This window comes from Pseudomonas hamedanensis (assembly GCF_014268595.2).
Classification (GTDB): domain Bacteria; phylum Pseudomonadota; class Gammaproteobacteria; order Pseudomonadales; family Pseudomonadaceae; genus Aquipseudomonas; species Aquipseudomonas hamedanensis.
In genome coordinates this window covers 2,209,283-2,439,968 of record NZ_CP077091.1, presented here as the reverse complement: position 1 = coordinate 2,439,968, position 230,686 = coordinate 2,209,283, and the positions used below count along the sequence as shown (strand labels likewise).

Sequence of the window (230,686 nt, the reverse complement as noted above, 5' to 3'; positions counted from 1 at the left end):
TACAAGGGTATGCGTTAGCTTATAAACGAATTTATCGATGGGTTACAGCGGATATTTGCGCTTTTTTATCGATTCAACGCTGTTTAACCTTCACTCCATCGACTTACAACATTCTCGGATGGAGGCTACACACCATGTCCCGCGTTCTGATCATCGAAAGCAGCGCCCGCCAGCAAGACTCGGTTTCCCGTCAACTGACCCAGACCTTCATCGCTCAATGGAAAGCCGCGCACCCTGCCGATCAGATCACCGTGCGTGACCTCGCCGTGAACCCGGTGCCGCATCTGGACAGCAACTTGCTGGGTGGCTGGATGAAACCCGCCGAGCAGCGTAACGACGCCGAGCAATCCTCGCTGGATCGCTCCAACGCCTTGACCGATGAATTGCTCGCCGCCGATGTGCTGGTCATGGCTGCGCCGATGTACAACTTTGCGATCCCGAGCACCCTCAAGGCCTGGCTCGATCATGTGCTGCGTGCGGGCGTGACGTTCAAATACACCGAAACCGGCCCGCAAGGCCTGCTCAACGGCAAGCGTGCCTTTGTGTTGACCGCCCGCGGTGGTGTGTATGCCGGTGGTCCGGCGGATCATCAGGAACCGTATTTGCGTCAGGTCATGGGGTTCATTGGTATCCATGACGTGACCTTTATCCATGCCGAGGGCATGAACCTGGGCGGTGACTTCCAGGAGAGGGGGCTGAATCAGGCCAACGCCAAATTGTCTCAGGTCGCTTGATCGGTTAATCGCCAGATAATCGCTGGATGGTCTAGTGATCTGGCGCAACCCCTTCAAGGCTCTACGCGCATCGAACCTCCCTTTGCACTTTGCTCCTGAGTGCTGTAGCCCGATTGAACGCTTTAGCGAGATCGGGCTTTTTTTTGTCTGCGATTTGATGAGCAGGATAGATTTCCTTGTAGGAGTGAGCCTGTTCGCGATAGCGGTCGTTCAGACGCATCAGTTTTGACTGAAACACCGCCATCGCGAGCAGGCTCACTCCTACAGGGGATTGTGTTGTCAGTGGGTTCGCGGTCTGGCGCAAAAACCGCTATCGTCGCCGCCATTCGATTTTCGAGGCGAGTATGGGCTATCTACTTTTTGTCACGCTGATCCAGGCGTTCTCTTTCAGTCTGATCGGCGAATACCTCGCCGGTCACGTCGACAGTTACTTTGCGGTGCTGGTGCGTGTGGTGCTGGCCGGGTTGATGTTTATTCCGTTGACACGTTGGCGTTCGGTGGAGCCGGCGTTCATGCGTGGCATGCTGCTGATCGGCGCCTTGCAGTTCGGCGTGACTTACGTCTGTCTGTATCTGAGCTTCCGCGTGCTGACCGTACCGGAGGTGTTGCTGTTTACCATTCTCACGCCGTTGCACGTGACGTTGATCGAAGACGCGCTGAACCGCCGCTTCAACCCGTGGGCGTTGATCGCCGCGCTGGTGGCAGTCGGTGGCGCGGCGGTGATTCGTTTCGACAGCATCAGTCCGGACTTCTTTATGGGCTTCCTGCTGCTGCAACTGGCTAACTTCACCTACGCCGCCGGACAGGTGCTGTACAAGCATCTGGTGGCGAAACACCCGAGTGATCTGCCGCATTACCGCCGCTTCGGTTATTTCTACCTGGGCGCATTGATGGTGGTACTGCCGGCGTTTCTGCTGTTCGGCAAGTCGAACTTTCTACCAGAGGCGCCACTGCAATGGGCGGTGTTGCTGTTCCTGGGGCTGGTTTCGACGGCATTGGGCCTGTACTGGTGGAACAAGGGCGCGTGCATGGTCAATGGCGGCACCCTGGCGGTGATGAACAACCTGCATGTGCCGGTGGGGTTGTTGTTGAATTTGCTGATCTGGAATCAGCATGAGGAACTGGGGCGGTTGTTCCTCGGCGGCAGTGTGATCCTCGCCGCTGTGTGGATCAGCCGGTTGGGGATTCGAAAATCCGCGGCCACCGCGTAACCGCTGATTCACAAATACCAATGTGGGAGCGGGCTTGCTCGCGAAGGCGTCAGGTCAGTCAATCTCTTTGTTGAATGACACTGCGCTTTCGCGAGCAAGCCCGCTCCCACAGTTTCGATTTGCAGGGTTACATAACGTGTTTTTCAGGCTCCGGAATGCTCGCCGAGCCCAACACCGCCGGCAATAACCCCGCGCGCAAGTCCCCGCCACTGGGCTGTTGATACAGACTCAGTCCGAACTCCGGCAGCACCGCCAGCAGATAATCAAAAATATCCCCCTGAATCCGCTCGTAATCGGCCCACACGGTGGTGCGGGTGAAGCAGTAGATTTCCAGCGGAATGCCCTGCGCGGTGGTTTGCATCTGGCGAACCATGCAGGTCATGTTCGGCTGAATTTCCGGATGACTCTTCAGGTACGCCAGCGCATAAGCGCGAAAGGTGCCGACATTGGTCATGCGCCGACGGTTGGCCGACATCGCCGCGACATTGCCTTGGGCCTCGTTCCACGCCTTGAGCTCGGCTTTCTTGCGACTCATGTAGTCGGTCAGCAGGTGCACTTGCGAGAGCTTTTCTTCTTCGTCATCGCGGATGAAACGCACGCCGCTGGCATCGATGAACAGGCTGCGCTTGATCCGTCGTCCGCCGGATTGCTGCATGCCGCGCCAGTTCTTGAACGACTCGGACATCAGGCGCCAGGTCGGGATCGAGACGATGGTCTTGTCGAAATTCTGCACCTTGACCGTGTGCAGGGTGATATCGACCACGTCGCCATCGGCGCCGACCTGCGGCATCTCGATCCAGTCGCCAACGCGCAGCATGTCGTTGCTGGTCAACTGCACGCTGGCGACGAATGACAGCAACGTGTCCTTGTAGACCAACAGGATCACCGCCGACATTGCACCCAGACCCGACAGCAGCAACAGCGGCGAACGGTCGATCAGGGTGGCGACAATGATGATCGCGCCGAACACGTACAAGACCATTTTTGCCAGTTGAACATAGCCTTTGATCGAGCGCGTGCGGGCGTGTTCGGTGCGCGCATAGATGTCGAGCAAGGCATTGAGCAGGGCGCTGATCGCCAGCAGCAGGAAAAGAATGGTGAACGCCAGCGCCACGTTGCCGAGAAAATTCATCGAGGTTTTGCTCAGTTCCGGCACCAGATGCAGGCCGAACTGGATCACCAGCGATGGCGTCATCTGCGCCAGGCGCTGAAACACCTTGTTGTGCCGGAAGTCATTGATCCAGTGCAGGGCTGGCTGGCGACCGAGCATGCGGCTGGCGTGCAGGATCAGGTAGCGCGCCACTCGTCCGAGCACGAGCGCGATCACCAGCAGCACCATCAGCGCCAGTCCCGACTGCAAGAGCGGATGCTGTTCAAGGGTGCCCCAGAGGTCCTGGGCGTTGAGCCAGAGCTGTTTGATATCCATAAGCGAAACGTTTCTTCTATAAAGACGCGAGGGGCAATTAGAGCATTTAAGACGCTGCGTATTGCGGTCGGCGACAAAACGGGCAACAAAAAAACCACTGATTGTCACCGTTTGCACAAAGAAACTCGGCCTGAGTGCTCGAAACCGGTAATCTATGCAGCTGTTTTTTTGCATATCTTCGAGGTAGCACCCGTGTTTTCCCAATTCGCCCTGCACGAACGCCTGCTTAAAGCCGTGGCCGAGCTGAAATTTGTCGAGCCAACGCCTGTGCAAGCCGCGGCCATTCCGCTGGCGCTCCAAGGGCGTGATTTGCGGGTGACGGCGCAAACCGGTAGCGGCAAGACTGCCGCTTTCGTTCTGCCGATCCTCAATCGTCTGATCGGGCCGGCGAAGATTCGCGTCAGCATCAAGACGCTGATCCTGCTGCCGACCCGCGAACTGGCCCAGCAGACGTTGAAGGAAGTTGAGCGCTTCGCGCAGTTCACCTTCATCAAGTCCGGCCTGATCACCGGCGGTGAAGACTTCAAGGTCCAGGCGGCGATGCTGCGCAAGGTGCCGGACATCCTCATCGGTACGCCGGGGCGGATGATCGAGCAACTCAACGCCGGCAACCTCGACCTCAAAGAAGTCGAAGTGCTGGTACTCGACGAAGCCGACCGCATGCTCGACATGGGCTTCGCCGAAGACGTGCAACGTCTGGTCGACGAATGCCCGAACCGTCAGCAGACCATGCTGTTCTCCGCCACCACTGGCGGTTCCGGCCTGCGCGAGATGATCGCCAAGGTGCTGAACAATCCTGAGCACTTGCAGCTCAATGCGGTCAGCCAACTGAACTCGACGACGCGTCAGCAAATCATCACCGCCGACCACAATCAGCACAAAGAGCAGATTGTGAACTGGCTGCTGGCCAACGAGACCTACCAGAAAGCCATCATCTTCACCAACACCCGCGCCATGGCCGACCGCATTTATGGCCGTCTCGTGGCTCAGGAATACAAGGCGTTCGTGCTGCACGGCGAGAAAGACCAGAAGGATCGCAAACTGGCGATCGATCGCCTGAAGCAGGGCGGCGTGAAGATCCTCGTCGCGACTGACGTTGCGGCCCGTGGTCTGGACGTCGATGGCCTGGACATGGTGATCAACTTCGACATGCCACGCAGCGGCGACGAGTACGTACACCGTATCGGTCGTACCGGCCGCGCCGGCAACGATGGCCTGGCGATCTCGCTGATCTGCCACGGCGACTGGAACCTGATGTCGAGCATCGAGCGCTACTTGAAGCAGAGCTTCGAGCGCCGCACGATCAAGGAAGTCAAAGGCACCTACGGCGGGCCGAAAAAGGTCAAGGCCTCGGGCAAAGCCGTCGGCGTGAAGAAGAAAAAGACCGACGCCAAGGGCGACAAAAAGAAAACCGCCGCCAAGACGCCGACCAAGCGCAAGAGCGTCAACCGTCCAAAGCCGGATTCTCTGGTGAGCAGCGACGGCATGGCCCCGCTCAAGCGCCGCAAGCCGGCCGAGCCTGCGGCTGAGTAAGCTTTAGTATCGCGCATAAAAAAACCGGACATTGTCCGGTTTTTTTATGTCTCAACTGTCGGCTTTTTTCTCCGCCGAACCCAGTTCCTGCAAGCGCTTATCGATCAGCTGACACTTGTCAGGTAGATCGGCGCTGGCCGTGCCCAGATTCATTTTCTGCAACTCGGCGTTGATTTCCTTGGCCTTGGCCGGATTTTGCTCGGTGAGTTTCGCAACCTCCTTGGCCAGTTGCTCACGTTTGACCGCGGCCTCTTCGGGCGTACAGGCCCAGACGGGCAGGGCACAGGCGAGCGTAGCGGCGAGGGACAGCTTGATCAGGGTTTTCATGGGCAGGCCTCAGTTCCGGTTAAGGCGGGTTAACCGGTTGAGGGCTAAAGCCTGGGAAAAGTTCAGTGTGCTTAGCAGTGAGGATTTGGATCAGAAGTCCAACTCACTTAGCGAAGTGCCGATGCAGCGATCAAAGATATCGATAAGAGGTTGATCAACTCCGTAGAAGGAGTGAATGCATGCATCAATCCATCCTTCGCGATCCACTGAATGCCAATCGATTGAATAGCCTGCGTTGAGAATAATGTACTCAAAGACGATACGCTGGGTTCGTCCGTTACCTTCTCTGAACGGGTGGGCAACGTTGATATTTCCATACGTCTCGGCCACGGTGTGGATGAGGTGATCACGAGAATAGTCCTCGAACCAGCCCGCAGCGGCCATTTTCGAAAACTCTTTTTCGACCTCGCGCTCAATGAAGTCCGGGCTGCAAAAACGGGTGCTGCCTTTGCTGATCGCCAGCGTGCGGATTTCACCCGCCCAAGAATAAACTTTTTCGAATAAGGTGCGGTGAACGTCCCTCAACGTAGCAAGACTGTACGGAGGGGTAATGAATTCAAGCTTCGCGGCAGCTACTTCGTTGATATAGCGTTCCGCTTCGTCCAGATCCTCCGCAGTGCGTAAATCGAGCAGATTGATGAGTACGTCTGACCCCGGATAGCAATCCGGGGCTTGGTCAGCACCGTATTTATCATTACTCAAGGTTTTACGTGCCGGACGGCTTTCAAGGCAGCCTCCCGAGTAGGAAGTTTGATGTCTCCATCGCAAGGCGAAGGAGCGAAACCTTCCAGACGCAAACTAGCTGCGAAGTTGGCTCTGCGATGCTTGGCGAACCAAACTTTCTTGGTTTCTAAACTGAGCTTTTCCATCCTGCCCCCTCAATGTCAGGTGCGCCTATTATAGCGGACGGGCACCCGATGGGCCCGATGACCTAGCATCGCACAATCGAAAGTCCTGGTGAATCCACTCGCCGTGCGCTTTCGGCGCAGAAGTACGCCAGGCTAGCCTACGGTCACAGATTACGCTCAAGAACGCTGCTCGCCATGACAGCAGCCCGGCTTCATCGCTTCGTCGTACCGATCATGATGCCGCACCCATTCCATGATCTCGTCCTCATTTCTGCCCTTGGGCGTCAGATCAAGGTAGTGGTAAGCGCCGACCAGCATGTCCAGGCCTCGGGCGTAAGTGGAGTAGGTATGGAATATCTCGCCTTGGTCGTTTCGATAAAACACGCTCAGCCCCGGCATTTCTTCCTCGGCGCTGTCGGTTTTTTCGTAGTTGTACGTGGCTTTTCCCTCCGCGACGTCTTCAGCCCGAGCGCAGACGCCGAAGTCGTAATTGAAGTCGCAACCCTCGGACGAAACCCAGTCGAATTTCCAGCCCATCCTTTGTTTGAATGCCTGAAACTCGTTAAACGGCGCGTGGGACACTGCCACCACCGCGACATCGTGGTGGGCCAGATGTTGATTGGCGCCGTCGATGTGATCACTGAGGAACGAGCAGCCCTGGCAACCTTCCTGCCAATCTTTGGCGAACATGAAGTGGTAAATGATCAACTGGCTGTGCTTGCCGAACAGGTCGTTGAGTTTCAGTTCGCCGCTCGCGCTCTGGAAATGGTAATCCTTGTCGACCTTGACCCACGGCAGGGCGCGGCGCTCGGCGCTGAGGCGGTCGCGCTCCCGGGTGAAGGCTTTTTCGTGGGCCAGGTGTTGCTGGCGGGCGGCGAGCCAGGCTTCGCGTGTTACCACCGGATGGTTCTCAACGTTCATGACGATGTCTCCTGCGGGGTTAAACCGGCTGTTTCAGACTAGTCGTTTAACGTACCGAAGAATCGACACACCGTCGGTCGGTCGGACGCCGTAAATGCGGCTGAACGGCTGCGCAGCGCTTCGGTCACAACCTTTGAACGCGGCACACATCACCCGCACCGGAGGTTGGATCAGGATGACGACTTATAACTGGGATTTGATTGAGCGTTTGCTGCATGAAGTGCAGAACAGCGCTGGCCACAGCTTCGCCCCACGCGCTTATGCCGAGGACCATGCGGCCGAGAAAGCCAGCGCTGGCGAGCCGATCGACAATCTGGACCACTTGAAAACCCTGGCCTGTGATTATGAAAAGCTCTTGCTTGAGCGCGGCTACATCGAGCCGCGTCCGGACCATGAGGGCAGTACCGGCAATAATTTCATTCTGACGCCGCGTGGTTCCAGCCTGCTGAGCCTGATCGACAGCAGCATTCCCGGCAATGACCATCCGCGTCAGGTGCTGGATGAGCAGGAGGATGCGCTGGATGAAGTGACATTTGATGAAGTCGCCTCCAAGGCGCAGATTGCCTGACTGAACACCGACCCCTGTAGGAGTGAGCCTGCTCGCGATAGCGGTCTCTCAGTCACAGATGTACTGACAGGGAAAACGCTATCGCGAGCAGGCTCACTCCTACAGGGGGATGTGTATTTCTCAAGATTTGTGTGCGGCCTTCAGGCACTTCAGGTCATTGAAGTCTTTGCGCACGCCCTCGATCTTCTTCAACAAGCGCTCTCGCTGTTGCGGCGTGCTCTCGGCCATAAGGTCGACAAACAGTGCACGTGCCTGCGCTTCCGTGTTGGCGTAGGCCTTGCGGTAATCCGCTGTCCATAACTGCTCGCGGTTGACCAGAAGCGTCTCGATGCGTTGTGGGAATTGCGGACTCTGGCGTTGCGCAACGGCGGCGCTGAACTGTTGCTGCCAATGGGCGCGGTTGGCAATCCACTGGGTGTTCTGATCGCCCAGCGCGTTGCTCCAGGCTGCGACGCGTTGCTTCTGCGTGTCGCTCAACGGTCCCAGCCAGTCATTCAGGCGCTTTTCCATGCGCTCTCCGCGTTCCTTGATCTGTTGCGCCAAGGGCGGTTTGAGGTATTCCTGCTGGCGCTTGCGCAGATCCTTGGCGAACGCGTCGTTCATTTCCGCGACCTGTTTATCGTCCAGGCCTTGCAGCAGTTCGATGGCCGACGGGGTGATTTCCCGCGCGGTTTCGGCGATCGCCTGTTTGGCTTCGGCGGTGCGTTCCTGCAGGGCGGCGTCGGTGATTTGATTGCGTTCGACCATGGCCTGCAATCGGTCCAGCCAGTCAAGGTAACCCGGCAATTGTGTGGTGCAATGCCAGCTCAAGTGGCCTTTGAGGCGTTCGTTGAACCAGTCTTTCTGCTCGCCGTTCATGTCCACGTAGTCGCCAAGCGTCCACGGGATGATCACGTCGAGGTTGCGGTAGGCCAGGCCGACACGGCTGCAGGCGCCGAGGGCGAGAGTGAAGATCAGCAGGGCGGCAATCTGTTTGAACCAGCGAGACATGGGCAAATCCTTGCGAGAGCCTGGCTTCGGGAATCTGATTCTTATGTGATGCAGGATGCGCGCGGCAGTTCAGCCGATCAATAGAAGGCGTGGGCAGCCTTGAGGGTGACGAGACCGTCGCACTGGCTGTTGTGCCCGGAATAGGCCGAACAATCGCTGCCGCTGAGGCTGGAATTGCTATAGATCAGGTCGAGATCGACGCCCATGAACGGCCGGGACAACTTCACCGACCAGTCGGTGAAACTGCTGATATAGCCACCGTCCACCGCGGCGGGGGTGTTCAGTTGATGGGTAGTGTATTTCATGCTGACACCGATGCCGAACGGTTGGTTACCGCCGAGATCGGCAAACAGCGTGTTGTTCTGTTTATCCGGGTCGTTGCTCAAGGCGACGCCGAAGCGGCTGCCGAGCAGGGTCAGCCCGCCGAACACCTCCTGACTGTCGAGGGTGTCCACGCGAGGATAGCTGTAGTGGATCATTCCGACTTCATAGCCGAGGGTCTGATCGAAAGGCTGCTTAAAGCCTACGTAGGAGTCGATTTCAAGATTCTTGCCCGGCGTGATGCCCATGCTCGGTGCGTATTGGCCGAAATACACGCCGCTGTCGTGACTCAAGTCGAGGCCGCCATGGAATGAGCCGACCGCCGCCGGTTTCACCAGGCCCTGGGCCATGCTGCGGCTGGGAGTCGTGCCGAGTTTGAGATCGAAATCGCCCAGTTCGCGCTGAAAAACCTGGGCGTGCGCGGTCGCTGCCGATAGCAGGCTGACGAGCAATAAACAGGAAGATAGGCGCATGCGTCACTCCATGAACCGCGAGCGCAGGACCATGGGCCTGCTGAAACGCTTGATCTAGACGCGTGCAAGGATACCGGCGAATGCTCGGCATTGATGGCCGTTCGTCGATTTTCGAGGTTTTTGTTTAAAGCGAAGGGGGAATTGCGCGGTGCCAGTCCAGGCGCTTCGAAGCTCAAAGCGCCTCTGGACGGGGGTAAACCGGGTTGTTACTTCTTGCCCAGGCTGATCTGCTTGGACGGGCCGAACGTCTGGCCGCTGACGCCTTTGGCAATTTGCTGAATTTCGCCGCCGGATTTGAGGAACGCTGCGATTTGATCGTTAATCGATTCGCTGGTTTCAACGGCTGGAGCTGGCTTTGCTTTGCTGGTGGATGCTTTTACACGCATGGCGGCCATTAACCTTTAGAAAAGTAACTCGGCCAGGCATCGTACAGGAATAACTTGACAATTGCTTGGTAAATATCCCCCGGAATAACCAACCCCGGCGCTGCATTATTGTCGCTTCGATGTTCGTAATAGGTGGCTAAGCTGCTGTTTTAAATACGAACATTTATTCTGACGGTGCTTCGGCGGATGGCCGCCACGCGCTCGGCTGGACTGACGAGTGGCATCTCGTCGGGCTGCAAACGAGGAAAATCAATGCGTTGAAGCAGATTTAGCGCTGCGAGGATCTGGCGCCCGACGTTGCCGGTAAAAACGGGTAGAATGCCGCCCACGCAATGAGGGTTCTGGAAATGGCTTTAGTCGGGCGTTACAACAGTTTGCAAGTGGTTAAACACACTAACTTCGGTTTATATCTGGACGGCGGTGCTGACGGCGAGATTCTGTTGCCCAACCGTTATATCCCCAAAGATATTCCCAGCGAAGATGAAGACTGGCTCAATGTTTTTATTTATCTGGACAGTGAAGACAAACTTCTCGCCACCACGGAAAAACCGAAAGTTCAGGTCGGCGAATTTGCCAGCCTGAAAGTGGTTGAAGTCAACAGCATCGGGGTATTCCTCGATTGGGGGCTGCCAAAGGATCTGTTGTTGCCATACTCGGAAGAGAAACGGCAGATGACCGCCGGCGACTATTGCGTGGTGCATGTCTACCTCGACAAACACACCCGCCGCATCACCGCCACCGCGCGGCTTGATCGTTATCTGGACAAGACCCCTGCGACTTATAGCCCGGGCCAGGAAGTTGACCTGCTGGTGGCCGAAGCCACCGACATGGGCTTCAAGGCGATCATCAACAACAAGCACTGGGGCTTGATCCATAAAAACGAAATCTTCAAGTTCATGCGCTCGGGCATGCGCGAAAAAGGCTTCATCAAGGAAGTGCGCGCCGACGGCAAAATCAGCCTGAGCCTGCAACCGGTCGGCCAGGAAGCGGCCAGCAGCCTGAGTTCGAAGATCCTCGGCAAGTTGCGTGAAAACGACGGCACCCTGGCGGTCAGCGACAAGAGCGACCCGGCGTTGATCAGCAGCCTGTTCGGCGTCAGCAAAGGCAACTTCAAGAAAGCCATCGGTTCGCTGTACAAGGAAGGCAAGATCGTCATTCACGCCGATCGCATTGAACTGACCTGAGTTCTCGCAGGCCCATGTTGGCGCTGCCGAAGGCTCGGGCCGCGTTCGGACGATCTGTTGATCTTGATCTTGAAAAAACAGATCAAAAACATCGCAGCCGTCGGCAGCGCCTACATCAAGAGAGATGAGCAAATGAAAAAGCCGCTGATCGCATACGTCGCTACGCTGCTGACATTTTTGTTGCTCGACGGCATCTGGCTCGGGCTGCTGATGGCGCCGACCTATCGCGAACTGCTCGGTGCGCTGATGCTGGAAAAACCGCTGCTGGTCCCCGTAGCGGTTTTTTATTGCCTGTACGTTTTCGGCTGTGTGGTGTTTGTGGTGTTGCCGGCGCTGAGCTGGCAGCGAGCGGCGAAGCTCGGTGCGCTGTTGGGGCTGGTGGCCTATGGCACCTATGACCTGACCAATTGGGCGACCCTGCGCGGCTGGTCGATGCAGGTGAGTTTGATGGACTGGGCGTGGGGAACGGTGGCGACTGCAGTTGCCTGCACGGTGGGTTATTTGATGGCGAAGCGATTCGCATGAGCTGATCTTTCAGTTGCGTTGGCAATGCTGGCCACTTCGCGAGCAAGCCCGCTCCCACAATGAATTCCCCTCGTTCACACATTCCACTTCCACCACAAATCCCCTGTGGGAGCGGGCTTGCCCGCGAATGACGGCGCAGCCGTCAACCATTCAGCACTGGCGTCACTGGCGAACTAAATGTCTTTTCCAGACGCCTTTTTCCGCGCGTCTGATTGATAATCCTCAACATTGATTTCTGACCATTGGATGGCCTGCCATGTTGTGTGCGTACGAGGTGTTGCGGTGAGTGCCGAGCGGCGTAATGCCGACGGGTTTGCCCTGCAAGTGATGATCGGCCTGTGCCTGATCTGGGGTGTGCAACAAGTGCTGATCAAGTGGGCTGCCGCAGACATCGCGCCGGTGATGCAGGCGGCGGGGCGCTCGGGGATTTCCGCGCTGCTGGTCGGCCTGCTGATCTGCTGGAAGGGCGGCTGGGATCAGGTCGGCAGCACTTGGCGTGGCGGCTTGCTGGCCGGTGCGTTGTTTGGTCTGGAGTTCCTGTTCATCGCTGAAGGTCTGCAACTGACGACCGCCGCGCACATGTCGGTGTTCCTGTATACCGCGCCGATTTTTACTGCACTCGGCGTGCATTTCCTGCTGGCCAGTGAGCGCCTGCGACCGTTGCAATGGCTGGGGATTCTGCTCGCGTTCATCGGCATCGCGATTGCCTTCGCGGGCGGTGTGTCGTGGGATAACCTCGACCGGCGCATGCTGCTGGGCGATGCCTTCGGCGTGCTGGCCGGCGCTTGCTGGGGCGCGACCACCGTAGTGGTGCGTGCCTCGCGATTGTCGGAAGCGCCGGTAACGCTGACCTTGTTTTATCAGTTAATGGTCGGTTTCATCGGCCTGCTGTTGATTGCGCTGTTCAGCGGCCAGATCACCCACGTCAGCCTGACCACCGTGGCGGTGGCCAGCGTGCTGTTTCAGGGACTGGTGGTGTCGTTCTTCAGTTACCTGGTGTGGTTCTGGCTGCTGCGCCGTTATCTGGCGGCCAACCTGGCGGTGTTCTCGTTCATGACGCCGTTGTTCGGCGTGACCTTCGGCGTGCTGCTGCTCGGAGAAGCGTTGAGCCTGAACTTCGTCATCGGCGCCGTACTGGTGTTGCTCGGCATCACGTTCGTCAGTGCCGAACAGTGGCTGCGTCGGCGTTTGCGCAAAGCGCTGGGCCAGCGTTAGTCGACTGCCGCGCCAGACCTCCGGCAATCAACAGGCCTGCGCCGGCGATGACCAGTGCCGGCTGCAAACCGCCACTGAAATGACTGCTCAGCGCCGCCAGCAACGGGCCGCTGAGCTGGCCGATGGCAAAGCACGCCGTCAGCAGGCCGGCATTACGCTGGACAGCGTGGGGCGCCAGCTCCCGCGAGCGCTGCATGACCAGTTGCATGCAGGCCAGAAACGGCGTGCCGCACAGGAGCACGCCCAACGCCAGGCCGAGGCCACTGCCCAGCAGGCAGGCAAACACGCCGGCCGCTTGCAGCCACAGCGTCGCCATCAGCCAGTGCCGCGTGGTTTCGCGATCATGCCGGCGCAAGCTCACCAGCCACACGCCAATCGCCGCGCCCAGGCCGAAGCACGGCCAGAACAGATCTGCTTGCCATTGCCCGTGAAACTGCGCATTGGCCATTTGCGCGAGAAACGTCGCCGGGATGATGTAGCCGATGCCGTACAGCGCGTACACCAGCGCCAACCTGCCGATGCCACGACTTGCTGAAGCCACTTGGGTCGTCGCTGCCGTCACTACAACCGGGGGCTGCGGCAGGAGCCGCCAGACCCCGAGCATCATCAGCAACGCGGCGCCGGCATAAATCAGCCACAGCGTCGCTGATGTCTGCTGCAATCGATGTGAGATCAGCGCCAGCGACCCCGTCAGAAAAATTCCCAGACCCGGCCCGGCAAAGACCAGCGCGCCCCAGCGTGGCCGACCCGCTGCCGCCGCCAGTGGCTGACTGAGTGACGTGATCATCACCAGCACCCAGGCGCTGGCGACGCCGGTGCCAAAGCGCAGCATCAGGTGCGACCAGAAACCGTTGGCCCAGAACGAGGCCAGTGTCAGCAGCACGCATAGCCACAAACCGCCGTGCAGGCGGCGCTGCACCTGCTGCGGACGATGCGCGAACATCGCATCCACGGCACCCAGTAGATAGCCGAGGTAGTTGGCCGCCGCGATCAGGCCGGCGGCCGTCAGGTCGAACTGGCCTTCGCTGAGCAGATGCGGCATTTGCGGAGTCAGGGCGAAACGTCCGATGCCCATGGCCATCATCAGGGCAACGAAGCAGGCGGATAAGCGAATCAGCGGCGACATGGTCGGGCTTCCGTCAAAAGAACAATGACCGTCAGGCTAGGGCTGATTGACTTTCTTTAAAATTGAATAATAGTGAGTAACTTGTTCTGTTCAGGAGAAAGTTTGTGGAGTTCAGCCAACTGCGGATTTTTCAGGCCGTTGCCGAAGAAGGTTCGATCACCCGTGCTGCCGAACGCCTGCACCGGGTACCGTCGAATCTGTCGACCCGCCTGAAACAGCTTGAAGAGCAATTGGGCGTCGAACTGTTCGTCCGCGAGCGTCAGCGTTTGCAGTTGTCGCCTGCGGGAAAAGTCCTGCTGGACTACACCGGCAAGTTGTTCGCCCTGCGTGACCAGGCCAGTGCTGCGGTGATGGGCGGTCAACCGGCGGGGGATTTTGCCTTGGGCACCATGTACAGCACGGCGGCGATCCATCTGCCGGCGTTGCTGGCGCGTTATCACAAGCAGTACCCGGCGGTGAATCTGCAAGTGCAGTCGGCGCCGAGCGGTGAGTTGCTTGAAGGTCTGCTCAGCGGACGCCTTGATGCCGCGTTGGTCGATGGCCCGCTGGAACTGGCCGGACTCGACGGCGTGCCGTTGTGCGAAGAACGGCTGGTGCTGATCACCGAAATCGATCATCCGCCGGTGCGCAGCGCGCTTGATGTGCAGGGGCGCGCGGTGTTCACCTTTCGGCAGGGCTGCTCTTATCGCATGCGCCTGGAAGCCTGGTACGCCCACTACCACGCGGCCATGGGCCGGGCGATGGAAATCGAGTCGTATCAGGGCATGCTCGCCTGCGTGATCGCCGGCAGTGGCGTGGCGCTGATGGCGGAATCGATGCTGGCCAGTCTGCCCGGCCGCGAAAGTGTCGCGGCGCATCCGCTGGCCGAGCCGTTCGTGGCTGCGACAACGTGGCTCATGTGGCGCAAAGGCATGGTCGGAGCGAATCTCAATGCATGGATCGAGGTGCAGCAAGCGGTCTATCCCGCGCCTGCGCTGGAGACCCGTGAAATAGCGTGAACCTGTTGCAACAGATTCTGTTCAATTCAGTAACAGATCATTGCGGATTTCACCGAGCATTGCGTAGGACTTCGGACTATTATCAGTGCGAAGCCGCCACAGAATTCCGGCCGCTCAGCACCACCCTGAAGGGGGCATACGATGAAAGAGAAAATTCAAAACTGGCTGCACGACCTGGGTGTTGCCCTCGGCTTGATCGAACCGCCTCTGCAACCGGTACCGATTCGCACTGATGACGAGCAGCGTCGGCGCCAGCCACGTCGGCGTTAATACCACCGATCAGCGATTTCAAGATCGCAGCCGTTGGCAGTTTCTACACATGGTAGGAGCTGCCGAAGGCTGCGATCTTTTGCTTTTATCCAGGCAAAAAAAACGGGTGTGGCCACCGACGCCACACCCGCTGAAGAAAACATCGAGTCGTTACATCACGTTCAGACCGCAGTCGCCACCGTGGCCGGGCGACGCGAGCACAAGCTGACCACGACGAAACTCACCAGACCCACCGCCAGGCTGTAATAGATCGGCGTATTGGCGTCCAGACCGTCCTTGAACATGAACAGCAGCGCCGTGGCGAAGCCCAGGCCCATGCTGGCGATGGCGCCGGCGGTGGTCGCACGTTTCCAGAAGATCGCGCCGATCAGCGGAATCAGCATGCCGCCTACCAACAGGTTGTAGGCAAGGGTGAGGGCGCTGATCACGTCATTCACCACCAGTGCGATACCCAGCACGACGATACCCGTCAGCAGGGTGAACAAGCGGTTCACGCCCAGGCTCGACTGCTTGCCACCGCGCAGTTTCGGCAGCAGGTCTTCGGTCAGCGTGGTGGCGGCGGCGAGCAGGCCGGCGCTGGCGGTGGACATCATGGCGGCCAGTGCAGCAGCAATCACCAGCCCGCGAATACCGTCAGGCAGCGACAGTTTGACGATGGCGGCGAACGCGTTGTTGACGTTGTCCAGATCCGGAATCAGCACGTGCGCTGCCATGCCGATCAGCGCGCAAGCCAGGCCGTAAAGGATGCAGTAAATTCCCGCGATGCTGCCGGCGTATTGCGCGACCTTGGCGGTCTTGACGGTAAATACCCGTTGCCAGATGTCCTGACCGATCAGGATGCCGAAGAAATAGATCATGAAGTAAGTGATGATCGTGTCCCAGCCGATCGTGGTGAAGTTGAACGCAGTGGCCGGCAGCTTCAGCACCAATTCGTCCCAGCCGCCGACGCGGTACAGGCAAATCGGCAAGAGGATGAACATCAGGCCGACGGTCTTGATGATGAACTGGACGATGTCGGTCAGGGTCAGCGACCACATCCCGCCGATCGCCGAGTAAATCACCACCACACCACCGCCGAGCAGCACCGAGATCCAGAACGGCAGGCCGAACAGCACTTGCAGCACGGTGCCGATGGCGAGGATCGAGGTCACGCCGATCATCAGCGCGTAGGCCAGCATGATCGCCGCACTCGCCGAGCGCGCCATCGGGTTGTAGCGCTTTTCCAGGACTTGGGTAACGGTGTAGATCTTCAGTTTCAGCAGCGGCTTGGCAAGGAACAGGTTCAGCGCGACGATGCCGCAACCCAGCGCCGCACACAGCCAGAAGCCGGAGATGCCGTGCACATAGCCCAGGCGCACGGTGCCGACGGTGGACGCACCGCCGAGTACGGTCGCGGCCATGGTGCCCATGTACAGACTGGGGCCGAGGTTACGACCGGCAACGAGAAAGTCCTCGTTGGTCTTGGCCTTGCGCATGCCGAAATAGCCGAGCAAGAGCATGCCGGCGGCGTAGATGAGGACGACGAATAAATCCAAAGCCATGATGGCGTGTCTCCGATTGTCTTTTTTATGGTGGGGCTGAGATCAGTTCCTTGTAGGAGTGAGCCTGCTCGCGATAGCGGTCTGTCAGTCACATCTGTGTTGGATGTGCTGCAGTCATCGCGAGCAGGCTCACTCCTACAGGGTTTTGTGTGGATCAGGCGGCCTGACGCAGTTCGGGTTTCAGGGCGGCTTCGCTGCGCGCGTCCCTGGGCCCAAACACCTCCCGAGGCTCCGGGAACAAGCGCAACAACGTCAGATACACCACCGACGCCAGGCCCAATGTCACCGGCAAGCTGATGTCGATGCCGCCGGCCAGTTCGCCCAGCGGGCCGACAAACTGTCCCGGCAGGTTGACGAAGCACAGGCCGACCAGTGCGCTCGGGATCCACGCACCGAGGCCGCGCCAGTTCCAGCCATGGCTGAACCAGTAGCGTCCGCCCTGTTCGCCGCGGGTGAACACTTGCAGGTCATCCGGGCAGTAGAAGCCGCGACGCACCAGCAGGCCGATGATCATGATCACCATCCATGGCGTGGTGCAGGTGATGATCAGCACGGCGAAGGTCGATACGCTCTGCACCAGGTTGGCGGCGAAACGGCCGATAAAGATGAAGGCAATCGACAGTACGCCGATCAACAAGGTCGCCTTGACCCGCGACAGCACCCGCGGAAACACGCTGGACATGTCCAGCCCGGTGCCATACAGCGAGGTGGTGCCGGTCGACATCCCGCCGATCACTGCAATCAGGCACACCGGCAGGAAGAACCAGCTCGGCGACACCGCCAGCAAGCCGCCGACGTAGTTGTTCGCCGCGATGTAATCCGGCGCCTTGATCGCGACGATGGTCGCGGTGGCAAGGCCGAACAGAAACGGGATCAACGTGGCCAGTTGCGCGGCGATTACCGCCAGCATGATCCGCCCCTTCGGCGTTTCACGCGGGATGTAGCGCGACCAGTCGCCAAGGAACGCACCGAAGGAGATCGGATTGCTCATCGCCACCAGCGCCGCGCCGATGAACGCCGCCCAGAACCCGGCCTGACCCAGCGCCACGCTGCCGGCGTACTGGCTGTCGAAAGCGGGGGCGAAAGCAAAGATGCCGAGCAGAAACAACAGACTCGCGGCCCACACCGCAATGCGGTTGACCCACAGCATGAAGCGGAAGCCGTAGATGCACACGGTCAGCACCAGCAGTGCGAACAAGCCGTAGGCCAGGCCCAGGGTCAGGTCGGTTTCCGGCAGATCGAGCAGGCGTTTGGCGCCGCCAACCAGCGCGTCGCCCGAACTCCACACCGAGAGCGAGAAGAACGCGACCGCCGTCAATAACGACAGGAACGAACCGACAATCCGCCCGTGCACGCCGAAGTGCGCACCGGAAGACACGGCGTTGTTGGTGCCGTTGATCGGGCCGAACAGGCCCATCGGCGCGAGGATCAGTGCACCGACCACCACACCCAGCACAATCGCCCAGACGCCAGCCTGAAATGACAGGCCGAACAGCACCGGGAAGCTGCCGAGCACAGCGGTGGCGAAGGTATTGGCGCCGCCGAAGATCAAGCGAAACAAGTCGCTGGGTCGGGCGTCGCGCTCATGATCCGGGATCTGTTCGACCCCGTTTGTTTCTATGCTGCTAAGGCGTTTTTCGTTGTTGTTGTTATTCATGATCTGCTCCGATCATCAGGCGCGCTCATCGTGCGTGAGCGTCACCCTTGGCTAAGGGGATGGCAGCCCTTCCGGCATTGCGGACAAATGTTCATGACAGGCCAGCCAGAGGCCTTGTTGTTCTAGGCTCGACGTTTGTTTTTTGAAAACAATCGTCTCGCGCTCCTGGCTAAAGTGTTGCTCCCCTTGCATGCGCAGCTCGGTGGCCACGTCATGGATGAAAATCGCCACGTCACCTTGCAGGCTGACGAAGGCGTTGCTCGAGGTACACGACAGCACCTCGAAACCCTCCTCGGCGCGCCAGCGGTCCCACAACGCCTGATAGGCATCGCGCGACAGCAACGGCTGGTCGAGGGTGTAGAACACGAAGCTGGCATCGGTGCTGAAAGCCCCGAAGTAAGCTTCGCGATCATTGCGCGCAAACGCGGCGACCAGTTCGGCGGCCGCGTGCAAAACCTGATCATGTTCGTGCATGACCGAACCCTCAGCGGTGGACCACGCCAGGCAGTACGCAGAGCATTTCGTACAGCAGGTTGGCGGCCAGCAGCGAGGTGTTGCCGGTGGTGTCGTAAGCGGGCGAGACTTCTACCAGATCGCAGCCGATCAGGTCGAGGCCCTGGCAGCCACGCACAATCTCAATCGCCTGAATGGTCGTCAGACCGCCGATTTCCGGGGTGCCGGTGCCGGGCGCCCAGGCCGGGTCGATGCCATCGATGTCAAAGCTCAGGTACACCGGACCGCCACCGACTTTCTCGCGCACTTCGGCCATCAGCGGCGCCAGCGATTTGTGCCAGCACTCTTCGGCTTGCACTACACGGAAGCCCTGATCGCGGCTCCAGTTGAAGTCATCGGCGGTGTAGCCTTGCGCACGCAGGCCGATCTGCACCACACGGTCGCAATCGAGCAAGCCTTCTTCGACAGCGCGGCGGAAGGTGGTGCCGTGGGCGATTTTCTCGCCGAACATGTGATCGTTGACGTCAGCGTGGGCATCGATATGCACCAGGCCAACCTTGCCGTGCTTCTTATGAATCGCGCGCAGAATCGGCAGGGTGATGGTGTGGTCGCCACCCAGCGTCATCGGAATAACGTTGTGCTCAAGGATATTGTCGTAGGCTTCTTCGATGATGCGCACGGCATCGAGCAGGTTGAAGGTGTTGATTGCCACATCACCGATGTCGGCAACCGACAGCGAATCGAACGGCGCAGCGCCGGTGGCCATGTTGTACGGGCGGATCATCACCGATTCGGTGCGAATGTCGCGCGGCCCGAAGCGGGTGCCGGGGCGCAGCGAAGTGCCGATGTCCAGTGGCACGCCAACGAAGGCAGCGTCCAGGCCGGCAGCGGTCGGTACATGGGGAAGTCGGAGCATGGTGGCGATGCCGCCGAAGCGCGGCATTTCGTTGCCGCCCAGTGGTTGGTGAAGAATCTTGTCCACGGGTAGGGCCTCATCGTCTTTGTTTTATTTATGCCGGCGCGCCGTTGAGCACAGGTTCGGACGCCGCTGTGGGGCCGATGATGCGAAATGCAGTGACGGGGAAGAATCGCTGTGGGCAAAAACTTAGTTCAGATTTTTCTAAACTAATGCCAGACTTCCCTACCTGATCGTTCCCATGCTCTGCGTGGGAATGCATCCACGGACGCTCCGCGTCCAGCCGTACTCGCAGGTGACGCAGAGCGTCACGGGCTGCATTCCCACGCAGAGCGTGGGAACGATCCTTGGGAGCAGAAATGGCCAACGCTTTACCCGACCTGAAACTCTTGCGCATCTTCGTCAGCGTCGTGCGGCATCAGGGTTTTGCCAATGCGCAGCAGGAACTCAACCTGTCGACTTCGGCAATCAGCACCTACATGAGCCAGCTCGAAGCCGCGCTTGGCCTGGTGTTGTGCCATCGCGGGCGCGGCGGGTTCAGCCTGACCAGCAAGGGCGAGCTGTTCCATCAGGAAACCCTGCGCCTGCTCGCTGAGCTTGAGGGTTTCGAGCAATACGCCGCCGCGCTCAAGGGCGAACTGCGCGGCACGCTTAACCTGGGGGTGATCGACTCCACCGTCAGCGACAAGGCCTTGCCATTTGCCGAAGCCATCGGCGCCTACAGCCAGGAACACCCGGCGGTGCATTTACATTTGTCGGTGATGAGCCCGTATGAATTGCAACTGGGCGTGCAAGACAACCGCCTCGACCTCGCCATCGGTGCGTTCTCAACGCGCATGAGCGGTCTGGTGTACATGCCGCTTTATCGCGAACAGCACTGGCTGTATTGCAGCAGTCGCCACCCGCTGTTCAACGAACGGCGGATCCCCGAACAGGTCATCACCCAGCAACGCATGGTCGGGCGCGGTTACTGGAGTCAGGCGGAGCTGGCCCGTCACGGCTTCAAACACAGCGCCGCGACTGTGGAAAGTATGGAAGCGCAACTGATTCTGGTGCTCTCCGGCGCGTACATCGGCTACTTGCCGGAGCACTACGCGCAGGCCTGGGCAGACAAGGGCGACTTGCGCGTTTTGCTGCCGGCGACCTTCGGTTATCAGGCGCCGTTTTCGATGATCATGCGCAGGGGCCGCAGCCGCGAGCCGCTGATCCAGACCTTCCGCGATTTGCTCAAAGCGCAGCTCAATCAGGCCTAACCTTTATGTCCAGACCCCAATGCCCGCGCTGCCTGCGCCCTCAAACTCATTGCCTGTGCAAGTTGATCCCACGCCTCGACAGCCGCACCCGGGTGTTGCTGCTGCAACATCCGAGCGAGGTCAATCATGCGTTGAATACCGCGCGCCTGGCAGCGCTGGGGCTGACTAACGCCGAGCTGATCGTCGGTGAGGTGTTCGAGGATCTGCCGACACTGCTGAACCGTCCGGGTTATCAGGCGCGGCTGCTGTTTCCGGCTGACGATGCGCAGCCGCTCCAGGCTTACGCCCCGACTGACGAACCGTTATTGCTGGTCGTGCCGGATGGTACCTGGCGCAAGGCGCGCAAGCTGCTGCACCTCAATCCGCTGCTGGCGGCGTTGCCACGTGTGGCGCTGGCTGAAAGTTGCGTGTCGCGTTATCGCCTGCGCAAGGCACCGGGGCCGGGGGCGTTGTCGACGGTCGAAGCCATTGTGCAGGCGTTGCAGACGCTGGAGGCGCCGACGTCATTCGAGGCGTTGCTCAAGCCGTTTGAAGCGTTGATCGAAGGGCAGATAGCGGCGATGGGGGCGGAGACTTTTCAGCGTAATCATGGCGGCAGATAGTCGTCGTCTGGGCTGGCCTCTTCGCGAGCAAGCCCGCTCCCACATTCGATCGGGTTCTTCCAGATGGAATGCGATCAACTGTGGGAGCGGGCTTGCTCGCGAAGGCGTCAGATCAATCACCACAGATTCTGGATAATCTTCAGCGTTCACGCATCGCCTCGGTCCGCGCTTTCAGCACCGGTTTGAGCAGGTAATCCAGGACGCTTTTTTCCCCGGTAATAATGTCCACCGTCGCCACCATCCCCGGAATGATCAGCAGCGGTTTCACATCGCCACCCAAGTGATTCTTATCAGTGCGCACCTGGATCAAATAAAAGCTGTTGCCCTTGTCGTCGGTAATCGTATCGGCGCCGATCAGCTCGAGTCTGGCGCTCAGCCCGCCATAAATCGTGTAGTCGTAGGCACTGAACTTGACCATGGCTTTCTGGCCTGGATGCAGGAACGCGACGTCTTGCGGGCGCACCTTGGCTTCGATCAGCAGGTTGTCTTCCAGCGGCACGATTTCAACCATGTCGCTGCCCGGCTGAACCACGCCGCCGATGGTGTTGACCTTCATTTGCTTGATCACTCCGCGCACCGGCGACGTCACCGTCGTGCGGCTGACGCGGTCGTCGATGGCGATGCTCGATGCGGTGATTTTTGACAGGTCGGTGCGTTTCTCATTCAGCTCCTTGGCAGCCTCGGAGCGGAAGGTTTGTTCCGATTCGTCGATCTTGCTGCGGATCTCGGCGATGGCCGATTCGGCGCGGGGAATCGCCAGGGTCGTCGCGTTCAGCGAACCGCGAATTTCCACCGCGCTGCGCCTCAGGCGGAGGATTTCCACCGGTGACACGGCACCGGTTTTCACCAGCGGTTCAGACATGTTCATCTCTTGCTGCAGCAGCGCCAGGCTGGAACTGAACTGGCCTTGCTTGGAGCGAAACTCGGCGAGTTCCTGAGTTTTCTGCCGCAGTTGTTCGCTGAGGGTGCGCTGTTCGCTGGCCAAGCGGCGTTGGCGTTGTTCGTACAACGAGCGCTCGTCTTCGGCGACTTGCGGCGCCTTGGCGATCACTTCAGCGGAGAGCTTGAAAGGCCGGCCTTCGGCCTCTGCCGAAAGCCGCTCGACCTGCGCCGTCAGCGCATAGCGATCAGCCTCGCTCTCGCCCTTGTTCGAACGGAAACGCGTGTCATCCAGACGCAGCAGGGTGTCGCCCTTGTTGACCATTTGCCCTTCGCGTACGAAAAGCTCGGTGACGATGCCGCCTTCAAGGTTCTGGATCACCTGCACCTTGCTCGACGGAATCGCCTTGCCTTCGCCCATGGTCACTTCTTCGAGCACGGCGAATTTGGCCCAGACCAGCGCAGCGATCAACAGCGCCGCCGCCAGCCACACGGTGATGCGTGATTTTCGCGGCGAGTCCTGCAACGCCGCGCCAGCGGTTTCCGGCATGAACTCGGCTTCGGCACTTTTGCCGAAGCTGTCGAAGTAGCCGCGTGACTTGCTATCAGATGAAGCCGACATGGGGCGATACCCCTCAATTAAGAAACATCAACAGGATGGCAAATCGGTGCCCAAGCTATCTTGGCCAGAGAACGTCCCTGCAGCCAGATAGCCACCCTGTGGCCAGACAGCCTCCCTGTGGCGAGGGGATTTATCCCCGATGGGTTGCGCAGCAGCCCCAAAATTTCATAGGCGCTGCGCACCCAATCGGGGATAAATCCCCTCGCCACAGGTTTTGTGCATGCCGTAAATAATCTATGCGCATTTAAACCGCCGCCGAGCCGACCCGGCCCTTGCGCAGTGCATCGATGACCGCATCTTTCGGCCCGTCGGCGACCACTCGGCCGTTGTCCAGCACCAGCAGCCGGTCAACCAGACTCAGCATCGAGGTACGGTGGGTGACCAGCAGCAGGGTTTTGCCTTGTACCCAGGTGTGCAGTTTTTGGCGCAGCAGGTCTTCGCTGCTGTTGTCCATGGCGCTGGTCGGTTCGTCGAGCAGCATGATTGGCGGATCAAGCAACAGCGAGCGCGCCAGCAGCACTGCCTGGCGCTGGCCGCCGGACAGCAGTTGGCCGCGTTCGCCCACCGGCCGGTCGAACCCCTGCGGATGCTGGCGCGCCAGTTCGGTCACGCCGGTCAGTTCGGCGACTTCGAGCATGCGTGCATCGCTGATGTAGCGCGCGCCAAGGGTCAGGTTGTCGCGCAGGCTACCGGCCAGCAGTGGCAAGTCGTGGGCGACATAACCGATCTGCTGGCGCAGGTCAGCGACATCCAGTTGGCGCAGATCGAGACCGTCGAGCAGCAACTGGCCTTCTTCGGGTTCATAAAAGCCCATGAGCAATCGCGCCAACGTGCTTTTGCCGGAACCGCTGCGCCCGATGATGCCGACCCGTTCACCGGGTTTGAGGCTGAAGGTGACGTTGCTCAGGGCCGGTGCATTCTGGCCGTTGTAGTGAAAGGTCACGCCGCTGACGTCCAGTGCGCCTTGCAATTGCGTGCGTTCCAGCGGCCGTTGCTTGCCGTCGCGCTCCTGCGGCAGGGCCATCAGCGCGTCGGTGCTTTTCATGGTCAGTTGCGCTTGCTGATAGCGGGTGATCAGCCCGGCGATCTGGCCCAGCGGCGCGAGCACACGGCTGCCGAGCATGTACGTGGCGACCAGCGCACCGACGCTGAGGTTGCCGGCGATGATGCTGTAGACCCCGGCGACAATCGTCGCCATCCCGGAAAATTGTTGGATGAACAGCGTGCCGTTGGTGGCCAGCGCCGCCAGATTGCGGGCATGGCTGTCGAGGCGGGTGAGGGCGCCGTGAGTGCTTTCCCAGCGGTGCTGGCGTTCGCTTTCGGCGCTGCACGCCTTGAGGGTTTCCAGGCCGCCGAGGGTTTCGATCAGCACCGCCTGCCGTTCGGCGCCCAGGCTCAGGCTTTTCTGCACGGTGTCGCGCAAGCGGGCCTGAATCGCCAGTGCGAAGCAGATCGTGATCGGAAAGGCCAACAGCGGAATCACCACCAGCCAGCCGCCGAGGAGGCCGATCACCACCAGCATCAACACCACGAAGGGCAAATCGATCAGGCTGGTCAGCGTCACTGCCGTGAGGAATTCGCGCAGGCCCTGGAAGTCATGAATGCTCTGGGCAAATCCGCCGACGGTCGCCGGCCGCGCCTTCATCGACATGCCGGTGATGCGCTCGAACAACGTCGCCGAGAGAATCACGTCGGTTTTCTTGCCGGCGGTATCGAGCAAGTGCGCCCGCACCACGCGCAACACCAGTTCGAAACCGGTGCCGATCAGCAGCCCGATCGACAGCACCCACAGCGTCGATGTTGCCTGATTCGGCACCACGCGGTCGTAAGTCTGCATGACAAACAACGGCACCATCAGGCCCAGCAGGTTGATCAGGAAACTGGCGAGAATCGCATCGCTGTACAGCCATTTCGACAGCTTCAGGGTGTCGCGAAACCAGGCGTTGACTCGGGGCACCAAAGGCGCACGCAGGTCTTCGAGTTCGTGGCGCGGTCGGGCGAACAAGGCCTGGCCGCTGTAGTGTTCGCTGAGTTCTTCGCGGCTGACCCATTGCTCGCCGCCATCGGCTTCACTGGGCAGCAAGAGGGCTTTGCCGTCATCGGCAAAACGCCGCAGCACGGCGGTGCGACCGTCGTTGAGCAGCAACAAAATCGGCAGATTCAGCGGTGAGATGTCTTTCAGGTCGCGGCGCAGAATGCGTGCCTGCAACCCGGCCCGGGCGGCGGCGCGGGGCAACAGGTCGAGGCTCAGGCGTTGGTTGTGCAGGGGCAGGCCGGCGCTCAGGCTGGCACGACTGACCGTCGCGCCATGCAGTTTGCAGAGGATCAACAGACCGTCGAGTAACGGATCATCGAAGCTTGCGCGCGGATCGACCCCGGGGGCGCCGGGTTCCATGCTGGTCATATTGACTGCCTCTGTTGAACGGCGATGCGAGATGAACACGGCTCTTGTCGGATCGTTCCCACGCTCCGCGTGGGAATGCAGCCCGTGACGCTCCGCGTCACTGGACGCGGAGCGTCCCAAGAGGCATTCCCACGCAGAGCGTGGGAACGATCAAAGAATGAGTGCTGCGCACTCAAGCGGGAGCAAGCTCCCTCGCCACAATGAGTCACTTCAACTCGGGCAGGCGTGCCTGGTTTTTCACTTCGGTCGTGGCAATCGCGTCAGCCGGCAGCACCACGCGTTGTTTGCTCAGCAACTGGCCCATGTTCGCCAGCACGCGGTACATCGAGTACTCCTCGGTGTAGCGAATTTCGGTGTAGCGGCGGTTGGCGTTGTACAGCTCGTTTTCGCTGTCGAGCAGGTCGAGCAAGGTGCGTTGGCCGAGGCCGAACTGGTCCTGATACGCCGCGCGCACGCGTTTGCTGGTTTCGGCGTATTCGCGGGCAGTCGGCGTCTGCTTCTTCGCGTTTTCCATGGCGTTCCAGGCCAGACGAATGTTCTCGTTGAGCTGACGCAGGGCGTTGTTGCGGATGTCCATCGCCTGGTTGATATCGTGTGCGTTGGCGGCCAGACGCGCCTTGTCGCTGCCACCGCGGAACAGGTTGTAGTTCATCACTACGCCCACACGCCATTCGTTGTCGTGGCCTTCGTCGCCCTGCACGTTGTTGTTCGCGCCCACCGCGGCTTCGGCGTCGAAGCGTGGATAGAACGGCGACTTGGCAACCTCGTACTGGCTCTCGGCAGACTGCACGTCGGCCTGGGCCGATTTCAGGTACGGGTTGTTGTCGACCATGCTCTGCTGCGCTTCACGTAGCTCGGTAGGCAATTCGCCTCGGGTCGAGGCCGGGGTTTCCAGCTCATCTGGCATGCGTCCGACCACGCTGTAGAAGTTCGATTCGGCGTCGGCCAGATCGACTTCGGCGGTGTCGAGGTTGTTTTGCGCCAGCGCCTTGCGAGCGACCGATTGATCGGAGTCAGCGTTGCTGCCGATACCGCGTTCGGTGCGCAGGCCGATCTGATCGTTGACCCGCAAGTGCGCCTGCAGGTTGTTCTTGGCCAAAGTCACCAGCTCACGACGCTTGAGCACTTCGAGGTAGACCTCGATGGTGCGCAAGGCCAGATCCTGCGCGGTGCCTTGCGCGTAGTAGGCGCGCGAGTTGGACACGCCCTTGGTGCGCTCGACCTCGTTGGCGGTGTTGAAACCATCGAACAACATTTGCCGCAAACGCAGCTCCGACTGTGTGTAGTTGAGGATCTCGGTGTTGTGATTACCAAAGGCCCGGGTGTTGGTGTTGTCGCTGTAGCCACGGCCATAAGCGGCGTTCAAGTCGACCGACGGGTAGAACCCGCCCTTGGCGACCTTGACCTGTTCGTCAGCCGACAGGCGTGCGTCCACGCGCGACGCGAGTTCCGGGTGAGTGGCGATGGTGCTTTGAATCGCTTCGGTGAGGTTCATGGCCTGGGCTTGGGATGTGCAAGCCATGGCCAGCAAAACCGCGCTGCAGAGGGGGGTTAGAACGCGCATGGGTGCATCTCCCTGAGTCCTGATGGTGTGTTACTGTCGCCAAATATTTGACGAATTTTAGGGGTGTAAGCGTTTCACTCTTGTAACAACAGAGCTAAGAACATCTTGAAGCGTAGCTAAGAAAAAATTTTCATATGGCTTATGCCAAAAAAAACTTATGCGCTTTGTAAAAAGCAGCACATTGTTCAGCGTGAAAGCCTTTGTTTTATGCGCTTTAGGGAGCTCGAAAAGGCTTGAGGAAAGTTCCATTCACTTTGCGAGACACGGCGAAGTACTGCTGAAGGGGAGGGACGCGTAACGGTTGATGAGCGACAGATTTTTGTCACTCGGGTGGTTCACCACCGTTACGTAGCGTTAGTGGAGTGGCTGTTTTGACCGGGACTCGCAAGTGCTTGATGCACGAGCGATTCCCTGCAAACGCTACCTGCGAAACGAACTGTCGAGGGTGCGAGCGTCACTCCCGGCAACCCGATTGAGCCATGGGCTGCTTCGCGAACCTGTGCCGACGGTGGTCGGCAGCGGAGGATTTCACATGGCAACGCTCATCGGTACGGTCACTAAAGTCATTGGTCAGGTATTTGCCCAGAAGGCCAACGGCGAGAAAATTCTCTTGATCGAAGGCGATCGCTTGAACGCCGGCGATCAACTGATCACCGGCGCGGAAGGCGCGGTGGCGGTGAAACTGCAAAACGGCCAGGAATTGACCCTCGGGCGTGGCAGCAGCATCACAATGACCGGGCAGTTGCTGGCCGACCAGGCTGTCGCCGTGAAAGTGGACGAAGCGCAGACTCCGAGCCAGGCGCAGCTGACCGATGTCGAGCAGATCCAGAAAGCCATCGCCGCCGGTGAAGACCCGAGCCAAACCGCCGAAGCCACCGCGGCCGGTCCCAATGCCCCCAGCGCCACACCGGGGGATGCGGGCGGCGGGCACAGTTTTGTGCTGCTGACCGAAGTGGGCGGGCGGGTCGATCCTGTGATCGGTTTCCCAACCGCCGGTTTCAATGGTATTCCCGAATTCCCTGAAGAACGCCGCGAAGCGGTGATCGACGACGGCGACGACACTCCCGCGCCGATCGTGGTACCACCGCCACCGGTGAACAATCCTGTCACGCTCAACGGTCTCGACACGGCTGGCGGCGAACTGAACCTCAACGAAGCCAATCTGCCTGACGGCACGGCGGCCAATCCAGGCGCGCTGACCCAGAGCGGCAGCTTCACCGTCTCCGCACCGGACGGTTTGACCAGCCTGAGCATCGGCGGCATCAACCTGATCAACGCTGGCGTGGCGCTGGGTTTCCCGCAGTCGATCACCACGCAACTGGGCAACACCCTGACCATCACCGGCTACAACCCGGCAACCGGCACGGTCACCTACAGCTACACGCTCAATGGCAACGAAACCCACGCGGCGGGCGACGGCGCCAACAGTCTCAGCGAACAATTCACGGTGATTGCCGTCGACAGCAATGGCGACACGGCGAGCGGCACGCTGGACGTGAACATCACCGATGACGTGCCAAAAGCTGTTGACGACGCTAACGGCATTGCCTCGGAAACCTTGCTGACCCTGACCGGCAACGTCCTCACCAACGACGTACAAGGCGCCGACCGCGTACCGACCGGCCCGGTTACACCCGGCACCTTCACCGGCACTTACGGCACGCTGGTGCTGAACGCTGACGGCACTTACACCTACACCCTCAACACCAGCGACGCGGATTTCAAAGCGCTGACCGGTGGTGGCAACGGCACGGAAACGTTCGCTTATGTGATTACTGATGCCGACGGCGATACAAGCACCGCCAACCTCGTTCTGCAGATCCACAACAACGATGATCCGGTGATTATTGACGGCCTGAATGTCGCGGGTGGCGAGCTGACGGTCTATGAGCAAAATCTCAGCGACGGCAGTGCCCCGGATGCCGGCGCGCTGACGCAAAACGGCACGTTCACCATCACTGCTTTGGACGGCGTAACGACGCTGACCGTTGGCGGTATCGCCGTGGTCACTGGCGGTGTAGCCGCAGGCTTCCCGCAATCGATCACCACGCCACAGGGCAACACGCTGACCATCACCGGTTTCAACGCTGCAACCGGCGTGGTCAGCTACAGCTACACCCTGGCCGACAACGAAGCGCATCCGGACGCCAATGGTGCGAACAATCTGCCAGAGCAATTCGCTGTCACCGTGGTCGACGACAACGGCACCACCGCCAATGGCACGCTCGATGTGAACATCGTCGACGACCTGCCGAAAGCCGTGGACGACGCTAACGGCACCGCCTCGGAATCTCAACTGACCCTGACCGGCAACGTCCTCACCAACGACGTACAAGGCGCCGACCGTGTCCCGACTGGTCCTGTCACCGCCGGCACCTTCACCGGCACTTACGGCACCTTGGTGCTGAACGCTGACGGCACTTACACCTACACCCTGAACACCAGCGATGCGGATTTCAAAGCGCTGACCGGTGGTGGCAACGGCACGGAAACGTTCGCCTATGTGATTACTGATGCCGACGGCGACACCAGCACCGCCAACCTCGTTCTGCAGATTCACAACAACGATGATCCGGTGATCATTGACGGCCTGAATGTCGCGGGCGGCGAACTGACGGTTTATGAGCAAAACCTCAGCGACGGCAGCGCCCCGGATGCCGGCGCGCTGACGCAAAACGGCACGTTCACCATCACTGCTTTGGACGGCGTAACGACGCTGACCGTTGGCGGTATTGCCGTGGTCACTGGCGGTGTAGCCGCAGGCTTCCCGCAATCGATCACCACGCCACAGGGCAACACGCTGACCATCACCGGTTTCAACGCTGCAACCGGCGTGGTCAGCTACAGCTATACCTTGGCCGACAACGAAGCGCATCCGAATGCCGATGGCGCAAACAATCTGCCTGAGCAATTTGCAGTCACGGTGGTGGACGACAACGGCACCACCGCCAACGGCACGCTGGATGTGAACATCGTCGATGACTTGCCGAAAGCCAACGATGACAGCAACGGAACGGCGTCGGAATCTCAACTGACCCTGACCGGCAATGTCCTGACCAACGACGTACAAGGCGCTGACCGCGTACCCACCGGCCCAGTTACGCCCGGAACTTTCACCGGCACTTACGGCACGTTGGTGCTCAACGCTGACGGCACTTACACCTACACCCTGAACACCAGCGACGCCGATTTCAAAGCGCTGACCGGCGGTGGCAACGGCACGGAAACGTTCGCCTATGTGATTACCGATGCCGATGGCGACACCAGCACCGCTAACCTCGTTTTGCAGATTCACAACAACGACGATCCAGTGATCATCGACGGCCTCGATGTAAATGGCGGCGAACTCACCGTTTACGAAAAGAACCTCAGCGATGGCACCAGCCCCGACACGCCGGCGCTGACCCAGAGCGGCACCTTCACCGTCAGTGCCCTTGATGGCCTGCAAACCCTCACGGTGGGTGGCATTGCCGTGGTCACCAACGGCGTCGCGGCAGGCTTCCCGCAATCGGCCATCACTCCGCTGGGCAGCACGTTGACGATTACCGGTTACGACCCGGCGACCGGTGTGGTCAGCTACAGCTACACCTTGATGGATAACGAAAGTCATTCGACCGCCAATGGCGCCAACAGCCTCAGCGAAAACTTCGAGGTGGTCGCGACCGACACTGATGGCAGCACTGCCAGCGGCCAGATCAACGTCAACATCGTCGACGACTTGCCCACCGCACACCCGGATGCCGCATCGGTGGCGGAGGGCGGCACCGTCAGCGGCAACGTGCTGAACAATGACATCGGCGGCGCCGACGGCCCGGCCGTCACGGGCGCAGTGGTCGGCGTGCGCGCCGGTGCCGATACCTCGACCTCCGCCATCGGCGGCCTCAATTCGCAAATCAACGGCACCTACGGCTACCTGACCCTGGACGCCAACGGCAACGCGGTTTATCACAGCAATCCCAACGTGGTGAACGGCCCGGGCGCGGTGGATGTGTTCACCTACACCGTGCGCGATGCAGACGGTGACGAAAGCACTACCACCATCACCATCGACGTCTACAACAGTTGCCTGAAAGCCGTCAGCGACACCGATGCCACCGTCTATGAAAAATCCCTCGACCTGATCAAGGACGGCCAGGATCTGGCGGCGGGCAGCGTGGTTGGCAGCGATCCGAACAGCACGGGCGAAACCGCGTCCGGCACGCTGGTCGGTTCGGTCACCGGCGCAGTCGGTGCAGTCAGTTATGCGCTGGTCGGCAGTGCTACCGGCAACTATGGACAAATCGTCCTCAACCCCAACGGCACTTACACCTACACGCTGACGTCACCGGCCAGCACCACACCGCACGCTGACGATGGCGCCAACAGCCTGAGCGAAACCTTCACCTATCAGGCCACCGACTCGCTGGGCAACGTGGTCACCAGCAGCATCGTTGTGAGCATCGTCGATGACGTGCCGAAAGCGCTGAACGACAGCAATGCCGACAGCGCAACAGAGACCCTGTTGACCCTGACCGGCAACGTGCTCGACAACGACGTACAAGGCGCCGACATCGTTGCGAGCGGGCCGATCACCCCCGGTACCTTCACCGGCACCTACGGCACGATGGTGCTCAACGCCGACGGCACTTACACCTACACGCTCAATACCAATGACGTCGACTTCAAGAATCTGCACGGCGGCGGCAACGGCAGCGAAACGTTCACCTACACATTGACCGATGCCGATGGCGACACCAGCACTGCCAACCTGGTGCTGAACGTCCATAACAACGATGACCCGGTGTGCCTCGACGGCCTCAATGTGAAGGGCGGCGAACTCACCGTTTACGAGAAAAATCTCAGCGACGGCAGCAGCCCCGATACTCCGGCGCTGACCCAGAGCGGCAGCTTCACCGTCACCGCCCTCGATGGCCTGCAAACCCTCACGGTGGGTGGCATTGCCGTGGTCACCAACGGCGTCGCGGCAGGCTTCCCGCAATCGGCCATCACTCCGCTGGGCAGCACGTTGACGATTACCGGTTACGACCCGGCGACCGGTGTGGTCAGCTACAGCTACACCTTGATGGATAACGAAAGTCATTCGACCGCCAATGGCGCCAACAGCCTCAGCGAAAACTTCGATGTGGTGGCGACCGATACCGATGGCAGCACGGCGGCAGGGCAGATCAACGTCAACATCGTTGACGACCTGCCGAGCGCTAATCCGGATGCGGCTTCGGTCGTGGAGGGCGCCACCGTCAGTGGCAACGTCTTCACTAACGATATCGGCGGCGCTGACGGTCCGGCGGTTTCCGGTGCCGTGATCGGCGTGCGTGCCGGCGCCGATACATCCACTTCCGCCATCGGAGGTTTGAATTCGCAGATCAACGGCACCTACGGCTACCTGACTCTCGACGCGAACGGCAACGCTGTCTACCACAGCAATCCCGACGCGGTGAGCGGTCCGGGCGCGGTCGATGTGTTCACGTACACCGTGCGCGATTCCGACGGGGACGAAAGCACCACCACCCTCACCATCGACGTGCATGACAGCTGCTTGATAGCAATCAGCGATACTGACGTCACCGTCTACGAAAAAGCCCTCGACCTGACCAAGGACGGCCAGGATGTCGCCCCCGGTACGGTCACCGGCAGCGAACCGGGCAACAGCGGCGAAACCGCCAGCGGCACGCTGGTCGGTTCGGTCAGCGGCGGCAGCGGCGCGATCACTTACACCTTGGTTGGCAACGCCACCGGCAGTTATGGGCAACTGCTGCTCAATGCTGACGGCACCTATACCTACACGCTGACCTCGGCACCGAAAACCGCGCCGAACGCCAACGACGGGCCGAACACCCTGAGTGAAAGCTTCACCTACAAAGCCACCGATTCGCTGGGCAACAGCACCACCAGCACCCTCGTCGTCAACATTGTCGATGACGTGCCCAAGGCGGTGGCGTCGGACCGTTCGGTGGCGGCGGTGGAGATCGACTCCAACCTGCTGATCGTCCTCGACATCTCCGGCAGCATGGCCGACCCCTCCGGCGTGCCGGGCCTGTCGCGACTGGCGCTGGCCAAGCAGGCGATCAGTGCCTTGCTCGACAAGTACGACGATCTGGGCGATGTGAAAGTGCAGCTTGTGACCTTCAGCAGCGATGCCACGGACCGCACGGCGGTGTGGGTGGATGTGGCAACGGCAAAAACAATTCTTGCCGGCCTCAATGCCGGCGGCGGCACCAACTACGACGCCGCTGTGGCGGTGATGCAGAGCGCATTCAACACCTCGGGCAAACTCACCGGGGCGCAGAACGTCGGCTACTTCTTCTCTGACGGCAAACCCAATGAAGGCGAGATCAACGCCGCCGAAGAAGCCGCGCTGAAAAATTTCCTCGATGCCAACAACATCAAGAACTACGCGATCGGCCTGGGCAGTGGTGTGAGCAACGCCTACCTCGATCCGCTGGCCTACGACGGTATCAGCCACACCAACACCAACGCGGTGGTGGTCACCGACCTCAACCAGCTCAATTCGGTGCTGTCCGGCACTGTGCAGGGCGCACCGGTCACCGGTTCGTTGCTGGGCGAGGGCGGTTCGTTTGGCGCCGATGGCGGTTTCATCAAATCCATCGTGGTCGACGGCACCACTTACACCTACGATCCGAAAGCCCTCAGCGGTCAGGGTTCGCTGACCGCCAGCGGCGGCGCCAACCACGGCACCTTCAACACGGCCAACAACACCGTGAGCATCGCCACCAACAACAGCGGCACTCTGGTGATCAACCTCGACACCGGCGAATACAGCTACACCTCGCAGAAAACCACCGCCGTGGTCATCACCGAAAACATCGGCTTCACCGTCAGCGATAACGACGGCGACCTGGCCAGCTCGACGCTGACCGTGAAAGTGATCCCCAACGCGCCGCCCGTGGCGATGGATGACCACGTCATCACCAACGTGCTCTCGGGCAATATCGTGGTGCCGGGCGAGCTGTTGCTGGCCAACGACACCGACCCCAACGGCGATCCCCTCAACGCCACTCCGACCAGTTTCAACACCGGCTGGGTCTCGAAGGCGGCGGATTTTACCGGCAGTGGCGCGATCAACTTCACCGGCACCAATGCCAATAACAGCGCCAATCAGACCCTGGCCAACGTGCGCAACGCCTTCAGTGCCAATGCCGCGACCATGACCGCGGTGGTGGTGGTCAGCGGCTACCTCGGCATGGTGAGCAACAGCAACGCCAACGATGAAGACCGCATCACCGTCCACCTGCGCCAGGGTGAAACCCTCAACCTGGATCACAACCTGGGCGCCGGTCAGATCAGCCTGGAGTACTCGCTCAACGGCGGCGCCTACCTGCCACTGACGGATGGGCAAACCCTCACCGCCTCGGCGAACGGCATCTACCAGATCCACATCACCAACATCAGCAACGGCGGTGGCGGCAACGCCAATGCGGCGGAAAACTATCAGCTGACCATGACCCTCAACTACACCGGAGCCCACGACGTCGCCCCGGATTTCAACGGCAGCTACACCGCCAGCGACAACCACGGCGGCAGCGACACCGCCAACGTCAGCATCAGCTATCAGGACGGCCACACCCTCACCGGCACTGCCGGCGACGATATTCTGGTGGCGGGCGCTGGCAACAACGTGATCAACGCTGGCGACGGCAACGACGTACTCACCGCAGGTTCCGGCAACAACGAAATGCACGGCGGCGCCGGCAACGATCTGCTCTACAGCGGCGCCGGCAATGACCTGCTCGACGGCGGCACTGGCAGCGACACCGCCAGCTACGCCCACGCCATGGCGGCGGTCACGGTCAATCTCGGCCTGCTCGGTGCGCAAAACACCCTCGGCGCCGGGACGGACACCCTGACCGGTATCGAAAACCTGCTCGGCTCGAACTTCAATGACAGCCTCACCGGCGACGGCAACAGCAACGTGATCAACGGCGGTTTGGGCAACGACGTGCTCAATGGCGGCGGCGGTGACGACCTGCTGATCGGTGGCCTGGGCAACAACAACCTGACCGGCGGAGCAGGGGCCGATACGTTCCAGTGGCTCAAGGGCAACAGTGGCCACGACCTGATCACCGACTTCACCCCCGGCACCGACAAGCTCGACCTGTCGCAACTGCTGCAAGGTGAAAACGGCAGCACGGCGTCGCTGGATGACTACCTGCACTTCACCGTCAGCGGCAGCGGCGCCTCGGTGATGACCAGCATCGACGTCAGTGCCATGGCCGGCGCCACGCCGAACCAGACCATTGACCTGGCCGGCGTCAACCTTGCCAGCCACTATGGTGTCACGCCGGGCGCAGGCGGCATGATCGCTAGCGGTCACGACACAGCGACCATCATCAGCGGCATGCTCAATGATCATTCGTTGAAAGTGGATACGGTTTGATCTGAGGTCTGAAAATACAAAACCCGCCGCCCCGGTTGATTCGGGACGGCGGGTTTTGTCTGTCTGTAGAGACGTGTTGTCTTTAAGTCAGCCTTCGCGAGCAGGCTCGCTCCCACATTGGAACGCGGTCAAAAAGGTGGGAGCGAGCCTGCTCGCGAAGAGGCCCGCGTGAACAGCGCATAATTGCGCCGACCTGCCTCAACTCCAGATTATCTAGCGCTCGATCCACCATCCAATTCCCTTCGCCTGCAAATCGCCTTCCGACAAACGGTAGCAATACCTGTAATTTCTGACAGTAGGCAGGACGTCTTCAACGTCGTTAAATCAATTCCAGCAGCAACCCATCACCCCTGGTGATTCGTGCATGTTCTGCTTGGGATGAGGCGAGGGAGGTCGTTCAATGCAACGCTCTGAATACACGGATGATGACCTGATTGAGGTGCCTCAAGTCCCTGCCATTCTCAAAGATGAAGAAGGCAAGGAAAGTCCCGATGGGCTGTTGCCGCGTTCCGCGTTGGCCGAAGACCTGACGGTCGTCATCCCGGATTGGAGCGCTTCCTTCGAAGATCCCATTCCCTTCATCGTTATCATCAGCTGGGTAGCACAGGGCGGACCGTTCACGGAAGTCTACCGTGAACCGTTCGACGATCCCGGAGAGAAGACGCTGGTTGTCCCCCGGGACAAGTTGAACTTCGATCACGGCACTTATTCCCTGTCGTACAGAGTCAGCTATGGCGGCAACCTGCTGGACTCAGAGATAAAGCGAGTCACAGTCGACAGATCGCCGCCGAACGATAATCAGGAACCCGATCCTCTGATTTTGCTGGATGTGGCTGGCGACATCACTGACGACTACCTCTCCCAGCATGGCGAAGTACGGTTTCAGGTACCGTTCTACGTCGACGCCAGGGGGAAGGATCGTGCGATCTATTACTGGACGGGCGACCCGGATCCCCCGGATTCGGAAATCGAAATAGCTGAGCAGGAGTTCAGCCAGGAGGACATCGACCAGAAACGTTTGATCATCACCATGACTGAGGCAGATATTCGTGATAGCGGTCCCGGGCAGCGCTTCATTTACTACCGGCTCCGCGACTGGTCTGGAAATCGCGGGCCGCGCTCAACTTTGCTGCCGGCTTTCGTCAATCTGAATCCGGCCCCGGGCAAACTCAAACCGCCTAAGGTGCCATTGTCAGTGCGTGGCTTCATTGACCGTGAACATGCCCGTGAAGGCGCCGTAAACCAACGGGCTGTCACCGTCGAAATCGATGAGTATGAAAACCCGGATCCTTCCGACAAGGTGTTGATTGACTGGAACGGTCACGCACTCACCCCGCTCGATGTCGATCCCGGCAAGTTCCCGCAAGTGGCTATTGTGCCCTGGATGACCCTGACAGCAGACGGACTAGGGCCACTGAACGTTCGCGTGAGCTACCGCATACAGCGCGGCGGTACGCCGACTTTGCCATCAGCCGATACGCGGGTGATGGTGAATCTGACAATCGCTGGGCAGGATCATGCCAACGCCCCGGCACTATTGAATTCCACGTTGGCCAAGGTTGAAGTTTACGGTGCCCGATCCAGGCAATTGAACAAACTACTCACCATCGATTTCGGGGAGCCAGCCGAGGCACATCTAAGGCTGTATGACGCACCGTTACTCGGTGAAAAGCTGTTCCTCTACTGGGGCGCAATCAGTACGCCCATCGCAGAGTATGAAGTTCAAGCCGGTGATGTCGCCGGCAAGCCGCTCATCTTCATCGTTCCCTGGGAGGCGATCGAGCAGGACAAAGTGAATCCGTCGCTGCCGACCTGGTATACCACCAGTAATGGCGTGAACCTGCAGCAGGCGGATGCAACGCCCGTTGACATTGCGATCATTGTTATCGAGAACTTGCCAGAGCCGACATTTCCTCATGCCAACAAGGATGGCGTACTTCATTGCTGCAGCAAACCCAGATTATGGGAAGGCGTGTTCGTACATATCAGCGGTAATGCAGCCTTCGATGAAGACGATATCGTGGAGTTGTCTTGGCAGGGGTGTTCCGGTCTGAATGGAACCGATCCGATTGACGGAACGGACGAAACATTCAAAACAACGCTGACCGCCGAGCAGGCTCGCGAAGGTTTTGATGTGCATGTCAGTGACTACGAGCGTTTGATTGCGCCCATGGTAAACAATGGCTCGGCGTTGTGCAGTTATCACCTGAAAAAAGCCAACGGTGGCATAGGTAGTTCAAAGCCTGAGTTTGTCATTATCAATCGAACGTGGCCGAGTGGCGGCGTTTGCAGCCCGGACAATGACCTGTGTGAAGTTTAACTTACAGGCGGGTTGACGATGTTCGGTCGAAGTTGATTCAAGGCTTTATTCAATTTTTTTCACCCATGCAGTCGTTGTGTACAAAGCTCTGGCCAGGAAGCTGTTCGCCCTGTGCCAATCAAAAAGTTGCTCAGAGGATGATAAAAAATGACAAGTTTTCACTCGTTGACACCGGCGCAGAACCGCGAACGTTTCTCTAATGTTCGTTTTCGCAGGCCGAAAGCGGCGGCATTGCCCCCGCAACTTCATCCGGATAATCCGCTGCTGGCTGATGAAGCGGATGATGCTCCCAACCAACTGCACTCAAGCTTTCAAGGATTTCCGCTGAAAGTGCAGATCCCGCGATTTGCCGAAGCGGATGATCCAAACGCTGTTCAAGGATTTCTTCAACTTTTGTGGGATGGCACCATACGGGGTACCCGGTTCAATTTTACAACTCCGGTTGATCCGGCTACGACGGTGTTTGATCTGGTTTTGCCTGAGGGCTACACATCATCCTCAGGACCTCATGAGTTGAGTTATGTATTGAATTTTGGCGGTAATCCATCGGATGTCACACCACTCCCAATCAACATTGATACAACGCCCCCAGTAGCTTTCGGCAAAGCAACTGTTCCTCCTGAGGTGGAGAGAGACGGCATTACAAAAAAATACCTCGACGATAACGGGTTCGTATTGGTAACCGTTCCAAATTATGGAAGCAAAAAGCTTGGTGACCTCGTTGAGTGTTTCTTTGGATCGAGTTTGCCAAATCCGACGCCAATCGGAACAGTGACCATAACTGATCCGGCAGCTCCGATAACATTTCGATTGACCCCCGCACTGGTCGGAACCGAGGAAGGTCTGAGATCCATTTTTTATTACCTCAGCGACCGTAAAGGTAACCGAAACACGCCAGTGTACTACACGGAACTCAATGTCTCGCTGACCGATCCGCCTGAAGGGCTTATAGCACCCAGTATCCCTTTGTTTGATGACGATGCCGCCCCCAAGCTGATAGATCTGGCTGATGCCCAGGCCCCTCTGGGGGTCGGTATTCTGACTGAATATACAAACTATCTGACGGATGTCGACGAGTTGGAAGTGACTTTCGACGGGGTCGTGCAACCGGCGCAGAAGATCAATACGTTTCCGTTCTACGTGAGCATTCCTTATCGGGATGTATTCAACGGCAACCTCGATGAAAAAAAGGTAGCCGTAAGTTATCGGATTAAACGCCATAACCTGCGCTATCCACTTGGCGCAACGCCACCTTCAAAAGACGTGGACGTTGACCTGCGCCGGCCCGGAGACGGCGACGGCGGCGAGAATCCGGATCCAACTCTGGCGCTTGCGATTGTGCAAGGTGCGGTTACGACTACTCCGAATAGTCTGCGGGAAGAGGACAAAGACCAGGTTGTAACTGTAACTGTTCCGGTTTTCGGCGGTGTCAAAGCCAAGGATGTTATGACAGTGATATGGAAAGGCGTTGACGTTACGGCCGCGCAAGGTGGTGTAAAGGAGTTGGACGGGACGGAAACCGGGAACTTGGTTTTCAGTTTACTTTGGGAGGTCGCAGACGCGGGTGGCAATGGTAATCCGCTGCCGGTCACCTACAAGATTACCAACCCTGACATCAATCAAAACGAAGTGCACTCATTGCCTCAGGACGTCGACGTGCTCATTCGGCCGGGTATGGTTCCCGAAGTCAAGTTTCAGCATCTTGATCCGGACTTCATTGATTGGTTTAACTGTGGTTCACTGCGCCCGGACCCGGTTCTGACCAGATGTGCAGAAGTGCTGGTTTCCGGTGGCGAGTCGCAATTGGCCGGTCAAACTCTGGAATTTACATATCAGGGTTATACCGACTCGGCCGGTACGGTAGTAAAACCCAACACTGATCAAAAAGTCTCTTACGCGCCGACACCACAGGAAGCGAATGACGGGTTTATCGTAAAAATTCCCTATCAGAAAATATTGGCTACGGAGAGCGCTTGGGGCGATATCACTTATTCGGCAATGATTGACGGGCGCCCGGTATCAGCTCAGAGACACTTGGTCAGGGTACACATGAAGAAAGGCGACGGGGCAGTCTGTGATATCTGATCGTTGATGTTAGGGAGGCATTTGTGCCTCCCTTTTTTTTGAAGGATTACCAAGTGGTAGGAAGTTTCCGAGCGCATCGAAGACTATTCCTACATTTTGTTGTGGAGAGGTCAGGTTATTGTTCGCTCCCGTCAATGCTATTGAGTTGCTCGGGCCCGTAATAATTTCTAGGTGAATCAATCATGAATATGTTGGATGTATCACACGTTCGCGCTTTTTCAGCACGGTCTGGAGTAATGCTTTGCCTGCCAGCCGTTTTTTTTTTCGCAAACTTTGCCCATTCGGCCACTATCGTTGATAACACCACGCTGAATATCGATTCGTCTACCGCGCCTACCGACTACCTGGTGCGCAACAAAGGCGTACTGAATGCCTCCGATGCCAATACCCGATCGATCACGGCGCAATCCGGTTCGTCGCTAAGCATCAACGGCAGCACCATCGTTGGTAACGACGGTGGTGATGGCGTAACCGTGACCAGCAGTCGGGCAAGCATCGATCGAACGACGGTGACCAGTGATGAAATCGGGCTGGCGGTCAATCGCTCCAGTGTCGCCGCGGGCGGAGCCACCGTGACCGTGTCCGACAGCCAGATCAGTGGACAACTGATTGGTTCGCAGGTTACGGGCCTGAGCTCCCTGTCATTGACCAATACGCAAGTCATGGGCGCGGCCAGCGATGGCATTGGTGTGAATATCCTTGGTGGAGAGGTGAGTGCTTCCGCGCGTACGACCATCACCGGCCAGGCGACAGGGGTGCGGATGGTCAATGATGCCCTCAATGTGGGAAGCCGTACCCTTTCGCTGGATAATTCCACGGTGCAAGGTATTGGTGGTTCTGCGATTCTGGTGGATCGTGGTACTGAGGCCACGATAAACGTTCTCGACGGTTCCAGCCTTGTTGCTGGCAACGGCAGATTATTGGATGTTCAAGGCTCATCGATCGCGAGCCTGACCGTGGCCAACAGCACGTTGAATGGAAACGTCAATGTGGCGGATAACAGTACGGCCAATCTTCTTTTCGACCGAGGGGAAATAACAGGCAATGTGCTGGTTGACGGCAGCTCTACTGCCAACGTCACGCTGGAAAACAACTCGCAATTGACGGGACGCCTCGACAACGTCGAAGGCGTCAATATCAACAGCAATTCGAACTGGACCCTGACCGGCAACGACTCGATCGGCGCGATGCGCATGGACGGCGGGCGTGTGACGTTCGGCGCGGCGGATGCTCCCGATACCTATTACCAGTTGAACGTCGGCGCGCTCGCGGGTACAGGTACGTTTTTGATGAAGGGCAATTTCGCCAGTGGTGAGCATGACTTTCTCAACGTGACCGGCGCTTCGGCGGGGAACTTCGCGTTGGCAGTTGCGGCCTCTGGCCTGGATGCCGCGTCGCCACAGGCCTTGACGCTGGTGCGTACCGCCACCACTGACAGTGCCAATTTTGCCCTGGCGGGTGAGCAGAGGGTGGATGTCGGCACCTGGTCCTACGGTTTGGCCAGTCGGGAAATCGAGGGGGGGGCGAAGGAGTGGTTTCTCGACCCGACCACCGAGGTGATCAGCCCCGGTGCGCGTTCGGTACTGGCGCTGTTCAACACCGCGCTCACCGTGTGGTACGGCGACATGGGGCCGTTACGCAACCGTCTGGATGAGTTGCATTTCAACGGCGACCGCTCCGGTGGCTGGATCCGCACCTACGGCAACAAATACAACGTCGCTGATAACTCCGGCGTGGGCTATCAACAGACGCAGCAGGGCCTGTCCCTTGGCGCCGACGCCCGGCTGGGTGAAAGCGATGTGCTGGTGGGGGTTCTGGCGGGCACGAGCGAGTCGGATCTGGACCTGAAAAACGGCACTTCGGGTACGGTGAAAAGCTACTACTTCGGCCCTTACTTTACTTGGTTTGACAGCGCCAAGAGTTACTACCTGGACGGCGTGCTCAAGTTCAACCGCTATCGCAACGAGTCCAAAGTGGGTCTGAGCGACGGCAGTCGTGCCAAGGGCAATTACGACAACTGGGGCGTGGGTGGCTCGGTGGAGTTCGGTCGTCAATTCACATGGGCCGATGGGTATTTTGTCCAGCCCTTCACCCAGTGGTCGGCGGTGCAGATCCAGGACAAGCGCTACACACTCGATAACGACATGCGCGCTGATGGTGATCGCACGCGCTCATTGCTCGGCAAGGCCGGTGCCACATTCGGGCGTAACTTCACTGTCGGCAACGGCACCGTTGTCCGCCCATATGTACGTGCCGCCATTGCCCATGAGTTCGCTACGAACAACGAAGTGAAGGTCAACGACAACGTGTTCAACAATGATTTGTCAGGCTCGCGGGCCGAGTTCGGCGCAGGGCTGGCAGTGGCCATGTCGGAGAAATGGCAGGTGCGTGCTGATTTTGATTACTCCAGAGGGGAGCATATCGAGAAGCCTTATGGGGTGAATTTGGGGGTGTGGTACCGCTGGTAAGTAATCCAATGATGTTTGGATTAAAGATTTAAAAAAAACGCCTCGCAAAATTGCGAGGCGTTTTGCTGAAGCCATCGAACTGCCTATATGACCCCGATCCCTAAAGGATATGAAGCATAGTGCTGGACATGGGCCTCCTGCCCCGTCACGAGATTTTTCATATAAAGGCGCAAGAACGGAAAATTTGCTGCGACGTTGGTTGACCAATAATAACCATTGCCCATAGGCCAGCGACTTCCGTAGAGGTTGAAGATTTCTCTTAGTTGAGCGAGGGTCGTCAGGTAAGTCCCTCTCGCGTAGGCTCGATTGGTAATAGTGTAATAGTCTCCATTGCCCAACCCAATGCAATGTATGACACCGGTGACTTCTACTTCGTAACCTGGAGCAGTGGTCGTTCCATCAGTTACTGTGATTTGTGTTCTGCCCTTGCCTCTGACCGTGACAAGACCCGTGCCGTCTACAACGGCCACCCGTTCATTGCTGGAGTAGTAACGATAATTCGAATTTGGATTTCCTCCGGATGCCCGATGATGGGTCGACGTGCCCGGTCCAAAAGGCGGGAGTACCGAAGGATGCTCCGGCATTAAATAAGTCTTACCGTTCAATAACACTTTGGTGGTGTTGAACACCAGCGGCGGAATCGGCGAAATGACCCTGAAACTGCGAACCTCCGTTTCCTGTCCGGTACTGACGGCTCTGGCTCTGATCGCATGTTGGCCAATGGCTACCGGCAATGTCGTACTCCAGTTGCTTCCGACAGCGGTCACTGTGTGTTTAGGGGTGTTGTTATCGTAAATCTGGACCTGACGGTTGGGTGTGACGGTGCCTTGCAAGGTCACCGAAGTACGTTTGGTCTCTCCACCCGGTTGAACTTCACTGATGCCGTCATGGACCGATGTCAGTTTGGGGGCGATGTGGGCGGCGACGGTAAAGTTCCTTGGTTCACTGTCCACCGGAACAGCACCATACAAGGCTTTGGCGGTAATGCTGTGTGAGCTGGTCGCCAGACTGGTGAGCGGCGCCCTCCACTTTTTGTCGGCTGCGACGTCGATCGGTGCGCCAATGGGCGTGCCTTTGTTGTGGAGCTGGATCCGTTCTCTCGGAGTGGCTTCACCACTTAACGTGACCGTGCTGTCATACGTGGTTCCGCCTTGCGCAACCGGGCCGACGGAGTCGACAGCGGCCGTAATCGTCGGAGAAATAAAGGCCGCCACGGTAAACACCCGGGGCGGGGCTGACTCCGGATTACTGCCGTATTCGGCCCTGGCGATAAGACTGTAGGTTTTCAAGGTCAGATTGTTGAAGACATAGTCCCAATCCCCACTGGGCTTGACGTCCGAGGTGGTGATTGGCTTGTCGACGTCGAGCAGGGTGATTTTCTCGTTGGGGCTGGCTTTGCCGGTCAGGGTAACGGTTCGATAATAAGTGGTGCCGTTCATGGGGACATCACTTCGGATATCGCTCACCCGAGAAATCGTCGGTGTCACGGCCTGAGCCACCACGAAGGTTCTGGGGCTGCCAACCGGCGGATCAATATCGTATAGCGCCTCGGCGGTGAGGCTATAGGTCTTGACCGTCAGGTTGTTGAGGCGGTGACTCCATGTGCCCCGTTCGTCGACATCCAGAGTGATAGCCGGTGCATCGGCACCCAGCAAGCGCACTTGCAGGTTGGGGGTCGCGCTGCCTGCTACGAAGACGCTGTTGTCATAGGTGATGGCGCCCGGCGCGACGGGGCCTCGCGAGTCGGTGATGGCGAGGACTTCGGGTGTTTCTGCAAATTTGACGGTAAAGGTTCTGGGGGGACTCGACACCGGATCGGCGTCATAAAGAGCCTTGGCGGTGATGCTGTAGGTTTTTTCGGTGAGTATGCCGATCTTGCAATTCCATGTGCTGTCCGTGTCGACTGCCGCTGTCCCCAGTGAGGTCGTTTCACCATCGAACAGCTCAACGGTTTCATCTCGTGTGGCGGTGCCGAAGATGGTCAATTCGTTGTCGCGGGTGGTGCCGCCTTCGTCGATTTCGCTGCGTGAATCCGTGACTTTGCTGATGGTTGGCTGGATGTAGTCATAGCGGGTTCTGACGGTCAATGGCAGCAGTGGAAACACATAAGCGCTGTTCTCATCTATGCGGCCATCGAAGGCGACCTTGCAAATTACAGTCGCTGCGGTGGAATGTCCAAGTTTGACCAACTCGCTTCTGAGCAATGTTTCGTTGAGCCCACTGCTCAATTGGGCAGCGGTTATTTCTTTACCGTCGATAATTTTGATGACGTAACAATCGCCGGCAGTGGTTTCTCCCACCAATTGCAGCCAGATGATTTGTTTGGGGGCAATGTGCAACCATTTTTCAACAAGGGCTCTGGCATCCGCGCTAAAGGTCATCAAATCCAGAACTCCGCTCGGCGCTTGAGGAACCACAGGACGGGGTAGCTGACTCTCTGGATCGGAAAAACCCGAAACGTATAGATCCAGCGTTTGTGAAGGTGTGGTGATGGTATAGCGCGTTACCTCATACTCGACGCTGACTCGTCGATCGATATTCGCGCCGGCCAATGTAGAGGGCAGGTGGAATACAACCGTGCCGCTGGAGTGCCCAGGCAACTCAAGATCCTCGGATGTGCCGGGTCCCGGTGAGCCAAGCCACTTCAACCGGATAACGTCCTGATCAGGCTTCATGCTCCGATAACTGACCTTCACATCCACTCCGTTCAGTCCGCTCATCGGGTCCAATGTTCCGTCAGGTGCCTGGATCACCTCGGGCGGCGGCAAGTCACCTACCAACTCGCCGATGAGCAAATCAAGCGTGGCCGAATATTCATGTCGTCCGGTCGAGGCGCGCGACAGCGAATAACTCACTTTGACGTACTGCCCGATGTTCGCCGTGACATATTCCTTGTCGACCCTGAAGCGCACGGGCTCGCCTTCGCTCACCGTGGTGATGGGCAACCAGTCGCCGGTACTGCCAAAGGGATTGGGACTGCGCCAGTAGTAGGTCAGTACATCGCCCCTGACGGTGTTCGCCTCGGCGATCAGCACATGAACATTGTCGAATACCTTGGAAGGATCGAGCACGTCCCCGGGCGGTTCGGCCTCCTCGACAACAGGTTTGGGCAGCGTCGCCCTGACCTTCTCGACCCTGACCAGCAGTCGCTCGGACTCGCGGACGTTGTAAAGCCCCGTATCGTCGTTGGCGACCCGATAGGAAAGATCGAGTGTGCCGTTGACCAGCACGCTGATGTGCTCGGCATTGACGTAGAGCCTGACCCACCCTTGCCTGGCGTCGTTTTCGCTGACGGTATGAGGCTGTTCATGCAGATAGGGTTGGTCGTTGGATTTCTTACCCAGCCAGACCAGGTTGATCAGGTCGCCGTTTTTCATGGCATAGCGGACTTCGACAGTGGCGTAGGGCTCGTCCGGATCGAGGGTGTCGCCCAGCAACTGCAGAAGGATTGGCTCGGGAAGCATGTCGACGTCGCCCACTACATCAGCCAGGGCGCGTTTTGACGACAGCGGGTCACCGCCATCTTTTTTGTAGAGAATGTAGGAGGCGTCGGCCGTGCCTTGGGCAATCGCCCTGACTTCCTCATAGGGCACCGGGATTTCCAGCACGCTGGGGATGTTGTCGATGATGCGGGTTTCGCTAAGGCTGATCGGTTTGCCATTATTCGGCGGCTTACCGAGCCAGGTCATCGTTAGAGTATCCCCCAGGTCGAATTCATCGCCTCTGACATGGATCTGCACCGTTACCGGCTTCTTGTCCAGGTCTCTGATGGTGATCACTTTGTTAAAAGCTTCCTTGATGATCGGCGCCTCCAGGCGCCAGCCGCCGGCGTCCACATCGATGCAAGTGGTTTGGGAGTGAGTGTCGGCCCAGTTCCAGACTTCGTCACTGACGCGCCATCTGATCTCCACTTCTTCACCATCACCCGCGCCGAGAATGGCGTCCTGGTTGATGTAGATCTCAATCGGCTCCTTATGCTCGGCCTGTGCCTGCGTGACGACATGCGCGGGGAGCGAGTAACTGCCCAGTTGCAGACGGATCTGGTCGTTGCGGGTGATGTATACGTAAAACGGTATCGTGGCTAACACGCCGTTTTTCGCCCACTCCGCATCGATGACACCCTGTTCTACCAGTTCCGCAGGCAATTGGACGATGTGCAACTCTGAATGGCCGGGTAAATGCGGCGTTCTGTCAAAGTTCCCAGGCTTGTAAAGCTTGACCAGTAAGCGCAGGGACGCGGAAGGTGGATCGGATACGGTCTCACCTGCACGGGTCAGCACATAATGGCAATCTTCAATCCATCCAGACTGCTCAGGCGCCGGCAAATAAAAGAACACCCGTTGATCGACTTCGTCGGCGGCCACCCATCGTTCGAGGATTTTTCCCCCGTTGTAATGAATCTCAAGCTTGTCGCCCTCTTTCATGGGGCTCAGATAAGGATTAATGGCGCACAGCAGCCCGTCGGGGTAGTCGGTGGCGGTCTTGAAATTGATCCCGCCATCGCCGTCCTCCACGGGCGCTTGCATCCCCGCGATCAGGATTGGTCGCAGCGCCAGTGGCTGGTTTTCATCGTCGTAGGGCGGGAACAGGGAAATCGAACCGGCAGGCATCAGGACATCCCTCTTGAAGGGTTTTCAGAGCTTGAGTGGCGAAGGCCCGTGACATCGAACGCTTGCAGAGTCGGGGATTCTTCCCGAACGGGATCATTGGCGAACATGGCGGACACTCGCATCCGTGGATGGAATGATTGAACGCGTGTTGTTTGATTTGCGCACCTGTTAGATCTGACAGGGGAATGCCCCTTTGCGACCAACGGTTATGCTGTCGGGGCACCCAATGAGGGTGGACTCAGTGGGACGGAAACGGCCCGACCCCGCCGACCCGGTTGATTGGGCGGCGGGTTTTTCTGCCTGAAGCCATGTGTTGACTGAGAGTCAGCCTTCGCGAGCAGGCTCGCTCCCACAGGGTTCTTCAGTAGTCACAGATTTTGTGCCGGACAAGGATCAAATGTGGGAGCGAGCCTGCTCGCGAAGAGGCCGGCATGATCGCCGGACAACTCAGCCAGCCGGCATCACCCTGGCAACTCCAGGTTATCCAGCACCCGGTTCACCGCCAGTTCCCCCAGCATAATCAGTTGCGCAATGCCCAGCAGCGTTCGGCGCTGCGATGTTGGCATGAGGCTGGCGAAGTCGTTGGCAATGTTTTTCGCCGAAGCGAGCGTTTCGCAGGCGTTGGCCAGCAGGTCTTCGTTTTTGGTGTCTGCGGTGACGGCATACATTGCGCGGTTGCTACGAGGCGGCGGGGTGGAGCCGGGTGGGCAGAGGTAGTGATCGAGGGCGCGGTCGGCGGCTTGGTGGAGTTTTCTTGAATCGAGGGATTCGTAGGGGGAGGTGGGGTCGGTTTCGGGTGGGTTGGGTGTTGGTTTGATCATGGTGAAGCTCCTGAGGTTATGGAGCCACCCTTTCCCTGTCGCTAAACAAGTGAAGGTGGCAGCTGTACGCAGGTTAGCGAACCGGTCACAGGCACCCCGGTAGACCCAAAGGTCTCCCGCATACAGCCGCCATAACGTAATTGCGGGCGAAAAGTCCCACAACGAAGCCACGAACGCTGATGCACTGAGATGGTCCGAGTCGCTAAACCCGATCGCTGATTCGTCAGCGACCGATCCACAATAGAATCCGACCCCAAAGTGCACAAGCCGGCGGATTCTGGCTTGGCTGTAGGCAATGGCGCAAGGATTTGTAGCCTTGGAGGCGTGTCTGGAGGTGTCTTTTAAACACCTTCGTTTAAATGCCGATTTGCGCTGACTCACTGAGCCCTTCCCGAGCAGGCTCGCTCCCACATTTGGAACGCATTTCCCTGTGGGAGCGAGCCTGCTCGCGAAGGGGCCATCCCTGTCAGCAGAAACCTCGATGAAGTCCCGCTGCCTAAATTGCTGGTTAAGTAAATCCGTCTCCTTTTTTCGTCTTCAAAAGCCCGATGACTCCATCTGCTGGCCGGGCGAAGGAATCACCATGCATTTAGAATTGCAGTGCTGGAATGAACCCGTTAAAGAGTTTCCTTCCAGCCAATAGCTCTAGTCCCTGAATCAGGATGTAGACCATCGGTGTGATATCTCCATGTTGCGGGGGCATCCCAATTTTCCAGTCGTATCCAATGATGTCCGTTTGTTCGCCAGAAGAAGAAAGTTGATTGGGATGAAGCGGGAAACGCGATAATGAATGTTGAGAACAAATCTAGCGTAAGCGGCAAAAGTGAATGTTCAGTCCGCCACGCATCACACCCGCTTGCGGTGTAGTAGTTAAACGATCGATGAATGGATCGAACCCCCTGCACAGTGATTTTTATTCGTTTTTTACTCCCGTTTGCGTCGGATACGTTTATATAAGTTGTACCGTTTCCGGCGCCTTGGATCCGCCCAATACTTGGGTCGAATATCCTGGCAATTCGCACGTCGTCTGAGGTGTAGGTATAGGGTGGTGTGCCTTGGGTAGGATAACGATCTACAAAATCACCAGCTTGGAGGAGCGCGACGGGAGCGTCAACTGGATCAAGGAACACCCATTTGGGTCCGGTAAGAAGAACGTCTCTTTCGTCGATTATCAAAGGTGTGACGACTGTCAGTGTTCTGGCAACGGATGATGCACCGGAGCCGTACAGCGCCTTGGCGGTAAAGCTGTGTGCCGCCACAGCCAGGGCAGTGACGAGCAACGTCCAGACGCCAGTGGTGGCATGTGCCGTTGCCTGACCTTTGGGGACAGTGCCGTCAAAGACTTCGACCTTCTGGCCGTTGGCCGCGACGCCGCTCAGGGTGACGGCCGTTTCCACCGTCACCCCGCCTTGAGGGATTTCGACACCGCTGGGAGAGCCTTTGGCCGATGTCAATGTCGGCGCGGTGGCCGCTGTGACAGTCAGCGTCCAGGCCGCCGATGATGCACCGGAACCGTACAGCGCCTTGGCGGTGAAGCTGTGTGCTGCCACAGCCAGGGCAGTGACGAGCAACGTCCAGACACCTGTGGTGGCATGTGCCGTTGCCTGACCTTTGGAGACATTGCCGTCAAAGACTTCGACTTTCTGTCCCTTGGCCGCAACGCCGCTCAGGGTTACGGCCGTTTCCACCGTGACCCCGCCTTGAGGAATTTCGGCCTCGTTTGTCGAACCGGTGATCTTGCCGATTTCCGGTTTCACATCTTCAACAGTCTTGACGATGTACGTGCGCAGCGGAAAACTCACCGCCTCGCCCTCCACCGCGCTACCCCCAAGCCCCGCCTTGAATATCACCGTCAACTCGCTGCCGTCTTGCAGCTTCTGCAGATCAATGAGCGGAATCGAATACGTCCAAAAGCCTTGTCTGATCCACGTCGCGTTGGTTTGTGCGCGGGGCGGTTCCCAGAATATTACGTCGTAGACACCGCCATCCTTCTTGGTGCCTTTCACCTGCGACCAGACAGGCTGCCCCAGCGCAATATGCGGCCAGCTATTCACCTGCACGGTGGCGGCGGCGGTCAACAGACTGACGTCCAGCTCTCGTCCTTCGCCGCCGTCCGACGCTTGCAGAATCAGCGGTTTGTCCAGGTGACGATTATCCAGCGGCAGCACCACCAGCGTCAGCGGTGGCGACGACGGTGACGGTTTACTGTCTCGGGTCACGGTGTAGGTTATCTCCACCGTTTTGCCGAGGTTGAAGGCGATGACCGGCACATGCAGCGGTATGTGCTGCGGTCCGAGCGCGGTCACCGTCCATGGCGTGGTGGTGTGCGAGCCGCCGGCGGGTGTGCCGACGGCGCCAGTGAAGGTGACGGTGATTTCGTCATGGAGGCGCAGGCCGCCAGGGTCAACCACCGCGGTCAGTTCGGTCTGCGCGTTGATCGGGTCGAGGCTGGTGCCGTTCGGCGCTTCCTTGATACCGGGTGCGGTGAGATCCAGCGCCACCCCAACACTGAACTCCAGCGGCTCGGCATAACTCGTCCCGCCCGCCGTGCGCTTGATTTGGTACCGGACGATCACCTTTCCGCCTTCATTGTCCTTGATCAGCTTGGCTTCGATGTTGAACGGTACTTCCTTGCCGGCGGTGAACTCGTTCAGCTTGATCGAGTCGGTGTACTCACCGGTGAGCGAACCAATCCAGAACATGAAGACTTCGTCGCCGGCGACCGTTTCGGTGTACGGCACGGTCAAGGTGGTGCCGGCAGTGTCGGGGGGCAGGACGCCGTCCACCACGCCGGCCACCACCGGTTCAGGCAGTTCCAGGCGCGGTTTGCCGACTTGCAGGATCTCGGTGTGAATCGACTCGCGAACGGCCCGGGTGGCCTCGAACGGGTCCAGTGTAGCGAGCACCGCAGCGGCGACCAGTTGCTGGTAATAGAACTCGGCCGTGCCACCGTTGACCGGGGCCAGATGCTTGCCGTCAATCTTGTACTGCAACGGTTTCGCCTCGACGATGTCGTTGTAGGTGATGGGGCGCCTTGGCAGGTCAGGCAGGTAGGGCTTGAGGCCTGGCGTAGTGCCGAGCATGACCGGTTTGAGGACCTGGCCTTCGACAAAGGATTTGTCGAAGGGAATCTCGAGACTGATTTGCAGCAGTGTCGGGTCCAGCGCCCCGGAGTTCTCGTCCAGCATGATCGGCGCGGCCAGCCGCTGGATTTCGCCGATGGCACGGATGAACTGGCTTTTGGAGCGTAAATCGACAGAGGCATCGGCTTTTTCCAGGCGGTAGGACAAGGTGATCTGCGACTTGGCCAACTGGCGCAGCACGGCGTTGGGCGCCATGATTTCCATAACGCTCGGCACACTTTCCAGTTCCACGCCTGCTGATGGTTCCCAATCAATCGGCGGCCCTTCGACGGGCGTGCCCTTGATCCTGATGAATACAAGGTCACCGACCTCGAACTTGTTCTTATCCATGGCGATAATCTGCACGGTGCCATTGGCGTCGCCCAGCTTGTCGACGTCCAGTACATTGTTCAGCGTTTCCTTGAGCAACGGCGCGTCCGCCCGAGTCGCATCCACCGCCACCGGCACACGCTGCTCGGGGCTCCAGTCCTCGGAGCGGTTGAGCACGCAGTCGTATACCTCGAACACCACGGCCACGCCGGGAGAGTCCGCATCACCGGCCTCGCGGATGACGGCTTCGGTGATGGTCACGATGATCGGCGCTTTGCCTTCAGCCTGTTCCTGGGTCAGCGCCTCACTGAACACGAAAATGCCACCCCAGCTGATGCGAATAACATCGCCCGCCGCGGCAAAGGGATAAGGCGGCGTGCCATCGTTGTTGCCGACGGTGATCGGCACGCCCTCGGCCACGTTGTCCTGGTCGATACCGCCGTCAACAATCTCTTGGGGCATCGTCATGATCAGCTTGGAATGCCCGCTGTCATCGTTGTCATCGTGCCCGCCCGGGCGAGTGAGCTTGAGCTGCACCTGCATGACTTCGGACGGTTGATCCGTGCCGCCCAAGGGCTTGACCGTATAGGACACCGCGAACAGGCCATCGACCATGTGTCGGGAAGGTACGAACATACGGAGCTGCGTGTTGACCTCGGTCTTGTCGACGGTTTCAACCCACACGTTTTGCCCGGTGCCCAAATAGAGGGTCAATGTGTCGCCAACCGCCATGTTCGCCCACGGACCTGCCTGGCACAGCAGACCATTAAGTGGAAAGTTGCCCAGCGCGGCCGCGATGTTGATGCCCCAGATTTTCACCGGAGTTTCCGCTACCGGGCCGGTGCGACCGGGGATGACGAGTTCCGCGAGGACGAGAGGCTCGCTGGGGCTGGACATGGCGCTGACTCCGTGGGCATAGGCGACGGAGTGAGTTAACGCGTATTGGTGGGCTTGCGCACCTGTCAGATCTGACAGGTGCGGGCGCTCTTCAGATGAGCGGTATCAACGGGGCGCTGTTGTTGCGCGCAACTTAATTACAACTCAGCGCTTATGGAGTGTCTTCTGCCGCAAAATATAAACAGTTACCAACACGGCACTGGTCAACATGAATCCCCGCGCCCACAGCAGTGGCACCAGATAACACGAGAACAGAATGCTCACCCACATCAGCCCGATCGCATAAACCTTGCCCTTGAGCGGAATGCCGTTGCCCTCAAGGTAACCACGGATCCACGGCCCGAGCCGAGGATGCTCGACCAGCCAGTGATAAAAGCGCGGGGAGCTGCGCGCGAAACAGGCCGCAGCGAGCAGAAGGAAAGGGGTGGTGGGCAGGACGGGCAGGAAGATGCCGATCACCCCCAATGCCACGCTGAGCCAGCCGATAGCCAGCAGGACGTAGCGCAACATCAGGGGACGGTTGCCTATGGGATTGTCCATAGGCCGGGTCTTAGTGGTGGCGTGGCTTGAGAATCGCCGGTTTTTCGTCGGGTGCCTGGCACAGCAGGTACAGCGCGGTCAGCGCTTCCGGGATCTGCACGATCATGTCATCCATCAGGTTGGCGTCCTTGGCGATGTCTTCGAACTCTGGCTGTTCGTCGAACAGGCCGGAGCCGACCATGATCGGCAGGAGCATTTCGCTGACCTCTTCTTCGGCGGTTTCGAACCAGGCCGCTTCGCGCAGGAACACGCCTTCCATGAAGCCGATGCACCAGCCGCGCAGATCCGAGTCGTCCGGCTCTTCACCCAGGTCCAGTTCGCAAGGCAGTTCGAATTCTTCATCCGAGGCCAGTTGACGGGCGATGTGGGCTTTGAGGCCGATCAGCGTGGCTTCGATTTCGGCGCGCTGGGCTTCGTCGCTGTAGTGCGGCTCTTCGGCAAACAGCGCGTCGATCCACTCGCGCTCCGGGACGTCTTCGGAGCAGATCGACAGCGCGGTCAGGTAACCGTGGGCGGCGACGTAATCCAGCGCCTCTTCGTGCAGCTCGTCGGCGTCGAGGAAGACTTGCAGGCGGGTCAGTTGCTCAGCGAAGGACATTACGGGGCTACCTTGGGGAATAAACAATGCGGGAATTCTAGGCCTTCTTGCGCGCTCTAGCCAGCCGCATGGCAGATTTGCCGCAAGCAACACAAATCCCTGTAGGAGTGAGCCTGCTCGCGATAGCGGCGTATCAGTCACATTATTGCCGGATGTGCCGCCGTCATCGCGAGCAGGCTCACTCCTACAGGATCCATGTATGGCTGAATGGGCAGTGTCTTATCAGCGGCACCCTGCGCAGGGAAGGCCTCGGGTATACTGCCGCGTTTTGCGATTCCTGCTCGTATTGTGCGTTTCATGCAATGCGTTCTTACGTTTTGTTTAAGCAGCCCCGGCTGTTCTGAACCAGCCTGAGCAGGGATGTATCGGTAGATTTTTGGAGTTTTTATGCTCGAACAGGCTCAACGCGTCCTCAAGGACATCTTCGGCTACGACAGTTTCCGTGGCCGTCAGGGTGCAATCATTGAGCGTGTGGCCAGCGGCGGTGATGCGCTGGTGCTGATGCCTACCGGTGGCGGCAAGTCCTTGTGCTTCCAGGTGCCGGCGCTGTTGCGTGAAGGTTTGGCGGTGGTGGTTTCGCCTCTGATCGCATTGATGGACGATCAGGTCGCCACCCTTGAAGAGCTGGGCGTGGCCGCTGCCGCGCTGAACTCTACGCTGAGCGCCGAGCAGCAGCGCGATCTGGCGGTGCGGATCAAGCGCGGTGAAGTGAAAATGTTGTACTTGGCGCCCGAACGCTTGGTGCAGCCGCGTATGTTGGCGTTCCTGCAGGGCCTGGACATCGCCTTGTTCGCAATTGACGAAGCCCACTGCGTATCGCAATGGGGCCATGATTTCCGTCCGGAATACCTGCAACTGGGCCAGTTGGCCGAGATGTTCCCGGACGTGCCGCGCATCGCCCTGACGGCCACCGCCGACAAGCGCACTCGCGAAGAAATCGTTACCCGTCTGCACTTGCAGAACGCCGAACGTTTCCTGTCGAGTTTTGACCGCCCGAACATCTTCTACCGCATCGTCCCCAAAGAGCAGCCGCGCAAGCAGTTGCTGGCGTTCCTCGCCGAGCGGCGCAGCGATGCCGGCATCGTTTATTGCCTGTCGCGCAAAAAGGTCGAGGAAGTCGCGGCGTTCCTCAGTGAGCAGGGCTTCCCGGCGCTGCCTTACCACGCCGGCCTGCCCAATGATTTGCGCGCCTATCACCAGAAGCGCTTTCTCAACGAGGAAGGCCTGATCATGGTCGCCACCGTGGCGTTCGGCATGGGCATCGACAAGCCCAACGTGCGTTTTGTCGCCCACCTCGATCTGCCGAAATCCCTTGAAGCCTATTACCAGGAAACCGGTCGCGGTGGTCGTGACGGCCTGCCGGCGGATGCGTGGATGGCCTACGGTCTGCAAGACGTGGTGATGCTCAAGCAGATGCTGCAAAACTCCGAAGGCGACGAGCGGCACAAGCGTCTGGAGCAGCACAAGCTCGACGCCATGCTCTCGCTGTGCGAAGAAACCCGCTGTCGCCGCCAGACGCTGCTGGCCTACTTCGACGAAGACATGCCTGAGCCCTGCGGCCACTGCGACAACTGCGTCGATGGCGTGCAGACCTGGGACGCGACCGAGCCGGCGCGCCAGGCGTTGTCGGCGATTTTCCGTACCGGACAGCGCTATGGCGTCGGCCATCTGGTCGACGTGTTGTTGGGCAAGGACAACGAAAAAGTCCGCAGCTTCGGCCATCAGCATCTGTCAGTGTACGGTGTCGGCAAGGCCCTGAGCGAGAGCGAATGGCGCTCGCTGTTCCGCCAGTTGGTGGCGCGTGGGCTGGCCGATGTCGACCATGAAGGCTACGGGGGTTTGCGCCTGAACGACAGCTGCCGACCGCTGCTCAAGGGCGAAGTGAGCCTGGAGTTGCGCCGCGATCTCAAACCGCAAGTCAGCGCCAAGACCACCAGCAAGAGCCCGGCCAGTCAGTTGGTGCGCGGCGAAGAGCGCGAACAGTGGGAAGCCTTGCGCGCCCTGCGGCGCAAGCTGGCCGAAGAACACGGTGTGCCGCCGTACGTTATTTTCCCCGATTCGACCTTGCTGGAAATGCTCCGCAGCCAACCGACCTCGCTGGCGGAAATGGCCCGGGTCAGCGGCGTTGGCGCGCGCAAGCTGGAGCGCTACGGCGAGGCCTTCCTCGAAGTGCTCGGCGGCGAGGCGGAGGTGCCGAAGGTGGTGGCCGACGTACGCCACGAGCTGATTACCCTGGCCCGCGCCGGGATGACGCCGATGCAGATCGCCGGGCAGTTGCAGTGCTCGGAGAAGAACGTTTACAGCATGCTCGCCGAGGCCATCGGCAAGCAGCAACTGTCGCTTGAGCAGGCGCTGGACTTGCCTGAAGAGCTGATGGGCGAGGTGCAGGATGCGTTTCTCGATGGGGAGGGCGAGTTGCCGTCGGTCGCCGAAATTGCAGAGCTGTTCGCCGGGCGGGTGCCCGAGGGCGTGCTTTATTGTGTGCGGGCGGCGCTGCAATCTGAATTCGAGATGTGAGACGGCGTTTGCGCCAAGCCCTGTGCAGTTGTAACGATTCAGTACAGAGCGTCTCTTGCCTATAACTGCCGCTCATGCTTAGCTGACTAATAATTAGATTTTCCGTATTTTCAGTCTAACCGTGAGTGTTTTATGCCGTTAACCGATCAACACCGCTTTGGCATGCAACTGGCCCAGATGTCCCGTGGCTGGCGTGCCGAACTGGACCGACGACTGGCCGGCCTGGGGCTGTCCCAGGCGCGGTGGCTGGTGCTGCTGCACCTGGCGCGCTTCGAAGATGCCCCGACCCAGAGAGAACTGGCGCAGAGCGTCGGCGTCGAAGGCCCGACCCTGGCACGCTTGCTCGATAGTCTTGAAAGCCAGGGGCTGGTGCAACGCCAGTCCGTGCTTGAAGACCGCCGGGCGAAAAAAATTGTCCTGTGCGCACCTGCGCTGCCGTTGATCGAACAAATTGAAACCATTGCCACACAGCTGCGCCACGAATTGTTCGATGGCGTCGACGAGGCGGATTTAAAGGTGTGCATGCGCGTTCACGGGCACATTCTGGCCAATCTGGAAAAATCCTGAGGCATAACACCGCACCGGTTTTTTGAGGGATCGCGCTGAGCAGACTATAAGAACTACTGGGCAATATCGTGTTCGTACCGGATGTACGAACGCCTGGAAACCGGTTTTGCTTATTTAAGGGATGCCCATGCTTGCAAGTCGGCACGTGCTGCGCGAGGGCGCCAAATGGCTGCTGTTCGCGGGCGTATTCAGCTATTCGACCTGGTCGATGGCGTTGGGGTTGGGCGAAATCACGGTTCACTCAGCCCTCAATCAGCCGTTCAAGGCCGACATCGCGTTGGTCGATGTCGGCACCTTGACGCAGAACGAGCTCTCGGCCAGCCTGGCCTCGGCGGAGGAATTCGGCCGGGCCGGTGTCGAGCGCGTGTTCTTTCTCAACGATCTCAGGTTCGCGCCGATCCTGCGTGGCAAGCGCCAGATGATCCGGGTGACGTCTCGTAAACCGGTCAGCGAACCGTTTTTGAATTTCCTTGTGCAACTCGACCAGCCCAATGGCCGTCTGTTGCGCGAATACACCGTGCTGATCGACCCGCCGGGTTCGCCCGGTATCGTGCCGGCCATCGATGAGCCGGATCCGCCGGCGCAGACTTCCGGGTTTCCTGCGGTCGAACCCGCTACAGCGAAGCCCCAGGCGGCACAGGGCAAGCGTGAAGCCGCGCCCGCGTCGCCGCCCGCGTCGCCGCCAACGGCAACGACTCCCGTCAACGATGGCCTGGCCGAGCAACTGGCCGCCAGTGTGTTGCTGAATCAACAACTGCAGAAAACCGTGGATGAGCAGAACGCGAGGTTGCAGGCACAGGAGGCGCAGATTGCCGACGGCAGGGAGCAGGTCAGCGACTTGCAAACCCGTCTCGCGGAATTGCAACAACCGCCACCAGTGCCCGTCGCTGCGCCGATTGCACCTCCGTCAGCGCTTGCACCTGCTGCCGAGCCTGAGGACGGTGTGAACTGGCCACTGCTCGCCGGCCTGTTGCTGGCGCTCGGGGCGCTGGGCGCGTTGTTCGTGCAGCGCCGGCGTCAGCAAGCAGAGCAAGCGGGCGAGCCGCTGACGCAATTGCCGCAGGGGCCCGAGCCTGACGCCGACCCCGTCGACGCCGCCGCGCCCGTCACCGCCAACGTGACGCCCGACCATCGTGAAGAGCCGGGCGCGGGTGACGTACTCGAAGCCGTGGGCATTTATCTGGCTTACGGAAGACTCGGGGAAGCCGCCGGGCTGTTACGCGATGCCCTGCAAAAGGAGCCGGAGCGCATTGACCTCGGCCTGCAATTACTCGAAGTGTACGGTCGTCAGGGCGACAGCGCCGCCTATGATCAGCAGGAAAGCCGTTTGCGCGACCTGGGTGTCGAGGACCGGCAACTTCAGGAGGCACGCGTTCGCCATGCCAAACTGGTCAGCACTGTCGCGTTGGCGCCGGTGGTGGCGCTCGCCCCCGACGGTGGTTCCGTTCCAACAGCCCCCGAAGATGATTTCGAGCTGAACCTGGGTGAGCTGTCGATGGATGCCAATTGGGACCTGGAAGCGAGTAAAGAAACGCCCGTTCCGCCCGTGGCGGACGAAAACGTCTCACTGTCAGACCTGCAAGTATTGCCGGAGGGTTTCGACCTGGGAGAGGTGGCTAGCAAGGACGACGTGGAACTCGAATGGTTCTCCGAGCCGGACGCGCAGCCGCTGGATGACGACTTTCTCAGTGAGTTCGATGATTCGCGGCGCCCTCTGATGGGGGAGCCGGCCGCTGGTTCGGAAAAGCTTGAGCAGGCGCAAACCTGTATCGATGACGGCGATATCGACAGTGCGATTGCCTTGCTCACTGAATTGCTCAAGGAGGGCGATGAACCGCTGAAGCAAACGGCGAGGACGTTGTTGGCGGGGATTCGCTGAGAACCGATTGTTGGTGGCGTGTCTGGAACCGCTATCGCGAGCAGGCTCACTCCTACAATGGATCTGTGAACATCGTTCAAATGTAGGAGCGAGCCTGCTCGCGAAGGCGTCAGACCAGACAACATCAGTTGCCAGGTGCGATCAGAACGTTTGCCCCAGATTCAGATACACCGCCTGCTCATCCGCATCATTGAGTCCATAACTGAAATTCAACGGCCCCAACGGCGTGTCGAAACCGATAAACACGCTGGCTGCGTTGATGTAGCCGCTGTCGAATTCATTGTCGTTGTTCCACGCTCGGCCGCGTTCCAGCGAAGCACCGGCGTACAGCGGGAAGTCCAGTGGCAGGTACGATCGCGGCGTCAGGCGACGGTAATACACGGCGCGCATCAGGCTGACATTCTGCCCGGAAATGGCGTCTTCGCGAAAGCCTGACAACTGCCGCGCACCGCCGAGCAGGAAGCTCGATGTCACCACATTGGCATCATCCAGCGTGCGGCCGTAGCGCCCACCCAGAATCAGCGTGTCCGGGCCATGGCTCATGGCTTTGTCGAGTTTGAATTCCCACTGCCGGTAACGTGTGTCGGAACCCAGACCCGGCTCGAACTGCGCAAAGGTCAGGCTGACGTCCTTGCCTTCGTGAGGGAAATACACGTTATCCAGCGAATCGTAAGAATACTTCAGCGAGTAAAAACCTTCGTTGAAGCTTTCGCTCGGCAGATCCTGATCGCCAATGCGCACGTCGGCCTTGCCCCAGGCCTGACCGACGCCAAAGCGCACTTCGCCGTTGTTACCGATCTGGCGGCCGAGGTTGAGGCCGAAGCCATAGCGCTCGACGCGATACTGCGCGACCGGATCGTTATCAAGCACTGAATCGACATTCTGTGCTTCAAACGCGGCATAGGGCGCAACGAAATAGCGCGAACCGACGTCCAGCGGCTGATAAAACTCGCTGTACAGTTCCTGTTTGTCGCCGATCTGCGCGCGGGTCAGCCATTCGGCGCCGAGGCGGTTGATACCGTTGACGCGATAGCTGGCGCCGAGATTGAAAGCGCTGTCGCCGCGCATGTCGTCCGACAGGTTCAGGCCAACTCGCAGGTAGTCGGTGCCGCTGCGTTTGCCGCGCGCACTGATGACCAAGGTGTGATCCTGACCCTTGTGCACCACGCGGTATTGCACCTGCTCGAAATAGTCGAGGCCGTACAGGGTGCCCATGTCCGAGTGCAAGCGGCTCAGGTCCAGCGGCTCACCGACGGGCTGGCGGATGTAATAGCGAATCACGTCATCGTCGACTTTCGAATCGTTTTCGACACGGATCGCGGTAATGACCGGCGTGCGCTGACCTGGCGAGCGGGCGGCGTTGAGTTCGGCATCCTGGGATTCGTCGGGTTTGAGCTGAGCCAGGCGTGCGTCGAGGATTCGGGTGGCGCGGTAGCCGGCGTCGATCATTTCCTGGGCTTTGCCGAAATCGGTCACGCCAAACGCTGCCAGCGCCGGCTGGATCAGCACGTCGGTGGGTTTAAGAGTGGCCAACTGTTCTTCAGAGTTGCTGCGGGTCATCAGGGTGATTGACTGATTCAGCACATCGACCACGGTGCTCAATTGTTTGCGGTTGCGCAGCGGCGTGCCGATGTCGACGACGATGGCGATGTCGACGCCCATTTCCCGCGCGACATCCAGAGGGATGTTGTCGGTCATGCCGCCGTCCACCAGCAGGCGGCCGTTGAGTTCAACTGGGGCGAACACTGCCGGGATCGACATGCTGGCACGGATCACCTGGGGCAGATGACCTTTGCGAAACACCACTTTTTCGCCGTTGGCAATGTCCGTCGCCACGGCGCGGAACGGAATGGGCAGCTTGTCGAAATCCCGGGTGTCGCTGGTATGCGCCAAGAGGCTCTCAAGCAACAGCGCCAGGTTCTGGCCCTGAATCACCCCCAACGGCAGGCCGAGGCTGCCGTCGTCGCGAAAGCTGAGTTTCTGTTTGACCAGAAAATCGCGGTCGTCCTGCTTGCGTCGAAACGGCACGTCTTCACGGGGCGGAGCGTCGGACAACGCGGCTTGCCAGTCGATGTTCAACGCGAGTTTTTCCAGCTCATCGATCTGATAGCCCGAGGCGTACAGTCCGCCGACCACCGCGCCCATGCTGGTGCCGGCGATTGCATCGATCTTGATGCCTTGCTCTTCCAGGGCCTTGAGCACGCCAATGTGCGCCAGCCCGCGCGCCGCGCCACCGGACAACACCAGGCCGACTTTCGGTCGCGGTGTTTCGCTGGCGTAAACCAACACGGGAAGCAAACCAAGCAGCAGGCAGAACAGCAAACGGCGCATTGTGAGTCTCGGGGCAAGCGGTAAAGCCGGCTATTATAGCGGCGCCCTCCGTCTCATGAGTCCAGCGAACATGACTGTCGCCAAAGCAGAAGTTGTTATCACCTATTGCACCCAATGCCAGTGGCTGCTGCGCGCCGCGTGGCTGGCGCAGGAGTTGCTCAGCACGTTTGCCGATGATCTCGGCAAAGTCTCACTGGTGCCCGGCACCGGCGGGGTATTTCACATCACCTGCGCGGGTGTGCAGATCTGGGAACGCAAGGCCGATGGCGGTTTCCCCGAAGCCAAAGTGTTGAAACAGCGGGTTCGCGATCAGATTGATCCTGAACGCGATCTTGGGCACAACGACCGCGCTCAGTGAGATGCAGCTTCGGCAGCGACGGTTTTCTTGTTGGCCGAGCCTGACATCCGCGCCGACACCACGATGGCGATGATGATCAACGCGCCACCGATGAGCATGCGCAGCGTCGGGGTTTCACTGAACAGCAACCAGGCGATGGTGATGCCGTAGACCGGCTCCATGGCGAACACCACCGCCGCCGTGCGCGCCTTGATCACCGCGAGACTGGCGACGAACAGACTGTGCGCCACGCCCGTGCAGAACACCCCGAGCAGGGCGATCCACAGCCAGTCCAATGCGCGGACCTCACTCAGTTGTGGCGCTGCGAATGGCAACAGACACAACGCGACCACCACGTTCTGGCACAGCGCCGCCTGCACCGCCGGGATGCGCCCTGAGCTGGCGCGATTGGTCAGCGACAGCAGGGAAAACAGCAGGCCGGACAGCACCGCCCAGAGCAAACCGACGGTCGCGCCACTGCCCAGGTCGAACGCTGGCGTCACCAGCACCAGCCCGAGGCTCACCAGCACCACCAGCACGATTTCATTGGCGCGGATGCGCTCACGGAAAATCAGCCCTTCGAGAATCACCGTAAAGGCCGGGAAACTGGCAAAGCCCAACGTGGCGATGGCGACACCGGCAATCTTCACCGAAACGAAAAAACTCACCCAGTGTCCGGCCAGCAACACGCCGCTGAGCGCCAGGCGCCGCCAGTCCACCGCATGCAGTTTTTGCCAGCCGTTCTGGCTGGCGAAACGAGCGAAGAAAGCCAGCGCGAGCACGGCAAACGCGGCGCGGCCGAAGACGATAACTGCCGGCGACGCGGCGGCGAGTTTGCCGAACACACCGGTCAGGCCGAACATCAAAGCGCCGATATGCAGGGCGCCAAGGGCGGTACGCGGAGTCATTGCAATCCTTGATCCAGACACAGTTCTTGATCGTTCCCACGCGCAGCAAAGGAATGCCTCCAGTGACGCAGAGCTTCACGGGCTGCATTCCCACGCGGGAGCATGGGAACGATCATCAAAAGAGCGCCAGTCTAAAGCGCTGGCGCCGTCGCGTCTGTCATCCGAATCCTCAATTTGTGAATGATGTGCGCTGTCACACGACTGACGCACGCCTGTCACGGTCGATTAACCGGACGCGCGCAAGCTGGCGAAAACATCGCAGAGGGTTGCCCATGACCAGCGCCGAGCTCGCCAGACCCAGCCGCAAACAACGGGTGCGAACCCTGTGGATCTCCGACGTGCACCTGGGCACGCGCGATTGCCAGGCCGAGCATTTATCGCAGTTTCTCAAGGGCTACCACGCCGACAAGATCTACCTGGTCGGCGACATCATCGACGGCTGGAAACTGCGCGGCGGCATGTACTGGCCGCAGGCACACACCAATGTCATCCGCCGTCTGCTGACCATGAGCAAGCGCGGCACCGAGGTCATTTACGTCACCGGCAACCACGATGAATTTCTAAGACGCTATTCGAAGCTGATTCTGGGCAATATCCAGTTGGTCGACGAGGCGGTGCATGTCACGGCAGATGGCCGTCATTTGTTGGTGATTCACGGCGATCAGTTCGACGTGATCACCCGTTATCACCGCTGGCTGGCGTTTCTCGGCGACTCCGCCTATGAATTCACCTTGACCCTAAATCGCTGGCTCAATCACTGGCGGGCGCGGTATGGCTACGGGTACTGGTCGTTGTCGGCGTACCTCAAGCACAAGGTCAAGACGGCGGTGAGTTTCATCAGCGACTTTGAGGAAGCCATCGCCCATGAATGCGTGAAGCGTGGACTGCATGGGGTGGTTTGCGGACACATTCACCATGCCGAGATTCGCAAGGTGGGCGAGGTCGATTACCTCAACTGCGGCGACTGGGTGGAGTCGTGCACGGCGCTGATCGAGCATTGGGATGGCACGATCGAGTTGTATCGGCTGGCGGATGCGCAGGCGCGCGAGGCGCAGTTGAAAGCGGCCAGGGTTGCCGAAATCGCCTGATCCACACAGATCCAGATGTGGGAGCGGGCTTGCTCGCGAATGCGCTGTGTCAGACAAGCAAATATCAACTGACACACTGCTTTCGCGAGCAAGCCCGCTCCCACTTTTTTTGATCTGCGGTGTGCTCAGGCCGGGCTGTGTTGCTCCATCGCCGCTTTGTAAATCGAGTTCTTCGGCTGCGCAAACAGCCGCTCCAACATCGGCTCGAAAAAGCTCAGCGGCAGGCTGTCGTAATCCGGATCAAACGCCGCCGCATCGTATTTGGCGCAAAACTCGGCCGTCGCTTGAAACTGCGGATGGTCCTTGAACTGCTCGCGCAGGTGCCGATCCATGCCCAGGTGATGAAAGAAGTAGTACCCCTGAAAGATTCCGTGCTTCTCGACCATCCACAGATTTTCGGCGCTGACAAACGGCTTGAGAATCGCCGCAGCAATGTCCGGGTGGTTGTAGGAGCCGAGGGTGTCCCCGATGTCGTGCAGCAGCGCGCAAACCACATACTCCTCGTCGCGGCCATCACGAAAGGCACGGGTCGCGGTTTGCAACGAGTGGGTCAGGCGATCCACGGGGAAACCACCGAAGTCGCCTTCGAGCAATTTCAAATGAGTGATGATCCGCGTCGGCAGCTGTCTGGCATAGGCGCTGAAGTCGGCGGCGATGATCGCCCAGTCTTCCTCGGTGCCGTCCTTCATGTGGGTAAAGCGGGCAGTGGCATTCACGGGCAGAGCCTCTTTCAGAACGCTACGCGACCCAGAATCATGTCGCGGTACATGACAAAGTCACCGAGCAGGCTGTACAGCGGATGCTGGAAAGTCGCCGGTCGGTTCTTTTCAAAGAAGAAATGCCCGATCCAGGCAAAGCTGTAGCCGGCCAGTGGCAAGGCCAGCAACAGCAGCCACGCACCTTTGGCGACGGTCAGGGCGAGGATGAAAATCACCAGGCTGGTGCCGATGAAATGCAAGCGCCGACAGGTGCTGTTGCTGTGCTCGCTGAGGTAATACGGGTAGAACTCAGCGAAGCTGTTGAATTGCTTTACGTTTTCCACGACTGCGATCTCTGTGGTTATTGTTCTGGCGACGAGTTGTGCGGCGGGTAGCTTATTTGAGTCTAGAGTGATCATGGGGGTGGGCCAGTGACAATCGGCGCCACTTTAGTATCCTTCGCAAATCGGCTCGCAAGATGCAGCCCATCATGTAAAAGAATAAGACGCCATGAGCGAACGAACGACTTCTGCAAGCTGGGCGATGGGGATTGTCAAAGCGCTGGAGATGGACGGCCTGGATTGCCGGGTTCTGTTCAAGCAACTGGGGCTCGATTACGCAGCGCTGGATGATCCGGACGCGCGCTTCCCGCAAGACTCCATGACCCGACTCTGGCAACGCGCGGTCGACTTGTCCGGCAACCCGGCGATCGGCCTGAACATGGGCAAGGTGGTGCGACCGGCCTCGTTTCATGTCGCCGGCTATGCGCTCATGTCGAGCAACACCCTGGCCGAAGGCTTTCAACGGCTGGTGCGTTATCAGCGCATCATCGCCGAAAGTGCCGACCTGAGTTTTCGTTTGCTCGATGAAGGGTATGGCCTGATCCTGACGGTTCACGGCGATCATCTGCCGCCGACCCGGCAAAGTGCCGAAGCGTCACTGGCCTGCGCCCTGGCGCTTTGCGGCTGGCTGAGCGGGCGCACGCTGCACCCGGTGAAAGTCTTGATGCAGGGCGATGAACCGGCTGACCTGGAACCTTACAAGCTAGCCTTTCATGCACCGATGACCTTCCGCGCGCCGTACGATGCGCTGATTTTCGAACGGGCCGACATGGAGGCGCCGCTGCCTACGGCCAATGAGGCGATGGCGCTGTTGCATGACCGTTTTGCCGGGGAATACCTCGCGCGGTTTTCCGAAAGCCGCGTGACTCACAAGGCGCGACAGGTGCTTTGTCGGCTGCTGCCTCAGGGCGAACCCAAGCGCGATACCGTGGCGCAGACCTTGCACCTGTCCCAGCGCACTCTGCAGCGACGCTTGCAAGAGGAGGGCACGAGTTTTCAGCAGTTGCTCGACGACACCCGGCGTGAACTGGCCGAGCAGTATCTGGCGCAGCCGGGCATGACCTTGCTGGAAATCGCCTACCTGCTGGGGTTCGCCGATCCGAGCAACTTCTTCCGTGCCTTTCGCCGCTGGTTCAACACCACGCCCGGCGATTACCGGACGCGGCTGTTGCAGGCGCCGGGCACGATCAATGACGCCAGAACGCCGGAATACACAGCACAAACACGGTAATGATCTCCAGTCGCCCGAGCAGCATGCCGAACGACAGGATCCACTTGGCCGCATCCGGCAGCGTGGCGAAGTTGCCCGCCGGGCCGATGGTTTCGCCCAGACCCGGGCCGACGCCGGAGACGGTGCTGGCGGCGCCGGTCAATGCCGTCATCCAGTCCACGCCGAGCAGCGACAGCAGCAGGGCGATTACGCAGATGGTGATGGCGAAGAAAAACGAAAAGGTCAGAATCGAGCGCACGATTTCTTCGTCGAGGCGGTGCCCGTTGTACTTCTGCTTGATCACCGCGCGGGGGTGAATCAGTTGGTTAAGGTTGGCCTTGAGCAGGATATAGGCGACCTGGAAACGGAAAATCTTGATCCCGCCCGCGGTCGATCCCGAGCAGCCGCCGACAAAGCCCAGATAGAAGAACAGCATCAGCGAGAAATTGCCCCACAGGCTGTAATCGCCCAGGGCAAACCCGGTGGTGGTAACTACTGAGGTCACGTTCAGCGCCACATGCCGCAGCGCCTCCAGCCAATGCAGTTGGGTGGTCCACCAGTACCAGGTGCCGAGCACCAGCCAGGTCACCAGCAGCATCGCCAGCAAACCCTGTACCTGTTGATCCCTGATCAGCGCCTTGCGGTTGCCGCGCAGCGTCGCCACGTACAGCGTGAACGGCAGGCTGCCGAGGATCATGATGACAATCGCCACCCAGTGCACCGCCGGTTGCGTCCATTTGGCGAGCGACTGGTCGGACGTCGAGAACCCACCCGTGGAGATGGCTGACATCGCGTGGTTGATAGCATCGAACGGGCTCATCCCCGCCCACCAGAACGCCAGGCTGCCGAGAATGGTAATGCCGACATATGCCGCCACGATCAGCCGCGCCACCATGTGCGAGCGCGGCATGACTTTTTCCGAGCGGTCCGAGGATTCGGTCTGGAACAGGCGCATGCCCCCGATGCGCAACAGCGGCAGAATCGCTACCGCCATACCGATAAAGCCGATGCCGCCGATCCAGTGCAACAGCGAGCGCCACATCAGGATGCCGGGCGACATGTTGTCGAGGCCGTTGAGCACCGTGGCCCCGGTGGCGGTGATGCCGGACATGCTTTCGAAAAATGAGTCGGTGTAGCTGATGTGCTGGGTCAGCAGAAACGGCAGCGCGGCGAAGATACACACCACCAGCCAACTGCTGACGGTCAGCAGATACATGTCCCGCGGGCGCAGGTGGATGTGTTCGGGTCTGCCGGGAATCACCAGGGCCAGGCCGGCGACGAAGGTGATCATGCTCGCCCAGAGGAACGACGGCAGGTCGCTGGTGCGCTCGAAAATCACCAGGGTGGCCATCGGCACGACCATGGCGACAGCCAGGGTGATCAGGAAGATGCCGATGATAAAACCAATGATCCGTAAGGTCGGCAACGCCATGGAGTCCGCTCGGGCTGATGTGGGAAGGGCGCCATTCTACCTGTGGGGCAGGGCATGTAAACCGGCAGGCGGTGCGCAGTTAAAGCTAGAATAGCCGCACATTTTTTTCAGGAGGTGGCCGATGCAGGCTCTCGACGCGTTGCTCAACCGTGTTTCCGTTCCCCGACTGGTCGAACCGGCCCCGACTGCCGAGCAGCGCCAGGCATTGTTTGGCGCGGCATTACGCGCGCCAGATCACGGGCACCTGCAGCCGTATCGCTTTCTGACCGTCGAAGGTGCGGCGCGTGAGCAGATGGGCGAGTTGCTGGCCGAGGCGGCGCAAATGCAGGAAGGCGAAGTCACTGAAGCGATGATCGACAAGGCCCGCAACGGCCCGTTGCGCGCGCCGCTGGTGGTCGTGGTGATCGCCAGATTGCAGGAACACGTCAAATATCCGAAGGCTGAGCAATTGCTGGCCGCCGGGTGCGCGGCGCACGGGATCTTGCTGGCGGCGTATGCGCAGGGGATTGGCGCGGTGTGGCGTACGGGCGAGCTGGCGTACTCGAAGCATGTCGCCAATGGTTTGGGGCTGGCAGCAGACGAGGAGGTGATTGCGTTTCTGTACCTCGGCACGCCGCAGAAGGAGCCGCGCGTGGCGGAGAAGGTCGACCTGGCGCAATTCGTCAGCGCCTGGCCCGGTAACGCCTGATACCCCCCGATCAAATGTAGGAGTGAGCCTGCTCGCGATTGCGGTGTGTCAGTCATTTCTTCAACAACTGACACTCCGCAATCGCGAGCAGGCTCACTCCTACAGGGCTTGCTCAGGCTGGACGATAACTCCCGGCACCAAGGGCAATTCCAGACTCGCCACAAACCCGCCCTGCGGATGATTGGCCAGCGTCAGGGTTCCGCCATGCCGTTCCGCCGCCCGCTTGGCAATCGCCAGTCCCAACCCGTGGCCGGCCGCCGTTTGCCCCGGCGCCCGATAGAACGGCTCGCCCAACTGACTCAGATGCTCGGCCTGCACCCCGGGCCCGTGGTCGCGCACGCTGATGACCATCCGCTCGCCCTGGCGTGAGGCCTGCAGTTCAATCGGTTGATCCGGCGGGTTGAAACGCTGGGCATTGCGCAGCAAGTTGTCGACGGCGCGTTCGATCATCGTCGGCCAGCCCTTGAGGTTCAGTTGCGGCTCGGCATTGAGTTGCACGACCTGTTCCGGCGACGCCAGTTGTGCGTCCTTCTGCAGCGTGGCGAGGAGCGCGTTCAAATCCACGTCTTCGGCGCTGGCATTGTCGGCATCGACCCGCGCCAGCACCAGAATTTCACTGATCAGCGCTTCAAGCCGATCACACTCGCGAGTCAGTCGTGGCCAGAGCTTTTCGCGTTCTTCAGGATTGGCCCGTTCCGCCAACGCCAAGGCAATGCGCAGGCGCGCCAGTGGTGAGCGCAATTCATGGGACACGTCGCGCAGCAACTGGCGCTGACTGCTGATCAGGCTTTGCAAGCGCGCGCCCATGCGGTTGAAGTCGGTAGCGAGTACGCCGAACTCATCACGGCGGTTGGCCAGTTTCGCCAGGCTGTTCTGCTGATACGTGGTTTGCCCCAGATCATGCACCGCGCCGCGCAGACGGCTGAGCGGGCGGGTGATGGATAGGGTCACCAGCAAGCTGAACAAGGTCAGTACCACCAAGGCGATGCCGAGTGCACTCAGCGGCCAGAGCAGGCTTTCGCGGTGCCACGAATCAAGCTCCGGATGCGGGATGCGATAAATGAACAAATAAGTGTCACCGGTTTTTGCACTGGTGAACTCGTCGGTCAGACGCCGCCACGGCAGGCGACGGTCATCGTTATTCTGCCGCGCTTCGAAGGCAGCGGCGCGACGCGGGAAGGTACCGCGGACCACCGGATCGCCGGTTTCGTTGAGCACCTGAACATCGATGTGGTACTGGCGTTTGCGTTGTTCGAGGATGTCTTGCGCGGCGTCTTCGCCCTGGGTTTCGTAGGTCTGCGTCCACTGCGCGGCGAGTGTGTTGAGGCCCGGATGGCGGCTGAGGATCCACGCGTCCTGGTTGAGCATGTGCCCGAGCAGAATCGACAGCCCGGCTACCAGAGCGATGGCCAGCCAGAAGCTTGCGAGAATTCGCCAGAACAGTGAACGCACAGAAACTCCTCAGACAACACAAAAACCATTGTAGGAGTGAGCCTGCTCGCGATAACGGTGGGTCAGTCAATTAATGCTTGTCTGATACACCGCTATCGCGAGCAGGCTCACTCCTACATCTGGATCGGTGGAAACAGGCCCGACGGGGTGAGCCGTCGGGCCTAGGGTTAACGCATTATTGCGCCTTTTGGGCCTGCTGCGCTTTCCAGGCCTTGAACTCGGCCCATTCGGCGCGGCGTTCGGCGCGTTTCTTCTGGATCTCGTCGAACTGCTTCTGTTGCTCCGGCTTCAGCAGCCCACGCACCTCGGACTCGGCTTTCTTGTGGTTGGCCGCGATCTCGTCCTTCATGGCTTTCTGGTCGGCCGGCGAGAGCTTTTCCAGGTACTTGTCGACCACTTGCTTACGCTCGTGCATCTGCTCGCCCATGATCTTGCGAATCTGCTCGCGTTGTTCGCGGGACAGGTCGAGCTGGCTGTACGGGCCTTTGCCGTGCATGCCGCCGTGCATCTGACCGCCGTGGCGCGGGCCGTCAAGCGGACCACCCAGCGGACCGCCATCCTGCGGCATGGCCATGGCCACGGTTGGCAGAGCGGCAGCGAACATCAGAGCGATAAGAGTCTTGCGCATGGTGTATCTCCTTGTCTCGTTCCCGGTACGTTCCGGATGAGTGCAGATTACGCAGATCAAGGTCAGCGGCGGTCAGCGCTGGGTAAAGCTTCGGTAAAGACCCTTCGTTCCCGAACTTACACATATCCTGTGCAGGAGCTGCCGAACGCTGCGATCTTTTGGATAATGCAAAGACACAGATTGTGATTGCTCTTCGACAACATCGTCGCTCAACGAAGAACAAAAAAGGCGTCGTCAGCACGTTTTGCCCCGCCTTCAAACCAGCGAGCACCGAGACTCCCTATGACAAATAAAACGTTTACAAGGCAACTCGGCCCATGGCTGGTGGCAGCTCTATCGGTCAATGCGATTTTTTTGGCTTTACTGATTCTTGATCATAGTTCGGAGGGGCACGACATGAAGATGATCAAAACTAAAGAACCATTGCTGATCGAAGGCCCAAATGGCGATGAGAATTACTATTTACTGCCGATGGGTACTACGCTATATCACGATAAAAGCTTTCCAGAAGGGCATGATCGTTATGTTGTGTACCTCAACCATAAAGGTACGATTGCTCACGAAGAAGTACCCATGAAACCTGAGTATGGCGGTTCGTTCATTGGTCCGCTCTGGCTGGCAAATGTTGATGCGGATATTTTGAAAGAAATTTTCAAGCGTTTTCCACTTTCCAAAAAAGACATCGCTGCCGCCATCAAGGCTAATGAGATAACCAAGGACGATTTGGCCGACATTATTCGTTCGATGCCCGACTGACCCCCTGAAGAACTACCGAAGGCAGCGATCTTCAAGCTGTGGAACGCGGAGCGTCCCCGGCTGCACTCCTTTGCGGCGTGTGGGAACGATCAGAAAAATCCAAAGCCAACCGCCTGCATCTAACCACTCACACAGTGAGCGCCAGCTCGCGCGCTGTTGATCTTGTTTCACCAGCGACGTCGGAAGGCTTCGTTGCGGGATTGATCCGGGCGTGGGAGCGCAGCGACCGTTCGACGAAGTCGAACACAGCGGGAGGAGGTGCAGCGAAGCAAACCGGAGACGCTGCACCCGGATCAGTCCCGCAGCGAAGGAACCCGAGCTTGCGAGGGCCGAACGCAGGAGCAAGCCTTTTGGGTTACCTTTTTGGCGTTTGAAAAAGGTGACCCGCTGTAAGAGCGGAACCTTAAGCAGCCGTTACCGCAGCAACGGATATATACGCAAAAAACTCGACCAAACGAACCCATCGCCAGCCGGCTCGCACAAGTGAAGTGCGCTGGTTCAAAGGCTGTAGTAGTAACCCCGACTACGCAGCGCAACGATGCGCGGGCGGCCGTCGGGGTGGGGGCCGATTTTTTTGCGCAGGTTGCTGACGTGCATGTCGAGGCTGCGGTCGTACAGGGTCAGCTTGCGGCCGAGCGCCAGTTGCGCCAGTTCCTGTTTGTCCAGCGGCTCGCCGGGCTGCTTGAGCAGGGCTTCGAGCAGGCGGCTCTCGGATACCGTCAGGGTCAGTTCTTTTTCGTCGATGCTGACCACGCCGCGCACCGGGCTGAAACTCAAATCACCCAGCTCAAGCTGCGTCGACACGGCGGCCGGGTGGCTACGGCGCAATACGGCGCGCAGGCGGGCGGTCAGTTCGCGTGGGTCGCAGGGTTTGGCCAGATAATCGTCGGCGCCCAGTTCGAGGCCGAGGATACGGTCCAGCGGTTCGCCACGTGCTGAAAGCATCAGCACCGGCAGGTCGGCGTGGTCGTTGCGCAATTGCTTGAGCAGTTCCAGACCGCTGCCGTCGGGCAGCATCACGTCCAGTACCACCGCCGCCGGGGCGGTTTCGGCCAAGGCCTTGCGGGCGCTCTGGCCATCGTGGCAGGCGCGCACCTGGAAGCCTTCCTGGCTCAACCAGCTACTCAGGAGTTCACACAACTCCTGGTCATCATCAATCAGTAACAGCTCGCTCATGACTCACTCAATTTAGCCACTGCCGACGTTTTCGGCTTGCACCACTGGCAAAGATACCGCAGAGCAGCGCCAATAGCGCTACTCCAGCGCCGGTGACGAACCATTGCTGTTGATCGGTCAGCAGACGCGGCAACGGACTCGTCTGGGCTTCCTTGAGTTGCAGCTTCAAGCGCTGATTCTCTTGGCGCAGCCGGGCGAGTTGGGCGCTTTCGCGGGTGTTGTCGGCATTTTGCAGTTGTTTGTTCAGTTCTTCGCGTTGCTGCTCGCTGGCCTTGAGGCGCTGCTGCAACTCGGTGATCTGACTGCCGGCACTCAGCGACAATGGCGTGGAGCTGCCACCCTCGGTGGTTTCCTCACCATGGGCGGGCGCCATGATCGACAACGTGAGCAACATCAGACACAACGGACCCTTGCGCATCGCGACACCTGTTTCCAAATGGATATTGGGCAGGTTGTCGGCAGGCAAACGAGAATAATGAGCGATTGAGATGGGTGAGAAGCGAGAAGGTTCAGTGCTGCGAGTAATGCAGAGGGATGGCGCATGATGAAACTGTGGCGAGGGAGCTTGCTCCCGCGGGACTGCGCAGCAGTCCCACTGCTTTTGAGTTGAAAAAGCGGGGGGCGCTTCGCTCCCCAGCGGGACGGTGCGACGATTCGACAAGCTCCCTCGCCACAGTGGGGATTACGGCAGAACTTGTTTGAAAGGCTTGACGATCACGTTGGCGTAGACGCCTGCGGCGATATACGGATCGGCATCAGCCCAGGCTTGTGCGGCGTTCAGCGAATCGAATTCGGCAACGATCAGGCTGCCGGTGAATCCCGCTGCGCCCGGATCATTGCTGTCGACGGCCGGGTGCGGGCCGGCCAGGACGATGCGGCCTTCGCCCTTGAGCGCTTCCAGGCGTTGCAGATGCGCCGGGCGTGCAGCCAGGCGTGCTTCGAGCGAGTTGGCGACGTCTGTGGCAATGATTGCGTAGAGCATGTCAGTCCTCGGTTTTTGGTGTTGTGGTATCGGCGTCGTGCAGGTGACGAGACAGGTAGATGCCTTGCGCGACCAGGAACAGCACCGTCATGCCCAGGCTGCCGAACACCTTGAAGTCGACCCAGATGCTCTGGAAAGTGAAGGCAACGAACAGGTTGGCCGCGCCGCAGAACAGGAAAAAGCCGATCCAGGCGATGTTCAGGCGCGTCCACACCGGGTCCGGCAATGTCAGCGCGTGGCCCATGATGCGCTTGATCAGCAGGCGGTCACCGATGAAGTGGCTGCCGATGAAGGCCGCGGCGAACAGCCAGTTGACCACCGGCGCTTTCCATTTCAGGAAGGTTTCGCTGTGGAAGGCCAGCGTCAGGCTGCCGAACACCAGGCAGGCAATCAGCGTCAGCCATTGGCTCTTTTCCAGCTTGCGCTGTTTGATGAACAGGGCGCCGTACACCACCAGAGAACTGATGATCAGCATCGCCGTAGCGCTGTAGATTCCGCCTACGGTCACTTCATGCCCGGCGATGTCGACGACCCGAGGGTCAAGTTTGTAAACAATGAAGAACAGCAGAAGCGGGATGAAATCGATGAATTGTTTCACAGTGAGAGCCAGAAGCTGGATGTGTCGGCATAATAACAAACATATGGGCGCGCGATAGCGCCGGCTGATTTGAGGTTACAACTCCCCGTGAATGTTGATTTGCACTGCCACAGCACGGCCTCCGACGGCGCCCTGGCGCCCGCGGTACTGGTTGCGCGTGCGTTCGAGAACGGCGTGCGAGTCTTGTCCCTGACCGACCATGACACCCTCGAAGGCCTCGCCGAAGCGCGTTCGGCCGCCAACGAGCTGGGCATGCAACTGGTCAACGGCGTCGAGTTGTCCTGCACCTGGGGCGGGGCGACCATTCATGTGCTGGGCTACGGTTTCGACGTCAACGCTGCACCGCTGGTCGAGGCCATCGCTAAATTGCACGATGGCCGCTGGCTACGGTCGGAAGAAATAAGCCGCAAGCTCGCCCTCAAGGGCATGCCCGGTGCCCTTGAGGGCGCCCGACAGGTCCAGCAGGAGCTGGGCGACAGCGGCAACGCGCCGGCCCGGCCGCATTTCGCCGACTGGATGGTGCGTGAAGGTTACGTAAAGGATCGCGCCGAGGCGTTTCGCAAATGGCTCGGCGCCGGCAAGCTCGGTGACGTCAAGCTGCATTGGCCGACCCTGGAAGACACCGTTGGCACGCTGCGCGCCGCGGGCGCCTGGGTCAGCTTGGCACATCCCTGGCACTACGATTTCACCCGCAGCAAGCGCCGGAAGCTGATTGCCGACTATATTCAAGCAGGCGGGCACGCAATCGAGGTGGTCAACGGCCATCAGCCTGCGGAGCAGGTGGGCAGCCTGGCGATCCTTGCCCGTGAGTTCGGTCTGCTGGTCAGCGCCGGCAGTGACTTCCATGGCCCTGGCGGCTGGTCCGAGATCGGCCAGTACCGGCCGGTTCCCGAGGACCTTCCACCCCTGTGGTGTCGGTTCAAACATGACACAGATATTGCCGCCGTCTGAACAGGTAGAGAACGTGAGTCAATTTTTCCAGATACATCCGGAAAACCCGCAAGCGCGCCTGATCAAACAGGCGGTAGAGATCATCCGCAAGGGCGGGGTGGTGGTTTATCCCACGGACTCGTCCTACGCCATCGGTTGCCAGATCGGCGACAAGACCGCCATCGAGCGTGTACGCCGCCTGCGCCAGCTCGATGAAAAGCACAACTTCGCGCTGATCTGCAGCGACCTGTCGCAACTGGGTAACTACGCCAAGATCGACACCGGCACCTTCCGTATCCTGAAGGCGCATCTGCCGGGGCCTTACACCTTCATTCTCAACGCTACCCGTGAAGTGCCGCGTCTGTTGCTGCATCCGAAGAAACGCACGATCGGCCTGCGCGTGCCAAGCCATCCGATTGCCCTGGCGCTGTTGGCCGAACTCGGCGAGCCGCTGATGAGCGTGACCCTGATCATGCCCGGCGACGAAGATCCGCTCAGCGATCCGTACGAAATGCGCCAGTTGCTTGAGCATCAGGTGGACTTGATCGTCGACGGCGGCTTCGGTGGTATCAAGGCCTCGACGGTCATCGATCTGACCGGCGACGACCCGGAAGTGGTCCGTGTCGGTTGCGGCGATCCGACGCCGTTCATGGTCGAGGCCTGAATGTCCGCAGTGGAAACCGTGGTCGATCCCCAGGCCGGCGCTCAGCAGGAACTGCCGTTTGCGATGGTCTATGGCCAGGCGGTCATGGAAATGCCGCTGGACCTGTACATTCCGCCCGATGCGCTGGAAGTCTTCCTTGAAGCGTTCGAGGGCCCGCTCGACTTGCTGCTGTACCTGATCCGCAAACAGAACATCAATATTCTCGACATTCCGGTGGCGGAGATCACCCGCCAGTACATGGGTTATGTCGAGTTGATGCAGTCGGTGCGCCTGGAACTGGCCGCCGAATACCTGGTCATGGCCGCGATGCTGGCCGAGATCAAGTCGCGCATGCTCCTGCCTCGCGCCGAAACCGTCGAAGACGAAGAGGACGACCCGCGCGCCGAACTGATCCGCCGCTTGCAGGAATATGAACGCTTCAAGGCGGCCGCCGAAGGTATCGATGGCCTGAGCCGGGTCGGCCGCGATGTGATCGTGCCCAGACTCGACGCGCCAGAAGCGCGGGCGCGCAAGCTGTTGCCCGATGTCGCGCTGGAAGAAATCCTGATGTGCATGGCCGAAGTGCTGCGCCGTGGCGACATGTTCGAAAGTCACCAGGTCAGCCGCGAGGCGCTGTCTACGCGCGAGCGCATGAGCGATGTGCTGGAACGGCTCAAGGGCGGCGGTTTTGTGCCGTTTGTCGAACTGTTCACCGCCGAAGAAGGCCGCCTCGGTGTGGTAGTGACCTTTATGGCGATCCTTGAACTGGTCAAGGAATCCTTGGTCGAGCTAGTGCAGAATGAGCCGTTCGCCGCGATCCACGTGCGAGCCCGAGCCGAATAACGAGTCCAAACATGAACCTGACTGAACCCCGCGAGCTGGCGCCCCTGCTTGAAGCCTTTCTGTTGGCCTCGGGAAAACCGCAATCACTTGAGCGCCTGTTCGAACTGTTCGAAGAAGGCGAGCGGCCGGAGCCAGCGGTCTTCAAGAAAGCTTTGACCCTGCTCGGCAAGTCCTGCGAGGGCCGCGCCTTCGAACTCAAGGAAGTCTCGTCGGGCTATCGCCTGCAGATCCGCGAGAAGTTCTCGCCCTGGGTCGGTCGACTGTGGGAAGAGCGCCCGCAACGCTACTCGCGTGCCTTGCTGGAAACCATTGCGCTGATCGCCTACCGCCAGCCGATCACCCGTGGCGAAATCGAAGACGTGCGCGGTGTGGCGGTCAACAGCAACATCGTCAAGACTTTGCTGGAGCGCGAGTGGATTCGCGTCGTCGGCTACCGCGACGTGCCGGGCAAACCGGCGATGTTTGCCACGACCAAGGCGTTTCTCGATCACTTCAACCTGAAAAACCTTGAGGACCTGCCGCCGCTGGCCGAACTGCGTGAGATGGAAGCCGAGCCGGTGCTGGATTTCGACGACGCGCCGGTGCCGCAGAATCTGCAGGAACTGGCCGATGCCAGCGCCGAGCCGGAGGAAGAGAAGGAAGAAACCAGTTTCCACAGTTTGCTGCTGGAACTGGACAGCATGGAAGAGGGGATCAAGACCGATTTCGACGATTTGCTGCGCGATGCGGCGGATGGCGAAGCGCCGGTGTCTGAGCCCGAGATCACCGAGCCGGCGGTAGAAGTTGAACCGCCTGAAGCCGAACCGGAAGAAGACATTCTCGGTGTCGCCGAGGCCCGCGAGAAACTCCTGGCTGCCGTTGCCGCCCTCGAACAGCCAGAACCCGAACTCAGCGAAGAAGAAACCGAAGCCCGCGCACTGGCCGAAGCCATCGAAGCCGAACGGCGCGAATTCGAGGACTGACCCGATCACAAGAACACCGCCATCCCTTGTAGGAGTGAGCCTGCTCGCGATAGCGGTGTCTCTGACAAGAAGATGTCGACTGACACACCGCAATCGCGAGCAGGCTCACTCCTACAAGGGATCTGTGTTTTTCTGGAGAACGCGATGAGCTCAACCAAAGACCCCTGCATCAGTCTCTGCAAATTTTCCGACGACATTTGCCTCGGTTGCGGCCGCAGCAAGCGCGAGATCAAGGCCTGGAAGAAGCTCGACAAGGACGACAAGCGCACGGTGCTGGCTGAAGCCGCGTTGCGCCTGATCAAACTGGGCGGTGCCGGTCGGCGGAAAAAGAAATAACTGTCGATCGATCAGCTAGTCTCTGATGCGCGATGGCGCACATCCGCGTATGATTCGCGACCCTTCGGCGATCCCTTCGCCCGAAAACACAGTTTTCAATGCTTCAGGCGCCGCCTGAACAGACCACACCGGGAGGTGCCCAGATGAGTGACATCAATCAGAAAGACGACCAGGAAATCGGCCCAGCAGGCGAAAAACTGCAGAAAGTCCTCGCCCGTATCGGCGTCGGCTCGCGCCGTGACGTCGAAGCCTGGATCAGCCAGGGCCGGATCAAGGTCAATGGCAAAGACGCCACCCTCGGCCTGCGCGTCGACATGCACGACGCCATCACTATCGATGGCAAGGTGATCAAACGCGAAGAGGCTGCCGAGTCGGTGCGCCGCGTGATCATGTACAACAAGCCCGACGGCGAAATTTGCACCCGTGACGACCCGGAAGGCCGTCCGACCGTGTTCGACAAGCTGCCGCGTCCGAAAGAAGGCCGCTGGATCAACATCGGTCGTCTCGACATCAACACCACCGGTCTGCTGATGTTCACCACCGACGGTGAACTGGCCAACCGCCTGATGCACCCGTCCTACGAGATGGACCGCGAGTACGCCGTGCGTGTCCGTGGTGAAGTTGACGACGAGATGATTGAACGCCTCAAGGCCGGTGTGGTGCTGGAAGACGGTCCGGCCAAGTTCACCGACATCAAGCAGGCGCCGGGTGGCGAAGGCTTCAACCACTGGTATCACTGCGTGGTAATGGAAGGCCGCAACCGTGAAGTGCGTCGTCTGTGGGAATCGCAGGGTCTGGTGGTCAGCCGTCTGAAGCGCGTGCGCTTCGGTCCGGTGTTCCTCAACTCCGACTTGCCGATGGGCCGCTGGCGCGAAATGAGCCAGTACGAAGTCGACATCCTCAGTGCTGAAGTCGGCCTGACGCCGGTAGCCATGCCGCAACTGAACGCCAAGAGCAAGGACAAGCTGGAGCGTATGCAGCGTAAATCGTCGCGGCCGATGGCCAAGACCGAGCGCGTGCGCACCTTGCGCCCAGCCGCTGGCGCACCGACCGGTCCACGTCCGGGCCGCGAGCCGCAGATCGAAGGCGAGCGTCCAGGTCGCAAGCCGGTTGCCCGTGACGGCGAGCGTGCACCGCGTCCAGCCAATGGCCGTACCGAGCGTGGCGAACGTGGCGCGCCTGCCGGTCGCGGTACGCCGGTGGCCGATCGTCCAGCGGACACCACCAACAAGCGTCCGGCCAAACCGGCGCCGAAGCGTCCGGGGATCAAACTGGTCGACGGTGACAAGCCCTCGGGCAAGCGCCGTGGCGCACCAGCGGGCTCGGGTCAGCGTCCGGGGTTTGGTCGCAAGAAGCCGGAATAAGGCAGCTGTGAGCTTCTAGCGGCAAGCTTCAAGCTAAAACAAAACGCCAACTTCAGGGTTGGCGTTTTTTTTCGTCTGGCGAAAGATTTGCATTGCCTGACCCGGCCCCTTCGCGGGCAAGCCCGCTCCCACAGGGTTTTGAGTTGTTCAAGATATTACGTACACCAATGAAACCTGTGGGAGCGGGCTTGCCCGCGAAGCGGCCAGTAGTCGCACTATCAACTTCAGGCTAGAACACAAACCGTCCGTCGAAGACTGGTTTGTCATCCAGCGCCAACACCCCGCCAGAAAAGATCAGGTCCAGGTGATGGCTGCCCTTGGCGCCGCCGCCCAATCCGAGATGCAAGCCACAATGCCGCTCTTCAAACCCGGCATTGCGCGCATACAGGTCTTTCACGCCTTCATTGGTGCCAATCCCCAGTTCTTCGATCCGCCGGTTCGACGGATTCGCGTTCAGGTATTTGTTGAAATCATGTTCCAGCCCCGGTACGTCGGTGGCGATGCGGCTGATGGTCGAATTTTCGATCCACAACTCCAGTGGTGACTCCAGCACGCCGTATTTGCGTGCAAACGGAATGGTACTGAGAAAGGTGCCCTTGAATTTAACGTGGCCGTTAATGGCTTCGCTGTGAGTGGCGATTTCGCCGGGGGCGAGGTCGAAGTTGCCGACGCCGTTGATGTCGGTCCACTTCTTGATGCTGCTCATCGGTGTTTCGAACCACGAGCCGTGGTCATCCTTGAAGCTCAGCGTGGTCGCCTGGGACATGCGCTGGATCAGGTGACTATTGAGTCCGGCGATGCGCTGCGGGGCGATGCTGAAAGTGTCGTAGAAATAGTCGCCGTAATCCTTGAACAGCAGCGACTTCTTCCAGTTTTCCGCCATCACCGCTTGCAGTGCACGGACAAACTCCGGGCCGTCGGGGCGTGGGGTGGGCAGGGTGGAAGAGTCGTAGAAGAAAATGTACAGATCGCTGTCGGCAATTGCCGTAGCCAGCGCTGCGGTGCTCTCCAGGTCCAGGCGTCGCGCGCTGAAGCGAAAGCGCGGATGCTCGCCGGCCTGTTCGGCGATGGCGCCGGTCAGGGCTTCGTAGTCGGCAGTGTGGCCGAGCAATACCTTCGCCGAGTCGAGGCCGGCAAGGGCGGGGTGATGTTCGAGGTAGTAAAGGAAATGCGAGATCGCGCGGGACTTATCCATGAATCCTCCCTGACTGACCGTGACGAAAGCGGCAGGCACGACCGGCCGGACCGTGCCTGCCCGGGATGTGTTACAGAGGCCACATCGCCGTGCCGAACGGAACCACCGCGTCGGCTTGCATCATTTCCACGGCGGCCTCATGGGTCGGTGCTTCAAACCATTCGTCCAGTTGCAGTTCGGTATCCAAGTCTTTTTCCAGTGCTTGCATGGTCGATCTCCTAGATGACTTTCACGGTTTATGACTGACCGGTCGAGGTGGCCGGTGAGACGTGAAAAACCTAGTTCAGAGCCTTTTAGAATGCAAAAAAATGTTTATTTAATTTTTAAATAGATTTTTTATTCTGTTTTTGGCCGGCGTTTTTCTTATTTAAAAACATAAAACTAAGCGCCTACTTTCGTTAGTGAGCTAGCTACCGTCAATATGCAGACGGCCTACGGAAAATTCTGAAACGGAAATTTTTCGTTACGCGCTGTCAAGAAAACCTTACGAAAACGCGCCTGAAGCCGAGCCAATCGAGGGCCATCGGGCCGCTGTAAGGAAAAACTGCCGAAGCGCTGCCGGGCAGGGGCTGCGCGTGGCTCTGGCGCGCTTGTTTCAGCGGCGTTTGCGCGGTGATATGCGCCCCATGCCTGTCGTGCAGGCGCATAACAAGAAGGAGGCGCAATGAACGCCGCGACTGATTTCCACTTCTCCCCGTGGGACGGTTTGTTCCTCGTCCACGCCGATGGCCTGCAAAGGCCTGACTCAATTTTTGCAGCCGCCCGAGTGTCTCGAGGCGGATACACGCAATCCCGGCAACCGCCACGCTGATCCAGCGGGTCTGGCAGCAGGGGGTTAGCGGTGTACAATGCGCCGCGTTTTAACTGTGACCCTCTGCGTAATCGCGCCAATCTCAAGGCTATCCGCCTTGTTCACTCCGCCGCGCCACAAGCGTGTCGGGTTCGATTTCGTCACAGATAAAAACAAACAGGTGACGCATGACCGTTGTAAATGAGCTGAACTCCTGGTGCCTGCGCTGGGGTTTGATCGGGGCTGCCTGAAATCGCAACCTTGCAGCAACGTCTACTGAACATCATCAAACCTTGCGTGAGACCTTTTTCATGAGTGGACAACCCTCGCAATCAGGCGAGCTTAAGCGCGGCCTGAAAAATCGCCACATTCAACTGATCGCCCTTGGTGGCGCGATCGGTACCGGCCTGTTCCTGGGATCTGCCGGGGTGCTGAAATCCGCCGGTCCGTCGATGATCCTTGGCTACGCCATCTGCGGCTTCATCGCCTTCATGATCATGCGCCAGTTGGGCGAAATGATCGTCGAAGAGCCGGTGGCCGGCTCCTTCAGCCATTTCGCGCACAAGTACTGGGGCGGTTTCGCCGGTTTCCTGTCGGGCTGGAACTGCTGGATTCTGTACATTCTGGTGGGCATGTCGGAGCTGACCGCGGTCGGCAAGTACATCCATTACTGGGCACCGGACATTCCGACCTGGGCCTCCGCAGCGGCGTTCTTCGTGCTGATCAACGCGATCAACCTGGCCAACGTCAAAGTCTTCGGTGAAGCCGAATTCTGGTTCGCGATCATCAAGGTCGTCGCCATCGTCGGCATGATTGCCCTGGGCAGCTACTTGCTGGTCAGCGGCCACGGCGGCCCGCAAGCGTCGGTCAGCAACCTGTGGTCCCACGGCGGTTTCTTCCCAAACGGAGTGAGCGGTCTGGTGATGGCCATGGCGATCATCATGTTCTCCTTCGGTGGCCTGGAAATGCTCGGTTTCACCGCGGCTGAAGCCGACAAGCCGAAAACCGTAATCCCGAAAGCGATCAATCAGGTGATCTACCGCATCCTGATTTTCTACATTGGCGCGCTGGTAATCCTGCTGTCGCTGACCCCGTGGGACAGCCTGCTGGAAACCCTCAATGCGTCCGGCGACTCCTATAGCGGCAGCCCGTTCGTGCAGGTGTTCTCAATGCTCGGCAGCAACACCGCCGCGCACATCCTCAATTTCGTCGTGTTGACCGCGGCGCTGTCGGTGTACAACAGCGGCACCTACTGCAACAGCCGCATGCTGCTGGGCATGGCCGAGCAGGGTGACGCGCCGAAAGGCCTGGCGAAGATCGACAAGCGCGGCGTGCCGGTGCGGTCGATCCTGGCTTCGGCGGCGGTGACGCTGGTGGCGGTGCTGCTCAACTACCTGATCCCGCAGCATGCACTGGAATTGCTGATGTCGCTGGTGGTTGCAACGCTGGTGATCAACTGGGCGATGATCAGCTATTCGCACTTCAAGTTCCGCCAGCACATGAACAAGACGAAGCAGACGCCGCTGTTCAAGGCGCTGTGGTACCCGTACGGCAACTACATCTGCCTGGCGTTCGTTGCGTTCATCCTCGGCGTAATGTTGCTGATCCCGGGGATTCAGATCTCGGTGTACGCGATTCCGGTGTGGGTCGTGTTCATGTGGGTGTGCTACGTGGTCAAGAACAAACGCAGTGTGCAGCCGGTGGTGGCTGCGACGGCGAAATAACCTCGCAGGCAGAAAGGACAAACCCGGCCAGCGTGCCGGGTTTGTCATTTCTGAGCCTCACACAAATCCACTGTAGGAGTGAGCCTGCTCGCGATAGCGGTGTGTCAGTCAATAAATATGAACCTGATATACCGCTATCGCGAGCAGGCTCACTCCTACAGGGGAACTCCAGCAGGCTTGCAATGGTTTTCGCGTTATCCTGCACCCTCTGAATACGGACGCTTTTTCATGCTGGTGATTTCCAACAATGTGCATCTGCCCGATGCCGAGATCGAACTGACGGCCATCCGCGCCCAGGGCGCTGGCGGGCAGAACGTCAACAAGGTCTCCAGCGCCGTGCACCTGCGCTTCGACATTCCCAACTCCTCGTTGCCGGAGTTCTACAAGGAGCGCCTGCTGGCGCTACGTGACAGTCGCATCACCAGCGACGGCGTGCTGATCATCAAGGCCCAGCAATACCGCACGCAGGAAGCCAATCGTGCCGATGCGCTGGAGCGGTTGGTCGAGTTGATTCAAAGCGCCACCAAAGTGGAAAAGAAGCGCCGCCCGACCAAGCCGACCCTCGGCTCGAAGAAGCGCCGCCTCGAGTCGAAGACCAAGCGCGGCAGTATCAAGGCCGGACGCGGCAAGGTCGACTTCTAATCCTCGCGATACTTCGCCGTGTGCTTGTACAGATACACGCTCAACGCCAGACCGCTCAGGGCCGCAAGAGCGGCAAACAGAAAGATCGAGGCGAAACCGAACCCCCCCGCAATCGCCCCGGCCAACGGCCCGGTGATCCCCAGCGACAAATCAATGAACAGTGAATAGGCACCGACCGCCGCACCGCGGCTGGAAGCAGGCACCAGATTTACCGCTTCAACGCCCAGCGCAGGAAACACCAGCGAGAAACCGAAGCCACTCAGCGCCGCGCCGGCCAAGGCCCAATTAGCGTCCGGTGCAATCCACAGCAGCAACAGGCCCAGGGTTTCCACCGACAGGCAAGCGATCGCCACGCGAAAGCCGCCGAGGCGGTTGATCAGGTTGCCGAACAACAGCCGTGCACCGATGAAGCTGGCGCCGAACAGGCTCAGGCACAGCACCGCGTTGTCCCAATGCTGCGTGGCGTAATACAGGGTGATGAAGGTGGCGATGGTGCCGAAACCGATCGAGCCCAGCGCCAGTCCGCAGCCGTGGGGAAAGACTTTGCCGAGCACATGCATGAAGGGCAGGCGTTCACCGGAGACGATCGGCGCTGCGATCTTCGGCCACGCCAGCGCCAGGCCGAGCAGGGCGAGGAGGATGATGCTCACGCCCATGCTCCACAGGCCCAGCCGGCTGACCAGCCACACGCCAAACGGCGCGCCGATCGCCAGCGCGCCATAACTGGCGATGCCGTTCCAGGAAATCACCTTGGCCGTGTTCGCCGCGCCGACACGGCCGATGCCCCAGCCAATCGAGCCGGAACCGACCAGACTTTCCGCGCTGCCCAGCACCAGCCGGCCGATCAGCAAGCTGATCAGGCTGAGCATCGGCAGACTGTGCGTCCACGCCGAAATCAGCATGAACACACCGCTCAAGCCGCATCCGGCGAGGCCGATCATCACCGCCCGTTTACTGCCCTGATTGTCGATGATCTTGCCGGCATACGGACGGCTGAGCAGGGTGGCGAGGTATTGCACGCTGATCACCAGCCCGGCGATCACTGCGCCAAAGCCCAGGTCGCTGTGCACATAGCCCGGCAACACGGCGAGCGGAATGCCGATGTTCAGGTAACCGATAAAGGTGAAGAGGACGATGGAAACCACTTGCAGCGTAACCGCGAAGGGGCGCTGGGGTTCGGATATAGAGGGCGACATGGGTAACGATCCACGGAGCAGCAGATTAGATAGGCTGCTCATGATACCGGCGTGAAACGATCAGGGGCGGGGAAAAGTAAAACTATTTGCCGGGGCGGCCGTTTCAGGATTTCGCCGGGGCGACCAATTGCGTGGTGACGAGAGCGGCGAGGGCGTTTTCTTCGCTGCCGAAACGTTCGAGCAGGGCGGCCTGTTTCTCAGGGGGAAGGCGATTCCAGATCTCGATCATTTTCTCGGTGGCGCCGATCAGCACGGCAGCTTGGCTTGCAGAAAATTCATCGGTCATGGCGGGCTCGGCTTCAGGCAGTGTGGAAAGCGCATCTTAGCGCTTTCCACACGGTCTGTACGGCGGGGACTTTACTCTTCGCTGTCGGCGTTGCGGCTGTCAGCGGCTTCTTGCGGCTCGGGCTGTTGGGCGCCGGCGTGTTGCGGGGTCGTCTGCTCAGGTACGTGCAGGCTTGGGAAGGGGAGATTAGGAATCTCGTGCATGTTCGCGCTCCTCGCTAAGTCTGTTGATAGATCAGGTGCTCCGCGCTTTTACAAAGCCTGCGCAGGATACAGCAGGAAAAATGACAATCAGACTTTTAATTCAAAATAATGCGACAGATGGCCGCAGGACACAGAGGCCACCGCAAAAAACAAATGTGGGAGCGGGCTTTTGTGGCGAGGGGATTTATCCCCGATGGGCTGCGAAGCGGCCCCAGACCCTGCATTCGCGGAATGTCTGACACTCCGCGAGCAACGGTTTACGACTGCTGCGCAGCCGGTCGGGGATAAATCCCCTCACCACAGGGCCCGCTCCCACAGGGTTGTGTATTGCAGAAACTATTTACAGGCGTCAGCGATGGCGTCGGCCAGTAATGCGAGGCGGGTGGCGTCGATGCCGGCGACGTTTGCCCGGCCCGAGCTGACCATGTAAACGCTGTGCCGCTCACGCAGAGTCTTCACCTGCGCCGGCGACAGACCGGTGTAGGAGAACATTCCGCGCTGCACACCAATGTGCGCAAAGCGTTCACGCAAACCATGCGGTTCCAGCGCTTCGACCAGACCGCTGCGCAATTGCGCGATACGCAAGCGCATGGCTTCCACCTCATCGGCCCAGCGCGCTTTCAGCTCTGGATCGGCAAGGATAGTGGCAACAACAGCCGCGCCGTGATCCGGCGGCGTCGACCACAGGTTGCGGGCGATATTGGCCAGTTGGCTGCGGATGTCGATGAGCTTGTCGGCGCTTTTTGCGCAGACGATCAGCGCACCGGTTCGGTCGCGATAGAGGCCGAAGTTCTTCGAGCAGGAACTGGTGATCAGCACCTCCGGAATTTCGGCGGCAAACAAGCGTGTCGACCACGCGTCCTGCTCCAGGCCATCGCCAAAGCCCTGATAGGCAAAGTCGATCAGCGGCAGCAGATTACGGCTGCGCACCACTTCGAGCACCCGCTTCCAGTCGTCATGGCTCAGGTCAAAACCGGTCGGGTTGTGGCAGCAGGCATGTAGCAGCGCCACGTCACCCTTGGGCACTTCCTTGAGCACGGCGAGCATGGCTTCGACATCGAGGCGGTTGTCGCTGCCCACGTACGGGTAGTGACTGACCTTGACCTCGGCGGCAGCAAAAATGGTTTCGTGGATAGGCCAGGTCGGGTTGCTCAACCACACGCCTTTGCCCGGCAGGCATTGGGCGATGAAATCTGCCGCCAGACGCAACGCACCGGTGCCGCCCGGGGTCTGTGTGACGCCGGCGCGTTGTTCGCTGATCACTGGCGAGTCGGCGCCCAGCACCAGCTCGTTGATGACCTTGCCGAACAATGGGTTGCCGTGGCCACCGATGTAGGTTTTGGTGTCCTGGCTTTCGACCAGCCGCGCTTCGGCGATTTTCACCGCTTCAGGGATCGGCGTCAGGCCCTGGGCATCCTTGTAGACGCCAACGCCGAGGTCGAACTTGCGCGGATTGCTGTCCTGCGCATACGCCTCCATCAAGCCGAGGATCGGGTCGCCGGGCACCCGGGCGATGGCGTCGAAGTGCATTACTTGCGTCCTTCTGCGGTCTTGGCCACTTCGTCAGTGCGCGCGGCCATGATGAAGTCGTTGCGGTGCAGGCCTTTGATCGAATGGCTCCACCAGGTCACGGTGACTTTGCCCCATTCGGTCAGCAGGCCTGGGTGGTGGCCTTCGGCCTCGGAAATCTCGCCGACGGCATTGGTGAAAGCCAGTGCGTGTTTGAAATTCTTGAACAGGAAGACTTTTTCCAGCTGCATGATGCTGTCGCGCACTTCGATGTTCCAGTCAGGGATCTGCTTGATCAGGATCGGCAGTTCTTCGTCGCTGACTTGTGGCGCATCGGCGCGGCAGGCTTCGCAGTGGGCTTGGTTCAAAGTGGACATGGTGTATTCCTGAAATCGAGTGTGTTTTTTTTATTAAAGCGTATATGCCGTCACGCTAAAGCAAAGTGACGGCGACTGACAGACGCAATTGTCAGCAAAAGTCGCGGTTCAGGCGGCTTTGGGTTTTGGCGGAAACTTCGGCGCGTGCAAGCCCAGCTGCATGCCCTGGCGGACCATGGCCATGATGTCTTCATGAGCGACGTCGAACAGGCGCTTGAGGTTCGGCAGGACAAAGTACAGCGGTTGCAGGATGTCGATGCGATAGGGCGTGCGCATGGCTTCCAGCGGATCGAAGGCTTGATGCTCAGGCTCGTCCGACAGGCAATAAACGGTTTCTTTCGGCGAGGACAGAATTCCGCCACCGTAAATGCGCTTGCCTTGCGGGGTGTCGACCAAGCCGAATTCGATGGTCATCCAGTACAGCCGCGCCAGGTACACGCGCTCTTCCTTGGTCGCTTGCAGGCCGAGTTTGCCGTAGGTGTGGGTGAATTCAGCGAACCACGGGTTGGTCAGCAGCGGGCAGTGGCCGAAGATCTCGTGGAAAATATCCGGCTCTTGCAGATAGTCCAGTTCTTCGCGGGTGCGAATGAAAGTCGCCACCGGAAATTGCTTGCTGGCGAGCAGTTCAAAAAAGGTCTGGAAGGGAATCAGCGCCGGCACCCGGGCGACCTGCCAGCCGGTGGTCTCGCCGAGCACTTTATTGATCTCGCCGAGCTGCGGGATGCGGTCGTGGGGCAGACCGAGTTTTTCGATACCGTCCAGGTATTCCTGGCACGCACGGCCCTCGATCACTTTCAACTGGCGAGTGATCAGCGTGTTCCACACCGCGTGTTCTTCGGCGGGGTAGTCGATAAAACCTTGCGCATCGGGCTCGCGGGCCACGTATTGCGTCTGCTTCATGCTGCTCTCCTGCTAGGGGAATTCGTTTTTGTTATGTCCAGCGATGGCTCAAGGATTACCCGAGAGTGGCCGGAGATGCAGCACGTTTAAACGCAGTCATGTAGGAAATTTCGGCTAATTTCGTAAAGTTATCGTTACGCTTTGTCGGCTAATGCGCATTTGCAGTGATTGGCGGGTTTGAAAAGGGCCAGTGCTGTCACATAATCTTGACAACTATCTGCGTGCCTCGACAGAAAGTCGGGCACCAATCCCTTGTAGGAGTGAGCCTGCTCGCGATAGCGGTGGGCCAGCTAAAAATGATGTGACTGATATGCCGCTATCGCGAGCAGGCTCACTCCTACAGGTTCTCCGTCGTTCATTCAGGTGTTTTTATGCGCATCAAAGTCCACTGCCAGAACCGCATCGGCATCCTGCGCGACATCCTCAATTTGCTGGTGGCGTACGGCATCAACGTCGCGCGCGGTGAGGTTGGCGGCGAGCATGGCAACGCGATCTATCTGCATTGCCCGAACCTGATCAACATTCAGTTCCAGGCCTTGCGCCCCAAGTTCGAGGCGATTGCCGGGGTGTTTGGCGTCAAGCGCGTCGGGCTGATGCCCAGCGAGCGTCGGCACATGGAGTTGAACGCGTTGCTTGGGGCGCTGGAGTTTCCGGTGCTGTCGATCGACATGGGCGGCTCGATTGTCGCGGCCAACCGTGCCGCGGCGCAGTTGCTTGGAGTACGCGTCGATGAGGTGCCGGGGATTCCGCTGTCGCGCTACGCCGAGGATTTCGACTTGCCGGAGTTGGTGCGCGCGAACAAGTCGCGGATCAACGGCATGCGAGTCAAGGTCAAGGGCGACGTCTTTCTCGCCGACATCGCGCCGTTGCAATCGGAGCATGACGACAGCGAGGCCATGGCCGGAGCCGTTCTGACACTGCACCGCGCCGACCGCGTCGGCGAGCGCATCTATAACGTGCGCAAGCAGGAACTGCGTGGCTTCGACAGCATCTTTCAGAGTTCCAAAGTCATGGCTGCCGTGGTCCGTGAAGCGCGGCGCATGGCACCGCTGGATGCGCCGTTATTGATTGAAGGCGAAACCGGCACCGGCAAGGAATTGCTGGCGCGCGCCTGTCACCTGGCGAGTCCGCGCGGGCAGTCGCCGTTGATGGCGCTCAACTGTGCAGGGCTGCCGGAATCGATGGCCGAGACCGAATTGTTCGGCTACGGCCCCGGGGCTTTCGAAGGCGCGCGTGCCGAAGGCAAACTTGGCCTGCTGGAATTGACCGCGGGCGGCACGCTGTTTCTCGACGGTGTCGGCGAGATGAGCCCGCGCTTGCAGGTCAAACTGCTGCGCTTTCTGCAGGACGGTTGCTTCCGCCGCGTCGGCAGCGACGAAGAGGTTTATCTGGATGTGCGGGTGATCTGCGCGACCCAGGTGGATTTGTCTGAATTGTGCGCGCGCGGCGAGTTTCGCCAGGACCTGTACCACCGCCTGAACGTCTTGTCGCTGCACATCCCGCCGCTGCGCGAGTGCCTCGACGGATTGACGCCGCTGGTCGAACACTTTCTTGATCAGGCCAGCCGGCAGATCGGTTGTCCGTTGCCGAAACTGGCCCCGGCGGCGATGGATCGCCTTAGCTATTACCACTGGCCGGGCAACGTGCGCCAATTGGAGAACGTGCTGTTTCAAGCGGTGTCGCTGTGCGAGGGCGGTACGGTCAAGGCCGAGCATATTCGTCTGCCGGATTACGGCGTGCGTCAGCCGCTTGGCGATTTTTCGCTGGAGGGTGGCTTGGACGAGATCGTCGGGCGTTTCGAGAAAGCGGTGCTGGAGCGCCTGTATTCCGAGCATCCGAGCAGTCGGCAGTTGGGTAAGCGGCTCGGCGTTTCGCATACCACCATTGCCAACAAGCTGCGTGAGTATGAAGTGGGCAAGAACCCCGAAAGCTAAGCAGAGCTTTTGTGGTGAGGGGATTTATCCCCGATCGGCTGCGCAGCAGTCGCAAAGCCTGCAGATGAGGTTGTCCTGAAGGAAAAACGGGGCGGCTTCGCCACCCATCGGGGATAAATCCCCTCGCCACAAATCTCCGTCACCCGCCAAACCCGGGATTGCCGCGAAGCGGCATGACACCGCCGGTTTTTCGTCTTCGACACATTTCAAATTTCCCCTCTAAGTCCCTCAAGTCCCCTGTTTACCGGGCCTTCGTCCGCCAATAAAAAGTTGGTCTGCAAATTGCTTATGGCTCAGCAGTACAGCAGTGGGCGGCAAACGTCCGGCATGCAGAGGAAAGAGCGTGGACAAGTACCTTTATGTGGCAATGACCGGCGCCAGCCAGAACGCGCTGGCGCAGCGGGCGCATGCCAACAACCTGGCGAACATCTCCACCAACGGTTTTCAGCGCGACCTGGAGCAGGCGCGTTCGATGCCGGTATTTGGTGACAGCTTTCCGGCGCGCGCGTTTGCCATGAGCGAACGGCCGGCCACTGACTTCTCGCCAGGCTCGCTGGTGGAAACCGGTCGCGACCTCGATGTCGCCGTGACCGGCAACGGTTTTATCGCCGTGCAGAACCCCAACGGTGGCGAAAGCTACGTGCGCACCGGCAGTCTCAACATTGATGCCCTTGGCGTCTTGCGCGCCGGCAACGGCATGCCGGTGATCGGCAATGGCGGACCGATTGCCGTGCCGCCGGAGCAGCAGGTCGAAGTCGGCGAAGACGGCACCATCAGCATCCGGGCGATGGGCGAAGGCCCGCGCGTCATGGCCGAAGTCGACCGCATCAAGCTGGTCAACCCGGACATCAAGAACATGAACAAAGGCCTCGACGGTTCGATTTACACCAAGGACGGCCAGCCGGCCCAGGCCGATGCCAACGTCAAACTGGTTTCGGGTTTCCTTGAGTCGAGCAACGTCAATGCCGTGGAAGAAATGACCTCGGTGCTGGCCCTGGCCAAGCAGTTCGAGTTGCACGTCAAGATGATGAACACCGCCAAAGACGACGACCAGGCCATGGCTCGGGTCTTGCAGATCAGCTAATTATCAGAACGTCGCGCCGTAAAACAGGCGCACGAGGAGAATCGAATGCTTCCGGCTCTATGGGTTGCCAAAACCGGTCTGTCCGCCCAGGACACCAACCTGACCACCATTTCCAACAACCTGGCGAACGTCTCGACCACGGGTTTCAAACGTGACCGCGCCGAGTTCCAGGACCTGCTCTATCAGATCAAGCGTCAGCCAGGCGCCCAGTCGACCCAGGACAGCGAATTGCCGTCGGGTCTGCAAGTGGGTACCGGCGTGCGCATTGTCGGCACGCAGAAAAACTTCACTGCCGGCAGCCTGCAAACCACCGAGCAGCCGTTGGACATGGCCATCGACGGTCGCGGTTTCTTCCAGATTCTGCAACCGGACGGCACCACGTCCTACACCCGTGACGGTACTTTCCACCTCGACTCCAATGGTCAGATCGTCAACGCCAGCGGTTTCGCTCTGGAGCCGGCGATTGTTATCCCGAACGACGCGCAGACCTTCACCGTCGGCCGCGACGGCACCGTTTCCGTCACCATCGCCGGCAACCCGGCGTCGCAAGTGATCGGCAACCTGCAAACCGCCGATTTCATCAACCCGGCCGGTCTGCAAGCAGTGGGCAACAACCTGTTCCTCGAAACCGCGGCTTCCGGCGCACCGCAAGTCGGCACGCCTGGCCTGGCCGGTTTCGGTACCACGCTGCAGAACACCCTGGAAACCTCCAACGTCAGCACCGTGGAAGAGATGGTCAACATGATCACCACGCAACGCGCTTACGAGATGAACTCCAAGGTGATCTCCACCGCCGACCAGATGCTCTCGTTCGTAACGCAGAATCTGTAATCAAGTCTTTGGGGCGACCGCAGGGTCGCCGGCAACACCGTGAGGTAGGGTCATGAATCGCTTTGTATCTGTTCTGGCATTGAGTGGGGTCGTCTCGCTCGCGGGCTGCGTCGCTCCGACGCCCAAGCCCAATGACCCTTACTACGCGCCGGTGTTGCCGCGCACGCCGTTGCCGGCGGCGGCCAACAATGGCTCGATCTATCAGGCCGGTTTCGAGCAGAACCTGTACAGCGACCGCAAGGCGTTCCGCGTCGGTGACATCATCACCATCACCCTGAACGAGCGCACCCAGGCGAGCAAGAACGCCAACTCGCAGATGGACAAGAACAGCGATAACTCGGTCGGCCTGACCTCGTTGTTCGGCTCCAGCCTGACCACCAACAACCCGATTGGTGGCGGTGACTTGAGCCTGAACGCCGGCTATAGCGCCGACCGCTCGACCAAGGGCGACGCCAAGTCCGGACAGAGCAACAGCCTGACCGGTTCGATCACCGTGACCGTGGCCGACGTTTTGCCCAACGGCATCATCGCCGTGCGTGGCGAGAAGTGGTTGACGCTCAATACCGGTGACGAACTGGTGCGCATCGCCGGTCTGGTCCGCGCCGATGACATCGCCACCGACAACACCGTGTCGTCGACCCGTGTCGCCGATGCACGCATCACCTACTCGGGCACTGGCGCGTTTGCCGATGCGAGTCAGCCAGGCTGGTTCGACCGTTTCTTCCTCAGCCCGCTGTTCCCTTTCTAGGTGGCTACGTTGAATCTGAAAAGCCTTATGGTCGCTGCGCTGTTTTTGTCGGCGGCCTTCAACGCCCACGCCGAGCGGCTGAAAGACATTGCCAGCATTTCCGGCGTGCGCTCCAACCAGTTGATCGGCTATGGCCTGGTGGTCGGGCTTAACGGCACCGGTGACCAGACGACGCAGACCCCGTTCACCCTGCAGACCTTCAATAACATGCTCTCGCAGTTCGGCATCAAGGTGCCGCCGGGATCGGGCAACGTGCAATTGAAGAACGTCGCGGCGGTGTCGATCAGTGCCGATCTGCCGGCGTTCGCCAAGCCGGGTCAACAGGTCGACATCACTGTGTCCTCGATCGGTAACTCCAAGAGCCTGCGCGGCGGCACCCTGTTGCTGACCCCGCTCAAGGGCATCGACGGCAACGTCTATGCCGTGGCCCAGGGCAACCTGGTGGTCGGTGGTTTCGACGCTGAGGGCCGTGACGGTTCGAAGATCACCGTCAACGTTCCGTCGGCCGGTCGCATTCCCGGCGGTGCGTCGGTGGAGCGCTCGGTGCCGAGCGGTTTCAACCAGGGCAACAGCCTGACGCTGAACCTAAACCGTTCCGACTTCACCACTGCCAAGCGCATCGTCGACAAGATCAACGACATGCTCGGCCCGGGTGTCGCGCAAGCCATCGACGGCGGTTCGATCCGTGTCACCGCACCGCTCGATCCGAGCCAGCGCGTCGACTACCTGTCGATCCTGGAAAACCTCGAAGTCGATCCGGGGCAGGCGGTGGCGAAAGTCATCATCAACTCGCGCACCGGCACCATCGTCATCGGCCAGAACGTGAAAGTCTCGCCGGCCGCCGTCACCCACGGCAGCCTGACCGTGACCATCACCGAAGACCCGATTGTCAGCCAGCCGGGCCCGCTGTCCAACGGCCAGACTGCCGTCGTGCCGCGTTCGCGGGTGAATGCCGAACAGGAAGCCAAGCCGATGTTCAAGTTCGGCCCGGGCACCACGCTGGATGAAATCGTCCGGGCGGTGAACCAGGTCGGCGCAGCGCCAGGCGACTTGATGGCAATTCTCGAAGCACTGAAACAGGCCGGCGCGTTGCAAGCCGATCTGATCGTGATCTGAGGTCGCTCACCATGGATATACGTAAAAGCGGTCTGGTCAGCAGCAGCGATTCGGGGTCTTACTCGGATCTCAATCGTCTGAGCCAGCTCAAGGTCGGCGACAAGAACAGCGAAGCGAACATGCGCAAAGTGGCGCAGGAATTCGAATCGCTGTTCCTCGGTGAGATGCTCAAGTCGATGCGTTCGGCCACCGATGCGCTCGGTCAGGACAATCCGCTCAACACCCCGGCGGCCAAGCAGTATCAGGAAATGTACGACCAGCAACTGGCGGTTTCCATGTCCCGCGAGGGCGGTGGTATCGGCCTGGCCGACGTGCTGATGCGCCAGATGTCGAAGAACAAACCCATGGCGCCGGGTGAAGCCGCTGCCGCTTCTGCTGCCAAGCAGGAAGAAGCCAAAGCCAAGGCTGCGGCCGTGCCAACACCGATTGCCGCTGGCACCGTCGCCACCAACGGTCCGTTGTCGCGCCTCAATGGCGAACGTCCATTGTGGGCGTCACGCTCGGTGAATGCGCCGAACACCGATATTTCTCATCGCAATGATATGGCGCTGATCAATCAGCGGCGCCTGGCGCTGCCGCCGAAACTGGCCGATCGCTTGCTTGCCGGACTGGTGCCGTCGGCACCGACGACCGCCACCACGGCGCCGACCAACGCGCTGCCTTCGCGCGCCGCGACCAGTGCCGTACCCGGCACCGGACCGCTGTACAACGGCGACTGGCTGGCCCGCGCCGAAGAGCAGAAAGCTGCGGGCGGGCAGATGCAGGTTTACGGTCGCGCCATGGCGCAGATTCCGCTGGCGCCAGCGAAGAAGGCGTTCAGTTCCGCCGACCAATTCGTCAACACCATGCTGCCGATGGCCAAGGAAGCCGCCGAGCGTATCGGTGTCGACCCGCGTTATCTGGTGGCCCAGGCCGCGCTGGAAACCGGCTGGGGCAAATCGGTCATGCGCGCCCAGGACGGCAGCAGCAGTCACAACCTGTTCGGCATCAAGGCCAGCAGCAACTGGAAGGGCGATTCCGCGCGGGCGATCACCAGCGAGTTCCGCAATGGCGCGATGGTCAAGGAGACGGCCGAGTTCCGCTCCTACGCCTCGTACAAGGACAGCTTCCACGATCTGGTGACGTTGTTGCAGAGCAACAATCGCTATCAAGAAGTGCTGAAGTCCGCCGATAACCCAGAACAGTTTGTACGCGAATTGCAAAAGGCCGGTTACGCGACCGACCCGAACTACGCGACGAAGATTTCGCAAATTGCCAAGCAGATGAACAGTTTTGAAAACTACGCTGCGGCGGGTGTCTCCACCACGCCTTTATAAGGCACCAGGTAATAAGGTCTGAACCATGAGTTTGCTCAATATCGGGATGTCGGGACTGTCGGCCAGCCAGTCCTCTCTGGCTACGACAGGCAACAACATTGCCAACGTCGACACCGCCGGTTATTCACGTCAGCAAACCGTACAGGGCACCAAAGCGTCGCAGCAGTACGGCAGCGTTTTCATCGGTACGGGCACCACCCTGGCTGACGTGCGCCGGGTGTACAACTCGTATCTGGAAAGCCAGCTGCACACGGCGACCTCGCTCAACAGCGAAGCGGCGTCGTACCTGGCGCAGGCCACGCCGCTGGACGCCATATTGTCCGACACCAACACCGGCCTGACCGGTGTGCTGCAGAAATTCTTCACGTCGATGCAGGGCGTCTCGACGTCGGCCACCGATGACACGTCCCGTCAATCGGTGCTGACCGGTGCGCAGGCGCTGACCAGCCGTTTCAACACCCTCGCCAAACAGTTGAACGATCAGAACACCACGATCAATGGCAGCCTCGGCGACATGACCGCCCAGGTGAACAAACTCGCCACTTCGATTGCCAACCTGAACCAGAAAATCGGCGAGATCTCCACCAGCGGTGGGGCGCCGAACGACCTGCTCGACAGCCGTAACGAAGCCGTGCGCCAGCTCTCGGAGCTGACCGGTGCCCAGGTCGTGGAGCGTGGCACCAGCTTCGACATTTATGTCGGCAGCGGACAGCCATTGGTGATTGGCAACACCACCAACAGCCTGAGCATGGTCGCCAGCAAAACCGACCCGTCGCGCATGTCGATCCAGATGGATCGCGGTTCGAGCACTATCGATATCACCTCGGTAATCAACGGTGGCGAAATCGGCGGTCTGCTGACCTATCGCAAGGAAGTCCTCGACCCGTCGCTCAATGAGCTGGGCCGTGTGGCCTTGGTGATTGCCGATCAGATCAACAGCCAGCAAGCCCAGGGCATCGACAAGAACGGTGACTTCGGCGCGGCGATTTTCAACAACATCAACAGTGCCGCGCTGATCAGTCAGCGCAGCATTGCCCAGGATGGCAACAGCGCCGGCTCCGGCAACCTCGATGTGACCATCAAGGACACCGGCAAGCTGACCACCAGCGATTATCAGGTCACGTTCACCAGCGCCACCGACTACACCGTCAAGCGCTCCGACGGCACCGACCTCGGCACTTTCAGCACCACGACCAATCCGCCGCCGGTGATCGACGGTTTCACCCTGGCCCTCAAGGGTGGCGCCTTGAGCGCCGGTGACACCTTCAAGGTCACTCCGACCCGCAATGCGGCCGCGAGCATCCAGACGGTACTCACCGATCCGAAGAAAATCGCTGCCGCAGGTCCGTTGACCGGTGTCGCCAGCGCTAACGGTCTGGGCACTTACACCCAGCCGACGCTCAGCGACAAGATCGACATCTACAACCCGACCGCCCAGGCTGACATGCAGGCGGCGCTGAAGAATTCGACGCCGGTCAAACTGGTGTTCGGCGCGGCCAGCGGCGGCAGCCAGTCGTACACCCTGGTCGACGCCAAGGGCGGGACGCTGGGCACCGGCACCATCGTGCCTGGCCAATCGAATACCCTGGACCTGAAAGTCGGCATCGTCGATGCCAACGGCAACCCGGTGCTGGACACCAGCGTCACGCCGAACGTGCAGAAAACCTTCAGCGTGCAGACCACCGTCGGCGGCACGCCGAAGACGGGCGAAACCTTCACCATGAACCTGACCGGCGCGGCGTCTTCGGACAACCGCAACGCCCAGGCGCTGGTCGGCCTGCAGACCAGGCAGACAGTCGATACCGGTTCGGCGAGCAAGGGCATCAGCCTGACCGACGCCTACAACAAATTGGTGACCAACGTCGGTACCAAGACCGCCCAGGGCAAATCCGACAGCGCTGCGACCACAGCGATTCTGGATAACGCCAAAGGCGCGCGCGATTCGCTGTCCGGGGTCAACCTGGATGAGGAAACCGGCAACCTGGTCAAATACCAGCAGTACTACACAGCGTCTTCGCAGATCATCAAAGCTGCGCAGGAAACTTTCGCCACGCTGATCAACAGCCTTTAAGGAGTCGTAATTCATGCGCATTTCCACCGCCCAGTATTACGGAACGCAAGCTTCGGATTATCAGCGTAACTTCAACAAGGCCGTTGCCACCGCCAGCGAGGCGAGCAGCCTGCAGCGTATCAACACCGCGGCGGATGATCCGATCGGTGCCGGACGTTTGCTGCAGCTGGGTCAGCAGGCGGCGATGCTCGATCAGTACAAGACTAACGTCGATACCACCAAGAGTGCGTTGAACGTGCAGGAGTCCACTTTGGACTCGATCACCACCGCATTGGCGCGAGCCAAAGAGCTGGCCCTGGCCGCCAACAACGGCACGATCACCGACAAGGATCGCCAGGCTTACGCTTCGGAAATGGGCGAGATCCAGCAACAAGTGCTGGGCCTGATGAACGCCAAGGATGCGAACGGCAATTACCTGTTCTCAGGTTCGAAAACCGATACCGCACCGTACTCGAAAAATGCCGACGGTACTTTCACTTACAACGGCGACCAGACCACCATCAATCTGGGCATTGGCGATGGCATGACCGTCGGCACCAATACCACCGGTTGGGATGCCTTCCAGCAGACCATCAATACCGGTCGCACCAACACCAAAATGACCGCTCCAGCTGTGGATGACGGGCGTGTCGTGCTGTCCAACGGCACTGTCGGCACTGCCGCCACTTATGACGCCAAGTTCACGGCCGGGCAGCCGTATACCATCGATTTCGTCAGCAGCACCCAGCTGAAAATCACCGATGCGTTGGGCAACGATGTGACCGCCGAGGCCAGTCAGAACGGCCTGGTCAGCAACAGCAGCGGCGCCAACCAGACTGTCAGCTTCCGTGGCGTTGACCTTAAGTTGAACATCAACCTGAAGGCCGGTGACACCAACCCGGATGCGGTCATTGCCGGGCACAGCTTCCAGCTGTCGAGCACGCCTGACTCGTTCACCACCACGCGCAGCCCTGGCAATACCTCGGCCTCGGTAATTACCGGCTCGACCATTACTGACCAGGCCGCCTACACCGCAGCATTCCCGCAGGGTGGCGCAGTCCTCAAATTCACCAGCGCCACCGATTTCGATCTGTACGCAGCGCCAGTGACGGCTGACAGCAAGCCGGTGTCCTCGGGCACCGTGGTCGGTGGCAACGCGACCGCGGCGGGTGTGACCTTCGCGCTGGGCGGTACACCGGCGACTGGCGATCAGTTCTCGATCCAGCCGAACAACCACCAGACCCAGAACGTGCTCGACACCCTGGGCCAGATGATCACTGCATTGAACATCCCGGTCGATGGCGATCCGGTCGCCAAGCAGAAGCTGCAAGGCGCGATGGAGGCGGGTCTGGGCAACATCGACGCCGCCGCCAATCAGATCGGCGCCTCGGTCACCACCATTGGTGCCCGCGGCCAGGCGCTGGACATGCAGGCCACCACCAACGACAGCCTGAGCATGGCGAACACCACGACTCAGGGCTCGATCCGCGATTCCGATCCGGCCGAAGTCATGACCCGCCTGACCTTGCAGCAAACCATGCTGCAAGCCGCACAACTGGCGTTCAGCAAGATCAGCCAGTTGGGTCTGTTCAACAAGATCTGATGGCGGGCGGGCGCATCAGCGCCCGTTTGCGCTGTCCCTCAGTCAATGTTTTTTCGCGATAATCAGGGCTCGCTTTTCCGAGCGGGCTCGTACCGCCTGTGAGCCCGCCGTGAATTCACTTCCCCTCGTCAGCATTGCCATTCCCGCGTTCAATCCGCGTTTTTTCGAGCGGACGCTGAACAGTGCTGTCAGCCAGACTTACAGCAATCTCGACATCGTCGTGTGCGATGACAGTCGTGGCAGCGAGATCAAGGATATCGTCAGCTCAGTCACGGAACAGACGGGTGTGCTGGTGCGCTACGTACGCAATCCAAAGACTTTGGGGCTGGTGGGTAATCTGAAGGCCTGCCTCGAACAGGCGCGCGGCGAGTTCATCAAGTTCCTGTGTGACGATGACTTGCTCTACTCGGCTTGTATCGAACAGCAAGCCCATGAGTTGCAGCGCGAAGAGGTCAGTCTGGTGGTCGCGCAGCGGCTGCTGTGGGATGCCAACGACATCATCTTGCCGGCGCGTCTGGAAAACAGCCCGTTGTCGCCCGTGAACGCCTTGCTCAAAGGCGACGATGTTCTCAGTATTTTCGAAAAATTCCCGGTCAACGTACTCGGCGGCTTCAGCAGCGCGTTGTTCCGGCGCGCCGATGTCGCCGAATTGTTGCCGGCCCTGACCGAAGAGGGCGCGTGCTTCGTCGCGACCCTGGATTTTGCCTTGTATGTCTGCCTGCTGCGGCGCGGCAACATGGTGACATCCAACAATGTACTGAGCGCCGAGCGACTTTACCCTGAACGTCTGAGCGCGCAGCAGCCGATGAAAGATGCCGCCGAGGTTGAGCGCGAGTGGATCTTGCAAATGCTCAAAGCCCGCAGCGGCGAGTCGGCACCGGCACAAGGCTGGGTTCGCTATGTGCAACTGACCAAGGCGGATACGTCGCCTCGGGTTTGGGAAGAGCTGCCGCTGAGTCGCACTCTAGGCACCAAGCAGAGCCGTCAGGAACTGGGCGTGGGCGTCGACAGCTTCAGTTTTGGTGAGCTGTATGCGCAGTGGCTGGCATGTCGGGTACTCACCGAGGCGCAGCGCAAGTGGCTGCCGGAAACGCTCGCGGGCTGGTCGCATCAGCCGAGAATCGTACCGATCATCATCGACGCGCAGGGCAGTCGCGATGGTCTGGAACGCACCCTTGCTGCGCTCGCAGCCCAGGATTATCCGCCAGAACTGGTACTGGTGCTGTCTACGGCGTGTACCGAAGCGCAGTTGCAGGATCGGGTGTTTCACATGCCGTTGCAGGATGACGGCCTGGAGCAGATCAACACGCTACTGCCGCAACTGGAAGGCGCCGATTGGTTCTATCTGCTGCAACCGGGTGACTGCCCGGTGGCGCCGGCGTTGCTGGTGATGGCCGATCGCATCGCGCATTCGCGGTCGCTGAGTTGTCTGTATAGCGATGAGGGCAGTCTGCGCGACGGCGAATCGGCGGAGCCGGCATTCAAACCGGATTTCAACCTCGACCTCATGCGCAGTTATCCGTATGTCGGCCGGGCGCTGGCGTTTCAGCGCGAGCGCTTTCTGGCGCTCGGCGGTTTCGCCCCGGCGTTCGCCGAACTGGCGCCCCACGACATGCTCTGGCGGATGGTCGAAAGCGACGGCCTGCAGATCGTCGGCCACATCGCTGAGGTGTTGCTGGAATCGAAATTCGATCTGTCGCAGTGGCTGACTGCACCGGGCGTCGTCGAGCAAAGCCCGCGCATTCTTGAAGCGCACCTGCAACGCCTTGGTATCGCTCACGACATCAGGCGCGGCAGTCGCGAATTGCTCAATCGTGTCGACTATCACTACAACCAGCGTCCCTTGGTCTCGGTGATCATCGTCACGCAGGACCAGACAGCAGCCTTGCAACGCTGTGTCGAGACACTGCTGGAAAAGACCGCCTACGGCGAGTACGAATTGCTTTTGGTCGATAACGGCAGCGAAAGCGCCGAGGCGCTGGCGTGGCTGGATGGCATGGCGCAACTGGGCAGCGACCGGATTCGCGTGCTGAAGTACCCGCAGAAAGGCAATGCCGCCGCCGTGCATAACTTCGCCGTGCAGCAGGCGCGCGGCGAGTACGTGCTGATGCTCAATGCGTTTGCCGTGATCACTCAGGCCGACTGGCTCGACGAATTGCTCAATCATGCGCAGCGGCCGGAAGTCGGTGTGGTCGGTGCCAAGCTATTCAACCCGGATGGCGGCGTGCTGCACGCCGGCCTGATTCTCGGCTTGAACGGGCCGGTCGGGCTGCCGTTCTATGGCCAGCCGATGCAGTCGGAAGGTTATATGTACCGCTTGCAGGCGGTGCATGACCTGAGCGCCGTGGGCAGTGACTGCCTGATGATCCGCAAGTCAGTCTTTGACAGCGCTGGTGGCCTTGATGAGCAGGATCTCAAGCAAACGCTCAATGTCGTGGACCTGTGTCTGCGCGTCGGCCGCGACGGTTATCTGGTGGTGATGAATCCGCACGCCGTGCTGGCGCTGGGCGCGCGGCCAAGTACGGCGACGACGCCGGAAGAGGAAGCGCAGCACGCCGAGGAAAAGGACACGTTTTATCAGCGCTGGCTACCATTGGTTGCGCGCGATTCAGCGTACAACGTCAACCTGACGCTGCAGGGCGTGGGCGCCACCAACTTCAGTCTTGAGCCGGGCCTGCGCACCGGCTGGAGCGCCTTCTCCAAGGCGCAACTGCCGAATGTACTGGCGGTACCGATCAACGCCTCTGCAATCGGCCACTACCGCATGAGCCAGCCAATGATCGAGCTGGAAGCGGCCAACCGGGTGGAGGGGCGGGTCTGCTATGGTTTGCCGTCGATCATCGATATCGAGCGTCAGTCCCCCGATGTGATCGTCCTGCAAGGGCGCTACTCGGAGCACACCATTGATGAAATCCCGCCGCTGAAGAAGTTCTTCCACGCCAGACGGATTTTTGAACTCGACGACTACGTGATCGACGTTCCCCATCGCAATGCCCACATCCGCAACATGCCGGGAAAGCAGGACATGGAGCGCATGGTGCGCCGCGCGATCGGCTTGTGCGATCGCGTGGTGGTCTCGACCGCGCCGCTGGCCAACGCGCTGTCGGACATGCATCACGACATTCGCGTGGTGCCGAACATGTTGGCCAAGGATCTGTGGGGGCATCTGCGCAGCCAGCGCCGCACCTCGAAAAAACCGCGTGTCGGCTGGGGCGGTGGCACCAGTCACCACGGCGACCTGGCGGTAATCGCCGACGTGGTACGTGAGCTGGCCAACGAAGTGGACTGGGTGTTCTTCGGCATGTGCCCGGACGATCTGCGGCCATACATGCATGAATTCCACGGTGTGATTCCGCTGGATGTCTATCCGGCCAAACTGGCCAGCCTGAATCTTGATCTTGCTTTGGCGCCGTTGGAGTTCCACATCTTCAACGACTGCAAGAGCAACCTGCGGCTGCTTGAGTACGGAGCTTGCGGCTTCCCGGTGGTCTGCACCGATACCGAGGCTTATCGTGGTTATTTGCCGTGCACGCGGGTCAAGACCAACAGCACCGATGAATGGCTGCAAGCGATTCGCATGCACTTGGCCGACCCGGATGCGAGTTATCGCATGGGCGATGAATTGCGTGAGGTGGTGCTGCGAGACTACGTCTTGCGCGGGGATAACCTGCGGTATTGGGAATATGGCTGGTTGGCGGATTGATCGCTTGGGTTTGAACAGCATTAAAGAGGCGACCTTTCGGTCGCCTTTTTTTTGCCTGGAATCAGCACTCGCTCAATTCAGCTGAAAACTTGCCTGGCACCTCAAGGTTTGCTCTGACGCTGTCGATATTTCTACATTCGTTTGTTCATCCGTCGGAGCGCAGGCCCCCCGATCGAGATCCGCTTTCAACAACAACGCAAGGAAGACACAAATGTCAGTAGTGAATGGAACGCGCGAAGCGGACGTCCTGTCCGGCACCGACAGCAATGACCAACTCTATGGACTGGAGTCGGATGATGTCCTGATCGGCAGTGCAGGGAATGATGTCCTGGATGGCGGTGAAGGCTTTGATACGGCGACGTATTACGCGATGTCTTCGGGCATCAATGTCGAGTTGGGCAATGCCGGGACGACGGCCTCAGGACCTGAAGGCAAGGTGGATACGCTCATCGGTGTGGAAAAAATTTTCGGGACTTTCCACAACGATACGTTTGCCAGTTCGGTTGGCGGGGTGACGCTGGAGGGTAGCGCCGGGGACGACCTGTACATCGTCGACAGTGAAGGTGTGACGATCATCGAAGAAGATTATTTGGGTTATGACGAGCTACGCACCAGCCTCAACACCATGAAGATGGACCCGTTCATTGAGAAGCTGACTTTCACCGGCACCGGCGATTTCAAGGCTTATGGCAATGCCAGTGACAACGAAATCATCGGTGGTGCCGGCAACGACTGGCTGTGGGGTGGTGATGGTGCCGATCACTTCGTTGGTGGCGAGGGTTACGATACCGTCAGCTACAGCGACAGCCTGGAAGGGGTGCGAGTCGAAGACTTTACCAACTACGACGGACTGACCATTGCCTATGGCGACATGTTCACCGGCATCGAGGCGATTAAGGGATCAGGGTTCGATGATGTGATTTATCGCCATCATGATTCGATGGTCATAGACGGTGCCGACGGTTACGACACTGTGGTTTATCGCTATGCCTTCGATCCGGTCAACGTCCTGGTCGGCCAAGGCGTCAATGCGGCAGGCGACACGCTGCTGGACGTGGAAAAGGTTATCGGCTCCAGCAGCGCAGATCGTTTCACCGTCAATGCCAGCGGTGTGACGGTTGCGGGCGGTGGCGGCGACGACGTCTATACGATCGACAGCACCGACGTGACGGTGGAGGAGGACGCCGACTTCATGGGCGGTACTGATCACGTGTACACCAGTCTGTCTGAATTGAAACTCAGTGCGTTTGTTGAAAACCTGACCTATACCGGGACGGGTGACTTCACCGGGTACGGCAATGACGAGGGCAACACCATCGTCTCGGGTGCCGGGAACGATGTGTTATCGGGTGGAGCCGGTGGCGATCGCTTTGAGGGTGGTGCGGGCATCGATATCGTCAGCTACGGCGACAGCACGGAGGGCTTGAGCGCCTCGCTGAAGTGGGGCCTGCAAAGTGGCATCGCGCTTTATGACACCTACATCGATATTGAAGGCCTGCGCGGTAGCCAGTACGACGATGTTCTGGAAGGCGAGTGGGGCAATAACGTTCTGGAGGGCGGGGCGGGCGATGACCGGATTTACGGTGACGACGGCAACGATTACATCTATGGGGGCCTGGCGTCCGGCCTTGATGCCGCCGGGCAGTCCGACACCTTGTCCGGCGGCGCGGGTGACGATGTCATCGTCGATGCGCGTGACAGCCTGTTCACCCGCGCGAGCGGCGGCGAGGGCAATGATGTGCTTACCGGTGCGGGCAGCCATTACACGTTATTTGGTGACGAAGGCAACGATGTGCTGATCCTTAACCTCACCGGGCAGTCGAATGCCGGCGGTACAGCATATGGTGGGCAGGGCGATGACACCTATATCGTCAACACGTCCGGGCTGGTAACGATCAAGGATGAGGGGCTGGATCTCAACGACACGCTGATTCTTAATGCGATCGCCAACGTCAGCCAATTGAATGTGGCCCGTGTCGGTGACGACGCTTATCTGCACAACGCCAACGGCGGAGGTAGTGGTGTGCCGGACAACGGCGTGAAACTTTTGGGTTGGTACGCGGGGGGGAACACCATCGAGCATCTGCAGACTGCAGATGGCCATGTCTTTGAGCTGCCTGTTGGTCGTGATGGGTTTGCGATGTTCGGGTGATTGGTCGGGTCGTTGGTCTGGCCTGACTTGATCTGAAGGAGGGATGAATCGTGGTTGATTCATCCCTTTTTTGTGTTTGACCTGGCGGCTTTTGGGCCGGCCATGCTCTTGGGGTTTTGGGTGAGTATCCGTTTTTTCGGGGGCTGCTGCTGGCGGTTTCGCCCTTACGGCGAGGCACTTTTTCCAGGCGCCCGGAATGCCGGCCCAGAAAAAAGTACCCAAAAAGGCTTGCTCCTGCGTTCGGCCCTCGCAGGCTCGGGTTCCTTCGCTGCGGGATTGATCCGGGCGCAGCGTTTCCGGTTTGCTTCGCTGCACCTCCTTCCGCTGTGTCTGGCTGCGCCAAACGGTCGCTGCGCTCCCACGCCCGGATCCATCCCTCCACTCAGCCTCCCGAAGTCGCCCGTGGATCAAGAGCACTCGAGCTAACGCTCATTGTTGAGTGGGGCGGCTTCGCCGCGGGCAGCTGCGCTGCTTGCTTTTGCTTTTGTAGGAGCGAGCCTGCTCGCGAAGGCGGCCTGACAGCCGACCTGTTCTCGCTGATGTACTCGATTCAACTGTAGGAGTGAGCCTGCTCGCGATGACGGCCTGCCGGCCAACAAATTTCTACCAGATACAAACGATCCAACGGTAGGAGCTGCCGAAGGCTGCGATCTTTTGATCTCGCTCTTGATCTGGCTTTTGCTCCGGCTTTTGAGCATCTGCATGACTCGCAAGGTAACCCCGATCAACCCACCTCCCGCCGCCGCCCCATCATGAGCTGGCGCGTTTCCTGCAAGTGCCCCGCAAATCGCCATAAAACGAGCGCTTGCCGTCATCGCAGCGGCGCCGCAGGCGGCAAAAGGGTTAGCCAGAAGGCTCGCAACGCTCAACAAAGCCATGCGCAGCCCGGTGAAGAACAAGAGGGGAGACGATGAAGGCAGTTATTTTGGCGGGTGGCCTCGGCACGCGCATCAGTGAAGAGTCGCACCTCAAGCCCAAGCCGATGATCGAGATCGGCGGCAAGCCAATTCTCTGGCACATCATGAAGCAGTATTCCGCGCACGGAATTCACGACTTCGTCATCTGCCTCGGCTACAAGGGCTACGCCATCAAGGACTTCTTCGCCAACTACTTCCTGCACACCTCCGACGTCACCTTCAACATGCGCGAGAACCGCATGGAGGTGCACCAGAATTACAGTGAGCCGTGGAGCGTCACGCTTGTCGACACCGGCGAGGAGACCATGACCGGTGGCCGACTGTTGCGCACTGCGCCTTACCTCAAAGATGAAAAGGCCTTTTGCTTTACTTACGGCGACGGCGTTTCGGATATCGATATTGGCGCGCTGATCCGCTTCCATGAAGCGCACGGCAAGTTGGCGACCGTCACAGCTGTGCAGCCTCCCGGCCGCTACGGCGCGTTGCAACGCACTGGCAATCAGGTCATGGGCTTTACCGAAAAACCGCGTGGTGATGGCGGCTGGATCAATGGCGGTTTCTTCGTGCTCTCTCCGCAGGTCTTGCCGTATATCGCGGGTGACGCAACCAGTTGGGAAGCCGAACCGCTGATGCAACTGGCCGAGCTGGAACAACTGCATGCCTATGAGCATTCGGGCTTCTGGCAACCGATGGACACCTTGCGCGACAAGAACCATCTTGAAGCGTTGTGGCAGAGCGGGGAGGCCCCATGGAAGCAATGGGCCTGAGTGCGGAGTTCTGGCGTGGCAAACGCGTTCTGGTCACCGGGCACACCGGTTTCAAGGGCGGTTGGCTGACCCTGTGGCTGCAAAGCCTCGGTGCGCAAGTCAGCGGTTTTTCGCTGGACCCGTCGACCGAGCCGAGCCTGTTTCAACTGGCGCGGGTCAGCGAGGGTATCAACGACCAGCGCGGCGATCTGCGTGACCTCGGCGCCTTGCTGGAAATCATCGCCGAGACCGAGCCCGAGATCGTTCTGCATCTGGCCGCCCAACCCTTGGTGCGCGAGGGCTATCGCGACCCGCTCGGTACGTACTCCAGCAACGTCATGGGCACGCTGAACCTGCTTGAGGCGATTCGTCAGGTTGGTGGCGTGCGCGCCTGCGTGCTGGTCACCACCGACAAGGTCTACGCCAACAAGGAATGGCTGTGGCCGTACCGCGAAGACGAAGCCCTCGGTGGTCACGACCCTTACAGCAGCAGCAAGGCTTGCTGCGAATTGCTCGCGCAGTCGTATGCCGCGTCGTTTTTCCCGGCGGACAAGCACTCTGAGCACGGTCTCGCGCTAGCCACCGCGCGTGCCGGCAATGTGCTGGGCGGCGGTGACTTTGCTCCGGAGCGACTGATTCCCGATGTGCTGAAAGCCTGGACCGCCGACGAGCCGGTGACCTTGCGTTACCCACAAGCCGTGCGCCCCTGGCAGCACGCGCTGGAACCTCTGGCCGGTTATCTCCAACTGGCTGCCGCCCTCTACGAATACGGCGCGGAATATGCTGGTGCGTGGAACTTCGGCCCTGGCGAGGCAGACATGTGCAGCGTCGGCGAAGTGGTCGAATTACTCGCCAACCGCTGGCCGCAAGCCCGTGGTTTGCGCATCGAACCGAGTGAACTGCACGAAGCCGGTCTGCTGCGTCTGGACAGCAGCCGCGCGCGTCAGGTGCTCGGCTGGCAACCACGCTGGTCGTTACAGGCCTGCCTGACGCAAACGCTGGATTGGCACTTGGCCTGGCAGAACGGCGATGACATGCGCGCCGTGACCTTGAACCAATTGAATCTGTACAGAGAGCGTTCATGACCGATTACACCTTGCAGAAAACGCCACTGGAGGGCCTGTACCTCATCCAGCAGAAAGTGTTCTGCGATGAGCGCGGCCGTTTCGCCCGACTGTTCTGCCAGAGCCGTCTGACCGCCCAGGGTCGTCCTTTTGCGATCCGCCAGATCAATCATTCGCGCACGGTCGGGCAGGGCAGCGTACGCGGTCTGCATTATCAGAAAGCCGGTTACGCCGAATCCAAGCTGATCACTTGCTTGCGCGGCGCGGTCTGGGATGTGGCGGTCGACCTGCGGCCGCAATCGCCGACGTATCTGCAATGGCATGCGCAAGAGCTGCGCGCTGACGATGGCCGAAGTTTTTTGATTCCTGCCGGTTTTGCCCACGGCTTCCAATCGTTGACTGACGAATCGGAAGTGTTGTACCTCACCGATGCGGATTACACACCGGAGCATGAAGCGGGGTTGTCGGCCCTTGATCCGGCACTTGCGATCTCATGGCCGCTGCCCGTCAAGAATTTGTCAGCCAAGGATGCCAGTCATCCGCTGCTCGACGAGCATTTTCAGGGAGTCGAGCTTTGACGGCGGCCACCACCACTGTGCTGGTCACTGGCGCCACCGGTTTCGTCGGTCGCCACTTGGTCAGCGCTTTGCTTTGCAGAAGCTTCAAGGTGCGTGCGGTTGCGCGCGACCTCGACTCGGCCCGCAGTTTGCCGTGGTTTGCGCAGGTGGAATTTGTCGCCGCCGATCTGCACGCGCCGGACCTTGATGTCGAGCGTTTGGTTGAAGGCGTGGATGTCGTCGCGCACTTGGCCTGGAGCGGCTTGCCAAACTATCAGGCGCTGTTCCATTTCGAACGCAACCTGCCGGCGGATTACGCATTTCTCAAACGCGCGGTCGCTGCCGGTGTGAGCCAAGTGCTGGTCACGGGCACATGTTTTGAATACGGCTTGCAAAGCGGCCCGTTGGCCGAGTCAGTCTCGCCCCAGCCCTGCACACCGTACGGCCTGGCCAAGCACACCTTGCGCCTGTTTCTTCAAGCCTTGCAGCATGAGCATGCGTTCTGCCTGCAATGGGCGCGGTTGTTCTACCTCCATGGCGAAGGCCAGAACGCCAACAGTTTGTTGGCCAGCCTGGACCGAGCCATCGATGGCGGTGAAGCACAGTTCAATATGTCGATGGGCGACCAGCTCCGGGATTATCTGGAAATTACCGAGGCGGCCTCACAACTGGCCTCGCTGATCGGCCGGCCAGATGTCGATGGCGTCATCAACTGCTGCAGTGGCCGGCCGATTTCCGTACGGGCGCTGGTTGAGCAACGAGTCCGCGAACGCCAGTCCACGATCGAATTGAATCTGGGTCATTACGGTTATTCCGCCCATGAGCCCATGGCGTTCTGGGGCGATGCCCGGCGAATCTCCCAACTGAAGGGGCAAGAACATGTTGCATGAGCTTTATCGCGCGACCGGCTTGCCGGTGCTGCAGAACCGCACGTTCGCCAGTGCCGAAGAAGCACGAGCCTCAGCGTCGGCAGACATTGTTCTTGTGCAGGACAGCCAGAGCGGATTGATCTTCAACCAGGCCTTCGATGCCGACAAGCTGAGCTATGACGCCGACTATCAAAACGAGCAGGCGCACTCGGCGCAGTTTCAGCAGCACCTCAATGATGTTGAAGCGATCCTGGCCCGACACTTTAAAGGCCGGAACCTGATTGAAGTCGGCTGCGGCAAAGGCTATTTCCTCGAGATGTTGCGGGAGAAGGGCTACGCCATTACCGGGATCGACCCCTCTTATGAAGGTGATAACCCTGACGTGATCAAGGCACCGTTCACCCGCGAGCTGGGGTTGGCGGCGGACGCGATCGTGTTGCGTCATGTGCTGGAACACATCAGCGATCCGCTGGCGTTTCTGGCGCAAATGGCGGCAGCCAATCAGGGCGGACAGATCTACATCGAAGTGCCGTGTTTCGACTGGATTGTCGAGCACAACGCCTGGTTCGACGTGTTCTATGAGCACGTCAATTACTTCCGCCTCGCCGACCTGCGCGCCATGTTTGGCAACGTGCTGGAGGCTGGACATCTGTTTGGCGGTCAATACCTGTACATCGTCGCCGATCTGTCGACGTTGCAACCGGCGCCGGTCGAGACACCGTCCTTGCTGACGCTGGCGAACACCTTCACCGCTAGTCTCGAGCGTGCCGTGCAGATCATTCGGGCCGCGCCGGCACAGGGCTCGGCCATCTGGGGCGCGTCGTCCAAAGGCGTGATCTATTCGCTGGCCTTGCAGCGCGCCGGTGTGGCGGTTGATCGCGTCGTCGACATCAACCCGGCCAAACAGGGGCGTTACCTGCCGCTCAGCGGTGCGCGGGTGTCCTCGCCGCAGGAAGCCATGGATGCCTTGCCGGACGGCGCCAACCTGTTTGTGATGAATTCCAATTACCTCGAAGAGATCAAGCGGATGACCGACGCACGCTTCGTCTATCACGCCGTCGACAGCGCTTCGTTCCAGTGACCCCTGAGACTATCAAGATGACCGAAAACAGCATCCATCAAGCCTTCGAAAACGAATGCCAGCAAGAGATCGCGCGTCAGGGTGACGACCAGAAAGTGGTAGGTCTGGCCCGGGAGTTCTTCAACGAGTCGGCGCGCCATAAATACAGCTACCACTTCTCGTGGATGGGCCGCCCGATCATCCAGCTGCCACAAGACATGATGGCCATGCAGGAGATCATGTGGCAGGTCAAACCGGACCTGGTCATCGAGTGCGGCATCGCCCACGGCGGTTCGATCATCTACTACGCCTCGTTGCTGGAGCTGCAAGGCCACGGTGAAGTGCTGGGCATCGACCTTGACATTCGTCCGCACAACCGCGAAGCGATCGAAAGCCACCCGATGGCCAAGCGCATCCAGATGATCGAAGGCTCGAGCATTGACGAGGCGACCGCGCAGCAAGTCCGCGCCATTGCCGAAGGCAAGAAAGTGATTCTGGTGCTCGATTCCAATCATACCCACGACCACGTACTCGAAGAGCTGCGTCTGTATGCGCCGCTGGTTTCGGTGGGCAGCTACTGCGTGGTGATGGACACCGTGGTTGAAGACATGCCGGCGGACTTTTTTCCGGATCGCCCGTGGGGCCACGGCGATAACCCGAAAACCGCCGTGTGGAAATACCTGGAAGAGAACAACGACTTTGAAATCGATCGGCAGATGCAGAACAAACTGCTGATCACCGTGGCGCCCGACGGCTACCTGCGTCGCGTCCGTTAATTCGCAACATTACCCAGCGTTGTTTCGGCGAGTCGCCGGTTGTGGAGAGAAGTTATGCAAGGCAAGTACCGTTCTGAATTACCGCTCGACGAGCTGTTGACCGTGGTGCTGATTACGCACAATCGGCCGGCATTCCTGCGCCGGGCGGTAAAATATTACAGCAGCTTGCCCTGCAGGATCATGGTGCTGGACTCCACGCCGGAGCGGCCCGAGGGCGATTTTTCCGCCGTCGACTATCACCACGTTCCGCAATTCGCTTACTGGGGCATGCAGGCCAAACTGGCTTACGGTGTGGAACAGCTGACCACGCCGTACATGGTGCTGGCGGCTGACGACGATTTCATCGTGCTCGATTCGCTCTACGAGTCCGTCGGCTTTCTTCAGGCCAACCGTGACTACGGCATGTGCCATGGCTATTGCCTGATGTACCTGGCTAAGGCCGACGGCGTGCACTACTTCCGCCGCGACAAAAAAGTCCAGGAAGACTATGCGTCCGACCGGGCGCAAGATCGCGTCATTGACTACATGACGCAGTACATCCCGCCGTTTTACGCAGTGACGCGTACCGACCTGATGAAAACCTGGCACTCATCGTTGCCGCCGGGGACCAATTTTCAGTGGCAGGAAATCGGTCACGTTTATTTCCTGCTGGCCAGCGCCAAAGCACGGATCTTGCCGATTCCCTATGTGGTGCGCGAGATCAACTATGGCGTTTCCGAGCACAATACTGATGTGTATCACTCGCTGACCTATCTCGATGCCAAGTCGGTCGCCGAACGAGAAGCCTTTGCTGATTTTCTTGTCTCGCTGCCCACCGGTATCGAAGGACTCGACGCCGGACAGGCCAAGGCATTTGTTCTGGAAAGCTTTGCGGCCATGGCTGATAGCCTGGCTGTCCGTCGGGCGTTGACGGCGGAGTTGATTTTCGAGTCGACCTGGAATCAGCAATTGAGACGGCCTGATCGGCGTTTCGGTCCTCTGCAGTACGTCGAGATGCCGTTCTACAACCAGGCGTTTTTCGATCTTCTGGAACAGCTTGAATTCATGCTGCATACCCTGCCGGCCGGTCGTCTTCAACTGGAGGGGCTGGAAGGCGTGTGGACGCGTCAGGCGCACTTGCTACAGGCGCGCAACAACGACACGCCGGACAGCGTAGTTGACCGGTTGTGGCAAGCCCATGATCTGAATGCGTTCAACCTGACTGTGGCCAAGCGCCTGGCGGCGCAACTGGAACTTGCCGATGATCCGTCAGCCGCACAAGCTCTGAAAGAGTGGATCGCCCGCCTTGAGACCTTGACGGTTGGCGACCATCAGGCGGTCTTCGACAAAATGAAATCCGGTCGCCTGCTGCAATGGCTGGCCGCCCGCGCGCCGGCGATCGAGCAACTGAAATCGATAGGGCAGCATCTGGCGACAGACGGCGGACCGCAATTCGGCATTTTCCTGCTCGATCTGGATAACGACATCGACAAGTTGCAGGTGTCGCTCGACAGCCTGCTCGAAGGCCATTGCAAAGCGTTCAAGATTGTCGTGTTCACCACTGGCGAAGCACCGGCAGCGACCACGGCGCAAAACACCCTGCATTTTGTCCGGGTCACCCCCGGCAATGTCGTCGATAAACTCAACCAGAGCGTTCAGCAGTCGCCAAGCGACTGGTTGATGCTGGCTCAGGCCGGTGACCAGTTCACCGCCAGTGGCCTGTTGCGCGCCAGCCTCGAACTGATGTCTGCCGACGGTGTGCGTGCGGTCGCCACCGACGAAATCCAGCGCAAGGAAAACGGCGCGCTGATCGACGTGTTCCGCCCTGGTTTCAATCTCGACCTGCTGCAAAGCGTGCCGTCGCTGATGGCGCGGCATTGGCTGATCCGCCGCGAAGTCTTGCTCGAGGCCGGCGGTTATCAGGCCGACTTCAGCAAGGCGCTGGAATTCGATCTGTTGCTGCGCATCATCGAGCAGGGCGGCCTTGACGGCCTCGCGCATCTCGACGAGCCGCTGCTGATCACCGAGCAGGCGCCTCTGGAAGAAAACGCCCACGAGCGTCAGGCGTTGCTGCGGCACTTGGGCAATCGCGGCTACAAGGCCAAAGTCACATCGACCACGCCGGGCACGTGGCAGATCGATTATCGCCATACCGAGCAGCCACTGGTGTCGATCATCGTGCCGGTCATCGATGATCTGCCGGTATTGCGTCGCTGCCTGGAAGGCGTGCTGCTCAAGACCCGTTACAGCCGTTACGAAGTGCTACTGGCAGCCAACGCCAATCAGTCGGCAGCGGTCAACGACTGGCTGGGCACGCTGCGTCACGCCAAGGTCAATGTACTGCGTGCCGATCAGCCGCTGAGCGAGGTCGCCTTGTACAACGCCGCCAGCGAACAGGCGCAGGGTGAATACCTGGTGCTGCTGGCCGCTGACAGCGAGGTGGTCAATCCGAACTGGATCGACTCGTTGCTCAATCATGCGCAGCGTCCGGAAGTGGGCCTCGTCGGTGCCAAACTGGTCGACCGTGACGGCAACATCGCTCAGGCCGGTTTGATCCTCGGCCTCAACGCAGGTGTGGGTTCGCCTTTCATCGGCGAACGACACACGGCCACAGGCTACATGCAGCGTTTGGCCGCCGAGCAAAATTACTCGGCCGTTTCCAGGGTTTGCCTGATGGTGCGCAAGGAATTGTTCAATGCCCTTGGCGGACTGGATGAAGCGACCTTCGCCGAAGGCTATGCCGACGTCGATCTGTGCCTCAAGACCGGGCAGGCCGGTTACCTCACCGTGTGGACGCCACTGGTGCAGGTGCTGCACACCGGCGAGCTGCCACAGGCGCCAGCGGCACTGGCAGCATTACGTGAAAAATGGCCCGAAGCGTTTGCACAGGACCCGGCCTACAACGCTAACCTGGCCCTGACCGGCAAAGGTTTCACTCTGGGCGAAAATGCCTCGATCAATTGGGCGCAGTTGCTCGCCTGAGCTGGCCGGACAGGAACCAAGACATGTTCAACGGTAAATCGATTTTCATCTCGGGCGGCACCGGCTCGTTCGGGCGCAACTTCATCCGTCGCTTGCTGGAGCAATACCAGCCCAAGCGCGTGGTGGTGTTCTCCCGCGACGAGCTGAAGCAGTACGAGATGCAGCAAACGTTCAACGCGCCGTGCATGCGTTATTTCATCGGTGATGTGCGTGATGCCGATCGCTTGCGTCAGGCCATGCGCGGTATCGATTACGTGGTGCATGCCGCTGCGCTCAAGCAAGTGCCGGCGGCGGAATACAACCCGACCGAATGCATCCGCACCAACGTCAACGGTGCGGAAAACATCATCGCCGCCGCTATCGACAACGGTGTGAAAAAAGTCGTCGCGTTGTCCACCGACAAGGCCGCTAGCCCAATCAATCTGTACGGTGCGACGAAGTTGCTCTCGGACAAACTGTTCGTTGCGGCCAACAACATTGCCGGCGAGCAGCAGACCCGGTTTGCCGTGGTGCGCTACGGCAATGTCGCCGGTTCGCGCGGTTCTGTGGTGCCGTTTTTCAGCAAGCTGATCGCCGACGGCGCGCAAGAGCTGCCGATCACCGACGAACGCATGACGCGGTTCTGGATCACCCTCGACCACGGCGTGCAGTTCGTGCTCGACAGCTTTGCGCGGATGCACGGCGGCGAAGTGTTTGTGCCGAAGATTCCCTCGATCCGCATTGTCGATCTGGCGCGCGGCATGGCTGCACATCTGCCGCACAAGAACGTCGGCATTCGTCCCGGCGAAAAGCTGCATGAGCTGATGGTGCCGCTGGACGATGCGCGGATGACTCTGGAGTTCGAAGACCACTACACCATTCAGCCGTCGATTCGCTTTACCAGTGTCGATGTCGATTTTGCCGTCGATAAACTCGGTGAGCGTGGCGGTGCGGTGAGCGAAGATTTTGAATATCGCTCCGACACCAACCCGCATTTTCTCTCGGTCGGGCAGATCGGCGATCTGCACGCGAAGCTGTCGGTATGATCCCGTACGGTCGGCAGAGCCTCGATCAGACGGACATCGACGCGGTGGTCGAGGTGCTGCAATCGGACTGGCTGACCCAGGGGCCTACCATCGAGCGTTTCGAGCAGGCGATGGCCGAGCGCTGTCAGGCGGATTTTGCCGTGGCGGTGTGCAATGCCACGGCGGCATTGCACATTGCCTGTCTGGCTGCGGGCCTGGGGCCGGGCGATCGTTTGTGGACTTCGCCGAATACGTTTCTCGCCTCGGCCAATTGCGGGCGCTATTGCGGCGCTGACGTTGATTTCGTCGACATCGATCCGTTGACCTGGAACCTCGACGCCTACGCTCTCGAGGCCAGGCTCGAACAGGCCGAGCGCGACGGCACGCTGCCTAAAGTCCTCGTCGCGGTAGCGTTCTCCGGGCAGAGCTGTGACCTGCGCAAGATTGCCGAACTGGCGGTGCGCTACAACTTCACCGTGATCGAAGATGCCTCGCACGCGGTGGGCGCCAGCTACGCCGGGCGCCCGGTCGGTTGCGGTGAATTCGCAGCGATGACGGTGTTCAGCTTTCACCCGGTGAAAATCATCACCAGTGCCGAGGGCGGCATGGTCCTGACCAATCGCCCGGTGCTGGCCGAGCGTCTGCAACGCCTGCGCAGCCACGGCATGACCCGCGATCCGCAACAGATGACCGAGCCCAGCCACGGGCCGTGGTATTACCAGCAAATCGAGCTGGGTTTCAATTACCGGATCACCGATCTGCAGGCGGCGCTGGGTCTGTCGCAACTGAGCAAGCTGGACGATTTCATCGGCCGGCGCCGCGAACTGGCGGCGCGTTACGATCAGTTGCTGGCGTACTTGCCGCTGACCTTGCCAAGCTCACAACCAGAGGCCGAGTCGGCGTGGCACTTGTACGTGGTGCGCGTGCAGGCCGAGCGCTGCAACCTGAGTCATCGTCAGGTGTTCGAAGGTTTGCGCAGCGCCGGCGTGGGCGTCAATCTGCACTACATTCCCGTGCACTTGCAGCCTTACTATCGTGACCTGGGGTTTGCTGAAGGCGATTTCCCCGAGGCCGAGCGCTATTACGCCGAAGCGATCAGTTTGCCGCTGTACCCGTTGCTCAGTGATGAGCAGCAGGATTATGTAGTCGAGCAACTGCGTCGACTGACCGAATGACCACCGCTGCGGCGATGAATGAGACTGTGATGCGTGAACTGAGCGAGCAGGAAAAATTCTGGCAGGGTGAGTTCGGCAACCAGTACGTCGAGCGTAACGTCGGCCAACCGCTGGTGGCCGCCAATCTGGCGCTGTTTGCCAAAGCGCTGAGCCGCGTCGGGCGCATCGACAGTCTGGTGGAACTGGGCACCAACGCCGGCAACAATTTGCAGGCGCTGCATCAGTTGCTGCCGCGCTGTGAGCTGTTCGGTGTGGAGATCAATGAAAGCGCCTGTGCGCAGGCTCGGGCGCTCGACATTGCACAGATCTGGCACGGTTCGCTGTTGGATTTTCCTCGCGAGCGCCGCTATGACCTGACCTTGAGCAAAGGCGTGCTGATCCATCTGGCCCCGGGGTTGTTGCCGAGCGCCTATGCGCAGCTTTACGAGCTAAGTCAGCGCTATATTCTGATCGCCGAGTACTACAATCCGGCACCGGTTGAGGTGTCCTATCGGGGCAACAGCGGCAAGCTGTTCAAGCGCGATTTTGCCGGGGAAATGCTTGATCGCTACGCCGATCTGCAACTGCTCGACTATGGCTTCGTTTATCACCGCGACGGGCAATTCCCGGCGGATGATGTCACCTGGTTTCTGCTGGAAAAACGTCCTTGAGCAACGTCGCCATCATTCCGGCACGCGGGGGCAGCAAACGCATCCCGCGCAAGAATCTGTTGCCGTTCGACGGCGTGCCGATGATTGTCCGCTCGATCCGCACCGCGCTGGATTCGGGCTTGTTCGAACAAGTCGTGGTCAGCACCGACGATGTCGAGATTGCCGACGTTGCGCGAGCCCACGGTGCCCAGGTGCCGTTTTTGCGTCCGGCAGCACTGGCCGATGACTTCACCGGCACTGCGGCGGTCATCGTGCACGCACTGCAACAGTTGCCGTCCTTCGATTTCGCTTGCTGCATTTACGCCACTGCACCGCTGTTGCAGGCGCGCTATCTGCGTCAGGGTTTCGAATTGCTGGAGCAACATCCGGATCGATCATTTGCCTTCTCCGTTTGCGATTTCGCTTTTCCGGTGCAACGGGCGTTGACCCTGGACGGGCAGGGCGCCTTGCACGCGTTGTATCCCGAGTTTCGCAACACTCGCTCGCAGGACTTGCCCGAGGCGTTTCAGGACGCCGGGCAGTTTTATTGGGGGCGCAGCGAGGCGTGGCTGCGCGGTGATGTGCTGTATTCGCCCGCCAGCCTGCCGGTGATTCTGCCGCGGTATCTGGTGCAAGACATCGACACGCCGCAAGACTGGAAGCGCGCCGAATACCTGTACGCCGCGCTCAAGGCCGGCGGAGAACTGCAATGAGGGTGCTGATTCGCGCCGACGCTTCGCCGACCATTGGCAGCGGCCACATTGCCCGCTGCCTGACCCTGGCGCGGGTGCTGCGCAGGCAGGGCAGTCATGTAGCGTTTGCCTGTCGGCGTTTGCCGGGGCATCGACTCGAAGCCTTGAATGCCGAGGGCTTCGAGACCTTTGCGCTGCCCGAGCGCTATCGCGATGAGGACCCGCTGCAGGCCATTGAATCGATGTTGCCGTGGCAGTTCGACATCGATGCCCTGGGCCTGCTGCTGGACGGGCAGGCCATGTTCGACTGGATCATCGCCGACCACTACGGCCTCGATCACCTCTGGCAAACCGCCGCGCGACGCTGGGCGCACCGAATTGCCGCGGTGGACGATCTGGCCACCCGGCGCTACAGCGTTGATCTGCTGCTTAATCAGAACCTGTCCGGTCTCAGCGAACACTACGCGCCGCTGCTGCCCGAAGGCTGTCGCACCTTGCTCGGCCCGCGCTACGCGATGCTGCGTGAGGAGTTCAACTGCGCGGCCATCGAGATCAAGCCGAAGGCGCGTCGGGTACTGGTGAATTTCGGCGGGTTCGATGCGGCGATGCAGACCCATCACGCGATGTTGGCACTGTCTGATTTCACTGAATTGCAGGTTGATTTCGTCGCTGGCGCCGACAACCCGGCGTGGGCGCAGATGCAGGCGTTGGCCGAGACGCGGCCGAACTGGCGCCTGCACAGTTTTGTCAGCGATTTCCGTCAGCGCATGGCTGAGGCGGACCTGTTTATCGGCGCCGGCGGCGGCACCAGTTGGGAGCGCGCGGCGCTGGGCTTGCCGACGATTTGCATCGCTGTGTCGAACAACCAGCAGGCCAACGGCGAAGTCATGGCCGCCGCCGGTGCGCACGTCTTTCTGGGCGCCCGTGAGCAAGTCAGCGTTGCGCAGTTGCGCGATGCGGTCGGCTTCGTCGCCAACAATTTTTATCTGCGCCAGAGTCTGGCCGAACGCTCGCGGCAATTGGTCGACGGACGCGGTGCCGAGCGCGTGGCGGCGGCACTGGCTGGCGCGGTGCTCAAGCTGCGCCCGGCAACGCTGGACGATGCGCAGTTGTTGTTCGATGGGCGCAATGCCGAGCCGGTGCGACGTTGGTCACTGGAAACCGGCGTCATCGACTGGCCGCAACACGTGAACTGGCTGACGGCGAGTCTGCGCAATCCGCAGCGGCTGCTGCTGATTGCCGAGGCGGACGACGGCCCGGTCGGGGTGCTGCGCTACGACTTGCGCGGGTTCGAAGCCGAAGTTTCGATCTATCTGCTGCAAGGGCGTTTCGGCCTCGGCTGGGGCCGGGCGTTGCTGAGCCGTGGCGAGGCGTTCGTGGTTAGACATTGGCCGCAACTGACGCTCATCAGCGCCCGGGTCGTGCCGGCCAATCAGTCTTCAATGAAAGTTTTTCGCGACGCCGGGTTTACTCAAGAGGCCTGCGCGTTCACCCGTGTTTTGAAGGATCAGCCGCATGCCTAGTTTCAAGATTGGTCATCACACCATCGGTGCCGATGCGCCGCCGTTCATCATTGCCGAGATGAGTGGCAATCATAACCAGTCGCTCGACGTCGCTCTGCAAATCGTTGAGGCTGCCGCGAAGGCCGGGGCGCATGCCTTGAAATTGCAGACCTACACCGCCGAGACCATGACCCTGGATCTGGCCGAAGGTGAGTTTTTCATCAAGGATCCGGGCAGTCTGTGGGCCGGGACTTCGCTCTACGATCTCTATGAAAAAGCCCACACGCCGTGGGAGTGGCACGCGCCGATTTTCGCCCGGGCCAAAGAGTTGGGGATGCTCGCGTTCTCGACGCCGTTCGATGACAGCGCAGTGGATTTTCTCGAAAGCCTCGATGTGCCGGCGTACAAGATCGCCAGTTTTGAAAACACCGATCTGCCGCTGATACGTCGTGTGGCGGCTACTGGCAAACCGCTGATCATTTCCACCGGCATGGCCAGCATCGCCGAACTCGATGAAACCGTGCGCGCCGCCCGCGAGGCCGGGTGCAAGGATCTGGTTCTGCTCAAGTGCACCAGCACCTATCCGGCGACTCCGCTCAACAGCAACGTGCGCACGATTCCGCATCTGCGCGAGCTGTTTGGCTGCGAGGTGGGGCTCTCAGATCACTCAATGGGCGTTGGCGTGTCGGTGGCGGCGGTGGCGCTGGGGGCGACAGTCGTGGAAAAGCACTTCACCCTCGACCGTTCGGCCGGTGGCGTGGATGCCAGCTTTTCCCTGGAACCTGCGGAAATGGCCAGTCTGGTCGTCGAAACCGAGCGTGCCTGGCAGGCGCTCGGGCAGGTGCATTACGGTGTCACCGAGGCCGAGCGCAAGTCGCTGGTCTATCGCCGCTCGCTGTACGTCACCGCTGATATGGCGGCCGGTGAGCCCTTCACCGCAGACAATCTGCGCGCCATCCGCCCCGGTCTCGGCCTGCCGCCCAAGCACGCCGAAGCTGTCCTCGGTCGCCATGCACGCACCGCGATCAAGCGCGGCACGCCGCTGGACTGGTCGCTGGTCGAATAGGCCAATCTGCCATCGATTCGGCAAAATAGCGTGACCTGCGAGTCATAACGCGCATCTTCACTGTATTGTATTGACCGGGGAGATGGCGCCTGGCCCGTTTTGCGGTTCCAGTGATAGCCCTTTGCGCTTCCCGTGGCTGCCCGTTGTGGCGGCCGTTTTCTGTTGTCGGCGCCCCTCGAATCCTTGCGAGCGGTGGTTTTGGGCTGTTTTTTATTGGGAAGCCGTAATGATTGGCATAAAAAGCATTGCGAGCTACGTTCCTGTAGCCGGCGTGGACAATTACGCACAAGGTGCAAAATTCGAGAAGGATGAAGAATTCATCCTTGGCAAGATCGGTTCGGCGTTCCTGCCGCGCAAAGACGCTGAGCAGGAAACCTCCGATCTGTGCGTGGAAGCGGCCAATGCGCTGTTTGCCAGCAACCCTGAACTGAAACGTGAATCGATCGACGCGCTGATCGTCGTCACCCAGAACGGTGACGAAGAAGGCCTGCCGCACACCGCAGCCATCGTTCAGGACAAACTCGGCCTGCCGACCAACGTTGCAGCGTTCGACATTTCCCTGGGCTGCTCCGGTTATGTCTACGGCATCTACGCGATCAAGGGCTTCATGGAAGCCGCCGGCCTGAAGAACGGCCTGCTGATCACCGCTGATCCGTACTCGAAAATCGTTGACCCGGAAGACCGCAACACCACCATGCTGTTCGGCGATGCCGCCACCGCAACGTGGATGGGCGAAAATCCGACGTGGGCGCTGGGCAAGGCCAAGTTCGGCACTGACGGCTCCGGCGCGCCGCACTTGAAGGTCAGCAACGGCGTGTTCTTCATGAACGGTCGTCAGGTCTTCAACTTCGCTTTGCTGAAAGTCCCGGCGCACTTGCACGAGTTGCTCGATGATTCCGGCCTCAAGGCCGATGACATCGACGCGTTCTGCATCCACCAGGGCAGCGCGGCAATTGTCGATGCCGTGGCGCGGCGCTTCGAAGGCGAGCCGGAGAAGTTCATCAAGGACATGGTCGAGACCGGCAATACCGTGTCGTCGAGCATCCCGCTGCTGCTGGAAAAACACGTGCTCGACTCCGACTGGCAGCGCATTGCGCTGAGCGGTTTCGGCGTCGGTCTGTCGTGGGGCTCGGCGATCATCTATCGTCCGTAAGCCGGATTAAAAACCACGGATACAAAAATAGCGTTCAAGGTTAACCTTGAACGCTATTTTTTTGCCTGAAAGGAGCGCGGGGCGCCATGAGCGAGTTTTTCCAAGCCAATGCCGAGGTGTTGCAACGGCGCTGGCCTGCGCTGTTCGAGCGACTGATGGCTGAAGACAGCGCGGCCGTCCAGGCCGAACTGGTGCAAGGGCTGGGCTCGACGCTGAGCGTTGGCGGCATTCAACTCACCAGCCGCCACGACCGTCTTCATGAAGCGCAAATTCAGGCGGCGAGCCTGCCCGATAAAGCGCAACTGCACGTCTATGGCACCGGCCTCGGCGATTTGCCCGGCCTGCTTCTGGAGCGCGCAGGACTGCAACGGCTGTACGTGCACATCCTCAACGGCGCGTTGTTCGCGCTGGTGCTGCAGCTGCTCGATCAGCGCCAGTGGCTGGACGATCCGCGCGTCGAGTTGTTCTATGCCGGTGATCACCCGGACCTGTTCACGCCGTTTTTTGCTTTGCCCGCCGAGCTGCTGCTGGCCGACGACTTCAATGCGAAGGTCCGTGATCGGCTGGTCAATGAAATCCACCTCACTTTCAATAACCGCGAATTCGATGCGCAGTCACCGGCCATTCAGCAGCGTTTGCAGGAATGCCTGCCGGTGTTGCTCGGCGATGCAGATGTGGCGCAGCTGTTCGGCACTTGCACCGGCCGGGAGGTCTATGTGATTGCGACCGGGCCGAGCCTGGAGCAACATTTCGAACGTCTGGCAGCGATCCGCCAGCGGGCGGAGCGACCGTTGTTCATTTGCGTGGACACCGCTTATCGCCCCTTGCGCGAACACGGTATTGCGCCGGACCTGGTGGTGAGCATCGACCAGCGCATCAGTTTCCGTCATCTGCCTTTTGAAGAGTCCGACGGCATCCCGCTGGTGTATCTGCCGATGAGTGATCCGACGGTATTGAACGCGTGGAAAGGCAAACGCTACGGCGGCTATTCCGCAAGCCCGATCTACGCGCACTTGCGCGAGCAATGTCCGCGAGGCCAGTTGCACGTCGGCGGCAGCGTGATTCACCCGGCGGTGGATCTGGCGGTAAAAATGGGTGCCGCGCGCATCACCCTGTTTGGTGCTGACTTTGCCTTCCCGATGAACAAGACCCACGCCGGCTGGGACGATGGCGATCTGGGGCCGCCGGTGAATCAGGCGCGGCAGTGGGTGCGTGACGGCCATGGCCAGCGGGTCAGCACTCAGCTGAATTTTCGCGGTTATCTGTGCGTACTGGAGCGTTATATTGCCGCGAATCCCCATGTCGAATTTTTCAACAGCAGCCGCGCCGGTGCGTTGATCGCCGGGGCTTCCTTCAATCCGGAGTTCATGCAATGAGTGCGCTGAGGCAGAGTCAGGATCAGTGCCGCCAATGCGCGGCTTTGTTTCGCCTGGGGCGTGACGTCGAAGCGGCACTGACGATGGTCGATGTGTTCGAACAGGCCCAGCAATGTCTGTCCTCTTCATCTGTAGATGTTCAGCAGGCATGGGCGCAGGTGCTGATGCAAATGCTCGAATGTCAGGAGCGTCAGGACTGGTTGAGTCTGGCCGATTCTATGGAATACGAGCTGGTTGAATTGCTGGAAAGCGTGCAGAGCTGAGGCGCTCCATGGCGCTGGCCCGCGGCTTCGCGCTACAGCCGGTTTTATGACGTCATTTTTTCACGGTGGACGTGCTGCTAAGTCTTTGTTTTCTCGGGGGTGGCAGGGTGATGGCAAATTTTTTTCAAAAAGCCCTCAAGCAACCTGCAAACCCGACGATAACTATTACGAAGGTTCTCTAGGCCATACCCGGCGGTTGCCAGGGCCGGAAGCCGCAGTACCCAACCAACGAGGAATTCGTCATGGCTTTAACAGTAAACACCAACACCACATCGTTGAACGTTCAGAAGAACCTGAACCGCGCTTCCGACGCTCTGTCCACTTCGATGCAGCGCCTGTCTTCCGGCCTGAAAATCAACAGCGCCAAAGACGACGCCGCTGGCCTGCAGATCTCCAACCGTATGTCTTCGCAGATCCGCGGTAACACCCAGGCCATCCAGAACGCCAACGACGGTATCTCCGTTGCCCAGACCGCTGAAGGCGCTCTGCAAGCTACTACCGACATCCTGCAGCGTATGCGTGAACTGGCTGTTAAAGCCCGTAACGGTACCAACGGCACTGCTGACCAGACCGCTACCAACGCTGAATTCGCTCAGATGTCCGACGAGATCACCCGTATCTCGGCTTCGACCAACCTGAACGGCAAAAACCTGCTGGACGGTTCGGCTGGTACTGTGACCCTGCAAGTGGGTGCAAACACCGGTTCGGCTAACCACATCGACCTGGTACTGAGCGGCAAGTTCGACGCAGTAAGCCTGTCGGTAGGTAGCGGCACTCTGGCTCTGACCGGTGCCAGCCCTTCTGACGCTGCTGTTGCCATCGACAGCGCGATCACTGCAATCGACGCAGCTATCGCTAACATCGGTGCAACCCGCGCCAGCCTGGGTGCTTCGCAAAACCGTCTGACCAGCACCATCTCCAACCTGCAGAACATCACTGAAAACACCACCGCTGCTCAGGGTCGTGTACAGGACACCGACTTCGCCGCAGAAACTGCCAACCTGACCAAGCAGCAAACCCTGCAGCAAGCTTCCACTTCGGTTCTGGCTCAAGCCAACCAACTGCCTTCCGCTGTACTGAAGCTGCTTCAGTAATTCGGAATGAGTTTGAGCGGGGGAGTGCGCTTGTCGTGCTCTCTCGCTTTTTTACGTTAGGAGGTGATGGGCATGGACATGAGCGTAAAGCTTAACGTGTCTTATCCGGCTCCCAAGGCAGCGATACCGGTTGCTGACAAGCCGTCAGAGACGCCAAAAGTTGCGCAGGCCGATGCTCCGGTCGCTGACCGTAAACGTCAGGGTACGGATGACGCCAAGTTGAAACTGGCTGTGCAGGAGATCGAGAAGTTCGTCCAATCGATCAAGCGCAACCTGGAGTTCTCTATCGATGAGCACTCCGGAAAGGTCATCGTCAAGGTGATCGCAAGCGAGACGGGTGAGGTCGTTCGGCAGATTCCCTCCGCCGAAGCCCTCAAACTGGCAGACAGTCTTGCCAATGCAAGCCACGTGTTGTTCGACGCCAAAGTCTGATAAATGGCATGAATAGTGTTTGCTCGTTCCCAAGACGCCTGTAACGGTCAAAAGAATGGCAACAATCTGAAGGGAGATGCACATGGCAAGTCCAATTCTACCGGGTTCCGGACTGGGTTCCGGCCTGGACATCGGCGCGATCGTGACCGCGCTGGTCAACGCCGACAAGTCTGCCAAGCAGACGCAGATCGATACCGCGACCAAAACCAACAGCCTGAAAATTTCCGGCGTCGGTTCGCTGAAAAGCGCGCTGGCGGCTTATCAAAAGGCTATGGCCGATCTGAACAAGGCCTCAAGCCCGGCGTTTGCCGGTTTTACCGCAACGTCTGACACGCCAACGGTGGTCGGTGCTACCTCGGATAAAACCGCCGTACCGGGTACTTACAGCGTCGTCGTGAAAAACCTGGCCACCGGCTCGAAAGTTGCCAGTGCCGCCTTTGCCGGCGGGGCCGCCAGTGCCATTCCGAGTGGTACTCTGAAAATCAGTCAGAATGGCACTGATTACAATGTCGAGATTCCGGCCAATGCAACGTTGCAGTCCACGCGTGATGCGATCAACACCGCACAGGCCAGCAACGGTATTTCCGCGAACATCGTGACTGACAGTACCGGGTCTTCGCGTCTGGTGCTGAGCTCGAACAAGACGGGCGCCGGCATGGATTTGAAGGTCAGCGGCATCGCCGGCCTGGAAATCGACGGCACCCAGAAGATGGGCGACAGCCCGGCGCCCAGCGCGTCCGGAGCCGTCGGTAACCTGGCCATGGATGCTAGCCTGACCATCGACGGCCTGGCCGTTACGAGCAAGACCAATACCGTGACCGGTGCAATCAGCGGCATGACCCTGAATCTGGTCACCGCGAGTCCCGTCGTCGGCGGCGTGCCAACGCCGGCGACTGTGTCGGTCGCGACTAATACCGCCGGGATCCAGACATCGCTGCAGACCTTCATCGATTCCTATAACACGCTGAAGAAAACGGTCGATACGCTGTCCAAGGCTACAGCGGATGCCGACGGTAATCTGACCGTGTCTGCCGCGTTTACCGGTGACGCTCTGCCACGTTCGCTGATGGCTGATATCCGTGCCCAGCTGACCGATCCGGGGGCTGGCGGGCAAGGCCAATTGTCCGTGCTGTCGCAGATGGGCGTGCTGACCGACAACAAGACCGGTTTGCTGACGCTCGACACCGCGGTGTTCAACAAGCGTATGGAAACGCCGGGCATGGCCGGCCAGGTTCAGCAGCTGTTCAGCGGCACCGACGCCAAGAATGGTTTATTGGCGCGCATGAGCGCGGCGGTTGATCCGTACGTCAAGACAGGCGGTCTGCTCGATCAGCGCAGCTCCAACCTGACCAATCTGACATCGAGCCTGCAAAAGCAGCAGGTGGCGCTGGATCTGCGCGTTGCCAACCTGACGGCAACCTTGACCGCCAAGTACAACGCCATGGACTTGCTCGTGGGGCAAATGAAGGCGACGGCGAGCAACATCACGTCGTTCTTCAGCTCGCTGAATGCTCAGCAGTCTGCGAAGTAACAAGTAGTAACGACAAAAACCCGGCTACGCTTTATCGGCGTGCGCCGGGTTTTTGTCTTTTGATCTAAAGTTCTGTGACTCGTTGGCGATACACTGGTTAGACGAGTCATTGTGGCAATGAGGTAGAACATGAATCCGATGTTAGCCCTTCGGCAGTACCAGAAAGTCGGCGCACACGCCCAGACATCCGAAGCGAGCCCGCACCGCCTGGTGCAAATGTTGATGGAAGGTGGTCTGGCGCGTATCGCTCAGGCCAAAGGCGCCATCGAGCGTAAGGACATTCCCGCCAAGTGCACATCGATCAGCAAGGCCATCGGTATCGTCAGTGGCCTGCGTGAAGGCCTCGACCTGGAAAACAATGCAGAGGCGCTGGCCGATCTGGATGGTCTGTATATCTACATGATGAAGCGCCTCGCCGAGGCGAACATCAGCAGCGATCCGCGTATCCTCGATGAGGTGGCGGGCCTGCTGACAACGGTAAAAGAAGGCTGGGATGCCATTGCACCTGTGCCGGCTCCGCAGTTCTGAAGGAGATCACCATGAGTCTTGTATTGCAGCGAATCGCCGATACCCGTGAGGCGCTGGTCAGTGCGCTGGCCGAACGCAACTGGGAAGCTATTGGTGAGCTGGATCTGGCTTGCCGTTCCTGCATGGAAGACGTCATGGCGGAAGCTGCGCTGGACGAAGTCGCCTTGCGCGACAACCTCGAAGAGCTGCTGTTCGTTTACAAGGAGCTTCTTGAGGTGGCGATGGGTGAGCGGCAGGCGATAGCCAACGAGATGTCGCAGATCACCCAGGCGCAGAAAGCGGCAAAGGTTTACCATCTGTTTGGTTAATTAACCCCCAGTTAATCCAGGCATATGCGCCATAAATTTGACTGTGCACGGTTTTTTGACTTAACTAGTGGCTGTTTCCAGATTTAAGGCGTCTACAGGCACATGGTGTCCTGCAAGCGTCTCGCTTGCCCCTGATTTCGGGCATTGAGTTGACTAGGGAAGTTGCTATTGCATGTGGCGTGAAACCAAAATTCTGCTGATCGATGACGATAGCGTCCGCCGCCGCGACCTGGCGGTGATATTAAATTTTCTTGGCGAAGAAAATTTACCCTGCGGCAGCCATGACTGGCAGCAGGCAGTCGGCTCTTTGTCGTCTAGTCGTGAAGTCATTTGTGTACTGATCGGGACCGTGAATGCTCCTGGTGCACTTTTGGGCTTGCTAAAGACACTCGCAACCTGGGATGAGTTCCTTCCGGTTTTGTTGATGGGCGATAATTCTTCCGTTGACCTGCCTGAAGACCAGCGTCGCCGGGTGCTTTCGACCCTGGAAATGCCGCCCAGCTACAGCAAATTGCTCGATTCGTTGCACCGTGCCCAGGTCTATCGCGAGATGTACGACCAGGCCCGCGAGCGCGGCCGTCATCGCGAACCTAATTTATTCCGCAGTCTCGTCGGCACCAGCCGTGCGATCCAGCACGTGCGTCAGATGATGCAGCAAGTGGCCGATACCGACGCCAGCGTGCTGATCCTCGGTGAGTCCGGCACGGGCAAGGAAGTGGTCGCGCGCAACCTGCATTACCACTCCAAGCGTCGTGATGCGCCGTTTGTGCCGGTCAACTGCGGAGCGATTCCGGCAGAGCTGCTCGAAAGCGAATTGTTCGGCCACGAGAAGGGTGCCTTCACCGGTGCGATCACCAGTCGTGCCGGGCGCTTCGAGTTGGCCAATGGCGGTACGCTGTTTCTCGACGAAATCGGCGACATGCCGCTGCCGATGCAGGTCAAGCTGCTGCGCGTGTTGCAGGAACGCACCTTCGAGCGGGTGGGCAGCAACAAGACCCAGAGCGTCGATGTGCGCATCATCGCCGCGACCCACAAGAATCTCGAAAGCATGATCGAGATCGGCAGTTTCCGCGAAGACCTCTATTATCGCCTGAACGTGTTCCCTATCGAGATGGCGCCGCTGCGTGAGCGCGTCGAAGACATCCCGTTGCTGATGAACGAGCTGATCTCGCGCATGGAGCACGAAAAGCGCGGTTCGATCCGTTTCAACTCGGCGGCGATCATGTCGCTGTGCCGTCACGGCTGGCCGGGCAACGTCCGCGAGCTGGCCAACCTCGTTGAACGCATGGCGATCATGCACCCGTACGGAGTGATCGGCGTGGTCGAGTTGCCGAAGAAATTCCGCTACGTCGACGACGAAGATGAGCAAATGGTCGACAGCCTGCGCAGCGACCTCGAAGAGCGTGTGGCGATCAACGGCCACACGCCGGATTTCGGCGCCAACGCGCTGCTACCGCCGGAAGGCCTGGACCTCAAGGACTACCTCGGTGGTCTGGAACAGGGCCTGATTCAGCAGGCGCTGGACGATGCCAACGGCATCGTTGCCCGGGCCGCCGAACGTCTGCGCATCCGTCGCACCACCCTGGTCGAGAAGATGCGCAAGTACGGCATGAGCCGGGCCGGAGGAGACGAGCAGGCGGATGATTGACGCCTGTTTTTCAACCCCTTCATTTATAAGCCGTTTTTTTTAGGCACGGGTATTGCTACATCCCTCGCAACGTTCCGTTTCACTGACGGTCAGCCAAGCGAGAGAGCACAATGCCCCAAGTCGCCCAGATCTCTTCTGCCTCCAACATCGTGGGGCAACCCTCATCCGTGGAGCAGGCAAGCCGTCAGGGACTTGAGCAGGCGTTCGCGCTGTTCAACCAGATGTCCAGCCAGTTGACCGACTCCTACAGCCTGCTGGAAGCGCGGGTCACCGAGCTCAAGGGTGAGCTGGAAGTGGTCAGCGCCCAGCGCATGCAGGAGCTGGCGGAAAAAGAGCGCTTGGCCAATCGTTTGCAAAACCTCCTTGATCTGTTGCCCGGCGGCGTCATTGTGCTTGACGGTCGCGGCATCGTGCGCGAAGCCAACCCGGCCGCCATCGATTTGCTCGGCTTGCCGCTGGTAGGCGAGTTGTGGCGCCAGGTGATCGCTCGCTGCTTCGCGCCGCGTGAAGACGACGGTCACGAAATTTCCCTGAAAAACGGTCGGCGCCTGTCGATTGCCACTCGCTCGCTGGATGCCGAACCGGGGCAATTGGTGCTGCTCAACGACCTGACAGAAACCCGTCATCTGCAAGATCAACTGGCGCGCCATGAGCGCTTGTCCTCGCTGGGGCGCATGGTTGCCTCGCTGGCGCACCAGATCCGCACGCCGCTGTCCGCCGCGTTGCTCTACGCCAGTCATTTGACTGAGCAGCAGTTGCCGGTCGAAACCCAGCAACGTTTCGCCGGACGCCTCAAGGAGCGTCTGCATGAGCTGGAGCATCAAGTACGCGACATGCTGGTATTCGCTCGCGGCGAGTTGCCGCTGACCGACCGCCTTACACCTCATGCCTTGATGCAATCGCTGCAAGCCGCGGCGCTGACCCATGTGCAGGATTTGCCGATTCGCTGGCAGTGCGACAGCCATACCGGTGAGTTGCTGTGCAACCGCGACACGCTGGTCGGCGCGCTGCTGAATCTGATTGAAAACGCCATCCAGGCCAGCGCCGCCGATGTGCGTTTGAAAGTGCATTGCTACACCCGCGATAACACGCTGCGCCTGTGCGTCAGCGATAGCGGCAGTGGCATCGAGCCGACCGTTTTGGCGCGCCTCGGCGAGCCTTTTTTTACCACCAAAGTCACTGGTACCGGCCTTGGCCTGACCGTGGTCAAGGCAGTGGCCCGGGCGCATCAGGGAGAATTGCTGCTGCGTTCGCGGGTCGGACGCGGCACATGTGCGCAGGTCATCCTGCCGCTGTTTTCCGCCGCACAGGGAGCTGAATAAACCTCATGGGCATCAAGGTGTTGTTGGTCGAGGATGACCGTTCTCTGCGCGAAGCGCTGGCCGATACGCTGCTGCTCGCCGGTCATGATTATCATGCCGTCGGTAGCGCCGAGGAGGCGTTGACGGCGGTCGCGCAAGAAGCGTTCAGCCTGGTGGTCAGCGACGTCAACATGCCGGGCATGGACGGTCATCAATTGCTCGCCCTGCTGCGTGCGCGACAGCCGCAATTGCCGGTGCTTCTGATGACCGCCCATGGCGCGGTCGAGCGTGCGGTCGATGCGATGCGCCAGGGCGCAGCGGATTATCTGGTCAAGCCGTTCGAACCCAAAGCGCTGCTCGATCTCGTTGCGCGGCATGCGTTGGGTAGCCTCGGGGCGAGCGCAGACGACGGCCCGGTGGCGGTCGAACCTGCCAGCGCGCAGTTGCTGGAACTGGCGGCACGGGTTGCGCGCAGTGACTCGACCGTATTGATTTCCGGCGAATCCGGCACCGGTAAAGAGGTGCTGGCGCGCTATATCCACCAGCAATCGCGGCGGGCCAGTCAGCCCTTTATCGCGATTAACTGCGCCGCGATCCCTGACAATATGCTCGAAGCCACGTTGTTCGGTCACGAGAAAGGTTCGTTCACCGGTGCCATCGCTTCACAGGCCGGCAAGTTCGAACAGGCCGAAGGCGGCACGATTCTGCTCGATGAAATTTCCGAAATGCCCTTGGGGCTGCAAGCCAAGCTGCTGCGTGTGTTGCAGGAGCGCGAAGTGGAGCGGGTCGGCGCACGCAAGCCGATCAGCCTGGATATTCGCGTGGTCGCAACGACCAACCGCGATCTGGCCGGTGAAGTGGCGGCGGGGCGCTTCCGTGAAGACCTGTTTTACCGCTTGTCGGTTTTCCCCCTGGCCTGGCGTCCACTTCGCGAGCGCACTGCCGATATCCTGCCGCTGGCGGAAAAGTTGTTGGCCAAACACGTCAATAAAATGAAGCACGCAGCGGCGAAACTGTCGCCCGAAGCGCAAGCTTGCCTGACTGCTTATCCGTGGCCGGGCAATGTGCGTGAGCTGGACAACGCCATTCAACGCGCGCTGATCTTGCAGCAGGGCGGCTTGATTCAGCCGCAGGATTTCTGCCTGGCCGGTGCGGTGACATTCGCTCCTTTGCCGGTCGCAGCGCCGGCGATTCGCGAAGTGCAAATCGACGTGGATTCGGCCGGCGCCCTGGGCGATGACCTGCGCCGCCGGGAGTTTCAGATGATCATCGACACCCTGCGCGCCGAGCGTGGCCGGCGCAAGGAAGCGGCAGAAAAGCTCGGCATCAGCCCGCGCACCCTGCGCTACAAACTGGCGCAAATGCGCGATGCCGGTATGGATGTCGAAGGCTATCTGTTCGCCACCTGAGCGCTACTGCAAAACATTCAGAATGCTTTTCTAGGAAGGGTGCCCATGAGCTGGCACCCTTGTTGCTAATACCTGTGTACCCGCCGAGTGAGTGTCAAAAAATTGCGGGCCGCCCAAGAGAGTAGACCATGAGCCAAGGTATTGAATTTAATCGGTTGATGATGGACATGCAGGCCATGAAAGTGGATGCCATGTCTGCGCGTAAATCGACTGCCGCTGTCCCTGAACTGGCGGGCAGCAGCTTTTCCGACATGCTCGGTCAGGCGATCAATAAAGTCAGCGATACCCAGCAAGCCTCGACTCAACTGGCCAACGCTTTCGAAATCGGCAAGAGCGGCGTCGACCTGACGGACGTGATGGTCGCTTCGCAAAAAGCCAGCGTGTCGTTCCAGGCTCTGACCCAGGTGCGCAACAAGCTGGTTCAGGCTTACCAAGACATCATGCAGATGCCGGTTTAAGGGCGAAATAAGTCATGGCAGAAGCAGTCGCTGATAACGTTCCGGCCAAGGCCACCCCGATCGACGGCAAACCGCCGCTGTTCGGCCTGTCCTTTCTGGAAAACCTTTCCCAGATGACCGTGCTGCGTCAGGTCGGCCTGTTGGTCGGTCTGGCGGCAAGCGTGGCGATTGGCTTTGCCGTGGTGCTGTGGTCGCAGCAGCCGGATTACCGTCCCTTGTACGGCAGCCTTGCCGGCCTGGACGCCAAACAGGTCATGGAAACCCTGGCCGCCGCTGACATTCCTTACAACGTAGAACCCAATTCAGGCGCCTTGCTGGTCAAGGCCGACGACCTGTCCCGTGCGCGGATGAAACTCGCCGCCGCTGGTGTCACTCCCAGCGACGGCAACATCGGTTTCGAAATCCTCGACAAGGAACAAGGTCTGGGCACCAGCCAGTTCATGGAAGCGACCCGTTATCGTCGCGGCCTCGAAGGCGAACTGGCGCGGACCATTTCCAGCCTGAACAACGTCAAGGGTGCCCGTGTGCACCTGGCGATTCCGAAAAGTTCGGTGTTTGTCCGTGACGAGCGCAAGCCAAGCGCCTCGGTGCTGGTCGAGCTGTACAGCGGTCGTTCGCTGGAGCCGGGTCAGGTGGTGGCGATCATCAATCTGGTGGCAACCTCCGTTCCCGAGCTGAGCAAATCGCAGATCACCGTCGTCGATCAGAAGGGCAACCTGCTCTCCGATCAGGCGGAAAACTCCGAAATGACCATGGCCGGCAAGCAGTTCGATTACAGCCGCCGCATGGAAAGCATGCTCACCCAGCGCGTGCACAACATTCTGCAACCGGTACTGGGCAACGATCGCTACAAGGCTGAAGTCTCGGCCGACGTCGATTTCAGCGCCGTTGAGTCGACCGCCGAGCAGTTCAACCCGGATCAACCGGCGTTGCGCAGCGAACAGTCGGTCAATGAACAACGCACCGCCAGCAATGGCCCGCAAGGTGTGCCGGGTGCCTTGAGCAACCAGCCACCGTCGCCGGCCTCGGCGCCGCAAACCACCGGTGGCACCGCCGCACCGGCCGGCATGATTCAACCGGGCCAACCGCTGGTTGACGCGAACGGTCAGCAGATCATGGACCCGGCCACCGGTCAGCCGATGCTCGCGCCGTACCCGGCCGACAAGCGTCAGCAATCGACCAAGAACTTCGAACTCGACCGTTCGATCAGCCACACCAAACAACAGCAGGGTCGTCTCAATCGCCTGTCGGTGTCGGTAGTGGTCGACGATCAGGTCAAGGTCAATGCGGCCAACGGTGAAACCACCAGGGCGCCGTGGACTGCCGACGAATTGGCGCGCTTCACTCGGCTGGTGCAGGACGCCGTCGGTTTCGACGCCAGCCGTGGCGACAGCGTCAGCGTGATCAACATGCCGTTCTCCGCCGAGCGCGGCGAAGTGATTGCCGATATTCCGTTCTACTCCCAGCCCTGGTTCTGGGACATCGTCAAACAAGTGCTGGGTGTGTTGTTCATCCTAGTGCTGGTGTTTGGTGTGCTGCGACCGGTGCTCAACAACATCACCGGTGGCGGCAAAGGCAAGGAGCTGGCCGGTCTGGGCAGCGACGTGGAACTCGGTGGCATGGGCGGCCTGGATGGCGAACTGTCCAACGACCGCGTGAGCCTCGGTGGTCCGCAGAGCATTCTGTTGCCGAGCCCGAGCGAGGGTTATGACGCGCAACTGAATGCAATCAAGAGTCTGGTAGCTGAAGACCCGGGTCGCGTGGCTCAGGTCGTGAAAGAGTGGATTAACGCAGATGAGTGATAACCGAGCCGCCGCCGTCAAACTGACCAAGGTCGACAAAGCCGCGATTCTGCTGCTGTCCCTGGGGTCGACCGATGCTGCGCAAGTGCTGCGCCACATGGGCCCGAAAGAAGTCCAGCGCGTCGGCGTGGCCATGGCGCAAATGGGTAACGTCCACCGCGAGCAGGTCGAGCAGGTGATGAGCGAATTCGTCGACATCGTCGGCGACCAGACCAGCCTCGGTGTCGGTTCCGACGACTACGTGCGCAAGATGCTCACTCAGGCCCTGGGCGAGGACAAGGCCAACGGTCTGATCGACCGCATCCTGCTCGGCGGCAACACCAGCGGCCTCGACAGCCTGAAATGGATGGAGCCGCGCGCGGTGGCCGACGTCATCCGTTACGAACACCCGCAGATCCAGGCGATCGTGGTCGCGTACCTCGACCCGGATCAGGCCGGTGAAGTGCTCGGCAACTTCGACCACAAAGTGCGTCTGGACATCATTCTGCGCGTTTCGTCGTTGAACACCGTGCAACCGGCGGCCTTGAAAGAACTCAACCAGATTCTCGAGAAACAGTTCTCCGGCAACTCGAACGCCTCGCGCACCACCCTGGGTGGTATCAAACGTGCGGCCGACATCATGAACTTCCTCGACAGTTCGATCGAAGGCCAGCTCATGGACTCGATCCGCGAAGTCGACGAAGACCTGTCCGGTCAGATCGAAGACCTCATGTTCGTGTTCAACAACCTGGCGGACGTCGACGACCGCGGTATTCAGGCGCTGTTGCGCGAAGTGTCTTCCGACGTGCTGGTGCTGGCCCTCAAGGGGTCGGACGAAGGCGTCAAGGAAAAGATCTTCAAGAACATGTCCAAACGTGCCGCCGAATTGTTGCGCGACGACCTCGAGGCCAAAGGCCCGGTGCGCGTCAGCGACGTCGAAACGGCGCAGAAAGAAATCCTCACCATCGCCCGTCGCATGGCCGAAGCCGGCGAGATCGTGCTCGGTGGCAAGGGTGGCGAGGAAATGATCTAAGCCCATGGACAAGCCTGACGAGTCTGTGACGGATCTGATCCGCGCCCGCGATGTTCGTGGCTTCGAATCCTGGGCAATGCCCAGTTTCGATCCGCCGAAACCGGAACCCGAGCCTGAGCCGGAACCCGAACCGCCGGAAATGGAAGAAGTGCCGCTGGAAGAAGTCCAGCCACTGACGCTGGAAGAACTCGAGAGCATCCGTCAGGAGGCTTACAACGAGGGCTTCGCCATCGGCGAGAAAGAAGGTTTTCACAGCACCACGCTGAAGGTGCGTCAGGAAGCTGAAACAGCCCTGGCGGCGAAAATCGCCAGCCTTGAGCTGTTGATGGCCAACCTGTTCGAACCGATCGCCGAACAAGACACACAGATTGAAAAGTCGCTGGTCGACCTCGTGCAACACATCACCAAACAGGTGATCAAGCGCGAACTGGCCATCGATTCGACGCAAATCGAACACGTCATGCGCGATGCGCTCAAGCTGTTGCCGCTGGGCGTTGAAAACGTGCGCCTGTACGTCAACCCGCAGGACTTTGCGCAAGTCAAAGCCCTGCGCGAGCGCCATGAAGAAAGCTGGCGCATCGTCGAAGACGAGTCGTTGTTGCCGGGCGGTTGCCGGGTTGAAACCGAGCACAGCCGCATCGACGCCAGCGTTGAATCGCGGGTGACGCAGGTTATGGCGAAACTGTTCGACCAGTTGCACGAGCAGGCTCTGCACCCCGCAGCGCCTGACTTGAGCCTGGAAATCCCTGAGGACACCCCAGCGGCTGTCGACCCTGACGAGCCGCGCGCGGACGCCAGCGATGCGCCTTGAACGCACCAGTTTTGCCAAGCGCCTGAGCACCTATGCCGAGGCCACCGAGATTGCCGGCGCGCCGATTCTCGAAGGCCGTCTGCTGCGCATGGTTGGCCTGACGCTTGAGGCGGAAGGCCTGCGCGCCGCCATGGGCACCCGGTGCATGGTGATCAATGACGACAGCTACCACCCGTCCCAGGTGGAAGCAGAAGTCATGGGTTTTTCTGGCAGCAAAGTCTTTCTGATGCCGGTCGGCAGTGTCGCCGGCATCGCTCCCGGTGCCCGTGTGGTGCCGCTGGCCGATACCGGGCGCCTGCCGATGGGCATGAGCATGCTCGGCCGCGTACTCGATGGCGCCGGTCGTGCGCTGGACGGCAAGGGCGGCATGAAGGCCGAAGACTGGGTGCCGATGGATGGCCCGACAATCAACCCGCTCAACCGTGACCCGATCAGCGTGCCGCTGGACGTCGGCATCCGCTGCATCAACGGTTTGCTGACGGTCGGCCGTGGTCAGCGTCTGGGTCTTTTCGCCGGTACCGGTGTCGGTAAATCGGTGTTGCTGGGCATGATGACGCGCTTCACCGAGGCCGACATTATTGTCGTCGGTCTGATCGGCGAACGCGGTCGCGAAGTTAAAGAATTCATCGAACACATCCTCGGCGAAGAAGGCCTCAAGCGTTCGGTCGTGGTCGCCTCGCCGGCGGACGATGCACCACTGATGCGTATGCGCGCGGCGATGTACTGCACGCGCATCGCCGAGTATTTCCGCGACAAGGGCAAGAACGTTTTGCTGCTGATGGATTCGCTGACGCGTTTCGCCCAGGCCCAGCGGGAAATCGCCCTGGCTATTGGCGAGCCGCCTGCGACCAAGGGCTATCCGCCGTCGGTATTTGCCAAACTGCCGAAACTGGTCGAGCGCGCCGGTAATGCCGAGAAGGGCGGTGGTTCCATCACGGCGTTCTACACGGTGTTGTCCGAGGGCGATGACCAGCAGGACCCGATTGCCGACTCGGCGCGGGGCGTGCTGGACGGCCACATTGTGCTGTCGCGGCGTCTGGCCGAGGAAGGGCACTATCCGGCCATCGATATTGAAGCGTCGATCAGCCGGGTGATGCCGGCGGTGGTTTCGGCCGAGCACATGCAGCGCGCGCAGTATTTCAAGCAACTGTGGTCGCGCTATCAACAGAGCCGCGACCTGATCAGCGTCGGCGCCTACGTCGCCGGCGGCGATCGCGAGACCGACCTGGCGATTTCCCTGCAACCGCAGTTGGTCAGGTATCAGCGCCAGGGCCTCAACGACAAAATCAACATGGGCGAAAGCCAGGCTTATCTCGAAACCCTGTTCGCCCCCGCGGCAGGCGGGTAACCGCTCATGGCCGTCAGCCGCGCCGCGCGCCTGGCACCGGTGGTGGACATGGCCGAGAAGGCCGAGAAAACCGCCGTGCAGCGCCTCGCCTATTTTCAGGGGCAGGTGAAGGTTGCCGAAAGCAAGCTGGCCGACCTCAATGCCTTTCGTCTGGATTATTCACAGCAATGGATCGTGCGCGGCAGCACCGGTGTGAGCGGGCAGTGGCTGCTCGGCTTCCAGGGCTTTCTGGCGCAGCTCGATACTGCGGTTGATCAGCAGCGCCAGAGCCTGGTCTGGCACCAGAACAATCTGGACAAGGCCCGCGAAGCCTGGCAACAGGCCTTCGCTCGCGTCGAAGGCCTGCGCAAGCTGGTCCAGCGCTATCGCGACGAGGCGCAACGCCTCGAAGACAAGCGTGAGCAGAAGCTGCTCGATGAACTGTCGCAGCGCCTGCCGCGGCGTGATGCCTTCTAACCTTCACCCAAATCCCCTGTGGGAGCGGGCTTGCTCGCGAAGGCGGAGTGTCAGTCACTCAATGTTTTGCTGATGAACCCGCATTCGCGAGCAAGCCCGCTCCCACATTTGTTCCAGCGTTGCGCCTTGCCCCATCCCTATCCAGATGCTAAACCTTGTACAGGTTCGTCAATGACAAGGAAGCCAGTCAATGTCAGTCGTTACAGAAGTCTCGCCAGATGGTCACAAGCTGACAATCGCGATCAAAGGGCGCTTCGATTTCGGTCGCCACCAGGAATTTCGCGAGTCGTATGAAAAACTCAATACGAAACCCGAATCCATTGTGGTCGATCTGAAAGAAGCCACCTACCTCGACAGCTCCGCGCTGGGCATGTTGCTTCTGCTGCGTGACCACGCGGGCGGCGACGACGCGGACATCCGCGTCGTCAACAGCAGCTCCGACGTGAAGAAAATCCTCGCGATCTCCAATTTCGACAAACTGTTCGACATCAGTTGACGGCCATGCAGGCGCTTGAGCCGCTGACGATCCTGATCGCGGAAGACAGCGCGGCCGACCGGTTGCTGCTGTCGACGATCGTCCGTCGCCAGGGCCATGAAGTGCTGACCGCGGCTGATGGCGCGCAAGCCGTTGCGGTTTTTCGCCAGCAGCAGCCCGATCTGGTACTCATGGACGCGATGATGCCGGTGATGGACGGTTTCGAGGCCGCCCGGCAGATCAAGGCACTGGCAGGGGAAGCGCTGGTACCGATCATCTTTCTCACCTCGTTGACCGAAAGCGAGGCGCTGGCCCGTTGCCTGGAGGCGGGTGGCGACGACTTTCTGGCGAAGCCGTATAACCAGGTGATCCTGGCCGCCAAAATCAAGGCGATGGATCGCTTGCGCCGTTTGCAGGCGACGGTGCTGGAACAACGCGACCAGATCGCCCGACATCACGATTACCTGCTCAACGAACAGCGCGTGGCCAAGGCAGTGTTCGACAAGGTCGCGCATTCCGGTTGCCTGAGCGCGCCGAACATCCGTTACCTGCAATCGCCCTACGCGCTGTTCAACGGCGATCTGCTGCTGGCGGCCTACACGCCGGCCGGCGACATGCACGTCATGCTTGGCGACTTCACCGGGCATGGCTTGCCGGCGGCGGTTGGCGCGATGCCGCTGGCAGAAGTGTTTTATGGCATGACCGCCAAGGGCTACGGCCTGGCCGAAACGTTGCGCGAGATGAACGCCAAGCTCAAGCGCATCCTGCCGGTAGACATGTTCTGCTGCGCGACTTTGCTGTGCCTGAGTTCGGAGCGGCGCTCGGTGGAAGTGTGGAACGGCGGCATGCCCGACGGGTATCTGCACCGCCTTGCCACTGGCGAGCGCGAACCGCTGGCCGCGCGCCATTTGCCGTTGGGGGTACTCAGTCCGCAGGCGTTCGACGACCGCACTCAAGTGCATTCGATGGCGGTCGGAGATCGGGTATTTCTGCTGTCCGACGGGGTGATCGATACCAGCGATGCCAACGATCAGTTGTTCGGCGTCGAACGCTTGCAGCAGGTTTTTGCCGCTAATCGAGAGCCAGACCGGCTATTCGAGGATATTGAACAAGCCCTGCGCGATTTTCGCGGGCAGGCGCGCGACGATGTCAGCATGGTTGAAGTCAGCCTGCTCGAATCGGCGCAGGCGCAAGGCTCGGCGCCGATGTATTCCGACAGTGGCCAGTCGTGCCCGCTGGACTGGTCGGTCAGCTTCGAATTTCGCGGCGCCACGCTCAAGCGTTTCAATCCGTTACCGTTTCTTCTGCAATTGCTGCAGGAGGTACATGGATTGCGCGCGCAGAGCGGCGCGTTGTACAGCGTGCTCGCCGAGTTGTATTCCAATGCTTTGGAGCACGGTGTGTTGGGGCTGGATTCCAGTCTCAAGCGCGATGCGTCGGGTTTCGCCCGTTACTACGAATTGCGCAACGAACGGCTACAGGCTCTGCAGGACGGTTTCGTCCGCGTGCATCTGCAGGTTGAGCCGCTGGGCGAGGGCGGGCGTCTGGTCGTCCGGGTCGAAGACAGCGGCAAAGGCTTTGATGTGGATCGGATCATGGAGCGACCGCTGGATGCTGTCCGTTTGTCGGGGCGCGGGGTCAGTCTGGTCCGCCAATTAGGGCATAACGCCCGGTGGTCGGACCAAGGTCGTAGTGCTCGCGTGGAGTTTTTCTGGGAGATTGAGGCATAATCCGCCCATTCTTGATCAAGGAGTGAGCAAGTGACTGACCCACATGTAGACCGCGACGTCCTCGACACCCTGCGTGAGGTGATGGAAGACGGCTATCAGGAGTTGCTGGAAACCTTTCTGGCGGATTCGGAAAGCCGCCTGCAGGAGTTGCAGGACACCACCAGCGCCAAAGCCTTGTCCGATATCGCCCATAGCTTCAAGGGCAGCGCCAGCAACATGGGTGCGGTTTGGCTGGCTGCGTTGTGCCAGGAGCTGGAGTCGAACGCCAAAGACAAAAATCCACAAGCACTCGCTCGACTGGTCGCCGAAATCCACAAGGAATTTGCTGACGTGCGCTCTGTGTACGAAGACGAAAAACACCACACCCACACCCACTAAGCGCCGCCGTCCGGCACTTTTCTCAAGCGCCGGGCTAAACTGGCCCGGCGCTTGCAGTCATCTTCCTCAACTGTACCTACGATCCCAGTGCAGCGGAGACCGTGTCATGCCTGCGACCCCCAACATTCTTCTTCAGACCGCCGCCCAGGCCAAGGCGCAAGCTGCCTCTGCCAAAACGTCGACAGTGGCCGCAGATGCCGGGGACAAGGCTTCCAGCTTCGCAAAGGTGTTTGCCGATCAGGCGCCGGCCAAGCCTGCCGTGAACCCTGACAGTTCAGTCAAACCGGCACGTGACAAGTCCGCTGACAACAGCGGCAAAAAGGATGTCGGCAACGATAACGCTGCCGCGCCTGAGCCGACGGTTGCCGATAGCGGCAAAGCGTTGCCTGCCGAAGAACCGGTGGCCAGCGACGGCGAGACAGCTACCGATGACGCTGCCGCAGAAACTGTGCAAACCCCTGTGGTGGATGCCGCGCCTGTAGACCCGGCGCTTGACCCTGCGTTGGTGCAAGTCGTCCAGCCGCTGGTGGCGACACCTGTCGTGCAAGCGCCGGTAGTCGCAACGCCAGCCCAGCCGGAAACCGAAGCCCCTACGCTGGCGGTCGTGCCGGGCATGGTCAAAGATCCGGCGCCGACCGACAGCGAATTCGACCCCTCGGCCGACCCGCTCGATTCATTGCCGGCCGTGCGCATGGCGATGGAGCAGGGCGGGCACATTTCCGCCGCCAGCCAGGCGCAACCCAAAGCATCCCCTGCCCAGGCTCAGGCCGATGGCGAATTGACCTCGGCACAGAACTTTGCCGCCAGCATGACCAGCATGCTTGACGTACAGGCCGACAAGGACAGCACCAGCCAGGGCGGAGAAAAAGCCTTCAGCGGACTGATAGACGATGGCCTGAAAGATCTGAAAGCAGCCACCAGCGACACCCGCGTCGACGACTTCGCCAACCGTCTGGCAGCGCTGACCCAGGCTGCGACACCGAAAACCGCGAATGCGCTGCCGGTGAACCAACCGATCGCCATGCACCAGAGCGGCTGGACCGAAGAGGTGGTCAACCGCGTCATGTACCTGTCCAGCGTCAACCTCAAAGCCGCTGACATTCAGTTGCAGCCGGCTGAACTGGGCCGTCTGGATATCCGCGTGAACATGGTCCCGGATCAGCAGACCCAGGTGACGTTCATGAGTGCGCATCCGAGTGTGCGCGAAGCCCTCGACGGGCAAATGCACCGCTTGCGCGAGATGTTCACCCAGCAGGGCATGGGTCAGGTCGACGTCAACGTGTCTGATCAGAATCGTGGCTGGCAGGGCCAGGAACAGGCGCAACAGGATCAGCAGGGCCGCGCCCGCGCGGCTGGTGGGCGTCTGGATTCGGCAGACGAAGAATTGACCCCGGCGACCGTAGCTGAAGTGGCTGCTCAAACCACAAGCGTGATTGGCAGCAGCGCTGTCGACTACTACGCCTGACACGACGCTGTACCCCCTGTGGGAGCGGGCTTGCTCGCGAATGCGATGTCACATTCAACATTGATGTTGTCTGTCACACCGCTTTCGCGAGCAAGCCCGCTCCCACATTGGTTTTGTGGCGCCGTTCAGATAGCGCTGACACTTCTGGCATAACACTTGCTCTTGCCTTGCCGTGCGACTGTGAAACCCCCGATTAGTGACGGATTATTGGCATGGCGAAGAGCGAAGCTGCAGCAGTAAAAGACCCCGCAACCAAAGGCAAACTCAAGCTGATCATCGTGATCGTGCTGGCGTTGCTGGTGGCCATTGGTGCATCCGTGGGGGCGACCTGGTTCTTCATGCACAGCGCCCAGAGCAAGCCCGCCGAGGCGGCCGATGCCGCGCCGGTCGGCAAGCAACCGGCGATCTTCGAGCCAATGGCGCCGGCCTTCGTTGCCAACTACAACCAGAATGGCCGTCAGCGCTACATGCAGGTGAGTATCACCATGCTGGCGCGTAACCAGGCCGATCTGGAGGCGCTCAAAGTGCACATGCCGGTGATCCGCAATAACCTGGTGATGCTCTTCTCCGGCCAGGATTTCGCCACACTGGCGACCCCGGTCGGTCAGGAGATGTTGCGCCAGAAGGCCACCGCCAGCGTCCAGGAAGTGGCGCAGAAAGAGCTTGGCAAAGTGGTGATCGAACAGTTGCTTTTCACTAATTTCGTACTGCAGTAGGAACACGACATGGCCGTGCAGGATCTGCTGTCCCAGGATGAAATCGATGCGCTGTTGCATGGCGTCGACGATGGTCTGGTACAGACCGATAACGCTGCCGAACCCGGCAGTGTCAAAAGCTACGACCTGACCAGCCAGGATCGCATCGTCCGTGGACGCATGCCGACCCTGGAAATGATCAACGAGCGTTTTGCCCGTTACACCCGCATCAGCATGTTCAACATGCTGCGCCGCTCGGCAGACGTTGCTGTCGGTGGCGTGCAGGTGATGAAATTCGGCGAATACGTGCACTCGCTGTACGTGCCGACCAGCCTCAACCTGGTCAAGATCAAACCGCTGCGCGGCACCGCGCTGTTCATCCTCGACGCCAAACTGGTGTTCAAGCTGGTGGACAACTTTTTCGGCGGCGACGGCCGTCACGCCAAGATCGAAGGGCGTGAATTCACCCCGACCGAACTGCGCGTGGTGCGCATGGTGCTGGAGCAGGCGTTTGTCGACCTGAAAGAAGCCTGGCAGGCGATCATGGAAGTCAATTTCGAGTACATCAACTCGGAAGTGAACCCGGCCATGGCCAACATCGTCGGCCCGAGCGAAGCGATTGTCGTATCGACTTTCCACATCGAACTCGATGGCGGTGGCGGTGATTTGCACGTGACCATGCCGTACTCGATGATCGAACCAGTGCGCGAGATGCTCGACGCCGGTTTCCAGTCGGACCTCGACGATCAGGACGAGCGCTGGGTCAACGCCCTGCGTCAGGACGTGCTCGATGTCGACGTGCCGATTGGCGCTACCGTGGCTCGCCGCCAGTTGAAACTGCGCGACATCCTGCACATGCAGCCGGGCGATGTGATCCCGGTGGAAATGCCGGAAGACATGATCATGCGCGCCAACGGCGTACCGGCTTTCAAGGTCAAGATGGGCTCGCACAAAGGCAACCTCGCGTTGCAGGTGATCGAGCCGATCGAGCGTCGCTGAGGCGGCGTTTTCACCCCCGTATTTAACTGAATTGTTGCCCGCCGAGGACACATGATGAACGACGATATGAACGCCCAGGACGATCAGGCACTGGCCGATGAATGGGCTGCTGCCCTGGAAGAGACCGGTGACGCCGGTCAGGCTGACATCGATGCGCTGCTGGCTGCCGATGCCGGCGTGTCGAGCTCCAATCGTCTGCCGATGGAAGAGTTCGGCAGTGTGCCGAAGAACCACGATCCGGTGACGCTGGACGGTCCGAACCTGGACGTGATCCTCGACATTCCGGTGTCCATTTCCATGGAAGTGGGCAGCACCGACATCAACATCCGCAACCTGCTGCAACTGAACCAGGGTTCGGTGATCGAACTTGATCGTCTGGCCGGTGAGCCGCTCGACGTGCTGGTCAACGGCACGCTGATCGCGCACGGCGAAGTGGTGGTGGTCAACGAGAAGTTCGGCATCCGCCTGACCGACGTGATCAGCCCAAGCGAACGCATCAAGAAGCTGCGCTGAGTGAAACGGTTTCTCTGGGCGCTGCTGGCACTGCCCTTGAGCGTGCTGGCCGTCGAGCCGAGCGCCACCGCCACCGCGCCTGTCGCGGCGGCGCCAATGGTCAACAGCGGCGTGGCCGGGCAATTGACGCAACTGGTGTTCGGCTTGCTGCTGGTGGTGGGGTTGATCTTCTTCCTCGCCTGGCTGCTGCGCCGGGTCCAGCAGGCGGGGCCGGCGGGCAAGGGGCAGGTGATCGAGCTGATCGGCTCGCGCGCGCTCGGCCCGCGTGATCGCCTGCTGCTGGTACAGGTCGGCAACGAGCAGATTCTGCTCGGCCTCAGCCCCGGCACCATCACCGCGCTGCATGTGCTCAAAGAGCCAGTCGAAGTGCCCGATAACAGCGAAAAAGCCACGCCAGAATTCGCCCAGCAGTTGCTGAAGATTCTCGGCAAGGATCAGAAGGATAAGAAGTAATGGCTGCGCTCCGCATCGTCCTGACGCTGGCCCTGTTGCTGGCCGCGCCACTGGCGTTCGCCGCCGATCCGTTGTCGATTCCGGCGATCACGCTGGGCACCAACGCCGACGGCGCGCAAGAGTATTCGGTCAGCCTGCAAATCCTGCTGATCATGACCGCGCTGAGCTTCATTCCAGCGGCGGTCATCCTGATGACCAGTTTCACGCGGATCATTATTGTCTTTTCGATCCTGCGACAGGCCCTCGGCCTGCAACAGACGCCGTCGAACCAGATCCTCACCGGCATGGCGCTGTTCCTGACGATGTTCATCATGGCGCCGGTGTTCGACCGGGTGAACAAAGACGCGTTGCAGCCGTACCTGGCGGAAACGCTGACGGCACAGCAGGCAGTGGAAAAGGCTCAGGTGCCGATCAAGGACTTCATGCTGGCGCAGACCCGCACCAGCGATCTCGAGCTGTTCATGCGCCTGTCCAAGCGTACCGATATCGCCACGCCTGATCAGGCGCCGCTGACGATTCTGGTGCCGGCGTTTGTCACTTCCGAGCTGAAAACCGCGTTCCAGATCGGCTTCATGATCTTCATCCCGTTCCTGATCATCGACCTGGTCGTGGCGAGCGTGCTGATGGCCATGGGTATGATGATGCTCTCGCCGCTGATCATCTCGCTGCCGTTCAAAATCATGCTGTTCGTATTGGTCGATGGCTGGGCGTTGATCATCGGCACGCTGGCCAGCAGTTTTGGAGGTGTCTCGCCATGACGCCGGAAGTCGCGGTCGATATCTTTCGCGAGGCGCTGTGGCTGACCACGTTGATGGTCGCGATTCTGGTGGTGCCGAGCCTGCTGGTCGGTCTGCTGGTCGCCATGTTCCAGGCCGCCACGCAGATCAACGAACAGACCTTGAGCTTCCTGCCGCGTCTGCTGGTGATGCTGGTGACCCTGATCGTCGGCGGTCCGTGGATCGTGCAGACGTTCATGGAATACATCATCGACCTGTACAAAAACATTCCGCTGGTCATCGGCTAAGCCATGCAGTCGCTGCTTCAACTGACCGACACCCAGATCAGCACCTGGGTGGCGACGTTCATGCTGCCGCTGTTTCGCGTGGCGTCGATGCTGATGGTCATGCCGGTGTTCGGCACAACCCTGATTCCGCGGCGAGTGCGTCTGTACTTCGCCGTGGCGATCACCGTGGTGATTGTCCCGGGGTTGCCGCCGATGCCGGCCGTCAGCCCTCTTGATCTCAGCGGCTTGCTGCTGATTGCCGAGCAGATTCTGGTCGGCGCGGTGCTCGGTTTTTCCCTGCAGCTGTTTTTCCAGGCGTTCGCGGTGGCCGGGCAGATTGTCGCGATCCAGATGGGGATGGGCTTCGCCTCGATGGTCGACCCGGCCAACGGCGTCTCGGTGGCGGTGATCGGGCAGTTCTTCACCATGCTGGTGACGTTGCTGTTCCTGTCGATGAACGGCCATCTGGTGGTGTTCGAAGTCCTCACCGAAAGCTTCACCACGCTGCCAGTAGGCAGCGGTTTGATGACCGCGCATTACTGGGAACTGGCCGGCAAGCTCGGCTGGATCCTCGGAGCGGCACTGTTGCTGGTGTTGCCGGCAGTGACCGCGCTGCTGGTGGTCAACATCGCGTTTGGTGTGATGACCCGGGCGGCGCCGCAGTTGAACATTTTCTCCATCGGCTTTCCGCTGACCCTGGTGCTCGGGCTGTTTATCGTCTGGGTCGGCCTGGCGGACATTCTAAACCAGTATCAACCGCTGGCCACTGAGGCCTTGCAGTTGCTACGCGAACTGGCACGGGCGCGCTGAGTCATGGCAGAGAGCGAAAGCGGTCAGGACAAAACAGAAGACCCCACGGAGAAACGAAAAAAGGACTCCCGTGAGAAAGGTGAGATTGCCCGCTCCAAAGAGCTCAACACCCTTGCGGTGATGATGGCCGGTGCCGGTGCGCTGCTGATCTTCGGTGGCATGCTCGCCGAAGAACTGATGGACCTGATGCGCCTGAACTTCACGTTATCGCGCGAAGTGGTCATGGATCAGGGCGCCATGGGCCGGTTTTTATTGCAGTCGGGCCTGATCGCGCTGCTGGCGATTCAGCCGATCATGATCACCTTGTTGCTGGCCGCGCTGATCGGGCCGATTTCTTTGGGGGGCTGGCTGTTCGCCGCCAGCTCCCTGGCGCCCAAATTCAGCCGGATGAACCCGGCGGCAGGCCTCAAGCGGATGTTTTCGTTCAAGGCCGTGGTCGAGTTGCTCAAGGCGCTGGCAAAGTTTCTGATCACCTTGTCGGTGGCCTTGATGGTGTTGTCGGCAGACGTCGATGACCTGTTGCGGATCGCCCATGAACCGCTGGAACAGGCGATCATTCACAGCGTCGTGCTGGTCGGCTGGAGTTCGCTGTGGCTGGCCTGCGGCCTGATCATCATCGCCGCGGTGGACGTGCCGGTGCAGATCTGGGAGAGCATGAAAAAGCTCAAGATGACCAAACAGGAAGTGCGCGACGAGCACAAGGACCAGGAAGGTCGGCCAGAGGTCAAACAGCGCATCCGCCAGACCCAGCGCGAAATGTCCCAGCGCCGCATGATGGCGGCAATCCCCGACGCCGACGTGGTCATCACCAACCCGACCCACTACGCCGTGGCGCTCAAGTACGACGCCGAGAAGGGCGGCGCGCCGATGCTGCTGGCCAAGGGCAGCGACTTCCTCGCGCTGAAGATTCGTGAAATCGCCGTCGCCAACAACGTCATGCTCCTCGAATCGCCGGCGCTGGCGCGTTCGATCTACTACTCCACCGAACTCGACGAAGAAATCCCCGGCGGGCTGTACCTGGCGGTTGCTCAGGTGCTGGCCTACGTCTACCAGATCCGCCAGCACCGCGCTGGCAAGGGCAAACGCCCGGATCCGCTGAAGGACGATCTGCCGATTCCGCCGGATTTGCGGCGCGATTCCTGACGTGCCGTTTGTCTGAAAGGCTGCGCTACCTGTTAGATCTGACAGTAGACAGCAGTCTTGCATCGCGCTGCCATAGACGCGGGAATAACCCCGGGGCACCGAGACCACGATCATGGTAGACCGCACCTACAAAAAACTCGAAGGAATGACGCTGAAGTATGTTTCAGGGCTGTTACAGGAAAACCCCAGGGAAAGTTCGATCTTTTACGAGGTTACCTTCGATCTTGGCTTGGACTTCCTCCATTTTGTGAAAATGGCTAATTCTTATATCCCGGGCTACCTGGACAATCCGATCAACGCCATCAGGCCTGAACTGGACGGTATCGCTTACCACTATTCCTACAACTACCTGTTCCGTCACGCCGGGAACATTCACGACAGTGAGGCGTTGTTCAAGGTGTTCGCTTCGCCAGCTTATTATATGAATCAGTGGGGGACGGGGGCGGAGTTGGAGGTGCGTTATGGCGAGCCGGCGTTTAAGGTGGTTCGAGGCAAGCTACGCATCACTGCACGCCAGGATTTCCGGTTGAAGAATGGAAACGCCAGGATCCACATCGAAAATTTGCCGATCATCTCGTTCAACTGGGCGCTTAACCTGATGCTAGGCCATCTGAAAATGCCCATCATCGCTTCGCCAGGCAGCGTGGTGGTGTGTATGTATACAGAGGAAGACGAGGTGGATGTCGGGGGGCGCAAGATGTTCCGGGGGACGCGGTACATGGTGGGTTCGAAGCTCGCCTTCGGCGTAATCAAGCCCGGGCAGATTCTGACGGCGCAGTGACCAGATAAAGCAAAAGATCCCAGCGCAAGGCTGCGATCTTTTGTTTTTTTAGCTGGGAATATCTTCAGCGAAACGTGTTTGGCATGCGCTGAACAAGCGTCCCTTTTGTTAACCGCTGTTATATCTCAATCGTAGGCCACGAAAATTTCGCCGGTCTTGGGATTTACCCTCATTGAACGCAAATGGTTTTTTCCAGTGTCGATTTTCACCACTTGGAACCATGCCCATGAAATGCAGGCGGGTCTTACACCGCTGGGGCGCTGTATTGCCTGTCAGGCAGCCTCGACGGACCTTCAGTGACCACAGGTTTTTGAGTTCGATCAGGATCCAATGTGGGAGCGAGCTTGCTCGCGAAAGCTAACGTTCAATTACCACGCTCGTTGACAGGTACCACTTGAACTCCGCACCACCCGTCGGATTCAGGCCTGCACCTGTCAGATCTGACAGGTGCGCAAGCCCACCATTACGCGTTAACTCACTCCGTCGCCTTTGCCCACGGAGTCAACGCCATGTCCAGCCCCAGCAAGCCCCTCGTCCTCGCGGAACTCGTGATTCCTGGTCGCACCGGCCCGGTATCGATAGATCCTGTGAAAATCTGGGGCATCAACATCGCGGCCGCGCTGGGCAATTTTCCACTTAATGGTCTGCTGTGCCAGGCGGGTCCGTGGGGGAACATGGCGGTTGGCGACAAGTTGACCATCTTCTGGGGCACCGGGCAAAACGTGTGGGTTGAAACCGTCGGCCAGACCGAAGTCAACACGCAACTGAGTATGTTCGTGCCTTCCCGGCACATGATCGATGGACTGTTCGCGGTGTCCTATACGGTCAAGCCCTTGGGCGGCACGGATCAACCGTCCGAAGTCATGCAGGTGCAGGTCAAGCTCACTCGCCCGGGCGGGCACGATGACAACGATGACAGTGGGCATTCCAAGCTGATCATGACGATTCCCAAGGAGATTGCTGACGGCGGTATCGACAAAGAAAACGTGGCCGAGGGCGTGCCGATCACCATCGGCAACAACGATGGCACGCCGCCTTATCCCTTTGCCGCGGCGGGCGATGTTATTCGCATCAGCTGGGGTGGCGTTTTTGTGTTCAGTGAGCCGCTGACCCCGGAACAGGCTGAAGGCAAAGCGCCGAACATCGTGACCATCACCGAAGCCGTCATCCGCGAGGCCGGTGATGCGGACTCTCCCGGCGTGGCCGTGGTGTTCGAGGTATTCGACTGCGTATTCAACCGCTCCGAGGACTGGAGCCCCGAGCAGCGTGTGCCGGTGGCGGTTGATGCGACTCGGCTGGTCGCGCCGTTGCTCAGGGAAACGCTGAACAACGTGCTGGACGTCGACAAGCTGGGCGATGCCGATGGCACCGTGCAGATAATCGCCACAGATACGAGCAAGTTCAAAGTCGGTGACATTGTCTTCATCAGGATCAAGGGCACCCCCGTCGAAGGGCCGCCGATTGACTGGGAACCTTCAGAAGGCGTGAAGTTGACAAGCCTGCCAAGCATTATTGAAACCAAGGCGCCCAACGCCGTGCTGCGCCAGTTGGCCAAATCGCAGATCACCTTGTCTTACCGCCTGGAAAAAGCCGATGCCTCTACCGATTTACGCTCCAAAAGCCAGTTCATTCGCGCCATCGGCGAAATCCAGCGGCTGGCCGCGCCGATCATGCTGGACGAGAACTCCGGGGCGCTGGACCCGACACTGCTGCAAATCAGTCTCGAGATTCCCTTCGACAAATCCTTTGTCGAAGGCCAGGTCCTCAAGATAGTCATGCTCGGCACCACGCCCGGCCTGAAGCCCTACCTGCCTGACCTGCCAACGCGCCCCATCACCCACAACGACATCGTCGAGGCGAAACCGTTGCAGCACAAGATTGACGGCGAGCATCTGACCCCGGTCAACGGTGGCACGGCCGAGTTCTATTACCAGCAACTGATCGCCGCTGCGGTGCTCGCCACACTGGACCCGTTCGAGGCCACCCGGGCCGTTCGCGAGTCGATTCACACCGAGATCCTGCGAGTCGGCGAACCACGCCTGGAACTGCCCGAACCGGTCGTGGCCGGGGTGGTCGACGGCGTCCTGCCCGCCGACACTGCCGGCACCACCTCGACCGTGCAGCACATCGAAACGGTCGCCGGGGATGAAGTGTTCATGTTCTGGATCGGTTCGATCACTGGTGAGTACACCGACTCGATCAAGCTGAACGAGTTCACCGCCGGCAAGGAAGTCCCGTTCAACATCGAAGCCAAGTTGATCAAGGACAATGAAGGCGGAACGGTGATCGCCCGGTACGAAATCAAGCGCACGGCGGGCGGGACGAGTTATGCCGAGCCGCTGGAGTTCAGTGTTGGGATGGCGCTGGACCTGACCTCAGTGAAGGACTCCAAAGACGTCGAGATTCCCAACGCAGGTTCCACCACCTACTACAGCGTGACACTGACCGGTACAGCGGAAAAAGGCCAGAGGGTGCAAGTGTTGGATGGTGACACGCCGAAAGGCGAGCCGACTGTAGACACGGCGACAGGGATCTGGGTATTGCCGGTATACGCCCTCAGTCCAGGACATCACAGTTTTACCGCCAAGGCGCTGTATGGCGCGGGACACACCTCTCAACCACCTCGGACCATTACGGTCGTTGACTACACCTCTTTTGATGGTGGGGATTGGAATGGGTGGCGGCCGGTTAGAACTCAGCTAGTAAATGAAGGGGGTAACTATTTTGTTCGCCTGATTCCGAACAAGGACTCATGGTTTGACGGGATAATTAAAGATTACAGCTACTTAGTAAACGGAAGTAGATACAAAATCAGTTTCAAATTCCGATCAAGCCACGCGGGACACAATATCCTTATATATGCTGGGAGTAAATTTGAGCCTATAGAAATAAGGCAGCCGACAATCGGATGGGAAAGTCACTCTGTGTCGGTTACCTGCAGTGCCTGGGGAGCTAATCCACCGTATCACTTTAGATTTGCCTTTACTCCCGGTGTTGTGGAAGGCGCCTCATATGATTTGGATGATATAAAAATTGAACGCTTGGAATAGTATATAAATATTTATTATTGCTTGATTCTATTGACTTTAAAAAACTGCATCTATTTTTAATGCTTTTATACAAAACTGTTAGGCCTGAGCGGAAACCAGGGACAGGAAAACCAGGGACAGACCAATCGTGGTCTGTCGTTTCATGCTCCGGAAGGCGCACCAGGGTCTTATCGTTAAAACCAAGAAAAAGGGACACCCGTAGCCGGTCACGTCGTCAAGCAACGCTGACTTTATTGAGAAAAAGGTGAGAAAAAGGGGACGGATTTATTTATCCATGCAGGAGTGAGGCTGCTCGCGATAGCGGTCTGTTTGGTTCGAGCGCATCGACTGAGAAATTCTCATCGCGAGCAGGCTCACTCACAGTGAAATGCACTCCAAACGCAGGCCTGAAATGCGAACCAAGGTGGTAGCGAGCTTGCTCGCGAAGAGGCCGGCATGGACACCGAATAATTCAGCCAGCCTGCATCACCCCGGCAACTCCAGATTATCCAGCACCCGGTTCACCGCCAGCTCGCTGAGCATGATCAATTGCGCAATCCCCATCAGTGTCCGGCGTTGCGATGGCTTGACCAGTCCGGCGAATTCCTGGGCGATGGTTTTGGCGCAGGCGAGGGTTTCGCAGGCGTTGGCCAGCAGGTCTTCGTTTTTGGTATCGGCGGTGACGGCATACATTGCGCGGTTGCTACGAGGCGGCGGGGTGGACCCGTGCGGGCAGAGGTAGTGGTCGAGGGCGCGGTCGGCGGCTTGGTGGAGTTTTCTTGAATCGAGGGATTCGTAGGGGGAGGTGGGGTCGGTTTCGGGCGGGTTGGGTGTGGGTTTGATCATGGTGAAGCTCCTTGAGAAATGGAGCCGTCAGCCTTCGCTGCTAAACGAAGAGGGTGGCGGCTTTACGCGGGTTAGCAGACCAGGCTCAAGGATCCCGGCGCACCGAAGTGCCCCACGCAAGCCGCCATAAAGAGAGGCGGAGCCAGCGTGCCTTGAAAATTTGCCGAGCTGCTAAACCCGATCACTGAACAATCAGCGACCGACTCACAATAGAACCCGACCCCAAGGCGCACAAGCCGGCGGATTCTGGCTTGGCTGTAGGTAATGGCGCAAGGATTTGTAGCCTTGAGACCGTGTCAGCAGGTGTCTTTTAAACAGCTTCGTTTAAATCAAAAAATTGCGTCGGACCTGATGGCCTCTTCGCGAGCAGGCTCGCTCCCACAAGGGGCTGCGTTCCAAATGTGAGGGTGAAATGCAAACCAAATGTAGGAGTGAGCCTGCTCGCGATAGCGGAGTGTCAGTTGACGAATTTGTTGGATGACACACCGCTATCGCGAGCAGGCTCACTCCTACAGGGGCGTGTTCATCCACCCGCTATTTCATTCCTCGGCAAAAGTTGGAAGGCTTCTTGCAATAGCCGCCCTGCGCCCGTTCGGGGCGTCAAAAGTTTGCTTTAAAGGAACGGGGAAAACCGGTGGATCGCTCTCAGTTAATCAACACTGCTCGCACAAACGTTGCCGACCTCAGCCGGGGCAATCTGGGCGTGCCGTTGCTGCTGTTGGTCATGTTGGCGATGATGATGTTGCCGATTCCGCCGTTCCTGCTGGACGTGTTTTTCACGTTTAACATTGCCCTGTCCATCGTCGTTCTGCTGGTCTGCGTGTACGCGCTGCGGCCGCTGGATTTCGCCGTGTTCCCGACGATTCTGCTGGTGGCAACGCTGATGCGTCTGGCGCTGAACGTAGCGTCTACGCGCGTGGTAATGCTCCACGGTCAGGACGGCCACGCCGCCGCCGGTAAGGTGATTCAGGCCTTCGGTGAGGTGGTGATCGGCGGTAACTACGTGGTCGGTATCGTGGTGTTCGCGATTCTGATGATCATCAACTTCGTCGTGGTGACCAAGGGCGCCGGGCGGATTTCCGAGGTGAGCGCGCGTTTCACCCTCGATGCGATGCCCGGCAAACAAATGGCGATCGACGCCGACCTCAACGCCGGTCTGATTGATCAGAACCAGGCCAAGTCTCGCCGTCAGGAAGTCGCCCAAGAGGCTGAGTTCTACGGTTCGATGGACGGTGCCAGCAAGTTCGTCCGTGGTGACGCCATCGCCGGTCTGTTGATTCTGTTCATCAACCTTATCGGCGGCATGGCCGTTGGTATCTTCCAGCATGGCATGACCTTCGGCGATGCCGGCCGGGTTTACGCTTTGTTGACCATCGGTGACGGTTTAGTGGCGCAATTGCCATCACTGTTGTTATCAACAGCGGCAGCGATCATGGTGACCCGTGCTTCCGGCTCGGAAGACATGGGTAAACAGATCAACCGCCAAATGTTCGCCTCGCCCAAAGCGCTGGCGGTGGCGGCTGGTTTGATGGCGGTGATGGGCCTTGTGCCGGGCATGCCACACTTTTCCTTCCTGAGCATGGCTGCGCTGGCCGCCGGTGGTGCGTACCTGTTCTGGAAAAAGCAGAACGTCGCCAAGGTCGTTGCGCTGGAAGAGGTCAAGCGTCAGCAGGAGCTGCTGCCATCGCCGGCCCGCGCCATGGAAACCAAAGAGCTGGGCTGGGATGACGTGACGCCGATCGACATGATCGGCCTGGAAGTCGGCTATCGCCTGATCCCGCTGGTCGATCGCAACCAGGGCGGGCAATTGCTCGCGCGGATCAAGGGCGTGCGCAAGAAGCTCTCGCAGGATCTGGGCTTCCTGATGCCGACCGTGCACATCCGCGACAACCTCGACCTGGCGCCAAGCGCCTATCGCCTGACGCTGATGGGTGTGATCCTGGCCGAAGCCGAAATTTATCCAGACCGAGAATTGGCGATCAACCCGGGGCAGGTCTACGGCACGCTCAACGGCATCAACGCCAAAGATCCGGCTTTCGGACTGGAGGCGGTGTGGATCGAAATCAGCCAGCGCGCCCAGGCGCAATCGCTCGGCTACACCGTGGTCGACGCCAGCACCGTGGTCGCCACGCACTTGAACCAGATTCTGTACAAGCACTCCAGTGAGCTGATCGGCCACGAAGAAGTGCAGCAACTCATGCAGTTGCTGGCCAAAAGCTCGCCGAAACTGGCTGAAGAGCTGGTGCCGGGCGTGGTCTCTCTGTCGCAGTTGCTCAAAGTGCTGCAAGCGCTGCTCGCTGAGCACGTGCCGGTGCGCGACATTCGCAGCATCGCCGAAGCCATCGCCAACAACGCCGCCAAGAGTCAAGATACCGCCGCGTTGGTGGCCGCTGTACGGGTTGGCGTATCCCGCGCCATCGTCCAAAGCATTGTAGGCACTGAGTCCGAGCTGCCTGTGATCACATTGGAACCAAGGTTGGAACAGATATTGCTCAATAGTCTGCAGAAGGCAGGACAAGGCTCGGAAGAGGGCGTTCTGCTGGAGCCAAGCATGGCCGAGAAGCTGCAACGTTCGCTCATCGAAGCGGCGCAGCGTCAGGAAATGCAAGGGCAGCCGGTGATCCTGTTGGTCGCCGGCCCGATACGCGCGATGCTCTCGCGTTTTGGCCGCCTCGCCGTCCCCGGACTGCATGTGCTGGCCTACCAGGAAATACCGGACAACAAGCAAGTGACCATCGTTGCGACAGTAGGGCCCAACGGCTGAGGTAGTGGTTTATGCAAGTTAAGCGTTTTTTCGCCGCCGATATGCGTCAGGCCATGAAGCTGGTTCGTGATGAGCTGGGCGCTGATGCCGCCATCATTGGCAACCGCCGCATTGCCGGCGGCGTCGAGCTGACGGCGGCGCTGGATTACAAACTCTCGGCACTGACGCCGCGGGTGCCGAACATGGAACTCGAAGACGAGTTGCGCAAGACCCAGTCGCGCATCGTCACCGCCCAGGCCGAATTGAGCATGCGCGGCGAAGCCGACGGCAACACCAATCGTCAGTTGTTCGCCGGGCTGCCTTTGACGGCGGGCCTGCCGCTGACCGCTGCCGAGCCGTTGAGCGAGCCGACCTACGCCGCACCGGCGCGTCCTGCTCCGGCGCCTGCGCAAGCCTCCGCCGGGGTTGATCCTCGTGCGCTGGATTCGATGCGTTTCGAATTGAACAGCCTGCGCGAGTTGATGGAAGTGCAGCTCGGCACGCTGGCCTGGAATCAGCTGCAAGGCAGCCGTCCGGCCCAGGCCAATCTGTATCGCCGCTTGCAACGCATCGGTCTGTCCGGTCCGTTGTCCCGCGACTTGCTGGCAATGATCACCGATATCGAAGAACCGCGTCAGGCCTGGCGCATGCTGCTGGCGCACCTGGCACGGATGATTGCCGTGCCGGAAGTCGAGCCGCTGGAAGAGGGCGGGGTGATTGCGATGGTCGGCCCTGCCGGCATGGGCAAGACCACCACGCTGGCCAAACTCGCCGCACGCTACGTGCTCAAGTACGGCGCGCAGAACGTCGCGCTGGTGAGCATGGACAGCTTCCGTATCGGTGCGCAGGAACAACTGAAAACCCTCGGCCGCATTCTCAATGTACCGGTGACCCACGTCGATCCGGGTCAGTCGCTGGTTCAGGCTTTGGATCCATTGCTGCGCAAACGCGTGGTTTTGATCGATACTGCAGGTCTGCAAGCCAGTGATCCGGCGTTGCGCATGCAGCTTGAGAGCCTGGCCGGGCGTGGTATTCGCTCAAAAAATTATCTGGTATTGGCAACCACCAGCCAGAAACAGGTTCTAACGGCCGCTTATCACAGCTACAAGCGTTGCGGGCTGGCCGGCTGCATTCTGACTAAACTGGATGAAACGGCCAGTCTTGGTGAAGTGTTGAGCCTGGCGATCAGTCATGAATTGCCGGTCGCGTACCTGACCGATGGCCCACGGATTCCGGATGATCTGCATCTGCCGCGCCGTCATCAATTGGTCAGCCGTGCCGTCAGCGTGCAAATGCAGGAAGAACCCAGCGAAGAAGCCATGGCTGACATGTTCGCTGATATCTATCACAGCCCGACCAAGCAGGTTGGCTGAGGTAATCATGAACAGTTTTTGTACCTACATCGATGGTCTGCCACGCATTGTTCCGATCGGGAACGCGCAGCCAGTAATGTGGCCTCCGTCTATGCAAGACAAGGTAAAGAAATAACATGGGCAGCATGCATCCCGTACAGGTGATCGCGGTGACCGGCGGCAAAGGTGGCGTCGGCAAGACTAACGTGTCAGTGAACTTGTCGCTGGCGCTGGCAGAGCTTGGCCGTCGGGTCATGCTGCTGGACGCCGACCTGGGCCTGGCGAACGTCGACGTCCTGCTGGGGCTGACACCCAAGCGCACGCTGGCCGATGTGATCGAAGGCCGTTGCGAACTGCGCGACGTGCTGTTGCAGGGCCCGGGCGGGATCCGCATCGTGCCGGCCGCTTCCGGCACCCAGAGCATGGTGCACCTGAGCCCGGCGCAACATGCCGGCCTGATTCAGGCGTTCAGCGACATTGGCGACAATCTCGACGTGCTGGTGATCGACACCGCAGCCGGTATCGGTGACTCGGTCGTCAGTTTCGTCCGCGCCGCCCAGGAAGTGTTGCTGGTGGTCTGCGACGAGCCGACCTCGATCACCGACGCCTACGCACTGATCAAATTACTCAACCGCGATTACGGCATGAACCGCTTCCGCGTCCTGGCCAACATGGCGCAGAGCCCGCAGGAAGGGCGCAACCTGTTCGCCAAGTTGACCAAGGTCACGGACCGCTTCCTTGACGTCGCCCTACAATACGTCGGCGCCGTACCTTATGACGAAAGCGTGCGCAAGGCCGTGCAGAAGCAGCGTGCGGTCTATGAAGCGTTTCCGCGTTCCAAGTGCGCCCTGGCTTTCAAGGCGATTGCGCAGAAAGTCGACACCTGGCCGTTGCCGGCCAACCCGCGAGGCCACCTCGAATTTTTCGTCGAGCGCCTCGTGCAGCAAACCGCAGGGCCCGTGTTATGACCGCCAGTGGCATGAATCTGTACAAGAAGTCGGCGCGTGACGCGCAGTACGAGTTGATCGAGCGTTACGCGCCACTGGTCAAACGCATCGCCTACCACTTGCTGGCGCGATTGCCGGCCAGTGTTCAGGTGGAAGACCTGATCCAGGCCGGGATGATCGGCCTGCTTGAAGTCTCGACCAAATACGACGCCAGCAAGGGCGCCAGTTTCGAAACGTACGCGGGCATTCGAATCCGCGGCGCGATGCTCGACGAAGTGCGCAAAGGGGACTGGGCGCCACGCTCGGTTCACCGCAATACCCGTATGGTCAGCGACGCGATTCGCTCAATTGAAGCTAAAACCGGCCGTGATGCTAAAGATCACGAGGTTGCGGCCGAACTCCAATTGAGTCTCGACGATTATTACGGGATTTTGAATGACACCTTGGGCAGCCGCCTGTTCAGTTTCGACGACCTCTTGCAGGACGGCGAACACGAAGGGCTGCATGAGGATGGCGCCAGTGCTCATATGGAGCCGTCACGCGATCTGGAAGATGAACGCTTCCAGGCGGCGCTGGCGGACGCGATTGCCAATTTGCCGGAGCGTGAGCGACTGGTGTTGGCGCTGTACTACGACGAAGAGCTGAACCTCAAGGAGATCGGTGAAGTCCTTGGCGTCAGTGAATCGCGGGTCAGCCAGTTACACAGCCAGTGCGCGGCCCGTTTGCGGGGGCGTTTAGGGGAGTGGCGAGCGCGCTGAAGGCAGTGTGGGGACACTGCGAAACGAGGCTGGTGCGGTGATGAGCGGCGCCGGTCTCGATCCGTTGTGTTCCAGACAAACTTCGAGTGCTACGCCGATTGATTGAAGTGGCGCGTCCAGGTGCTGGGCGCGTTTAAGACTGCTTGGAGGTCGAATTGAACAAAGACATGAAAATCCTCATCGTTGATGACTTCTCAACGATGCGGCGGATCATCAAGAACCTGCTGCGCGATCTTGGGTTCACCAACACCGTCGAGGCCGACGATGGCACCACCGCCATTCCGGTGCTCAACAGCGGCAGCATCGACTTTCTGGTAACGGACTGGAACATGCCGGGCATGACCGGTATCGACCTGCTGCGTCACGTGCGTGCCGATGAAAAACTCAAGCATCTCCCCGTGTTGATGGTGACTGCTGAAGCCAAGCGCGAGCAGATCATCGAGGCCGCTCAGGCCGGCGTGAACGGTTACGTGGTCAAACCTTTCACGGCTCAGGCGCTGAAAGACAAAATCGAGAAGATTTTCGAACGCATCGGCTGATGAATGCGCGGGGGAGCTATGGAGCATAACGAATCTTCACAGGGCGATTTTGAATCGACCCTGAAAAAACACGCGGTCGAACTGGTCGAAAGCCTTGAAAAAGGCAGGTTCGGCGACGCGGTGCAACTGATCCATGAGCTCAATCAGACCCGTGACCGCGGCCTGTATCAGGAAGTGGGCAAGCTCACACGTGAACTGCACAGTGCGATCGTCAATTTCCAGATTGATCCGCACATGCCGCAGGCCGAGGAAGTGTCGCAAATCACCGACGCCACCGAACGCCTGGGCTACGTGGTCAAACTGACGGAGGCCGCGGCCAACCGCACCATGGATCTGGTGGAAAGCGCCACGCCGGTGGTCAACAGTCTGGCGGATGAAGCGCAGACGTTGAGTGCCGATTGGGGGCGCTTCATGCGTCGCGAGGTCGGGGCTGAAGAGTTCCGCGAACTGGCGCGCCGGGTCGACGGTTTTCTGTCACGCAGCAGCACGGACAACCGTGCGGTGTCGAGCAATCTCAACGACATCCTGCTGGCCCAGGATTACCAGGACCTCACCGGTCAGGTGATCAAGCGCGTGACCCAACTGGTCACCGAAGTCGAAAGCAATCTGCTCAAACTCGTGCTCATGGCCAGTCAGGTTGACCGCTTTGCGGGCATCGAACATGACCGCGCCGCAATGCTCGCCGAAAAAGATCCACAAAAACATCTCTCGCAGGGTGAAGGTCCGCAGATTCATGCCGATAAACGAGAAGACGTTGTGTCCGGTCAGGACGATGTGGACGATTTGCTATCCAGTCTTGGATTTTGATGTTTTAGGTTTTTAGACCTGTTAGGAGCACCCCATTAATGAGCTTCGGCGCCGATGAAGAGATCCTTCAGGATTTCCTGGTTGAGGCCGGCGAGATTCTTGAGCAACTGTCCGAACAACTGGTCGAGCTGGAAAGCCGTCCGGATGATGCAGATCTGCTCAATGCAATTTTTCGCGGTTTCCACACTGTAAAAGGGGGCGCCGGCTTCCTTCAGCTCAATGAGCTGGTGGAGTGCTGTCACATCGCCGAAAACGTGTTCGACATCCTGCGCAAGGGTGAGCGTCGCGTTGATGCAGAACTGATGGACGTTGTACTCGAAGCACTGGACGCGGTGAACAGCATGTTCAGCGAAGTCCGTGAGCGCGCACCGATTACTGCCGCAACGCCAGAATTGTTGGCCGCGCTGGCACGTCTGGCCGAGCCGCAAACGGCCGATGAAGCCCCGGCTTCGCCGGTGGCCGAGATGATCGAAGAACTGGTCGTCGAAGGCGACTCGGGCGACATCACCGACAACGAATTCGAACAACTGCTGGACTCGCTAAATGCCGTCAAGGCCCAGGCCGAGGCACCGGCGGCTGTTGTTGCGCCGGTTGCTGCGCAAGCGGCCAGCGATGAGATCACCGATGCCGAGTTCGAATCGCTGCTTGATCAACTGCACGGCAAAGGCCAGTTCGCCGTCGATGCGGTGGCCCCGGCGGCGGCTCCGGCAGCACCTGCCAAGGGCGACAGCTCGGACATCACCGATGACGAATTCGAAGCACTGCTCGATCAGTTGCACGGCAAGGGCAACTTCGCCGTCGACGCGCTGGAATCGGCGATTGCCTCGGCGCCTGCGCCTGCCGCACCGAAAGCCGCGGCTGCCGGCAGCGATCTGATCAGCGATCACGAATTCGAATCGCTGCTCGACGAATTACACGGCAAAGGCAAGTTTGACGCCGCGGCTGCGACTGCCGGCTCCGCGTCGACCGTCGCCGCGCCGGCTGCCAAAGCACCGGCTGCTGCCGCTGCTGTGCCAAAACCTGCCGCCAAGCCTGAGCCGAAGGCCGAAGCGCCGAAGCCGGCCGCTGCTGCCCCGGCTCCGGCCCGTGCTCCTGCGACACCGCCGCCGGAAAAACCGGCCAGCGAAGCCGAAACCACCGTGCGCGTCGATACCGCGCGTCTCGACGAAATCATGAACATGGTCGGCGAGCTGGTACTGGTGCGTAACCGTCTGGTGCGCCTGGGCCTCAACAGCGGCGACGAAGCCATGTCCAAAGCCGTGTCGAACCTCGACGTGGTCACCGCTGACCTGCAGACCGCCGTGATGAAGACGCGGATGCAGCCAATCAAGAAGGTCTTTGGGCGCTTCCCGCGTCTGGTTCGCGACCTCGCGCGTCAGCTGAAAAAAGAGATCAACCTGGAGCTGGTCGGTGAAGAAACCGACCTCGACAAAAACCTTGTCGAGGCCCTGGCCGACCCGCTGGTCCACTTGGTGCGCAACGCCGTCGACCACGGCATCGAGTCGCCGGAAGAACGCGAAGCGTCGGGCAAGGCCCGTGGCGGTCGTGTGGTGCTGGCGGCCGAGCAGGAAGGCGACCATATTCTGCTGTCGATCTCCGACGACGGCAAAGGCATGGACCCGAACGTGCTGCGTTCAATCGCGGTAAAACGCGGCGTGATGGACAAGGACGCGGCCGATCGCCTGAGCGATACCGAGTGCTACAACCTGATTTTCGCCCCGGGTTTCTCCACCAAGACCGAGATCTCCGACGTGTCCGGCCGTGGTGTCGGCATGGACGTGGTGAAGACCAAGATTTCCCAGCTCAACGGTTCGATCAACATCTACTCGACCAAGGGCCAGGGCTCGAAGATCGTCATCAAGGTGCCGCTGACCCTGGCGATCATGCCGACGCTGATGGTCATGCTCGGCAATCAGGCGTTCGCGTTCCCGCTGGTCAACGTCAACGAAATCTTCCACCTCGACCTGTCGACCACCAACGTTGTCGACGGTCAGGAAGTGGTGATTGTGCGCGACAAGGCGCTGCCATTGTTCTACCTCAAGCGCTGGCTGGTCAGCTCCGCCGCTCACGAAGAGCAGCGTGAAGGCCATGTGGTGATCCTTTCGGTGGGCACTCAGCGGATCGGCTTCGTCGTCGATCAACTGGTCGGCCAGGAAGAAGTGGTCATCAAGCCATTGGGCAAGATGCTCCAGGGGACTCCGGGCATGTCCGGCGCCACCATTACCGGTGACGGCCGCATTGCGTTGATTCTCGATGTTCCAAGCATGCTCAAGCGTTACGCCACAAAGCGTATTTGAATCCGGGGCCGTGCGGCGATAACGCCGCGCCGCACCTAATGGAGTGTTTATGGCAGTCAAAGTCCTGGTGGTGGACGATTCGGGTTTTTTCCGCCGCCGCGTCTCGGAAATTCTTTCAGCGGATCCGAGCATCCAGGTGGTCGGCACCGCAACCAACGGTAAAGAGGCGATCGATCAGGCCCTGGCGCTCAAGCCGGACGTGATCACCATGGACTACGAGATGCCGATGATGGACGGCATCACGGCGGTGCGGCACATCATGCAGCGCTGCCCGACCCCGGTGTTGATGTTCTCCTCGCTGACCCACGAAGGCGCCCGAGTCACCCTCGATGCGCTGGACGCCGGCGCGGTGGATTTCCTGCCGAAGAATTTCGAAGACATCTCGCGCAACCCCGAGAAGGTCAAGCAATTGCTGTGCGAGAAAGTCCACAGCATCTCACGCAGCAACCGTCGTTTCAGTGCCTACAGCGCCCCGGCACCTGCCGCCGCGCCAGCACCGACGTCCGCGCCGACAGCACCGAGCTACAGCAGCCACAGCAACCCTGTTCCGGCACGTTCGGCACCGGCGCCAGCTCCGGCGCGTGCCTCGGCTGCCAGCGCTTCGTCGTCAGCACCAAAACGCAAAGCCTACAAACTGGTTGCCATCGGTACATCAACCGGCGGCCCGGTCGCGCTGCAACGCGTACTGACGCAATTGCCGGCCAACTTCCCGGCGCCGATCGTGCTGATCCAGCACATGCCGGCGGCGTTCACCAAGGCTTTCGCCGAGCGCCTCGACAAGCTCTGCCGCATCAGCGTCAAGGAAGCCGAGGACGGCGACATTCTGCGTCCGGGCCTGGCGCTGCTGGCGCCGGGTGGCAAGCAGATGATGATCGACGGCCGTGGCGCGGTGAAAATCCTGCCGGGTGACGAGCGTCTGAATTACAAGCCATGCGTGGACATCACTTTCGGTTCGGCGGCGAAATCCTACGGCGACAAGGTTCTGGCGGTGGTGCTGACCGGTATGGGCGCCGACGGCCGCGAAGGCGCGCGTCTGCTCAAGCAGGGCGGCAGCGCGGTGTGGGCGCAGGATGAAGCCAGTTGCGTGATCTACGGCATGCCGATGGCCATCGTTAAAGCCGATCTCGCCGACGCGGTGTACAGCCTCGACGATATCGGCAAGCACATTGTCGAGGCGTGTCTCTGATGGATGTTCTAAGCCTCATCGGCATCATCATGGCGTTCGTCGCCATCATCGGCGGCAACTACCTGGAAGGCGGTCACCTCGGCGCGCTGGCCAACGGCCCGGCGGCGCTGATCGTGATCGGCGGCACCGTCGGCGCCGCGCTGCTGCAATCGCCAATGAGCGCGTTCAAGCGCGCCATGCAGATTCTCGCCTGGATCTTCTTCCCGCCGCGTGTGGACCTGGCCGGCGGCATCGACCGCGTGGTCAATTGGAGTCTGACGGCGCGCAAGGAAGGTTTGCTCGGTCTGGAAGGGGTGGCCGATGCCGAGCCCGACAGCTACTCGCGCAAGGGCCTGCAATTGCTGGTTGATGGCGCCGAGCCGGAAGCGATCCGCAGCATTCTCGAAGTGGATTTCTACACCCAGGAAGCCCGCGACATCGAAGCGGCCAAAGTCTTCGAAAGCATGGGCGGCTACGCGCCGACCATCGGCATCATCGGTGCGGTGATGGGCCTGATTCACGTGATGGGCAACCTCGCCGATCCGTCGCAATTGGGCAGCGGCATTGCCGTGGCCTTCGTCGCGACCATTTACGGCGTGGCCAGTGCCAACCTGATCCTGTTGCCGGTGGCGGCCAAGCTCAAGTCCATCGCGTTGCGGCAGTCGCGTTATCGCGAAATGTTGCTGGAAGGAATTCTGTCGATCGCCGAAGGTGAAAACCCTCGTTCCATTGAGTTGAAGCTGCAAGGCTTCATGGACTAAGGGAATAACCTCATGGCTCGTCGTCGTCACCAGGAAGAACACGTCAATCACGAGCGCTGGCTCGTGTCCTACGCGGATTTCATCACCTTGCTGTTCGCGTTCTTCGTGGTGATGTACTCGATTTCGTCGATCAACGAAGGCAAGTACAAAGTCATTTCCGAAGCGCTGATCGGCGTGTTTACCGACTCCGATCGCGCGCTCAAGCCGATCCCGATTGGCGAAGAACGGCCGAAAACCGTGACCCCGGCCAAGCCGTTGGTCAAGGATGCCGAGCAAGTCGACGCCGGGATCGCCGGCGCCAGCGATCCGCTGAAAAGCATCGCTGACGACATCAGTGCTGCATTCGGCGACTTGATCAGCTCCAACCAGATGACCGTGCGTGGCAACGAGTTGTGGGTCGAGATCGAACTCAACTCCAGCCTGTTGTTCGGCAGCGGCGACGCCATGCCGAGCGACATCGCCTTCAGCATCATCGACAAGGTCGCGGCGATTTTGAAACCGTTCGACAACCCGATCCACGTCGAAGGCTTCACGGACGATCAGCCGATCCGCACCGCGCAGTACCCGACCAACTGGGAGCTATCCTCGGCGCGTTCGGCAAGCATCGTGCGCATGCTGGCGATGCAGGGCGTCAATCCTGGTCGACTGGCGTCGGTGGGCTACGGCGAATTCCAGCCAGTGGCGAATAACGCCACGGTTGAAGGCCGGGCGAAGAACCGTCGCGTGGTGCTGGTGGTGTCGCGTAATCTCGACGTGCGCCGCAGCCTCACTGGCACCGGAACCGCCAATGCGCAACCGGACGCCGCGTTGAAGCGTGCTGGCACACAAACTGCACCGACCCCGGTCAAGACGCCGGGACGCGAGAGTGCCGTCAATTCTCCGTCACCCGCATTAACACGCTGAGCCATGTCTCGGTCGAGCATATCGGCCGGGAGGAAAGAACCGAATGAGAGTCTGGGCAGTCGCCAATCAAAAGGGTGGGGTCGGTAAAACCACCTCTTCCATCGCTTTAGCCGGGTTGCTGGCGGAGGCGGGCAAGCGCGTGGTTGTGGTCGATCTCGACCCGCACGGCTCGATGACCAGCTATTTCGGCTACGACCCCGACAGCCTGGAACACAGCAACTACGACCTGTTTCTGCACAAGGGCAGCGTGCCGCAAGGCCTGCCGGGGCAGTTGCTGTTGTCGACCAGCGACGAACGCATTTCCCTGCTGCCATCGAGCACTGCACTGGCCACCCTTGAGCGGCAGTCGCCGGGGCAGAGCGGCCTGGGTCTGGTGATCGCCAAGAGTCTGGCGCAGCTGTGGCAGGACTTCGATTACGCGATCATCGACAGCCCGCCGTTGCTCGGCGTGCTGATGGTCAACGCCCTGGCCGCGAGCCAGCAACTGGTGATCCCGGTGCAGACCGAACACCTGGCCGTCAAAGGCCTGGAACGCATGGTCAACACCCTGGCGATGATCAACCGCTCGCGCAAACAGGCCTTGCCATTCAGTATCGTGCCGACCCTGTTCGATCGCCGCACCCAGGCCTCGATGGGCACCTTGCGGGTGTTGCGCGATAAATTCCCTGACGACATCTGGCACGGCTACATCCCGGTCGACACCCGTCTGCGCGACGCCAGCCGTGCCGGTGTCACGCCTTCGCAATTCGACGGCAAGAGCCGTGGCGTGCTGGCCTATCGCGCGCTGCTCAAGCACCTGCTCGCGCAGCAGCTTGTCCCGCAGGTGGCTTGAGATGATGTCGATCCGATCGCCTATCTGCCCGTTGCACAAACCCTGTGGGAGCGAGCCTGCTCGCGAAGCGGACAACGCGGTTCCCCTGTCTGGCGCCATTGACCGATGAACCGCCCAGTCAAACTCACTTCACGCCCGCAACAGGCCTTGCAGTCTTATCTGGAAGACCTGCTGCAGGACGTGCCTGAAGCGCTGCCGTTGGCGGTCGAGTCGCCGCCGCAAGTCGTGCAGGAGGCGCAGCCCGTAATCGCCGAAAGCACCGAGGCCATGGACGAGTTCCAGGCCGCCGTGCTGGAAGAGCAGGCCCGTGACGCGCAGAAAACCGTCAGTCCGGCTGCCGCGCCCCTCCCGATGGCTGTGACCAAGGCCCCGGTTGCACTGATTGATGAGCCGCGCGCGCCGCTGTCGACTCTGGCACCGCTGCTGCAAACGCAATTGTTGAACGTGCCGGAACCAGAGCCAGAACCAGAACCAGAACCAGAACCGCAAGTAGCGGAACCCCAGGTTCTGGTCCCGCCGCTGGTCGAAGTGCACTTGCCACCGAACAACCCGCCGCCACCGGTGGAAACCGATGGCCGTCCGGCCTGGGCTGCCGAAGCTTTCGAATGCCTGCTGTTCGACGTCGCCGGGCTGACCCTGGCCGTGCCGCTGGTGTGCCTGGGTTCGATCTATTCGCTGGCCGGCCACGAGCTGACGCCGTTGTTCGGTCAGCCAGAGTGGTTCCTCGGGATTCTGCCGAGCCAGGCCGGCAACCTGAAGGTTCTGGACACGGCGCGCTGGGTCATGCCCGATCGTTACCGCGATGACTTCCGTCAGGGCCTGCAATACGTGATTTCGGTACAAGGTTACGAGTGGGGTCTGGCGGTGCATCAGGTCAGCCGCTCGTTGCGTCTGGATCCGAATGAAATCAAATGGAGAAGTCATCGGGGGCAGCGGCCATGGCTCGCCGGCACCGTGATTGAGCACATGTGTGCATTGCTTGATGTCGCCGCACTGGCCGAGTTGATCGCCAGCGGCGGGGCAAAGCACCTGGGCGGCAACAAGCCGCTACATAAACCGACATAGCAGCCGACATAACAATCAGGCGATGGCATTTTTAAGTGCCACCACACAGAACACACACCGCTCAGAGCGGTTTTTTCGAGGGGTCAGGGTATGAGTAGTCAGGCGTCGAATGCAAAAGGTTCTGAAGATCCGATCCTGCAATGGGTGACCTTCAAACTGGATAACGAAACCTACGGCATCAACGTGATGCGCGTGCAGGAAGTGCTGCGCTACACCGAGATCGCGCCGGTGCCGGGTGCGCCGAGCTACGTGCTGGGCATCATCAACTTGCGCGGTAACGTGGTCACCGTGATCGACACCCGTCAGCGCTTCGGCCTGAACAGCGGCGAGATCAGCGACAACACCCGTATCGTCATCATCGAAGCCGATAAGCAGGTCGTCGGGATCATGGTCGACAGCGTGGCCGAAGTGGTTTACCTGCGTCAGTCGGAAATCGAAACCGCACCGAACGTCGGTAATGAAGAATCGGCCAAGTTCATCCAGGGCGTGTGCAACAAGAACAACGAGCTGCTGATTCTGGTCGAACTGGACAAGATGATGAGCGAAGAAGAGTGGTCGGAACTGGAGAGCATCTGATTTGATTCTCGAGGTTGCAGTCATTGTCCTGTTCCTGTTCTGGGCAGGCACGCTGGCGATGTTCGTGTCGTACATCAAGGCGCAGCGAGTGATCGCTGCGCAGCAGGCCCAGGGCGATGCGCTGCGCGATCAGCGCATCAAGGAACTGGCCAAGCGTGTCGACGATTACCAGAACGGTAATGTGCGCATGGGCGAAGCCCTGCACGAGCTGCGTGCGGTGGTCAGTCCGTTGCCGGACAAAATCGTTGCGCTGGAACAGCGCGACCCGTCGACCCTGTCATTCGCCCAGGCGGCAAAACTGGTGGGCATGGGCGCAAGCGTCGATGAACTGACTCAGTCGTGCGGGTTGACCCAGGCTGAGGCGGAGTTGATGCGCAAGTTGCACAAAGGCAGCTAGGAGCTTCAAGCTTCAAGCTTCAAGCTTCAAGCTTCAAGCTTCAAGCTTCAAATGGCAAGCATGATCAAGATCAAGAGATCGCAGCCTTCGGCAGCTCCTACCTCGGGATTCGCGTTTCCCTGTAGGAGCTGCCGAAGGCTGCGATCTTTTGCTTTACGCGTAAAAACCATTCGTCGGGACTGTCAGATCTGACAGTAGATAACGATCAAATGTACCTAACATACTTGAGCTGGATTCCCTTTCGGCGAAGTATGAAGATGAAATATTTTCTCTTTTTGATAATAGGTTTTTCCACTGCTGTTCATGCCATGTCCGGCCAGGCATTGGTGACGGATTTGAACGCCAGGTTTAATAGCAATGTCGCCCAATGTTCGAACGGCGCGCCCGCGTACCATTGTTCCGGGATACTTTTGCGAGCAGTGGACTACAGTGCTTATTTCAAGTTCTGGGAGTATGGTTCAAAGGCTACAGCGCTTGGCTCGGTTGCATTTACTTATATACGTTCTGATGTCGGCAGTATGACATTGAACAGCAACAGGAAAAGCGGTTTCATCCTCAAGGATCAGATTTCGGCGCTGGCCGAAGATAAAGCAGTCAACCTGCGATGTATCTTTCCCTTTCCCACCGAATCACTGGATGACCGGGCAGATCATGGCTGTGGATTTGCACCCAAGGTCGGGGAAGCAGATGTGGATCTGGCGAACTGCGCAAAGTTGGCAGTTCCGGCTGTTACAACTGCGGCCTGGTTGAAAAATTTTCAGGAACACAGCTCCCTGCCAAAAAACCAATGTTCGTTAAGTACCAGAGTCGCCACTCAATTCAAGGCCGGTCTAGAAGCCCACAATATGATTGATGCCACCTGGACGGCGAAACCTACCGAGGTCTTGGTTGAGACCTGGGATGAAAAAATGCCTGAGAAACTCCCTGTCGAGGCGGTGTTTTATGATGCTTCGACACCTGCCAAACTGGTGGATGCCCAAAAGTTTCAGCGGGATTATTATCATGAGACGTCTTTGTTTGTTCCTGTTGTAAAGTTTGATAGACGTGCCGCTAACGGGGTTGTATTCAGTTATAACTCGAACGAACAGCGGCTCGGTCAATTGGTCGCGGAACAGTTGAATATACGTTATTCAAATATTACTGAGGCGTGCGATGGCAAGGCAGCTTTTTTTTGCAGCGGGGTATTGATACGCACAACTAAAGCTACCACCAATTATCACGCTTGGGATCCAAGTCCTACTTCGATTGCTCTCAACGGTGTGGCGTTCTCATACCTGCGCCAAGATATAAAAATGACCAGACTCTACAATGGTGAGGTTGTAGGGTTCATCTTCAAGGCGCTCGACTTAGCTTACAAGGCCGGTTCATACCCTACGCCGGTTCGCTGTTCGTTTCCCAGAGATGCTGCAACTGAACGAAGGGTAATGTCGTGCGGGCACTATGAAAAATACCCGGAGGCGGGGGAGTCTTGTCTTGAAATAGGCGTAAAGACGCTTGCTGAATGGAAAGAGCATTACCACTCACATTATTATAGAGGCTGGTACCAGTGCTCGCTCGGTCCGGAAAAAGAGCAGTTCTCAATATTCCTGAAAGCGCGTGATAATTTTGATTATGCGGCTGACCTTACTCAGCCTAATGAGGTGATTTTGGCTGTCTGGCCTGCAGGTATTCCCAGGAAGTTGCCTTTGGATGCGTTTTTCTATGTGGAAAACTCTGGCGGGCTTGTTGGCGCTAAATTTATGCAGCAGGATTATTTCGAGCAGGCAGGAGATTATCTTCCTGTAATTCGAGTAACTATTAATGCGGGTGTTTTTGTTTTTAGTTTTCACGAGGCGGATCAGGTGGTGGCAAAATAACGGGGGCACGCGGTGGGCGCGATAAATGAGACGTCGAATGAATAGGTGGATTGAAATGAAAGTCTTACTGTTTGCTCTGCTTTGTTGGGTGGCCGACCTTTCGCATGCCATGTCCGGTCAGGCATTGGTGACGGATTTGAACGCCAGATTCAATAGCAATGTCGCCCAATGTTCGAATGGGGCCCCTGCATTCCATTGTTCCGGGATCCTGTTGCGAGCAGTGGACTACAGCACTTATTTCAAGTTCTGGGATTATGGTTCAAAGGCGACGACGCTGGGTTCGGTAGCGTTCACATATATACGTTCTGATGTAGGCAGTACGACATTGAACGGCAACAGGAAAAGCGGTTTCATCCTCAAGGACCAGATTTCGGCGCTGGCCGAAGATAAAGCAGTCAACCTGCGATGTATCTTTCCCTTTCCCACCGAATCACTGGATGACCGGGCAGATCATGGCTGTGGATTTGCACCCAAGGTCGGGGAAGCAGATGTGGATCTGGCGAACTGCGCAAAGTTGGCAGTTCCCGCTGTTACAGCTGCGGCCTGGTTGAAAAACTTTCAGGAGCACAGCTCACTGCCAAAAAATCAATGTTCGTTAAGTACCAGGGTCGCCACTCAATTCAAGGCCAGTCTTGAAGCCCATAATAGGGTGGATGCCACCTGGACGGCGAAACCCACTGAGGTCTTGATTGAGACCTGGGATGAAAACAAGCCTGAGAAACTCCCTGTCGAGGCGGTGTTTTATGATGCTGCGACACCCGCCAAACTGGTGGATGCCCAAAAGTTTCAGCGTGATTATTATCTCGAGACCTCTTTGTTTGTGCCTGTTGTAAAAATCAATATGCTCGCAGCTAACGGCGACATATTTATTTATGACGCAAGCGAGCAACGGTTCGGCCAATTGGTCGCTGAAAGACTGAATAGTAGATATAACAATTTTTCATACAATTGTAGCGGCAAGCCAGCCTATTATTGCAGCGGTGTCATTGTCCGTACGACCGGTGCGAAGCCTTCCTACCATTCCTGGAATCCCAGCCCCACCGCAGTTCAAAAAGAAGGCGTTCCATTTTCCTTTCTGCGTAAGGACCTAGGGATTACTACCTTGGCTTGGGGAGATCTTCATGGGTTTATTTTCAAGGATTTTGCAACGGCTGAGCGACTGGGGACGTATCCGATTAGCCTTCTGTGCTCGTTTCCCATCGATGGTGTCAGTTGGTACCGAAACGGTTTAGGAGGTTGCGGCCCACACGAGTCTTATCCTACGAGCAGTCGCTCTTGTCCAGAGGAAGGTGTTAACACTATGGGTCAGTGGAAAACCCATTTTTACTCGGTGGCCGGGTCGAATCTAAATCGAGCAAAGCATCAGTGTGGATTTACTTCAGCTGTTGAGCAGTTTGCTAGTAGTCTTGAAGCCCGAGCTAATTTTGAGTCGCCGGATGATGAGAGGGCGCAACATAATGAAGTAATTCTCTCCCTGTGGCCCCAAGATATTCCAAAGCAGTTACCGCTTTACGCATTCTTCTATCTTCTGCGTCAGGACGGTGGTTCGGGTGTGACGGGGGCAAAGTACATGCAGCAGGATTATTTCAATGTGACGGGCGAGGTACTTCCGGTTATCAGAGTGGACCTGGCTCCCGATACGATTTCGGCGTTCAGTTATCACGAGAGTGATCAAGTGGTGGCGCTGATAAGGCGGTGACTGAAGCTGTTTTTTGTGTTCTGCGAGAATAGCGGCACAGCCTGCAAGCGCTTTTGCATTCTGTGCCATTTATAGCCGCGTGGCTCATTCAAAGCGCGATACGCAACAGTCGCGAAAACATCAAGTTGTCATTCGAGCCAGACTGATGAAGGCTGTAGTTTATCACTACGGTTTTTCCGAGGTTTTCCGTAATCCATATGGGGGGGATGGCAAAGCTCATCGAAGAATCGTTAAGAATCGGCTGGGTTTCAGTGTCATGTACCACCACGCCGTGCCATCTGACTCTGACGGTGTAGCCGCGGGTCATGTTAAGAAATTTGACTGTCACGTTTTTTCTGTCTGCTGCAAGCCTTGGTTCGCTGAGGTCAAAATCCTGTGGGTCAATATGCAATGACAACGATTTGGAAATGATCAGCGGTGCACCAGCGAGCGTGCGGACGCTATAGTTGCAGGTCATAACGCTACCAATTGCATCGATGACTTCGAGTCGAGGAATTCGAAAACTCAAGTAGGTGGACGTGCCGACGGTCAATGTCTCAGTGTTATATGTGTAGCGGCCTGTTGCGCTGCGTACACGCACAGTGTGTCTATCAGCCATGCCTTCGTATTGCACTCGGACATTGATGTGAGGACTGGTATAGATGTCATTAAAATTCAGACGGTCACCGTTTGAGCCATAAGCTTCAAGAACTCTCGGCGGTACAAGATTGAGTACGGTCAGTGCAGTAGTCATGTCGTTAACTCCTTATGTATGGGCAAATGCCGATGATTGTTTCAAGTCATAGTTGCACTCTTAATACCTGAGAGAATTGGCTCTGCTCATTTACGTTGGCCCGGTTGACGCTGTAGTTGATCAAAACAACCCCTCCCTTGTTTTCTTCGACCCATGCGCTGGGGATCGAAAATGCTGCGATGACTCCGTTTTGCATGTTTTGCCACTCGGTTCTTCGAGTAACGATGCCTGCGAAACGCACGCGCGCTTGGTATCCGCTGGCTATTGCCGGGTAGTAAACGGTAACAGTGGTCTGGTCCGGGGTAAGGCGTGGCGGCGGCAAGGTAAATTCTTGAGCATCTACCCCTAGATTCAGCGGCTGAGAACGATGCAGGGGGCCGTCAGGATAGGTGCGTACCGTGAAGGTGACGGGGACGGTGCTGGCTATGGAGTCAATAACTTCCATGCGTGGGACAACTAAATCCACATCTCCGACAGAAGTCACGGTCTTGATTTCGCTGTAATAGGTATGCCGTGTTGATGCCCAACGAACACGGATCGTTTGCCCGACCGCCATCCCGACATACTTCAAAACTCGCACCGTTGCGTGCGGTGCATAATACATATCGGAGATTTTCAAACGATCGCCCGAGGCACCGTAGGCTTCCAGCACTTTTACCTTTTCCTGATGAATCGTGGTTTTCACGGTTACCGGTGTCGGTTCGGAATCTCTACCTCGTACCTGGTATGTTACGGATATCTGGTTTTCATCGTTTTCTCTTGCCCAGTCCAGCGGAATGGGGAAATCCAGTGTTTCGCCGCCGATATAACTTTGCTCAGGCGTCTGCCGTGGAATTCGTCCTCGCCAATCAACATGGACGAGGTCATCCAGATTCAACCCGCTCTTTGGAACCTTGACTGAAATACTAGTGAGATATGCCGGATCAAGCATGCCGTTTTGCGCACCCTCCACTATCGGCGGAGGCAGCCGTTTGGTATCTCCCAGATTTACGCTGACGTTCGTGGGAATCGCCCATGGGGCAAAAGGATGTGGATAGTTGTCGCAACGATCAATTACTTGGAAAGTGACAGCGTGAACACCTTTTCCGGCTCTTTCGATGAGTTCTTTACTGAAGAAAATCTCGATCGGATGGTTTGTCGGATCGTCAATGTTTTGCTGGGTTACAGGGTAGAAAACAACCTCTTCCTCAAGGCCCCATCGAGCCGTTATACGATCGTAAATGGTAATGTTCGGATAGGACAAAACGATCATTCGGACGCCTTTGTCAGCTATGTCCTGATCGATGCCACCTGATATATCCGGAATGAACCGATAAAGAAGTCGCGGATGGCCACCGGGCTCCGGTTGGCCAAGCTCCCCCCCCGGACGTGTGCGTTTAACCAGTAACTTCAGCTCTGTCGATTTCTCCGGGGTCTGGTGTCTGGCGGTCACCGTATAAAATGCCCGGTTGGATCCGTCGAGGATCTCGCCCTTTGTGAGGATGAACTTCACCGCTTGGTTGAGTTCCTCGTGGTTATCGATGACTTCCAGCCTGATCGGCGAGGTTGGATCCTGTACGAACAGCCTGCACTCATCGAACAGAGACATTTGCCAAGGGGGAGCGAAGATGTGGAGATCATTCTCAAAGGCGGCAATCCCGAGACCGCCATCATAGTTTTCTGCGCCCTCGATAGGGGAGACGAGTCCTGCGACTTGCGGAGGCCTGAGGGCAATACTCAGTTTTTTTTTCGATTGAATTTCCATGGGATTCTCCAAAAAGCGCGGCGCGCTTTCGAAGAATGATCTGGCCAAACCTGACGGTTTTTTTCTACTGTCAGATCTGACAGTCCAGACGAGTGGTACTTCCGCTAATGGTCTTCACCCCGATGGGTAATGTCCTTCTCGACCATCGGCGCGTCCGGATCTTGTCCTTCAGGAAATTTCCCCTTCAGATTCCACGCAAACGCGATGATCTCGGCAATCGTGCGATAGAGCTCTTCGGGGATGCTGTCGCCCAATTCCATCCGCGCCAGCAGGCGCACCAGTTCGGCGTTTTCATAGATCGGCACGTCACAGTCGCGGGCGATGCGCAGGATTTCTTCGGCCAGTTCCTCGTCGCCCTTGGCGGTGAGGGTGGGGGCGTGGTTGCCGTCGTATTTGAGGGCGATGGCCTGGCGTGGGGCAGTGGAATCGTTCATGCGGTTTCGTCGACCCAACGGTGTTCGAGGCGGGTGTGGTTGCCTTGCGGCGGGGTGCCGAGGTGGCAGTCGATGTCACCGACGTTCAGCCCGCGATCCAGCAGGCGCTGGCGCAGGGCGAACAGGTTGGTTTCGATCAGATCGGCGGTGTATGGCCGTTCGGCCCACAGCTGACCCGACAGACTGCCGGCAATCAACTGCGCCTGAATCTGCAAAGGCCCGAGCGGTTCCATGTCGAACGCCAGATCGACGCGCCACAGGTGCTGTTTCGCTTCGCGCTCGTCGCGGCGTTCGTTCGGTTGCGGCTCGCGTTCCGGTGCTTCTTCACGCTGGAATTTGACCTGCAACGGCACGATGTCCTGCAGGTTGCGCATGGGGATTTCCAGCTGCCAGGTGCTGAGCAGGCGGCCATCGTCGGTGACGCCGGTCTGTTCCAGGCTCGATAGCTGATGGCTTTGCAAGCGCGACACCGCCGCAGCGGCGAGGCGCAGCAGCTGTTCCAGATCACCTTCGCCCTCCAGATTTGCCAACAGACGCTCAGGCAGGGGGAAACTGCTCGGCAGTGGTTTCGCGCTGACCTGACCAAGCGTGCCGAGGGCGTTACGGACGAAGCTCGGCAGCGCCTGCGCCAAAGTATTGGCAGCGATGATTGCGTTGAAACTGGTGCTGCTCGGCAGCCCCGGGGTCAGTTGCGCGATCAGTTTGAGCAGATCGGCTTTCATGTCCGGGGCAAGGGTCGGGTTGTGTCCGGTCAGCAGTTTGGCCTCAAGAAAGGCGCCGCTGTTGGCCAAGGCCAGCGCCACGCCTTTGGCGGTACTCATTTGCTGAACATCCGGAAGACTGGCGAGCAGTTTGTCGACCACGGCACGCAGATCCGCAGCGGCAGGGTCGTCCGCTGGCGGCAGGTTTTGCAGGGCGTTGAGCAAACCGGTCAGCGACGCCTGACGACTTTGCTGGCCGACCAGTTGCTGACTCACCGCCAATTGTTCCTGGCGGCTGCTCATGGGCAGGAATTTGAGGGTCTGCGAATCTTCCACCAGCGCCGACAGCAGAGTACCGATACGCAGCGGCTGCGGGCTGTCGACAGTCAAGGTGCTGCCGCTCAACGCGGTGTTGAGCAGGCTGACCATCGAGCGGAATACCGTCGCTTGTCCCGGCGTCTGCGGCAGCACTTGCGAGGTCAGCACCTTGCCTTGCAGCAGTGTGCCGACCGGCAACTGCGCGGTATCGATGCGGGTCAGCGTGGCGACGCTGCTGGCAATCGCTTGCTGCACGGTGATCGCCAGATTGCTCGCCGACGGCTGGGTGATCGCCAGGTTGGTGCCTTGGGCCAGCGGCAAATTGCTGGTCGCTTGTACGGTGGTCTGGCGGCCATTGTCGAGCGTCACTTTGAGCAACAGCTGGAAGGTTTGATCCGCCTGCTTGAGCGACAACACCTCGGCCTTGGCGCTTTGTCCGGCACCGATCAAACCCTCGACCGGCGTCAGCAGCTTGAGCAACTCGCCAACCTGGGGGCGAACGGTCGCCGCGGGGCTGGGCGGCAGCGGGAGGATGTTCATTTCGCCTGTCATACGCGGACACAACCTGAGGAAATTGCGCTCTTGAGAGTAAGGCACGGCATGTATAATGCCGCGCGTCGTGCGCTTCGTTCAAAAAACATAGCAATTGTTTGATCCAGCTCGCCAAATCGGGCGATCAAAGCATCTATGCTGCATCTCTTTAACGGCCGTGCCAGAGCCGACTTGAACCGTATAAGGCCCGTGATCCCTTGACCAGTCCTGTCCTGCAAACCGTCGCCCTCGCGTGTGAACGTGACCTCAGACTGCTCTTCGAAAACTTCGAATTGCGTCTGGCCGGCGGCGACATGGTGCAGATCAGCGGCCCCAACGGCAGCGGCAAGACCAGTCTTTTACGTCTGCTCGCCGGTTTGATGCAACCGACCGATGGCCAGGTGTTACTCAATGGTCAGCCACTGACCGGGCAGCGCAGCGAACTGGCGCGCAATCTGTTGTGGATCGGTCATGCCGCCGGGATCAAGGATTTACTGACCCCGGAAGAAAATCTGTCGTGGCTGTGCGCCCTGCATCATCGCGCCGAACGCGAGGCAATCTGGCAAGCGCTGGCAGCGGCAGGATTGCGCGGCTTCGAAGACGTTCCCTGCCACACGCTTTCAGCCGGCCAGCAACGGCGCGTGGCGCTGGCGCGTTTGTATCTGGACAGTCCGCCGCTGTGGATCCTCGATGAGCCGTTCACGGCGCTGGACAAGCAGGGCGTGGCGCAACTTGAAGAGCACCTGGCCGGGCACTGTGAGCGCGGCGGTCTGGTGGTGCTGACCACGCACCACACGCTGAGCCGGATGCCGGTCGGTTATCGTGACATCGATCTGGGGAATTGGGCCGTATGAGCGTGTTCGGCCTGCTGCTTGCCCGCGAATCGCGACTGCTGTTCCGCCGCCCGGCGGAGCTGGCCAATCCGCTGATTTTCTTCGCCATCGTCATCGCACTGTTCCCGCTGGCCGTCGGCCCGGAAACTCAAGTCTTGCAAAACCTGTCCCCGGGGTTAGTCTGGGTGGCGGCGTTGCTGTCGGTCCTGCTTTCACTGGACGGACTGTTTCGCAGTGATTTCGAAGACGGCTCGCTGGAACAGTGGGTCCTTTCGTCGCACCCGCTGCCACTTCTGGTGTTGGCCAAGGTGCTGGCACACTGGCTTTTCTCCGGTCTGGCACTGGTGCTGCTGTCACCGTTGCTGGCGCTGATGCTTGGTTTGCCAACGGCGTGCCTGCCGGTGCTGCTGCTGTCGTTGCTGCTGGGCACGCCGGTATTGAGCCTGCTCGGCGCAGTCGGCGCGGCGCTGACGGTCGGCCTGAAGCGCGGTGGTCTGTTGCTGGCGCTGCTGATTCTGCCGTTGTACATCCCGGTGTTGATCCTTGGCAGCGGTGCGTTGCAAGCGGCGTTGCAGGGCATGCCGGCGACCGGATACCTGTTGTGGATGGCCAGCCTTACAGCGCTGGCGATCACCCTGACACCCTTTGCAATAGCCGCTGGCCTGAAGATCAGCGTCGGCGAATAATAATGAGGCCTGGTCAAAAATTGACCACTTCTTTTTGAAGAAAGGCATGACCCTCTGCCAGCTCGCGATGATGAGCGGCAACCGTGATGGAAACAGTATGAACTGGACCTGGTTTCACAAGCTCGGCTCGCCCAAGTGGTTCTACGGCATCAGCGGCAAGTTCCTGCCGTGGTTGAGCATTGCAGCGCTGCTGCTGATCGGCGTCGGCGTGGTCTGGGGCCTGGCGTTTGCGCCACCGGACTATCAGCAGGGCAACAGCTTTCGCATCATTTATATCCACGTGCCTGCCGCGCTGCTCGCCCAGTCGATCTACGTGATGCTCGCGGTGTGCGGCGTGGTCGGGCTGGTGTGGAAGATGAAGCTGGCCGACGTCGCCCTGCAATGCGCCGCGCCGATCGGTGCGTGGATGACCGCCGTGGCGCTGGTCACCGGGGCGATCTGGGGCAAGCCGACCTGGGGGTCGTGGTGGGTCTGGGATGCGCGCCTGACCTCGATGCTGATTCTGCTGTTTCTGTACTTCGGCGTGATCGCCCTGGGCAATGCCATCAGCAATCGCGACAGCGCCGCCAAGGCCTGCGCGGTATTGGCCATCGTTGGCGTGATCAATATTCCGATCATCAAATACTCGGTGGAGTGGTGGAACACCCTGCACCAGGGCGCGACGTTCACCCTCACCGAAAAACCTGCGATGCCGGTGGAAATGTGGCTGCCGTTGTTGCTGACGGTGCTGGGCTTCTACTGCTTCTTCGGCACCGTGCTGTTGCTGCGCATGCGTCTTGAGGTGCTCAAGCGCGAGGCCCGCGCCAGTTGGGTGAAAGACACTGTGCAGACCAGCCTGGAGGTCGCGCGATGAGTTTTGCTTCATTCGGCGACTTCCTCGCCATGGGCCATCATGGCCTGTATGTCTGGTCGGCTTACGGCATCTGCCTGGCGGTGCTGATCTTCAACGTGGTGGCGCCGATTGCGGCGCGCAAGCGTTATCTGCAACAAGAGGCGCGTCGTCTGCGCCGGGAGAACGGCAAGTGAATGCGCTGCGCAAGAAACGTCTGATCATCATTCTGGCCATTCTGGTCGGGGTGGGCGCTGCCGTCGGCCTGGCCCTGAGCGCGCTGCAGGAAAACATCAATCTGTTTTACACGCCGACCCAGATCGCCAACGGCGAAGCGCCGCAGGGCACGCGCATTCGTGCCGGCGGCATGGTCGAGGCCGGTTCGCTGCAGCGGTCGCCGGACTCGCTGGACGTGAAATTCGTCGTCACCGATTTCAGCAAATCCGTGACCATCACCTACCGCGGCATCCTCCCGGACCTGTTCCGCGAAGGGCAGGGCATCGTCGCCCTCGGCAAGCTTAACGCCGACGGCGTGGTGGTGGCCGATGAAGTGTTGGCCAAACACGACGAGAAATACATGCCGCCCGAAGTGACCAAAGCGCTGAAAGACAGCGGTCAATCCGCGCCGACGCCTGTGAAGGAGGGCTGACCAAATGACGTCCGGGATCTTTATTCCTGAGCTGGGCCACCTGGCAATGATCCTGGCCCTGTGTTTCGCGCTGGTGCAAGCGGTGGTGCCGATGCTCGGTGCCTGGCGCGGCGACCGTTTGTGGATGAGCCTGGCGCAACCGGCGGCGTGGGGCCAGTTCGCCTTTCTGCTGTTTGCCTTTGGCTGCCTGACTTACGCGTTCATGGTCGATGATTTCTCCGTGGCGTATGTGGCGATGAACTCCAACAGCGCGCTGCCGTGGTACTACAAATTCAGTGCGGTGTGGGGCGCTCATGAAGGCTCGCTGCTGCTGTGGGCGCTGATCCTCGGTGGCTGGACCTTCGCCGTGTCGGTGTTTTCACGACAGTTGCCGCAAGTCATGCTCGCCCGTGTGTTGGCGGTGATGGGCATGATCAGCACCGGTTTCCTGCTGTTCCTGATTCTCACCTCCAACCCGTTCTCGCGCATCCTCCCGCAGATTCCGGCCGACGGCCGCGACCTCAACCCTCTGCTGCAAGACATCGGCCTGATCGTGCATCCGCCAATGCTCTACATGGGTTACGTCGGCTTCTCCGTGGCGTTCGCTTTTGCCATCGCCGCGCTGCTCGGTGGTCGCCTCGATGCGGCGTGGGCGCGCTGGTCGCGGCCCTGGACCATCGTCGCCTGGGCTTTCCTCGGCATCGGCATCACCCTCGGTTCGTGGTGGGCGTATTACGAACTCGGCTGGGGCGGCTGGTGGTTCTGGGACCCGGTGGAAAACGCCTCGTTCATGCCATGGCTGGTCGGCACCGCGCTGATTCACTCGCTGGCCGTCACCGAAAAACGTGGCGTGTTCAAGAGCTGGACGGTGTTGTTGGCGATTGCCGCATTCTCGCTGAGCCTGCTCGGCACCTTCCTCGTGCGCTCGGGCGTGCTGACGTCGGTGCACGCGTTTGCCTCGGACCCTGAGCGCGGCGTGTTCATTCTGATTTTCCTGCTGTTCGTCGTCGGTGGTTCGCTGACCCTGTTTGCCCTGCGCGCGCCGGTGGTGAAAAGTCAGGTCGGCTTCAATCTGTGGTCGCGTGAGACTCTATTGCTGGGTAACAACCTGGTGCTGGTCGTGGCGGCGTCGATGATCCTGCTCGGCACCTTGTATCCGCTGATTCTCGATGCCATCAGTGGCGCCAAGCTGTCGGTCGGCCCGCCGTATTTCAACGCGCTGTTCATTCCGTTGATGGCCCTGTTGATGCTGGTGATGGCGGTCGGTGTGATCGTGCGCTGGAAAGACACCCCGGTGAAATGGCTGGCAAGCATGCTCACCCCGGTGTTGCTCGGCAGCGTCGCGCTGGCGATGGTGGCCGGCGTGGCTTACGGCGATTTCAACTGGGCGGTGATCGCGACTTTCCTGCTTGCCGCGTGGGTGTTGCTTGCCGGCATGCGCGATCTGCTCGACAAGACCCGCCACAAAGGCTTGATCAAAGGTCTGCCGACGCTGACCCGCAGCTATTGGGGCATGCAGATTGCCCACCTGGGCATCGCCGTGTGCGCGCTCGGGGTGGTGTTGTCGAGCCAGAACAGTGCCGAGCGCGATCTGCGTCTGGCGCCGGGGGAATCGATGGATCTGGGCGGTTATCAGTTCGTCTTCGAAGGCGCCAAGCATTTCGAAGGGCCAAACTTCACCTCGGACAAAGGCACCGTTCGGGTGATTCGCGACGGCAAGGAAATCAGCGTGCTGCACCCGGAAAAACGGTTGTACACCGTGCAGAACTCAGTGATGACCGAAGCCGGGATCGACGCTGGTTTCACCCGCGACCTCTACGTTGCCCTTGGCGAACCGCTGGGCAACGGCGCATGGGCGGTGCGCGTGCACGTCAAACCATTTGTGCGCTGGATCTGGTTCGGCGGCTTGCTCACCGGGTTCGGTGGTTTGTTGGCGGCGCTGGATCGGCGTTATCGGGTCAAGGTTAAAAGCAAAGTGCGTGAAGCATTGGGCATGACGGGAGCGGCGGCATGAGACGTTGGTTGATGGTGCTGCCGCTGGCGATTTTCCTGCTGGTGGCGGTGTTTCTTTATCGTGGCTTGTACCTGGATCCGGCAGAGCTGCCGTCGGCGATGATCAACAAACCGTTCCCGGAGTTTTCCCTGCCGAGCGTTCAGGGCGACAAGACCCTGACCCGAGCCGATATCCTCGGCAAACCGGCATTGGTCAATGTCTGGGGCACCTGGTGCATTTCCTGCCGGGTCGAGCATCCGGTGCTGAACAAACTCGCCGAGCGCGGCGTGGTGATCTACGGCATCAATTACAAGGACACCAACGCCGACGCCTTGAAATGGCTGGCCGAGTTCCACAATCCCTATGCGCTGGATATCCGCGACGACGAAGGCGCGCTGGGCCTCAATCTCGGTGTCTACGGCGCGCCGGAAACCTTCTTCATCGATGCCAAAGGCATCATCCGCGACAAGTTCGTCGGGGTGATCGATGAGCAGGTCTGGCGCGAGAAACTCGCAGCCAAGTATCAGGCGCTGGTTGATGAGGCTCAGCCATGAAGCGTTTTCTCGCTGCCGTGGTATTGGGCTTGAGCCTGGCCGGTGTCGCCCACGCGGCCATCGATACCTACGAGTTTGCCAAAGAAGGCGACCGCGAGCGTTTCCGCGAACTGACCAAGGAACTGCGCTGCCCCAAGTGCCAGAACCAGGACATCGCCGACTCCAACGCACCGATTGCAGCTGACCTGCGCAAAGAGATTTTCCGCATGCTCGGCGAGGGCAAGGACAACCAGCAGATCATCGATTTCATGGTTGATCGCTACGGTGATTTCGTTCGCTACAAACCGGCGCTCAATGCCAAAACCGCGCTGCTGTGGTTCGGCCCGGCCGGTCTGCTCCTCGGTGGTTTCGTGGTGATCGCGCTGATCGTGCGCAGGCGTCGCGGGCAACGTGCCGAAACACCGTCATCGCTGTCCGCCGAAGAACGTCAGCGCCTCGACCAACTGTTGGATAAAAACCAAGAATGATTGATTTCTGGCTTGCCGCAGGGCTGTTGCTTCTGGTCGCCCTGAGTTTTTTGCTAATCCCGGTGCTGCGTGAACGTCGCGCTCAGCGTGAAGAGGATCGCACCGCGCTGAACGTCGCGCTGTATCAGGAACGTGTCGCCGAGTTGCAAGCGCAGCAGGCCGAGGGCGTGCTGGATGCCGCGCAACTGGACAGCGGCCGCGCGGAAGCGGCGCGAGAGTTGCTCGCCGATACCGAAGGCGTTGCCGCGCCGCGTGTCTCGCGCCTGGGCAAGCCATTGCCGCTGCTGGCCGCCGTGCTGGTGCCGGTGTTGGGCCTTGGTCTTTACCTGCATTTCGGTGCCGCCGACAAGGTCGAACTGACCCGCGAATTCGCCCAGGCGCCGCAGTCGATGGAAGAGATGACCCAGCGCCTGGAACGTGCCGTTGCCGCGCAACCGGATTCCGCCGAGGGCCTGTATTTCCTCGGCCGTACTTACATGGCGCAAGAGCGTCCGGCGGATGCGGCGAAGTTGTTCGAGCGTGCCGCCAACCTGTCCGGTCGCCAGCCGGAACTGCTCGGCCAGTGGGCGCAGGCGCAGTATTTTGCCGACGGCAAAAAATGGTCGGAGAAGATTCAGGCGCTGACCGACGAAGCCTTGAAGGCCGATCCGAAAGAAGTCACCAGCCTTGGCCTGCTCGGCATCGCCGCATTCGAGGGCCAGCGCTATCAGGAGGCTATCGACTATTGGAACCGCCTGCTCGCGCAACTGCCGGCGGATGACAATTCCCGTGCGGCGCTGCAAGGTGGCATCCAGCGCGCCGCCGAGCGCCTGCAAGCCAGTGGCGGCAAGTTGGCCCAGGCGCCCGCGCCGAAAACCGCGTTGCTGAAAGTCAGCGTCGATCTCGCCAGTGAACTCAAGGGCAAGGTGCAACCGGGCGACAGCGTATTCATCTTCGCCCGCGCCACCTCCGGTCCACCGGCACCGCTGGCGGCCAAGCGCCTGACCGTCGCCGATCTGCCGGTGACCGTTGAACTGGGTGATGCCGACGCAATGATGCCGCAGTTGAAACTGTCCAACTTTCCGGAAGTCCAACTCGTTGCGCGCATCTCCCGGGCCGGTCAACCGACCGCCGGTGAATGGGTTGGTCGCAGCGGCCCTCTGGCCAGCAGTACCACCGCGCTACAAACACTCACGATCGACAGCCCGGACCAATAACCGGAACCACAGGAAAGCACCGCCATGCACACCATCGCCCGTATCACAGTCCTCACACTGGCCCTGGGCTTGAGTGCATGTGCGGTACAACGACCGGAACCGACAACCAGCCTGCCGCCGATCCCGCCGTCCCAGCCAGGCCCGACCCCCTCGACCTCGCCGACACCGGGCAAAAGCATCCCGGCCAAACCCGCCAAGCCAGTCCCGCGCACCTCGGCCAGCTTCGCTCCGCCTCCAGGCGGCAACAGCCACTGGGACCAGAAGCTCGGCGTCTACGTCCTCGACGACCAGACCAACACCTTCTACCGCCAGCGCACCTACTACCGCTGGAACAACGGCTGGAGCCGCGCCGTCAGCCCCAACGGCCCGTGGGAAGACACCAACATCCACGGCGTACCGCCGGGGTTGGGCAAGAAGTTCGGGCAGTAAGAGAAACGGCGATCCTGGGATCGCCGTTTTTTTGTGCGTCTGATTCTCAGAGAATCGCACGATAAATGCTTAACGCCTTTACCGATTCGACCAAGCGCCTCACTCGTATCCTGTCCTTAGCGCCTGTGCCTGCTCCGCGAGAAGCGTCATTGCCTGCTCGCTGGCGGTGTCTCGCCGGGTTTTATATTCCATCAGATCAGCAAAACGCACACGTCGGTGCTTGCCTGTTTTGTGGTAGGAAATCTCACCGCTCTCCAGCAGTTTGATCATGTGCGGACGTGAGACGTTGAGCAGGTCGGCCGCTTCTTGAGTGGTCAGCTCGGCGTGGATCGGCACCACCTTTACGGCGTTGCCCTCCGCCAGCGCGGCGAGGATATCGCTCAGTAAGCGCAATGCGGACGTAGGCAGCTCGACGCTGTGGGCTTCGTTCTGTTCATCAAAGATCTGGATGCGTTGAGTTTCAAAACCCGTTGCGAGGAAAGCGGTCAAGGTGCGCTGGCCTTCAATCGCAGCTTTGACTTCTCGTTCAACTGGCAGATTGATAGCGGAGGGAATAGCGGTGGACATAAGACTGTTCCAGCATTCTATGGGCGATGCGCGAAACGTTATTCGAATTAAACGAAAATCGCAATAAACGAAAATTGTCTCAGGAATATCTCGCAAAACAACGAGCCATCGCGCCATACCATTCTGTGCTTGAGTAAAGATAACTCTAGGGTTGCTTTTAGAAGACCAAGCCAAGGAGGCGGTTGGCTATTGATGAAGGAGCTGGAGGAGGCGGGCTGGACGCTGGATCGGGTTGCGGGCAGTCATCACATCTTCACTCATCGCTACAACCCGAACACGATTGCTGTCCCGCATCCCGAAGAAGGAACCGCTGGGGACAGTCAAAAGCATTCGGCGGCGCGCGGGGTTATTCAGCCCGCCAACCCGTCATGAAGGAGATCCGTAATGCAATATCCCATCTGCATCGAGTGGGGTGACGAGAACACTGCCATCGGCATTCAGCTCCCCGATATTCCCGGCGCAGTCACGGCCGGGGACAGCTTTGAAGAGGCCTACAACGCGGCCGTGGAAGTGGCTCACCTCATGCTGCAGGAGATCGCGGCGGCCGGTCAGGCGATTCCGATGCCGACCTCGGCAGCGGCGCATCGCAATCATCCGGATTTTGCCGAGATGGGCTGGGGCATGCTGGAGCTGGATATCTCGCCGTACCTGGGCAAGACCGAGAAGGTCAACGTCACGCTGCCCGGCTATGTGATTCAGCGCATCGACCGCTATGTGCGTGAGCATAACGTCAAAAGCCGCTCTTCGTTTCTGGCAGATGCGGCGATGGAGAAACTGATTCGGTATTGATCGAACGGCCAATGTGGGAGCGAGCCTGCTCGCGAAAGCGGTGTGCCAGTCAGCGAAAATATCGCCTGAACTGACGCCTTCGCGAGCAGGCTCGCTCCCACAATGACATCACCTCAGGAAGCGACCTGTGGGAGCGAGCTTGCTCGCGAAGCTTTTGACGCCTTATGCCGTCGCGAATGAAGCCCGTCGCGATGCGCTCAAAAACCGCAACAACGCCAACAGCGGAAACACGCTGCCGACAATCACGATCCACAACCAGCCGCCATGTTCATACACCGCACTGGCCACCGACGAGCCGAACGCGCCGCCGATGAAGATGCTGGTCATGTACAGCGCGTTGAGGCGACCACGGCTTTTCGCGTCCAGCGAGTACACCGCGCGTTGGCCGAGGACCATGTTCATCTGCACGCAGAAATCCAGGACCACGCCGGTCACTGCCAGGCCAATGACGCTGTAGGCCGGGTGAATGAAGGCGGGCAGGAAGCTCAGGCTGGCGAACAGCATGGCCAGCAGCGAAGCAATGCGCGTGTGGCCGGCGTCGGCGAGACGGCCGCTGATGGGCGCGGCGATGGCACCGATGGCGCCGACCAGGGCGAAGATCGCAATTTCGCTCTGCGACAACCCATGGTTGCGTGCCAGCTCCAGCGGCACGGCGGTCCAGAACAGGCTGAAGGTGGCGAACATGCAGCCTTGATAGAACGCGCGCTGGCGCAGCACCGGTTGCTGGCGCAGCAGCGTCCACAGCGAGCCGATCAGTTGTCCGTAGGTTGCGCTGTGATCCGGCTGGCGCTTGGGCACGGTCAACGCCAAGACCACGCTGGTCGCCGCCATCAACGCGGCGGCGATCATGAACATGGCCCGCCAGCCGAGGTGATCGGCGACCACGCTCGACACCGGTCGCGCCAACAGAATACCCAGCAGCAAACCGCCCATGATCCCGCCGACCACGCGACCGCGAGATTCTTCCGGCGCCAGATGCGCCGCCAGCGGAATCAGGATTTGCACCGACACCGAACTGAAGCCGACCAGCAATGAGATCAGCAGGAACACATTGGGCTGCTCGGTAAACGCGGCGCCCAGCAGACTGGCAATCGCGACCACCGTAGTGATGATCATCAGGCGTCGGTTTTCCAGCAGATCGCCCAGCGGTACCAGAAAGAACAGGCCCAACGCATAACCAATCTGGGTCAGCGAGACGATGAAACTGGCCATGGTGTCGGACAGGCCGATGTCTGGCGCAATCAGGCCGATGATCGGTTGCGCGTAGTAGATGTTGGCGACGATGGCGCCGCAGCAGAAAGCGAACAGCAGGACCATGCCTCGGGTCATTGCGTGAGGGGTGGCGGTCATAGGATTACTCAGGTCGGGCACAGGGAAAGCGGTGAGGCTAATGGACAGCGCGGGTCGGCAGAAGGCGCTTTCGGATAATAGCTCTTATTACTCCTGGTAATGATTGGTTACTTAATTTTGAATGAGCGAGTGAGGGTGATGCAGACGCATGAAAAAGGCGACCTCAGTGGGTCGCCTTGTCTTGATCGATCAAGCCTTACTGTCCGGTATAAATCTGGTCAAACACGCCGCCATCGTTAAAGTGGGTTTTTTGCACCGTACGCCAGTCACCAAAGGTCTTCTCCACCGAGAGGAAATCGACTTTCGGGAAACGGTCGGTGTATTTCGCCAGCACCGCCGGATCACGCGGGCGCAGGTAATTGGCTGCAGCAATTTCCTGACCTTGTGGCGACCACAGGTACTTCAGGTACTCGTCAGCCGCGGCGCGCGAGCCTTTCTTGTCGACAACTTTATCGACCACGGACACCGGTGGCTCGGCCTCGGCGGAAACGCTCGGATAGACCACTTCAAACTGATCGCGACCAAATTCGCGGGCGATCATTTCCGCTTCGTTCTCGAAGGTCACCAGCACGTCGCCGATCTGGTTGGTCATGAACGTGGTGGTGGCGGCGCGGCCACCGGTGTCCAGCACTGGCGCCTGCTTGAACAGTTTGCCAACGAAGTCCTTGGCCTTGTTCTCGTCGCCACCGTTTTTCAGCACGTAGCCCCAGGCTGACAGATAGGTGTAGCGGCCATTACCGGAGGTTTTCGGGTTGGGCACGATCACCTGCACGCCGTCCTTGAGCAGATCGGGCCAATCCTTCAGGGCTTTCGGGTTGCCCTTGCGGACAATGAACACCGTGGCCGAGGTGAACGGCGCGCTGTTGTTCGGCAGGCGCGTGACCCAATTGTCCGGCACCAGTTTGCCGTTGTCGGCGAGGGCGTTGATGTCTGTGGCCATGTTCATGGTGATGACGTCGGCCGGCAAGCCGTCGATTACCGAGCGCGCCTGCTTGCTTGACCCGCCGAAGGACATCTGTACGGTGATGTTTTCGTTGTGCTCGGCTTGCCAGTGTTTCTGGAACGCAGTGTTGTAGTCCTTGTAGAAATCGCGCATCACGTCGTAGGAAACGTTAAGCAGGGTCGGGGCTGCCTGAGCGATGTTGGCCAAGGCCAGGCCAGCGGCGAGAAGTGAGGCGCCAAAGAGTTTTTTCACTGCGCATTCCTTGTTGATTATCGTCAAACGGGGGTGATGTTTAATTGCCACTGACTATAACGGTGCTGGCATAGTCGCTTAAAGATTAAAAAGCTCTGTGCTTATTCCACTTTTTTGAACAGCTGACTGCCGCAGCGCGAACAGAACGCCGCACTTTGCTCATGGTTCTTTTTGTGACACCCCGGACAGTCATGTTGCAGCTGCTCGCCACGCATCGCATTGGCCAGTTCTGCGGTAAAAATCCCAGTGGGCACGGCGATGATCGAGTAACCGGTAATCATCACCAGCGACGAGACCACCTGACCCAGGGGCGTCTTCGGCACGATGTCGCCGAAGCCTACCGTGGTCAAGGTCACGATCGCCCAATAGATGCCTTTGGGAATGCTGGTGAAGCCATGTTCCGGGCCTTCGATCACGTACATCAGCGTGCCGAACACCGTCACCAGCGTGCAGACGCTGACCAGAAACACGACGATTTTCTGCTTGCTGCCGCGCAGCGCCGACATCAGATAGTTGGCTTGCTTGAGGTACGGACTGAGCTTGAGTACGCGGAAGATCCGCAGCATGCGGATGATGCGGATGATCAGCAGGTACTGCGCATCGCTGTAATACAACGCGAGGATGCCGGGCACGATCGCCAGCAGGTCCACCAGTCCGTAAAAGCTGAAGGCATAGCGCAGCGGTTTGGGTGAACAATACAGGCGCAGGATGTACTCGCCGAGGAAGATCGCCGTGAAACCCCACTCGATGTAGGCCAGCAGGTCGGCGTAATTGCGGTGGACGCTGTCGATACTGTCGAGCATCACGATCACCAGACTGGCGAGGATGATCAACAGCAGAATGCCGTCGAAGCGACGCCCGGCCGGGGTGTCGCTCTGGAAAATCATGACGAAAAGCCGTTCGCGCCAATTGTTGCTGCTGTCCATGGATAACGCCTGAATCGAAGATCAGCGCAGCCTAGGGTGATTGTCCCCGTGAGCGCAAGGCTCATGCGCCAGCGACGCTTTGCCAAGCATCTGCAGGCCGAAGCGGATCAGCCAGCAGGCGAGGATGAACGGCGCGGTCAGTGTCGCCAGTCCGAGGGCGGCGAACAACGGCGTCACCAACAGTGCCAGGACGATTCCGAGCAGCGGCAGCCACGGATGTTGGCGCTGAGCGCTGAAGGCGAGGGCGGCGAGTACGGCGTTGTAGCTGCCGAGTCCGGCCAGTGCGGCGCTGGTTTCGTGGTGCAGCAGACTCGAACCGAGGCCGATTGCCGACGCGAACAGCGCCCAGCAGAAAGCCCGGCGGTCGGCCATCAGCAAACCGCTGGCGATCAACGCCCCGGCCAATGGATGGTCGAGGAACATCACCTGGCCGAAGCCCCGCAGTTCAGCAGCCAGCACATTGGCGGTGTTCAATTCGATGGTGGCCGCTGGCGCGGACGGTTCGGCGAACGCCAGCAGCAGCCAACTGATCGCTACGAACGGCGAGGTGTAGGCCGGTATGGCGCGGCTGCGGTACACGTGTTGGAGCCATTGCTGCGTGAGCATCGCGCTCAAGCCGCCGGCCGCCAGAATCAGCGGCGGCAGCAGCGGCGACCACGGGAAGTACAGGCTCAGCAGCAGGCCCAGCAGCACGCCGTTATAGCTGAACAAGCCGGCCTGGCGATCGGCCTTGGCGTAGTTGCGCCGTTGCGCGGTCAGCAACCCGGCGACGCCACCGAGCAACGCCCCGGCGAACAGCACCGGCGCGGTCAGCAGAATCGCCAACAGACACAGCAGGCCGCACAGCGGATGGCGCTGGAAGAAAATCTGACTGAAGCCGTTGAGCAAAGCCTCGGCCCAGTCGGGGCAGTGGGTGTTGAAGTGATTGGCAGGCATGGCAGTTCATTCGTGCAGATCGTTCCCACGCTCTGCGTGGGAATGCAGCCCGGGACGCTCTGCGTCCCAACAGCTGACGCAGAGCGTCCATTGAGGCATTCCCACGCAGAGCGTGGGAACGATCATGGTGGGAGGCTAAATCAACGTTTCGATGCGCAGCGAATTGGTCGACCCCGGCTGTCCGAACGGCACGCCGGCGGTGATCAGCAGGGTGTCGCCACGCTCGGCCATGCCCTGCGCCTGGGCGATCTCCAGCGCCGTCGAGCAGACCTCATCAACCTGACGCAGGCGATCGTTGACCACCGAATGAATCCCCCACGCCACGCTCAAGCGCCGCGCGGTTTGCAGGTTTGGCGTCAGGTTGAGAATCGGCGCTTTCGGCCGCTCTCGCGATGCGCGCAGCGTCGAAGCGCCCGACTCGCTGTAATTGACCAGCACCGCCACTGGCAGCACGTTGCTGATACGGCGGATCGCACAGCTGATCGCGTCGGAAACCGTCGCCTCGGCTTTCGGTCGGCTGACGTCGAGCTGAGTCTGATAATCCGGGCCGTTTTCCACCTGGCGGATGATCTTGCTCATCATTTGCACGGCTTCCAGCGGATACTCGCCGGACGCGGTTTCCGCCGACAGCATCACCGCATCGGCGCCTTCGGCCACGGCGTTGGCGACGTCCGTCACCTCGGCACGGGTCGGCGCCGGGGAGAAGCGCATCGATTCGAGCATCTGCGTCGCCACGACCACCGGTTTGCCCAGCGCGCGGCAGGTGGTGATGATGTTTTTCTGAATCTGCGGCACGCTTTCCGCAGGCACTTCGACGCCAAGGTCGCCGCGCGCCACCATGATCGCGTCGCTCAGTTCAGCGATTTCGCGCAGTTGTTCGACCGCCGACGGTTTTTCGATTTTCGCCATCAGAAAGGCCTTGTCGCCGATCAGTGCGCGAGCTTCGATGATGTCTTGCGGACGCTGCACGAACGACAGCGCGACCCAGTCGACACCCAGTTCCAGACCGAAGCTCAGATCGCGGCGATCCTTGACGGTCAGCGGGCTGAGGTCGAGCAGCGCTTGCGGCACGTTCACGCCTTTGCGGTCTGACAGTTCGCCGCCGTTGAGCACCGTGGTGTCGATCGCATCAGCGTATTTGGTGACTACGCGCAGCCGCAGTTTGCCGTCGTCAAGCAGCAGATCCATACCGGCTTCCAGCGCTGCGATGATTTCCGGATGCGGCAGGTTCACCCGGCGTTCATCGCCCGGCGTCGCATCGAGATCGAGACGGAACGCCTGACCGCGATGCAGTTGCACCTTGCCGTCGGCGAACTTGCCGACACGCAGTTTCGGCCCTTGCAAGTCCATGAGGATGCCCAGCGGATAATTGAGCTGGCGCTCGACTTCGCGGATCCATTGATAGCGCTTGGCATGGTCGGCGTGATCGCCGTGGCTGAAGTTGAGGCGGAAGATATTCACTCCGGCCTCGACCAGCTCGCGGATGTCGTCGATGCCATCAACCGCAGGCCCGAGGGTGGCGAGGATTTTGACCTTTTTATCAGGCGTCATGATTTGCAGTTCTCAAGGATCAGGATGGCGCGGAAGTCGTTGACGTTGGTGCGGGTCGGCTCGGTGACAATCAGCGCATCAAGCGCCTGGAAGTAGCCGTAACCGTTGTTGTTATCCAGCTCGTCGCTGGCGCTCAAACCGAGGGCGGCGGCGCGGGCGTAGCTGTCCGGGGTCATGATCGCGCCGGCATTGTCTTCCGAGCCATCGATGCCATCGGTGTCGCCGGCCAGCGCATAGACGCCGGCCTGGCCCTTGAGGCTGTCGGTCAGGCTGAGAAGGAATTCAGCGTTGCGTCCGCCACGGCCGTTGCCGCGCACGGTCACTGTGGTTTCACCGCCGGAAAGAATCACGCACGGCGCGGCGAGTGGCTGGCCGTGGTTGATGATCTGTCGGGCGATGCCAGCGTGGACTTTCGCCACTTCGCGGGATTCGCCTTCGAGGTCGCCGAGAATCAAGGTGCTGAAACCGGCCTGACGGCATTTCACCGCCGCGGCATCCAGCGATTGCTGTGGACGGGCGATCAACTGGAAATGGCTGCGCGCCAGACTCGGGTCGCCGGGTTTGACGGTTTCCGATTCCGGGCTTTGCAGCCAGTTGCGCACCGAGGCCGGAATGTCGATGCCGTAGCGCTTGATGATCGCCAGGGCTTCGGCCGACGTGCTCGGATCGGCCACGGTCGGGCCGGACGCGATGACCGTGGCTAGGTCGCCCGGTACATCGGAAATCGCGTAGGTGTAAACCGTGGCAGGCCAGCAGGCTTTGCCGAGGCGCCCGCCCTTGATCGCCGAGAGGTGCTTGCGCACGCAGTTCATCTCGCCGATGGTCGCGCCGGATTTCAGCAAGGCTTTATTGATCGATTGCTTGTCGGCGAGGGTAATGCCTTCGGCCGGCAAGGCGAGCAGGGCAGAGCCGCCGCCGGAGAGCAGGAAGATCACGCGGTCGTCTTCGCTGAGGTTGCTGACCAGTTCCAGCACGCGTTTGGCCACGGCCAGACCGGCGGCGTCCGGCACCGGATGGGCGGCTTCGACCACTTCGATTTTTTCGCACGGGGCGCCGTGACCGTAACGGGTCACCACCAGGCCGGTGACTTCACCTTCCCAGCAACGCTCGACCACCTGGGCCATGGCGGCCGCGGCTTTGCCGGCACCGATGACGATCACCCGGCCGCTGCGGTCGGCGGGCAAATGGGCTTCGAGGACTTGGTTCGGATGGGCCGCGTCGATGGCTGTGGCAAACAGCTCGCGCAGCAGTTGTTGCGGATCGACCGACATGGCGGGCTCCCGGAATTCTTGTTATTCGAAAGGGCAACTCAGGCCCCTGTAGGAGTGAGCCTGCTCGCGATCCAGGCGGCGCGGTGACTCTGGTTCACCGCGGTGAATTCATCGCGAGCAGGCTCACTCTTACAGGATTGATGAAGGCTTATTTGTTGTCGCGAATCGAGAAGTTGGCCATGTGTTCCAGGCCCTTGATCAGCGCCGAGTGGTCCCAGTTGCTGCCACCGATGGCTGCGCAGGTGCTGAACACTTGCTGGGCGTTGGCGGTGTTCGGCAGGTTGATGTTCAACTCTTTGGCGCCTTGCAGGGCCAGGTTCAGGTCCTTCTGGTGCAGGCTGATGCGGAAGCCTGGGTCGAAGGTGCCTTTGATCATGCGCTCGCCGTGCACTTCAAGAATCTTCGAAGAGGCGAAACCGCCCATCAGCGCTTCGCGCACCTTGGCTGGATCGGCGCCGTTTTTCGAGGCGAACAGCAGGGCTTCAGCGACCGCCTGAATGTTCAGCGCGACGATGATCTGGTTGGCGACCTTGGCGGTCTGACCGTCACCGTTGCCACCGACCAGGGTGATGTTCTTGCCCATGGCCTGGAACAGCGGCAGGGCACGTTCGAAGGCATCGGCATCGCCACCGACCATGATGCTCAGGGTCGCGGCTTTGGCGCCGACTTCACCGCCGGACACTGGCGCGTCGAGGTACTGCGCACCTTTCTCGTTGATCTTCGCCGCGAAGGCCTTGGTGGCGGTCGGCGAGATCGAACTCATGTCGATGACTACTTTGCCCTTGCCGATGCCAGCTGCAACACCGTCGGCGCGGAACAGCACGTCATCAACCTGCGGGGTGTCGGGGACCATGACGATGATGAATTCGGCTTCCTGCGCCACTTCGCGCGGGTTGGCCAAGGCGACGGCGCCAGCGGCGACCAGATCGGCCGGGGCAGCGTCGTGGTGCTGCGACAGGAACAGGCTGTGACCGGCTTTCTGCAGGTTCGCCGCCATTGGGTGGCCCATGATGCCAGTGCCGATAAATCCGATTTTAGCCATGAGAAAATCCTCTTGTTTTTGTCGTGCCCCCAACCTATGGCTGGTGAGCTTTTGTGGCGAGGGGATTTATCCCCGTTGGGCAGCGCAGCTGCCCCAGATTTTTGCAATGCGCGGGTGTAGCGACTACGACTGCTGCGCAGCCGAACGGGGCGGTGCGACGATTCGCTAAATCCCCTCGCCACAAGGGCTATGCGTGGTCAATCAAATTGCGTTGTGCGACTTCAGCCAGCCCAGGCCCGCTTCAGTGGTGGTCAACGGCTTGTACTCGCAACCCACCCAACCCTGATAACCGATGCGGTCGAGGTGTTCGAACAGGAAGCGGTAGTTGATCTCACCGGTGCCCGGTTCGTTGCGCCCCGGGTTGTCCGCGAGCTGCACATGGTTGATCTCGCCCAGGTGCGATTGCAGGGTGCGGGCCAGATCGCCTTCCATGATTTGCATGTGATAGATGTCGTATTGCAGGAACAGATTGGCGCTGCCGACCTGCTCGCGAATCGACAGGGCCTGCGCCGTGTTGTTCAGGTAGAAGCCGGGGATGTCGCGGGTGTTGATCGCTTCCATCACCAGTTTGATGCCCACCGCTTGCAGCTTGTCGGCGGCGTATTTGAGGTTGGCGACGAAGGTCTTTTCAATCGTGGCATCGTCGACGCCTTGCGGGCGGATACCGGCCAGGCAGTTGACCTGGGTGTTGCCCAGCACTTGCGCGTAGGCAATCGCCAGATCGACTCCGGCACGGAACTCATCGACGCGGTCCGGCAGGCAGGCGATACCACGCTCGCCCTTGGCCCAGTCACCGGCCGGCAGGTTGAACAGCACTTGGGTCAGACCGTTGGCGTCGAGTTTGGACTTGATCTCGGCGGAGCTGAAATCGTACGGAAACAGGTATTCCACGCCACTGAAACCGGCCTTGGCGGCGGCGTCGAAACGGGCAAGGAAATCCTGTTCGGTGAACAGCATGGACAGGTTGGCTGCGAAACGCGGCATGGTGGTCTCCCGTTCTAGATTCTCGTTCCCACGCTCTGCGTGGGAATGCCTCAATGGACGCTCTGCGTCCGCTTTGGGACGCGGAGCGTCCCGGGCTGCATTCCCACGCAGAGCGTGGGAACGATCAGCTGTCAGCAATCAGTCAAGCAACGAAATCGCCGTCGGCGCGTCGTTGCCGACCAGTGCCAGGTCTTCAAACTCGTTGACCGCGTTGATCTCGGTACCCATGGAGATGTTGGTCACACGCTCCAGAATGATTTCGACGATCACCGGCACCTTGAACTCTTCGATCATTTGTTCGGCCTTGCGCAGGGCAGGGGCGATTTCCGATGGTTCGAACACCCGCAGCGCCTTGCAGCCGAGGCCTTCGGCAACCGCGACGTGGTCGACACCGTAACCGTTGAGTTCCGGCGCGTTCAGGTTATCGAAGGACAGCTGCACGCAGTAGTCCATTTCGAACCCGCGCTGTGCCTGACGGATCAGACCCAGGTACGAGTTGTTCACCACGACGTGGATGTACGGCAGTTTGAACTGAGCGCCGACCGCCAGTTCTTCGATCATGAACTGGAAGTCATAGTCCCCCGACAGGGCCACGACTTTGCGGTTCGGATCGGCCTTGACCACGCCCAGCGCCGCCGGAATGGTCCAGCCCAACGGGCCGGCCTGGCCACAGTTGATCCAGTGACGCGGTTTGTAGACATGCAGGAACTGCGCGCCGGCAATCTGCGACAGACCAATGGTGCTGACGTAGCAGGTGTCTTTACCGAACACCTGGTTCATTTCTTCGTATACGCGCTGCGGCTTGACCGGCACGTTGTCGAAGTGGGTTTTGCGATGCAGGCTGGCCTTGCGCTGCTGGCAATCCTGCAGCCACGCGCTGCGGTTTTTCAGCTTGCCGGCGGCTTGCCATTCACGGGCGACCTCGATGAACACGGTCAGCGCGGCGGCCGCGTCGGAAACGATGCCCAGATCAGGGGTGAACACGCGGCCGATTTGCGTGCCTTCGATGTCGACGTGAATGAACTTGCGACCTTCGGTGTAAACGTCGACCGAACCGGTGTGACGGTTGGCCCAACGGTTACCGATGCCCAGCACCACGTCGGATTTGAGCATCGTCGCGTTGCCGTAACGGTGCGACGTCTGCAAACCGACCATGCCGACCATCAACGGGTGATCGTCAGGAATGGTGCCCCAGCCCATCAGGGTCGGGATGACCGGGATGCCGGTCAGCTCGGCGAACTCGACCAGCAGATCGCTGGCATCGGCGTTGATGATGCCGCCACCGGCAACCAGCAGTGGACGCTCGGCCTGATCCAGTAACGCCAGGGCTTTCTCGACTTGCACGCGGGTCGCAGTCGGTTTGGCCAGTGGCAGCGGCTGGTAGGCGTCGATGTCGAATTCGATTTCGGCCATCTGCACATCGAACGGCAGATCGATCAGCACCGGGCCTGGGCGGCCGGAGCGCATTTCATAAAAAGCTTTCTGGAACGCGTAAGGCACCTGGCCCGGTTCGAGAACGGTGGTTGCCCACTTGGTGACTGGCTTGACGATGCTGGTGATGTCGACCGCCTGGAAGTCTTCCTTGTGCATACGGGCGCGGGGTGCCTGGCCGGTAATGCAGAGGATTGGAATCGAGTCGGCCGAGGCGCTGTAGAGCCCGGTGACCATGTCGGTACCGGCCGGGCCGGATGTACCGATGCACACGCCGATGTTGCCGGCCTTGGTGCGGGTGTAGCCCTCGGCCATGTGCGAGGCGCCTTCAACGTGGCGAGCAAGGACGTGATCGATGCCACCGACCTTCTGCAAGGCGGAGTACAGCGGGTTGATCGCTGCGCCCGGGATGCCAAAAGCGGTATCAACCCCTTCACGGCGCATCACCAGAACGGCGGCTTCGATTGCTCTCATTTTGCTCATGGTTTTGTGCCTCTTTACGTTTTGTAATTGTATACAAGTGGCTTTGCGCAGAGTTTATTCACGGCGGACGGCGCAGGTCAATCCATTTTCTCAAGCGCCTGTTTCATTCGTCGGAAGCCCGCTTTGCTGTGGCTTTTCGTCGCATGTGGCGCTTTTCGAGAATTATTGTATACAAAAACATACGTCATTGTGTTCTATTTGTTTTATCGGGCTGCGGCAGAAACGCACAGTCCCACGACTTTCCCTATAACAAAATGAGGACGGCACCATGAGCGCTTTAACCTTGAAAGTCGCAGTCAACCTGGTCAGCGAAGCCATCAGCGCAGGGCGCGGCATCAACGCCGCGCCGCTGACCATCGCGGTACTCGACACCGGCGGCCACCTGATCGCCCTGCAACGCGAAGACGGCGCCAGCCTGCTGCGCCCCAACATCGCCATCGGCAAAGCCTGGGGCGCCATCGCCCTGGGCAAAGGCTCACGGCTACTGGCGCAAGACGCGCAACAACGCCCAGCTTTTTTTGCCGCCCTCAACAGCATGGGCGAGGGCAGCGTCGTGCCGGCACCGGGCGGTGTGTTGATTCGCAATCAGACAGGGGAAGTGCTGGGCGCGATCGGGATCAGCGGGGATTTGTCGGATGTGGATGAGCAAGTGGCGATCAGGGCGGTTGAGGCGCTGGATTTGAGGGCGGATGGCGGGGTGGCTGTGTGAATGTCAGCGTTTGAATAACCGCTTTCGCGAGCAGGCTCACTCCTACAGGGGATTTGTGCTGGACACAAAATGTCTGAATCCCACAAATCCCCTGTAGGAGTGAGCCTGCTCGCGATAGCTATCTCCCAGACACATCCTGCCAACAGTTAGCCCGCTCCATTCGCATTCCCCGTACTAGCCTTTTATGACTTGCTCACAGGAGGCAAAGGAATGCCGGATCTACCTGCTGCACATAAATTGCGAGTCGGGCGCTATGCCGAAGTCAGCCGAATCTATCTGCTGACCAGTAACACCCATCAACGAAGGCCGATCTTTACGGATTTTGCCTTGGGTAGGCTGGTCGCTGACCAGTTGCAGAATGCGCAAGAATCGGGATTGGTAAATTCACTGGCCTGGGTTGTCATGCCAGACCATTTCCATTGGCTGATTGAATTACGAAGCGGTTCATTGAGTGCGCTGATGCAAAAAACCAAGTCGCTGAGCACCAGGTCTGTGAGGCAAGCGACTGGTGAAATCAGCGTGCTCTGGCAGAGAGGTTTTCATGATCGGGCGCTGCGAAAGGACGATGATTTAGTGAAAATGGCGCGGTATGTAGTAGCCAATCCATTGCGCGCAGGGCTGGTTGACAAGCTTGGCGAATATCCGCTTTGGGGGGCGATCTGGGTTTGAGCCGGGACCGCGTCGCCTCGATCGCGAGCAGGCTCACTCCTACAAGTTGGAATACATTCCCCTGTAGGAGCGAGCCTGCTCGCGATAGCATCGCTACGGTCTTTCAGTCCGGCTCACACCCCTTCAACACCAACCGGATAATCGTCTGCGCCGCAGCCTCATAATCCGCCTCGTCCAGCTTGTCTTTGCCGGTCACCGCAGAAATCTGCCAGTCGAAGTCGGCGTAGGTCTGGGTCGCGGCCCAGATGCTGAACATCAGGTGGTTGGGGTCGATCGGGGCGATCTGGCCGCGGTCGATCCAGCTCTGGATGCAATCGATGTTGTGCTTGGCCTGGGCGTTGAGTTGTTCGACCAGATCGGCGCTCAGGTGTGGGGCGCCGTGCATGATTTCGCTGGCGAACACCTTGGAGGCGAAGGGCAGGTCGCGGGAGATGCGGATTTTCGAGCGGATGTAGCCGCTCAGCACCTCGCTCGGCACGCCGTCCGGGTTGAATGGGGTCGAGGCCTGCAAAATCGGCTCGATGATGCTTTCCAGCACCTCGCGGTAGAGGTTTTCCTTGGACTTGAAGTAGTAGTAAACGTTGGGCTTGGGCAATCCCGCCTTGGCGGCGATGTCGCTGGTTTTGGTCGCCGCGAAGCCCTTGTCGGCAAACTCTTCGCTGGCGGCGCGCAGGATCAGTTCTTTGTTACGCTCGCGGATTGTGCTCATAAACCCGGTGATTCCTTGCCTGTTCTGGCGGTGGCGCATGGTAGCACCGGCCTTGAGCGACGCTCAACAATGCAGCCTGTGGCCGGCGGTCGCGTTATGCTTGGCAACATTCATACACAGAAGGAAACAGGATTCATGGCAGGAAGCAGTTTGCTGGTGCTGATCGATGACATCGCCACCGTTCTGGATGACGTTGCATTGATGACTAAAATGGCTGCGAAGAAGACCGCCGGCGTGCTCGGTGACGATCTGGCGCTCAATGCCCAGCAGGTCTCCGGCGTGCGTGCCGAGCGGGAAATTCCCGTGGTCTGGGCGGTGGCCAAGGGCTCGTTCGTCAACAAACTGATCCTGGTGCCGTCGGCGCTGGCGATCAGCGCATTCGTGCCATGGCTGGTGACGCCGTTGCTGATGGTCGGTGGTGCGTACTTGTGCTTCGAGGGTTTCGAAAAGCTCGCGCACAAATTCCTGCACAGCAAAGAGGAAGACGAAGCCGGGCATGCGCAGTTGACCGAAGCCGTCGCCGACCCGGCCACCGATCTGGTCGCTTTTGAGAAAGACAAGATCAAGGGCGCGGTTCGCACAGACTTCATCCTCTCGGCAGAAATTATTGCCATCACCCTCGGCACAGTGGCGGATGCCTCACTGACCCAGCAAGTGGTGGTGATGTCCGGCATCGCCCTCGTCATGACTGTGGGCGTTTACGGCCTGGTCGCCGGCATCGTCAAACTCGACGACCTGGGCCTGTGGCTGACCCAGAAGCCTGGGCAAATGGCGAAAAAAATCGGCAGCGGCATCCTCAGCGCGGCGCCATACATGATGAAAACCCTGTCGGTGGTCGGTACGGCGGCGATGTTTCTGGTCGGCGGCGGCATCCTCACCCACGGCGTGCCGGTGGTGCATCACTGGATTGAAGGCGTTGGCGCGGCAGCAGGCAGTGCAGGCTTCGCGGTGCCGATGCTTCTCAATGGCGTGGCGGGGATTATTGCCGGGGCGGTGGTGTTGGCGGTGGTTGCCGTCGTCGGCAAGATCTGGCGCGCAATAAAAGGCTGAACACGAACCCTTGTAGGAGTGAGCCTGCTCGCGACAGCGGTGTATCAGACACAAATTAATCGTCTGACACACCGCTATCGCGAGCAGGCTCACTCCTACAGTTGGTGGGTGTTGTGCCATGAAAAAGGGCCATTCGACTTGCATCGAATGGCCCTTTTTTGTACCCGCCAAAATTACTCGGCAATCTGCAATTTACGCGCCTCGGTGTACACGTAACGCACTTTCTCGTACTCGAACGGCGAGTTCATCTGGCCATAGCGGAAGCTGGTCTGATAGCGCTTGTCGATCGCACGCAATGCCCAGACTTCAGGATGGTTGGAGCTGACTTCCGCCACATTGAGGAAGTTGATCGCAGAGTCGGCGGTGTAATCCACAGCAAGGCCTGCAGTGTCGCGAATGTTCGAGGGGCCGAAGATCGGCAGCACGAAGTAGGCGCCCCCCGGCACGCCATAGAAGCCCAGGGTCTGGCCGAAGTCTTCGCTCTGGCGCGGCAGGCCCATGGCGGTCGCCGGGTCCCACAGGCCGGCGATGCCGATCGTGGTGTTGAGCAGCAGGCGCGCAGTGGTTTCCATCGAGCGCTGGCCCTTGAACTGCAACAGGCTGTTGACCAGGTTCGGCACGTCGCCAATGTTGTTGAAGAAGTTGCTCACCCCGGTGCGCACGAAGCTCGGCGTGATGTAGCGATACCCGTCAACCACCGGCAGGAACACCCACTGGTCGAAGCGGTAGTTAAAGTGATAGACCCGACGGTTCCACGACTCCAGCGGGTCGTAGACGTTCAGCGCGTTGAGCGTCGAGCGCTCGAACTCGCGCTGGTCCAGGCCCGGGTTGAACTTGAGTTTGGTCAGCGGCTCCTTGAAACCGTCGCTGTCGACCACCACCGGTGCATTGGCTTTGCTGTTGTCGGCCTGGGCCACGCCTGCACAGAGGAACGCTGCAATCAGCAGGAGATATTTAGCCACGGAAGAACTCCAGCATGGCGTCGCTGTTGACGCGGTAGTTAAGGTTGCCGCAGTGGCCGCCCAGTGGATATACGGTCAGACGGTCACCGAAGGTCTTGCGCAGGAAACCGAGGTCGCCCGGGCCGAGGATGACGTCGTCGGCGTTGTGCATCACGGCGATTTTCGGGCTGTCGTGCAGGTAATCCTTGAGCGCATACAGGCTGACCTGATCGATCAGTTGCAGCAGGCTGCCGCCGTCGGTGCGCGCACGCCACATCGGAATCACCTGCTCGGTCAGGTAGCAGTCGAAATCGCACTGCAATGCACGCTTGAGAAACGGCGTGAGGCTGGTGCTTTCGGTAATCGGGTACTTTGGCGGGGTGATCAGCCCGCGACGGTTGACCAGGTCCGAGGTGTAGGCAATGTCGGCTGCCGAGAAGCGGAACGACGTACCGATCAGCATGGCCATCTGTTCATTGGTCAGGTGCTGCTTGGACTGCTGGAAGTCGTAGAGCAAGGCATCGTTGAGGTCGATGTAGCCCTTCTGCTGGAAGTAGCGGGTCAACTTGCCCAGTACCAGTTCATAGAACGTGGTACTGCTGTTGATGCCTTTAACCTCGGTTTGCACCAGTTTGTCGAGGTTGGTCACCGAGGTGTAAAGGTTGACCGGCGGATTGAGCAGCAGCACTTTCTTGAAGTTGAAGCTGCGGCGCGTCTCGTCCAGGTGCGCGACGAACGCGGCATCCAGCGCGCCGAGGCTGTAGCCGGTCAGGTAATACTCTGTGACCGGCAGTTTCGGGTTCTGCGCCCGCACCGCTTGCATCACCCGGTACATGTCTTCGGCGTCTTCCTTGGTGACGCCCGGGGTGGCGAAACGCGAGGCGGCGCTGATGAAGTCGAAGCTGGTGGGCGACGACAGCTGCACGACGTGGTAGCCGGCCTTGTAATAAAGTTTTTTCAGGTATTCGTTGAGCGTGCTGTCATAGCGCGCGCCGGTACCGGCAATCAGGAAGATCAGCGGTGCCGGCTTGTCCTGGGTGGCGATGCGATAAGTAAGCTTCTTTACCGCCCAGAAATTATCCGGCAACTGGAACTCGCGCTCCGGGCGCAGCGTAAGGCTGCGATCGGACTGGTTGATGTCGTCGTCCAGCGGCAATTCCGGACGCAGGTCCGGCGGAGTCGTGGCGATAGTCGCCTCGAACGGGTTGGTCAGCGGGTAGCCATAACTGGCGGCGTCGATATCCACCGCCAGTGCGGACGCACTCGAAATAAGGCCGCTGAACAGCGCGGCGAAGCGCAAGGAACGGAGCATGACTAGATCCCTTAGAGGAAGGTGCCGGATGAAGTTCGCAGGCTATGACCACCGGGTTTGCACCAAAGTGCCATGCCTCGGCACCAAACAGGCGGAATTCGGAGTAATAGTAGCTGGACGATACACTTTGCACGGCCTGGATGAACAGTTAAGTGTTGTTAGCGCTTGCGTATGGACCACGGCAGATTAAGCTGGCCGCCGATTTCCGTAGATTGGAGTGCTTCATGTCCCGCCGCTTGCCCGTGATTGTGCTGCTCGTTCTCTTGCCGTTGTGGCTGGCCGCCAGCTATGGCGCGCGATATGGCTTTATGGAAGACGGACGCTGGGTGGGCATCTGCGTGGATGAGGCCAGTCGTTGGGAATGCGTGGTGCGTTCGAACCTGGGGCTGATGATCCATTTCAAGCTGCTGGGCTGGGCGGCGCTGGGGACAGCGGTGTCGGGTTTCGTTGTGCCCGGACGGGCAGGGTGGTGGCTGGCGGTGCTGGCGCTGGTGTTCGGGTTGCCGGCGCTGGCGTTGTACAACACGACGTTGGCGGTGTTTGCGGTGGTGATTGCCGGGTTGCGCTTGGTCAGATCCTCTCGCGGCGCCTGACAGTCAGTCTTCGCGAGCAGGCTCACTCCTACAAGGGGAACGCATTCCAAAATGTAGGAGTGAGCCTGCTCGCGATAGGGCCAGTGAAGCCCATGAAGCTTTAAGTTCTGCGCACCCGTAGGCAACGCCACAACGCCGCCACCATCAACCCGCTGACCAGCGCCCAACCCCACGCCTGCTGATTCAACAAGCCTTCCTGATACAACTGCGGTGCAATCCCTGCACCGATCATAAAGGTCAGCAAGGCGATCTCCCGCCGCGGCACGTTCACCGGCCGGCACAGATAAACCAGCGCCGGCAGCACGAACGCCATGCTGGCGAAACTGCGATAACGCGGGTCGAAGACCATTTCCAGCATCATCACCGCCGCCGCAAAGCCTGCCGTCGCGACCAGCCAGCCGGCGCGACGCTCAAGGAAATCGAATGCGCGTGAGCGCCAACCCATACGCGCACTCAACGTCAGCGCGGCATGCGCAAGCACCAACAAATTCAGCGCAGTCAGCAAGCCGACCCACAGCCATTCACTGGCAAATCGCGTAGTCAGTCGCGCCAGATCCCCCCAGGCGCCCAGCGAGCAGGCGGCGAGGGCGCCCAGCAGCGGCAGCAGCAATGCCGCGCGCGTTGCGCGGACGCGACCGCCGAGGAACAGCGTGCCAAGGAATATCAAACCACCGACCGCCAGCCACTGTTGCCAGTACGGCACATTGCTCACCGGCCCGGCGAGTACGCCCTTGTCCTGCCGATCGGCATCGAACAGACCCCAATAGCCGCCGACCGCGCCTTCGCTGCCTCGCTTCCAGGGCTGATCGAAGGCTTCGATCAGGTTGTAACGCCAGCCTTCTCTTTCGGCCATGGCAACAAAGCCGCGAATGAATTTCGCTTCGTTGACCCGGCTCGGCACCGCAGTCTCGCGCTGGCGGCCTTCGCTCGGCCAGCCGGTTTCGCCGATCATCACGTCTTTGGGAGCGAACTTGTGGCCGAACACCTGGCGTACGTCCGCCACGTGTCGCAGGGCGACGTCGATATTCGACGGGGCATCCTCCCAGTAGGGCAGCAGGTGAATAGTCAGGAAATCCACGGCCGGCGCGACTTCCGGGTGTTTGAGCCAGAACTCCCAGACGTCGGCATAAGTCACTGGCTGCTTGACCTGGCTTTTGACTTTGTCGATCAGTCGGACCAGTTGCGCGGCGCTGACTTCCTTGCGCAGCAACGCTTCGTTGCCAACGATCACGGCGCTGACCACATCCGCATTGGCATTGGCCGAAGCGATCAGCAAATCGACTTCTTTTTCAGTCTCCACCGGGTTGCTGTTGACCCAGGCGCCGATCATCACTTTCAGGCCATGTTTACGCGCCAGGTCCGGTATCGCCTCCAGGCCGGTCATCGAGTAGGTGCGGATGCATTCAAAGCGTGTCGCCAGCAGCGCGAGGTCAGCGTCCATGCGCTCGGGGCGCAATTTGAACGGGACGTCGAACGGCGATTGGTCTTTATCGAAGGGTGTGTACGAGGCGCATTGCAGCTTGTGCGTCGGTGTCGCGGCGTCCGGCAACACCACTGGTTGGCCGAGGCCGTACCAGAAGCCGCCGATGGCGAACAGCCCGAGCAGGCAGGCGAACAGATAAGCGAGAAGGGGGGAGCGGGACGTCGCGGACATGGTCGGGCCGAGTGGCTGCAAAGCGGCGCATGTTACCTGCATTTACGGAAGGGCAGGTGGCTCGCAGGCGTTGCCCATGCAAAGTTCGGGCGGATTGTCTGGCGTCAAATATTCAAGGGCGGTTAATGGCGTTCTGATGTCGTTTCTCGTTGCCTTGAGGTCGCTGACAGAGCAGGTCGCCAGCGGCGTCAGGTTGATGATCGAAGCGTCAGTACCCTTGGATAAATCGCGCCGTGGCTCGAACGGGTTTGCACTCGGCGGTGGTGAGGGCGCTGTGCACCATAACAATACGTTGACGATGTCCGGCATCCGTCGGGCGCAGCATTTCGGGGAAGTAACGATGAAGATGCGACGACTGTTAGGCGCAGGTGCCGTTCTGGCGCTTGCGATGAGTTCCACTTTCGCCAACGCTGAAAAACAGACCCTGAACATCGGTTACGTTGACGGCTGGTCCGACAGCGTCGCGACCACCCACGTGGCGGCCGAAGTGATCAAGCAGAAACTCGGTTATGACGTGAAGCTGCAAGCCGTCGCCACCGGGATCATGTGGCAGGGCGTGGCCACCGGCAAACTTGACGCCATGCTCTCGGCCTGGCTGCCGATCACCCACGGCGATTACTGGACCAAGAACAAGGATCAGGTCGTCGATTACGGTCCGAACTTCAAGGATGCGAAAATCGGCCTGATCGTGCCGGAGTACGTCAAAGCCAAGTCGATCGAAGACCTTAAAACCGACGACACCTTCAAAAACCGCATCGTCGGCATCGACGCCGGTTCAGGGGTGATGCTCAAGACTGATCAGGCGATTAAGGATTACGGCCTCGACAAGTACAGCCTCAAGGCCAGTTCCGGTGCCGGCATGATTGCCGAGCTGACCCGTGCCGAGAAGAAAAACGAATCCATCGCCGTCACCGGTTGGGTGCCGCACTGGATGTTCGCCAAGTGGAAACTGCGCTTCCTTGACGACCCGAAAGGTGTGTATGGCGCTGCGGAGACCGTGAACAGCATCGGCAGCAAAGGCCTGGAAGCCAAGGCGCCGGAAGTGGCGAAGTTCCTGAAAAACTTCCAGTGGGCCTCGAAAGACGAAATCGGCGAGGTCATGCTGGCGATTCAGGACGGTGCCAAGCCTGATGCAGCGGCCAAGGACTGGGTGGCAAAACACCCTGATCGTGTAGCTGACTGGACCCAATAATTTCAACACCGCCACACCCCTGTAGGAGTGAGCCTGCTCGCGATAGCGTCCCGTCGGTTGATAGAAATGTCGACTGATACGACGCCATCGCGAGCAGGCTCACTCCTACAGTTGTTTTGGGCGTACCGGAAAATGGCAGAAGGGTCATGGCCTTCTACTACTAAGGTCGTCTGGAACCTCTCTCGCAGCCGCATACATTAGCTACGTTCCAACAATAATCTGTGCTGCGAGGATAAAAACAATGAACGACAGCATTTACCTCTCGATTCAAAACAGTCCCCGATTCAAGGAGCTGGTGCGAAAAAGGGAAAAGTTCGCCTGGATACTCTCGGCGATCATGCTCGGGCTCTACTCTGGATTCATTCTTCTGATCGCATACGGCCCGCATGTACTGGGGGCAAAACTCAGTCCTGAATCTTCGATTACCTGGGGCATCCCGATCGGTGTCGGCCTGATTGTTTCGGCCTTCATCCTGACCGGCATTTATGTCCGCCGCGCCAATGGCGAGTTCGACGACCTGAACAATGCGATTCTCAAGGAGGCTCAGCAATGATCCGGCGTCTACTGGTTCTTTTGAGCATTGCAGCGTTTGCACCCGGCGCCTGGGCGGCTGATGCCCTGACCGGTGCGGTGGCCAAGCAGCCGCTGAACGTTGCGGCGATCCTGATGTTCGTGGCCTTCGTTGGCGCGACCTTGTACATCACCTACTGGGCTTCGAAGAAGAACAACTCGGCCGCCGATTACTATGCGGCAGGCGGCAAGATCACCGGTTTCCAGAACGGTCTGGCGATTGCCGGTGACTACATGTCGGCGGCGTCCTTCCTGGGGATTTCCGCGCTGGTGTTCACCTCTGGCTACGATGGCCTGATCTACTCGATCGGCTTCCTGGTGGGCTGGCCGATCATTCTGTTCCTGATTGCCGAGCGCCTGCGTAACCTGGGTAAATACACCTTTGCCGACGTGGCGTCCTACCGCCTCGGGCAAACCCAGATTCGCACCCTGTCCGCCTGCGGTTCGCTGGTGGTGGTGGCGTTCTACCTGATCGCGCAGATGGTCGGCGCCGGCAAGCTGATCCAGCTGTTGTTCGGTCTCGATTACCACGTTGCGGTGATTCTGGTCGGCGTGCTGATGTGCCTGTACGTGCTGTTCGGCGGCATGCTGGCGACCACTTGGGTGCAGATCATCAAGGCTGTGCTGTTGCTGTCCGGCGCCTCGTTCATGGCGCTGATGGTGATGAAGCATGTTGGCTTCGACTTCAACACGCTGTTCTCCGAAGCGATCAAGGTTCACGCCAAGGGCGAAGCGATCATGAGCCCGGGCGGTCTGGTGAAAGATCCGATTTCCGCGTTCTCGCTGGGTCTGGCGTTGATGTTCGGTACTGCGGGCCTGCCGCACATTCTGATGCGCTTCTTCACCGTGAGTGACGCCAAAGAAGCGCGTAAAAGCGTGCTGTACGCGACTGGCTTCATCGGCTACTTCTACATCCTGACCTTCATCATCGGCTTCGGCGCGATCCTGCTGGTCAGCACCAATCCGGCGTTCAAAGATGCAGCGGGCGCCTTGCTCGGCGGCAACAACATGGCGGCGGTGCACCTGGCCAACGCGGTCGGTGGCAGTATCTTCCTTGGTTTCATCTCGGCAGTGGCATTCGCGACCATTCTCGCGGTGGTTGCGGGTCTGACTCTGGCCGGCGCTTCGGCGGTGTCGCATGACCTGTATGCCAGTGTGATCAAGAAGGGCAAGGCCAACGAGAAGGACGAGATCCGCGTTTCGAAGATCACCACCATTGCCCTCGCGGTGTTGGCGATTGGTCTGGGCATTCTGTTCGAAAGCCAGAACATCGCGTTCATGGTGGGCCTGGCGTTCTCGATTGCGGCGAGCTGTAACTTCCCGGTGCTGTTGCTTTCGATGTACTGGAAGAAGCTGACCACCCGTGGCGCGATGATCGGCGGCTGGTTGGGGCTGGTCAGTGCGGTGGGGTTGATGGTGCTTGGCCCGACCATTTGGGTGCAGATTCTGCATCATGAGAAGGCGATTTTCCCTTACGAATATCCAGCGCTGTTTTCCATGATCATTGCGTTTGTGGGGATCTGGTTCTTCTCGATTACTGACAAGTCGGCGGCGGCGGACAATGAGCGGGCGCTGTTCTTCCCGCAGTTTGTGCGTTCGCAGACCGGGTTGGGGGCGAGTGGGGCGGTTTCGCACTAAGGGGTCAGTTACAAGCTACAAGCTTCAAGCTTCAAGAAAGCGCCCCGGTTGAGAGATCGGGGCGTTTTTTTTGTGGGCGGTTATTGGTTGGTTTGGTGGGTATATCCGTTGCTGCGGGCGTTGCTGATTACGGTTCCGCCCTTACGGCGGGTCACCTTTTTCAAACGCCAAAAAGGTAACCGAAAAGGCTTGCTCCTGCGTTCGGCCCTCGCAGGCTCGGGTTCCTTCGCTGCGGGATCGATCCGGGCGCAGCGGCTCCGGTTTGCTTCGCTGCACCTCCTTCCGCTGTGTCTGGCTGCGCCAGACGGTCGCTGCGCTCCCACGCCCGAATCAATCCCTCCACTCAGCCTTCCGAAGTCGCCCGTGGATCAAAAGCACTCGAGCTAACGCTCATTGTTGAGTGGGGCGGCTTTGCCGCGGGCAGCTGCGCTGCTTTGCTTTTCAGTGGGAGCGAGCCTGCTCGCGAAGGCGGCCTGACAGCCGACCTGTTTCTCACTGGTGTATGCATTCCAAATGTAGGAGTGAGCCTGCTCGCGATGGCGGCCTGCCGGCCAACAAATTCCTACCAGATACAAATGATCCAACTGTAGGAGCTGCCGCAGGCTGCGATCTTTTGATCTGGCTCTGGCTCTGGCTCTGGCTCTGGCTTTTGATATTTCGCCCCTTCGGCAGGCTTCGTTACGGGATCGATCCGGGCGTGGGAGCGCAGCGACCGTACGACGCAGTCGTACACAGCGGGAGGAGGTGCAGCGAAGCAAGCCGGAGACGCTGCGCCCGGATCGGTCCCGTAACGAAGGAACCCCGAGCCCCAGCGAGCGGGCCGTACGCCGGGGCAAAGCCTTTTGGGTTACCTTTTCGGCGTTTGGAAAAGGTGACTCGCTGTAAGAGCGAAACCATAAGAAGCCGTTACCGCAGCAACGGATATACCCCCAATCCAACAAACAAAAACGGCCTCTATAAATAGAGGCCGTTCCTGACACACCCACTAAACCATCACAAAAAAGAAAAACCCTATTTGCGATCTTCCAGCGAAGTAATGTCACGCGACTCGTAGCCAGTATAGAGCTGGCGCGGACGGCCAATCTTGTACGGGCTCGACAACATTTCCTTCCAGTGCGAAATCCAGCCCACAGTACGTGCCAGGGCGAAAATCACGGTGAACATGCTGGTCGGAATGCCGATCGCCTTGAGGATGATCCCCGAGTAGAAGTCGACGTTCGGGTACAGCGAGCGTTCGATGAAGTACGGATCGGTCAGGGCGATCTCTTCCAGGCGCATGGCCAGTTCGAGTTGCGGATCGTTGTTGATGCCCAGTTCCTTCAACACTTCGTCGCAGGTCTGCTTCATCACAGTCGCGCGCGGGTCGCGGTTCTTGTAGACGCGGTGACCGAAGCCCATCAACTTGAACGGATCGTTCTTGTCCTTGGCCTTGGCGATGAACTTGTCAATGTTCGACACATCGCCAATCTCATCGAGCATGGTCAACACGGCTTCGTTCGCACCGCCGTGGGCAGGGCCCCACAGTGCGGCGATACCGGCGGCGATACAGGCAAACGGGTTGGCACCCGAAGAGCCGGCCAGACGCACGGTGGAGGTCGAAGCGTTCTGCTCGTGGTCGGCGTGGAGGATGAAGATCCGGTCCATGGCCTTGGCGAGCACCGGGCTGATCGGTTTGATCTCGCACGGGGTGTTGAACATCATGTGCAGGAAGTTTTCCGCGTACGTCAGGTCGTTGCGCGGGTACATCATGGGTTGGCCCATGGAGTACTTGTAAACCATCGCTGCCAGGGTTGGCATCTTCGCAACCAGGCGGATCGCGGAAATTTCGCGATGCTGCGGGTTATTGATGTCCAGGGAGTCGTGGTAGAAGGCCGAGAGGGCGCCGACTACACCGCACATGACGGCCATCGGGTGGGCGTCGCGACGGAAACCGTTGAAGAAGGTTTTCAGCTGCTCGTGAACCATGGTGTGGTTTTTCACGGTGCTGACGAACTGGGCCTTCTGTTCTGCGGTCGGCAATTCGCCGTTGAGCAGCAGGTAGCAGGTTTCCAGGTAGTCCGACTTTTCAGCCAGCTGTTCGATCGGGTAGCCGCGGTGCAACAGAATGCCGTTGTCGCCGTCGATATAGGTGATCTTCGATTCGCACGAGGCGGTCGACATGAAACCCGGGTCGAAAGTGAAGCGGCCCGTGGCCGTCAGGCCCCGAACATCGATTACATCGGGACCAACGGTGCCGGTTAAAATGGGCAGCTCGACGGGGGCTGCGCCCTCGATGATCAACTGCGCTTTTTTGTCAGCCATGTGGCCTCCTATTTATGCTTGAACCATCAGACAGACCCCCCACGCAGGGCCCGCACCACTATAGTGAGATAAATTCGAATGTCAATTTGCCTAAAGTCTTGCTCCAGAAGGCTTTAAGCCGACTTTTTCCTCGAAATTGCCTGCCATTTACGCCTTTTATGCAACTTGTGCAATCCGCTATTGGGGGTAGGTGAACGCGTTGTCATTAGTAGCCTAACTGTCTATACTCGGCCACCGACCGCCAAGGGCTTTTGGGCTTGCTTTCATTGGGGGTCGCATCCCTGGGTGGTGGTTACCTGACCAGTGCACTCCCCAACAACTTTGCCCTGATTGTTAGGGGCTCTTCAGTGTGAAAAAAAAGCCGTGAAAAGCCAACGACCTGTAAACCTAGACCTAAGGACCATCAAACTCCCAGTCACTGCTTACACGTCCATTCTTCACCGAATCTCCGGTGTCATCCTCTTTGTGTGCCTTGCCATCATGCTTTATGCATTGGACAAGTCGCTGAGCTCCGAGGAAGGCTTCGGTCAGGTGAAAGCGTGTCTGACCAGTCCGCTAGCCAAGCTAGTGATTTGGGGCATCCTGTCCGCTCTGCTGTATCACCTGGTAGCCGGTGTGCGCCACTTGATCATGGACATGGGCATCGGTGAGACGCTGGAAGGCGGCAAACTGGGCTCGAAAATCGTTATCGCCGTTTCCGTGGTGGTAATCGTTCTGGCAGGAGTCTGGATATGGTAACTAACGTCACTAACCTGTCGCGTTCGGGCCTCTATGACTGGATGGCGCAACGTGTGTCTGCGGTCGTTCTCGCGGCTTACTTCATCTTTCTGATCGGATACATCGTCGCCAACCCTGGCCTCGAGTATGCCCAGTGGCATGAACTGTTCGCCCACAACGGAATGCGTATTTTCAGCCTGCTGGCCCTTGTTGCTCTGGGCGCTCACGCCTGGGTCGGCATGTGGACCATCGCGACCGACTACCTGACGCCAATGGCGTTCGGCAAGTCCGCAACGGCGATACGTTTCCTTTTCCAGGCAGTATGCGGCGTTGCGATGTTCGCTTACTTCGTCTGGGGTGTGCAGATTCTCTGGGGTATCTGAGTCATGGCTAACATTCCAACGATTTCTTTCGACGCCATCATTATTGGTGGTGGCGGTGCCGGCATGCGCGCGGCGCTGCAGCTGGCACAGGGCGGCCACAAGACTGCGGTGATCACCAAGGTTTTCCCGACCCGTTCGCACACTGTGTCCGCACAGGGTGGCATCACTTGCGCAATCGCTTCCGCCGATCCGAACGATGACTGGCGCTGGCACATGTACGATACCGTCAAGGGTTCCGACTACATCGGTGACCAGGACGCTATCGAATACATGTGTCAGGAAGGCCCGGCCGCCGTGTTCGAGCTGGACCACATGGGTCTGCCGTTCTCGCGTACCGAGCAAGGCCGTATCTACCAGCGTCCGTTCGGTGGCCAGTCCAAGGACTACGGCAAGGGCGGTCAGGCAGCACGTACCTGCGCGGCGTCCGACCGTACCGGCCACGCGCTGCTGCACACCCTTTATCAGGGCAACCTGAAAGCCGGTACCACGTTCCTCAACGAGTACTACGCGGTCGATCTGGTGAAAAACCAGGAAGGCGAATTCGTCGGTGTGATCGCGATCTGCATCGAAACCGGTGAAACATCGTACATCCGCGCCAAGGCCACCGTATTGGCTACTGGCGGTGCAGGCCGTATCTACGCGTCCACCACCAACGCCCTGATCAACACCGGTGACGGCGTTGGCATGGCCTTGCGTGCTGGCGTGCCGGTACAAGACATTGAAATGTGGCAGTTCCACCCGACCGGTATCGCCGGCGCCGGTGTACTGGTTACAGAAGGCTGCCGTGGTGAAGGTGGTTACCTGATCAACAAGCACGGCGAGCGTTTCATGGAGCGTTATGCTCCGAACGCGAAAGACCTGGCCGGTCGTGACGTGGTTGCTCGTTCGATGGTTAAAGAAATCATCGCTGGCAACGGTTGCGGTCCGAATGGCGACCACGTGATGCTCAAACTCGACCACCTGGGCGAGGAAGTGCTGCACAGCCGTCTGCCAGGCATCTGCGAATTGTCGAAGACTTTCGCTCACGTTGACCCGGTGGTTGCGCCGGTTCCGGTTGTTCCGACCTGCCACTATATGATGGGCGGCGTTGCCACCAACATTCATGGCCAGGCGATCACCCAGAACGCCGAAGGCGTGGATCAGATCATTCCAGGTCTGTTCGCTGTAGGTGAAGTGGCTTGCGTATCGGTGCACGGTGCCAACCGTCTGGGCGGCAACTCGCTGCTCGACCTGGTGGTCTTCGGTCGCGCTGCCGGCCTGCACCTGGAAAAGGCGCTGACCGACGGTATCGAATACGACGACGCCACCGAGTCCGACATCGAAGCTGCACTGTCGCGTCTGAACGCGCTGAACAACCGTACCGACGGTGAAGACGTTGCCACCCTGCGTCGTGAGCTGCAAAGCTGCATGCAGAACTACTTCGGTGTATTCCGTACCGGCGAATACATGCAGAAGGGCATCGCTCAGCTGGCCGATCTGCGCAAGCGTATCGCCAACGTGAAGATCAACGATAAGTCGCAGGCGTTCAACACTGCACGTATCGAAGCGCTGGAACTGCAAAACCTGCTGGAGGTGGCTGAAGCTACCGCCATTGCGGCCGAAGTCCGTAAAGAGTCCCGCGGCGCTCACGCCCGTGAAGATTTCGAAGACCGTGATGACGAAAACTGGCTGTGCCACACCCTGTACTTCCCGGGTGACAAGCGCGTCACCAAGCGTGCCGTGAACTTCTCGCCGAAGACTGTTCCGACTTTCGAACCTAAAGTCCGGACTTATTAAGGGTGACCGCCATGTTGCAAGTCAGTGTTTATCGCTACAACCCTGATCAGGACGCTGCGCCGTTCATGCAGGATTTCCAGGTCGATACCGGTGGTAAAGACCTGATGGTGCTGGACGTGCTGGCCCTGATCAAGGAGCAGGACGAGGGTTTCTCCTATCGTCGCTCCTGCCGTGAAGGCGTCTGCGGCTCCGACGGCATGAACATCAACGGCAAAAACGGTCTGGCATGCATCACGCCGCTGTCTGCCGTTGTAAAAGGTAACAAGCTGATCGTTCGTCCACTGCCAGGGTTGCCGGTTATCCGTGACCTGGTTGTCGATATGAGCATCTTCTACAAGCAATACGAGAAGGTGAAGCCTTACCTGCAGAACGACACGCCGGCTCCGGCCATCGAGCGTCTGCAATCGCCGGAAGAACGTGAAAAGCTCGACGGTCTGTACGAGTGCATCCTGTGCGCCTGCTGCTCGACTTCTTGCCCATCGTTCTGGTGGAACCCTGACAAGTTCCTCGGTCCTGCTGCGCTGCTGCAAGCCTACCGCTTCCTGGCTGACAGCCGTGACACCAAGACCAGCGAGCGTCTGGCTTCACTCGATGACCCGTTCAGCGTCTTCCGCTGCCGGGGCATCATGAACTGCGTCAACGTATGTCCGAAAGGCCTGAACCCGACTAAGGCCATCGGTCACATCCGTAACATGTTGCTTTCAAGCGGCGTGTGATTCAGCTGCTGTAACCGTTGCACCGTAGAGGCTGTGGCGCGGGCTTCAACCCGCGTCATGGCTATAACCAGAGCCGTAGCCATAAGCTGCAGCTCTTATTTTGAAGAAATGAGACAAGCAGGGGCATCCGGGCTGGTACCCGGACTATCAGTGTGATCCTAAGTGGCTTGTTTTAGTCGCTGCATTCGGACTTCTGCAAGTTTGCTCGGTGTCGACGCCGATGGTGTTCCCCTAACCGAGGGTGACCAAGCATGCAAGAAAGCGTGATGCAGCGCATGTGGAACAGCGCCTACCTTTCAGGTGGAAACGCTGCCTATGTGGAAGAGCTTTATGAGCTCTACCTGCACGACCCTAACGCTGTGCCAGAAGAGTGGCGCACCTACTTTCAGAAGTTGCCCGCCGACGGCAACTCTGCCACTGATGTTTCGCACTCGACAATTCGCGATCATTTCGTGCTGCTGGCAAAGAACCAGCGCCGCGCCCAACCGGTTTCCGCCGGCAGCGTGAGCAGTGAGCACGAGAAGAAGCAAGTTGAAGTGCTGCGATTGATCCAGGCCTACCGTATGCGTGGCCACCAGGCAGCCCAGCTTGACCCGCTGGGGCTGTGGCAGCGTCCTGCACCTGCAGACCTGTCGATCAATCATTACGGCTTGACCAATGCCGATCTTGATACGACCTTCCGTGCCGGCGACCTGTTCATCGGCAAAGAGGAAGCGAGCCTACGCGAAATTCACGAAGCGTTGCAGCAGACATATTGCCGCACCATCGGCGCTGAATTTACGCACATCACCGATTCCGAGCAGCGCCAGTGGTTCCAGCAGCGTCTGGAAAGCGTGCGTGGTCGCCCGACGTACTCCGCCGACATCAAGAGCCACCTGCTTGAGCGTGTGACCGCCGGTGAAGGCCTGGAAAAATACCTGGGCACCAAATACCCGGGCACCAAGCGTTTCGGTCTGGAAGGCGGCGAAAGCCTGATTCCGATGCTCGACGAACTGATCCAGCGTTCCGGCTCGTACGGCACCAAGGAAGTCGTCATCGGCATGGCCCACCGTGGTCGTCTGAACGTACTGGTCAACACCTTCGGCAAGAACCCGCGCGAGCTGTTCGACGAGTTCGAAGGCAAGAAGAAGGTCGAGCTGGGCTCCGGCGACGTGAAATATCACCAGGGCTTCTCGTCCAACGTGATGACCACCGGCGGTGAAGTTCACCTGGCCATGGCGTTCAACCCGTCCCACCTGGAAATCGTTTCCCCGGTGGTCGAAGGTTCGGTGCGCGCCCGTCAGGACCGTCGCAACGACCTGACCGGTGAGAAGGTGCTGCCGATCTCCATCCACGGTGACGCGGCGTTCGCCGGTCAAGGCGTGGTCATGGAAACCTTCCAGATGTCGCAGACCCGCGGTTTCAAGACCGGCGGTACCGTGCACATCGTGATCAACAACCAGGTCGGTTTCACCATCAGCAACCCGCTGGACTCGCGTTCCACCGAGTACGCCACCGACGTTGCCAAGATGATCCAGGCGCCGATCCTCCATGTGAATGGCGATGATCCGGAAGCCGTGTTGTTCGTGACCCAGTTGGCCATCGACTACCGCATGCAGTTCAAGCGGGACGTGGTGATCGACCTGGTCTGCTACCGTCGTCGCGGCCACAACGAGGCCGACGAGCCAAGCGGCACCCAGCCTCTGATGTATCAGCAGATCACCAAGCAGCGCACCACCCGTGAGCTGTACGCTGACCGCCTGACCCAGGCCGGTGTGCTCGACGCTGAACGTGTTCAGGCCAAGGTCGACGAATACCGCAACGCGCTGGACAACGGTCTGCACGTCGTGAAATCGCTGGTCAAAGAGCCGAACAAAGAGCTGTTCGTCGACTGGCGTCCGTATCTGGGCCACGCCTGGACTGCGCGTCACGACACTCGCTTCGATCTCAAGACCCTGCAAGAGCTGTCCGCCAAGCTGCTGGAAATTCCGGAAGGCTTCGTGGTCCAGCGTCAGGTCGCGAAGATCTACGAAGACCGTCAGAAGATGCAAGCCGGCGGCCTGCCGATCAACTGGGGTTATGCCGAAACCATGGCGTACGCGACCCTGGCGTTCGAAGGTCACCCGATCCGCATGACCGGTCAGGACATCGGCCGCGGTACGTTCTCGCACCGTCACGCTGTGCTGCACAACCAGAAAGACGCGGGCACCTACATTCCACTGCAGAACCTGTACGACGGTCAGCCTCGTTTCGACCTGTACGACTCGTTCCTCTCGGAAGAAGCAGTACTGGCGTTCGAATACGGTTACTCGACCACCACGCCAAACGCGCTGGTGATCTGGGAAGCCCAGTTCGGCGATTTCGCCAACGGTGCACAGGTCGTGATCGACCAGTTCATCACCAGCGGCGAGCACAAGTGGGGCCGTCTCTGCGGTCTGACCATGCTGCTGCCACACGGTTACGAAGGCCAGGGCCCTGAGCACAGCTCGGCACGTCTTGAGCGTTACCTGCAGCTGTGCGCCGAGCACAACATTCAGGTGTGCATGCCGACTACCCCGGCACAGATCTACCACTTGCTGCGTCGTCAGGTGATTCGTCCGCTGCGCAAGCCGCTGGTCGTGCTGACGCCGAAGTCGCTGCTGCGCCACAAGCTGGCCATCTCGACGCTGGAAGATCTGGCCGAAGGTTCGTTCCAGACCGTGATCCCGGAAATCGATGCCCTGGACCCGAAAAAGGTCGAGCGCGTGGTTCTGTGCAGCGGCAAGGTCTACTACGACCTGCTGGAAAAACGCCGTGCCGAAGGCCGCGAAGATATCGCCATCGTGCGTATCGAGCAGCTGTATCCGTTCCCTGAGGACGACTTGAAGGAAGTCCTGGCTCCGTACACCAACGTCAAGCATGCCGTCTGGTGTCAGGAAGAGCCGATGAACCAGGGTGCCTGGTACTGCAGCCAGCATCACTTGCGTCGCAGCATCGCCAACCTCGACAAGACTCTCGTACTTGAGTACGCGGGCCGTGAGGCTTCGGCTGCGCCAGCTTGTGGTTACGCATCGATGCACGCCGAGCAGCAGGAAAAACTGCTGCAAGATGCTTTCACTGTTTAACGCCTTCGCGCTGACTGAAACCGAATTTTAAGGACCCACAGATAATGGCTATCGAAATCAAAGCCCCGTCATTCCCGGAATCGGTTGCCGATGGCACCGTTGCCACCTGGCACAAGAAACCAGGTGAGGCCGTCAAGCGTGACGACCTGATCGTCGACATCGAAACCGACAAAGTCGTGCTGGAAGTATTGGCTGAAGCGGACGGCGTGCTGGGCGCAATCGTTGCCGAAGAGGGCGCTACCGTTCTGTCGAACCAGGTCCTGGGCTCGATTGAAGAGGGCAGCGCTGCTGCCGCTCCAGCCGCCGCTGCTGCTCCGGCGGCTACTGCCGCTGCCGCACCGGCTGCTGCCGAAGGCGAAGATGACCCGATCGCAGCTCCGGCTGCGCGCAAGCTGGCTGAAGAAAACGGCATCAACATCGCCTCCGTTGCCGGCACCGGCAAAGGCGGTCGTGTGACCAAGGAAGACGTGGTTGCAGCGGTTGCTGCCAAGAAAGCCGCTCCGGCTGCCGCGCCTGCCAAGGCTGCTGCTCCTTCGGCTGCCGCTCCAGTGTTCGCTGCTGGCGACCGCATCGAGAAGCGCGTACCGATGACCCGCGTTCGTGCCACCGTGGCCAAGCGTCTGGTTGAAGCGCAGTCGAACATGGCCATGCTGACCACGTTCAACGAAGTCGACATGACCGAAGTCATGGCCCTGCGTTCGAAGTACAAGGACCTGTTCGAGAAGTCCCACAACGGCGTACGCCTGGGCTTCATGTCGTTCTTCGTCAAGGCAGCCACCGAAGCGCTGAAGCGCTTCCCGGCGGTCAACGCGTCGATCGACGGCGGCGACATCGTTTACCACGGCTACGCGGACATCGGCGTTGCCGTTTCCAGCGACCGCGGCCTGGTGGTACCGGTTCTGCGTAACGCGGAGCTGATGAGCCTGGCTGAAATCGAAGGCGGCATCGCAACATTTGGCAAGAAAGCCCGTGACGGCAAACTGTCGATGGACGAGATGACCGGTGGTACCTTCACCATCACCAACGGTGGTACCTTCGGTTCGATGATGTCGACACCCATCGTCAACCCGCCGCAGGCAGCGATTCTGGGCATGCACAACATCATCCAGCGTCCTATGGCCATCAACGGTCAGGTCGTGATCCGCCCGATGATGTACCTGGCACTGTCCTACGATCACCGTCTGATCGATGGCAAAGAAGCTGTAACCTTCCTGGTGACCATCAAGAACCTGCTGGAAGATCCGGCTCGTCTGTTGCTGGATATCTAAGAAAACAGCTGCAAGTTTCAGGCTTCAAGCCACAAGCTCCAGGCGAGCTGAAGGGCTTGCAGCTTGTGGCTTGCGGCTCGTAGCTTTATTGCTAAAGAGGATTTTTTGAATGTCGCAGAAATTTGACGTAGTAGTGATCGGTGCTGGCCCTGGTGGCTATGTGGCTGCCATCAAGGCCGCACAGCTGGGTCTGAGCACTGCCTGCATCGAGAAGTACACCGATGCCGAAGGCAAGCAAGCCTTGGGCGGTACCTGCCTGAACGTCGGCTGCATTCCTTCCAAGGCGCTGCTGGACAGCTCCTGGAAATACAAGGAAGCAAAAGAAAGCTTCAATGTTCACGGTATCTCGACCGGCGAAGTCAAAATGGACGTCGCTGCGATGGTTGGCCGCAAGGCTGGTATCGTCAAGAACCTGACCGGCGGTGTTGCCACCCTGTTCAAGGCCAACGGCGTTACTTCGATCCAGGGCCACGGCAAGCTGCTGGCCGGCAAGAAAGTCGAAGTCACCAAGCCGGACGGCTCGGTTGAAGTCATCGAAGCTGAAAACGTCATCCTGGCTCCAGGTTCGCGTCCGATCGACATTCCACCGGCTCCGGTCGATCAGAACGTCATCGTTGATTCGACCGGCGCGCTGGAATTCCAGTCCGTACCGAAGCGTCTGGGCGTGATCGGCGCTGGCGTGATCGGTCTGGAACTGGGTTCGGTATGGTCGCGTCTGGGTGCGGAAGTGACCGTTCTCGAAGCGCTGGATACCTTCCTGATGGCGGCGGACACCGCTGTTTCCAAGGAAGCATTCAAAACCCTGACCAAGCAGGGCCTGGACATCAAGCTGGGCGCCCGCGTTACCGGTTCGAAAGTCAACGGCGACGAAGTCGTGGTGAACTACACCGATGCCAACGGCGAACAGACCATCACGTTCGACAAGCTGATCGTAGCCGTTGGTCGCCGTCCGGTGACCACTGATCTGCTGGCTGCCGACAGCGGCGTGACCCTTGACGAGCGCGGTTTCGTGCACGTTGACGATCACTGCGCGACCACCGTACCGGGCGTTTTCGCCATCGGTGACGTGGTTCGCGGCATGATGCTGGCGCACAAGGCTTCGGAAGAAGGCATCATGGTGGTCGAGCGCATCAAGGGCCACAAGGCTCAGATGAACTATGATTTGATCCCTTCGGTTATTTATACTCACCCGGAAATCGCGTGGGTCGGTAAAACCGAGCAGGCGCTGAAGGCCGAAGGCGTTGAAGTCAACGTCGGCACCTTCCCGTTCGCCGCTTCCGGCCGTGCCATGGCTGCCAACGATACCGGTGGTTTCGTCAAGGTCATCGCCGATGCCAAGACTGACCGCGTATTGGGCGTGCACGTGATTGGCCCGAGCGCTGCAGAACTGGTTCAGCAGGGCGCGATCGGTATGGAATTCGGCACCAGCGCTGAAGACCTGGGCATGATGGTTTTCTCCCATCCGACCCTGTCTGAAGCCTTGCACGAAGCTGCTCTGGCAGTGAATGGCGGCGCCATCCACATTGCCAACCGCAAGAAGCGTTAACAGACAATAAGAAACCACGGCGGTAACGGCCCGTCGTGAGCCTTGCGAGCAAAGCTCACCGCGGAATGTCCGCTGGACGCAGCCTTGCGTAGCTGCACCGGGTAACCGGGAAGCTACGCAAGCAGCAGTCACAGGTGGCGCGGCACTCAAACGAGCGCAGCGCCGAATGCGCAGTACCTAACGAAGACGGTAAAAAGCATGAATCTTCACGAGTATCAGGGTAAGCAGCTGTTCGCTGAATACGGCCTGCCAGTTTCCACTGGTTACGCAGTAGACACCCCGGAAGCAGCAGCAGAAGCTTGCGACAAGATCGGCGGCAACGAGTGGGTCGTCAAAGCCCAGGTTCACGCCGGTGGTCGCGGTAAAGCGGGCGGCGTCAAGCTGGTTCGCAGCAAAGAAGACGCCAAGGCCTTCGCACAGCAGTGGCTGGGCAAGCGTCTGGTGACTTACCAGACTGACGCCAATGGCCAGCCAGTCACCAAGATCCTGGTTGAATCGTGCACTGATATCGCTAAAGAGCTGTACCTGGGCGCTGTCGTTGACCGTTCGAGCCGTCGCATCGTGTTCATGGCTTCCACCGAAGGTGGCGTGGACATCGAGAAAATCGCTCACGACACGCCAGAAAAAATTCTCAAGGCCACTATCGATCCACTGGTTGGCGCTCAGCCATCCCAGGGTCGCGAGCTGGCATTCCAGTTGGGTCTGGAAGGCAAGCAGGTCACTCAGTTCGCCAAGATCTTCGTCGGTCTGGCCAAGCTGTTCAAAGACCACGATCTGGCTCTGCTGGAAGTGAACCCGCTGGTGATCAAGGCTGACGGCGATCTGCATTGCCTCGACGCCAAGATCAACATCGACGCCAACGCCATGTACCGTCAGCCTAAGCTGAAGGCTTTCCACGATCCGTCGCAGGACGATCCGCGCGAAGCGCACGCTGCCAAGTTCGAACTGAACTACGTAGCCCTGGAAGGCAACATCGGCTGCATGGTCAACGGTGCCGGTCTGGCCATGGGTACCATGGACATCGTCAACCTGCATGGCGGCAAGCCAGCCAACTTCCTCGACGTGGGCGGCGGTGCTACCAAGGAACGCGTTACCGAAGCGTTCAAGATCATTCTGTCCGACACCAATGTCGCTGCAGTACTGGTCAACATCTTCGGCGGCATCGTTCGCTGCGACATGATTGCCGAAGGCATCATCGGCGCTGTGAAAGAAGTCGGCGTGAAAATCCCGGTAGTTGTTCGCCTTGAAGGCAACAACGCTGAGCTGGGCGCTAAAGTACTGGCAGAAAGCGGTTTGAACATCATCGCTGCTACCAGCCTGACCGACGCTGCTCAACAAGTTGTCAAAGCTGCGGAGGGCAAATAATGAGCGTCCTGATCAATAAAGACACCAAAGTTATCTGCCAGGGTATTACCGGTTCGCAAGGTAGTTTCCACACCCAGCAAGCCATCGAATACGGCACCAAGATGGTCGGTGGCGTAACTCCGGGCAAGGGCGGCACCGAGCACCTGGGCCTGCCAGTGTTCAACACCGTCAAAGACGCAGTAGCGGCCACTGGCGCTACCGCCAGCGTGATCTACGTTCCGGCTCCGTTCTGCAAGGACTCGATCCTGGAAGCGGCATTCGGCGGTATCAAGCTGATCGTCTGCATCACCGAAGGCATTCCTACCCTGGACATGCTGGACGCTAAAGTTAAGTGCGACGAGCTGGGCGTAGTCCTGATCGGCCCTAACTGCCCAGGCGTGATCACCCCAGGCGAATGCAAGATCGGCATCATGCCAGGTCACATTCACTTGCCAGGCAAGGTCGGTATCGTTTCGCGTTCCGGCACCCTGACCTACGAAGCTGTGAAGCAGACCACTGACGCCGGTTTCGGTCAGTCGACTTGCGTCGGCATCGGCGGTGACCCGATCCCGGGCTCGAACTTCATCGACATCCTGAAGCTGTTCCAGGAAGACCCGAAGACCGAAGCGATCGTCATGATCGGCGAGATCGGCGGTTCGGCTGAAGAAGAAGCGGCTGCTTACATCAAGGCACACGTGACCAAGCCGGTTGTTTCCTACATTGCTGGTGTGACTGCTCCTCCGGGCAAGCGCATGGGCCATGCTGGCGCAATCATCTCTGGCGGCAAAGGCACTGCAGACGAGAAATTCGCTGCGCTGCAAGACGCAGGCGTGAAAACCGTGCGTTCGCTGGCAGACATCGGCAAGGCCCTGGCCGAGCTGACTGGCTGGGAAGTGAAGAAGTAAGCTTCGGCTGACTTTTTAGCTCCAGCAACAAAGGCCACCTTCGGGTGGCCTTTGTCGTTTCTGGCGTATGAAAATTTTGAGGGCTGTTGTGGCGAGGGGATTTATCCCCGCTGGGCTGCGAAGCGGCCCCATGCTAGCGACCATGATCAGTCAGGCAGCTTCAGCTCGGATTCTTGGGACTGCTGCGCAGTCCATCGGGGATAAATCCCCTCGCCACAGGTTTCCTGTGATGAATCCAGGTTCTGTGTATGAAAATTAAATACGTAAACGCGACACGGAAACGTCGCGTATCGGATAGTTCGCCCTCTAACAGTGCGTTTGTCAGCCAAATTCGTTAGGCTGGCAGCCATTTTTGCGTCCGCCGCCCACAAGGCAGCCACGCGCTTTAAGGGTCAGTCCCATACGGATCGACAGCATTTCCCTAATCCCACAGGGCAATCCCCCTCTAAATTCCGATTTCAGTAGTGTGGTATTACCTTAATGAAAGTTTTGAAAGGTCAGGACATCCTGGCACTTGGTTTTATGACGTTTGCCCTGTTCGTTGGGGCCGGTAACATCATTTTCCCGCCGATCGTTGGCTTGCAGGCCGGCCCTCATGTCTGGATGGCTGCGCTGGGCTTTCTGATCACCGCAGTGGGTTTGCCGGTGGTCACCGTGGTGGCGCTGGCCAAGGTCGGCGGAGCAATGGACGCGCTAAGCAGCCCGATCGGCAAGATTGCCGGCGGCATCCTTGCCGCTGCGTGCTACCTGGCCGTCGGTCCGCTGTTCGCCACGCCGCGGACGGCGACCGTGTCGTTCGAAGTGGGTCTGGCGCCGCTAACGGGCGAAAGTCCGTTGGCACTGTTTCTCTACAGCTCGGTGTACTTCCTGCTGGTGTTCTTCATCTCGCTCTACCCTGGGCGTTTGCTGGACACAGTCGGTCGTTTTCTCGCGCCGCTGAAGATCATCGCCCTGGCTGTGCTGGGCATCGCCGCGTTCGCTTTGCCGGCCGGCGATATCGGTCACGGCACCCCGGAATACGTCGCCGCACCGTTCTCCCAAGGTTTCATCAATGGTTATCTGACCATGGATACCCTCGGCGCGCTGGTGTTCGGTATCGTTATCGTCAATGCGATCCGCTCCCGTGGCGTCGAATCGCCTGCACTGATCACTCGTTACGCAATCATCGCCGGGCTGATTGCCGGCGTCGGGCTGGCGCTGGTGTATGTCAGCCTGTTCCGCCTCGGTTCCGGCAGCCATGAAGTGGCGGTCGGTGCGACCAACGGCGCGGCGGTCTTGCATGCCTACGTGCAGCACACCTTCGGTTCGCTGGGCAGCGGTTTCCTCGCGGTGCTGATCTCGCTGGCGTGTCTGGTCACGGCGGTTGGCCTGACCTGCGCCTGCGCCGAATACTTCAGCCGCGTGTTGCCACTGTCCTACAAGACGCTGGTGATCATTCTGGCGGCGTTCTCGCTGCTGGTGTCCAACCTGGGCCTGACCAAGCTGATTGCCTTCTCAATTCCGGTGCTGACGGCGATCTACCCGCCGTGCATCGTTCTGGTGGCGTTGAGCTTCTGCAAGGACTTCTGGCATGAGCACGGGCGCATTCTTGGTCCGGTGATGCTGGTGTCGTTCCTGTTCGGCAGCATCGATGCGCTCAAAGGTGCGGGTCTGGCTGACTGGATGCCGTCGCAGCTGACCCATTTGCCACTGAGTGAGCAGGGGCTGGCGTGGCTGGTGCCTTGCGTGATGACACTGGTGGTCGCAGTGGTGTGTGATCGCCTGCTGGGCAAGCGCAGCGAAGTCACTGCCTGACGTGGTTTGACCTGCCACAAGCGGGTCGGGCACGGTTAAACAGAAATGCCCCGTATCAATCGATACGGGGCATTTTTTATGCGCGTGAGGCAGTGTCTTTTTTGCTGAGCTAACGTCGAAGGGTTGCTTAGCTTTTATGTAGGAGTGAGCCTGCTCGCGATAGCGGTTTCTCAGTCACTTCAGTATTGAATGACAAACCGCTATCGCGAGCAGGCTCACTCCTACAGGTGTATAGCGTTTACATCTCACAAGGAATTGCATGTCGTTCATCCAAGCCAACCTGATCCACTTGCTCGCCGCCGTCTGGTTCGTCATCTGCTGGGGCGGTTACACCCGTTATGCCACCTGGAAGGCCCGCGACACGGCGTGTCTGGCCAGCGTTCTGCACCTGTATCGCGAAGACTGGATGCGCCGCATGTTGTTGCGTGACAACCGCATCGCCGATGCCAGCGTGATTGGCAATCTGGAGCGCAACGCCTCGTTCTTCGCCTCAAGTACCTTGATTATTCTTGCCGGTATTCTCACCGTGCTTGGCGCGTCGGAGCGGGCGGTGTCGCTGCTGGCGGATATTCCGATGATTCAGCAGGCGTCCCAGGGCATGTCGGAGATCAAGCTGCTGTGTCTGGCACTGGTGTTCGTCTATGCCTTCTTCACCTTCAGTTGGTGCATGCGCCAGTACAACTTCGCGGCGATTCTGGTGGGTTCGGCGCCGATGATCGGCGAGCGCCAGGTGACCGAGCAGGAACGCAAGGCCTTCGCTTCGCGGGCGGCGCGGGTAATCTCGATGGCCGCCAACCAGTTCAACTTCGGCTTGCGCTCTTACTACTTCGGCATGAGCATGCTGGCGTGGTTCGTCAGCCCGTGGCTGTTCATGATCATGAGTGCGGGGGTCGTGGTGGTGTTGTATCGCCGTGAGTTTCATTCCGACGTGCTTGACGTGATGGTCTATACCCCTACAGAGGCGCCATTGCCCGAAGCGAATAAGGAAATTGTTTGATGAGTATTCCGTTCTGGTGCGTGTTGATCAGCGCCCTGTTGATTTACATCGCGCGCATGCCGGTGGGCAAAGCCATGAAAGAGCAGGGCGGTTACAACAACCACCTGCCGCGTCAGCAACAGGCGCAACTCACCGGTTATGGCGCACGGGCGCTGGCGGCCCATCAAAACAGCATCGAAGCGTTCGTGTTGTTCGCGGTCGGTGTGCTGATGGCGCACACCACACAAACGGCGGGCTGGTTGATCGATGCGTTGGCGATCATCTTTGTACTCGCGCGGATTCTCTACGTTTGGTTCTACCTGGCTGACCTGCCGAAGTTGCGCAGCCTGATGTGGCTAGTCGGCTTCGTCTGTTCGTTGTTGCTGATGATTAGTCCGACTTTTCGAACCGTCTTGCTCTAAGGCTGCTGAATCGCAGGCAAAAGAAAACCCGCACTTGGCGGGTTTTCTTTTCACACCAGAAAGCTTATTGCTTTTTGGCGGCTTCATCTTGAGCTGCGGCGTTCGATTCAGCCTGAGCTTTGGCAGCTTCGGCGTTTTCTTTTGCTGCGTCGTTCACTTTATCCTGAGCTTTGTTCATGTCTTGCTGAGCCTGCTCAGCATGTTGGTTGGCATCTTGAGCTTTGTCCTCGGATTTTTTATCGCAGGCAGCGAGACCGAGGGAAGCGGTCAACATCAAGGCAATAGCTAAAGTCTTACGCATGGGGTGTTTCTCCTTATGGAAAATAACTACTGGCCTTAAGAACTCGGCGCTACAGGTTAAGTTCCTCATTTGTTTCAGATATATAAGTTTGTTTTATCACGGAACTTTTGCCGCTTTCTTCAATACTGGCACAAGGCCCAAACGCGAGTAATTATCAGATGGCCGAAAACCCCGTTTTTGAGCGTGCGACGCGCTTTTTATCGGCATTGCGTCACTGTCAGGTACTGGGCCTGCAAGTGCACAGTGCTTCCAGCGAAGGGCTGACAGTGATGTTGCCTTACAGCAATAAAATCGTCGGGAATCCCGACACCGGGGTTATCCATGGCGGCGCCATCACTTCATTGATGGACACCGCCTGCGGTATGTCGACTTTATGCGTACTGCCGGAGTTTGAAATCTGCCCGACCCTCGACCTGCGCATCGACTACATGCACGCTGCCGAACCGAATAAAGCCGTGTATGGCTTTGCGCAGTGCTACCGCGTCACCACCGATGTGATCTTTGCTCGAGGTTTCGCCTACCAGGACGATCCCGAACAGCCGATCGCCCATGTCGTCGGCACGTTTATGCGCATGGGGATTGGTCTGAAGGGCAGCAAAGGCTTCGCTGGCACGATCAAGGGTGCCAACCAATGAGCCATGACCTCAAGGCGCAGCTGCAGCAGGCCCACGCGCAGGGCGATTACGCACCGCTGCTGGCATTGATTCCTTACGCCGGACTGATCGGCATCGAATGCTCGCGAGTAGGCGATGAGCTGCTGTTCAAGTTGCCGGCGAACAAAGACAACATTGGTAACCCTTTATTGCCGGCGATCCACGGCGGGGTGATTGCCGGGTTCATGGAGCTGGCCGCGGCCCTGCATCTGCTGATTTTTACCGGCACGCCAGGGGTGCCGAAGATCATCGACTTTTCCCTCGATTACCTGCGCGCCGGGCAGTTTCGCGACACTTGGGCCAGGTGTCAGGTGTGCCGTCAGGGGCGGCGCGTGGCTAACGTCGCGATCACTGCCTGGCAAAGCACTGAGGGCGAACCGATTGCTACCGCGCGCGCACACTTCAAAATCGATGAGCCCTTGAAATCCTGAACAGCGCCCCCAACTCAGATGACAACCCGCCGCCGACCATTCGGGTCGCGGCCAATGCCATCTGATTGGAGTTTGATGACCATGAGTGTGGAAACTCAAAAGGAAACCCTGGGCTTCCAGACCGAGGTAAAGCAGCTGCTGCACCTCATGATCCATTCGCTGTATTCGAATAAGGAAATTTTCCTTCGCGAATTGATCTCGAACGCCTCTGACGCTGTCGACAAGCTGCGCTTCGAAGCCCTGGCCAAGCCTGAGTTGCTCGAAGGTGGCGCTGACCTGAAAATCCGTGTGAGCTTCGACAAAGACGCCAAGACCGTCACCCTCGAAGACAACGGTATCGGCATGAACCGTGACGATGTGATCACCCACCTGGGTACCATCGCCAAATCCGGCACCGCCGATTTCATGAAAAATCTTTCCGGCGATCAGAAGAAAGATTCGCACCTGATCGGCCAGTTCGGCGTTGGCTTCTACTCGGCCTTCATCGTTGCCGACAAGGTTGATGTCTACAGCCGTCGTGCCGGCACCGCCGCCAGCGAAGGCGTGCACTGGTCGTCGAAAGGCGAGGGCGAGTTCGAAGTTGCCAACATCGACAAGCCAGAGCGCGGCACCCGCATCGTTCTGCACCTGAAATCCGGTGAAGACGAATTCGCCGATGGCTGGCGTCTGCGCAACATCATCAAGAAATACTCCGACCACATCGCGTTGCCGATCGAATTGCCGAAGGAAGTCACTCCGGCCGAAGGCGAAGAGGCTCCAGCCGTTGAATGGGAAACCGTCAATCGCGCCAGCGCCCTGTGGACTCGTCCGCGCACTGAAGTCAAAGACGAGGAATACCAGGAGTTCTACAAGCACATCGCTCACGACTACGAGAATCCACTGTCGTGGAGCCACAACAAGGTCGAAGGCAAGCTTGAGTACAGTTCCCTGCTGTACGTACCGGCTCGTGCACCGTTCGACCTGTACCAGCGTGAAGCGCCGAAAGGCCTGAAACTGTACGTGCAGCGTGTATTTGTAATGGATCAGGCAGAGTCGTTCCTGCCGTTGTACCTGCGCTTCATTAAAGGTGTGGTTGATTCCAACGACCTGTCGCTGAACGTGTCGCGGGAAATCCTGCAAAAAGACCCTATCATCGACTCGATGAAAACAGCGCTGACCAAGCGTGTGTTGGACATGCTGGAAAAACTGGCGAAGAACGAGCCTGAGCAATACAAGGGCTTCTGGAAGAATTTCGGTCAGGTCATGAAAGAAGGCCCGGCAGAAGACTTCGCCAACAAAGAGAAAATTGCCGGTCTGCTGCGTTTCGCATCGACCAACGGTGACGACGGCGAACAGGTTGTCGGTCTGGCTGACTACCTGGCCCGCGCCAAGGAAGGTCAGGACAAGATCTACTACCTCACCGGCGAAACCTACGCGCAGGTCAAGAACAGCCCGCACCTGGAAGTCTTCCGCAAGAAAGGCATCGAAGTGCTGCTGCTGACCGATCGCATCGACGAGTGGCTGATGAGCTACCTCAGCGAGTTCGACGGCAAAACGTTTGTCGATGTGGCGCGCGGTGATCTTGATCTGGGCAACCTGGACTCGGAAGAGGACAAGAAAGCCGCAGAAGAAGTCGCCAAGTCCAAAGAAGGTCTGGTTGAGCGTCTGAAAACCGCGCTGGGCGATTCCGTGGCTGAAGTCCGCGTATCCCATCGTTTGACCGATTCGCCGGCCATTCTGGCCATCGGTGAACAGGACCTGGGCCTGCAAATGCGCCAGATCCTCGAAGCCAGCGGGCAGAAAGTGCCGGATTCGAAGCCGATCTTCGAATTCAACCCGAACCACCCGCTGATCGAGAAACTCGATGGAGAGCAGAGCGAAGAGCGTTTTGGCGACCTGTCGCACATCCTCTTCGATCAGGCCGCCCTCGCGGCGGGCGACAGCCTGAAAGACCCGGCGGCGTATGTGCGTCGTCTGAACAAGCTGCTGGTTGAACTGTCGGTTTGATCACGTTGTAGGAAAAACCCGCTTCGGCGGGTTTTTTCATTCTGGTGTTTAAGCAATCAGGAGTCAGAAATGAGCCAAGTCACTGTACGTTCCGTGGTCTATCAGATTGATGGTCAACCTTATGAAGGTCGGCTGGCGTTCGACACCGGGCACGCAGGCGCGCGCCCGGGTCTGTTGATGGCGCCGAACTGGATGGGCGTCAGCGCCGGTGCCGAAGAGATCGCCAGAGCGGTGGCGGCCAAGGGCTACGTGGTATTGATCGCTGACGTCTATGGTCAGGCTGTGCGTCCGCAGAACGCCGATCAGGCGCTTGCCGCGATGATGCCGCTCAAGGACGACCGCGCGCTGCTGCGCAAACGCCTGCAAGTGGCCTTCGAGCAGTTGCAAGCGCAGGGCGAAGCGGCGGTGGATACCTCGAAACTGGCGGTGTTCGGTTTCTGCTTCGGCGGCTGCTGCGCGCTGGATCTTGCGCGTACCGGCGCGCCGGTCAAAGCGGCGGTGTCGTTCCACGGTACGCTGGATTCACCGAATCCTGCGGATGCGCAGAACATCAAGGGGTCGGTGCTGGTGCTGCATGGCGCGTCCGATCCGTTGGTGCCGAAAGAGCAACTGCCAGCGTTCGAAGATGAAATGAATGCGGCGGGCGTGGACTGGCAACTGCTGAGCTACGGCGGTGCGGTGCACTCGTTTACCGATCCGCACGCCAATGTGCCGGGCAAGATGATGTACGACGAGAAGACCGCCAAGCGGGCGTTCAAGTCGATGCATGATTTGCTGGACGAGGTGTTCAAGGGCTGATTTTGCTTTCAGACGCTGGCTTGTGCAGTGTCTGTAAGGGCCTCTTCGCGAGCAGGCTCACTCCTACAAGTGGAATGCGCTCCCCTGTAGGAGTGAGCCTGCTCGCGATAACAATTTTCCAGACGATGGGATCTCAGGGCAGTTCAATCCGCTCAACTTCCCCCAGCACCGTCGGCCAATCCCCGGCCGCCCACTTGCGCCGTGCCTCATCAATCGCCGCCGGATCACTGGCAACGAAATTCCAGTTGATCCGCCTCGGCCCGTCCAGCGGCGCGCCGCCGAACACCACGGCGTGCACATCGCTTTCGGCAAACAGACTCATCTCTTCGCCAGCGGGCAGCACCACCAGCGCATGCGGCTCAATCGTTTCGCCATTCAACTGTGCATCACCACTCAACACATACACCGCGCGCTCGGCATGCTCGGTCGGAATCAGCAGTGTGGTCGCGGTTTGCATCTTCACTTCGGCGTACAGCGTAGGAGAAAGCACTGGTACCGGCGATTCCAGGCAAAAGCCCGACCCGGCAATCATCCGAATCTGCACGCCGAGGTTATCGCTGACCGGCAATGTTGCCGCCGGGTGGTGGCTGTAATGCCCCGGGCCCTGCTCATGTTCTTTGGGCGAGGCCAGCCAGACTTGCAGGCCGTGCAGAGTGAAGGTTTCGGCAAGCAGTGGCACAGGCGTGCGCTCGACATGGGCAATCGCGCTGCCGGCAGTCATCCAGCTGACATCGCCAGCGCTGACCACCTGATCGGAGCCAAGACTGTCCTTGTGCTGCAATTGCCCCTGGAACAAATAGGTGAGGGTCGACAGGCCGATGTGCGGGTGCTGTCGGATGTCCATGCCTTTGCCCGTCGGATAAACCGTTTCGAGCATGTGGTCGAAAAATACGAATGGGCCAACGCTGCGGCATTTGGCTGACGGCAGCGGGCGCAGAATCGGCTGGCCTTCGACGTCTTCGGCGCGCGGGCGGATGATCAGGGGTTGCGTGTCCATGGGGTATTCCAGGCTGAGCGGGTAATGCCAGAAGCATAACCCGCCGCTGGCAACAGGAGGATTACTGGCTGTCAAAGCCTTGAGGCGCATGGGTTTCGATGGTCACTTCGCTGGTGGTCATCAGCTTGTGAATCGGGCAGCGATCGGCGACGCGCAGCAGCTCTTCGCGCTGGGCGTCGGTCAGAACGCCTTTGAGGGTAAGGGTGACGTGCAGCGCGTATTTGCCTTTCTGTTCTTCGCTGTTGTCACGTTTTACTTCGACACCGACGCCGGTCAGCGGGATGTCTTTTTTCTTCGCATACATCTTCAGGGTCAGCGCTTTACAGGCGCCGAGCGCAGCATCGAAGTAATCGTGTGGCTCGGGCGCGGTACCTTCGCCGCCGGCCGTTTTCGGCACGTCGGCAAATAATTCGTGGTCATCGATCTGCACGGTGTGACGAAAACCTTCGGCAGAGACGGTATTGACGGTAACAGTCATGGGAACCTCACAGGCAGTAGGAAGAGTCGTTCGAGGGAACAGGGTCCTGCAGTTATAGAACATTCCCACCGGTACGCGTTCCGCTTTCCCTGCGGGATGAACCCTTGTCGTCCGGGCACGGTCTAGGCTATGCCCATCTGCCGGAGATTACTTGTGTCCTTGTCTCGTTTGAGTCTCGCCTGCCTGCTGGTGTTTGCCGCCAGTGCCAGCGCCCGTGAATACACCTACAGCGATGCGCATCTGCATTACGTGGATTTTTTCCAGGAAACCGCTGGCATGCAGAAATTGCTGACGGCCATGCAAGAAAACTCCATCGAGCACGTGATGATTTCCGGCATCCCCGTGGCGAAGAAATGGCACGAAGACGAGCCCAAGCGCCCTCGCTACTACGCGGGTGATGACGCCGATGCCTATTGGTACAGCGCCACTGATGTCATCGTGGCCGATGCGGTGCAAAAACTCCCGCCTGAGCAGCGCCAGTACTTTCATCCGTTTCTTTCCGGTTTCAATCCCAACGACAAGAATTCCGCCGCGCACATTCAGCGCATGCTCGATTTGTATCCGGGGTTGTGGCAAGGCATTGGCGAAGTGTTCACCCGGCATGACGACCTGACGGCGCTGACCTCAGGTGACACACCGCGGGCCAACAATGAAGCGATGACCAAGATTTATCACCTGGCCGCCGAGAACGATCTGCCGGTCATGCTGCATTCCAACATCACTTCCAAGCGTGAGAAAAATCCGCTGTACCTGAAAGAAGTAGAGGAACCGCTGCGCAACCACCCGCACACCCGGTTCATTTGGGCGCACGCGGGCACGAGCGCCGAAATCCATCGGCACCAGACACAGTTGCCGTTTCTGCTGCCGACCCTGACACGCTTGCTGGAAGCCTATCCGAATCTGTTTATCGACCTGTCGTGGAGCATGCTCACGCCGTATCTGCTGGACGAGCAGGGCAAGCCTCGCGCGGAATGGCTGGCGCTGGTGGAAAAGTATCCGGATCGCTTTATGCTCGGCTCTGACGTGGTGGGACGGTTCAACAAGCTCGGTCAGGAAATGCACAGCTACCGACCGTTTCTCGATGCGCTGCCGGAAGCGGTGGCGCGGAAAGTTGCAAGGGACAACTTCCTGGCGATATTGCCTCGCAATACAGGCAAAACCGCTGATCAGCGCTGAACGTCGAGTTCTCCGGTTCGAACTAGCCGTTCGTCTCCCTATCGCCTTTTCGTCTTACGCAATTTCAGGGCAGTGCCGATACCTTCTAAAGCAACCCGCTGCAGGCTGATGCAGCGTCTTTGGAAGGAGCCACAACGATGAATATCCGTAGTCTCAATATCGCCCCGCGCGCCGGCCTGGGTTTTGGCCTGTTGGCATTGATGGTGTTTGCCCTCGGGGCATTTGCGCTGCTGCAAATGTCGAACATGCGTGCGCAGTCCGACGAGGTCGACAATAACTGGCTGCCCAGCGTCATGGCGGTCGGAGAGATGAGTCAGGACATGTTGCGTCTGCGCGCCTTGACCATGCGCCTGCTGCTCAACCGTGATCCCAAGGCATTGGAGCAAAACGTCGCCAAGCTCAATGAGCTGCGCAATGGCTTGAGTGAGGCGCAGCAGCACTATGACGGGTTGATCGCACTGCCTGAGGAGCGCGTGCTGTTTGACCGCTTCAAGGTCGCCGAGCACAAGTACCTTGAGCTTCAGGCCCAGGTAGTACAGCTCTCGGCGCAGAATCGGGTCGCCGAAGCGTCAGCGATTCTCAATGATCAGATGAGCCCGCTGGCCGACGAAATCGCCGTCACCCTGCGCGAGCTGGTTGACCTGAATAAACACAATGCCAACCTTGCCACCGAGGCGGCACGCTTGGTGTTCAGTCATTCAAGGGTCTGGGTCGGGGTGATGATCGCGATGACGGCGTTAGTCACCATCGGCCTGGCATTGTTGCTGACGCGCAGCATCGTCGTGCCCTTGACCCAGTCACTCAACGTGGCTGAGGTCGTCGCGGGCGGTGATTTGACCGGCGATATCCACATCGCCGGCAAAGACGAGCCAGCGCGCTTGCTGCAAGCACTGAAAAGCATGCAGCACAATCTGCGCGACACCATCCGCCGCATCTCCGAGTCGTCCAGCCAATTGGCCTCGGCCTCTGAAGAGCTGAGCTGCGTCACCGAAGACGCCACGCGCGGTCTGCACCAGCAGAGTCAGGAAATCGAACAGGCGGCTACTGCGGTCAATCAGATGACGGCGGCGGTCGAGGAGGTGGCGAACAACGCTGTGGCCACCTCCGAAGCCTCCCGCGAGTCCGATCGCATTGCCCAGCATGGCCGCGAGCAAGTGCAGCAGACCGTGTCGTCGATCGAATTCCTTGCCGAGGACGTGACCCATAACGCGGCCCGGGTGGAGGATCTGGCGCAAAAGGTTCATGGCATCAGCAAGGTGCTGGATGTCATCCGCTCGATTGCCGAGCAGACCAACCTGTTGGCCCTGAACGCGGCGATCGAGGCGGCGCGGGCCGGTGATGCCGGGCGCGGGTTTGCGGTGGTGGCCGATGAGGTGCGCGCGCTGGCCCATCGTACCCAACAGTCCACGCAGGAAATCGAGCAGATGATTGGCGGCATTCAACAGGGCACCGATTCGGCGGTCAGCTCGATGCAGCAGAGCAATGCCCGGGCCCGTTCGACACTGGCGCTGGCCCAGGAGGCCGGGGCTGCGCTGGAGGAAATCGCCTCGGCGTTTACACTGATCAACGAGCGCAACCTGGTGATTGCCAGCGCCTCGGAAGAACAGGCCGCGGTGGCGCGGGAGGTGGATCGCAACCTGATGAATATCCGTGATCTGGCGACGCAGACGTCGGCGGGGGCCAATCAGACCAGTGCAGCGAGTCAGGAGTTGTCGCGGCTGGCGGTGGATTTGAATGCGCTGGTGGCGAGGTTTTCGGTCTAAGCAGCGCTGCCCTTTGTAGGGGTGAGCCTGCTCGCGATTGCTTTCTGACATTCGATGATGTGCTGTCTGACGGTCCGCTATCGCGAGCAGGCTCACTCCTACAAGGTTGCGTCCGGCTCCAGTTGGATCTTCAGACAACAAAAAGCCCCGCATTCGCGGGGCTCATTGTTCTTGCTTCGGATCAGCTGCCTTTGACAGCCTTGCCGTTGACCGTACCGTCGAGGAGCATGATGTTGTACTCCTTGCCGTCGGTTTCAACCTGTTGCAGGCGTACCAGCAGGTAATCCCAATCCTTGGCGAACCACAGGACGGTGATGCGCTTGCTTTGCGTCGGGTCGCGCACGCGCTCGACCTTGATCGCTTCGATCTGACCCGCCTTGGTTTCGACTTTTTCCGAACCCAGCACGCGGAAGTCATACGTATCGACTTCGCCGTCGTCGACCACCTGATAACTCATGGTCTTCTTGCCGGCCGCCACGTCATGTTGCAGCGCCAGTTGATAGGTGGACTTGTCGACCATGCCACGGTTCAGCGGGATCTTCACCGGGTCGCCACGGTCGGTGCCGGTGACCAGTTTGTTGGCCCAGTCGAAGTCCAGGTCGGCCTTTTTCGCTTTGCCCAGACCACCGCGTTCAAAGTGGTAGGACTGTGGCAGCAAGGTGTCCTTGTCCAGGGTCAGGGTGCTTTCTTCGGTCAGGCTGGCGATCATCATCGACGCCTTGAAGCTGAGTTTCCAGACGCCGTTGGCTTCCTTGGTCAGGCTGCGTTCGGCAGTGCCGCTCATGGGCAGCTGTTTCCAGTCGGCGGTGTAGCTGGCGGAGAACGGTTGAAGGTCCGCTGCCTGCGCAAAGGGCAGGGCGAGCAGAGCGCAAGCGAAGAGCAGGGCGCGACGCATAATATCTCCTAGTGTCGAATCAAGTGGCCGCTGGCCGCGAGTAACTGACCGTCGAGTAAAGCACCGTGCTCCCCGAGTGCCAGCCTGCCTTCGGCAAACCAGCGTACGGCCATCGGGTAGATCAGGTGTTCCTGAACATGCACTCGCTGCGCCAGACTCTGCGGCGTGTCGTGCAACTCTACCGGTAATACTGCCTGTACGACCAGTGGTCCGCCG

202 protein-coding genes and 1 pseudogene (1 of these 203 only partly in view) are annotated in these 230,686 nt (G+C 59.5%); 138 read left to right on the top strand and 65 right to left on the bottom strand.

Annotated elements, in window-relative coordinates:
* Nucleotides 1–134: 134 nt before the first annotated feature.
* Nucleotides 135–734, top strand: coding sequence for an FMN-dependent NADH-azoreductase (locus tag HU739_RS10440; RefSeq protein ID WP_186548763.1), 600 nt, complete (start codon nucleotides 135–137; stop codon nucleotides 732–734).
* Between the two features lie 344 nt (nucleotides 735–1,078).
* Nucleotides 1,079–1,945, top strand: a complete 867-nt coding sequence (locus HU739_RS10435; protein WP_186548761.1) for a carboxylate/amino acid/amine transporter — start codon at nucleotides 1,079–1,081, stop codon at nucleotides 1,943–1,945.
* Nucleotides 1,946–2,072: 127 nt separating this feature from the next.
* Here the strand turns inward: HU739_RS10435 and HU739_RS10430 are convergent, their stop codons facing one another.
* Nucleotides 2,073–3,371: a mechanosensitive ion channel family protein gene (locus HU739_RS10430; RefSeq protein ID WP_186548759.1), complete on the bottom strand. Its 1,299-nt coding sequence runs from the start codon at nucleotides 3,369–3,371 to the stop codon at nucleotides 2,073–2,075.
* Between the two features lie 192 nt (nucleotides 3,372–3,563).
* Here HU739_RS10430 and HU739_RS10425 point away from each other — a divergent pair, with 192 nt between their 5' ends.
* Nucleotides 3,564–4,904, top strand: a complete 1,341-nt coding sequence (locus tag HU739_RS10425) for a DEAD/DEAH box helicase (protein WP_186548757.1) — start codon at nucleotides 3,564–3,566, stop codon at nucleotides 4,902–4,904.
* A 51-nt stretch (nucleotides 4,905–4,955) separates the two neighbouring features.
* Here the strand turns inward: HU739_RS10425 and HU739_RS10420 are convergent, their stop codons facing one another.
* The 4 genes from HU739_RS10420 to HU739_RS10410 all read right to left on the bottom strand — a co-directional run bounded on the left by HU739_RS10420 (nucleotide 4,956) and on the right by HU739_RS10410 (nucleotide 7,000).
* Nucleotides 4,956–5,231: a hypothetical protein gene (locus HU739_RS10420; protein ID WP_186548755.1), complete on the bottom strand. Its 276-nt coding sequence runs from the start codon at nucleotides 5,229–5,231 to the stop codon at nucleotides 4,956–4,958.
* Between the two features lie 90 nt (nucleotides 5,232–5,321).
* The gene (locus tag HU739_RS10415; protein ID WP_186548753.1) at nucleotides 5,322–5,933 is read right to left on the bottom strand and encodes a Fic/DOC family protein; all 612 of its coding nucleotides are present in this window, start codon (nucleotides 5,931–5,933) and stop codon (nucleotides 5,322–5,324) included.
* A complete protein-coding gene (locus tag HU739_RS26715) occupies nucleotides 5,930–6,100 on the bottom strand; it encodes a YhfG family protein (RefSeq protein ID WP_225922823.1) in 171 nt (56 codons plus the stop codon). The genes HU739_RS10415 and HU739_RS26715 overlap by 4 nt, the downstream gene beginning before the upstream one ends.
* 156 nt (nucleotides 6,101–6,256) lie before the next feature.
* On the bottom strand, nucleotides 6,257–7,000 hold the full coding sequence (locus tag HU739_RS10410) for a DUF899 domain-containing protein (protein ID WP_186548751.1): 744 nt from the start codon (nucleotides 6,998–7,000) through the stop codon (nucleotides 6,257–6,259).
* 175 nt (nucleotides 7,001–7,175) lie between these two features.
* Between HU739_RS10410 and HU739_RS10405 the strand changes: the two genes are divergently transcribed.
* Nucleotides 7,176–7,568 (top strand): transcriptional regulator, encoded by a 393-nt coding sequence (locus HU739_RS10405; protein WP_186548749.1) that lies wholly within the window; start codon nucleotides 7,176–7,178, stop codon nucleotides 7,566–7,568.
* A gap of 120 nt (nucleotides 7,569–7,688) precedes the next feature.
* Here the strand turns inward: HU739_RS10405 and HU739_RS10400 are convergent, their stop codons facing one another.
* The 3 genes from HU739_RS10400 to HU739_RS10390 form a co-directional block, all read right to left on the bottom strand.
* Nucleotides 7,689–8,558: a DUF6279 family lipoprotein gene (locus tag HU739_RS10400; protein WP_186548747.1), complete on the bottom strand. Its 870-nt coding sequence runs from the start codon at nucleotides 8,556–8,558 to the stop codon at nucleotides 7,689–7,691.
* A 77-nt stretch (nucleotides 8,559–8,635) separates the two neighbouring features.
* Entirely contained in the window at nucleotides 8,636–9,352 is a 717-nt protein-coding gene (locus HU739_RS10395; protein WP_186548745.1) for a TorF family putative porin, read from the bottom strand.
* Between the two features lie 206 nt (nucleotides 9,353–9,558).
* Nucleotides 9,559–9,747, bottom strand: a complete 189-nt coding sequence (locus HU739_RS10390; protein WP_016985943.1) for a hypothetical protein — start codon at nucleotides 9,745–9,747, stop codon at nucleotides 9,559–9,561.
* Nucleotides 9,748–10,085: 338 nt separating this feature from the next.
* Here HU739_RS10390 and HU739_RS10385 point away from each other — a divergent pair, with 338 nt between their 5' ends.
* From HU739_RS10385 to HU739_RS10375, 3 genes are all read left to right on the top strand, one after another.
* On the top strand, nucleotides 10,086–10,922 hold the full coding sequence (locus HU739_RS10385; protein ID WP_186548743.1) for a CvfB family protein: 837 nt from the start codon (nucleotides 10,086–10,088) through the stop codon (nucleotides 10,920–10,922).
* Between the two features lie 132 nt (nucleotides 10,923–11,054).
* Nucleotides 11,055–11,447 (top strand): DUF2177 family protein, encoded by a 393-nt coding sequence (locus HU739_RS10380; protein ID WP_186548969.1) that lies wholly within the window; start codon nucleotides 11,055–11,057, stop codon nucleotides 11,445–11,447.
* A 282-nt stretch (nucleotides 11,448–11,729) separates the two neighbouring features.
* Nucleotides 11,730–12,662, top strand: coding sequence for a DMT family transporter (locus tag HU739_RS10375; RefSeq protein WP_186548741.1), 933 nt, complete (start codon nucleotides 11,730–11,732; stop codon nucleotides 12,660–12,662).
* On the opposite strand, the gene HU739_RS10370 is transcribed toward HU739_RS10375, so the two are convergent.
* Nucleotides 12,607–13,788, bottom strand: coding sequence for an MFS transporter (locus HU739_RS10370; RefSeq protein WP_186548739.1), 1,182 nt, complete (start codon nucleotides 13,786–13,788; stop codon nucleotides 12,607–12,609). The genes HU739_RS10375 and HU739_RS10370 overlap by 56 nt on opposite strands.
* Before the next feature lie 104 nt (nucleotides 13,789–13,892).
* On the opposite strand from HU739_RS10370, the gene ptrR reads away from it, so the two are divergent.
* Together ptrR and HU739_RS26890 are read left to right on the top strand one after the other, a co-directional pair.
* Nucleotides 13,893–14,786 carry a putrescine utilization regulator PtrR gene (gene ptrR, locus HU739_RS10365; protein WP_186548737.1) on the top strand — a complete coding sequence of 298 codons (894 nt, stop codon included), beginning with the start codon at nucleotides 13,893–13,895 and terminating at the stop codon, nucleotides 14,784–14,786.
* A 141-nt stretch (nucleotides 14,787–14,927) separates the two neighbouring features.
* Nucleotides 14,928–15,056: a PA1414 family protein gene (locus HU739_RS26890; RefSeq protein WP_003184145.1), complete on the top strand. Its 129-nt coding sequence runs from the start codon at nucleotides 14,928–14,930 to the stop codon at nucleotides 15,054–15,056.
* A gap of 161 nt (nucleotides 15,057–15,217) precedes the next feature.
* Here HU739_RS26890 and HU739_RS10360 read toward each other — a convergent pair whose 3' ends face one another.
* The 4 genes from HU739_RS10360 to speB all read right to left on the bottom strand — a co-directional run bounded on the left by HU739_RS10360 (nucleotide 15,218) and on the right by speB (nucleotide 19,689).
* Nucleotides 15,218–16,597 (bottom strand): sodium:solute symporter, encoded by a 1,380-nt coding sequence (locus tag HU739_RS10360; RefSeq protein WP_186548735.1) that lies wholly within the window; start codon nucleotides 16,595–16,597, stop codon nucleotides 15,218–15,220.
* A gap of 154 nt (nucleotides 16,598–16,751) precedes the next feature.
* Nucleotides 16,752–18,254: a purine-cytosine permease family protein gene (locus HU739_RS10355; RefSeq protein WP_186548733.1), complete on the bottom strand. Its 1,503-nt coding sequence runs from the start codon at nucleotides 18,252–18,254 to the stop codon at nucleotides 16,752–16,754.
* 51 nt (nucleotides 18,255–18,305) lie between these two features.
* Nucleotides 18,306–18,728, bottom strand: a complete 423-nt coding sequence (locus HU739_RS10350; RefSeq protein WP_186548731.1) for a YybH family protein — start codon at nucleotides 18,726–18,728, stop codon at nucleotides 18,306–18,308.
* A gap of 10 nt (nucleotides 18,729–18,738) precedes the next feature.
* Complete coding sequence (gene speB, locus HU739_RS10345) at nucleotides 18,739–19,689, bottom strand: agmatinase (protein WP_003222717.1); 951 nt, start codon at nucleotides 19,687–19,689, stop codon at nucleotides 18,739–18,741.
* Nucleotides 19,690–19,982: 293 nt separating this feature from the next.
* Here speB and HU739_RS10340 point away from each other — a divergent pair, with 293 nt between their 5' ends.
* Both HU739_RS10340 and HU739_RS10335 read left to right on the top strand, forming a co-directional pair.
* Nucleotides 19,983–20,876 carry a LysR family transcriptional regulator gene (locus HU739_RS10340; RefSeq protein WP_007956593.1) on the top strand — a complete coding sequence of 298 codons (894 nt, stop codon included), beginning with the start codon at nucleotides 19,983–19,985 and terminating at the stop codon, nucleotides 20,874–20,876.
* A gap of 5 nt (nucleotides 20,877–20,881) precedes the next feature.
* A complete protein-coding gene (locus HU739_RS10335) occupies nucleotides 20,882–21,478 on the top strand; it encodes a tRNA-uridine aminocarboxypropyltransferase (protein WP_186548729.1) in 597 nt (198 codons plus the stop codon).
* A gap of 139 nt (nucleotides 21,479–21,617) precedes the next feature.
* Here HU739_RS10335 and HU739_RS10330 read toward each other — a convergent pair whose 3' ends face one another.
* The 3 genes from HU739_RS10330 to HU739_RS10320 form a co-directional block, all read right to left on the bottom strand.
* On the bottom strand, nucleotides 21,618–22,979 hold the full coding sequence (locus HU739_RS10330; protein WP_186548727.1) for an HlyD family type I secretion periplasmic adaptor subunit: 1,362 nt from the start codon (nucleotides 22,977–22,979) through the stop codon (nucleotides 21,618–21,620).
* A gap of 244 nt (nucleotides 22,980–23,223) precedes the next feature.
* Nucleotides 23,224–25,383, bottom strand: a complete 2,160-nt coding sequence (locus tag HU739_RS10325) for a type I secretion system permease/ATPase (RefSeq protein ID WP_186548726.1) — start codon at nucleotides 25,381–25,383, stop codon at nucleotides 23,224–23,226.
* Between the two features lie 205 nt (nucleotides 25,384–25,588).
* Nucleotides 25,589–26,947: a TolC family outer membrane protein gene (locus HU739_RS10320; protein ID WP_186548724.1), complete on the bottom strand. Its 1,359-nt coding sequence runs from the start codon at nucleotides 26,945–26,947 to the stop codon at nucleotides 25,589–25,591.
* A gap of 532 nt (nucleotides 26,948–27,479) precedes the next feature.
* On the opposite strand from HU739_RS10320, the gene HU739_RS10315 reads away from it, so the two are divergent.
* From HU739_RS10315 to HU739_RS10300, 4 genes are all read left to right on the top strand, one after another.
* Nucleotides 27,480–35,342: a retention module-containing protein gene (locus HU739_RS10315; RefSeq protein WP_186548721.1), complete on the top strand. Its 7,863-nt coding sequence runs from the start codon at nucleotides 27,480–27,482 to the stop codon at nucleotides 35,340–35,342.
* A 400-nt stretch (nucleotides 35,343–35,742) separates the two neighbouring features.
* Complete coding sequence (locus HU739_RS10310) at nucleotides 35,743–37,662, top strand: hypothetical protein (RefSeq protein ID WP_186548719.1); 1,920 nt, start codon at nucleotides 35,743–35,745, stop codon at nucleotides 37,660–37,662.
* A gap of 147 nt (nucleotides 37,663–37,809) precedes the next feature.
* Nucleotides 37,810–39,747: a hypothetical protein gene (locus tag HU739_RS10305; protein WP_225922822.1), complete on the top strand. Its 1,938-nt coding sequence runs from the start codon at nucleotides 37,810–37,812 to the stop codon at nucleotides 39,745–39,747.
* Nucleotides 39,748–39,929: 182 nt separating this feature from the next.
* Nucleotides 39,930–42,215, top strand: coding sequence for an autotransporter outer membrane beta-barrel domain-containing protein (locus HU739_RS10300; protein WP_186548717.1), 2,286 nt, complete (start codon nucleotides 39,930–39,932; stop codon nucleotides 42,213–42,215).
* An 83-nt stretch (nucleotides 42,216–42,298) separates the two neighbouring features.
* On the opposite strand, the gene HU739_RS26710 is transcribed toward HU739_RS10300, so the two are convergent.
* The 5 genes from HU739_RS26710 to HU739_RS10275 form a co-directional block, all read right to left on the bottom strand.
* Nucleotides 42,299–46,825 carry an Ig-like domain-containing protein gene (locus HU739_RS26710; RefSeq protein WP_225922821.1) on the bottom strand — a complete coding sequence of 1,509 codons (4,527 nt, stop codon included), beginning with the start codon at nucleotides 46,823–46,825 and terminating at the stop codon, nucleotides 42,299–42,301.
* 461 nt (nucleotides 46,826–47,286) lie between these two features.
* Entirely contained in the window at nucleotides 47,287–47,646 is a 360-nt protein-coding gene (locus tag HU739_RS10290) for a DUF6124 family protein (RefSeq protein WP_186548715.1), read from the bottom strand.
* 617 nt (nucleotides 47,647–48,263) lie between these two features.
* Complete coding sequence (locus HU739_RS10285; RefSeq protein ID WP_217844312.1) at nucleotides 48,264–51,995, bottom strand: hypothetical protein; 3,732 nt, start codon at nucleotides 51,993–51,995, stop codon at nucleotides 48,264–48,266.
* Between the two features lie 144 nt (nucleotides 51,996–52,139).
* Nucleotides 52,140–52,535, bottom strand: a complete 396-nt coding sequence (locus HU739_RS10280; RefSeq protein ID WP_186550836.1) for a YbaN family protein — start codon at nucleotides 52,533–52,535, stop codon at nucleotides 52,140–52,142.
* Nucleotides 52,536–52,545: 10 nt separating this feature from the next.
* Complete coding sequence (locus tag HU739_RS10275) at nucleotides 52,546–53,133, bottom strand: UPF0149 family protein (protein WP_186550834.1); 588 nt, start codon at nucleotides 53,131–53,133, stop codon at nucleotides 52,546–52,548.
* A 387-nt stretch (nucleotides 53,134–53,520) separates the two neighbouring features.
* Here HU739_RS10275 and recQ point away from each other — a divergent pair, with 387 nt between their 5' ends.
* From recQ to HU739_RS10260, 3 genes are all read left to right on the top strand, one after another.
* Nucleotides 53,521–55,650, top strand: a complete 2,130-nt coding sequence (recQ, locus tag HU739_RS10270; protein WP_186550832.1) for a DNA helicase RecQ — start codon at nucleotides 53,521–53,523, stop codon at nucleotides 55,648–55,650.
* Nucleotides 55,651–55,782: 132 nt separating this feature from the next.
* Nucleotides 55,783–56,217: a MarR family transcriptional regulator gene (locus HU739_RS10265; RefSeq protein ID WP_186550830.1), complete on the top strand. Its 435-nt coding sequence runs from the start codon at nucleotides 55,783–55,785 to the stop codon at nucleotides 56,215–56,217.
* Nucleotides 56,218–56,344: 127 nt separating this feature from the next.
* Nucleotides 56,345–58,096 (top strand): FimV/HubP family polar landmark protein, encoded by a 1,752-nt coding sequence (locus HU739_RS10260; RefSeq protein ID WP_186550828.1) that lies wholly within the window; start codon nucleotides 56,345–56,347, stop codon nucleotides 58,094–58,096.
* A gap of 141 nt (nucleotides 58,097–58,237) precedes the next feature.
* Here the strand turns inward: HU739_RS10260 and HU739_RS10255 are convergent, their stop codons facing one another.
* Nucleotides 58,238–60,427, bottom strand: coding sequence for a patatin-like phospholipase family protein (locus HU739_RS10255; RefSeq protein ID WP_186550826.1), 2,190 nt, complete (start codon nucleotides 60,425–60,427; stop codon nucleotides 58,238–58,240).
* 70 nt (nucleotides 60,428–60,497) lie between these two features.
* On the opposite strand from HU739_RS10255, the gene HU739_RS10250 reads away from it, so the two are divergent.
* Nucleotides 60,498–60,785, top strand: a complete 288-nt coding sequence (locus tag HU739_RS10250; protein ID WP_186550824.1) for a SelT/SelW/SelH family protein — start codon at nucleotides 60,498–60,500, stop codon at nucleotides 60,783–60,785.
* On the opposite strand, the gene HU739_RS10245 is transcribed toward HU739_RS10250, so the two are convergent.
* Nucleotides 60,779–61,672: a DMT family transporter gene (locus HU739_RS10245; protein ID WP_186550822.1), complete on the bottom strand. Its 894-nt coding sequence runs from the start codon at nucleotides 61,670–61,672 to the stop codon at nucleotides 60,779–60,781. The two genes, HU739_RS10250 and HU739_RS10245, sit on opposite strands and share 7 nt — an antisense overlap.
* A 272-nt stretch (nucleotides 61,673–61,944) precedes the next feature.
* Here HU739_RS10245 and HU739_RS10240 point away from each other — a divergent pair, with 272 nt between their 5' ends.
* On the top strand, nucleotides 61,945–62,760 hold the full coding sequence (locus HU739_RS10240) for a UDP-2,3-diacylglucosamine diphosphatase (protein ID WP_186550820.1): 816 nt from the start codon (nucleotides 61,945–61,947) through the stop codon (nucleotides 62,758–62,760).
* A 125-nt stretch (nucleotides 62,761–62,885) separates the two neighbouring features.
* Here the strand turns inward: HU739_RS10240 and HU739_RS10235 are convergent, their stop codons facing one another.
* Together HU739_RS10235 and HU739_RS10230 are read right to left on the bottom strand one after the other, a co-directional pair.
* Nucleotides 62,886–63,476 (bottom strand): HD domain-containing protein, encoded by a 591-nt coding sequence (locus HU739_RS10235; protein WP_186550818.1) that lies wholly within the window; start codon nucleotides 63,474–63,476, stop codon nucleotides 62,886–62,888.
* Nucleotides 63,477–63,490: 14 nt separating this feature from the next.
* On the bottom strand, nucleotides 63,491–63,802 hold the full coding sequence (locus HU739_RS10230; RefSeq protein WP_186550816.1) for a DUF962 domain-containing protein: 312 nt from the start codon (nucleotides 63,800–63,802) through the stop codon (nucleotides 63,491–63,493).
* 166 nt (nucleotides 63,803–63,968) lie between these two features.
* Here HU739_RS10230 and HU739_RS10225 point away from each other — a divergent pair, with 166 nt between their 5' ends.
* Nucleotides 63,969–65,030 (top strand): AraC family transcriptional regulator, encoded by a 1,062-nt coding sequence (locus tag HU739_RS10225; RefSeq protein WP_202884244.1) that lies wholly within the window; start codon nucleotides 63,969–63,971, stop codon nucleotides 65,028–65,030.
* Here the strand turns inward: HU739_RS10225 and HU739_RS10220 are convergent.
* Nucleotides 64,987–66,441: a TrkH family potassium uptake protein gene (locus HU739_RS10220; RefSeq protein ID WP_186550814.1), complete on the bottom strand. Its 1,455-nt coding sequence runs from the start codon at nucleotides 66,439–66,441 to the stop codon at nucleotides 64,987–64,989. The genes HU739_RS10225 and HU739_RS10220 overlap by 44 nt on opposite strands.
* A gap of 121 nt (nucleotides 66,442–66,562) precedes the next feature.
* On the opposite strand from HU739_RS10220, the gene HU739_RS10215 reads away from it, so the two are divergent.
* On the top strand, nucleotides 66,563–67,129 hold the full coding sequence (locus HU739_RS10215; protein ID WP_186550812.1) for a nitroreductase family protein: 567 nt from the start codon (nucleotides 66,563–66,565) through the stop codon (nucleotides 67,127–67,129).
* A gap of 99 nt (nucleotides 67,130–67,228) precedes the next feature.
* Here HU739_RS10215 and HU739_RS10210 read toward each other — a convergent pair whose 3' ends face one another.
* The gene (locus HU739_RS10210) at nucleotides 67,229–68,581 is read right to left on the bottom strand and encodes a sensor histidine kinase (RefSeq protein ID WP_186550810.1); all 1,353 of its coding nucleotides are present in this window, start codon (nucleotides 68,579–68,581) and stop codon (nucleotides 67,229–67,231) included.
* Between the two features lie 175 nt (nucleotides 68,582–68,756).
* The gene (locus HU739_RS10205) at nucleotides 68,757–69,209 is read right to left on the bottom strand and encodes a Spy/CpxP family protein refolding chaperone (RefSeq protein WP_186550808.1); all 453 of its coding nucleotides are present in this window, start codon (nucleotides 69,207–69,209) and stop codon (nucleotides 68,757–68,759) included.
* Nucleotides 69,210–69,491: 282 nt separating this feature from the next.
* Here HU739_RS10205 and HU739_RS10200 point away from each other — a divergent pair, with 282 nt between their 5' ends.
* On the top strand, nucleotides 69,492–69,965 hold the full coding sequence (locus tag HU739_RS10200) for a hypothetical protein (protein WP_186550806.1): 474 nt from the start codon (nucleotides 69,492–69,494) through the stop codon (nucleotides 69,963–69,965).
* 498 nt (nucleotides 69,966–70,463) lie between these two features.
* Here HU739_RS10200 and HU739_RS10195 read toward each other — a convergent pair whose 3' ends face one another.
* From HU739_RS10195 to HU739_RS10180, 4 genes are all read right to left on the bottom strand, one after another.
* Nucleotides 70,464–71,141 (bottom strand): response regulator transcription factor, encoded by a 678-nt coding sequence (locus HU739_RS10195; RefSeq protein WP_016771129.1) that lies wholly within the window; start codon nucleotides 71,139–71,141, stop codon nucleotides 70,464–70,466.
* 7 nt (nucleotides 71,142–71,148) lie between these two features.
* Complete coding sequence (locus tag HU739_RS10190; protein WP_186550804.1) at nucleotides 71,149–71,559, bottom strand: translation initiation factor 2; 411 nt, start codon at nucleotides 71,557–71,559, stop codon at nucleotides 71,149–71,151.
* 264 nt (nucleotides 71,560–71,823) lie between these two features.
* Nucleotides 71,824–72,123 carry a YciI family protein gene (locus HU739_RS10185; RefSeq protein WP_186550802.1) on the bottom strand — a complete coding sequence of 100 codons (300 nt, stop codon included), beginning with the start codon at nucleotides 72,121–72,123 and terminating at the stop codon, nucleotides 71,824–71,826.
* A gap of 1 nt (nucleotide 72,124) precedes the next feature.
* Entirely contained in the window at nucleotides 72,125–72,721 is a 597-nt protein-coding gene (locus HU739_RS10180; RefSeq protein ID WP_186550800.1) for a septation protein A, read from the bottom strand.
* A gap of 87 nt (nucleotides 72,722–72,808) precedes the next feature.
* Here HU739_RS10180 and HU739_RS10175 point away from each other — a divergent pair, with 87 nt between their 5' ends.
* The 6 genes from HU739_RS10175 to rluB all read left to right on the top strand — a co-directional run bounded on the left by HU739_RS10175 (nucleotide 72,809) and on the right by rluB (nucleotide 77,799).
* Nucleotides 72,809–73,672 carry a PHP domain-containing protein gene (locus HU739_RS10175; RefSeq protein ID WP_186550798.1) on the top strand — a complete coding sequence of 288 codons (864 nt, stop codon included), beginning with the start codon at nucleotides 72,809–72,811 and terminating at the stop codon, nucleotides 73,670–73,672.
* A gap of 13 nt (nucleotides 73,673–73,685) precedes the next feature.
* On the top strand, nucleotides 73,686–74,315 hold the full coding sequence (locus HU739_RS10170) for an L-threonylcarbamoyladenylate synthase (RefSeq protein WP_038363745.1): 630 nt from the start codon (nucleotides 73,686–73,688) through the stop codon (nucleotides 74,313–74,315).
* 123 nt (nucleotides 74,316–74,438) lie between these two features.
* Nucleotides 74,439–75,137 carry a segregation and condensation protein A gene (locus HU739_RS10165; RefSeq protein ID WP_174245102.1) on the top strand — a complete coding sequence of 233 codons (699 nt, stop codon included), beginning with the start codon at nucleotides 74,439–74,441 and terminating at the stop codon, nucleotides 75,135–75,137.
* Between the two features lie 11 nt (nucleotides 75,138–75,148).
* The gene (scpB, locus tag HU739_RS10160; RefSeq protein WP_186550796.1) at nucleotides 75,149–76,099 is read left to right on the top strand and encodes an SMC-Scp complex subunit ScpB; all 951 of its coding nucleotides are present in this window, start codon (nucleotides 75,149–75,151) and stop codon (nucleotides 76,097–76,099) included.
* Nucleotides 76,100–76,243: 144 nt separating this feature from the next.
* The gene (locus HU739_RS10155) at nucleotides 76,244–76,435 is read left to right on the top strand and encodes a DUF1289 domain-containing protein (RefSeq protein ID WP_016771121.1); all 192 of its coding nucleotides are present in this window, start codon (nucleotides 76,244–76,246) and stop codon (nucleotides 76,433–76,435) included.
* A gap of 143 nt (nucleotides 76,436–76,578) precedes the next feature.
* Nucleotides 76,579–77,799, top strand: a complete 1,221-nt coding sequence (gene rluB, locus HU739_RS10150; protein WP_186550794.1) for a 23S rRNA pseudouridine(2605) synthase RluB — start codon at nucleotides 76,579–76,581, stop codon at nucleotides 77,797–77,799.
* Between the two features lie 229 nt (nucleotides 77,800–78,028).
* Here the strand turns inward: rluB and HU739_RS10145 are convergent, their stop codons facing one another.
* Nucleotides 78,029–78,994: a M29 family metallopeptidase gene (locus HU739_RS10145; protein ID WP_186550792.1), complete on the bottom strand. Its 966-nt coding sequence runs from the start codon at nucleotides 78,992–78,994 to the stop codon at nucleotides 78,029–78,031.
* A 70-nt stretch (nucleotides 78,995–79,064) separates the two neighbouring features.
* Complete coding sequence (locus HU739_RS10140) at nucleotides 79,065–79,202, bottom strand: hypothetical protein (protein ID WP_003222780.1); 138 nt, start codon at nucleotides 79,200–79,202, stop codon at nucleotides 79,065–79,067.
* Nucleotides 79,203–80,095: 893 nt separating this feature from the next.
* Here HU739_RS10140 and HU739_RS10135 point away from each other — a divergent pair.
* Together HU739_RS10135 and arfB are read left to right on the top strand one after the other, a co-directional pair.
* The gene (locus HU739_RS10135; RefSeq protein WP_186550790.1) at nucleotides 80,096–81,508 is read left to right on the top strand and encodes an amino acid permease; all 1,413 of its coding nucleotides are present in this window, start codon (nucleotides 80,096–80,098) and stop codon (nucleotides 81,506–81,508) included.
* Between the two features lie 228 nt (nucleotides 81,509–81,736).
* Nucleotides 81,737–82,150, top strand: coding sequence for an alternative ribosome rescue aminoacyl-tRNA hydrolase ArfB (gene arfB, locus HU739_RS10130; RefSeq protein WP_186550788.1), 414 nt, complete (start codon nucleotides 81,737–81,739; stop codon nucleotides 82,148–82,150).
* Here the strand turns inward: arfB and HU739_RS10125 are convergent.
* The 6 genes from HU739_RS10125 to phhA all read right to left on the bottom strand — a co-directional run bounded on the left by HU739_RS10125 (nucleotide 82,147) and on the right by phhA (nucleotide 86,621).
* Entirely contained in the window at nucleotides 82,147–83,346 is a 1,200-nt protein-coding gene (locus HU739_RS10125) for an MFS transporter (RefSeq protein WP_186550786.1), read from the bottom strand. The genes arfB and HU739_RS10125 overlap by 4 nt on opposite strands.
* A gap of 103 nt (nucleotides 83,347–83,449) precedes the next feature.
* Nucleotides 83,450–83,632, bottom strand: a complete 183-nt coding sequence (locus HU739_RS10120) for a hypothetical protein (protein ID WP_186550784.1) — start codon at nucleotides 83,630–83,632, stop codon at nucleotides 83,450–83,452.
* 71 nt (nucleotides 83,633–83,703) lie between these two features.
* Nucleotides 83,704–83,835, bottom strand: a complete 132-nt coding sequence (locus tag HU739_RS26885) for a hypothetical protein (protein WP_264082146.1) — start codon at nucleotides 83,833–83,835, stop codon at nucleotides 83,704–83,706.
* Nucleotides 83,836–84,171: 336 nt separating this feature from the next.
* Nucleotides 84,172–85,365: an amino acid aminotransferase gene (locus HU739_RS10115; protein WP_186550782.1), complete on the bottom strand. Its 1,194-nt coding sequence runs from the start codon at nucleotides 85,363–85,365 to the stop codon at nucleotides 84,172–84,174.
* On the bottom strand, nucleotides 85,365–85,721 hold the full coding sequence (locus HU739_RS10110; RefSeq protein ID WP_003222798.1) for a 4a-hydroxytetrahydrobiopterin dehydratase: 357 nt from the start codon (nucleotides 85,719–85,721) through the stop codon (nucleotides 85,365–85,367). Before HU739_RS10110 ends, HU739_RS10115 begins: the two co-directional genes overlap by 1 nt.
* 108 nt (nucleotides 85,722–85,829) lie before the next feature.
* Nucleotides 85,830–86,621, bottom strand: coding sequence for a phenylalanine 4-monooxygenase (gene phhA / locus HU739_RS10105; protein WP_186550780.1), 792 nt, complete (start codon nucleotides 86,619–86,621; stop codon nucleotides 85,830–85,832).
* Between the two features lie 371 nt (nucleotides 86,622–86,992).
* Between phhA and HU739_RS10100 the strand changes: the two genes are divergently transcribed.
* The 54 genes from HU739_RS10100 to HU739_RS09835 all read left to right on the top strand — a co-directional run bounded on the left by HU739_RS10100 (nucleotide 86,993) and on the right by HU739_RS09835 (nucleotide 148,601).
* Complete coding sequence (locus tag HU739_RS10100; protein WP_186550778.1) at nucleotides 86,993–88,555, top strand: sigma-54-dependent transcriptional regulator; 1,563 nt, start codon at nucleotides 86,993–86,995, stop codon at nucleotides 88,553–88,555.
* Nucleotides 88,556–88,898: 343 nt separating this feature from the next.
* Nucleotides 88,899–89,639: a flagellar basal body rod protein FlgF gene (locus HU739_RS10095; RefSeq protein ID WP_186550776.1), complete on the top strand. Its 741-nt coding sequence runs from the start codon at nucleotides 88,899–88,901 to the stop codon at nucleotides 89,637–89,639.
* 45 nt (nucleotides 89,640–89,684) lie between these two features.
* Complete coding sequence (flgG, locus tag HU739_RS10090; protein WP_186550774.1) at nucleotides 89,685–90,470, top strand: flagellar basal-body rod protein FlgG; 786 nt, start codon at nucleotides 89,685–89,687, stop codon at nucleotides 90,468–90,470.
* Nucleotides 90,471–90,522: 52 nt separating this feature from the next.
* The gene (gene flgH / locus HU739_RS10085) at nucleotides 90,523–91,218 is read left to right on the top strand and encodes a flagellar basal body L-ring protein FlgH (RefSeq protein WP_186550772.1); all 696 of its coding nucleotides are present in this window, start codon (nucleotides 90,523–90,525) and stop codon (nucleotides 91,216–91,218) included.
* 27 nt (nucleotides 91,219–91,245) lie between these two features.
* Nucleotides 91,246–92,334, top strand: coding sequence for a flagellar basal body P-ring protein FlgI (locus HU739_RS10080; protein ID WP_225922843.1), 1,089 nt, complete (start codon nucleotides 91,246–91,248; stop codon nucleotides 92,332–92,334).
* Nucleotides 92,335–92,345: 11 nt separating this feature from the next.
* On the top strand, nucleotides 92,346–93,650 hold the full coding sequence (flgJ, locus tag HU739_RS10075) for a flagellar assembly peptidoglycan hydrolase FlgJ (RefSeq protein ID WP_186550768.1): 1,305 nt from the start codon (nucleotides 92,346–92,348) through the stop codon (nucleotides 93,648–93,650).
* Between the two features lie 25 nt (nucleotides 93,651–93,675).
* A complete protein-coding gene (gene flgK / locus HU739_RS10070) occupies nucleotides 93,676–95,721 on the top strand; it encodes a flagellar hook-associated protein FlgK (RefSeq protein ID WP_186550766.1) in 2,046 nt (681 codons plus the stop codon).
* 13 nt (nucleotides 95,722–95,734) lie between these two features.
* Nucleotides 95,735–97,303 (top strand): flagellar hook-associated protein 3, encoded by a 1,569-nt coding sequence (locus HU739_RS10065; protein WP_186550764.1) that lies wholly within the window; start codon nucleotides 95,735–95,737, stop codon nucleotides 97,301–97,303.
* Nucleotides 97,304–97,412: 109 nt separating this feature from the next.
* The gene (locus HU739_RS10060) at nucleotides 97,413–101,006 is read left to right on the top strand and encodes a glycosyltransferase (protein ID WP_186550762.1); all 3,594 of its coding nucleotides are present in this window, start codon (nucleotides 97,413–97,415) and stop codon (nucleotides 101,004–101,006) included.
* 211 nt (nucleotides 101,007–101,217) lie between these two features.
* Entirely contained in the window at nucleotides 101,218–103,158 is a 1,941-nt protein-coding gene (locus HU739_RS10055) for a calcium-binding protein (protein WP_186550760.1), read from the top strand.
* Between the two features lie 910 nt (nucleotides 103,159–104,068).
* On the top strand, nucleotides 104,069–104,842 hold the full coding sequence (gene rfbF, locus HU739_RS10050) for a glucose-1-phosphate cytidylyltransferase (protein WP_186550758.1): 774 nt from the start codon (nucleotides 104,069–104,071) through the stop codon (nucleotides 104,840–104,842).
* Nucleotides 104,824–105,906 (top strand): CDP-glucose 4,6-dehydratase, encoded by a 1,083-nt coding sequence (gene rfbG / locus HU739_RS10045; RefSeq protein WP_186550756.1) that lies wholly within the window; start codon nucleotides 104,824–104,826, stop codon nucleotides 105,904–105,906. Before rfbF ends, rfbG begins: the two co-directional genes overlap by 19 nt.
* On the top strand, nucleotides 105,903–106,463 hold the full coding sequence (rfbC, locus tag HU739_RS10040; RefSeq protein ID WP_186550754.1) for a dTDP-4-dehydrorhamnose 3,5-epimerase: 561 nt from the start codon (nucleotides 105,903–105,905) through the stop codon (nucleotides 106,461–106,463). Before rfbG ends, rfbC begins: the two co-directional genes overlap by 4 nt.
* Nucleotides 106,460–107,332: an NAD-dependent epimerase/dehydratase family protein gene (locus HU739_RS10035; protein ID WP_225922820.1), complete on the top strand. Its 873-nt coding sequence runs from the start codon at nucleotides 106,460–106,462 to the stop codon at nucleotides 107,330–107,332. Before rfbC ends, HU739_RS10035 begins: the two co-directional genes overlap by 4 nt.
* Entirely contained in the window at nucleotides 107,322–108,392 is a 1,071-nt protein-coding gene (locus tag HU739_RS10030) for a class I SAM-dependent methyltransferase (protein ID WP_186550750.1), read from the top strand. The genes HU739_RS10035 and HU739_RS10030 overlap by 11 nt, the downstream gene beginning before the upstream one ends.
* Before the next feature lie 17 nt (nucleotides 108,393–108,409).
* Nucleotides 108,410–109,147, top strand: a complete 738-nt coding sequence (locus tag HU739_RS10025) for a cephalosporin hydroxylase family protein (protein ID WP_186550748.1) — start codon at nucleotides 108,410–108,412, stop codon at nucleotides 109,145–109,147.
* A 54-nt stretch (nucleotides 109,148–109,201) separates the two neighbouring features.
* Entirely contained in the window at nucleotides 109,202–112,108 is a 2,907-nt protein-coding gene (locus HU739_RS10020; RefSeq protein WP_186550746.1) for a glycosyltransferase family 2 protein, read from the top strand.
* A gap of 23 nt (nucleotides 112,109–112,131) precedes the next feature.
* Nucleotides 112,132–113,133 (top strand): UDP-N-acetylglucosamine 4,6-dehydratase (inverting), encoded by a 1,002-nt coding sequence (pseB, locus tag HU739_RS10015; protein ID WP_186550744.1) that lies wholly within the window; start codon nucleotides 112,132–112,134, stop codon nucleotides 113,131–113,133.
* Nucleotides 113,130–114,287, top strand: coding sequence for a UDP-4-amino-4,6-dideoxy-N-acetyl-beta-L-altrosamine transaminase (pseC, locus tag HU739_RS10010; RefSeq protein ID WP_186550742.1), 1,158 nt, complete (start codon nucleotides 113,130–113,132; stop codon nucleotides 114,285–114,287). Before pseB ends, pseC begins: the two co-directional genes overlap by 4 nt.
* 29 nt (nucleotides 114,288–114,316) lie before the next feature.
* Entirely contained in the window at nucleotides 114,317–114,937 is a 621-nt protein-coding gene (locus HU739_RS10005) for a pseudaminic acid biosynthesis-associated methylase (protein ID WP_186550740.1), read from the top strand.
* On the top strand, nucleotides 114,934–115,629 hold the full coding sequence (gene pseF / locus HU739_RS10000; protein ID WP_186550738.1) for a pseudaminic acid cytidylyltransferase: 696 nt from the start codon (nucleotides 114,934–114,936) through the stop codon (nucleotides 115,627–115,629). Before HU739_RS10005 ends, pseF begins: the two co-directional genes overlap by 4 nt.
* Nucleotides 115,626–117,131 (top strand): UDP-2,4-diacetamido-2,4,6-trideoxy-beta-L-altropyranose hydrolase, encoded by a 1,506-nt coding sequence (gene pseG, locus HU739_RS09995; protein WP_186550736.1) that lies wholly within the window; start codon nucleotides 115,626–115,628, stop codon nucleotides 117,129–117,131. The genes pseF and pseG overlap by 4 nt, the downstream gene beginning before the upstream one ends.
* Nucleotides 117,124–118,176 carry a pseudaminic acid synthase gene (pseI, locus tag HU739_RS09990; RefSeq protein WP_186550734.1) on the top strand — a complete coding sequence of 351 codons (1,053 nt, stop codon included), beginning with the start codon at nucleotides 117,124–117,126 and terminating at the stop codon, nucleotides 118,174–118,176. Before pseG ends, pseI begins: the two co-directional genes overlap by 8 nt.
* A 226-nt stretch (nucleotides 118,177–118,402) precedes the next feature.
* Nucleotides 118,403–119,329 carry a ketoacyl-ACP synthase III gene (locus HU739_RS09985; protein WP_186550732.1) on the top strand — a complete coding sequence of 309 codons (927 nt, stop codon included), beginning with the start codon at nucleotides 118,403–118,405 and terminating at the stop codon, nucleotides 119,327–119,329.
* An 86-nt stretch (nucleotides 119,330–119,415) separates the two neighbouring features.
* Entirely contained in the window at nucleotides 119,416–120,705 is a 1,290-nt protein-coding gene (locus HU739_RS09980; RefSeq protein ID WP_186550731.1) for a motility associated factor glycosyltransferase family protein, read from the top strand.
* Nucleotides 120,702–120,968, top strand: coding sequence for a hypothetical protein (locus HU739_RS09975; protein ID WP_186550729.1), 267 nt, complete (start codon nucleotides 120,702–120,704; stop codon nucleotides 120,966–120,968). The genes HU739_RS09980 and HU739_RS09975 overlap by 4 nt, the downstream gene beginning before the upstream one ends.
* Nucleotides 120,969–121,210: 242 nt before the next feature.
* Complete coding sequence (locus tag HU739_RS09970) at nucleotides 121,211–122,062, top strand: flagellin domain-containing protein (protein WP_186550727.1); 852 nt, start codon at nucleotides 121,211–121,213, stop codon at nucleotides 122,060–122,062.
* Between the two features lie 72 nt (nucleotides 122,063–122,134).
* Nucleotides 122,135–122,494 (top strand): flagellar protein FlaG, encoded by a 360-nt coding sequence (locus HU739_RS09965; protein ID WP_186550725.1) that lies wholly within the window; start codon nucleotides 122,135–122,137, stop codon nucleotides 122,492–122,494.
* 82 nt (nucleotides 122,495–122,576) lie between these two features.
* Nucleotides 122,577–124,025, top strand: a complete 1,449-nt coding sequence (gene fliD / locus HU739_RS09960) for a flagellar filament capping protein FliD (RefSeq protein ID WP_186550723.1) — start codon at nucleotides 122,577–122,579, stop codon at nucleotides 124,023–124,025.
* A gap of 129 nt (nucleotides 124,026–124,154) precedes the next feature.
* Nucleotides 124,155–124,553 (top strand): flagellar export chaperone FliS, encoded by a 399-nt coding sequence (fliS, locus tag HU739_RS09955; RefSeq protein ID WP_186550721.1) that lies wholly within the window; start codon nucleotides 124,155–124,157, stop codon nucleotides 124,551–124,553.
* 11 nt (nucleotides 124,554–124,564) lie between these two features.
* Nucleotides 124,565–124,861, top strand: coding sequence for a flagellar protein FliT (locus tag HU739_RS09950; protein WP_186550719.1), 297 nt, complete (start codon nucleotides 124,565–124,567; stop codon nucleotides 124,859–124,861).
* Nucleotides 124,862–125,033: 172 nt separating this feature from the next.
* Nucleotides 125,034–126,509, top strand: a complete 1,476-nt coding sequence (locus tag HU739_RS09945) for a sigma-54 dependent transcriptional regulator (RefSeq protein ID WP_186550717.1) — start codon at nucleotides 125,034–125,036, stop codon at nucleotides 126,507–126,509.
* Between the two features lie 110 nt (nucleotides 126,510–126,619).
* Entirely contained in the window at nucleotides 126,620–127,831 is a 1,212-nt protein-coding gene (locus HU739_RS09940) for a sensor histidine kinase (RefSeq protein ID WP_186550715.1), read from the top strand.
* A gap of 5 nt (nucleotides 127,832–127,836) precedes the next feature.
* Entirely contained in the window at nucleotides 127,837–129,219 is a 1,383-nt protein-coding gene (locus tag HU739_RS09935) for a sigma-54-dependent transcriptional regulator (protein WP_186550713.1), read from the top strand.
* Nucleotides 129,220–129,347: 128 nt separating this feature from the next.
* Nucleotides 129,348–129,677, top strand: a complete 330-nt coding sequence (fliE, locus tag HU739_RS09930) for a flagellar hook-basal body complex protein FliE (RefSeq protein WP_186550711.1) — start codon at nucleotides 129,348–129,350, stop codon at nucleotides 129,675–129,677.
* Between the two features lie 14 nt (nucleotides 129,678–129,691).
* Nucleotides 129,692–131,479 carry a flagellar basal-body MS-ring/collar protein FliF gene (gene fliF, locus HU739_RS09925; protein WP_186550709.1) on the top strand — a complete coding sequence of 596 codons (1,788 nt, stop codon included), beginning with the start codon at nucleotides 129,692–129,694 and terminating at the stop codon, nucleotides 131,477–131,479.
* Nucleotides 131,472–132,491, top strand: coding sequence for a flagellar motor switch protein FliG (gene fliG, locus HU739_RS09920; protein ID WP_039761172.1), 1,020 nt, complete (start codon nucleotides 131,472–131,474; stop codon nucleotides 132,489–132,491). The genes fliF and fliG overlap by 8 nt, the downstream gene beginning before the upstream one ends.
* A gap of 4 nt (nucleotides 132,492–132,495) precedes the next feature.
* Complete coding sequence (fliH, locus tag HU739_RS09915; RefSeq protein WP_186550707.1) at nucleotides 132,496–133,302, top strand: flagellar assembly protein FliH; 807 nt, start codon at nucleotides 132,496–132,498, stop codon at nucleotides 133,300–133,302.
* Nucleotides 133,292–134,650, top strand: a complete 1,359-nt coding sequence (fliI, locus tag HU739_RS09910) for a flagellar protein export ATPase FliI (protein WP_186550705.1) — start codon at nucleotides 133,292–133,294, stop codon at nucleotides 134,648–134,650. The genes fliH and fliI overlap by 11 nt, the downstream gene beginning before the upstream one ends.
* Nucleotides 134,651–134,656: 6 nt before the next feature.
* Entirely contained in the window at nucleotides 134,657–135,106 is a 450-nt protein-coding gene (gene fliJ, locus HU739_RS09905) for a flagellar export protein FliJ (RefSeq protein ID WP_186550703.1), read from the top strand.
* 190 nt (nucleotides 135,107–135,296) lie between these two features.
* Nucleotides 135,297–135,602, top strand: a complete 306-nt coding sequence (locus HU739_RS09900) for an STAS domain-containing protein (protein WP_186550701.1) — start codon at nucleotides 135,297–135,299, stop codon at nucleotides 135,600–135,602.
* A 5-nt stretch (nucleotides 135,603–135,607) separates the two neighbouring features.
* Entirely contained in the window at nucleotides 135,608–137,311 is a 1,704-nt protein-coding gene (locus tag HU739_RS09895; protein ID WP_186550699.1) for an ATP-binding SpoIIE family protein phosphatase, read from the top strand.
* A 30-nt stretch (nucleotides 137,312–137,341) separates the two neighbouring features.
* Nucleotides 137,342–137,689 carry an Hpt domain-containing protein gene (locus HU739_RS09890; protein ID WP_186550697.1) on the top strand — a complete coding sequence of 116 codons (348 nt, stop codon included), beginning with the start codon at nucleotides 137,342–137,344 and terminating at the stop codon, nucleotides 137,687–137,689.
* 106 nt (nucleotides 137,690–137,795) lie between these two features.
* On the top strand, nucleotides 137,796–139,154 hold the full coding sequence (locus HU739_RS09885) for a flagellar hook-length control protein FliK (protein WP_186550694.1): 1,359 nt from the start codon (nucleotides 137,796–137,798) through the stop codon (nucleotides 139,152–139,154).
* Nucleotides 139,155–139,366: 212 nt separating this feature from the next.
* Nucleotides 139,367–139,870 (top strand): flagellar basal body-associated protein FliL, encoded by a 504-nt coding sequence (fliL, locus tag HU739_RS09880; protein ID WP_186550692.1) that lies wholly within the window; start codon nucleotides 139,367–139,369, stop codon nucleotides 139,868–139,870.
* Between the two features lie 9 nt (nucleotides 139,871–139,879).
* Nucleotides 139,880–140,848 (top strand): flagellar motor switch protein FliM, encoded by a 969-nt coding sequence (gene fliM / locus HU739_RS09875; RefSeq protein WP_003222890.1) that lies wholly within the window; start codon nucleotides 139,880–139,882, stop codon nucleotides 140,846–140,848.
* A 54-nt stretch (nucleotides 140,849–140,902) separates the two neighbouring features.
* Complete coding sequence (gene fliN / locus HU739_RS09870; RefSeq protein WP_407681950.1) at nucleotides 140,903–141,361, top strand: flagellar motor switch protein FliN; 459 nt, start codon at nucleotides 140,903–140,905, stop codon at nucleotides 141,359–141,361.
* Nucleotides 141,362–141,814, top strand: coding sequence for a flagellar biosynthetic protein FliO (fliO, locus tag HU739_RS09865; RefSeq protein WP_186550688.1), 453 nt, complete (start codon nucleotides 141,362–141,364; stop codon nucleotides 141,812–141,814).
* Nucleotides 141,814–142,572, top strand: coding sequence for a flagellar type III secretion system pore protein FliP (gene fliP / locus HU739_RS09860; RefSeq protein ID WP_186550686.1), 759 nt, complete (start codon nucleotides 141,814–141,816; stop codon nucleotides 142,570–142,572). The genes fliO and fliP overlap by 1 nt, the downstream gene beginning before the upstream one ends.
* Nucleotides 142,569–142,838: a flagellar biosynthesis protein FliQ gene (fliQ, locus tag HU739_RS09855; protein ID WP_186550684.1), complete on the top strand. Its 270-nt coding sequence runs from the start codon at nucleotides 142,569–142,571 to the stop codon at nucleotides 142,836–142,838. The genes fliP and fliQ overlap by 4 nt, the downstream gene beginning before the upstream one ends.
* Nucleotides 142,839–142,841: 3 nt before the next feature.
* Nucleotides 142,842–143,627, top strand: a complete 786-nt coding sequence (fliR, locus tag HU739_RS09850; protein WP_186550682.1) for a flagellar biosynthetic protein FliR — start codon at nucleotides 142,842–142,844, stop codon at nucleotides 143,625–143,627.
* Between the two features lie 3 nt (nucleotides 143,628–143,630).
* The gene (flhB, locus tag HU739_RS09845; protein ID WP_186550680.1) at nucleotides 143,631–144,770 is read left to right on the top strand and encodes a flagellar biosynthesis protein FlhB; all 1,140 of its coding nucleotides are present in this window, start codon (nucleotides 143,631–143,633) and stop codon (nucleotides 144,768–144,770) included.
* Between the two features lie 112 nt (nucleotides 144,771–144,882).
* Nucleotides 144,883–145,551 (top strand): hypothetical protein, encoded by a 669-nt coding sequence (locus HU739_RS09840; RefSeq protein WP_186550678.1) that lies wholly within the window; start codon nucleotides 144,883–144,885, stop codon nucleotides 145,549–145,551.
* A 509-nt stretch (nucleotides 145,552–146,060) separates the two neighbouring features.
* Nucleotides 146,061–148,601, top strand: a complete 2,541-nt coding sequence (locus HU739_RS09835) for a hypothetical protein (RefSeq protein WP_217844311.1) — start codon at nucleotides 146,061–146,063, stop codon at nucleotides 148,599–148,601.
* Between the two features lie 465 nt (nucleotides 148,602–149,066).
* Here the strand turns inward: HU739_RS09835 and HU739_RS09830 are convergent, their stop codons facing one another.
* A complete protein-coding gene (locus tag HU739_RS09830) occupies nucleotides 149,067–149,426 on the bottom strand; it encodes a DUF6124 family protein (RefSeq protein ID WP_186552036.1) in 360 nt (119 codons plus the stop codon).
* Between the two features lie 634 nt (nucleotides 149,427–150,060).
* Here HU739_RS09830 and flhA point away from each other — a divergent pair.
* The 16 genes from flhA (at nucleotide 150,061) to HU739_RS09750 (ending at nucleotide 168,123) form a co-directional block, all read left to right on the top strand.
* The gene (gene flhA, locus HU739_RS09825) at nucleotides 150,061–152,190 is read left to right on the top strand and encodes a flagellar biosynthesis protein FlhA (protein WP_186552037.1); all 2,130 of its coding nucleotides are present in this window, start codon (nucleotides 150,061–150,063) and stop codon (nucleotides 152,188–152,190) included.
* Between the two features lie 11 nt (nucleotides 152,191–152,201).
* Entirely contained in the window at nucleotides 152,202–153,542 is a 1,341-nt protein-coding gene (gene flhF, locus HU739_RS09820; protein WP_186552038.1) for a flagellar biosynthesis protein FlhF, read from the top strand.
* A 116-nt stretch (nucleotides 153,543–153,658) separates the two neighbouring features.
* Nucleotides 153,659–154,489, top strand: a complete 831-nt coding sequence (gene fleN, locus HU739_RS09815; RefSeq protein WP_003222917.1) for a flagellar synthesis regulator FleN — start codon at nucleotides 153,659–153,661, stop codon at nucleotides 154,487–154,489.
* Nucleotides 154,486–155,226 (top strand): RNA polymerase sigma factor FliA, encoded by a 741-nt coding sequence (fliA, locus tag HU739_RS09810; protein WP_016771059.1) that lies wholly within the window; start codon nucleotides 154,486–154,488, stop codon nucleotides 155,224–155,226. Before fleN ends, fliA begins: the two co-directional genes overlap by 4 nt.
* 167 nt (nucleotides 155,227–155,393) lie before the next feature.
* Nucleotides 155,394–155,765 carry a chemotaxis response regulator CheY gene (locus tag HU739_RS09805; protein WP_024012118.1) on the top strand — a complete coding sequence of 124 codons (372 nt, stop codon included), beginning with the start codon at nucleotides 155,394–155,396 and terminating at the stop codon, nucleotides 155,763–155,765.
* An 18-nt stretch (nucleotides 155,766–155,783) separates the two neighbouring features.
* Entirely contained in the window at nucleotides 155,784–156,572 is a 789-nt protein-coding gene (locus tag HU739_RS09800; RefSeq protein ID WP_042607546.1) for a protein phosphatase CheZ, read from the top strand.
* Nucleotides 156,573–156,610: 38 nt separating this feature from the next.
* A complete protein-coding gene (locus HU739_RS09795) occupies nucleotides 156,611–158,869 on the top strand; it encodes a chemotaxis protein CheA (protein ID WP_186552039.1) in 2,259 nt (752 codons plus the stop codon).
* Between the two features lie 49 nt (nucleotides 158,870–158,918).
* Nucleotides 158,919–160,055: a protein-glutamate methylesterase/protein-glutamine glutaminase gene (locus tag HU739_RS09790; protein WP_186552040.1), complete on the top strand. Its 1,137-nt coding sequence runs from the start codon at nucleotides 158,919–158,921 to the stop codon at nucleotides 160,053–160,055.
* Nucleotides 160,055–160,795 carry a flagellar motor protein gene (locus HU739_RS09785; protein WP_186552041.1) on the top strand — a complete coding sequence of 247 codons (741 nt, stop codon included), beginning with the start codon at nucleotides 160,055–160,057 and terminating at the stop codon, nucleotides 160,793–160,795. Before HU739_RS09790 ends, HU739_RS09785 begins: the two co-directional genes overlap by 1 nt.
* Nucleotides 160,796–160,807: 12 nt before the next feature.
* Nucleotides 160,808–161,698, top strand: coding sequence for a flagellar motor protein MotD (motD, locus tag HU739_RS09780; RefSeq protein ID WP_186552042.1), 891 nt, complete (start codon nucleotides 160,808–160,810; stop codon nucleotides 161,696–161,698).
* A gap of 43 nt (nucleotides 161,699–161,741) precedes the next feature.
* Entirely contained in the window at nucleotides 161,742–162,530 is a 789-nt protein-coding gene (locus HU739_RS09775) for a ParA family protein (RefSeq protein WP_186552043.1), read from the top strand.
* Between the two features lie 105 nt (nucleotides 162,531–162,635).
* Nucleotides 162,636–163,595, top strand: coding sequence for a CheW domain-containing protein (locus HU739_RS09770; RefSeq protein WP_186552044.1), 960 nt, complete (start codon nucleotides 162,636–162,638; stop codon nucleotides 163,593–163,595).
* A gap of 90 nt (nucleotides 163,596–163,685) precedes the next feature.
* The gene (locus tag HU739_RS09765; protein ID WP_186552045.1) at nucleotides 163,686–164,171 is read left to right on the top strand and encodes a chemotaxis protein CheW; all 486 of its coding nucleotides are present in this window, start codon (nucleotides 163,686–163,688) and stop codon (nucleotides 164,169–164,171) included.
* A 1-nt stretch (nucleotide 164,172) separates the two neighbouring features.
* Nucleotides 164,173–164,568 carry a DUF2802 domain-containing protein gene (locus HU739_RS09760; RefSeq protein WP_186552046.1) on the top strand — a complete coding sequence of 132 codons (396 nt, stop codon included), beginning with the start codon at nucleotides 164,173–164,175 and terminating at the stop codon, nucleotides 164,566–164,568.
* A 257-nt stretch (nucleotides 164,569–164,825) separates the two neighbouring features.
* Nucleotides 164,826–166,424, top strand: coding sequence for a hypothetical protein (locus tag HU739_RS09755; RefSeq protein ID WP_186552047.1), 1,599 nt, complete (start codon nucleotides 164,826–164,828; stop codon nucleotides 166,422–166,424).
* A 55-nt stretch (nucleotides 166,425–166,479) separates the two neighbouring features.
* Nucleotides 166,480–168,123 carry a hypothetical protein gene (locus HU739_RS09750; protein ID WP_186552048.1) on the top strand — a complete coding sequence of 548 codons (1,644 nt, stop codon included), beginning with the start codon at nucleotides 166,480–166,482 and terminating at the stop codon, nucleotides 168,121–168,123.
* A gap of 88 nt (nucleotides 168,124–168,211) precedes the next feature.
* On the opposite strand, the gene HU739_RS09745 is transcribed toward HU739_RS09750, so the two are convergent.
* The 4 genes from HU739_RS09745 to fliK all read right to left on the bottom strand — a co-directional run bounded on the left by HU739_RS09745 (nucleotide 168,212) and on the right by fliK (nucleotide 172,605).
* Nucleotides 168,212–168,856, bottom strand: a complete 645-nt coding sequence (locus HU739_RS09745) for a hypothetical protein (protein WP_186552049.1) — start codon at nucleotides 168,854–168,856, stop codon at nucleotides 168,212–168,214.
* 46 nt (nucleotides 168,857–168,902) lie between these two features.
* Nucleotides 168,903–170,600: a hypothetical protein gene (locus HU739_RS09740; protein WP_186552050.1), complete on the bottom strand. Its 1,698-nt coding sequence runs from the start codon at nucleotides 170,598–170,600 to the stop codon at nucleotides 168,903–168,905.
* A gap of 104 nt (nucleotides 170,601–170,704) precedes the next feature.
* Complete coding sequence (locus HU739_RS09735) at nucleotides 170,705–171,034, bottom strand: EscU/YscU/HrcU family type III secretion system export apparatus switch protein (protein ID WP_186552051.1); 330 nt, start codon at nucleotides 171,032–171,034, stop codon at nucleotides 170,705–170,707.
* Nucleotides 171,031–172,605, bottom strand: coding sequence for a flagellar hook-length control protein FliK (fliK, locus tag HU739_RS09730; protein WP_186552052.1), 1,575 nt, complete (start codon nucleotides 172,603–172,605; stop codon nucleotides 171,031–171,033). Before fliK ends, HU739_RS09735 begins: the two co-directional genes overlap by 4 nt.
* Before the next feature lie 197 nt (nucleotides 172,606–172,802).
* Between fliK and ccmA the strand changes: the two genes are divergently transcribed.
* The 10 genes from ccmA (at nucleotide 172,803) to HU739_RS09680 (ending at nucleotide 180,199) form a co-directional block, all read left to right on the top strand.
* On the top strand, nucleotides 172,803–173,438 hold the full coding sequence (gene ccmA / locus HU739_RS09725; protein ID WP_186552053.1) for a cytochrome c biogenesis heme-transporting ATPase CcmA: 636 nt from the start codon (nucleotides 172,803–172,805) through the stop codon (nucleotides 173,436–173,438).
* Complete coding sequence (gene ccmB, locus HU739_RS09720; RefSeq protein ID WP_186552054.1) at nucleotides 173,435–174,103, top strand: heme exporter protein CcmB; 669 nt, start codon at nucleotides 173,435–173,437, stop codon at nucleotides 174,101–174,103. Before ccmA ends, ccmB begins: the two co-directional genes overlap by 4 nt.
* 97 nt (nucleotides 174,104–174,200) lie before the next feature.
* Nucleotides 174,201–174,956: a heme ABC transporter permease gene (locus HU739_RS09715; protein ID WP_186552055.1), complete on the top strand. Its 756-nt coding sequence runs from the start codon at nucleotides 174,201–174,203 to the stop codon at nucleotides 174,954–174,956.
* A complete protein-coding gene (ccmD, locus tag HU739_RS09710; protein WP_186552056.1) occupies nucleotides 174,953–175,129 on the top strand; it encodes a heme exporter protein CcmD in 177 nt (58 codons plus the stop codon). The genes HU739_RS09715 and ccmD overlap by 4 nt, the downstream gene beginning before the upstream one ends.
* Nucleotides 175,126–175,581, top strand: a complete 456-nt coding sequence (gene ccmE, locus HU739_RS09705) for a cytochrome c maturation protein CcmE (protein ID WP_186552057.1) — start codon at nucleotides 175,126–175,128, stop codon at nucleotides 175,579–175,581. The genes ccmD and ccmE overlap by 4 nt, the downstream gene beginning before the upstream one ends.
* Before the next feature lie 4 nt (nucleotides 175,582–175,585).
* A complete protein-coding gene (locus tag HU739_RS09700) occupies nucleotides 175,586–177,574 on the top strand; it encodes a heme lyase CcmF/NrfE family subunit (RefSeq protein ID WP_186552058.1) in 1,989 nt (662 codons plus the stop codon).
* Nucleotides 177,571–178,107, top strand: coding sequence for a DsbE family thiol:disulfide interchange protein (locus tag HU739_RS09695; protein WP_186552059.1), 537 nt, complete (start codon nucleotides 177,571–177,573; stop codon nucleotides 178,105–178,107). Before HU739_RS09700 ends, HU739_RS09695 begins: the two co-directional genes overlap by 4 nt.
* Nucleotides 178,104–178,574, top strand: a complete 471-nt coding sequence (locus HU739_RS09690; RefSeq protein ID WP_016771041.1) for a cytochrome c-type biogenesis protein — start codon at nucleotides 178,104–178,106, stop codon at nucleotides 178,572–178,574. Before HU739_RS09695 ends, HU739_RS09690 begins: the two co-directional genes overlap by 4 nt.
* Nucleotides 178,571–179,770, top strand: coding sequence for a c-type cytochrome biogenesis protein CcmI (gene ccmI / locus HU739_RS09685; protein ID WP_186552060.1), 1,200 nt, complete (start codon nucleotides 178,571–178,573; stop codon nucleotides 179,768–179,770). Before HU739_RS09690 ends, ccmI begins: the two co-directional genes overlap by 4 nt.
* Before the next feature lie 24 nt (nucleotides 179,771–179,794).
* Nucleotides 179,795–180,199, top strand: coding sequence for a hypothetical protein (locus HU739_RS09680; protein WP_186552061.1), 405 nt, complete (start codon nucleotides 179,795–179,797; stop codon nucleotides 180,197–180,199).
* 99 nt (nucleotides 180,200–180,298) lie between these two features.
* On the opposite strand, the gene HU739_RS09675 is transcribed toward HU739_RS09680, so the two are convergent.
* Nucleotides 180,299–180,766 (bottom strand): helix-turn-helix domain-containing protein, encoded by a 468-nt coding sequence (locus HU739_RS09675; protein WP_186552062.1) that lies wholly within the window; start codon nucleotides 180,764–180,766, stop codon nucleotides 180,299–180,301.
* A 192-nt stretch (nucleotides 180,767–180,958) separates the two neighbouring features.
* Here HU739_RS09675 and HU739_RS09670 point away from each other — a divergent pair.
* Nucleotides 180,959–181,151 (top strand): annotated as a pseudogene (locus HU739_RS09670) (type II toxin-antitoxin system HicA family toxin).
* Nucleotides 181,151–181,555: a type II toxin-antitoxin system HicB family antitoxin gene (locus HU739_RS09665; protein WP_186552063.1), complete on the top strand. Its 405-nt coding sequence runs from the start codon at nucleotides 181,151–181,153 to the stop codon at nucleotides 181,553–181,555. Before HU739_RS09670 ends, HU739_RS09665 begins: the two are co-directional and overlap by 1 nt.
* Before the next feature lie 162 nt (nucleotides 181,556–181,717).
* On the opposite strand, the gene HU739_RS09660 is transcribed toward HU739_RS09665, so the two are convergent.
* The 9 genes from HU739_RS09660 to gcl form a co-directional block, all read right to left on the bottom strand.
* Entirely contained in the window at nucleotides 181,718–182,905 is a 1,188-nt protein-coding gene (locus HU739_RS09660; protein WP_186552064.1) for an MFS transporter, read from the bottom strand.
* Nucleotides 182,906–183,101: 196 nt separating this feature from the next.
* Complete coding sequence (locus HU739_RS09655) at nucleotides 183,102–184,100, bottom strand: sulfate ABC transporter substrate-binding protein (RefSeq protein ID WP_186552065.1); 999 nt, start codon at nucleotides 184,098–184,100, stop codon at nucleotides 183,102–183,104.
* A gap of 101 nt (nucleotides 184,101–184,201) precedes the next feature.
* Nucleotides 184,202–185,026 carry an ion transporter gene (locus HU739_RS09650; protein WP_186552066.1) on the bottom strand — a complete coding sequence of 275 codons (825 nt, stop codon included), beginning with the start codon at nucleotides 185,024–185,026 and terminating at the stop codon, nucleotides 184,202–184,204.
* A 21-nt stretch (nucleotides 185,027–185,047) separates the two neighbouring features.
* On the bottom strand, nucleotides 185,048–185,962 hold the full coding sequence (locus HU739_RS09645; protein ID WP_186552067.1) for an urea transporter: 915 nt from the start codon (nucleotides 185,960–185,962) through the stop codon (nucleotides 185,048–185,050).
* A gap of 135 nt (nucleotides 185,963–186,097) precedes the next feature.
* On the bottom strand, nucleotides 186,098–187,513 hold the full coding sequence (gene pyk / locus HU739_RS09640; RefSeq protein ID WP_186552068.1) for a pyruvate kinase: 1,416 nt from the start codon (nucleotides 187,511–187,513) through the stop codon (nucleotides 186,098–186,100).
* Complete coding sequence (locus HU739_RS09635; protein WP_186552069.1) at nucleotides 187,510–188,784, bottom strand: glycerate kinase type-2 family protein; 1,275 nt, start codon at nucleotides 188,782–188,784, stop codon at nucleotides 187,510–187,512. The genes pyk and HU739_RS09635 overlap by 4 nt, the downstream gene beginning before the upstream one ends.
* Before the next feature lie 148 nt (nucleotides 188,785–188,932).
* Nucleotides 188,933–189,826 carry a 2-hydroxy-3-oxopropionate reductase gene (locus tag HU739_RS09630; RefSeq protein WP_016771028.1) on the bottom strand — a complete coding sequence of 298 codons (894 nt, stop codon included), beginning with the start codon at nucleotides 189,824–189,826 and terminating at the stop codon, nucleotides 188,933–188,935.
* Nucleotides 189,827–190,027: 201 nt separating this feature from the next.
* On the bottom strand, nucleotides 190,028–190,810 hold the full coding sequence (hyi, locus tag HU739_RS09625; RefSeq protein WP_186552070.1) for a hydroxypyruvate isomerase: 783 nt from the start codon (nucleotides 190,808–190,810) through the stop codon (nucleotides 190,028–190,030).
* 138 nt (nucleotides 190,811–190,948) lie between these two features.
* The gene (gcl, locus tag HU739_RS09620) at nucleotides 190,949–192,724 is read right to left on the bottom strand and encodes a glyoxylate carboligase (RefSeq protein ID WP_186551060.1); all 1,776 of its coding nucleotides are present in this window, start codon (nucleotides 192,722–192,724) and stop codon (nucleotides 190,949–190,951) included.
* Between the two features lie 268 nt (nucleotides 192,725–192,992).
* Here gcl and HU739_RS09615 point away from each other — a divergent pair, with 268 nt between their 5' ends.
* Together HU739_RS09615 and HU739_RS09610 are read left to right on the top strand one after the other, a co-directional pair.
* Nucleotides 192,993–193,433, top strand: coding sequence for a GlcG/HbpS family heme-binding protein (locus tag HU739_RS09615; protein WP_186551059.1), 441 nt, complete (start codon nucleotides 192,993–192,995; stop codon nucleotides 193,431–193,433).
* 210 nt (nucleotides 193,434–193,643) lie between these two features.
* The gene (locus HU739_RS09610; RefSeq protein ID WP_186551058.1) at nucleotides 193,644–194,102 is read left to right on the top strand and encodes an REP-associated tyrosine transposase; all 459 of its coding nucleotides are present in this window, start codon (nucleotides 193,644–193,646) and stop codon (nucleotides 194,100–194,102) included.
* Nucleotides 194,103–194,205: 103 nt separating this feature from the next.
* Here the strand turns inward: HU739_RS09610 and HU739_RS09605 are convergent, their stop codons facing one another.
* On the bottom strand, nucleotides 194,206–194,811 hold the full coding sequence (locus HU739_RS09605) for a TetR/AcrR family transcriptional regulator (protein WP_186551057.1): 606 nt from the start codon (nucleotides 194,809–194,811) through the stop codon (nucleotides 194,206–194,208).
* Between the two features lie 135 nt (nucleotides 194,812–194,946).
* Between HU739_RS09605 and HU739_RS09600 the strand changes: the two genes are divergently transcribed.
* Nucleotides 194,947–195,861, top strand: a complete 915-nt coding sequence (locus HU739_RS09600; protein WP_186551056.1) for a DUF808 domain-containing protein — start codon at nucleotides 194,947–194,949, stop codon at nucleotides 195,859–195,861.
* Nucleotides 195,862–196,034: 173 nt separating this feature from the next.
* Here HU739_RS09600 and HU739_RS09595 read toward each other — a convergent pair whose 3' ends face one another.
* Both HU739_RS09595 and HU739_RS09590 read right to left on the bottom strand, forming a co-directional pair.
* On the bottom strand, nucleotides 196,035–196,823 hold the full coding sequence (locus tag HU739_RS09595) for an MlaA family lipoprotein (protein WP_186551055.1): 789 nt from the start codon (nucleotides 196,821–196,823) through the stop codon (nucleotides 196,035–196,037).
* Complete coding sequence (locus HU739_RS09590) at nucleotides 196,816–198,114, bottom strand: serine/threonine protein kinase (protein WP_186551054.1); 1,299 nt, start codon at nucleotides 198,112–198,114, stop codon at nucleotides 196,816–196,818. The genes HU739_RS09595 and HU739_RS09590 overlap by 8 nt, the downstream gene beginning before the upstream one ends.
* 224 nt (nucleotides 198,115–198,338) lie before the next feature.
* Here HU739_RS09590 and HU739_RS09585 point away from each other — a divergent pair, with 224 nt between their 5' ends.
* Entirely contained in the window at nucleotides 198,339–198,707 is a 369-nt protein-coding gene (locus tag HU739_RS09585) for a hypothetical protein (RefSeq protein ID WP_186551053.1), read from the top strand.
* 100 nt (nucleotides 198,708–198,807) lie between these two features.
* On the opposite strand, the gene HU739_RS09580 is transcribed toward HU739_RS09585, so the two are convergent.
* Nucleotides 198,808–200,403 carry a glycoside hydrolase family 17 protein gene (locus tag HU739_RS09580; protein ID WP_186551052.1) on the bottom strand — a complete coding sequence of 532 codons (1,596 nt, stop codon included), beginning with the start codon at nucleotides 200,401–200,403 and terminating at the stop codon, nucleotides 198,808–198,810.
* Nucleotides 200,404–200,701: 298 nt separating this feature from the next.
* On the opposite strand from HU739_RS09580, the gene HU739_RS09575 reads away from it, so the two are divergent.
* The 3 genes from HU739_RS09575 (at nucleotide 200,702) to HU739_RS09565 (ending at nucleotide 203,761) form a co-directional block, all read left to right on the top strand.
* Entirely contained in the window at nucleotides 200,702–201,553 is an 852-nt protein-coding gene (locus tag HU739_RS09575; protein WP_186551051.1) for a glycine betaine ABC transporter substrate-binding protein, read from the top strand.
* Nucleotides 201,554–201,794: 241 nt separating this feature from the next.
* Complete coding sequence (locus HU739_RS09570; RefSeq protein ID WP_186551050.1) at nucleotides 201,795–202,106, top strand: DUF485 domain-containing protein; 312 nt, start codon at nucleotides 201,795–201,797, stop codon at nucleotides 202,104–202,106.
* On the top strand, nucleotides 202,103–203,761 hold the full coding sequence (locus HU739_RS09565) for a cation acetate symporter (protein ID WP_186551049.1): 1,659 nt from the start codon (nucleotides 202,103–202,105) through the stop codon (nucleotides 203,759–203,761). The genes HU739_RS09570 and HU739_RS09565 overlap by 4 nt, the downstream gene beginning before the upstream one ends.
* A gap of 1,011 nt (nucleotides 203,762–204,772) precedes the next feature.
* Here the strand turns inward: HU739_RS09565 and gltA are convergent.
* A complete protein-coding gene (gltA, locus tag HU739_RS09560; protein WP_101158686.1) occupies nucleotides 204,773–206,062 on the bottom strand; it encodes a citrate synthase in 1,290 nt (429 codons plus the stop codon).
* Nucleotides 206,063–206,425: 363 nt separating this feature from the next.
* Between gltA and sdhC the strand changes: the two genes are divergently transcribed.
* The 12 genes from sdhC to HU739_RS09500 all read left to right on the top strand — a co-directional run bounded on the left by sdhC (nucleotide 206,426) and on the right by HU739_RS09500 (nucleotide 220,992).
* Nucleotides 206,426–206,800, top strand: coding sequence for a succinate dehydrogenase, cytochrome b556 subunit (sdhC, locus tag HU739_RS09555; protein WP_016773673.1), 375 nt, complete (start codon nucleotides 206,426–206,428; stop codon nucleotides 206,798–206,800).
* On the top strand, nucleotides 206,794–207,162 hold the full coding sequence (sdhD, locus tag HU739_RS09550) for a succinate dehydrogenase, hydrophobic membrane anchor protein (RefSeq protein WP_008049683.1): 369 nt from the start codon (nucleotides 206,794–206,796) through the stop codon (nucleotides 207,160–207,162). Before sdhC ends, sdhD begins: the two co-directional genes overlap by 7 nt.
* A gap of 3 nt (nucleotides 207,163–207,165) precedes the next feature.
* Nucleotides 207,166–208,938 carry a succinate dehydrogenase flavoprotein subunit gene (gene sdhA / locus HU739_RS09545; protein ID WP_186534249.1) on the top strand — a complete coding sequence of 591 codons (1,773 nt, stop codon included), beginning with the start codon at nucleotides 207,166–207,168 and terminating at the stop codon, nucleotides 208,936–208,938.
* Nucleotides 208,939–208,949: 11 nt separating this feature from the next.
* Nucleotides 208,950–209,654 (top strand): succinate dehydrogenase iron-sulfur subunit, encoded by a 705-nt coding sequence (locus HU739_RS09540; RefSeq protein WP_016773675.1) that lies wholly within the window; start codon nucleotides 208,950–208,952, stop codon nucleotides 209,652–209,654.
* Nucleotides 209,655–209,905: 251 nt separating this feature from the next.
* Complete coding sequence (locus HU739_RS09535; RefSeq protein WP_041479560.1) at nucleotides 209,906–212,737, top strand: 2-oxoglutarate dehydrogenase E1 component; 2,832 nt, start codon at nucleotides 209,906–209,908, stop codon at nucleotides 212,735–212,737.
* 44 nt (nucleotides 212,738–212,781) lie between these two features.
* On the top strand, nucleotides 212,782–214,005 hold the full coding sequence (gene odhB, locus HU739_RS09530; RefSeq protein ID WP_186551048.1) for a 2-oxoglutarate dehydrogenase complex dihydrolipoyllysine-residue succinyltransferase: 1,224 nt from the start codon (nucleotides 212,782–212,784) through the stop codon (nucleotides 214,003–214,005).
* A gap of 109 nt (nucleotides 214,006–214,114) precedes the next feature.
* Nucleotides 214,115–215,551, top strand: a complete 1,437-nt coding sequence (gene lpdA / locus HU739_RS09525; RefSeq protein WP_186551047.1) for a dihydrolipoyl dehydrogenase — start codon at nucleotides 214,115–214,117, stop codon at nucleotides 215,549–215,551.
* 198 nt (nucleotides 215,552–215,749) lie between these two features.
* Nucleotides 215,750–216,916: an ADP-forming succinate--CoA ligase subunit beta gene (sucC, locus tag HU739_RS09520; RefSeq protein WP_186551046.1), complete on the top strand. Its 1,167-nt coding sequence runs from the start codon at nucleotides 215,750–215,752 to the stop codon at nucleotides 216,914–216,916.
* Entirely contained in the window at nucleotides 216,916–217,800 is an 885-nt protein-coding gene (gene sucD / locus HU739_RS09515) for a succinate--CoA ligase subunit alpha (RefSeq protein WP_186551045.1), read from the top strand. Before sucC ends, sucD begins: the two co-directional genes overlap by 1 nt.
* A 480-nt stretch (nucleotides 217,801–218,280) precedes the next feature.
* Entirely contained in the window at nucleotides 218,281–219,594 is a 1,314-nt protein-coding gene (gene brnQ, locus HU739_RS09510; protein ID WP_186551044.1) for a branched-chain amino acid transport system II carrier protein, read from the top strand.
* Nucleotides 219,595–219,853: 259 nt separating this feature from the next.
* The gene (locus HU739_RS09505) at nucleotides 219,854–220,591 is read left to right on the top strand and encodes a DUF599 domain-containing protein (protein WP_186551043.1); all 738 of its coding nucleotides are present in this window, start codon (nucleotides 219,854–219,856) and stop codon (nucleotides 220,589–220,591) included.
* Nucleotides 220,591–220,992, top strand: a complete 402-nt coding sequence (locus HU739_RS09500) for an MAPEG family protein (protein WP_186551042.1) — start codon at nucleotides 220,591–220,593, stop codon at nucleotides 220,990–220,992. Before HU739_RS09505 ends, HU739_RS09500 begins: the two co-directional genes overlap by 1 nt.
* A gap of 64 nt (nucleotides 220,993–221,056) precedes the next feature.
* Here HU739_RS09500 and HU739_RS09495 read toward each other — a convergent pair whose 3' ends face one another.
* Nucleotides 221,057–221,293 carry a hypothetical protein gene (locus tag HU739_RS09495; protein ID WP_008082962.1) on the bottom strand — a complete coding sequence of 79 codons (237 nt, stop codon included), beginning with the start codon at nucleotides 221,291–221,293 and terminating at the stop codon, nucleotides 221,057–221,059.
* Between the two features lie 158 nt (nucleotides 221,294–221,451).
* Here HU739_RS09495 and HU739_RS09490 point away from each other — a divergent pair, with 158 nt between their 5' ends.
* The 4 genes from HU739_RS09490 to HU739_RS09475 all read left to right on the top strand — a co-directional run bounded on the left by HU739_RS09490 (nucleotide 221,452) and on the right by HU739_RS09475 (nucleotide 225,161).
* Nucleotides 221,452–221,928: a PaaI family thioesterase gene (locus tag HU739_RS09490; protein WP_186551041.1), complete on the top strand. Its 477-nt coding sequence runs from the start codon at nucleotides 221,452–221,454 to the stop codon at nucleotides 221,926–221,928.
* Nucleotides 221,925–222,377: a PaaI family thioesterase gene (locus HU739_RS09485; RefSeq protein WP_186551040.1), complete on the top strand. Its 453-nt coding sequence runs from the start codon at nucleotides 221,925–221,927 to the stop codon at nucleotides 222,375–222,377. The genes HU739_RS09490 and HU739_RS09485 overlap by 4 nt, the downstream gene beginning before the upstream one ends.
* Nucleotides 222,378–222,458: 81 nt before the next feature.
* Nucleotides 222,459–224,363 carry a molecular chaperone HtpG gene (htpG, locus tag HU739_RS09480; RefSeq protein ID WP_186551039.1) on the top strand — a complete coding sequence of 635 codons (1,905 nt, stop codon included), beginning with the start codon at nucleotides 222,459–222,461 and terminating at the stop codon, nucleotides 224,361–224,363.
* A gap of 69 nt (nucleotides 224,364–224,432) precedes the next feature.
* Complete coding sequence (locus HU739_RS09475; RefSeq protein ID WP_186551038.1) at nucleotides 224,433–225,161, top strand: dienelactone hydrolase family protein; 729 nt, start codon at nucleotides 224,433–224,435, stop codon at nucleotides 225,159–225,161.
* Between the two features lie 133 nt (nucleotides 225,162–225,294).
* On the opposite strand, the gene HU739_RS09470 is transcribed toward HU739_RS09475, so the two are convergent.
* Both HU739_RS09470 and HU739_RS09465 read right to left on the bottom strand, forming a co-directional pair.
* Nucleotides 225,295–226,158: a pirin family protein gene (locus tag HU739_RS09470; RefSeq protein ID WP_186551037.1), complete on the bottom strand. Its 864-nt coding sequence runs from the start codon at nucleotides 226,156–226,158 to the stop codon at nucleotides 225,295–225,297.
* Between the two features lie 61 nt (nucleotides 226,159–226,219).
* Nucleotides 226,220–226,636, bottom strand: coding sequence for an OsmC family protein (locus HU739_RS09465; protein ID WP_186551036.1), 417 nt, complete (start codon nucleotides 226,634–226,636; stop codon nucleotides 226,220–226,222).
* Between the two features lie 129 nt (nucleotides 226,637–226,765).
* Between HU739_RS09465 and HU739_RS09460 the strand changes: the two genes are divergently transcribed.
* Both HU739_RS09460 and HU739_RS09455 read left to right on the top strand, forming a co-directional pair.
* Entirely contained in the window at nucleotides 226,766–227,812 is a 1,047-nt protein-coding gene (locus HU739_RS09460) for an amidohydrolase family protein (RefSeq protein WP_189684521.1), read from the top strand.
* Nucleotides 227,813–227,949: 137 nt separating this feature from the next.
* A complete protein-coding gene (locus HU739_RS09455; RefSeq protein ID WP_186551034.1) occupies nucleotides 227,950–229,575 on the top strand; it encodes a methyl-accepting chemotaxis protein in 1,626 nt (541 codons plus the stop codon).
* A gap of 181 nt (nucleotides 229,576–229,756) precedes the next feature.
* On the opposite strand, the gene HU739_RS09450 is transcribed toward HU739_RS09455, so the two are convergent.
* Both HU739_RS09450 and purN read right to left on the bottom strand, forming a co-directional pair.
* Nucleotides 229,757–230,470: a DUF3108 domain-containing protein gene (locus HU739_RS09450; RefSeq protein WP_186551033.1), complete on the bottom strand. Its 714-nt coding sequence runs from the start codon at nucleotides 230,468–230,470 to the stop codon at nucleotides 229,757–229,759.
* Between the two features lie 8 nt (nucleotides 230,471–230,478).
* A protein-coding gene (gene purN, locus HU739_RS09445; protein ID WP_186551032.1) for a phosphoribosylglycinamide formyltransferase crosses the window boundary here: on the bottom strand, nucleotides 230,479–230,686 show its final stretch. Its footprint extends 443 nt past the window's final position; 208 of the gene's 651 nt are visible here — the last part of the coding sequence; the start codon falls outside the window, past its right edge — the gene reads right to left on this strand; its stop codon occupies nucleotides 230,479–230,481.

Excerpts from the sequence above, each read along its gene's own strand:
- pseI (WP_186550734.1), top strand. The coding sequence starts at position 117,124 with ATGCCTAGTTTCAAGATTGGTCATCACACCATCGGTGCCGATGCGCCG.
- arfB (WP_186550788.1), top strand. The coding sequence starts at position 81,737 with ATGCTGGTGATTTCCAACAATGTGCATCTGCCCGATGCCGAGATCGAA.
- HU739_RS09700 (WP_186552058.1), top strand. The coding sequence starts at position 175,586 with ATGACGTCCGGGATCTTTATTCCTGAGCTGGGCCACCTGGCAATGATC.
- HU739_RS09635 (WP_186552069.1), bottom strand. The coding sequence starts at position 188,784 with ATGTCGGTCGATCCGCAACAACTGCTGCGCGAGCTGTTTGCCACAGCC.
- HU739_RS09455 (WP_186551034.1), top strand. The coding sequence starts at position 227,950 with ATGAATATCCGTAGTCTCAATATCGCCCCGCGCGCCGGCCTGGGTTTT.
- HU739_RS09645 (WP_186552067.1), bottom strand. The coding sequence starts at position 185,962 with ATGCCTGCCAATCACTTCAACACCCACTGCCCCGACTGGGCCGAGGCT.
- sucD (WP_186551045.1), top strand. The coding sequence starts at position 216,916 with ATGAGCGTCCTGATCAATAAAGACACCAAAGTTATCTGCCAGGGTATT.
- HU739_RS10285 (WP_217844312.1), bottom strand. The coding sequence starts at position 51,995 with ATGTCCAGCCCCAGCGAGCCTCTCGTCCTCGCGGAACTCGTCATCCCC.
- HU739_RS09570 (WP_186551050.1), top strand. The coding sequence starts at position 201,795 with ATGAACGACAGCATTTACCTCTCGATTCAAAACAGTCCCCGATTCAAG.
- gltA (WP_101158686.1), bottom strand. The coding sequence starts at position 206,062 with ATGGCTGACAAAAAAGCGCAGTTGATCATCGAGGGCGCAGCCCCCGTC.
- HU739_RS09835 (WP_217844311.1), top strand. The coding sequence starts at position 146,061 with ATGTCCAGCCCCAGCAAGCCCCTCGTCCTCGCGGAACTCGTGATTCCT.
- recQ (WP_186550832.1), top strand. The coding sequence starts at position 53,521 with ATGCTCGAACAGGCTCAACGCGTCCTCAAGGACATCTTCGGCTACGAC.
- HU739_RS09950 (WP_186550719.1), top strand. The coding sequence starts at position 124,565 with ATGAGTCTTGTATTGCAGCGAATCGCCGATACCCGTGAGGCGCTGGTC.
- HU739_RS09965 (WP_186550725.1), top strand. The coding sequence starts at position 122,135 with ATGGACATGAGCGTAAAGCTTAACGTGTCTTATCCGGCTCCCAAGGCA.
- sucC (WP_186551046.1), top strand. The coding sequence starts at position 215,750 with ATGAATCTTCACGAGTATCAGGGTAAGCAGCTGTTCGCTGAATACGGC.
- HU739_RS10330 (WP_186548727.1), bottom strand. The coding sequence starts at position 22,979 with ATGTCGGCTTCATCTGATAGCAAGTCACGCGGCTACTTCGACAGCTTC.
- HU739_RS09500 (WP_186551042.1), top strand. The coding sequence starts at position 220,591 with ATGAGTATTCCGTTCTGGTGCGTGTTGATCAGCGCCCTGTTGATTTAC.
- sdhA (WP_186534249.1), top strand. The coding sequence starts at position 207,166 with ATGGCTAACATTCCAACGATTTCTTTCGACGCCATCATTATTGGTGGT.
- sdhD (WP_008049683.1), top strand. The coding sequence starts at position 206,794 with ATGGTAACTAACGTCACTAACCTGTCGCGTTCGGGCCTCTATGACTGG.
- HU739_RS09980 (WP_186550731.1), top strand. The coding sequence starts at position 119,416 with ATGAGCGAGTTTTTCCAAGCCAATGCCGAGGTGTTGCAACGGCGCTGG.
- HU739_RS10335 (WP_186548729.1), top strand. The coding sequence starts at position 20,882 with ATGTCCAGACCCCAATGCCCGCGCTGCCTGCGCCCTCAAACTCATTGC.
- HU739_RS09590 (WP_186551054.1), bottom strand. The coding sequence starts at position 198,114 with ATGCTCCGTTCCTTGCGCTTCGCCGCGCTGTTCAGCGGCCTTATTTCG.
- HU739_RS09735 (WP_186552051.1), bottom strand. The coding sequence starts at position 171,034 with ATGAACGATTCCACTGCCCCACGCCAGGCCATCGCCCTCAAATACGAC.
- fliE (WP_186550711.1), top strand. The coding sequence starts at position 129,348 with ATGAGCCAAGGTATTGAATTTAATCGGTTGATGATGGACATGCAGGCC.
- HU739_RS10225 (WP_202884244.1), top strand. The coding sequence starts at position 63,969 with ATGAGCGAACGAACGACTTCTGCAAGCTGGGCGATGGGGATTGTCAAA.
- HU739_RS09610 (WP_186551058.1), top strand. The coding sequence starts at position 193,644 with ATGCCGGATCTACCTGCTGCACATAAATTGCGAGTCGGGCGCTATGCC.
- HU739_RS10385 (WP_186548743.1), top strand. The coding sequence starts at position 10,086 with ATGGCTTTAGTCGGGCGTTACAACAGTTTGCAAGTGGTTAAACACACT.
- HU739_RS10110 (WP_003222798.1), bottom strand. The coding sequence starts at position 85,721 with ATGTCCACTTTGAACCAAGCCCACTGCGAAGCCTGCCGCGCCGATGCG.
- HU739_RS10245 (WP_186550822.1), bottom strand. The coding sequence starts at position 61,672 with ATGACTCCGCGTACCGCCCTTGGCGCCCTGCATATCGGCGCTTTGATG.
- HU739_RS10315 (WP_186548721.1), top strand. The coding sequence starts at position 27,480 with ATGGCAACGCTCATCGGTACGGTCACTAAAGTCATTGGTCAGGTATTT.
- HU739_RS10190 (WP_186550804.1), bottom strand. The coding sequence starts at position 71,559 with ATGCGCAAGGGTCCGTTGTGTCTGATGTTGCTCACGTTGTCGATCATG.
- HU739_RS09985 (WP_186550732.1), top strand. The coding sequence starts at position 118,403 with ATGATTGGCATAAAAAGCATTGCGAGCTACGTTCCTGTAGCCGGCGTG.
- fliS (WP_186550721.1), top strand. The coding sequence starts at position 124,155 with ATGAATCCGATGTTAGCCCTTCGGCAGTACCAGAAAGTCGGCGCACAC.
- HU739_RS10390 (WP_016985943.1), bottom strand. The coding sequence starts at position 9,747 with ATGGCCGCCATGCGTGTAAAAGCATCCACCAGCAAAGCAAAGCCAGCT.
- ccmB (WP_186552054.1), top strand. The coding sequence starts at position 173,435 with ATGAGCGTGTTCGGCCTGCTGCTTGCCCGCGAATCGCGACTGCTGTTC.
- HU739_RS10260 (WP_186550828.1), top strand. The coding sequence starts at position 56,345 with ATGCTTGCAAGTCGGCACGTGCTGCGCGAGGGCGCCAAATGGCTGCTG.
- HU739_RS09535 (WP_041479560.1), top strand. The coding sequence starts at position 209,906 with ATGCAAGAAAGCGTGATGCAGCGCATGTGGAACAGCGCCTACCTTTCA.
- rluB (WP_186550794.1), top strand. The coding sequence starts at position 76,579 with ATGAGTGACATCAATCAGAAAGACGACCAGGAAATCGGCCCAGCAGGC.
- pseB (WP_186550744.1), top strand. The coding sequence starts at position 112,132 with ATGTTCAACGGTAAATCGATTTTCATCTCGGGCGGCACCGGCTCGTTC.
- HU739_RS10300 (WP_186548717.1), top strand. The coding sequence starts at position 39,930 with ATGAATATGTTGGATGTATCACACGTTCGCGCTTTTTCAGCACGGTCT.
- HU739_RS10195 (WP_016771129.1), bottom strand. The coding sequence starts at position 71,141 with ATGAGCGAGCTGTTACTGATTGATGATGACCAGGAGTTGTGTGAACTC.
- HU739_RS09650 (WP_186552066.1), bottom strand. The coding sequence starts at position 185,026 with ATGGACAGCAGCAACAATTGGCGCGAACGGCTTTTCGTCATGATTTTC.
- fliP (WP_186550686.1), top strand. The coding sequence starts at position 141,814 with ATGGCTGCGCTCCGCATCGTCCTGACGCTGGCCCTGTTGCTGGCCGCG.
- fliH (WP_186550707.1), top strand. The coding sequence starts at position 132,496 with ATGGACAAGCCTGACGAGTCTGTGACGGATCTGATCCGCGCCCGCGAT.
- HU739_RS09715 (WP_186552055.1), top strand. The coding sequence starts at position 174,201 with ATGAACTGGACCTGGTTTCACAAGCTCGGCTCGCCCAAGTGGTTCTAC.
- HU739_RS09470 (WP_186551037.1), bottom strand. The coding sequence starts at position 226,158 with ATGGACACGCAACCCCTGATCATCCGCCCGCGCGCCGAAGACGTCGAA.
- flgJ (WP_186550768.1), top strand. The coding sequence starts at position 92,346 with ATGGATATACGTAAAAGCGGTCTGGTCAGCAGCAGCGATTCGGGGTCT.
- HU739_RS09975 (WP_186550729.1), top strand. The coding sequence starts at position 120,702 with ATGAGTGCGCTGAGGCAGAGTCAGGATCAGTGCCGCCAATGCGCGGCT.
- fliQ (WP_186550684.1), top strand. The coding sequence starts at position 142,569 with ATGACGCCGGAAGTCGCGGTCGATATCTTTCGCGAGGCGCTGTGGCTG.
- HU739_RS09745 (WP_186552049.1), bottom strand. The coding sequence starts at position 168,856 with ATGACTACTGCACTGACCGTACTCAATCTTGTACCGCCGAGAGTTCTT.
- flgK (WP_186550766.1), top strand. The coding sequence starts at position 93,676 with ATGAGTTTGCTCAATATCGGGATGTCGGGACTGTCGGCCAGCCAGTCC.
- HU739_RS10275 (WP_186550834.1), bottom strand. The coding sequence starts at position 53,133 with ATGTCCTTCGCTGAGCAACTGACCCGCCTGCAAGTCTTCCTCGACGCC.
- HU739_RS10400 (WP_186548747.1), bottom strand. The coding sequence starts at position 8,558 with ATGTCTCGCTGGTTCAAACAGATTGCCGCCCTGCTGATCTTCACTCTC.
- flgG (WP_186550774.1), top strand. The coding sequence starts at position 89,685 with ATGCTTCCGGCTCTATGGGTTGCCAAAACCGGTCTGTCCGCCCAGGAC.
- HU739_RS10200 (WP_186550806.1), top strand. The coding sequence starts at position 69,492 with ATGACAAATAAAACGTTTACAAGGCAACTCGGCCCATGGCTGGTGGCA.
- fleN (WP_003222917.1), top strand. The coding sequence starts at position 153,659 with ATGGGCAGCATGCATCCCGTACAGGTGATCGCGGTGACCGGCGGCAAA.
- HU739_RS10435 (WP_186548761.1), top strand. The coding sequence starts at position 1,079 with ATGGGCTATCTACTTTTTGTCACGCTGATCCAGGCGTTCTCTTTCAGT.
- HU739_RS09475 (WP_186551038.1), top strand. The coding sequence starts at position 224,433 with ATGAGCCAAGTCACTGTACGTTCCGTGGTCTATCAGATTGATGGTCAA.
- HU739_RS26715 (WP_225922823.1), bottom strand. The coding sequence starts at position 6,100 with ATGGAAAAGCTCAGTTTAGAAACCAAGAAAGTTTGGTTCGCCAAGCAT.
- HU739_RS10420 (WP_186548755.1), bottom strand. The coding sequence starts at position 5,231 with ATGAAAACCCTGATCAAGCTGTCCCTCGCCGCTACGCTCGCCTGTGCC.
- HU739_RS10215 (WP_186550812.1), top strand. The coding sequence starts at position 66,563 with ATGCAGGCTCTCGACGCGTTGCTCAACCGTGTTTCCGTTCCCCGACTG.
- HU739_RS10155 (WP_016771121.1), top strand. The coding sequence starts at position 76,244 with ATGAGCTCAACCAAAGACCCCTGCATCAGTCTCTGCAAATTTTCCGAC.
- motD (WP_186552042.1), top strand. The coding sequence starts at position 160,808 with ATGGCTCGTCGTCGTCACCAGGAAGAACACGTCAATCACGAGCGCTGG.
- HU739_RS09795 (WP_186552039.1), top strand. The coding sequence starts at position 156,611 with ATGAGCTTCGGCGCCGATGAAGAGATCCTTCAGGATTTCCTGGTTGAG.
- HU739_RS09495 (WP_008082962.1), bottom strand. The coding sequence starts at position 221,293 with ATGCGTAAGACTTTAGCTATTGCCTTGATGTTGACCGCTTCCCTCGGT.
- fliK (WP_186552052.1), bottom strand. The coding sequence starts at position 172,605 with ATGACAGGCGAAATGAACATCCTCCCGCTGCCGCCCAGCCCCGCGGCG.
- HU739_RS10100 (WP_186550778.1), top strand. The coding sequence starts at position 86,993 with ATGCGCATCAAAGTCCACTGCCAGAACCGCATCGGCATCCTGCGCGAC.
- HU739_RS09755 (WP_186552047.1), top strand. The coding sequence starts at position 164,826 with ATGAAATATTTTCTCTTTTTGATAATAGGTTTTTCCACTGCTGTTCAT.
- HU739_RS09615 (WP_186551059.1), top strand. The coding sequence starts at position 192,993 with ATGAGCGCTTTAACCTTGAAAGTCGCAGTCAACCTGGTCAGCGAAGCC.
- HU739_RS26710 (WP_225922821.1), bottom strand. The coding sequence starts at position 46,825 with ATGCCTGCCGGTTCGATTTCCCTGTTCCCGCCCTACGACGATGAAAAC.
- fliM (WP_003222890.1), top strand. The coding sequence starts at position 139,880 with ATGGCCGTGCAGGATCTGCTGTCCCAGGATGAAATCGATGCGCTGTTG.
- flhB (WP_186550680.1), top strand. The coding sequence starts at position 143,631 with ATGGCAGAGAGCGAAAGCGGTCAGGACAAAACAGAAGACCCCACGGAG.
- HU739_RS10185 (WP_186550802.1), bottom strand. The coding sequence starts at position 72,123 with ATGCTCTACGCAATCATTGCCACAGACGTCGCCAACTCGCTCGAAGCA.
- HU739_RS09660 (WP_186552064.1), bottom strand. The coding sequence starts at position 182,905 with ATGACCGCCACCCCTCACGCAATGACCCGAGGCATGGTCCTGCTGTTC.
- HU739_RS09675 (WP_186552062.1), bottom strand. The coding sequence starts at position 180,766 with ATGTCCACCGCTATTCCCTCCGCTATCAATCTGCCAGTTGAACGAGAA.
- HU739_RS09490 (WP_186551041.1), top strand. The coding sequence starts at position 221,452 with ATGGCCGAAAACCCCGTTTTTGAGCGTGCGACGCGCTTTTTATCGGCA.
- HU739_RS09485 (WP_186551040.1), top strand. The coding sequence starts at position 221,925 with ATGAGCCATGACCTCAAGGCGCAGCTGCAGCAGGCCCACGCGCAGGGC.
- fliN (WP_407681950.1), top strand. The coding sequence starts at position 140,903 with ATGAACGACGATATGAACGCCCAGGACGATCAGGCACTGGCCGATGAA.
- HU739_RS09575 (WP_186551051.1), top strand. The coding sequence starts at position 200,702 with ATGAAGATGCGACGACTGTTAGGCGCAGGTGCCGTTCTGGCGCTTGCG.
- HU739_RS10310 (WP_186548719.1), top strand. The coding sequence starts at position 35,743 with ATGCAACGCTCTGAATACACGGATGATGACCTGATTGAGGTGCCTCAA.
- HU739_RS10440 (WP_186548763.1), top strand. The coding sequence starts at position 135 with ATGTCCCGCGTTCTGATCATCGAAAGCAGCGCCCGCCAGCAAGACTCG.
- HU739_RS10020 (WP_186550746.1), top strand. The coding sequence starts at position 109,202 with ATGCAAGGCAAGTACCGTTCTGAATTACCGCTCGACGAGCTGTTGACC.
- HU739_RS09935 (WP_186550713.1), top strand. The coding sequence starts at position 127,837 with ATGGGCATCAAGGTGTTGTTGGTCGAGGATGACCGTTCTCTGCGCGAA.
- HU739_RS10370 (WP_186548739.1), bottom strand. The coding sequence starts at position 13,788 with ATGTCGCCGCTGATTCGCTTATCCGCCTGCTTCGTTGCCCTGATGATG.
- HU739_RS10250 (WP_186550824.1), top strand. The coding sequence starts at position 60,498 with ATGACTGTCGCCAAAGCAGAAGTTGTTATCACCTATTGCACCCAATGC.
- HU739_RS10410 (WP_186548751.1), bottom strand. The coding sequence starts at position 7,000 with ATGAACGTTGAGAACCATCCGGTGGTAACACGCGAAGCCTGGCTCGCC.
- HU739_RS10220 (WP_186550814.1), bottom strand. The coding sequence starts at position 66,441 with ATGGCGTTGCCGACCTTACGGATCATTGGTTTTATCATCGGCATCTTC.
- HU739_RS10080 (WP_225922843.1), top strand. The coding sequence starts at position 91,246 with ATGGTCGCTGCGCTGTTTTTGTCGGCGGCCTTCAACGCCCACGCCGAG.
- HU739_RS10350 (WP_186548731.1), bottom strand. The coding sequence starts at position 18,728 with ATGCACGAACATGATCAGGTTTTGCACGCGGCCGCCGAACTGGTCGCC.
- fliD (WP_186550723.1), top strand. The coding sequence starts at position 122,577 with ATGGCAAGTCCAATTCTACCGGGTTCCGGACTGGGTTCCGGCCTGGAC.
- HU739_RS09970 (WP_186550727.1), top strand. The coding sequence starts at position 121,211 with ATGGCTTTAACAGTAAACACCAACACCACATCGTTGAACGTTCAGAAG.
- HU739_RS10205 (WP_186550808.1), bottom strand. The coding sequence starts at position 69,209 with ATGCGCAAGACTCTTATCGCTCTGATGTTCGCTGCCGCTCTGCCAACC.
- lpdA (WP_186551047.1), top strand. The coding sequence starts at position 214,115 with ATGTCGCAGAAATTTGACGTAGTAGTGATCGGTGCTGGCCCTGGTGGC.
- HU739_RS09790 (WP_186552040.1), top strand. The coding sequence starts at position 158,919 with ATGGCAGTCAAAGTCCTGGTGGTGGACGATTCGGGTTTTTTCCGCCGC.
- HU739_RS10055 (WP_186550760.1), top strand. The coding sequence starts at position 101,218 with ATGTCAGTAGTGAATGGAACGCGCGAAGCGGACGTCCTGTCCGGCACC.
- htpG (WP_186551039.1), top strand. The coding sequence starts at position 222,459 with ATGAGTGTGGAAACTCAAAAGGAAACCCTGGGCTTCCAGACCGAGGTA.
- HU739_RS10280 (WP_186550836.1), bottom strand. The coding sequence starts at position 52,535 with ATGGACAATCCCATAGGCAACCGTCCCCTGATGTTGCGCTACGTCCTG.
- HU739_RS09465 (WP_186551036.1), bottom strand. The coding sequence starts at position 226,636 with ATGACTGTTACCGTCAATACCGTCTCTGCCGAAGGTTTTCGTCACACC.
- HU739_RS09765 (WP_186552045.1), top strand. The coding sequence starts at position 163,686 with ATGAGTAGTCAGGCGTCGAATGCAAAAGGTTCTGAAGATCCGATCCTG.
- HU739_RS09840 (WP_186550678.1), top strand. The coding sequence starts at position 144,883 with ATGGTAGACCGCACCTACAAAAAACTCGAAGGAATGACGCTGAAGTAT.
- fliJ (WP_186550703.1), top strand. The coding sequence starts at position 134,657 with ATGGCCGTCAGCCGCGCCGCGCGCCTGGCACCGGTGGTGGACATGGCC.
- HU739_RS09800 (WP_042607546.1), top strand. The coding sequence starts at position 155,784 with ATGGAGCATAACGAATCTTCACAGGGCGATTTTGAATCGACCCTGAAA.
- HU739_RS09585 (WP_186551053.1), top strand. The coding sequence starts at position 198,339 with ATGTCCCGCCGCTTGCCCGTGATTGTGCTGCTCGTTCTCTTGCCGTTG.
- pyk (WP_186552068.1), bottom strand. The coding sequence starts at position 187,513 with ATGACGCCTGATAAAAAGGTCAAAATCCTCGCCACCCTCGGGCCTGCG.
- HU739_RS10030 (WP_186550750.1), top strand. The coding sequence starts at position 107,322 with ATGTTGCATGAGCTTTATCGCGCGACCGGCTTGCCGGTGCTGCAGAAC.
- HU739_RS09630 (WP_016771028.1), bottom strand. The coding sequence starts at position 189,826 with ATGGCTAAAATCGGATTTATCGGCACTGGCATCATGGGCCACCCAATG.
- HU739_RS09600 (WP_186551056.1), top strand. The coding sequence starts at position 194,947 with ATGGCAGGAAGCAGTTTGCTGGTGCTGATCGATGACATCGCCACCGTT.
- pseG (WP_186550736.1), top strand. The coding sequence starts at position 115,626 with ATGAGGGTGCTGATTCGCGCCGACGCTTCGCCGACCATTGGCAGCGGC.
- HU739_RS09605 (WP_186551057.1), bottom strand. The coding sequence starts at position 194,811 with ATGAGCACAATCCGCGAGCGTAACAAAGAACTGATCCTGCGCGCCGCC.
- HU739_RS09785 (WP_186552041.1), top strand. The coding sequence starts at position 160,055 with ATGGATGTTCTAAGCCTCATCGGCATCATCATGGCGTTCGTCGCCATC.
- HU739_RS09900 (WP_186550701.1), top strand. The coding sequence starts at position 135,297 with ATGTCAGTCGTTACAGAAGTCTCGCCAGATGGTCACAAGCTGACAATC.
- fliI (WP_186550705.1), top strand. The coding sequence starts at position 133,292 with ATGCGCCTTGAACGCACCAGTTTTGCCAAGCGCCTGAGCACCTATGCC.
- ccmD (WP_186552056.1), top strand. The coding sequence starts at position 174,953 with ATGAGTTTTGCTTCATTCGGCGACTTCCTCGCCATGGGCCATCATGGC.
- HU739_RS10115 (WP_186550782.1), bottom strand. The coding sequence starts at position 85,365 with ATGCACTTCGACGCCATCGCCCGGGTGCCCGGCGACCCGATCCTCGGC.
- HU739_RS09740 (WP_186552050.1), bottom strand. The coding sequence starts at position 170,600 with ATGGAAATTCAATCGAAAAAAAAACTGAGTATTGCCCTCAGGCCTCCG.
- HU739_RS10065 (WP_186550764.1), top strand. The coding sequence starts at position 95,735 with ATGCGCATTTCCACCGCCCAGTATTACGGAACGCAAGCTTCGGATTAT.
- HU739_RS10320 (WP_186548724.1), bottom strand. The coding sequence starts at position 26,947 with ATGCGCGTTCTAACCCCCCTCTGCAGCGCGGTTTTGCTGGCCATGGCT.
- HU739_RS10395 (WP_186548745.1), bottom strand. The coding sequence starts at position 9,352 with ATGCGCCTATCTTCCTGTTTATTGCTCGTCAGCCTGCTATCGGCAGCG.
- HU739_RS10325 (WP_186548726.1), bottom strand. The coding sequence starts at position 25,383 with ATGACCAGCATGGAACCCGGCGCCCCCGGGGTCGATCCGCGCGCAAGC.
- HU739_RS10120 (WP_186550784.1), bottom strand. The coding sequence starts at position 83,632 with ATGACCGATGAATTTTCTGCAAGCCAAGCTGCCGTGCTGATCGGCGCC.
- HU739_RS09885 (WP_186550694.1), top strand. The coding sequence starts at position 137,796 with ATGCCTGCGACCCCCAACATTCTTCTTCAGACCGCCGCCCAGGCCAAG.
- HU739_RS10145 (WP_186550792.1), bottom strand. The coding sequence starts at position 78,994 with ATGGATAAGTCCCGCGCGATCTCGCATTTCCTTTACTACCTCGAACAT.
- HU739_RS10290 (WP_186548715.1), bottom strand. The coding sequence starts at position 47,646 with ATGATCAAACCAACACCCAACCCACCCGAAACCGACCCCACCTCCCCC.
- rfbG (WP_186550756.1), top strand. The coding sequence starts at position 104,824 with ATGGAAGCAATGGGCCTGAGTGCGGAGTTCTGGCGTGGCAAACGCGTT.
- HU739_RS09665 (WP_186552063.1), top strand. The coding sequence starts at position 181,151 with ATGCAATATCCCATCTGCATCGAGTGGGGTGACGAGAACACTGCCATC.
- HU739_RS09940 (WP_186550715.1), top strand. The coding sequence starts at position 126,620 with ATGCCCCAAGTCGCCCAGATCTCTTCTGCCTCCAACATCGTGGGGCAA.
- HU739_RS09750 (WP_186552048.1), top strand. The coding sequence starts at position 166,480 with ATGAAAGTCTTACTGTTTGCTCTGCTTTGTTGGGTGGCCGACCTTTCG.
- HU739_RS09945 (WP_186550717.1), top strand. The coding sequence starts at position 125,034 with ATGTGGCGTGAAACCAAAATTCTGCTGATCGATGACGATAGCGTCCGC.
- HU739_RS10340 (WP_007956593.1), top strand. The coding sequence starts at position 19,983 with ATGGCCAACGCTTTACCCGACCTGAAACTCTTGCGCATCTTCGTCAGC.
- HU739_RS10025 (WP_186550748.1), top strand. The coding sequence starts at position 108,410 with ATGACCGAAAACAGCATCCATCAAGCCTTCGAAAACGAATGCCAGCAA.
- gcl (WP_186551060.1), bottom strand. The coding sequence starts at position 192,724 with ATGAGCAAAATGAGAGCAATCGAAGCCGCCGTTCTGGTGATGCGCCGT.
- HU739_RS09680 (WP_186552061.1), top strand. The coding sequence starts at position 179,795 with ATGCACACCATCGCCCGTATCACAGTCCTCACACTGGCCCTGGGCTTG.
- rfbC (WP_186550754.1), top strand. The coding sequence starts at position 105,903 with ATGACCGATTACACCTTGCAGAAAACGCCACTGGAGGGCCTGTACCTC.
- HU739_RS10380 (WP_186548969.1), top strand. The coding sequence starts at position 11,055 with ATGAAAAAGCCGCTGATCGCATACGTCGCTACGCTGCTGACATTTTTG.
- flgH (WP_186550772.1), top strand. The coding sequence starts at position 90,523 with ATGAATCGCTTTGTATCTGTTCTGGCATTGAGTGGGGTCGTCTCGCTC.
- flhF (WP_186552038.1), top strand. The coding sequence starts at position 152,202 with ATGCAAGTTAAGCGTTTTTTCGCCGCCGATATGCGTCAGGCCATGAAG.
- HU739_RS09460 (WP_189684521.1), top strand. The coding sequence starts at position 226,766 with ATGCCCATCTGCCGGAGATTACTTGTGTCCTTGTCTCGTTTGAGTCTC.
- HU739_RS10305 (WP_225922822.1), top strand. The coding sequence starts at position 37,810 with ATGACAAGTTTTCACTCGTTGACACCGGCGCAGAACCGCGAACGTTTC.
- HU739_RS09565 (WP_186551049.1), top strand. The coding sequence starts at position 202,103 with ATGATCCGGCGTCTACTGGTTCTTTTGAGCATTGCAGCGTTTGCACCC.
- fliG (WP_039761172.1), top strand. The coding sequence starts at position 131,472 with ATGAGTGATAACCGAGCCGCCGCCGTCAAACTGACCAAGGTCGACAAA.
- fliF (WP_186550709.1), top strand. The coding sequence starts at position 129,692 with ATGGCAGAAGCAGTCGCTGATAACGTTCCGGCCAAGGCCACCCCGATC.
- HU739_RS09830 (WP_186552036.1), bottom strand. The coding sequence starts at position 149,426 with ATGATCAAACCCACACCCAACCCGCCCGAAACCGACCCCACCTCCCCC.
- HU739_RS10430 (WP_186548759.1), bottom strand. The coding sequence starts at position 3,371 with ATGGATATCAAACAGCTCTGGCTCAACGCCCAGGACCTCTGGGGCACC.
- HU739_RS09580 (WP_186551052.1), bottom strand. The coding sequence starts at position 200,403 with ATGCAGGTAACATGCGCCGCTTTGCAGCCACTCGGCCCGACCATGTCC.
- HU739_RS10405 (WP_186548749.1), top strand. The coding sequence starts at position 7,176 with ATGACGACTTATAACTGGGATTTGATTGAGCGTTTGCTGCATGAAGTG.
- HU739_RS26885 (WP_264082146.1), bottom strand. The coding sequence starts at position 83,835 with ATGCACGAGATTCCTAATCTCCCCTTCCCAAGCCTGCACGTACCTGAG.
- HU739_RS10355 (WP_186548733.1), bottom strand. The coding sequence starts at position 18,254 with ATGAATAACAACAACAACGAAAAACGCCTTAGCAGCATAGAAACAAAC.
- phhA (WP_186550780.1), bottom strand. The coding sequence starts at position 86,621 with ATGAAGCAGACGCAATACGTGGCCCGCGAGCCCGATGCGCAAGGTTTT.
- HU739_RS09690 (WP_016771041.1), top strand. The coding sequence starts at position 178,104 with ATGAAGCGTTTTCTCGCTGCCGTGGTATTGGGCTTGAGCCTGGCCGGT.
- brnQ (WP_186551044.1), top strand. The coding sequence starts at position 218,281 with ATGAAAGTTTTGAAAGGTCAGGACATCCTGGCACTTGGTTTTATGACG.
- HU739_RS10255 (WP_186550826.1), bottom strand. The coding sequence starts at position 60,427 with ATGCGCCGTTTGCTGTTCTGCCTGCTGCTTGGTTTGCTTCCCGTGTTG.
- fliA (WP_016771059.1), top strand. The coding sequence starts at position 154,486 with ATGACCGCCAGTGGCATGAATCTGTACAAGAAGTCGGCGCGTGACGCG.
- fliR (WP_186550682.1), top strand. The coding sequence starts at position 142,842 with ATGCAGTCGCTGCTTCAACTGACCGACACCCAGATCAGCACCTGGGTG.
- rfbF (WP_186550758.1), top strand. The coding sequence starts at position 104,069 with ATGAAGGCAGTTATTTTGGCGGGTGGCCTCGGCACGCGCATCAGTGAA.
- HU739_RS09895 (WP_186550699.1), top strand. The coding sequence starts at position 135,608 with ATGCAGGCGCTTGAGCCGCTGACGATCCTGATCGCGGAAGACAGCGCG.
- HU739_RS10005 (WP_186550740.1), top strand. The coding sequence starts at position 114,317 with ATGCGTGAACTGAGCGAGCAGGAAAAATTCTGGCAGGGTGAGTTCGGC.
- HU739_RS10265 (WP_186550830.1), top strand. The coding sequence starts at position 55,783 with ATGCCGTTAACCGATCAACACCGCTTTGGCATGCAACTGGCCCAGATG.
- HU739_RS09450 (WP_186551033.1), bottom strand. The coding sequence starts at position 230,470 with ATGCGTCGCGCCCTGCTCTTCGCTTGCGCTCTGCTCGCCCTGCCCTTT.
- hyi (WP_186552070.1), bottom strand. The coding sequence starts at position 190,810 with ATGCCGCGTTTCGCAGCCAACCTGTCCATGCTGTTCACCGAACAGGAT.
- HU739_RS09805 (WP_024012118.1), top strand. The coding sequence starts at position 155,394 with ATGAAAATCCTCATCGTTGATGACTTCTCAACGATGCGGCGGATCATC.
- ccmI (WP_186552060.1), top strand. The coding sequence starts at position 178,571 with ATGATTGATTTCTGGCTTGCCGCAGGGCTGTTGCTTCTGGTCGCCCTG.
- scpB (WP_186550796.1), top strand. The coding sequence starts at position 75,149 with ATGAACCTGACTGAACCCCGCGAGCTGGCGCCCCTGCTTGAAGCCTTT.
- HU739_RS09505 (WP_186551043.1), top strand. The coding sequence starts at position 219,854 with ATGTCGTTCATCCAAGCCAACCTGATCCACTTGCTCGCCGCCGTCTGG.
- HU739_RS10140 (WP_003222780.1), bottom strand. The coding sequence starts at position 79,202 with ATGCAAGCACTGGAAAAAGACTTGGATACCGAACTGCAACTGGACGAA.
- HU739_RS10135 (WP_186550790.1), top strand. The coding sequence starts at position 80,096 with ATGAGTGGACAACCCTCGCAATCAGGCGAGCTTAAGCGCGGCCTGAAA.
- HU739_RS10125 (WP_186550786.1), bottom strand. The coding sequence starts at position 83,346 with ATGTCGCCCTCTATATCCGAACCCCAGCGCCCCTTCGCGGTTACGCTG.
- HU739_RS26890 (WP_003184145.1), top strand. The coding sequence starts at position 14,928 with ATGAAAGAGAAAATTCAAAACTGGCTGCACGACCTGGGTGTTGCCCTC.
- odhB (WP_186551048.1), top strand. The coding sequence starts at position 212,782 with ATGGCTATCGAAATCAAAGCCCCGTCATTCCCGGAATCGGTTGCCGAT.
- HU739_RS09775 (WP_186552043.1), top strand. The coding sequence starts at position 161,742 with ATGAGAGTCTGGGCAGTCGCCAATCAAAAGGGTGGGGTCGGTAAAACC.
- HU739_RS10240 (WP_186550820.1), top strand. The coding sequence starts at position 61,945 with ATGACCAGCGCCGAGCTCGCCAGACCCAGCCGCAAACAACGGGTGCGA.
- HU739_RS09695 (WP_186552059.1), top strand. The coding sequence starts at position 177,571 with ATGAGACGTTGGTTGATGGTGCTGCCGCTGGCGATTTTCCTGCTGGTG.
- HU739_RS10360 (WP_186548735.1), bottom strand. The coding sequence starts at position 16,597 with ATGGCTTTGGATTTATTCGTCGTCCTCATCTACGCCGCCGGCATGCTC.
- HU739_RS09540 (WP_016773675.1), top strand. The coding sequence starts at position 208,950 with ATGTTGCAAGTCAGTGTTTATCGCTACAACCCTGATCAGGACGCTGCG.
- pseC (WP_186550742.1), top strand. The coding sequence starts at position 113,130 with ATGATCCCGTACGGTCGGCAGAGCCTCGATCAGACGGACATCGACGCG.
- HU739_RS09770 (WP_186552044.1), top strand. The coding sequence starts at position 162,636 with ATGAACCGCCCAGTCAAACTCACTTCACGCCCGCAACAGGCCTTGCAG.
- fliL (WP_186550692.1), top strand. The coding sequence starts at position 139,367 with ATGGCGAAGAGCGAAGCTGCAGCAGTAAAAGACCCCGCAACCAAAGGC.